At 37.5% G+C, this 230686-nt stretch carries 206 protein-coding genes and 3 pseudogenes (2 of these 209 only partly in view); 82 read left to right on the forward strand and 127 right to left on the reverse strand.

All coding sequences use genetic code 11. The features are described 5' to 3' along the window. A pseudogene (locus F935_RS06070) lies at positions 1-638 on the reverse strand (alpha/beta hydrolase family protein); it reaches 176 nt to the left of the window's first position. 162 nt (positions 639-800) lie between these two features. Beyond that, positions 801-1796, reverse strand: a complete 996-nt coding sequence (gene adeT1, locus F935_RS06075; protein ID WP_016138104.1) for a putative multidrug efflux protein AdeT1 — start codon at positions 1794-1796, stop codon at positions 801-803. Positions 1797-2291: 495 nt separating this feature from the next. Between adeT1 and F935_RS06080 the strand changes: the two genes are divergently transcribed. The 4 genes from F935_RS06080 (at position 2292) to F935_RS06095 (ending at position 6426) form a co-directional block, all read left to right on the forward strand. Beyond that, positions 2292-4064, forward strand: a complete 1773-nt coding sequence (locus tag F935_RS06080; protein ID WP_016138105.1) for an amidohydrolase — start codon at positions 2292-2294, stop codon at positions 4062-4064. Positions 4065-4265: 201 nt separating this feature from the next. Beyond that, the gene (locus tag F935_RS06085) at positions 4266-5597 is read left to right on the forward strand and encodes a type II toxin-antitoxin system HipA family toxin (protein WP_016138106.1); all 1332 of its coding nucleotides are present in this window, start codon (positions 4266-4268) and stop codon (positions 5595-5597) included. Beyond that, the gene (locus F935_RS06090) at positions 5594-5902 is read left to right on the forward strand and encodes a helix-turn-helix domain-containing protein (RefSeq protein WP_016138107.1); all 309 of its coding nucleotides are present in this window, start codon (positions 5594-5596) and stop codon (positions 5900-5902) included. Before F935_RS06085 ends, F935_RS06090 begins: the two co-directional genes overlap by 4 nt. Positions 5903-6018: 116 nt before the next feature. Beyond that, positions 6019-6426: a hypothetical protein gene (locus F935_RS06095; protein ID WP_005305407.1), complete on the forward strand. Its 408-nt coding sequence runs from the start codon at positions 6019-6021 to the stop codon at positions 6424-6426. A 17-nt stretch (positions 6427-6443) separates the two neighbouring features. On the opposite strand, the gene adeS is transcribed toward F935_RS06095, so the two are convergent. Next, a complete protein-coding gene (gene adeS, locus F935_RS06100; protein ID WP_016138108.1) occupies positions 6444-7514 on the reverse strand; it encodes a two-component sensor histidine kinase AdeS in 1071 nt (356 codons plus the stop codon). A 32-nt stretch (positions 7515-7546) separates the two neighbouring features. Continuing rightward, positions 7547-8290: an efflux system response regulator transcription factor AdeR gene (gene adeR / locus F935_RS06105; protein WP_016138109.1), complete on the reverse strand. Its 744-nt coding sequence runs from the start codon at positions 8288-8290 to the stop codon at positions 7547-7549. Positions 8291-8434: 144 nt separating this feature from the next. Between adeR and F935_RS06110 the strand changes: the two genes are divergently transcribed. The 5 genes and pseudogenes from F935_RS06110 (at position 8435) to F935_RS06130 (ending at position 16954) form a co-directional block, all read left to right on the forward strand. Further along, the gene (locus F935_RS06110; protein ID WP_016138110.1) at positions 8435-9625 is read left to right on the forward strand and encodes an efflux RND transporter periplasmic adaptor subunit; all 1191 of its coding nucleotides are present in this window, start codon (positions 8435-8437) and stop codon (positions 9623-9625) included. Continuing rightward, entirely contained in the window at positions 9622-12729 is a 3108-nt protein-coding gene (adeB, locus tag F935_RS06115; RefSeq protein ID WP_016138111.1) for a multidrug efflux RND transporter permease subunit AdeB, read from the forward strand. The genes F935_RS06110 and adeB overlap by 4 nt, the downstream gene beginning before the upstream one ends. A gap of 78 nt (positions 12730-12807) precedes the next feature. Beyond that, positions 12808-14208, forward strand: a complete 1401-nt coding sequence (gene adeC, locus F935_RS06120) for a multidrug efflux RND transporter AdeABC outer membrane channel subunit AdeC (RefSeq protein ID WP_016138112.1) — start codon at positions 12808-12810, stop codon at positions 14206-14208. 697 nt (positions 14209-14905) lie between these two features. Beyond that, positions 14906-15460, forward strand: a pseudogene (locus tag F935_RS06125) (TetR/AcrR family transcriptional regulator). A 189-nt stretch (positions 15461-15649) separates the two neighbouring features. Further along, on the forward strand, positions 15650-16954 hold the full coding sequence (locus tag F935_RS06130) for an MFS transporter (RefSeq protein ID WP_016138114.1): 1305 nt from the start codon (positions 15650-15652) through the stop codon (positions 16952-16954). Between the two features lie 378 nt (positions 16955-17332). Here F935_RS06130 and F935_RS06135 read toward each other — a convergent pair whose 3' ends face one another. Continuing rightward, a complete protein-coding gene (locus tag F935_RS06135) occupies positions 17333-17569 on the reverse strand; it encodes a VF530 family protein (protein ID WP_016138115.1) in 237 nt (78 codons plus the stop codon). Positions 17570-18150: 581 nt separating this feature from the next. Further along, entirely contained in the window at positions 18151-18402 is a 252-nt protein-coding gene (locus tag F935_RS06140; protein WP_016138116.1) for a hypothetical protein, read from the reverse strand. Positions 18403-19108: 706 nt separating this feature from the next. Between F935_RS06140 and F935_RS06145 the strand changes: the two genes are divergently transcribed. From F935_RS06145 to F935_RS06170, 6 genes are all read left to right on the forward strand, one after another. Then, entirely contained in the window at positions 19109-19399 is a 291-nt protein-coding gene (locus tag F935_RS06145) for a hypothetical protein (RefSeq protein WP_016138117.1), read from the forward strand. A 494-nt stretch (positions 19400-19893) separates the two neighbouring features. Next, entirely contained in the window at positions 19894-20427 is a 534-nt protein-coding gene (locus F935_RS06150; RefSeq protein ID WP_016138118.1) for a fimbrial protein, read from the forward strand. Positions 20428-20513: 86 nt separating this feature from the next. Next, positions 20514-21248: a fimbrial biogenesis chaperone gene (locus tag F935_RS06155; RefSeq protein WP_035366475.1), complete on the forward strand. Its 735-nt coding sequence runs from the start codon at positions 20514-20516 to the stop codon at positions 21246-21248. A 58-nt stretch (positions 21249-21306) separates the two neighbouring features. Further along, positions 21307-23865: a fimbria/pilus outer membrane usher protein gene (locus F935_RS06160; RefSeq protein ID WP_016138120.1), complete on the forward strand. Its 2559-nt coding sequence runs from the start codon at positions 21307-21309 to the stop codon at positions 23863-23865. Next, positions 23862-24872, forward strand: coding sequence for a fimbrial protein (locus F935_RS06165; protein ID WP_016138121.1), 1011 nt, complete (start codon positions 23862-23864; stop codon positions 24870-24872). Before F935_RS06160 ends, F935_RS06165 begins: the two co-directional genes overlap by 4 nt. Positions 24873-24984: 112 nt before the next feature. Next, a complete protein-coding gene (locus tag F935_RS06170; protein ID WP_016138122.1) occupies positions 24985-25953 on the forward strand; it encodes a DUF4882 family protein in 969 nt (322 codons plus the stop codon). A 53-nt stretch (positions 25954-26006) separates the two neighbouring features. Here the strand turns inward: F935_RS06170 and F935_RS06175 are convergent, their stop codons facing one another. Together F935_RS06175 and F935_RS06180 are read right to left on the reverse strand one after the other, a co-directional pair. Next, positions 26007-27116: an S-(hydroxymethyl)glutathione dehydrogenase/class III alcohol dehydrogenase gene (locus F935_RS06175; RefSeq protein ID WP_016138123.1), complete on the reverse strand. Its 1110-nt coding sequence runs from the start codon at positions 27114-27116 to the stop codon at positions 26007-26009. A gap of 229 nt (positions 27117-27345) precedes the next feature. Continuing rightward, positions 27346-29217 carry a non-contractile tail sheath protein gene (locus tag F935_RS06180; protein ID WP_016138124.1) on the reverse strand — a complete coding sequence of 624 codons (1872 nt, stop codon included), beginning with the start codon at positions 29215-29217 and terminating at the stop codon, positions 27346-27348. Positions 29218-29400: 183 nt separating this feature from the next. On the opposite strand from F935_RS06180, the gene F935_RS06185 reads away from it, so the two are divergent. Then, positions 29401-30558 carry a catalase family protein gene (locus F935_RS06185; protein ID WP_016138125.1) on the forward strand — a complete coding sequence of 386 codons (1158 nt, stop codon included), beginning with the start codon at positions 29401-29403 and terminating at the stop codon, positions 30556-30558. A 41-nt stretch (positions 30559-30599) separates the two neighbouring features. Here F935_RS06185 and F935_RS06190 read toward each other — a convergent pair whose 3' ends face one another. The 3 genes from F935_RS06190 to F935_RS06200 all read right to left on the reverse strand — a co-directional run bounded on the left by F935_RS06190 (position 30600) and on the right by F935_RS06200 (position 32356). After that, entirely contained in the window at positions 30600-30908 is a 309-nt protein-coding gene (locus tag F935_RS06190; RefSeq protein WP_016138126.1) for a hypothetical protein, read from the reverse strand. A 365-nt stretch (positions 30909-31273) separates the two neighbouring features. After that, positions 31274-31729 carry a hypothetical protein gene (locus tag F935_RS06195; protein WP_016138127.1) on the reverse strand — a complete coding sequence of 152 codons (456 nt, stop codon included), beginning with the start codon at positions 31727-31729 and terminating at the stop codon, positions 31274-31276. A 192-nt stretch (positions 31730-31921) separates the two neighbouring features. Continuing rightward, on the reverse strand, positions 31922-32356 hold the full coding sequence (locus F935_RS06200; protein ID WP_080645547.1) for a GFA family protein: 435 nt from the start codon (positions 32354-32356) through the stop codon (positions 31922-31924). A 223-nt stretch (positions 32357-32579) separates the two neighbouring features. Here F935_RS06200 and F935_RS06205 point away from each other — a divergent pair, with 223 nt between their 5' ends. Continuing rightward, positions 32580-34145, forward strand: a complete 1566-nt coding sequence (locus F935_RS06205; protein WP_016138129.1) for a phospholipase D family protein — start codon at positions 32580-32582, stop codon at positions 34143-34145. Between the two features lie 16 nt (positions 34146-34161). Here F935_RS06205 and F935_RS06210 read toward each other — a convergent pair whose 3' ends face one another. From F935_RS06210 to pqqA, 9 genes are all read right to left on the reverse strand, one after another. Continuing rightward, complete coding sequence (locus F935_RS06210; protein ID WP_016138130.1) at positions 34162-34749, reverse strand: uracil-DNA glycosylase family protein; 588 nt, start codon at positions 34747-34749, stop codon at positions 34162-34164. A gap of 200 nt (positions 34750-34949) precedes the next feature. Then, positions 34950-35186, reverse strand: coding sequence for a hypothetical protein (locus tag F935_RS06215; RefSeq protein ID WP_004792401.1), 237 nt, complete (start codon positions 35184-35186; stop codon positions 34950-34952). A gap of 235 nt (positions 35187-35421) precedes the next feature. After that, positions 35422-35598 (reverse strand): hypothetical protein, encoded by a 177-nt coding sequence (locus F935_RS18280; RefSeq protein ID WP_016138131.1) that lies wholly within the window; start codon positions 35596-35598, stop codon positions 35422-35424. 577 nt (positions 35599-36175) lie between these two features. Beyond that, positions 36176-37228: a dipeptidase gene (locus tag F935_RS06220; protein WP_016138132.1), complete on the reverse strand. Its 1053-nt coding sequence runs from the start codon at positions 37226-37228 to the stop codon at positions 36176-36178. Between the two features lie 18 nt (positions 37229-37246). Continuing rightward, positions 37247-38401 (reverse strand): pyrroloquinoline quinone biosynthesis protein PqqE, encoded by a 1155-nt coding sequence (pqqE, locus tag F935_RS06225; RefSeq protein WP_016138133.1) that lies wholly within the window; start codon positions 38399-38401, stop codon positions 37247-37249. Further along, positions 38398-38682: a pyrroloquinoline quinone biosynthesis peptide chaperone PqqD gene (pqqD, locus tag F935_RS06230; protein ID WP_016138134.1), complete on the reverse strand. Its 285-nt coding sequence runs from the start codon at positions 38680-38682 to the stop codon at positions 38398-38400. Before pqqD ends, pqqE begins: the two co-directional genes overlap by 4 nt. Beyond that, positions 38679-39437 carry a pyrroloquinoline-quinone synthase PqqC gene (gene pqqC, locus F935_RS06235; RefSeq protein WP_016138135.1) on the reverse strand — a complete coding sequence of 253 codons (759 nt, stop codon included), beginning with the start codon at positions 39435-39437 and terminating at the stop codon, positions 38679-38681. Before pqqC ends, pqqD begins: the two co-directional genes overlap by 4 nt. A gap of 8 nt (positions 39438-39445) precedes the next feature. Continuing rightward, on the reverse strand, positions 39446-40357 hold the full coding sequence (gene pqqB / locus F935_RS06240; protein ID WP_016138136.1) for a pyrroloquinoline quinone biosynthesis protein PqqB: 912 nt from the start codon (positions 40355-40357) through the stop codon (positions 39446-39448). A gap of 76 nt (positions 40358-40433) precedes the next feature. After that, positions 40434-40508: a pyrroloquinoline quinone precursor peptide PqqA gene (gene pqqA, locus F935_RS18285; RefSeq protein WP_001982218.1), complete on the reverse strand. Its 75-nt coding sequence runs from the start codon at positions 40506-40508 to the stop codon at positions 40434-40436. Between the two features lie 248 nt (positions 40509-40756). On the opposite strand from pqqA, the gene F935_RS06245 reads away from it, so the two are divergent. Further along, positions 40757-42535 (forward strand): bifunctional metallophosphatase/5'-nucleotidase, encoded by a 1779-nt coding sequence (locus F935_RS06245; RefSeq protein ID WP_016138137.1) that lies wholly within the window; start codon positions 40757-40759, stop codon positions 42533-42535. A gap of 53 nt (positions 42536-42588) precedes the next feature. Here the strand turns inward: F935_RS06245 and F935_RS06250 are convergent, their stop codons facing one another. After that, positions 42589-42990 (reverse strand): transcriptional repressor, encoded by a 402-nt coding sequence (locus F935_RS06250; protein ID WP_016138138.1) that lies wholly within the window; start codon positions 42988-42990, stop codon positions 42589-42591. Between the two features lie 137 nt (positions 42991-43127). After that, positions 43128-45089: a TonB-dependent receptor plug domain-containing protein gene (locus F935_RS06255; RefSeq protein WP_016138139.1), complete on the reverse strand. Its 1962-nt coding sequence runs from the start codon at positions 45087-45089 to the stop codon at positions 43128-43130. A gap of 217 nt (positions 45090-45306) precedes the next feature. On the opposite strand from F935_RS06255, the gene F935_RS06260 reads away from it, so the two are divergent. Further along, positions 45307-48468: a multidrug efflux RND transporter permease subunit gene (locus F935_RS06260; protein ID WP_016138140.1), complete on the forward strand. Its 3162-nt coding sequence runs from the start codon at positions 45307-45309 to the stop codon at positions 48466-48468. A 54-nt stretch (positions 48469-48522) separates the two neighbouring features. Here F935_RS06260 and F935_RS19000 read toward each other — a convergent pair whose 3' ends face one another. The 5 genes and pseudogenes from F935_RS19000 to F935_RS06280 all read right to left on the reverse strand — a co-directional run bounded on the left by F935_RS19000 (position 48523) and on the right by F935_RS06280 (position 53128). Next, a complete protein-coding gene (locus tag F935_RS19000; RefSeq protein WP_235823111.1) occupies positions 48523-48711 on the reverse strand; it encodes a phosphopantetheine-binding protein in 189 nt (62 codons plus the stop codon). Between the two features lie 30 nt (positions 48712-48741). Next, positions 48742-49392 (reverse strand): annotated as a pseudogene (locus tag F935_RS06265) (isochorismatase family protein); the annotation flags it as partial. A gap of 21 nt (positions 49393-49413) precedes the next feature. After that, positions 49414-51078 carry a (2,3-dihydroxybenzoyl)adenylate synthase gene (locus F935_RS06270; protein ID WP_016138142.1) on the reverse strand — a complete coding sequence of 555 codons (1665 nt, stop codon included), beginning with the start codon at positions 51076-51078 and terminating at the stop codon, positions 49414-49416. A gap of 11 nt (positions 51079-51089) precedes the next feature. Beyond that, positions 51090-52313 carry an isochorismate synthase gene (locus tag F935_RS06275; protein WP_016138143.1) on the reverse strand — a complete coding sequence of 408 codons (1224 nt, stop codon included), beginning with the start codon at positions 52311-52313 and terminating at the stop codon, positions 51090-51092. Between the two features lie 44 nt (positions 52314-52357). Beyond that, positions 52358-53128: an SDR family oxidoreductase gene (locus F935_RS06280; RefSeq protein WP_013197939.1), complete on the reverse strand. Its 771-nt coding sequence runs from the start codon at positions 53126-53128 to the stop codon at positions 52358-52360. A gap of 266 nt (positions 53129-53394) precedes the next feature. Here F935_RS06280 and fes point away from each other — a divergent pair, with 266 nt between their 5' ends. From fes to entS, 4 genes are read left to right on the forward strand one after another with little or no spacing between them, the layout of a single operon-like run. Next, a complete protein-coding gene (fes, locus tag F935_RS06285) occupies positions 53395-54594 on the forward strand; it encodes an enterochelin esterase (RefSeq protein ID WP_016138144.1) in 1200 nt (399 codons plus the stop codon). A 29-nt stretch (positions 54595-54623) separates the two neighbouring features. Beyond that, the gene (locus F935_RS06290) at positions 54624-54839 is read left to right on the forward strand and encodes an MbtH family protein (RefSeq protein WP_016138145.1); all 216 of its coding nucleotides are present in this window, start codon (positions 54624-54626) and stop codon (positions 54837-54839) included. Positions 54840-54851: 12 nt separating this feature from the next. Continuing rightward, positions 54852-62003, forward strand: coding sequence for a non-ribosomal peptide synthetase (locus tag F935_RS06295; RefSeq protein ID WP_016138146.1), 7152 nt, complete (start codon positions 54852-54854; stop codon positions 62001-62003). Then, complete coding sequence (gene entS / locus F935_RS06300; RefSeq protein WP_016138147.1) at positions 62000-63250, forward strand: enterobactin transporter EntS; 1251 nt, start codon at positions 62000-62002, stop codon at positions 63248-63250. Before F935_RS06295 ends, entS begins: the two co-directional genes overlap by 4 nt. A 43-nt stretch (positions 63251-63293) precedes the next feature. On the opposite strand, the gene F935_RS06305 is transcribed toward entS, so the two are convergent. Further along, positions 63294-64025 carry a 4'-phosphopantetheinyl transferase family protein gene (locus F935_RS06305; RefSeq protein ID WP_016138148.1) on the reverse strand — a complete coding sequence of 244 codons (732 nt, stop codon included), beginning with the start codon at positions 64023-64025 and terminating at the stop codon, positions 63294-63296. Between the two features lie 413 nt (positions 64026-64438). On the opposite strand from F935_RS06305, the gene F935_RS06315 reads away from it, so the two are divergent. Together F935_RS06315 and F935_RS06320 are read left to right on the forward strand one after the other, a co-directional pair. After that, complete coding sequence (locus F935_RS06315; RefSeq protein ID WP_013197946.1) at positions 64439-64729, forward strand: hypothetical protein; 291 nt, start codon at positions 64439-64441, stop codon at positions 64727-64729. 2 nt (positions 64730-64731) lie between these two features. Continuing rightward, the gene (locus tag F935_RS06320) at positions 64732-66336 is read left to right on the forward strand and encodes a PepSY-associated TM helix domain-containing protein (RefSeq protein ID WP_016138149.1); all 1605 of its coding nucleotides are present in this window, start codon (positions 64732-64734) and stop codon (positions 66334-66336) included. A gap of 46 nt (positions 66337-66382) precedes the next feature. On the opposite strand, the gene F935_RS06325 is transcribed toward F935_RS06320, so the two are convergent. The 4 genes from F935_RS06325 to F935_RS06340 all read right to left on the reverse strand — a co-directional run bounded on the left by F935_RS06325 (position 66383) and on the right by F935_RS06340 (position 69014). Then, positions 66383-67003, reverse strand: coding sequence for an ATP-binding cassette domain-containing protein (locus F935_RS06325; protein ID WP_016138150.1), 621 nt, complete (start codon positions 67001-67003; stop codon positions 66383-66385). 4 nt (positions 67004-67007) lie between these two features. After that, positions 67008-67700: a molybdate ABC transporter permease subunit gene (modB, locus tag F935_RS06330; RefSeq protein WP_016138151.1), complete on the reverse strand. Its 693-nt coding sequence runs from the start codon at positions 67698-67700 to the stop codon at positions 67008-67010. Next, positions 67697-68482: a molybdate ABC transporter substrate-binding protein gene (gene modA, locus F935_RS06335; protein WP_016138152.1), complete on the reverse strand. Its 786-nt coding sequence runs from the start codon at positions 68480-68482 to the stop codon at positions 67697-67699. Before modA ends, modB begins: the two co-directional genes overlap by 4 nt. A gap of 181 nt (positions 68483-68663) precedes the next feature. Next, positions 68664-69014: a winged helix-turn-helix domain-containing protein gene (locus tag F935_RS06340; protein ID WP_016138153.1), complete on the reverse strand. Its 351-nt coding sequence runs from the start codon at positions 69012-69014 to the stop codon at positions 68664-68666. A gap of 220 nt (positions 69015-69234) precedes the next feature. Between F935_RS06340 and antA the strand changes: the two genes are divergently transcribed. The 4 genes from antA (at position 69235) to F935_RS06360 (ending at position 73695) form a co-directional block, all read left to right on the forward strand. After that, entirely contained in the window at positions 69235-70650 is a 1416-nt protein-coding gene (antA, locus tag F935_RS06345; protein ID WP_004701687.1) for an anthranilate 1,2-dioxygenase large subunit, read from the forward strand. A 2-nt stretch (positions 70651-70652) separates the two neighbouring features. After that, the gene (antB, locus tag F935_RS06350) at positions 70653-71144 is read left to right on the forward strand and encodes an anthranilate 1,2-dioxygenase small subunit (RefSeq protein WP_000076809.1); all 492 of its coding nucleotides are present in this window, start codon (positions 70653-70655) and stop codon (positions 71142-71144) included. 5 nt (positions 71145-71149) lie between these two features. Then, a complete protein-coding gene (gene antC, locus F935_RS06355; protein WP_080645548.1) occupies positions 71150-72184 on the forward strand; it encodes an anthranilate 1,2-dioxygenase electron transfer component AntC in 1035 nt (344 codons plus the stop codon). A gap of 452 nt (positions 72185-72636) precedes the next feature. Further along, entirely contained in the window at positions 72637-73695 is a 1059-nt protein-coding gene (locus tag F935_RS06360) for an AraC family transcriptional regulator (RefSeq protein WP_016138155.1), read from the forward strand. A 55-nt stretch (positions 73696-73750) separates the two neighbouring features. On the opposite strand, the gene F935_RS06365 is transcribed toward F935_RS06360, so the two are convergent. Genes F935_RS06365 through F935_RS06385 form a run of 5 tightly spaced genes read right to left on the reverse strand, consistent with a single transcriptional unit; the run spans position 73751 to position 78640 of the window. Further along, complete coding sequence (locus F935_RS06365; RefSeq protein ID WP_016138156.1) at positions 73751-74698, reverse strand: SphA family protein; 948 nt, start codon at positions 74696-74698, stop codon at positions 73751-73753. 52 nt (positions 74699-74750) lie between these two features. Next, positions 74751-75281 carry a flavin reductase family protein gene (locus F935_RS06370; RefSeq protein WP_016138157.1) on the reverse strand — a complete coding sequence of 177 codons (531 nt, stop codon included), beginning with the start codon at positions 75279-75281 and terminating at the stop codon, positions 74751-74753. 28 nt (positions 75282-75309) lie between these two features. Continuing rightward, the gene (locus F935_RS06375; protein WP_016138158.1) at positions 75310-76548 is read right to left on the reverse strand and encodes a styrene monooxygenase/indole monooxygenase family protein; all 1239 of its coding nucleotides are present in this window, start codon (positions 76546-76548) and stop codon (positions 75310-75312) included. A 43-nt stretch (positions 76549-76591) separates the two neighbouring features. After that, a complete protein-coding gene (locus tag F935_RS06380; RefSeq protein WP_016138159.1) occupies positions 76592-77377 on the reverse strand; it encodes an SDR family oxidoreductase in 786 nt (261 codons plus the stop codon). A 12-nt stretch (positions 77378-77389) separates the two neighbouring features. Beyond that, complete coding sequence (locus F935_RS06385; RefSeq protein WP_016138160.1) at positions 77390-78640, reverse strand: dienelactone hydrolase family protein; 1251 nt, start codon at positions 78638-78640, stop codon at positions 77390-77392. 367 nt (positions 78641-79007) lie between these two features. Here F935_RS06385 and F935_RS06390 point away from each other — a divergent pair, with 367 nt between their 5' ends. Together F935_RS06390 and F935_RS06395 are read left to right on the forward strand one after the other, a co-directional pair. Then, positions 79008-80219 (forward strand): OprD family outer membrane porin, encoded by a 1212-nt coding sequence (locus F935_RS06390; protein WP_416201910.1) that lies wholly within the window; start codon positions 79008-79010, stop codon positions 80217-80219. Positions 80220-80235: 16 nt separating this feature from the next. Beyond that, positions 80236-81579 (forward strand): MFS transporter, encoded by a 1344-nt coding sequence (locus F935_RS06395; protein ID WP_016138162.1) that lies wholly within the window; start codon positions 80236-80238, stop codon positions 81577-81579. A gap of 70 nt (positions 81580-81649) precedes the next feature. Here the strand turns inward: F935_RS06395 and F935_RS06400 are convergent, their stop codons facing one another. The 6 genes from F935_RS06400 to F935_RS06430 form a co-directional block, all read right to left on the reverse strand. Continuing rightward, on the reverse strand, positions 81650-82636 hold the full coding sequence (locus tag F935_RS06400; protein ID WP_016138163.1) for an AraC family transcriptional regulator: 987 nt from the start codon (positions 82634-82636) through the stop codon (positions 81650-81652). Positions 82637-82963: 327 nt separating this feature from the next. After that, the gene (locus F935_RS06405) at positions 82964-83749 is read right to left on the reverse strand and encodes a 3-hydroxybutyrate dehydrogenase (RefSeq protein WP_016138164.1); all 786 of its coding nucleotides are present in this window, start codon (positions 83747-83749) and stop codon (positions 82964-82966) included. A gap of 33 nt (positions 83750-83782) precedes the next feature. Beyond that, positions 83783-85204 carry a GntP family permease gene (locus tag F935_RS06410; protein ID WP_016138165.1) on the reverse strand — a complete coding sequence of 474 codons (1422 nt, stop codon included), beginning with the start codon at positions 85202-85204 and terminating at the stop codon, positions 83783-83785. A 600-nt stretch (positions 85205-85804) separates the two neighbouring features. Next, entirely contained in the window at positions 85805-86326 is a 522-nt protein-coding gene (locus F935_RS06420; protein ID WP_016138166.1) for an SH3 domain-containing protein, read from the reverse strand. Between the two features lie 252 nt (positions 86327-86578). Further along, positions 86579-87739 carry a type I restriction endonuclease gene (locus tag F935_RS06425; protein WP_016138167.1) on the reverse strand — a complete coding sequence of 387 codons (1161 nt, stop codon included), beginning with the start codon at positions 87737-87739 and terminating at the stop codon, positions 86579-86581. A 185-nt stretch (positions 87740-87924) separates the two neighbouring features. Then, positions 87925-88368 (reverse strand): BLUF domain-containing protein, encoded by a 444-nt coding sequence (locus tag F935_RS06430; protein WP_212749581.1) that lies wholly within the window; start codon positions 88366-88368, stop codon positions 87925-87927. Between the two features lie 230 nt (positions 88369-88598). Between F935_RS06430 and F935_RS06435 the strand changes: the two genes are divergently transcribed. Then, positions 88599-88862, forward strand: coding sequence for a hypothetical protein (locus tag F935_RS06435; RefSeq protein ID WP_016138169.1), 264 nt, complete (start codon positions 88599-88601; stop codon positions 88860-88862). 177 nt (positions 88863-89039) lie between these two features. Here F935_RS06435 and F935_RS06440 read toward each other — a convergent pair whose 3' ends face one another. Continuing rightward, complete coding sequence (locus F935_RS06440; protein ID WP_016138170.1) at positions 89040-89378, reverse strand: hypothetical protein; 339 nt, start codon at positions 89376-89378, stop codon at positions 89040-89042. A 451-nt stretch (positions 89379-89829) separates the two neighbouring features. Next, positions 89830-90237, reverse strand: a complete 408-nt coding sequence (locus F935_RS19215) for a J517_1871 family lipoprotein (RefSeq protein ID WP_016138172.1) — start codon at positions 90235-90237, stop codon at positions 89830-89832. 186 nt (positions 90238-90423) lie between these two features. Here F935_RS19215 and F935_RS18875 point away from each other — a divergent pair, with 186 nt between their 5' ends. From F935_RS18875 to F935_RS06475, 6 genes are all read left to right on the forward strand, one after another. Further along, entirely contained in the window at positions 90424-90813 is a 390-nt protein-coding gene (locus tag F935_RS18875; RefSeq protein ID WP_016138173.1) for a hypothetical protein, read from the forward strand. 116 nt (positions 90814-90929) lie between these two features. Then, complete coding sequence (locus F935_RS06455; protein WP_016138174.1) at positions 90930-91811, forward strand: LysR family transcriptional regulator; 882 nt, start codon at positions 90930-90932, stop codon at positions 91809-91811. 245 nt (positions 91812-92056) lie between these two features. After that, on the forward strand, positions 92057-92761 hold the full coding sequence (locus tag F935_RS06460; protein WP_016138175.1) for a CoA transferase subunit A: 705 nt from the start codon (positions 92057-92059) through the stop codon (positions 92759-92761). A gap of 1 nt (position 92762) precedes the next feature. Further along, entirely contained in the window at positions 92763-93404 is a 642-nt protein-coding gene (locus tag F935_RS06465; RefSeq protein WP_016138176.1) for a 3-oxoacid CoA-transferase subunit B, read from the forward strand. Positions 93405-93519: 115 nt separating this feature from the next. Next, positions 93520-94929 carry a short-chain fatty acid transporter gene (locus F935_RS06470; protein ID WP_016138177.1) on the forward strand — a complete coding sequence of 470 codons (1410 nt, stop codon included), beginning with the start codon at positions 93520-93522 and terminating at the stop codon, positions 94927-94929. 65 nt (positions 94930-94994) lie between these two features. After that, positions 94995-96167, forward strand: coding sequence for a thiolase family protein (locus tag F935_RS06475; protein ID WP_016138178.1), 1173 nt, complete (start codon positions 94995-94997; stop codon positions 96165-96167). A 49-nt stretch (positions 96168-96216) separates the two neighbouring features. Here F935_RS06475 and F935_RS06480 read toward each other — a convergent pair whose 3' ends face one another. The 4 genes from F935_RS06480 to F935_RS06495 all read right to left on the reverse strand — a co-directional run bounded on the left by F935_RS06480 (position 96217) and on the right by F935_RS06495 (position 99308). Continuing rightward, positions 96217-97110, reverse strand: coding sequence for a LysR family transcriptional regulator (locus tag F935_RS06480; RefSeq protein WP_035366480.1), 894 nt, complete (start codon positions 97108-97110; stop codon positions 96217-96219). 242 nt (positions 97111-97352) lie between these two features. Further along, entirely contained in the window at positions 97353-98246 is an 894-nt protein-coding gene (locus F935_RS06485; protein ID WP_016138180.1) for a LysR substrate-binding domain-containing protein, read from the reverse strand. A gap of 546 nt (positions 98247-98792) precedes the next feature. Next, the gene (locus F935_RS06490) at positions 98793-99014 is read right to left on the reverse strand and encodes a hypothetical protein (RefSeq protein ID WP_080645707.1); all 222 of its coding nucleotides are present in this window, start codon (positions 99012-99014) and stop codon (positions 98793-98795) included. A 111-nt stretch (positions 99015-99125) separates the two neighbouring features. Then, a complete protein-coding gene (locus F935_RS06495) occupies positions 99126-99308 on the reverse strand; it encodes a hypothetical protein (protein ID WP_016138181.1) in 183 nt (60 codons plus the stop codon). A 413-nt stretch (positions 99309-99721) separates the two neighbouring features. On the opposite strand from F935_RS06495, the gene F935_RS06500 reads away from it, so the two are divergent. After that, complete coding sequence (locus F935_RS06500) at positions 99722-101140, forward strand: aspartate ammonia-lyase (RefSeq protein ID WP_080645550.1); 1419 nt, start codon at positions 99722-99724, stop codon at positions 101138-101140. Between the two features lie 55 nt (positions 101141-101195). Here F935_RS06500 and F935_RS06505 read toward each other — a convergent pair whose 3' ends face one another. Continuing rightward, positions 101196-103403, reverse strand: coding sequence for a TonB-dependent siderophore receptor (locus F935_RS06505; RefSeq protein ID WP_035366102.1), 2208 nt, complete (start codon positions 103401-103403; stop codon positions 101196-101198). A 524-nt stretch (positions 103404-103927) separates the two neighbouring features. On the opposite strand from F935_RS06505, the gene F935_RS06510 reads away from it, so the two are divergent. Continuing rightward, the gene (locus F935_RS06510; protein ID WP_016138184.1) at positions 103928-105214 is read left to right on the forward strand and encodes an MFS transporter; all 1287 of its coding nucleotides are present in this window, start codon (positions 103928-103930) and stop codon (positions 105212-105214) included. A 39-nt stretch (positions 105215-105253) separates the two neighbouring features. Here the strand turns inward: F935_RS06510 and F935_RS06515 are convergent, their stop codons facing one another. From F935_RS06515 to F935_RS06550, 8 genes are read right to left on the reverse strand one after another with little or no spacing between them, the layout of a single operon-like run. Continuing rightward, positions 105254-105535, reverse strand: coding sequence for a DUF971 domain-containing protein (locus tag F935_RS06515; RefSeq protein WP_016138185.1), 282 nt, complete (start codon positions 105533-105535; stop codon positions 105254-105256). Continuing rightward, entirely contained in the window at positions 105519-106517 is a 999-nt protein-coding gene (locus F935_RS06520; RefSeq protein ID WP_016138186.1) for a HEAT repeat domain-containing protein, read from the reverse strand. The genes F935_RS06515 and F935_RS06520 overlap by 17 nt, the downstream gene beginning before the upstream one ends. Next, positions 106514-107353: an ABC transporter ATP-binding protein gene (locus tag F935_RS06525; protein ID WP_016138187.1), complete on the reverse strand. Its 840-nt coding sequence runs from the start codon at positions 107351-107353 to the stop codon at positions 106514-106516. Before F935_RS06525 ends, F935_RS06520 begins: the two co-directional genes overlap by 4 nt. A gap of 1 nt (position 107354) precedes the next feature. Then, positions 107355-108209 carry an ABC transporter permease gene (locus tag F935_RS06530; RefSeq protein ID WP_016138188.1) on the reverse strand — a complete coding sequence of 285 codons (855 nt, stop codon included), beginning with the start codon at positions 108207-108209 and terminating at the stop codon, positions 107355-107357. A gap of 34 nt (positions 108210-108243) precedes the next feature. Next, the gene (locus F935_RS06535) at positions 108244-109674 is read right to left on the reverse strand and encodes an ABC transporter substrate-binding protein (RefSeq protein WP_016138189.1); all 1431 of its coding nucleotides are present in this window, start codon (positions 109672-109674) and stop codon (positions 108244-108246) included. Between the two features lie 19 nt (positions 109675-109693). Further along, positions 109694-109939, reverse strand: a complete 246-nt coding sequence (locus tag F935_RS06540) for a 4Fe-4S dicluster domain-containing protein (protein WP_000864073.1) — start codon at positions 109937-109939, stop codon at positions 109694-109696. A gap of 20 nt (positions 109940-109959) precedes the next feature. Further along, a complete protein-coding gene (locus tag F935_RS06545; RefSeq protein WP_016138190.1) occupies positions 109960-111693 on the reverse strand; it encodes a fumarate reductase/succinate dehydrogenase flavoprotein subunit in 1734 nt (577 codons plus the stop codon). 28 nt (positions 111694-111721) lie between these two features. Then, positions 111722-112465: a GntR family transcriptional regulator gene (locus F935_RS06550; protein WP_000080816.1), complete on the reverse strand. Its 744-nt coding sequence runs from the start codon at positions 112463-112465 to the stop codon at positions 111722-111724. Positions 112466-112707: 242 nt separating this feature from the next. Here F935_RS06550 and chrA point away from each other — a divergent pair, with 242 nt between their 5' ends. Beyond that, positions 112708-114057, forward strand: a complete 1350-nt coding sequence (chrA, locus tag F935_RS06555) for a chromate efflux transporter (RefSeq protein ID WP_016138191.1) — start codon at positions 112708-112710, stop codon at positions 114055-114057. Positions 114058-114075: 18 nt separating this feature from the next. Here chrA and F935_RS06560 read toward each other — a convergent pair whose 3' ends face one another. Next, positions 114076-114930: a helix-turn-helix domain-containing protein gene (locus F935_RS06560; RefSeq protein ID WP_016138192.1), complete on the reverse strand. Its 855-nt coding sequence runs from the start codon at positions 114928-114930 to the stop codon at positions 114076-114078. Between the two features lie 166 nt (positions 114931-115096). Here F935_RS06560 and F935_RS06565 point away from each other — a divergent pair, with 166 nt between their 5' ends. Further along, positions 115097-116014: a DMT family transporter gene (locus F935_RS06565; RefSeq protein ID WP_016138193.1), complete on the forward strand. Its 918-nt coding sequence runs from the start codon at positions 115097-115099 to the stop codon at positions 116012-116014. Positions 116015-116046: 32 nt separating this feature from the next. On the opposite strand, the gene F935_RS06570 is transcribed toward F935_RS06565, so the two are convergent. The 4 genes from F935_RS06570 to F935_RS06585 form a co-directional block, all read right to left on the reverse strand. Further along, complete coding sequence (locus tag F935_RS06570) at positions 116047-117051, reverse strand: homoserine dehydrogenase (RefSeq protein ID WP_016138194.1); 1005 nt, start codon at positions 117049-117051, stop codon at positions 116047-116049. Positions 117052-117161: 110 nt separating this feature from the next. Then, a complete protein-coding gene (locus F935_RS06575; RefSeq protein ID WP_016138195.1) occupies positions 117162-117953 on the reverse strand; it encodes a sulfite exporter TauE/SafE family protein in 792 nt (263 codons plus the stop codon). 170 nt (positions 117954-118123) lie between these two features. Next, positions 118124-119779 carry a bifunctional protein tyrosine phosphatase family protein/NAD(P)/FAD-dependent oxidoreductase gene (locus F935_RS06580; protein WP_016138196.1) on the reverse strand — a complete coding sequence of 552 codons (1656 nt, stop codon included), beginning with the start codon at positions 119777-119779 and terminating at the stop codon, positions 118124-118126. A gap of 9 nt (positions 119780-119788) precedes the next feature. Next, the gene (locus tag F935_RS06585) at positions 119789-120484 is read right to left on the reverse strand and encodes an MBL fold metallo-hydrolase (RefSeq protein WP_016138197.1); all 696 of its coding nucleotides are present in this window, start codon (positions 120482-120484) and stop codon (positions 119789-119791) included. Between the two features lie 191 nt (positions 120485-120675). Here F935_RS06585 and F935_RS06590 point away from each other — a divergent pair, with 191 nt between their 5' ends. Beyond that, positions 120676-121947: a sigma-54 interaction domain-containing protein gene (locus F935_RS06590; RefSeq protein ID WP_016138198.1), complete on the forward strand. Its 1272-nt coding sequence runs from the start codon at positions 120676-120678 to the stop codon at positions 121945-121947. Positions 121948-122016: 69 nt separating this feature from the next. Continuing rightward, a complete protein-coding gene (locus F935_RS06595) occupies positions 122017-122928 on the forward strand; it encodes a bestrophin family protein (protein ID WP_005305012.1) in 912 nt (303 codons plus the stop codon). 48 nt (positions 122929-122976) lie between these two features. Here F935_RS06595 and F935_RS06600 read toward each other — a convergent pair whose 3' ends face one another. Genes F935_RS06600 through F935_RS06625 form a run of 6 tightly spaced genes read right to left on the reverse strand, consistent with a single transcriptional unit; the run spans position 122977 to position 129814 of the window. Continuing rightward, the gene (locus F935_RS06600) at positions 122977-124035 is read right to left on the reverse strand and encodes a 2,3-butanediol dehydrogenase (protein WP_016138199.1); all 1059 of its coding nucleotides are present in this window, start codon (positions 124033-124035) and stop codon (positions 122977-122979) included. Between the two features lie 29 nt (positions 124036-124064). Next, on the reverse strand, positions 124065-124850 hold the full coding sequence (locus F935_RS06605; protein WP_016138200.1) for an acetoin reductase: 786 nt from the start codon (positions 124848-124850) through the stop codon (positions 124065-124067). A 26-nt stretch (positions 124851-124876) separates the two neighbouring features. Continuing rightward, positions 124877-126280, reverse strand: a complete 1404-nt coding sequence (gene lpdA, locus F935_RS06610; protein ID WP_016138201.1) for a dihydrolipoyl dehydrogenase — start codon at positions 126278-126280, stop codon at positions 124877-124879. Between the two features lie 10 nt (positions 126281-126290). Further along, positions 126291-127817 carry a 2-oxo acid dehydrogenase subunit E2 gene (locus F935_RS06615; RefSeq protein WP_016138202.1) on the reverse strand — a complete coding sequence of 509 codons (1527 nt, stop codon included), beginning with the start codon at positions 127815-127817 and terminating at the stop codon, positions 126291-126293. 1 nt (position 127818) lies between these two features. Then, the gene (locus F935_RS06620) at positions 127819-128838 is read right to left on the reverse strand and encodes an alpha-ketoacid dehydrogenase subunit beta (RefSeq protein WP_016138203.1); all 1020 of its coding nucleotides are present in this window, start codon (positions 128836-128838) and stop codon (positions 127819-127821) included. 13 nt (positions 128839-128851) lie between these two features. Continuing rightward, on the reverse strand, positions 128852-129814 hold the full coding sequence (locus F935_RS06625) for a thiamine pyrophosphate-dependent dehydrogenase E1 component subunit alpha (RefSeq protein ID WP_004642729.1): 963 nt from the start codon (positions 129812-129814) through the stop codon (positions 128852-128854). A gap of 359 nt (positions 129815-130173) precedes the next feature. On the opposite strand from F935_RS06625, the gene lipA reads away from it, so the two are divergent. Next, positions 130174-131160, forward strand: a complete 987-nt coding sequence (gene lipA / locus F935_RS06630; protein WP_016138204.1) for a lipoyl synthase — start codon at positions 130174-130176, stop codon at positions 131158-131160. Between the two features lie 156 nt (positions 131161-131316). After that, positions 131317-132456: a hypothetical protein gene (locus F935_RS06635; protein ID WP_016138205.1), complete on the forward strand. Its 1140-nt coding sequence runs from the start codon at positions 131317-131319 to the stop codon at positions 132454-132456. A gap of 49 nt (positions 132457-132505) precedes the next feature. On the opposite strand, the gene F935_RS06640 is transcribed toward F935_RS06635, so the two are convergent. Continuing rightward, positions 132506-133258: an iron-containing redox enzyme family protein gene (locus tag F935_RS06640; RefSeq protein ID WP_016138206.1), complete on the reverse strand. Its 753-nt coding sequence runs from the start codon at positions 133256-133258 to the stop codon at positions 132506-132508. Between the two features lie 320 nt (positions 133259-133578). On the opposite strand from F935_RS06640, the gene F935_RS06645 reads away from it, so the two are divergent. After that, a complete protein-coding gene (locus F935_RS06645; protein ID WP_016138207.1) occupies positions 133579-134808 on the forward strand; it encodes a GGDEF domain-containing protein in 1230 nt (409 codons plus the stop codon). A gap of 300 nt (positions 134809-135108) precedes the next feature. Here the strand turns inward: F935_RS06645 and F935_RS06650 are convergent, their stop codons facing one another. From F935_RS06650 to F935_RS06685, 8 genes are all read right to left on the reverse strand, one after another. Next, on the reverse strand, positions 135109-135834 hold the full coding sequence (locus tag F935_RS06650) for a hypothetical protein (RefSeq protein WP_016138208.1): 726 nt from the start codon (positions 135832-135834) through the stop codon (positions 135109-135111). 331 nt (positions 135835-136165) lie between these two features. Then, positions 136166-137257, reverse strand: a complete 1092-nt coding sequence (aroC, locus tag F935_RS06655; RefSeq protein WP_016138209.1) for a chorismate synthase — start codon at positions 137255-137257, stop codon at positions 136166-136168. 12 nt (positions 137258-137269) lie between these two features. Then, positions 137270-138274 carry a 50S ribosomal protein L3 N(5)-glutamine methyltransferase gene (prmB, locus tag F935_RS06660; protein WP_016138210.1) on the reverse strand — a complete coding sequence of 335 codons (1005 nt, stop codon included), beginning with the start codon at positions 138272-138274 and terminating at the stop codon, positions 137270-137272. Positions 138275-138500: 226 nt separating this feature from the next. Further along, positions 138501-139706, reverse strand: coding sequence for a tryptophan synthase subunit beta (gene trpB, locus F935_RS06665; protein ID WP_016138211.1), 1206 nt, complete (start codon positions 139704-139706; stop codon positions 138501-138503). A gap of 36 nt (positions 139707-139742) precedes the next feature. Next, entirely contained in the window at positions 139743-140930 is a 1188-nt protein-coding gene (locus F935_RS06670) for a vWA domain-containing protein (RefSeq protein WP_016138212.1), read from the reverse strand. A 15-nt stretch (positions 140931-140945) separates the two neighbouring features. Continuing rightward, positions 140946-141797, reverse strand: a complete 852-nt coding sequence (locus tag F935_RS06675; protein ID WP_016138213.1) for an AAA family ATPase — start codon at positions 141795-141797, stop codon at positions 140946-140948. 29 nt (positions 141798-141826) lie between these two features. Further along, positions 141827-142213, reverse strand: coding sequence for a hypothetical protein (locus tag F935_RS06680; protein WP_035366108.1), 387 nt, complete (start codon positions 142211-142213; stop codon positions 141827-141829). Then, positions 142206-142511 (reverse strand): YcgL domain-containing protein, encoded by a 306-nt coding sequence (locus F935_RS06685; protein ID WP_016138215.1) that lies wholly within the window; start codon positions 142509-142511, stop codon positions 142206-142208. Before F935_RS06685 ends, F935_RS06680 begins: the two co-directional genes overlap by 8 nt. A gap of 472 nt (positions 142512-142983) precedes the next feature. Here F935_RS06685 and F935_RS06690 point away from each other — a divergent pair, with 472 nt between their 5' ends. Continuing rightward, on the forward strand, positions 142984-143148 hold the full coding sequence (locus F935_RS06690; RefSeq protein ID WP_016138216.1) for a hypothetical protein: 165 nt from the start codon (positions 142984-142986) through the stop codon (positions 143146-143148). A gap of 68 nt (positions 143149-143216) precedes the next feature. Here the strand turns inward: F935_RS06690 and F935_RS06695 are convergent, their stop codons facing one another. The 3 genes from F935_RS06695 to F935_RS06705 form a co-directional block, all read right to left on the reverse strand. Continuing rightward, positions 143217-143552, reverse strand: a complete 336-nt coding sequence (locus F935_RS06695; RefSeq protein WP_080645708.1) for a hypothetical protein — start codon at positions 143550-143552, stop codon at positions 143217-143219. Between the two features lie 178 nt (positions 143553-143730). Next, positions 143731-143997, reverse strand: coding sequence for a hypothetical protein (locus F935_RS06700; protein ID WP_016138218.1), 267 nt, complete (start codon positions 143995-143997; stop codon positions 143731-143733). 97 nt (positions 143998-144094) lie between these two features. Continuing rightward, entirely contained in the window at positions 144095-144946 is an 852-nt protein-coding gene (locus F935_RS06705) for a LysR family transcriptional regulator (RefSeq protein ID WP_016138219.1), read from the reverse strand. A 120-nt stretch (positions 144947-145066) separates the two neighbouring features. Between F935_RS06705 and F935_RS06710 the strand changes: the two genes are divergently transcribed. Then, the gene (locus tag F935_RS06710) at positions 145067-145750 is read left to right on the forward strand and encodes an FMN-dependent NADH-azoreductase (protein ID WP_080645551.1); all 684 of its coding nucleotides are present in this window, start codon (positions 145067-145069) and stop codon (positions 145748-145750) included. A gap of 455 nt (positions 145751-146205) precedes the next feature. Here the strand turns inward: F935_RS06710 and F935_RS06715 are convergent, their stop codons facing one another. The 5 genes from F935_RS06715 to F935_RS06735 all read right to left on the reverse strand — a co-directional run bounded on the left by F935_RS06715 (position 146206) and on the right by F935_RS06735 (position 150490). Beyond that, positions 146206-147330 carry a ribonuclease D gene (locus F935_RS06715; protein ID WP_016138221.1) on the reverse strand — a complete coding sequence of 375 codons (1125 nt, stop codon included), beginning with the start codon at positions 147328-147330 and terminating at the stop codon, positions 146206-146208. Between the two features lie 328 nt (positions 147331-147658). Next, positions 147659-148255: a recombination mediator RecR gene (recR, locus tag F935_RS06720; RefSeq protein ID WP_016138222.1), complete on the reverse strand. Its 597-nt coding sequence runs from the start codon at positions 148253-148255 to the stop codon at positions 147659-147661. 9 nt (positions 148256-148264) lie between these two features. After that, on the reverse strand, positions 148265-148594 hold the full coding sequence (locus F935_RS06725; RefSeq protein ID WP_004642711.1) for a YbaB/EbfC family nucleoid-associated protein: 330 nt from the start codon (positions 148592-148594) through the stop codon (positions 148265-148267). 280 nt (positions 148595-148874) lie between these two features. After that, a complete protein-coding gene (locus F935_RS06730; protein WP_016138223.1) occupies positions 148875-149108 on the reverse strand; it encodes a hypothetical protein in 234 nt (77 codons plus the stop codon). Between the two features lie 194 nt (positions 149109-149302). Next, positions 149303-150490, reverse strand: coding sequence for an O-succinylhomoserine sulfhydrylase (locus F935_RS06735; protein ID WP_016138224.1), 1188 nt, complete (start codon positions 150488-150490; stop codon positions 149303-149305). Positions 150491-150624: 134 nt separating this feature from the next. Here F935_RS06735 and F935_RS06740 point away from each other — a divergent pair, with 134 nt between their 5' ends. Further along, a complete protein-coding gene (locus F935_RS06740) occupies positions 150625-151710 on the forward strand; it encodes an alpha/beta fold hydrolase (protein ID WP_016138225.1) in 1086 nt (361 codons plus the stop codon). Between the two features lie 10 nt (positions 151711-151720). After that, positions 151721-152593 carry an NAD(P)-dependent oxidoreductase gene (locus F935_RS06745; RefSeq protein ID WP_016138226.1) on the forward strand — a complete coding sequence of 291 codons (873 nt, stop codon included), beginning with the start codon at positions 151721-151723 and terminating at the stop codon, positions 152591-152593. A gap of 154 nt (positions 152594-152747) precedes the next feature. Here the strand turns inward: F935_RS06745 and F935_RS06750 are convergent, their stop codons facing one another. Further along, complete coding sequence (locus F935_RS06750) at positions 152748-153212, reverse strand: hypothetical protein (protein WP_016138227.1); 465 nt, start codon at positions 153210-153212, stop codon at positions 152748-152750. Positions 153213-154074: 862 nt separating this feature from the next. On the opposite strand from F935_RS06750, the gene F935_RS06755 reads away from it, so the two are divergent. The 3 genes from F935_RS06755 to F935_RS06765 all read left to right on the forward strand — a co-directional run bounded on the left by F935_RS06755 (position 154075) and on the right by F935_RS06765 (position 156137). Then, positions 154075-154344, forward strand: coding sequence for a YARHG domain-containing protein (locus F935_RS06755; RefSeq protein ID WP_004792570.1), 270 nt, complete (start codon positions 154075-154077; stop codon positions 154342-154344). A gap of 17 nt (positions 154345-154361) precedes the next feature. Then, complete coding sequence (locus tag F935_RS06760) at positions 154362-154775, forward strand: HIT family protein (protein ID WP_016138228.1); 414 nt, start codon at positions 154362-154364, stop codon at positions 154773-154775. A 255-nt stretch (positions 154776-155030) separates the two neighbouring features. Next, positions 155031-156137: a porin gene (locus tag F935_RS06765; RefSeq protein WP_016138229.1), complete on the forward strand. Its 1107-nt coding sequence runs from the start codon at positions 155031-155033 to the stop codon at positions 156135-156137. Positions 156138-156244: 107 nt separating this feature from the next. Here F935_RS06765 and F935_RS06770 read toward each other — a convergent pair whose 3' ends face one another. Both F935_RS06770 and F935_RS06775 read right to left on the reverse strand, forming a co-directional pair. Next, the gene (locus F935_RS06770; RefSeq protein ID WP_016138230.1) at positions 156245-156838 is read right to left on the reverse strand and encodes a YidB family protein; all 594 of its coding nucleotides are present in this window, start codon (positions 156836-156838) and stop codon (positions 156245-156247) included. Between the two features lie 99 nt (positions 156839-156937). Then, positions 156938-157399, reverse strand: a complete 462-nt coding sequence (locus tag F935_RS06775; RefSeq protein ID WP_016138231.1) for a DUF6231 family protein — start codon at positions 157397-157399, stop codon at positions 156938-156940. Positions 157400-157438: 39 nt separating this feature from the next. Between F935_RS06775 and F935_RS06780 the strand changes: the two genes are divergently transcribed. Further along, positions 157439-158308 (forward strand): DUF2797 domain-containing protein, encoded by an 870-nt coding sequence (locus F935_RS06780; RefSeq protein ID WP_016138232.1) that lies wholly within the window; start codon positions 157439-157441, stop codon positions 158306-158308. 35 nt (positions 158309-158343) lie between these two features. On the opposite strand, the gene F935_RS06785 is transcribed toward F935_RS06780, so the two are convergent. Genes F935_RS06785 through F935_RS06800 form a run of 4 tightly spaced genes read right to left on the reverse strand, consistent with a single transcriptional unit; the run spans position 158344 to position 163377 of the window. Then, positions 158344-159462, reverse strand: coding sequence for an ABC transporter permease (locus F935_RS06785; RefSeq protein WP_016138233.1), 1119 nt, complete (start codon positions 159460-159462; stop codon positions 158344-158346). Between the two features lie 4 nt (positions 159463-159466). Beyond that, on the reverse strand, positions 159467-160591 hold the full coding sequence (locus F935_RS06790) for an ABC transporter permease (protein ID WP_016138234.1): 1125 nt from the start codon (positions 160589-160591) through the stop codon (positions 159467-159469). A gap of 10 nt (positions 160592-160601) precedes the next feature. Beyond that, positions 160602-162365, reverse strand: coding sequence for an ATP-binding cassette domain-containing protein (locus tag F935_RS06795; RefSeq protein WP_016138235.1), 1764 nt, complete (start codon positions 162363-162365; stop codon positions 160602-160604). After that, a complete protein-coding gene (locus tag F935_RS06800; protein ID WP_016138236.1) occupies positions 162358-163377 on the reverse strand; it encodes an HlyD family secretion protein in 1020 nt (339 codons plus the stop codon). Before F935_RS06800 ends, F935_RS06795 begins: the two co-directional genes overlap by 8 nt. Before the next feature lie 118 nt (positions 163378-163495). On the opposite strand from F935_RS06800, the gene F935_RS06805 reads away from it, so the two are divergent. Continuing rightward, positions 163496-164137: an error-prone polymerase regulator EppR gene (locus tag F935_RS06805; protein WP_016138237.1), complete on the forward strand. Its 642-nt coding sequence runs from the start codon at positions 163496-163498 to the stop codon at positions 164135-164137. Positions 164138-164140: 3 nt separating this feature from the next. Here F935_RS06805 and lpxB read toward each other — a convergent pair whose 3' ends face one another. After that, on the reverse strand, positions 164141-165316 hold the full coding sequence (lpxB, locus tag F935_RS06810; RefSeq protein ID WP_035366112.1) for a lipid-A-disaccharide synthase: 1176 nt from the start codon (positions 165314-165316) through the stop codon (positions 164141-164143). A gap of 220 nt (positions 165317-165536) precedes the next feature. On the opposite strand from lpxB, the gene F935_RS06815 reads away from it, so the two are divergent. The 6 genes from F935_RS06815 to F935_RS06840 all read left to right on the forward strand — a co-directional run bounded on the left by F935_RS06815 (position 165537) and on the right by F935_RS06840 (position 172112). Then, a complete protein-coding gene (locus F935_RS06815) occupies positions 165537-167672 on the forward strand; it encodes a TonB-dependent siderophore receptor (protein ID WP_016138239.1) in 2136 nt (711 codons plus the stop codon). Positions 167673-167738: 66 nt separating this feature from the next. Further along, positions 167739-168038, forward strand: a complete 300-nt coding sequence (locus F935_RS19015) for a hypothetical protein (protein ID WP_035366115.1) — start codon at positions 167739-167741, stop codon at positions 168036-168038. Continuing rightward, a complete protein-coding gene (locus F935_RS06825; RefSeq protein WP_016138240.1) occupies positions 168031-169587 on the forward strand; it encodes a PepSY-associated TM helix domain-containing protein in 1557 nt (518 codons plus the stop codon). The genes F935_RS19015 and F935_RS06825 overlap by 8 nt, the downstream gene beginning before the upstream one ends. Next, positions 169584-169865 carry a hypothetical protein gene (locus tag F935_RS06830; RefSeq protein ID WP_016138241.1) on the forward strand — a complete coding sequence of 94 codons (282 nt, stop codon included), beginning with the start codon at positions 169584-169586 and terminating at the stop codon, positions 169863-169865. Before F935_RS06825 ends, F935_RS06830 begins: the two co-directional genes overlap by 4 nt. Positions 169866-170018: 153 nt before the next feature. Continuing rightward, positions 170019-170906, forward strand: coding sequence for a sulfite exporter TauE/SafE family protein (locus F935_RS06835; RefSeq protein WP_016138242.1), 888 nt, complete (start codon positions 170019-170021; stop codon positions 170904-170906). Positions 170907-171002: 96 nt separating this feature from the next. Continuing rightward, complete coding sequence (locus tag F935_RS06840; protein ID WP_016138243.1) at positions 171003-172112, forward strand: 3-deoxy-7-phosphoheptulonate synthase; 1110 nt, start codon at positions 171003-171005, stop codon at positions 172110-172112. A 70-nt stretch (positions 172113-172182) separates the two neighbouring features. Here the strand turns inward: F935_RS06840 and F935_RS06845 are convergent, their stop codons facing one another. The 8 genes from F935_RS06845 to ybaK form a co-directional block, all read right to left on the reverse strand. Next, entirely contained in the window at positions 172183-172926 is a 744-nt protein-coding gene (locus F935_RS06845) for an adenosylcobinamide-GDP ribazoletransferase (protein ID WP_016138244.1), read from the reverse strand. A gap of 106 nt (positions 172927-173032) precedes the next feature. Beyond that, positions 173033-174601 (reverse strand): histidine-type phosphatase, encoded by a 1569-nt coding sequence (locus tag F935_RS06850; protein WP_016138245.1) that lies wholly within the window; start codon positions 174599-174601, stop codon positions 173033-173035. Between the two features lie 125 nt (positions 174602-174726). Beyond that, positions 174727-175326, reverse strand: coding sequence for a histidine phosphatase family protein (locus tag F935_RS06855; protein ID WP_016138246.1), 600 nt, complete (start codon positions 175324-175326; stop codon positions 174727-174729). Then, positions 175319-176374, reverse strand: coding sequence for a nicotinate-nucleotide--dimethylbenzimidazole phosphoribosyltransferase (gene cobT / locus F935_RS06860; RefSeq protein WP_016138247.1), 1056 nt, complete (start codon positions 176372-176374; stop codon positions 175319-175321). Before cobT ends, F935_RS06855 begins: the two co-directional genes overlap by 8 nt. 1 nt (position 176375) lies before the next feature. Then, a complete protein-coding gene (cobU, locus tag F935_RS06865) occupies positions 176376-176894 on the reverse strand; it encodes a bifunctional adenosylcobinamide kinase/adenosylcobinamide-phosphate guanylyltransferase (protein ID WP_016138248.1) in 519 nt (172 codons plus the stop codon). Then, the gene (locus tag F935_RS06870) at positions 176882-177508 is read right to left on the reverse strand and encodes a 2'-5' RNA ligase family protein (RefSeq protein ID WP_016138249.1); all 627 of its coding nucleotides are present in this window, start codon (positions 177506-177508) and stop codon (positions 176882-176884) included. The genes cobU and F935_RS06870 overlap by 13 nt, the downstream gene beginning before the upstream one ends. Positions 177509-177613: 105 nt before the next feature. Further along, positions 177614-179761, reverse strand: coding sequence for a bifunctional mannitol-1-phosphate dehydrogenase/phosphatase (mtlD, locus tag F935_RS06875; protein ID WP_016138250.1), 2148 nt, complete (start codon positions 179759-179761; stop codon positions 177614-177616). Positions 179762-180390: 629 nt separating this feature from the next. Then, positions 180391-180858, reverse strand: coding sequence for a Cys-tRNA(Pro) deacylase (ybaK, locus tag F935_RS06880; protein ID WP_016138251.1), 468 nt, complete (start codon positions 180856-180858; stop codon positions 180391-180393). Between the two features lie 190 nt (positions 180859-181048). Here ybaK and F935_RS06885 point away from each other — a divergent pair, with 190 nt between their 5' ends. From F935_RS06885 to F935_RS06900, 4 genes are all read left to right on the forward strand, one after another. Beyond that, positions 181049-181351: a hypothetical protein gene (locus tag F935_RS06885; RefSeq protein ID WP_016138252.1), complete on the forward strand. Its 303-nt coding sequence runs from the start codon at positions 181049-181051 to the stop codon at positions 181349-181351. Positions 181352-181583: 232 nt separating this feature from the next. Next, complete coding sequence (locus F935_RS06890; protein WP_016138253.1) at positions 181584-182957, forward strand: ABC1 kinase family protein; 1374 nt, start codon at positions 181584-181586, stop codon at positions 182955-182957. A gap of 229 nt (positions 182958-183186) precedes the next feature. Beyond that, positions 183187-184470, forward strand: coding sequence for an acyl-CoA dehydrogenase family protein (locus F935_RS06895; protein ID WP_171068129.1), 1284 nt, complete (start codon positions 183187-183189; stop codon positions 184468-184470). Between the two features lie 23 nt (positions 184471-184493). Next, the gene (locus F935_RS06900) at positions 184494-185699 is read left to right on the forward strand and encodes an acyl-CoA dehydrogenase family protein (RefSeq protein WP_016138255.1); all 1206 of its coding nucleotides are present in this window, start codon (positions 184494-184496) and stop codon (positions 185697-185699) included. Between the two features lie 107 nt (positions 185700-185806). Here F935_RS06900 and F935_RS06905 read toward each other — a convergent pair whose 3' ends face one another. Continuing rightward, the gene (locus F935_RS06905) at positions 185807-187027 is read right to left on the reverse strand and encodes an alkane 1-monooxygenase (RefSeq protein WP_016138256.1); all 1221 of its coding nucleotides are present in this window, start codon (positions 187025-187027) and stop codon (positions 185807-185809) included. A 189-nt stretch (positions 187028-187216) separates the two neighbouring features. On the opposite strand from F935_RS06905, the gene F935_RS06910 reads away from it, so the two are divergent. Further along, positions 187217-188161 carry an AraC family transcriptional regulator gene (locus F935_RS06910; RefSeq protein WP_416201904.1) on the forward strand — a complete coding sequence of 315 codons (945 nt, stop codon included), beginning with the start codon at positions 187217-187219 and terminating at the stop codon, positions 188159-188161. 48 nt (positions 188162-188209) lie between these two features. On the opposite strand, the gene F935_RS06915 is transcribed toward F935_RS06910, so the two are convergent. The 3 genes from F935_RS06915 to F935_RS06925 form a co-directional block, all read right to left on the reverse strand. After that, complete coding sequence (locus tag F935_RS06915; RefSeq protein ID WP_016138258.1) at positions 188210-190075, reverse strand: SurA N-terminal domain-containing protein; 1866 nt, start codon at positions 190073-190075, stop codon at positions 188210-188212. Between the two features lie 131 nt (positions 190076-190206). Beyond that, entirely contained in the window at positions 190207-190479 is a 273-nt protein-coding gene (locus tag F935_RS06920; protein ID WP_001043034.1) for an HU family DNA-binding protein, read from the reverse strand. A gap of 168 nt (positions 190480-190647) precedes the next feature. Beyond that, complete coding sequence (locus F935_RS06925) at positions 190648-191103, reverse strand: phasin family protein (RefSeq protein WP_016138259.1); 456 nt, start codon at positions 191101-191103, stop codon at positions 190648-190650. A 208-nt stretch (positions 191104-191311) separates the two neighbouring features. Between F935_RS06925 and F935_RS06930 the strand changes: the two genes are divergently transcribed. From F935_RS06930 to fdx, 8 genes are all read left to right on the forward strand, one after another. After that, positions 191312-191959, forward strand: a complete 648-nt coding sequence (locus F935_RS06930; protein ID WP_016138260.1) for a hypothetical protein — start codon at positions 191312-191314, stop codon at positions 191957-191959. Between the two features lie 110 nt (positions 191960-192069). Next, positions 192070-192543: an Rrf2 family transcriptional regulator gene (locus F935_RS06935; protein ID WP_016138261.1), complete on the forward strand. Its 474-nt coding sequence runs from the start codon at positions 192070-192072 to the stop codon at positions 192541-192543. Position 192544: 1 nt separating this feature from the next. Continuing rightward, complete coding sequence (locus F935_RS06940) at positions 192545-193762, forward strand: IscS subfamily cysteine desulfurase (protein ID WP_016138262.1); 1218 nt, start codon at positions 192545-192547, stop codon at positions 193760-193762. 67 nt (positions 193763-193829) lie between these two features. Next, positions 193830-194216, forward strand: coding sequence for a Fe-S cluster assembly scaffold IscU (gene iscU / locus F935_RS06945; RefSeq protein WP_004792646.1), 387 nt, complete (start codon positions 193830-193832; stop codon positions 194214-194216). A 30-nt stretch (positions 194217-194246) separates the two neighbouring features. Further along, the gene (gene iscA / locus F935_RS06950) at positions 194247-194567 is read left to right on the forward strand and encodes an iron-sulfur cluster assembly protein IscA (RefSeq protein WP_004792648.1); all 321 of its coding nucleotides are present in this window, start codon (positions 194247-194249) and stop codon (positions 194565-194567) included. A gap of 84 nt (positions 194568-194651) precedes the next feature. Then, entirely contained in the window at positions 194652-195170 is a 519-nt protein-coding gene (gene hscB, locus F935_RS06955) for a Fe-S protein assembly co-chaperone HscB (RefSeq protein ID WP_016138263.1), read from the forward strand. A 38-nt stretch (positions 195171-195208) separates the two neighbouring features. Beyond that, positions 195209-197068, forward strand: coding sequence for a Fe-S protein assembly chaperone HscA (gene hscA, locus F935_RS06960; protein ID WP_016138264.1), 1860 nt, complete (start codon positions 195209-195211; stop codon positions 197066-197068). A gap of 17 nt (positions 197069-197085) precedes the next feature. Then, positions 197086-197424, forward strand: a complete 339-nt coding sequence (fdx, locus tag F935_RS06965; protein ID WP_004792653.1) for an ISC system 2Fe-2S type ferredoxin — start codon at positions 197086-197088, stop codon at positions 197422-197424. 53 nt (positions 197425-197477) lie between these two features. Here fdx and F935_RS06970 read toward each other — a convergent pair whose 3' ends face one another. From F935_RS06970 to F935_RS07005, 8 genes are all read right to left on the reverse strand, one after another. Next, entirely contained in the window at positions 197478-198944 is a 1467-nt protein-coding gene (locus F935_RS06970) for an adenylate/guanylate cyclase domain-containing protein (RefSeq protein WP_016138265.1), read from the reverse strand. 55 nt (positions 198945-198999) lie between these two features. Beyond that, positions 199000-199434, reverse strand: coding sequence for an HIT domain-containing protein (locus F935_RS06975; protein WP_004792657.1), 435 nt, complete (start codon positions 199432-199434; stop codon positions 199000-199002). Positions 199435-199635: 201 nt separating this feature from the next. Continuing rightward, positions 199636-203097 (reverse strand): transcription-repair coupling factor, encoded by a 3462-nt coding sequence (gene mfd, locus F935_RS06980; protein ID WP_016138266.1) that lies wholly within the window; start codon positions 203095-203097, stop codon positions 199636-199638. A gap of 134 nt (positions 203098-203231) precedes the next feature. Beyond that, positions 203232-203588: a hypothetical protein gene (locus tag F935_RS06985; RefSeq protein ID WP_016138267.1), complete on the reverse strand. Its 357-nt coding sequence runs from the start codon at positions 203586-203588 to the stop codon at positions 203232-203234. 82 nt (positions 203589-203670) lie between these two features. Continuing rightward, the gene (locus tag F935_RS06990) at positions 203671-204603 is read right to left on the reverse strand and encodes a Dyp-type peroxidase (protein WP_080645713.1); all 933 of its coding nucleotides are present in this window, start codon (positions 204601-204603) and stop codon (positions 203671-203673) included. A gap of 142 nt (positions 204604-204745) precedes the next feature. Next, a complete protein-coding gene (locus F935_RS06995; RefSeq protein WP_016138269.1) occupies positions 204746-205525 on the reverse strand; it encodes a glutathione S-transferase N-terminal domain-containing protein in 780 nt (259 codons plus the stop codon). A 24-nt stretch (positions 205526-205549) separates the two neighbouring features. Continuing rightward, complete coding sequence (gene rraA, locus F935_RS07000; RefSeq protein ID WP_016138270.1) at positions 205550-206056, reverse strand: ribonuclease E activity regulator RraA; 507 nt, start codon at positions 206054-206056, stop codon at positions 205550-205552. Positions 206057-206068: 12 nt separating this feature from the next. Further along, positions 206069-206734, reverse strand: a complete 666-nt coding sequence (locus F935_RS07005) for a Rossmann-fold NAD(P)-binding domain-containing protein (protein ID WP_016138271.1) — start codon at positions 206732-206734, stop codon at positions 206069-206071. 212 nt (positions 206735-206946) lie between these two features. On the opposite strand from F935_RS07005, the gene rpsT reads away from it, so the two are divergent. After that, positions 206947-207213: a 30S ribosomal protein S20 gene (gene rpsT, locus F935_RS07010; protein WP_016138272.1), complete on the forward strand. Its 267-nt coding sequence runs from the start codon at positions 206947-206949 to the stop codon at positions 207211-207213. Positions 207214-207270: 57 nt separating this feature from the next. Here the strand turns inward: rpsT and F935_RS07015 are convergent, their stop codons facing one another. Beyond that, positions 207271-208005, reverse strand: a complete 735-nt coding sequence (locus tag F935_RS07015; RefSeq protein WP_016138273.1) for a histidine phosphatase family protein — start codon at positions 208003-208005, stop codon at positions 207271-207273. Between the two features lie 57 nt (positions 208006-208062). Continuing rightward, the gene (locus F935_RS07020) at positions 208063-208920 is read right to left on the reverse strand and encodes a 3'(2'),5'-bisphosphate nucleotidase CysQ family protein (RefSeq protein WP_016138274.1); all 858 of its coding nucleotides are present in this window, start codon (positions 208918-208920) and stop codon (positions 208063-208065) included. 296 nt (positions 208921-209216) lie between these two features. Between F935_RS07020 and F935_RS07025 the strand changes: the two genes are divergently transcribed. Continuing rightward, positions 209217-209585, forward strand: coding sequence for a hypothetical protein (locus F935_RS07025; RefSeq protein WP_016138275.1), 369 nt, complete (start codon positions 209217-209219; stop codon positions 209583-209585). Positions 209586-209636: 51 nt separating this feature from the next. Here the strand turns inward: F935_RS07025 and F935_RS07030 are convergent, their stop codons facing one another. From F935_RS07030 to F935_RS07060, 7 genes are all read right to left on the reverse strand, one after another. Continuing rightward, positions 209637-210296 carry an SOS response-associated peptidase family protein gene (locus F935_RS07030; RefSeq protein ID WP_016138276.1) on the reverse strand — a complete coding sequence of 220 codons (660 nt, stop codon included), beginning with the start codon at positions 210294-210296 and terminating at the stop codon, positions 209637-209639. Between the two features lie 106 nt (positions 210297-210402). After that, positions 210403-212136, reverse strand: coding sequence for an ABC transporter ATP-binding protein (locus tag F935_RS07035; RefSeq protein ID WP_016138277.1), 1734 nt, complete (start codon positions 212134-212136; stop codon positions 210403-210405). Positions 212137-212149: 13 nt separating this feature from the next. Beyond that, positions 212150-213292: an ABC transporter permease gene (locus F935_RS07040; RefSeq protein ID WP_016138278.1), complete on the reverse strand. Its 1143-nt coding sequence runs from the start codon at positions 213290-213292 to the stop codon at positions 212150-212152. Between the two features lie 7 nt (positions 213293-213299). Next, positions 213300-214238, reverse strand: a complete 939-nt coding sequence (locus tag F935_RS07045) for an ABC transporter permease (protein ID WP_016138279.1) — start codon at positions 214236-214238, stop codon at positions 213300-213302. Positions 214239-214250: 12 nt separating this feature from the next. Then, a complete protein-coding gene (locus tag F935_RS07050) occupies positions 214251-216263 on the reverse strand; it encodes a M3 family metallopeptidase (RefSeq protein WP_016138280.1) in 2013 nt (670 codons plus the stop codon). Positions 216264-216285: 22 nt separating this feature from the next. Next, the gene (locus F935_RS07055; RefSeq protein WP_016138281.1) at positions 216286-218106 is read right to left on the reverse strand and encodes an ABC transporter substrate-binding protein; all 1821 of its coding nucleotides are present in this window, start codon (positions 218104-218106) and stop codon (positions 216286-216288) included. A gap of 18 nt (positions 218107-218124) precedes the next feature. After that, positions 218125-219903, reverse strand: a complete 1779-nt coding sequence (locus F935_RS07060; protein ID WP_016138282.1) for an ABC transporter substrate-binding protein — start codon at positions 219901-219903, stop codon at positions 218125-218127. A 780-nt stretch (positions 219904-220683) separates the two neighbouring features. Between F935_RS07060 and F935_RS07065 the strand changes: the two genes are divergently transcribed. The 5 genes from F935_RS07065 to F935_RS07085 all read left to right on the forward strand — a co-directional run bounded on the left by F935_RS07065 (position 220684) and on the right by F935_RS07085 (position 225969). After that, on the forward strand, positions 220684-223356 hold the full coding sequence (locus F935_RS07065; protein WP_016138283.1) for a TonB-dependent receptor: 2673 nt from the start codon (positions 220684-220686) through the stop codon (positions 223354-223356). 108 nt (positions 223357-223464) lie between these two features. Further along, the gene (locus F935_RS07070) at positions 223465-224175 is read left to right on the forward strand and encodes an energy transducer TonB (RefSeq protein ID WP_016138284.1); all 711 of its coding nucleotides are present in this window, start codon (positions 223465-223467) and stop codon (positions 224173-224175) included. A 41-nt stretch (positions 224176-224216) separates the two neighbouring features. After that, positions 224217-225098: a MotA/TolQ/ExbB proton channel family protein gene (locus F935_RS07075; protein ID WP_016138285.1), complete on the forward strand. Its 882-nt coding sequence runs from the start codon at positions 224217-224219 to the stop codon at positions 225096-225098. Between the two features lie 15 nt (positions 225099-225113). Further along, positions 225114-225536, forward strand: a complete 423-nt coding sequence (locus F935_RS07080) for an ExbD/TolR family protein (RefSeq protein WP_004792697.1) — start codon at positions 225114-225116, stop codon at positions 225534-225536. 19 nt (positions 225537-225555) lie between these two features. Beyond that, positions 225556-225969 carry an ExbD/TolR family protein gene (locus F935_RS07085; RefSeq protein WP_016138286.1) on the forward strand — a complete coding sequence of 138 codons (414 nt, stop codon included), beginning with the start codon at positions 225556-225558 and terminating at the stop codon, positions 225967-225969. 47 nt (positions 225970-226016) lie between these two features. On the opposite strand, the gene F935_RS07090 is transcribed toward F935_RS07085, so the two are convergent. From F935_RS07090 to F935_RS07105, 4 genes are all read right to left on the reverse strand, one after another. Beyond that, positions 226017-226481 carry a GNAT family N-acetyltransferase gene (locus F935_RS07090; protein WP_016138287.1) on the reverse strand — a complete coding sequence of 155 codons (465 nt, stop codon included), beginning with the start codon at positions 226479-226481 and terminating at the stop codon, positions 226017-226019. A gap of 99 nt (positions 226482-226580) precedes the next feature. After that, on the reverse strand, positions 226581-228746 hold the full coding sequence (locus tag F935_RS07095; RefSeq protein WP_016138288.1) for a malate synthase G: 2166 nt from the start codon (positions 228744-228746) through the stop codon (positions 226581-226583). Between the two features lie 366 nt (positions 228747-229112). Continuing rightward, entirely contained in the window at positions 229113-230255 is a 1143-nt protein-coding gene (gene zapE, locus F935_RS07100) for a cell division protein ZapE (protein WP_016138289.1), read from the reverse strand. 77 nt (positions 230256-230332) lie between these two features. Continuing rightward, on the reverse strand, positions 230333-230686 hold the end of the coding sequence (locus F935_RS07105; RefSeq protein ID WP_035366120.1) for an AraC family transcriptional regulator. Its footprint extends 669 nt past the window's final position; only the last 354 of its 1023 coding nucleotides appear in the window; its start codon lies off the right edge, out of view — the gene reads right to left on this strand; it ends in the stop codon at positions 230333-230335.

The following is a 230686-nucleotide window of genomic DNA, read 5'->3' on the forward strand; positions in this document are numbered from 1 at the left end:
GTTTCTGTGTTTTTTTCAGCACTAATAGATTCATTTATTTCATTCATTACGTTTGACGGTAGCGTTCTAGTGTTAGAACTCCACTGAGCATACATACCTTTAAAATCATAAAACCCAGATACAAGAATCAAAGCGTTTATCTTGCCTGAGTTAGCTACAACATTTGCTATGGAAGCACCACAACTAATTCCAACCACTGCAACTTTGTTTGGGTCAACATGTGGTTGTGATCGAGCAAAATTAATGGCTTGTATAAGATTATTTTGTGATGCTTTACCACAAAAATCTGATTTTCCAGAGGACTCACCATATCCACTCATAGATACAGCAACACTGAAAAAGTTCTTTTTACTATATTCATTTAACAAGCCTGAGCGTACAAAGGCTTTTGAACCTTGTTTGTCTTTCTGAATGCCGTGTAAAAAGATAATTGCTGGATACTTTTTATCGGCTAAGAGGTCTGGTTCTTTCCAATAAATCTCAGTTGTTTGATTATTTGCGGTTAAAAGTTGATGCTGTGCTTGTTTGGTATAAATATATGGAAGAATAGATACACGAAAAAAGGCATAGAAGCCAATAACGAAAACTAAAGGAAGAATGTAGGAAAGGGCTATATTCTTTTTCTTGTTAGGAAGCATATAGAACTCTATTGTAGTTATTTATGATTGCGAGTGATTTTCTATCTGTTGAAATTTAAAATCAATATATAAATTTCTTAATTAAATAAACACGGATATCTCAACAACATCCGTGTCGGAAAATTGATTTAGATTAAAGATAAAAGAAGAAGTTTGCTTTATTTATTCATCGTTCAACGAACATTCAAAGTTACTTGGGTTTTCTTTACATCTTACTTTTTTCAAAAAATTCATCATTTTAGGGTCATAGATACCAGCCTTGGTTAGCTGTATGCGTGCCTCGCGCATCATTTTCATATAGTTTAATTGTTCATTTTTAGGAATATCCATCCAATATTTTGAAGGAATATCACTTTCATATTTGGCAATAATGCCAAACGTTCTATTTAATTGGCTGGCTACCCAAGTCCGCGACTTTTGCCCAAAACCTGCTGGAAACTGGTCTTTACGAATAATGAAGTTTGCTGAAATTTGAGTTAAAGGAAAACGAATGATTGCTCCTTTCTCACCTAAACCTTTGTGTAGTTCAAAAGGTTTAAATGCAACAATAGGAGCGGGAACAATATCAATTTCATGGTTGTTAAATTTTGCACCAGCATTGGTGACATCTACAGATACAGCCTGACCTCCAACATGTTGCACAAGCTTGGGTTGCGCTTCATCATATTTAAATACCCCAATTTTTTTACCCGCAGCCTTTGCGAGTGTATTTATGCTTCTATCATTTACAAATAAATAAGCAGGGCCAATTGTGCCTAAACCTGCAATTTCGTAAGGACCTACCACCATGTTTTTTGCGGCCATAGGTGAAGACAACAGCTTATAGGCACTAATCGCTGTTTTCATATTTGTTAGTGCGCCAACCGCATCCAAAGATCCTGTATATTTATTAAATTGACGGCCACGTAAACCGCTAATAATAGCGCCATCACATTTGCCGACTTTTAAATCTTCAGCCGCAACTCGTTCATCAACATATGCTTTTAAAGATATATCAGCTCCCCAATTTTTGGCTTCAAGTGCATAGTCTTTGGCTAAAGCGAAAGCGTCTCCTGATTTACCAATTGGGTCAAAAACACAGACGTCTTGTTGCTTGGCGTAAATAGTTGTTGTTAAACATGTGCTTGCAATAAATAAAATAGTTTTAAAACGATCCATATTTAATTATCCATTATTTAAATTATAAAAATTATTTTATAAATCTTGGTTAGATTAGATATGGCATTTCAATAAAAATTTTAAGTGAAAAAGTCAAAAGACAGCCTGGGTTCATGAAGTCATTTAATGATTTATTAGAATGTTTATTGTCCGATTTGCGGACAAAAATCTCATAAATCGGTATTTTCTCTATTCTTTTTATATCCTTAAATAAACTTAAAAATTAGTTTATCCATTCCACAATGGAGATTAATTTATGGAAATCTTAAAAACAAAAATTGCAATTATAAGCTCAGGGCTAACGAGCTTACCCAACACTGAAATAAAGATTTTTGCGAGTAGCGCAAGGTATCGTATAGACCTGTCTAAGTGTATCAAGAGTAACAAAACTGTAGGCAATGGATAGACCGCGGTACTCAAAGACTTGATGCAAACAGATCAACAAGAAGATTAGAAAACGATTATTAGAATTTAAATGTTTTTTTGGAGTTAACAATGAGATTTAAAAAAGGATTTTTAGCACTTAGCCTAGGTTTACTCTTTATAAACTTAGGATGTGCAAACAATGATAGTGATGACAATAATGCTGCTGCAAGTATTTATATTAATGGAAAAATTTATACGGCTAAAGATAAAGATTCCCTTCAACAAGCCATCGCAATTGCTCAGGATGGAACTATTATAAAAGTAGGTAGTAACGAAGAAATCAAAAAAATTGCAGATAGTAATACACAAGTTATCGATCTTGATAATAAAGTCTTAATGCCAGGTTTAATCGATAGCCATATTCATGCCTTGGCTTCTGGTGTAGAGGCGATATTAGCCACTATGGATAGCGGTGATACCACCATAGATATTTCTAAAGTTGAAGCAAAACTTAAACAATCTAGTTTGGATGGTACGGGAGTTGCTGGAGATGTCCTATTTTTAAATGGTTTGTCATCAGAATATTGGGAATTGGCTGACCAACTCTCAAATGTATTTAATAATAATGAATGGAAAGATCGTCCTATTGCTTTAGTGGGTAGTGACCATCATACGGCATGGGCAAACCAAGCACTCTTAAAAAAAGCAGGTATAGATGCAAACTTCATTCAGCAATTAAGCCCAGATGACCAGCAAAATGTTGCACACAATGAAAACTTTGAACCCACTGGATTTGTGATTGATTCTGGCTGGGATATGGTGAGTGATAAAATTCCATCTGTATCACATGATCTGCTTTATAAAGGCTCTAAAGAAGCAGTCAAATACTATAACAGTTTGGGTCTCACCGCGTGGATGGACATCGCTGCAAACGCCAGTCCAAATAAGGGAATTACCAATATTAAAAATACAGAGGAAACCCTAGGGATGATTCCAATGTATAAAGAATTATCTCAAAAAGGAGAGTTAACAGCACGAGTTTCTGGGTTACATGTCATTAACTCAAAAAGTACGCCGCAAGTTTTTAACATCATTGAGTCAATCAATAGTAAATATAAAAACATAGATAACTTTAATTTAGTGGGTGTGAAAGTATTCGCTGATGGCGTATTAGAGATTCCAGCCCAATCGGCTGCATTACTTGGTCGGTACTCTAATAGTAACAAACAAGGCACTTTGTTATTTGACCCAAATACTTTTAAGTTAGTTGTTGATGAAGCAGATAAGCGAAATATGATTGTTCATATTCACGCTGTTGGAGATAGAGCTGTACAGGAATCTTTAAACGCCTTTGAGTATGCTCGCTCAAAACGTCAGAGCAAGGTCCCTCATAGTATTACCCATCTACAGCTCGTAGACCCTAAAGACTACAAGCGCTTTAAACAAAACAATGTGATTGCATCGATGCAATTGGCATGGGCCTATGAAGACAGTTTTAACAAAGAACTGGTAAAACCTTATATCGATGCAACTTCTTATAAGGGCATGTACCCAGCCCACTCGCTGTTAGTAAACGGTGCAACCATTGCTGGCGCAAGTGATGCTCCTGTTTCAACAGCCAATCCTTTTGTTGCCATGGCGACTGCAATCACCAGAAAAGGAAGTGAAGGCGAGGTTTTAAACCCAGCAGAAGCCATTGATCGAGATACAGTCTTTAAGGCCTATACGATTAATTCGGCTAAAGCACTTTATTTAGATAAAAGCATCGGCACGCTCGAACCGGGCAAAAAAGCCGATATGATTTTAGTGGATAGAGACATTTTTAATGTTTCGCCTGAACAGTTGGCTGAAACCAAAGTGGTGTGGACCATTTTTAATGGGAAGAAAGTTTATCAGCAATAATCTAGTTTAGGCTTCGGGTGGGCTGAAGAAAAATCAGCTCACTTTATACAGCAGGATTGCTAAAATTCGATTTATTTTATAAAGATCACAATGAGCAAAATTTTGCTCAATAGTAATATGGATTAAAGTATATTGAGCAAATATATTCACAAAAATTCTTTTTTGTAGTATTTTTGAGAAAATAATTGCTCATTTATCTCAATGAAAAAATTAACGATACAAGCACTACTTGATGCGAGCTGGTTAGATATAGCAGAACTAAAACTGTTAGAGTCTAAACAGGGTTCGGCTAGTGCAAGTGAATTAGAATATGAATTGGAATATGCAATTCAACATTTAGACAAGCGTGATGAGCACGCCTGTAGTTTATCACTTCCTGTACAAATACTTATAAAACATGAATCGAGCACATGGTTTGGTTTTTTAGATGATATCGTTCCTTCTGGTGCTGCACGACGTTATTGGGTGAGTTATCTAGACTTACAACGTTTAACTCATGCAGAGCAAGATAGTATCTTATTAGAAAAAGGGGGTATTGCTCCTGTTGGTAATTTACGGATTAAAGAAGCACTTCCACCTATAAATCCTGACTCAACCTTACACTTACGTTATTTCAGTAAGGAAGATGTGGCTGATCGTAATGTTGATTTCCTTGAGTACGCTCAGCAAATGGGTGCGATTAGCGGTGGTGCAACTGGTGCCGGTGGAGAAGCGCCCAAATTACTTATTCGTGTTTCGCCCGATCAAAAAGTCTGGATTGATACATACCAAGAAAATTTCGATCAACCAGATCAACATTATTTAGTTAAATTCCCAAGAAATAAACGCAGTGAAATTGATTGCGACATTGTCAGAGCTGAATATTATTACTATCAAATACTCAACGAATTAGGTTTTGATACGATTGAGACAACTCAAATGAAGCTCATTGAAGGTACAAAGTATCCTTCTTTGTGGCTTCCAAGATTTGACACAGAATGGCGTAATCAACAGTGGCACCGTCATGGTTTGGAATCTGTTTATTCGGTACTAAATAAGTCTTCAGGTAGCCATCTTAATCATTTTGAAGTTATAGAGAATCTATGTAATTTACTGACTCACATCAATTCAGATTTTGATGCTTCACAATTCATCTGTGAGTGGTTACAAAGAGATTTGCTTAATATTATTTTCGGTAATTCAGACAATCATGGTCGTAACACATCTTTTCTAAAAAAATCAGGAAAAATTTCTCTTTCTCCTATTTATGATTTTGCACCCATGAAAGCCGATCCAGAAGTAGTGATTAGATCGACTACGTGGGGAAGTCCTTATGAAGAAGGTGGTGAGTATCGTTGGGCTCAAATTACCCAAAAACTTGCACCTTGGTGTGATCCTGATTTGTCTATAGGTGCATTAAAATCATTGGCCACTAATCTGGTTGGACTAAAACAACGCTTAATCGATAAAGGTGTACCTAAACAGATTATTGAAATGCCAGCACTTTCATTTGACTATATAGAAGCTAAATTGAAAAGATGGGAGCTGTTATGAATATGAAAAATCAGACTCAAGATCGTCAGCAAGTTCTCATCGATTTATATAAACAATATTTATTTAATGAAATTACGCTTGGGCAATTGTTGACGTATTTGCGAAAGAACGTATTGAATTTATCCCAAGAACAATATGCTGCTTTGGTTGGAATAAGTCGTCGGACTTTAACTGATATTGAGCAGGATAAAGGTAAACTTACTCAATCTGTGTTAGATAAAGTATTTAAGCCGCTTGGTTTAAAAGCAGGGCTTGTACCGACACATGAACATATTGTTGGTAAAATTATAAAACCATCTGAGTAGTTAACTATATCTTTCTATAAATTATTTTAAATATAGAGAACTCTTAAAAACTTTTACTCAGTAAAGAAAAAAATGAGTAACATGAAACCTTAGAAGATTTATCACACATAACATCTATGAAGAAAAACTCAAAGCTTGACCAAGATAAACTCTTTATTAAATTGTTATTTAAGTCTAACTCTGAAGTGACGGAGGATGAAATTGAGTACTATCGAAAATATCCTGATCAGATCGATCAAGTCACAGCTCCCCTAAACATTCATAAAATATTCTTGTGGGCTGGTGCTTTATTGGGCGTTATCGTGGTGGCCATAGCTAAATTTCTTAAATTTTCTGGCACCTTAGATTTCCTATCTGAAGGCGTATTAGAGTTTGTTATAGATATTATTTATGAAACGGGCATTGCTTTAATTGGAGCCGCAGCTACAGCCTTTATGCTGGGTGTTTTATTGAATAAGCAACAAGAAAATGCTACAAAATGGCGTGAAGAAATTCGTAGAAGAGTAAAAGAGAGTGAAGAATAAATTTATAACTCAGCGTTTTACTTATCCATTAAAATTTTTATAGTGAAAGTGCTTTTTGAGCCATGATTGCTATAGTGAATAGAACCTTTAAGCGCAATCACAATCGCATGTACAACAGCTAATCCCAAACCTGTGCCACCAAACTCTTTATTTCTTGACTCTTCTAATCTAAAAAAGGGTTTAAACAGATCATCTTGGAACTCAGTTGCAATACCGGGGCCTTCATCTTCAATTTTTAATATCCAGTTGTCTGCAACCACTTCTGAAGAGATTTTAAGTTTTCCTGCATTTGAATAACGAATTGAGTTATCAATTAAGGCAATTAAGACTTGCTCAATACGGCGACGATCACAAAATACAGGAGTTGTGGTTAAATCAAGTTCTGGCTTTAAGTTTGCTTGCTCTAAGCGGTCTTCAAAGGCCTTGAGAACTTTTTCAATCACAGACTTAAAGTCTAATAATTCATAATTTAATCTTAACTGTTGATTCTCAACTAAACTTATTGTTCGTAAGTCTTCTACTAAGTGAGATAAACCTTCAACTTGATTTAAGAGGCTTTTAAATAGAATTTCATCAGGCTTAAAAACGCCGTCGATTATACCTTGTAGGCGGCCTTGTAAAATTGTGATTGGAGTTCTTAATTCATGAGCGATGGCAGCATTCCAAACCTGTGCGTTTTCCACAGAGACTTCTAGTTTTTGAGCCATGTCATTAAAATTGTGTAAAAGCTCGGACATTTCAGCTGAGTGAATTCTGTTGTCATAAGCTCTAGCAGAGAGATCGCCCTGACTAATTTTTTTGGCTGCTTCGGCTAAGAAATTAATGGGTAGAATAAAGCGTTTTGCGAGATGCATGCCAATCACAAGTGAAATCAGACAGCCACAGAAAATGACGGCAGACATCCAAATCCAATCTATGAAATGAAATTCTGTCCAATCCTCTTGTAGGGTATCTAAAGTCAGCCAACCTTTTTCGATGGCAAAGTTATAAATGAAATAACCTAATAAAACTGAAAACAGGGTAACGCTTAAATTAACAATACTGAAAGCAATAAAAAGCTGCTTACTGATTCCTAACTTACTTTTCATAAAATATTTCCTAGCCATATTTTTAATATTATTTAGACGTCATCTTTTACAGCTAGTGGATTATCGAGTCGATATCCTACGCCACGCACATTAACTAACATGTGGAGTATTCCTTGTTCTTCTAGTTTTTTTCTAAGCTTACTCACATGGCTATCTACAGTTCGTTCTAGAGCATCACTATCGTTCATGCAATGATTCATAAGTTCACCACGGGTAAAGACTTTGTGGGGCTGATCGATCATGAAGGAAATAATTTTATATTCAGTCAGAGTGAGATTAAGCAATATTTTCTTATTTTGAGAATGCAGATAAACACTATGCGTATCTGTATCAATTTCAATATCTTTGTAGACCTTATTTTTATGAGATGTCTTATTTGTTAATTGAGTGCGTCTTAAGACTGCCTGAACTCTAGCGATCACTTCATTAGGGTTAAATGGTTTTACAACAAAGTCATCTGCACCAATTCGTAATGCCATGACCTTATCAATATCTTGATCTAGTGCTGTTAGCATAATCACGGGCGTTTGAGCTTTTTGGCGTATTTTATTTAACACTTCCCAGCCGTTAAGCTCAGGTAATTTAATATCCAGTAAAATTAAATCAATGGGTTGGCTAGAGTGCAATTCAATCGCTTGCTTCCCATTCATAGCACGAATAACCGTCATTCCTTCACGTTTCAAGTAATTTTCAATAATGTCACCAATATCGTAATCGTCCTCGACAACGAGGATAACTTTATCGTGACAATCAAAAGAAAAAGAACGATCAAACATAGAAATTTGGCTAGATAAAATATTTCAAATCATCATACGCTAAATTATCAGTATTTCTCCACAGTTACTCCACACTTTAGTGACGATCGCTACACACTCATCAAAAATAATGTCAGCATCGAAAACTCACTTGGTTTGGACAGTATGCAAAAGCATCTTTTACTTCCTTTATTTTTATCTATTGGGCTGATATTACAGGGGTGTGGTTCAAAAGAAGCGGCTCAAGCTGAGCCAGCACCAGCGAAAGTAAGTGTATTAAGCATTCAATCGCAATCAGTTAATTTTAGTGAAAATCTTCCTGCACGTGTGCATGCATTCCGTACTGCTGAAATACGGCCACAAGTCGGAGGAATTATTGAAAGAGTTTTATTTAAACAAGGTAGTGAAGTTAGAGCAGGGCAAGCTTTATATAAAATTAATTCAGAAACTTTTGAAGCAGATGTAAATAGCAATAGAGCTTCACTCAATAAAGCTGAGGCAGAGGTTACGAGACTAAAAGTTCAGTTAGATCGTTACGAACAACTCTTACCAAGTAATGCAATTAGTAAGCAAGAAGTGAGTAATGCTCAAGCTCAATATCGTCAGGCGCTTGCTGATGTCGCGCAAATGAAAGCTTTGCTCACCAGACAAAATTTGAATCTGCAATATGCAACTGTTCGAGCGCCGATCTCGGGTCGTATCGGGCAATCTTTTGTCACTGAAGGCGCATTGGTTGGTCAAGGCGATACGAACACCATGGCCACAATCCAACAGATTGATAAAGTCTACGTCGATGTAAAGCAATCAATTAGTGAATATGAGCGTCTACAAGCAGCTTTAAAAACTGGTGAGTTGTCTGCAAACAGTGAAAAAACTGTGCGTATTTCTAATAGCCAAGGACAACAATATAACGTCACAGCAAAAATGCTGTTTGAAGATATTAATGTTGACCCTGAAACGGGTGATGTGACTTTCCGTATTGAAGTAAATAATACCGAGAGAGAATTACTTCCTGGTATGTATGTGCGAGTCAATATTGACCGAGCTTCTATTCCACAAGCCTTATTAGTTCCAGCTCAAGCGATTCAACGCAATATCAATGGTGAACCTCAGGTATATGTGATTAATCCAAAAGGATTGGCTGAAGTTCGTCCTATTGAAATTGGACAGCAATATGAACAGTACTATATCGCCAACAAAGGCTTAAAAGTCGGTGACAAAATCGTTGTTGAAGGCGTTGAACGTATCAAGCCAAATCAAAAACTAGCAATGACGATCTGGAAAAAGCCTGCATCAGAAAATAATGCTTCAAATGTAGAAACAAAACCGTCTACAAATCAAGGAGCTCAACCATGATGTCTCAATTTTTTATTCGACGTCCTGTTTTTGCATGGGTCATCGCAATTTTCATTATATTGTTTGGATTACTTAGTATTCCAAAACTGCCAATTGCTCGTTTCCCTAGTGTAGCTCCGCCTCAAGTCAACATTAGTGCGACTTATCCGGGAGCAACTGCCAAAACGATTAACGATAGTGTTGTTACCTTAATTGAGCGAGAGCTATCGGGTGTAAAAAATCTACTTTATTATAGTGCGACAACGGATACTTCGGGCACAGCAGAAATTTCTGCAACCTTCAAACCGGGTACAGATATCGAAATGGCTCAGGTTGATGTCCAGAATAAAATCAAGAGTATTGAATCACGGTTACCACAGGTTGTACGTCAGCAAGGTTTACAGGTTGAAGCCTCATCTTCAGGTTTCTTGATGCTGGTCGGTATTAACTCGCCTAATGGACAATATTCAGAAGTAGATTTAAGTGATTATCTGGTTCGAAATGTCGTAGAAGAACTAAAGCGTGTTGAAGGCGTTGGTAAAGTCCAATCTTTCGGGGCAGAGAAAGCTTTACGCATTTGGGTCGATCCAAATAAATTGGTTTCCTATGGTTTATCAATTAGCGATGTAAACAATGCAATTCGTGAAAATAATGTTGAAATTGCACCGGGGCGCCTAGGCGATTTACCTGCAAATAAAGGTCAACTGATTACGATTCCATTGTCAGCGCAAGGTCAGCTATCAAGTGTTGAGCAATTTAGAAATATCAGCTTAAAAAGCAAAACCAACGGAAGTATAATTCGTCTATCCGATGTCGCAAATGTTGAAATTGGATCACAAGCCTACAACTTTGCTATTTTAGAAAATGGTAAACCCGCTACCGCTGCTGCAATCCAGTTAAGCCCGGGTGCTAACGCCGTAAAAACAGCGGAAGGTATTAAAGCAAAAATTGAAGAATTAAAGTTGAACTTACCAGAGGGTATGCAGTTTAGTATTCCTTACGACACCGCGCCGTTTGTTAAAATTTCAATTGAAAAGGTAATTCATACATTACTTGAAGCGATGGTTCTGGTTTTTATTGTGATGTATTTATTCTTACACAATGTACGCTATACGCTTATTCCTGCGATTGTTGCACCTATTGCATTACTCGGTACTTTTACCGTGATGTTGCTTGCTGGCTTTTCGATTAACGTGCTCACCATGTTCGGTATGGTGCTTGCCATCGGGATTATTGTCGACGATGCGATTGTCGTCGTTGAAAACGTCGAAAGGATTATGGCGACCGAGGGATTAAATCCTAAAGAAGCGACCTTTAAGGCAATGAAAGAGATTACCAGTCCTATTATTGGTATTACCTTGGTATTGTCTGCTGTATTTTTACCAATGGCTTTTACGAGTGGTTCAGTCGGAATCATTTATAAACAATTTACACTGACCATGTCCGTGTCTATTTTATTCTCGGCTTTGTTGGCACTCATTTTAACACCTGCACTTTGTGCAACCATTTTAAAACCTATTGATGGCCATCATCAGAAGAAAGGCTTCTTTGCATGGTTTGATCGTAGCTTTGATAAAGTGACGAAAAAGTATGAACTGATGCTACTTAAAATCATCAAGCATACTGTTCCAGTGATGATGATCTTTGTGGTGATTACAGGCATTACTTTTGCTGGAATGAAGTATTGGCCAACAGCATTTATGCCAGAGGAAGATCAAGGCTGGTTTATGACATCTTTCCAGTTACCATCAGATGCAACGGCAGCGCGTACACGAAATGTAGTGAGTGAATTTGAAAACTCCCTTAAAAATAATCCAGATGTCAAAAGTAATACGACGATTATGGGATGGGGTTTTAGTGGTGCAGGACAAAACGTAGGTGTTGCTTTCACGACCTTAAAAGATTTCAACGAGCGAACTTCTTCGGCAACTGAAATGACAAATGCAGTCAATGCATCAATGGCGAACAGTTCGGAAGGTGAAACAATGGCGGTTCTTCCACCTGCTATTGATGAACTGGGTACATTCTCAGGCTTTAGTTTACGTTTACAAGATCGTGCGAACTTAGGTATGCCTGCATTATTGGCTGCTCAAGACCAACTTATGCAGATGGCTGCCAAGAACAAAAAGTTCTATATGGTGTGGAATGAAGGTTTACCACAAGGCGACAATATTTCTTTAAAAATTGACCGTGAAAAGCTTAATACCCTTGGTGTTAAATTCTCAGACGTTTCAGACATCATTTCAACCTCAATGGGTTCAATGTATATCAATGACTTCCCAAATCAGGGTCGTATGCAACAAGTGATTGTACAGGTTGAAGCTAAATCACGTATGCAACTCAAAGATATCTTGAACTTGAAAGTGATGGGTTCAAGCGGCCAATTGGTTTCTTTGTCTGAAGTAGTAACACCTCAATGGAACAAAGCGCCGCAACAATATAACCGTTACAACGGACGACCATCTTTAAGTATTGCCGGTATTCCTAGCTTCGATACATCTTCAGGCGTGGCAATGCGTGAAATGGAACAGTTGATTGCTAAGTTGCCTAAAGGTATTGGCTATGAATGGACTGGTATTTCTCTACAAGAAAAGCAGTCTGAATCTCAAATGGCCTTTTTACTTGGTTTATCAATGTTAGTGGTGTTTCTTGTGTTGGCTGCACTCTATGAAAGCTGGGCGATTCCACTATCTGTGATGTTGGTTGTTCCACTTGGTATTTTTGGTGCAATCATTGCCATTATGTCGAGAGGTCTAATGAATGATGTGTTCTTCAAAATTGGACTCATTACGATTATTGGTCTATCCGCAAAGAACGCCATCTTGATTGTTGAGTTTGCAAAAATGCTTAAAGAGGAAGGCATGAGTTTGATTGAAGCCACAGTTGCAGCAGCTAAACTTCGTTTACGACCAATCTTGATGACTTCTCTTGCTTTTACATGCGGTGTAATTCCTCTTGTGATTGCAACAGGTGCGAGTTCTGAGACTCAACATGCATTAGGTACTGGTGTATTTGGGGGCATGATCTCGGCAACGATTCTGGCTATTTTCTTTGTTCCCGTGTTCTTTATCTTCATTTTGGGCGCCGTGGAAAAGCTAACTTCTAAGAAAAAAATCTCATCTTAAGTTAAATGCGTCAGGGGAAATACTTAATTTCCTCTGATGCATCCTATGCTCAACTCATTTTATTATTTGGAGAATACTATGTCGAAAGCGGCAATCGTATCTCGTGGAATCGTTGTTTCGGCACTTTCTGTTGCACTCGTCGCATGTGTAAATATGCAAGCACCACAGCCGACAGCGATTTCTCATATTCCTCAAAATTTTGCTCAGAATTCTTTAGGAACCACCATTGCGGAGAAAAGTTATAAAGAGTTTATTTCTGACCCTAAATTATTACAGGTCATTGAAATCGGCCTAAACAATAATCGGGATTTACGGACTGCTACGCTTAATATTGAGCGCGTACAGCAACAATACCAAATCACAAAAAATAGTCAGCTCCCGACCATTGGCGTAACGGGAAATGCAGTACGACAGGTTAGCCCATCTATTAACCCCAACAACCCAGTTTCTACATTTCAAGTGGGCTTAGGAATGACGGCCTATGAACTAGACTTTTGGGGCCGTGTTCAAAATTTAAAAGATGCTGCATTAAATAACTATCTTGCAACTCAAAGCGCCAAAGAAGCTGTGCAAATTGGTTTAATCAGTAACATCACGCAGGTCTGGTTAAATTATGCTTTTGCACAAGCAAATTTAAACCTTGCCGAGCAGACTTTAAAAGCACAAGTCGATGCTTATGAGCTTAACAAGAAGCGCTTTGATGTCGGAATTGATAGTGAAGTACCATTAAAACAAGCACAAATTTCGGTAGAGACTGCTAGAAACGATGTTGCAACTTATAAGACCCAAATTCTACAGGCAAAAAATCTACTAGATTTGTTAGCAGGTTCTCCTGTTCCTCAAAACTTACTTCCAAATGATTCAATTAAAAATATTACCCTTGAGAAAAATTTTGCAGCGGGTTTACCAAGTGATTTGTTAAATCATCGTCCTGATCTTAAAGCGGCTGAATATAGCTTACGAGCGGCAGGAGCAAATATTGGTGCTGCGAAGGCGCGAATGTTCCCAACCATAAGCCTTACTGGTTCTACAGGTTATGCATCGACTGAACTTAAAGATTTATTTAAGTCGGGGAATTTTGCATGGTCAATTGGCCCAAGCGTTGATCTACCAATTTTTGATTGGGGAGCAAGAAAGGCGGGTATCAAAATTGCTGAAATAGACCAAAAAGTTGCTTTATCAGAATATGAAAAGTCTATTCAAACAGCCTTTAAAGAAGTGAATGATGCTCTTGCTACACATGCACATATTGAAGAACGTCTAGATGCACAGCGCCGTTTAGTCTCTGCCACCTCCGCAACATATAAACTTTCAATGGCGCGTTATAAAGCTGGAGTTGATAGTTATTTTACGGTTTTGGATGCACAACGTTCTGCGTATGCAGCACAGCAAGGCTTACTGGCACTTGAACAGGTAAAATTAAATAACCAGATTGAAATTTATAAAGTTTTAGGAGGGGGATTATCTAAAGAATCATAATAATTGTAATTCATATTTCTAGTTGAAGCTTGTTCCAATCTCTTAAATCAGCGCAAATGAAAAAAGAGTGTCTTCAACTAGAAAACTTAAAAAAACAAAATGATTATTCAATTTTACTTAAGACTTTCCTTAATTATGTAATTAAATGAAAAACAATAATTAATTAAATAATTTCTAGCCAATTTCACATTGACACCTTAATTTTTGAAGATTACCATTTGCCTGCTGGCCACATTGCCAGTCGGTCGTCGCAGACCGCATAATAACTCCCGCATCAGAGCCATTCCTTCTGAGGAACAGCCTTGTGTGGTGAACTACTCGTTCCCTCCCGTAGCGGTAGGACGGGAGAGGGACACCTTCGGGTGTGCTAGTTTGAGTTATTACTAGTCTGCGAACCCTCTTCCGTTCTGCCACCATATTTAAAATGTCTGGCAGAACTCCCTATAGAAGGAGTTGGCTTTGCACATTCATTATTTCTTGGCAGTCCTTGCCAAAAGCTATAACGACACAACTTAAAAATTTAAATTAGCTTGATCACCCAAAGGTTTTCAGGCTTTAAGTCATTACGGCTCAAAAAACTTGCATCAACAATAAAACTTGAGATGTGCCAAGCACAGTCTTACGGCTTTGCTATGCCTTTTTTTCTCCCAGAAAAGTATCTCTTTTAGAAACAACAAGAATTTATAATGGTAAAACTATGTCAAATTTAGAAATCTCTTCCAAAAAATTACAGGTTATTCGTACGGCGATACGCTTATTTACCAGCCATGGTTTTCACACAGCGGGAATAGACCTGATTGTGAAAGACTCTGAAATAACCAAAACCACTTTTTATAACTACTTTCAATCAAAAGAGCGCCTGATTGAAATGTGTATCGCCTTTCAAAAGAGAGTCCTTAAAGAAGAAGTACTGTCAATTATTTACTCAAACCGTTACTACACTTCAAGCGACAAACTCAAAGAAATTGTGCGCTTACATGTCTGTACTAATAGCCTGTATCACTTATTACTCAAAGCCATATTTGAAATTAAACTCATTTATTCGCAAGGTTATCGCATGGCGATTGAATATTGAAAATGGTTACTTCATGAGATTTTTGATCTGGTTTTTAGTCTAGAAATTTGTGCAATAAAACCCGATGCCAACATGGTGTTAAACCTAATGGATGGCTTAATGATGCAGTTTCTAAGTTCCAATAGTTTGCAAGAAAGAGATGTCATGCTAGAGCTGTTTTTTAAAACAAACATTTGAATATAAAAGAATATTTTAAAAATATGGTGTGATGAGTAGACCATACGTGCTATGCGATAAATCAAAAAATAATCTTTTGACTTTGTGGGGATAATATTGTTATTTTGTTTTACGTTATTCGTAAATTAATTATGAGTGGCGTAATTAAAATGAGAATAATTGAAAGCGCAACATGGAGAAAGGATGACCATGAAAGAAGTTGCATTAAGTGATTTGATCAATCAGCAGAAAGTTGGGCGTTATCAGAAATTTATTTTGTTCACCTGTTTATTGCTGATGATTATGGATGGATATGACATTCAATCTATGGCTTACGCAGCCCCAATGATTATTGAAGAATGGGGCGTTCATAAAACCATGTTAGGCGTGGTGTTTAGCGCCAGCTTATTTGGTTTGTTTGTTGGATCATTTTTATTAAGTTCACTTTCCGATCGTTTTGGCCGCCGCCCAATCCTACTGATCTCAACCTTTATGTTCTCCATATTGATGCTGGTCACACCACATGTCGGCAATATTGAGCAATTGACGGCAATCCGCTTTGTTACAGGAATTTTTTTAGGAGGTATCATGCCAAATGTCATGGCTTATAGCTCCGAAATTGTTCCATATAAATCTCGTATTTTCACCATGATGGTCATTTCTTGTGGTTATACGGTCGGGGCAATGTTGGGAGGAGGCATATCCGCCTTATTAGTTCCTTGGGGAGGATGGCAGGCGATTTTCTATTTTGGTGGTATTGTTCCTTTAATTATTTTCTTTATCACGTTCTTTAAGCTGCCAGAGTCTTTATACTTTTTAAGTGAAAATAGCAAAAATACGCCCAAAATTTTATTTTGGTTAAAGAAATTTTATCCTGCATTAACCTTCAATTCAGAGATAAAAATCATCAATACTAATGAACTTCAGGTAAAGAAGTCACCGCTTGAGTTATTTAAAAATAAGCGTGCGTTTTTTACCTATTCCATCTGGATAATCAGTATTTTAAATATGATCAGTCTCTATTTTCTGGCGAACTGGCTACCGACTTTGTCTAAAGAGTCTGGGCTGTCATTAAATCAGGCATTGATGATCGGCTCTACTCTACAATTAGGCGGTACGATTGGTAGTATCGTGATGGGCCTTAAAATCGATAAGACTGGATTTTATAAAGTATTAATTCCTGTTTTTTTAGTTGCAGTGATTAGTGTTGCTTTAATTGGCTATGCTGTTAGCCATATCGTTTTATTATTTGTCATCATTTTTATTGCTGGCTTTGCAATTGTTGGTGGGCAACCTGCCATTAATGCGCTGTCTGCGAGTTATTACCCAGTTTCACTTCGTACCACTGGGGTGGGCTGGAGTATTGGGATTGCCCGTTTGGGTTCGGTCATTGGTCCGTTATTTGGTGGTTATCTTTCTCAATTTTTGGTCATTACCCATTTATTTGTGATTGCTGCAATCCCTTCGTTGTTCGTTATTATCATGCTGATGATTCAGGCTAAGTATCGGTCATAACGCTATTTATAAGTGAATGAGCGGGAGAATTTGCTTGAGCATTTCTTACTGCTATTGGTGGTGTGAGAGTCTAGAGGACTCTCAAATCTAAAAACTTGATGTGCCAAGCTAGTCGATCAGATTGTTACATCTCTAGATATTTTTTCAAATAGTGGCGTGATCAATAATCTAATCTGCTTGGCTAATGATGTCTAGATTATGTTCAATAACGATTTACTTAGAGTACTAAAATAATAACTTATAAAATATTTGGTTTATGAACTTAGCTATGAATACATATTTTTCTACTAAAAAGGTCTTAAGAATAGACTAAATTTGTCTAGAAAAGTGGTGGCAGCCCACCACTAATTAAAATGCTGAGGCTAGATTTTTTGATAGCTACGATTTCTGTTTGGCTTTTTGCCGTAAGACATACAAATATAAGCTTTCTACTTTTTCACGTGCCCATGGTGTGGTACGTAAGAATCGCAATGATGATTTAACACTTGGATCTATGGAAAAGCATCTAATTTCAATTTTACGATTTAAGCCTTCAAATCCACCGTAGTAATCCAATAATTCATCCAAAATGTCAGCAAGTTTTTTGCCGTGTAAAGGGTCATTGGAGGCATTCATAATAGATCAACAATATTTTGGGAGTCCATTATTATAACCTGAGCTAGTTGGAATCCAAAGAATAGCTGTACACACGTACTATATCAGTTTTTCTAAGCCTGTAAAGGGTGTTTTGAAAATTTAATTATAAATTTCAATAAGATATAAAATATTCTGCGTATTGCAATTTAGCCTAAGCAAATTAATAACTTTAGTAGCCAGAAGGTGATTTAGCAAAAGAAATCTTTATGGCAGCCAGTAAAATTGGTAAATAGCTTAAGCATTCTAGCTAGGGAAAACATAAAGGTGTAATGACATTTTTAAAAGCTGCCTAGAGAATTATTCTGGCTAAGATTAGAAATAGGGTTAGCCAATTTAAGTCGTTAAGCGCGCTAAGGGCTAGTAAGTTGCTTGAGCAACAGATACCACGCTGCGAATTTACTGTATTAAAGAATCAACGGCGTAGCAGCAACGTAGAAAAGAATCAACGGCGTAGCAGCAACGTAGAGTAGCCAGAGCTTTATACATGGTAGGTTTTTACATATCTTATTTAACATAATATACATTATACGAAGTGTTATATTAGTAAGACTTTGATACTATTAAGCTTTTAGCTCTGGTGCTTTCTTTTCTTCTAGCTGTAACGCCTTACCATCACCACTAGTACGATAAAAAATATTGCTGTCGATTGATGACAACGTCACTGGAATAAAGATTTCTTTATGCAGATAACATTTATAAAACTCAACTAAATGATGATGTTGCTCATCAAGTTTTACTGCCTGTGAACAGGAAATAATTTCCTCAAGTCCAAGGTCAAATTTCTGTGCCTCTAGAATTAGACGAATATCCATTGTGCCTTTGTTCCCACCACGTGCATCTACCTTGAGTAATTTGCCTTTAATGAAAGACGTTATCTTTGAATACTACTTACTAGCCTTTTCTCTAGCTTATATTTCAACTCAATATAGTAGTTTGATTTTGAAAAATCGTCTGTATTTATATTCCAAGAAGAATTTCAAAAAAAGTCTCAAAAATTAAAATCGCAAACCATGTCTCAATATTTTAAAATACTGTGATTGGTTTTAATTTATTTATTGTGCATTAATTATATTTGATAAATAAATGTGATTCATTTTTATTGTGAAAATAAAATGTAAAATTAATCACATTTTAAATAAAATTGGTATCTTTATTCTCTGTAATTATTTTGAAATATTGGTACTAAAATCATAGAAAATAAATTACATATTTATTAAATATTTAACTGTATATTATTTGATCTTTTAAATTTTATTATATTTTGCATTACAGATTAACCTTTAAATTTAAATAAATATCAATAACTTAATTTAATTTTAATGGTTTTATAGGCATTGTGATTATTATATTAAATTATAATATTTTAAGAGTTTTAACTATTAGGTTATTTAAATTGATTAATGTGATTTACATCACGCGGAAATTAATAATTTTTATTGGTTTAAACTTAATGATTGTTTTTGAATTAAAAATAATGTATCAAATATATATAAACTATTTTATAAATAGGTATATAAAATGAAAAATAATATTTTTAAACTTCTTGTTTTGATGGTCATTTCCACTTCCCCACTATTTTGTTATGCAAATAACACAATAGTGCTAAGAGGAAATATTGTTGAAGATACATGTTCAACAGAACATAGCGAGATTGAATGTGTTGAGGTAAATAATTTAAATATTAAACTTGATAGTGAATATTTAAACAAAAATAGTCTTTCTAACTTAGCTCAACATACTGAGAAAATGGACACTAGTATTGAAAATATAGGTTCTAACCGTAAAGTTGTGGTTATTAACTATCATTAACTTAATTTAGGCACAGCATATGAGGCTGTTCCTACAATAAGCATGATTAAAGAGTGATTTGTCGAACTCATCGCACTTTTTGATGAGTTAAAGGATGAGTCACTCTTTTTTTATAAAAAATGACTATTTGTAGGTTTTCTCTATATACATGTACATAATTTATTCTATATAATTGTATTCAAAGAATTTAAGCTTATTTCTCACATAAATTGTTTAATTCTTTTCTATTTACATCGTGTTCTTATGTAACTTGCTTATTTCTGCGGTTCCGCATTTTGAAAAATAAAAAAACTTTTATAAACAGCTATATAGCCTGTAAAAGGCAGTCTTGAAGCATTTATTTCAAGTGTGATTTAATTTTTATTATGAAAAAATAATGTGATCTAGTTTGCATTTTGTTTAAGAAGTGTTAAGATCGCCGCATTACTTTTCAAGACGTCAAACACTGGAAAAGTAAGAAAATAAACTTTTATCCAGACTTTTGAGAAAACACTATGAAAAAACTTGCTTTGATTGCTGCTCTTTCGGTTGTAGGAATTGCGAATGCTCAAGCTGCTGATGGTACAATTACAATTAATGGTTTAGTTACTGACAAAACTTGTGACATCGTTACTCCAGCTGGTAAAGACTTCACAGTTACTCTTCCAACTGTTTCTAAGCAAACTTTAGCTGTTGCTGGGGATGTTGCTGGTCGTACTCCTTTCCAAATTAAATTAGCTAACTGTTCTGAAGGTAAAGTAGCTACTTACTTCGAACCAGGTGCTAATGTTGACTTTAATACTGGTCGTTTACTTAACAAAGACGCTACTGGTGCTAAAAACGTTAACGTTCAACTTTTAGGTAGCAACAACAACTTCATCCCAGTTCTTGCTGCTGGTGCAAATGGTGCTCAATCTAACTCTCAATGGGTTGACGTAGCTGCAGCTGGTAGCGCAGACCTTAACTACTATGCTGAATACTATGCAACTGGCGCTTCTACTGCTGGTAAAGTAAACACTTCTGTTCAATACACAATTATTTATCAATAATTGATGGATGAGAGGGTTTCTATGTAAACATAGGAGCCCTCTTTTTGTGGCGCTTTCCCGAATCTTTCTTGGTTGAGAATTCTGAAATGAAATTGAACAGTTATAATTTTTTGTTAGGTTTGGCATTTGCTTCAGCAGTTGTTGCACCTGCTACTCAAGCAGAAATTGTAATTCATGGCACTCGTGTGATTTATCCCTCGGATGCTCGCGAAGTTACACTACAGGTTAGTAATAACGGTTCAAAACCAGCACTCGTCCAAGCATGGCTTGATGAAGGCGACACAAAAAGTACTCCGGATCAGTCTAAAGTACCTTTTATGATTGCTCCTCCTATTTCTCGTGTTGAAGCTACAAAAAGTCAGACCCTTCGTATTACTGCTTTACCAACTGCTTCTCAGCTAAATCAAAAGCAAGAAACAGTTTTGTGGTTAAATGTTTTGGATATTCCTCCACGACCAACTTCAAAAACTGAAAATACGACGCCTGATAACTTTCTGCAATTAGCAATTCGCTCACGTATTAAATTCTTCTATCGTCCAGCTTCGATTAAAGAGGACGTGAATTTAGCAGCTGATAAGCTTCAATGGGTTAAATCTGGTCAAAATTTAACGGTAAAAAATCCAACTCCTTTTCATATCACGATGACCTCTGTTTACCAAAAGGCAGGTGATAAAAAAGTTGATTTATTACCTCAAGGGTTAATGATTAAACCTTTTTCTGAAGAGTCTGTTCAGCTTAAGAACGGCAATCTTCAAGATATGAGTTTTATGAATGTCAATGACTATGGTGGTCGAGTCGAACACCAAATAAAACTTCAGTAATCAGATTTATCTTTTTAATAAATTTAAGCACCTATTATGTGAGTAGGCGGACTTAGCTATGCCAAAAAAAAGGCAAGAATCTTATAAATTATTAAAACGCCATATTTGTTACTACTTGGCTTCTGGTGTTGTCACAATGACAATGCCTGTATTCGTGCACGCTGAAGAAGCCGCCGCGAGTGCTCCTGTAGAAGCTGAATTTGATTCTGCTTTTTTAATTGGTGATGCTCAAAAAGTTGATATTTCTCGTTTTAAATACGGTAACCCTGTTTTACCAGGTGAATATAATGTTGACGTTTATGTAAACGGCCAATGGTTTGGCAAACGTCGTATGTTTTTTAAAGCATTAGAATCAAATAAAAATGCTGTAACCTGCTTTACGGGAAATACACTTGCTGAATATGGTGTAAAACAAGAGATTTTAGCGCAGCATGCTCCTCTTCAAAAAGAAAATAGTAGTTGTTATAAAATTGAAGAGTGGGTTGAAAATGCATTTTATGAGTTCGATAACTCTCGTTTACGTGTAGATATCTCGATTCCACAAGTTGCTTTGCAAAAAAATGCGCAAGGCTATGTTGACCCAAGTCTATGGGATCGCGGGATTAATGCTGCTTTTCTATCGTATAACGGTAGTGCATACAAAACATTTACTCAGTCAAATGATCAAAGCGAAACAACAAACGCATTTATGGGCGTGACTGCTGGACTAAATTTAGGTGGTTGGCAATTACGTCATAATGGTCAATGGCAATGGCAAGATACTCCTGCTGAAAATCAATCTAAATCAAGTTACGAAGAAACAAGTACTTACTTGCAACGTGCATTCCCGAAATATCGTGGTGTTTTAACACTTGGGGATAGCTTTACAAACGGCGAAGTATTTGACTCTTATGGCTATCGTGGTATTGACTTCTCAAGCGATGATCGAATGCTGCCGAATAGTATGCTTGGTTATGCTCCGCGTATTCGTGGTAATGCTAAAACCAATGCGAAAATTGAAGTTCGTCAACAAGGCCAACTTATCTATCAAACCACTGTAGCGCCAGGTAACTTTGAAATTAATGACCTTTACCCTACTGGTTTTGGTGGTGAAATTGAAGTTACTGTTATTGAAGCGAATGGTGAAATACAGAAATTTGCTGTGCCTTATGCATCTGTTGTGCAGATGTTACGCCCTGGTATGAATCGTTATTCTTTAACTGTAGGTCAGTTCCGTGATCCAGACATTGATCTTGATCCTTGGATTGTTCAAGGTAAATACCAACAAGGTATTAACAACTACCTAACAGGCTATACAGGCATACAAGCAACGGAAAATTATGCCGCTGTATTGTTGGGTGCTGCTTTTGCTACACCAATTGGTGCGATTGCATTTGACGTTACACATTCTGAAGCTGAATTTGAAAAACAGTCATCACAGTCAGGTCAGAGTTTCCGTTTAAGTTATAGTAAGTTAATTACTCCAACCAACACAAACTTAACACTAGCAGCTTATCGTTACTCAACAGAGAATTTCTACAAATTACGTGATGCTCTACTGATCCGTGACTTTGAAGAAAAAGGCATTAATACCTACTCTGCTGGTCGCCAACGTAGTGAATTCCAAATTACCTTAAACCAAGGGTTACCTGAAGGTTGGGGTAACTTCTACGTAGTGGGTTCGTGGGTTGACTATTGGAACCGTAGCGAAAGTACTAAACAATATCAGCTTGGCTATAGTAATAATTTCCATGGCTTAACTTATGGTGTATCGGCCATTAACCGTAAAGTTGAGTATGGCTCAACGAATCAAACACACGATACTGAATATTTAATGACATTATCGTTCCCGATTGATTTCAAAAAGAATTCAGTTAACGTCAACGTTACTGCTTCTGAAGACAGCCGTACTGTTGGTGCAAGTGGAATGGTTGGAGATCGCTTTAGTTACGGCGCTTCAATGTCGCATCAGGATTATGCGAATCCATCATTTAACGTAAATGGTCGTTATCGTACTAACTATACAACTGTTGGTGGTTCTTATAGTGTGGCTGATTCTTACCAACAAGCAATGGTTAGCTTAACTGGTAGTGTGGTTGCACACTCAGAAGGTATTTTATTTGGACCTGAACAAGGCCAAACGATGGTACTTGTGCATGCGCCAGAAGCTGCCGGTGCAAAAGTTAATAATGCCGTTGGTTTAAGCGTGAATAAAGCGGGTTATGCCGTAGTACCTTATGTTACTCCGTACCGTCTTAATGACATTACTCTTGACCCACAAGAAATGTCGAGCGAAGTAGAACTTGAAGAAACAAGTCAACGAATTGCACCTTTTGCTGGCGCAATTGCTAAAGTAGATTTTGCAACTAAAACTGGTTATGCGGTTTATATTAATAGTAAAACTGTAGATGGCAACAGCTTACCGTTTGCAGCTCAAGTCTTTAATCAGAAAGATGAAGCTGTTGGTATTGTTGCACAAGGTAGTATGATTTACTTACGTACTCCACTTGCTCAAGATCGTCTCTATGTGAAATGGGGTGATGAAAGCAATGAACGTTGTTCTGTTGAGTACAACATTAGTAATCAGTTGCAAAATAAGCAACAAAGCATGGTAATGACTGAGGCTGTCTGCAAATGAAAAGAATATTATTAACAGGTTTCTTATTTACGGCTGGCCTTGGTGTATATGGTGAAGCTAATGCTGCATGTCGTATCTATGATTATCAAGCGAATGATGTCCTTATGTCTGTAGGGCGTGTTGTTGTGCGCCCTAGTGATCAAGTCGGTGCAGTTTTAAGAAAAGCGACTTTTCCTATTAACCGTACTAACACTGAAGCACGCCTTTGCGATAATTACGATACAGTAATTGCTGAATTAACCCAAGCTTACCCTTTAAGTTCTTTAGGCAATAGCATCTATACCACGAACATTCCCGGCATTGGTATTCGCCTCTATCGTGAAGCAGACAATAATACGAATTTCTCGGGTTATTATCCTTATGTACGTGGTGGAATATCTGGTACTCGTTATTTAGGATCTGGTTATTTTGTGGTGGAAATTATTAAAATTGCCCCACAAACTGGCTCTGGAACGTTAGTACCAGGTAGATATAGTAGCTATTATGTCCGCGGTTTTCCAAATCAACCTTTCTTAACAAGTACTGTCAATGCTAATGCGATTACGATTGCATCATCTTCATGTGAAATCCAAGGTAATATTAATAAAGTTGTACAACTTCCAACTGTTACAAAGGCTGGCTTCAAAGGTGTTGGTTCTACTCAAGGTGAACAAACCTTTGATATGAATATCCTATGTAATGGTGGTGTCAACCCTACTGGCTACGAAGAGAAAAACCTTATTAGTTTAACTTACGACTTTACACAAGACGGCACAAACAATCAGGTTTTAACAAATACAGCTGCTGCTTCTGAAAAAGCTAATGGTGTGGGCGTACAATTACTCTGGAATTACCAAAATAAAAATCAAGTCATTAAAAAAGGTGACAAATTAGCCTTAGGTACATTGTCTTCTAACCAGACACTTCAATATAACGTACCGATGACTGCTCGCTACTATCAAACAGCAGCAAAAGTGACTGCTGGTAAAGTACGTGCAATGGCTACTGTAACTATTGAATATGATTAATCATATTCAATAGTTTATAAAACTAATAATTTCAAATAGTTAAAAATTAATAATAAGTTTTACTTTATCGCTACTTTCTAAAAATTTAATACTTAACCCGATAGGAATATTTATGAAAAAAATAGGTTTAGTGGCTGTTAGTGCAATTACATTATGTTGGGCAATGTATGAAGTATCTTCTGATAATACGAGTATCAGACCGCGTGATGAATCTAGCCAAAAAGTAGCATCTAAAAACTTTTCATCAACTTCAAAGAATGAGAAATTAGCACCTCAAATGCTCTTGGCCCACACTAACTCCCTTAATTCTTCTGCCCCAGTCTGCAAATATAATTTTGACTCGACTCAAGAAGATTATGAACTTTGGAATAAAGAATACCCTGATTTTCCTAAAAAAATATTCCCATCGATAAATGGTCAAAAATTTAGTTTTACAGTGGAACCTAGGCTAGAAAGTGAGTATGGCTACGTAGATTATGTAGCTAAAAGTAAAGCTAGTGTTAATTCGACTAATGAAATTGGTGATTTAACGATACCTCACACAGGTATTATCGCATTAGAAATGGAGCTTAAAGTGCCAACATCAGCTCTTGGCAACTCATCATTTGGTAACTCTTCTTATATTTCTAATATTGGTTTTATAGGTGTAACAAATAATGGTTACACAGTTAGATCCAACTATTGGTTTGATATGGGGACTTATGATCCAGATTTTGGTGAGAATCCCCCTAGATTAAGCTATTCTGTAGATTACCGACTTAGTGATAATAGCGGACCTGATAATCCCTACTTCAAAAGTCAGAATATGACAAATAATATAAAGGAATATCAACGTTTAGGTATCTATATTAACCAGAATACTGGGCAGGTCGGTTTCATTTTTAATGGGGTTGATCAAGGTTATAAAACTACATTACCTGCTCCACTTGAAAATATAAGTTTTTCTGTTTTAAGTGGTATATCAATTTATTCTCAACAATTATTTGGGAAAGATTTTTCTAATGAACTCATTACTGACCGTAATGCGCTACAATTTAGCTATCCTCAGGGTACAACTGACATGTGCGGCAATGCCATTTAAGATATAAAACTATAAGTCGTAAAAAGGGCTGAATCACAGCCCTTTTTCTTTTTTTAGAAATGAATGACGGTACGAATTGATTTACCTTCATGCATTAAATCAAAAGCAGTGTTAATGTCTTGTAGTGGCATGGTATGCGTTACAAATGGTTCAAGTTGAATCTCACCTTTCATAGCATCTTCGACCATTTTTGGAAGTTGTGAGCGGCCTTTTACCCCACCAAAAGCGGTACCTAACCATTTACGGCCTGTAACTAGCTGGAATGGACGAGTCGAAATTTCTTGACCTGCACCAGCAACACCAATAATAACGGATTGTCCCCAACCACGATGTGCACATTCTAGAGCCGAGCGCATAACATTGACGTTACCAATACATTCAAATGAGTGATCTACGCCCCAGCCTGTCATTTCTACAATGACTTGTTGAATTGGTTTATCGTAATCTTTAGGGTTTAAGAAATCTGTAGCACCAAATTGCTTAGCAAGTTCAAATTTATCTGGGTTTGTGTCTACCACAATAATTTGTCCAGCCTTTGCTTGACGTGCACCTTGTACAACAGCCAAACCAATACCACCTAAGCCAAATACAGCAACAGAATCACCTTCTTGTACTTTAGCCGTGTTATGCACGGCGCCAATACCCGTAGTCACACCACATCCAAGTAAACATACTTGTTCATGATTCGCTTCAGGATTGATTTTTGCTAAAGATACTTCTGCAACTACCGTATATTCACTAAAAGTTGAACAACCCATGTAATGGTAAATTGGTTCACCATTATAAGAAAAACGTGTGGTTCCATCCGGCATTACACCTTTACCTTGAGTAGCGCGTACTGCAACACACAAGTTGGTTTTCCCAGATTTACAGAATAAGCATTCTTTACATTCAGCTGTATAAAGTGGAATCACATGATCCCCTGGCCGAACGCTTGTTACGCCCTCACCCACTTCAACTACCACACCTGCTCCTTCATGACCTAAAATTGCAGGGAAAACACCTTCTGGATCATCACCAGATAATGTAAAAGCATCGGTATGACATACCCCTGTATGGGTAATTTTTATTAAAACTTCACCTGCTTGAGGTGGTGCAACATCAACTTCAACAATTTCTAAAGGTTTTCCTGGAGCAAAGGCGACAGCTGCACGAGATTTCATCTTTGGGTTTCCTTTAAATCATTCGGTATTTATAGTCGAGCAAAATAGATTATGTAACAGTAATACAAGGGCTTAATTTTGCTTAAATTAAAATTGGCTTTCATGACAATCCATCACAGCATAGCCAGTCAGGTACGTCTAAGCAAGCTTCAGTTTCAAAAAGAAGAAAACCTCTTACTTGAAGAGGTTTCTTATCAAATCACTTATCTTATAAAGGGTTTATATTTACTTATAGGTAAATATCTGGTGGATATGGTGTGTTATCGCTAATTGGCGAATAAAGCGTATTTTCAACAAAGAAGCCATTTGGAGCTTGAGTCGTATCGATCGTAATTGAATCAAACATAACTTGTGGATAGGCCCAAATAAATTGCTTCATTAAACCCAAAGAAACATTGTTTTTCATGTCACCAAAAATTCGTTGCCAAATGGGTGTTCGATAAGGTTTGGTCTTATCAAATCCATAAATGTAAGCAATAGATGCATCAGGGACGAAACCTGATAGGTAAACGACTTTATTTGCAGGATAGCCTAGCCCTTGTATTGGTATTTGGGAAACTGCCTGATGTGCCAAGTCTAAACGAGCTTCCAATAGCCAGTCATAAGCTTCTGTCATCATGTAATCAAAATTAGGATATGAGTAATGTTGGCTTGGATAGTTAATATAAGTGGCTAAAGTCTGAATTGGAGATTGAATAGAAGGAAAGAAAATAAGTGGGCTAACTTTGGCAGTGGAGTATTTTGCTTTGATAACAGTGCGAATATCTTGGCAGGTTTGACCTAATTTATTTCGGAGCCATGTTTTAAACTCATCATACGGCGTTCCTGTTTTATTCATTGCTTCATAAATTGTACCCAAATCTGGTGCATATAGACCTGTATCTGCATTAAAGGCTAGTTTTGTTGGATAGTCATATACACAAGGTAGATTCGTATCGGTGTTATACCACCACCAAGGTTCACCAATCTGCATGTTTACATCACATCCTCCAACAACCATTGCATCTGCAAACTCAATAAAGACTTTATGTAGATATGCCAAAGCATTTTGATGACTTAAACTAAAAAAATAACTCGGTGGTTGGTAGCCTGTTTTACCCAAATTACTGTTCCAGTCACGCTGTGCCCAAAACTCGTTGGCTCCTAAGGAATACATTTCAAAACTTACCCCAAAGATGGGTTGCAGACTGGCGCTATGTAAAGCCTGAGCATATTTCTCATGCCATTTACGCGTACATGAGTTAACGACCGATTCACCTGTTACTAACGTATCTGGTATTTGCCATTTATTAATATCACTTTTCCATGTCATTTCAGGATAATGCGACATGCCACAATAGTGATTAACCAAACCTTGATATCCCAAAGCGACCATATTATTGACTAAGCGCTGGGGGTTTAAATCATAGTGGTCATCATAGCTTGTACAGATGCCATAGCTATGCTGAGGTACAACCACACGGCTCAAATTTAACTTTGCATTTGCGCCAGTTACAACTGAATTGGTCAGACGAATGTAGCCATCTTCGGGCTGGCTTAAAGGTAGGGCTGATTGGCTATTATAATGGCTCGTGAAACCGGAAAATGAAATCCGTTGAATGTTAGTCACCGGAAAGCTATCTGTAGCAGAAAAGCCAGCTTTTACTGTATCCCAGTTAATATGAATATGTGCTGTACGAGATGAAGGATTATTTGCGTATCTAAATAAGACAACATATGCAACTTTATCTACACCATTTTCATTATAGTACACCGTTAAAGTGGGCGTTAAAGTTGGATTGTTAAGCACTGGCATCGTGGCAGATAACTCAATATCGAAGTCCCAAACCACTCCTGCATAGCTATATTTGGTTTGATACGCTAAAAATTTATGGTCTTTAGTATCATTAGAATCCCAACTAATTCCTACCAGATCATTTGCCATCCGTGCTCTAAAAGATGCTTCAAAACCATTTCCATAATTCGTAATAGCAAAAGACATCGTTTGTGGGCCGTCTATTCTCCAATAGATAGGACTAAACCGATCAATAAGTGTATTTTGAGTGATTGGATGTGGTGATGTATTAGAATTATTTTGTACATTTTGTGAGTTAGTTATCATGTCGTCATTCTCTTAATGTATTAAGAGGTTTTATATTAAATAATAATTTTTATTTTATTGTTCAGATAAGTAACAATGAGGTTTAAATTATTTACAGTTAATATTTTTTATAAAGCTCAAAATAAAGTTAAACAAGTAAACTTAATATTATCCTAAAATATTTGTGCACTCAGGAGATAATAAATGTCAAATTTTATACAGCCTATACATTTTAGGGTGTTGTTTGTATTTACTCCTCTTGTGTTTGCAATCACAGGTTGTAGTGAAACTTTACATTCCCAAAGAACCATACCAATAAAGACATCTTCAGAAAGTATCGCCTATCCAGAAGCTGATACAGTTTTAGGGGAAAATTTACAGCCTAATGAGGAAGCGTTAGCGCAGAACATAGCTCAAGTCATTGAAAAGTCAATTCGTGAAAACTATACGGCGGGAAATGCTTTACGTGATGCACATCCTAAAGCACATGGGTGTGTGCGAGCCGAGTTTCATGTCTCAAAAAATATACCTGCTCAATTTGCTAAAGGCGTTTTTGTCCCTGACCAAACTTATCAAGCATGGATTCGTTTTTCAAATGCCTCAAATGATGCCACTAGTGCCGACATTGACAAAGATGCACGAGGAATCGCCATAAAATTTTTAGGTGTATCTGGAGATAAAATTTTAGAAAGTGAAAAACAAGCAACTACTCAAGATTTTATTATGATTAATCACCCTGTCTTTTTTGCCAATGATGCAAAAAGATATCTTTCTTTTATGAATGATGTGAATAGCCACAATATGATCAGAAAACTTCATATTCCTTTTGCCTTAGGTTTTAAGGGAACCATGAATGCACTGGGAGCACGTAACTCACAAATTGCAAACCCACTCTATGCACGTTACTGGTCTATGGTTCCGTATCAATTAGGACTGGGCAAAGATCGGCAAGCAGTTAAATATTCAGTACGTGCTTGTTCGGTAACATCAAATAATCTACCTAAAAACCCGAGTCATGATTTTTTAAGAGAAGCTTTAAAAAATACTTTGCAAAATAATGACGCCTGTATGGAGTTCCTTATTCAGCCGAGAACTTCAAGTAAAATGCTAGTAGAAGATGCGATGACAGAATGGGATGAAAAAGCAGCTCCCTTTTATCAAGTAGCAACTATTCACATTCCAAAGCAAAACTTTGATAGACCTGAACAAAACCAGTTCTGTGAAAACCTTTCTTTTACGCCGTGGCATGCTTTACTTGAACATAAGCCATTAGGTGCAGTAAACAGAATGCGTAAGGTCATTTATGAAAATATAAGCAGAGTTCGACATGATATGAATTCAGCCCCTAGACAAGAACCTTAAATACGTTATTAAGTGATCGTGTCTTACTAGGAGCAACTTTCTTATTTGACGACTTGTTTGCTAGTATCTATGGTGATTCGATCAATGAAATCTGCTAACCACAAAATAAAGTCATCTTCATTTTTGTGTTTGGGAATCAAACTCATATCTACTTTAATGGGTAATTCACTTTGCACGCTAACAACGGCACCATTGAAGTTCACAAAGTTATATAAAAATTTCAATTCTGTGCCAGAAATGGCTTTTTCAATTTCTATAATTAGACTATTTAAGTCTTTAAAGTAATTATTTGAATGTTTGTTTTTAATGTTTTTATTAATTTTTTCGGCTAATAATAAGTATTTTGGCATTTTTATCTCCTTATTAGTTATTTATTAAATAGAAGTATAAAGCTGAAGTTATAAAAATAAAATTATAATTTTTATTAAATTGTTGCTATTTCTTAGATTTTAATTGACAAGTTGTTTTCCAACAATCAACCATTTTTTTAGAATGTGATTTGGTTTGATTTATATTCTGATTAAATTGCTAGGTATTTTAATGACAGCTAAAAGTTATATTTAAGAATTTTTATATTTCTAAAATATTAAATACTTTAAAAATCACCATTAAATCACCATTAAATCACCATTAAAAAACCGCCCCAGAAGGCGGTTGCTGAATTTACAGCGACATATAGAAGTGTAGTGGACGATCACTTCTATATTTTTTGAACTTATTTTTCTTCTTTTATAATTTTAGTAAAGGCATCTGATTTGAAATAATTAATAATCATCTCCCCATCATCACTTGTCGATGATGACACTTTAGTAGGTTCGTCATAGTTAAACTTAAAGTCAGGGGGAATAAATTTTGAGATCGGTGGAAGCTTGGCCTCTCCTCCTGTTGTAATTCTTTCAATAAAGCCCGCGAGCCAAAGTATATATTCATCTTTATTTTTATGGTTGGGCATGAGGCTCATATCCAACTTAATTGCACACTCTTCTAATGGCTTGGTTAAGCACTCTTCAAAATCTATAAAATTATATTTAAGTTTAAACTTGGTTCCTTTAATTTCTTTGCGGATTACGCCAACCAACTGATTTAAGTTCTCTGCTGAGCTTTCTGAAAATAAATTTTTGTCCTCAATCTTTTTATACACATTCTCAGCAATGATTAAATATTGTGGCATTTTATTTTCTCCCTTTTATTGTCAGGTTACTCACTCAGTCCTTTAAGGAAGTATGATAGATATCATGTTTTCTAATGTAATTATTGTGCTGCCAATTGTAATTAGTGTTTTTTTGTGAAACCTGTAAGCATAACCATCCGAAAAAATTAAAATTAATGCAAACTGAGTCTCGTTTTTAGATAAAAATTTATTCTAATCAAAAAATATTTTTAGCTCATCTAAAGTTGGAAGCTGATTATAAGATTGATCTGCAATTATGGTATTTGCCCAGTTTGTCTTTGAAACTATACAAAAATTAAGCTTCTTTAGAACCTGAATGTCTTTGTCTAATAGACCTAATGGTATCCACATAAAATGAGTAGTTCCTACCAAATTAGGTACAGGCGATCCACATTTACTACAAAATGAAGATGTGAAACCTGTTTCTTTTTTATAAGTACGAACAAATTCTAAACCTGATAACCATTCAAATTTATCCTGACTCACTAAAGTTGCTGCATTGGCTCCTGTTCCGGTTTGTTTACGGCATAGACTACAGTGGCAATGGTAGATGGTATTTATTTCGCTAATGACAGAAAATTTAACTTCACTGCATAAGCAAGAACCTACATGGCTCATCTCGAGCATCCTTAGAAAATAATATTGAATATAGCACTAGCCTTAAAAAGGTTAAATTTAACTTTATATGCTTAAATGAATATGCTCTCTTAGAAGTGCCTATGAATATAAGAAATTGCTAAAGTTGAGGCTTGGCAGAATGCATTTATACCGTTTAATATGAATTTTGACATATAAATTGAATATAAAAATGCTGTGATGTGCTTATCTTGGATGCGACTTAAAAGCTTACATGATTAATCAACTCTATCAGCAGTACAGTAGTATGGCATTAAATGCCTGGGGCTTTACAAATACACCTTCGTATAACGATACATACGACCCTGATGAGAATGATACAGTGACAAATAGCTTTAATTGGTTAAATGATGAACAAGCTACAGAAAAAACTAAACAAGGATTAACTGCTTTTGTAGCATTAGATGATGCTTTTATCAGTATCGCTTCTCGTATGTATTTGATTAGAAATGCAAAAGAAAAAATCGATTTACAATATTATATTTGGACAAATGATTTTGTTGGAAACTTAATGCTGCACGAGTTATTAACGGCGGCAGATCGTGGGGTAAAAGTTCGGTTGCTCATTGACGATCAAAATGGAGTAAAACTTGATGGTGTTCTAAGAAGCCTTCTACACCATCCTAACTTTGAAATTCGTTTATTTAATCCATACAAATTTAGATATGTAAGAATTTTGGACTATATTTTCCGGTTCAAGAAAGTAAACCATCGTATGCATAATAAATTAATTATTGCAGATGGCGTGATTGCTGTAACTGGCGGTCGTAACATCAGTAGTGAATATTTTGATGCAAGCAGTAAGTTTCAGTTTACAGATCTAGATATCCTATTTTATGGGCATACAGTCCAGCATGCTCAAGAAGTTTTTAATGATTTCTGGCAAAGTGAGTTAAGCCAAGATGCGACCAATCTGGTCGGGACTTGCGCTGTCCACCACTTGCAATCTTTACGACAGCATTATCATGATTTGCTTCATGAAAGTGAAAATCATACTCAAACCGAAGATAAACTTTACGATGCTCAAACTTATTTAAAAGAACTTCTAGAGCATTATCCAATTCAATGGTCAAAAGCATATTTTGTTGCAGACTCACCGAAAAAGATATTAGGAATAGCCTCTAAAGAAGAGATGCTGTATGGGCAAGTTATGGCCATTATGGGTGAACCAAAGCAGCACATCGAATTGGCTTCAGCTTATTTTGTTCCTACCCAACAAGGCGCTTATTATTTAAAACAGTTAAAAGTGCAAGGCGTTAAAGTTAGGGTTTTAACGAACTCTTTTGCTGCAAATGATGTGGCTATTGTGCATGCTTTTTATAGTCAATATCGGGTTGAAATGCTGAAAAGTGGTGTAGAACTATTTGAGTTTAAGCCATTTTTAGAACGCAGACGTAGAACATGGTATGAAGTGGTAACTGGGAGTGTGATTCCAGCAAAAGGTAAAAATAAATCGAGCTTACATGCCAAATTTTTTGATGTAGACGGTAAAGTGTTTATTGGTTCTTTTAACTTTGATCCACGTTCAACTTACTTAAATACTGAGGTTGGTCTTGTTATTGAATCGAGTCAATTACAAGCACAAATTTCGGTCATGCTCGATCAGCATTTACCTCAAGTCGCTTACCAGCTTAAGTTAAACAGTGAAGGTAAAATTATTTGGTTAGATTATCAGTCAAATGGACAAGTTGTTGAATATGAAAAAGACCCAGATACGAGTCTTTTCCAACGTACAATGATTAAAGCCGTTTCATATTTGCCAGTTGAATGGATGATGTAAGAGACTTCAACTCTGATTATAAAATCCCAATCTCTTTAAAGAATTTTTGATAAGCCTCAGCTTTTTTCTCTAGCGCCAATGGATAAGCTCTAGAAGAAGATGGTAAGCGATATAAATGAATATCCCTTCCTGCAAAGTAAGTCGATGTAGATGTCCCTATAAGTGGTTTTTCAGTGTTCTCGGGTAAAACTGAAATTAAGGTGTCAGTTGCTTTATCACCAGTGGTCATGATGGTCTGACATAGAGGAATCTGCTGAAGCAAAACAGTGAGATCTGTTGGCGTTACGATTTCCAGAAATTTATCTGCGGCATTCCCCTTTAGCCGTTTAATTTGGTAAGCCGTGTCAAAGATTGCAATACCTGTTTCAATTAAGAAATTTCGGATACGTTCTTCATTAAAATTTTTTTGGTTCTCACTTAAAAAGTAAGTTTTATCTTGGAAAAAAATTAAACCAAAAATTCGCCACATGTCATTTTGAAAATTTGGATAGTAAAAATCCATCTTCCATTTATTACGCGGTGGTGGAAAGCTACCTAACATGAGTAAACGCGCATTTTCAGGTAAAAAGGGTTCTAGTGGATGTGTTTCTATCTCAATTATCATAAAAAATCAGTGTTTACTTAAAAACTTTATACATAAATTAACCTATTTTTTAGTTAATCACGAGTCATGAAATGCAATTCTCTTAATTAAAGCGTTAATGGAAGAAAACCAGCTCTGGGTAAAAGACATTGAGGCAATACCTCTGTAGGAATCACCTCAATCATTTATAACCTGTAAGTGAGCTAATGAACTCAAACTTATTAAGAGTTCAAAACTTTGAAGACCTTACCTGTTCTTGGGTGAGCAAAACTGTTATCTGGATCTAAATTAATGACTTTATCCGAAATCACAATTTTAGAAAGTGGTAACCAGCTTTGCTCTTGTTCAGCTTGGACAAAGTTTTTTTCATAAATATTTTCATAAATTTGTTCAACTACAATTTCCATACCACACATACTTTTGGCATTTACTTCTTTTAAAATATGGCGCTTTGACATTCTAGTCTCCTTTTTTATTATCCGCATCGCTAATAATAAAGATTCCACTGATACAATATGTAAATTTTAATAATGAAAGTGTTTTTTTTGTTTTAATCATACTTTTGTAATAATTAAATGAATAGTTGAGTAATTATTTAATTTAAATATTATCTTTAAGTTAATCTATTCAAAATAATAATGAGTTTTAATAAAAATTAAAGGGTTCATTATCTGAACCCTTTTTTATTTAATTTTAAACTTGTACAGCGTTATCAAGTGAGCCATCATCTTGATTTTGGGCTCTGTCTTTACTAGTCACTGAGTCACTATCGCTATCTGTGTTAAAACTCTTACTGTTCTTTTGCTTCTTCTTGTACACACACATTCCAATCGCAATACCTGTTCCTATCACTAAAATTGACTTTAACATTTTGCACCTCTTCGATTGACGGAGTTAACTTTTTAGAAATCAGCTTAAATTAATAGCACATAATTTGTTATTTAACGGCTTTCATTTGCTCCGCTTTTGTAAGGTATTTAATTTTTATGTTAATTGAATAGTGTAATAGTTAAAAAATAAATTTTGATACAAAGCAAAAAGCCTATTCCATATTTTGAATAGGCTTTTTACTGTATTTCAGGATTAAGCAGTATTATGAATTGCTTTTAAGCAATCTTATTATCTTTAATACACTACAAATGTATTTAATGCTGAAGTTTTAGTCAAGATGGAGTTGAGTGGTTATACCAATAATTAGTGATTCTTGTGACGGATATCACATTTATTTGTTTGAGATAAGAAAAAACCCATTTCTACTTCTCATGAAGAAATGGGTAATGTGAAAACCACAAAAGACCTGAAATACCAAATGTTATTACATTCAGTAAGGTTGAGTGTAGTGAATATACCGAATGGTTGACAATTAAACTATTTGTGTTTTTTTTAGTCATTTCGGCCAATAAAAAAACAGTTATGATTCTGTAGATTAACTCTGTTTAGTCATTCATTATTGACCAAAAATTCTATTAAGCACCCTCACCCAATTATTCATACATATATTTTCAATCAAGGTATGAGAGTAACCACGCTGTTGCATACGCTCAATTAAGCGATGTAGGCCCGTTACATCTTCAAGCTCAGTGCCAATGAGGGCGCCGTCAAAGTCGGAACCAAAACCGACATGTTCCTCGCCCAAATGATCCATTAAATATTCTAAATGTTCTAAAATTACATCGATGGGCGTATCTGCATTGCGTTGTCCATCAGATCGTATAAACGCGACATCGAAATTTACTCCCACCATACCTTTACTTTCCCGTATTGCTTTGAGCTGCGAGTCAGTTAAGTTGCGTGCTTGAGCACATAAAGCGTGCGCATTTGAGTGCGTTGCTACAATAGGCTGCTGCAATATATCTACTGTATTCCAAAAAGCTTGTTCATTCATGTGTGAAACATCAATTACCATCTTTTTATCGGCACAGCGTTTTATAAAGTTTTTGCCATCACTGGTAAGACCTGCTCCGGTGTCGGGTGAATGAGGAAACTTGGCATTTAAACCATGTCCAAAACGACTCGGTCTATTCCAGAGTGGGCCAATACTACGCAGGCCTCTTTCATAAAATACATCGAGTAAATCTGAGTTGTGTTGTAAAGCTTCAGCACCTTCCATATGCAACACAATTGCTAACTTTTGCTCTGCTCGGCAATCCTGAATATTTTGAACCGATGTGCAAATTTTAATATTTTTAGAATGCTGAGCGAGTTGATGTGCTAAATCGAGTTGTTCCAAGCAAATTTGTTCAATTTGCTGTTGGGTAAAATCAGAAGCATTTTGATCAAATAGCTTATTAGGATGATGCTGTTGCACATAGCTGTATGGAGGTAAAAAAATCGCAAACATTCCTCCCATAAAACCAGCTTCTTGACAGCGTTTTAGATCAAGATGACCAGCTAAGCGTTCATGAATAAAACCATGTACAGGATCTGGATGGTCACTTAGCCATAAGCGTGTTAAAGCATCATTATGCCCATCAAAGACTTGAATATGGCTAGGCTTCATGAGCATTCCTATTACTTGCTATATGTCTGTAAGCGTGTGGACTGGAATATTTTGTGTGGCGCTTAAAGATTTAGAGTTTCTACTATTACGGAATACTAAATTTTGCAGTGGTGCAGCCAACTGACTTTCTGTACGTGCTTGTTCAATCATTTGATGATACGACGATTTCCCACATACAGGATCGGCGTTAGCCGCGTCTCCAGTCAACATATAGGCCTGACACCGACATCCACCAAAGTCACGATCTTTATCTGGGCAACTACGACACCCTTCTGGCATCCATGCATCACCACGGAAATGATTAAAACCAGTTGATTTGTACCAAATATCTGACAATTTATGTTCGCGGACATTTGGAAATGAAATTGGCAATTGTCGTGCTGCATGGCAAGGCAGTGCCATACCATCTGGAGCAACTGTAAAGAAGATTTTACCCCAGCCATTCATACAGGCTTTCGGTCGCTCTTCATAATAATCAGGCACTACAAAAATGAGTTTGCAAGGATGATTTTGCGCTTTTAATTTTTCTCGATATTCATTGGTAATTCGTTCTGCACGTATCAGTTGCTCTTGTGTGGGTAATAAACCTTGGCGATTTAAAAAAGCCCAACCGTAAAACTGACAAATTGCTAGCTCGACTGTATCGGCATTCAGTTCAAGGCAAAGTTCAATAATTTGTTCAATCTGGTCAATGTTATGTCGATGAATAACAAAGTTAAGCACCATTGGGTAATCATATTTCTTAACCAGCCGGCACATTTCATACTTTTGTTCAAAAGCATGCTTTGAACCTGCCAAAGCATCATTTACTACAGGGTCACTCGCTTGGAAGCTCACTTGAATGTGGTCTAAACCCGCTTGTTTTAAATCAGCAATACGTTGTTCAGTAAGCCCCATGCCGGAGGTAATCAAGTTGGTATAAAACCCTTGTTGATGAGCATGTGCAACGAGTTGTTCTAAATCCTGACGTACCAATGGTTCACCGCCAGAGAAACCGAGTTGAACAGCACCCATCTGACGGGCCTGATCAAAAACATCAAACCACTCTTGGGTGGTCAGCTCATTTTTATGCTGAGCATAGTCCAATGGGTTTGAGCAATATGGGCATTGTAGCGGACATCGATAAGTCAGTTCCGCTAATAACCATAAAGGTAGGCCAACACCTTCTGTCATATTAAATCAATCCAGTGTTGTTGCTTTGCGACGAGCATGTAATCCACTACATCTTGATCAATCTCAGCAATATCACCAAATTTTTGCTTTAACTGGGCAATAATTGCTGAAACATTTTGCTGCCCATCAATATATTGCCCGATTGCACCTGCACTTTCATTTAACTTGATCATGCCTTCAGGATACAAAATCACAAAACTATTTTGAGCTGGCTCGAACTGAAAACGGTAACCTTGTCGCCATGTTGGCACAAGGTTTAAATCAAACTGCTCTTTATTCATTTAAATAGTCCTTTGTGCCAAGCTCGTTTGCTTGTCACAGTGTGATATGGTGCTTCATTGTGAACATGTGCAAGTGTTAAAGCATCTAAAATGCTCCATAAAATATCCAGTTTAAACTGTAATATTTCAAGCATTCGTTCTTGTTGTTCATGAGTCGTAAATGAATCAAGCGTAATCGTTAAACCATGTTCAACATCACGGCGTGCCTGACTTAAACGAGAACGGAAATACTCATAGCCTTTATCATCAATCCATGGGTAATGCTGCGGCCATGAATCAAGTCGTGATTGATGAATTTGTGGAGCAAAAAGTTCAGTTAAAGAACTGCTTGCTGCTTCACGCCACGAAGCACGGCGTGCAAAGTTCACATAGGCATCTACTGCAAAGCGAACACCTGGTAATACTAGTTCTTCAGAAATAACTTGTTCACGACTTAAGCCTACAGCTTCGGCTAAGCGCAACCATGCTTCTCGGCCACCGCCATCTGGATATTCACCATCTTGATCGATCATGCGTTGAATCCATTCTTGACGGACTCGCTGGTCGGGGCAATTTGCCATAATGGCCGCATCTTTAAGCGGAATATTAATTTGATAGTAATATCGGTTTGCAACCCAAGCCTGAATTTGTTGCTGGGTGGCTTTACCTTCATACATCATCACGTGAAATGGATGATAGATATGATAATACTGGCCTTTATCGATAATGGCTTGTTTGAATTGTTCAGTCGTTAAAGCTTCAGGTGTTTGAGTCATGTTTCACCTTAGAGTTCAATCTGCATGCCGTCATAGGCAACCTCTACACCATTTGCTTTAAGCTCAGCAAACTGGCTAGAGTTTTCATTTAAAATTGGATTGGTATTGTTAATATGAATCAGCACTTTTTTAGGTGTACTCAGCTGATTTAAATAAGACAGTGAACCACCTTCACCACTAATATATAAATGCCCCATTTCACGGCCAGTTTTAGTTCCAACCCCTGTTTGTTGCATTTCATCGTCTGTCCAAAGCGTACCATCAATCATGACGCAGTCTGAACTCTGCATAATCTGCATGATTTGATCGTCAATTTTTCCAAGACCCGGTGCATAGAATAACTGCTTTTGTGTCTTATGATCTTTGATAATTAAAGCAATATTGTCGCCGTCATGTGGGTCATGTCGATGTGGTGAATATGGTGGTGCAGCACTTTTAATAATTAAAGGCAAAAATTCTAAATTTTCGAAACCATCAATTTTAAAGGCTTGTTTAGGATTAATTTCATTGTATTGAAGACCACCATTCCAGTGTTTAAGCATATTAAATACTGGAAAGCCGCTCGTTAAATCTTGGTGGACCATTTCTGTACACCATACATTCATTGGACAACCTTCACGTAAGGTTAAAAGCCCAGTCGTATGGTCTAACTGACTGTCCATTAAAATAACGCTTGTTATTCCGGTATCACGCAATTTACGCGCGGGTTGTGCTGCTTTAAATTCGAAAAGTTGCTGGCGGATATCAGGTGATGCGTTTAATAAAACCCAGTCTGTTCCATTTTCAGAAACAGCAATTGATGATTGAGTACGAGCTTTGGCTTGGATTGAACCTGTGCGTACACCATGACAATTCGGGCAATTACAATTCCACTGCGGGAATCCGCCTCCGGCAGCTGAACCTAAAACATAAATATACATAAAATTAATATCTTATTAGAAAGAGATAAGCCCTAGAACAAGACTAGGGCTTATGACATATTTGGATGAAACTGAATTAACGTGCTTCGAAGTACATAGTAACTTCAAAACCAATGCGTAAATCAGTAAAAGCTGGTTTAGTCCATTGCATAAATTATCTCCGGTTCATATTAATCTCGTGAAATGAATCACTTGATTAAATCTTATAAGGTCATTAAAAATTTATTCTAAATAAAAAATTTGGGTTTGTAGACCACCCCTAGCCAAGATATTGTTCGATAATTGTGTTTTTTGTCCAAATTTTAATATTTCGAACATATTTGCTCATTGAAGTTTTCATCAAACATTCATACTAAAAGCGTATTTTTTATCCGTCTTAATTGATCAAATGATAAAAAAATGAAAAATTTAACAACACTTTTTAAAGTAACAACACTTTCTCTGGCAGTAACGTTATTGGCTGGATGTAATGACGATGATAATGACACCGCACCACCTGCTCAAAGAAGCAATCAAACCGTAAATATTTTAGCTTTTAATGACTTTCACGGAAATCTTGAGCCACCTAAGCGTTACGTCGAAGCACCAAATCCAAATGATGCTGCTCAATCTGTTCGTATTCCTGTGGGTGGAGTGAGTTACTTTGCCGATGCGATTAAAAAACTTAAAGCAGAAAATCCAAATAATGCTGTGGTTTCGGCGGGTGATTTAATTAGCGCCTCTCCGCTCACTTCTTCTTTATTTTTAGATGAACCGACCATTGAAGTCATGAATGATATTCAAATTGACTTTAATGCTGTGGGTAACCATGAATTTGACCGTGGTACAGATGAATTACGCCGTTTAAAGAACGGTGGATGTCAGCAATACACAAGTACGGCGCCTTGCCAAATTAATAAAAACTTTAGTGGTGCAAAATTTGATTTCCTTGCTGCTAACGTAGCAATGAAGAATGATGCGAGCAAAACGATCTTTCCTGCATATAAAGTCAAAACTTATGGTGGAATTCCAGTTGCATTTATTGGTTTAACCCTTAAAGCAACGCCAAGTATTGTTTCTGCTGCCGGCATTAAAGACGTTGAGTTTCGTGATGAAGCCGATACGGTAAATGCATTGATTCCTGAGTTACAAAAACAAGGAATTGAAGCAATTGTAGTGGTGGTACATGAAGGCGCAGCGCCAAGTACGAAGTTTAATGAAAAAACATGTGATGGCTTAAGCGGCCCGATTTTAGGAATTTTGGATAAGCTTAATCCAGCAGTTGATATTGTTGTTTCAGGCCACACACACCAATCTTATATTTGTGACTATGCAACCAAAAATCCGGCAAAACCGTTCTTACTTACCTCAGCTGGACAATATGGCACGCTCATTACCGACATCAAGGTTGAGCTAGATGGTAAAACTGGTGATGTGATTAAGAAGGACGCTAAACAAGTTCCTATACAAAGTGAGGCCTATACGTCTGGTACAACCACTGTAAGCCTTACCGATCTCTATCAAAAATTTAGTAAAACCCCAAGCATTGAAGCCATTTTAGATAAATATCGCCAAGCTGTGACCACCATTTCAAGCCGTGTGGTCGGAACTGCAACAGCAGTAGTAAATCGTACTCAAGTCGAAAGTGGTGAAAGTCCGCTCGGTATTATGATTGCAGATGCTCAGCAAGCAGCTGCGTTAAAAGCAAGTAATCAAGGCTCTGACTTTACCTTAATGAACCCAGGTGGTGTCCGTGCCGATCTACTCATTAACAGTAGTAATCAGATTACCTTTGGTGATGTTTTTGCGGTGCAACCTTTTGGTAACTCTATTGTGACTTTGAGCTTAACTGGCAAACAAATTAGAGATGTAATTGAACAGCAATGGTCTGGTGCAAATGCAAACTCACCTAGAATTTTACAGCCGTCTAAAGAATTAACTTATCAATATGCGGCAAATGCATCTGTTTCACCACGAGCAAGTAACATCATGGTCTCTGGTTCACCATTGGTTGACAGTAAAATATACCGCGTGACGGTAAATAGCTTCTTGGCAGATGGTGGTGACAACTTTACGGTATTAAAAGAAGGTCAAAACCGTGTAGGTGGTGGTCAGGATATTGATGCCCTTGAAAGCTATGTAGCTAAGAATTCACCTTTAATTATTCCAGCGACTACTCGAATTAAAGTTATCAAATAGCAAATTTAATAAAAAAGGACAGTTTAGGCTGTCCTTTTTTCTATTTAAACTTTTTATTCTGTATAGAGATTAAGTTCAATACTGCTAATGTCTGATCCAGTATTGGCAAAAATAATGTCCATGACTTCATGAAGTAATTCCTTAACTTTCTCATGTTCAAAGCTAGAGGCTTCCGAAGTTTTAAGACAAATTAGATTACAGCTCATTTTATCTTTTCTGATCTTATAAATACTTTTACTTTTTCCTAAGAAAACCCTTTTGATGAGCTTACGATTTTCAAATTCAGATAAGATTCGATAAATTGTTCCAAGCGTAATTTTATGTTCATTTTTAATTTGCGCATAAATACTCACAGCGCTTAAGCCTTGTGGATTTTGATTTAAAATTTCGAAAACCTGTATTCTTGATTTTTTTATGGGTAGTCCATTTAATAATGATTTTGAAGTTGCCGTCATGATTAATTAGCCTTAATGTTGAAAGTATAGAAATTCTTAAAATTATTTTGTCTATACTGGTTTGAAAATTATGGATATTTGTTTAATAAAACACAAAGCCTATTCCCCTACGAATAGGCTTTGTGCTTAGTTTTAACTTAGAAACTATAAGTCGCTTTTACAAAGTAATTGCGACCATAGAGTTTAGTATTAAAGGTTTTGTTTTTATCTTCCAGATCAACATCGGTTAGGTTTTTTACACCATAGTCCAATGTTAAACGTGGCGAAAGTGGTGAAGTAAATGTCACATCATAAGTGGTATAGGCTGGTAACTCTTTAGTTGCAGAGTACATTTGTTTACCAACGTAGCTTACGCCTGCATTTACACGGAAGTCTTCAACTGGTGCCCAAGAAACTGAACCATTAGCCAGCCATTCTGGTCGTTCAGTTAAGTCTTTACCTGTGGTTTTATTTTTTGCATCGAGGTAAGTGGCATTTGCCTTAACACCTAGATTATCCGTGAAGTCGTAACCACCTGTAAGCTCAACTCCTTTAAGTTCTGCACGGCTTACATTAGTCCAGATTTTTCTAAAATCACCCACTAAACGCGGGTCTCCATCACTTAAGGTAATGGCTTCAATGAGATTTTTCACATCGTTTTGGAAAACTGTAACTCCAGCATTCCAGTTTGGACGGGTTACAATTAAAGATGCTTCGTAGTTGGTACTTTCTTCTGGTTCTAGGTCTGGATTACCTCGAATGTGACAACTACCGCCACATGAAATCATTGAGTAATTGATATCTAACTGTGCTGGAGACGGAACTTTATAAGCTTGACCAACACCACCTTTTAAGACAACACCTTCAGCAAGTTCATAAGATAAATAGGCTTTACCGGTCGATTTACCATCAAAGTCATCAAAGTCGTCGTAACGGCCACCTAGAGTTAAGGTCAGTGCATCATTAATATGGGTATCATTTTGAACAAATACACCGTAACTTTTTTGCTGGTTTTTCCCTGTACCGATATAACTCACAACGTCTGTAATTTTTTGATCTTTATAATCAAAACCAGCTGTGGTGTTATTCATTACCCAGTCAAAGTTCGCGAAAGCACGACCAATTAAGTTTTCTTGCTTATAATTACGACTTTGTGGTGCATCATATTCGCTGTCGTAGTCATAAATTTTGGCTGTTTCTTTTCCAATATAAGCCTCTGTTTTCCCCCAACCCCATTTTCCGCGGTGAGCAATTCCTACATTGGTACGCTTCATTTCCGACTCTTGAATTGAGGTCGCAGCATCTTGAGTAAGTGGGCGTTTATCGTTGTTATAGCCCAAATCTAGGTCTAAAGTTTGTTGGTCATTAATATTCCAACTTAAAGTACCATTTACATTTTTGGTGTCTTTTTCTACAAAGTAAGCGCTATCTGGATCTGGTTTGCCATTTCGATACCATGCATCGCGATTATAAGCATCTCCGGCCAAAGTAAAACTTACATTGTCGGTTAGACCGCCATATAAGTTAAATCCGTAACGGAATTGATCTTTACCATTCCCACGGTCAGCTCGGTTATATTGTCCAAAGACCGAACCATGAAGCTGCCCGTCTTCGGCTTTCTTGGTAATAATATTGATTACGCCACCCATAGCATCTGCTCCATAGAGAGATGACATTGGTCCTCGAATAACCTCAACACGTTCAATACTATTTAAAGGAATTGCACTCCAGTCAAAGTCATTACCACGCCACATGGCACCATTAGATGACATGCGTTTGCCATTAAGTAGAATGAGTGTGTAATTGCCTGATGTATTTAGCATTCCCCGTATAACGATTTTATCTTGACCGCTATTATAGTTATAAACCCCAGCCTGTTTTTGTAAAACATCAGCAAGGCTCAGTGCTGCACTGCGTTCAATCTCCTCACTCGTGATCACACTAATGGATGCAGGTGCTTTATCTACGTCTTGTTCTTTTAATGCAGCAGAAACCACAATAGTTTTAAGTTTTTGAACTGGTTCACTATTACCCTGCTGTTCAATATCTGTATTTGCTTGAACGGCGAAAGGAAGCAGTGTTGAGATGGCGACCACCAGCGCCTTTTTCGTTAACGTCATTTCTCAGCCCTTATTCTGGATAATGATTACCACATGATAATTATTATCATTTATGATGTGCCGAGCATCATATACGCATGACTTTTCTTGATCAAGATAAAAATAATTATTAGTTATATAATGATAATCATTATTGTTTGTGCTGTAAAAAAGCGTTACCATTACACTTTCGTGTGCCTAAAAACCTATTTAAAACAATCTTAAAGTAGACATAACAATGCTCTCTCGATTTTTTATCTATCACCCTATTTTTGTTTCTGTCATTGCAATCACTATTCTTATCTTTGGTTTTCTTGCCACTTTAGCAATGCCTGTCGAACGTTACCCTAACCTTGCTCCACCGGGTGTTACGGTTGTTGCGAACTATCGTGGTGCAGCTGCTGACACAGTCGAAGAAAGTGTGACCCAAATTTTAGAACAACAAATAAAAGGTCTGGATAATTTGCTTTACTTTACGTCCTATAGTGAATCATCAGGAACGAGTAGCATTGATATTCATTTTAAAATTGGTACAGATATTGATAAAGCACAGCTCCAAGTACAAAACCGAATTAATGGCGCATTAAACCGTTTACCTGAGGAAGTTCAAAGACAAGGCGTAAACATATGGAAAACCACCGGCGATATGCTACTTATTGTGGGGCTATATGATGAAACAGGTAAAACCAGCAATATTGATTTGTCTGATTATATGGTGAATCACTTTGAACAACCTTTAAGTCAGTTGCAAGGCATTGGTGAAGTTAATGTTTTTGGTTCAAGCTATGCCATGCGCATTTGGTTAAATCCAAATCAGCTTAGAAATTATCAACTTGTACCGAGTGATATTGAAAAGGCTCTCGAAGATTATAACACCCAGATTGCTGCGGGTTCGATTGGTGCAATGCCCTCTGCTTCTGACCAAAATATTTATGCAAAAGTAAAAGCAGGTTCACGTTTAAAAACAATAGATGACTTTAAATCGGTAGTCGTTAAAGCAAATGTTGACGGTAGCCTTGTTTATTTAAAAGATGTCGCGAGAGTCGAATTAGGGGCAGAAAATTACGAAAGTATTAATACGCTTAATGGCTATCCATCGGCAGGTTTAGGGATTTCTCTAAGCCCAGATGCCAATGCAATCGAGACTTCTGCTCTTATTAAAGAAAAAATGGCTCAGCTTAGCCAGCATTTACCAGCTGGATATAAAGTCGTTTATCCGCGAGACAATACACCATTTATTGAAGAATCAATTAAGCAGGTCATGATCACTTTGCTTGAAGCAATCGTTCTTGTTGTTATTGTGATGTATCTCTTTTTACAAAATTGGCGTGCAACTCTTATTCCAACCATTACAGTTCCCATCGTCATTAGTGGCACATTTGTGGTGTTGTATTTATTTGGGATGAGCATTAATACGCTTACGCTATTTGCCCTAGTTTTAGCGATTGGATTATTAGTTGATGACACGATTGTAGTCGTGGAAAATGTGGAACGGCTTATGCACGAACAACAGCTGAGTGTACGTGAAGCTTGCTTAATGTCGATGCAAGAGATTAGCGGTGCATTGGTGGGTATTACGCTGGTCTTAACCGCGGTATTTATACCAATGGCATTTTTTAGTGGTTCGACGGGTATGATTTACCGACAGTTTTCTATTACATTAGCAGCAGCCATGTTGTTATCGCTATTTGTAGCCATGACCATCACACCAGCGATGTGTGCAGTTCTATTAAAAAAACATAATAAAAAACCCAAATGGGGACAAGCACTTGAAGTTGCTCTTCAAAAAGTCAGATCAGCTTTTAGTTTTTTATCTGTTCGTTTAATCCAGTTTAAAGTATTTTCCAGTCTGTTGGTTGTGGTCATCGCGGTTATTTTATTTATGATTTACCGCAGTTTGCCTACAAGCTTTATTCCTAACGAAGATCAAGGATTACTTGTTGTTCCCTATAGTTTGCATAACAGTGCTTCAATGAGCCAGACCGAAGAAATTGGAAGAATCGTCAATAATTATTTCTTTGAACATGAAGGCAAAAATATTAATACCGTACTGGTCGTGAATGGACAAAACTTTTCAGGGAGCGGTCCAAATTTAGGTATGGCCTTTGTTTCTCTTAAACATTGGAATGAGCGTAAAGGTGAAGCCAATACGGCGAGTGCTATTCGTGAACGTGCCCAAGCATATTTACAAAAAAACTTGCCAGCTAAAGTCATGGTAGGAATGCCACCAAGTGTATCTGGTTTAGGTCAATCTGATGCTTTAGAACTCTGGCTTAGAGATGTAAATGGTCGAGGGCGCGATGAATTAATTAAACAATATAAAGCCTTAGAAAAAGAATCTCGAAATTATTCGGCCTTTGAAAATCTAAGTCCTCTTGTAAGTGAAGATAAAGCTGAAGTATTTATTCAACTCGATCAAAATAAAGCCAAAATGTTAGGAATTGACCAACAAGCAATTCGTTCAACGCTATCGACTGCTTGGGGTGGAAACTATGTTGGCGATTTTGTTGAACGAGGTCGAATTAAGAGAATCATTATGCAAGGTGATTCAGAGTTTCGTTCTAAACCTGAAGATTTAGCGTATTGGCATGTACGAAATAATACAGGTGGAATGCTTTCCCTCGCCCATTTTGCGCAAAGTCAGTGGACAGGTGGCCCAGAAGCTCTTACCCGATTTATGGGACTGGCTGCCATTCAACTTGAAGCGAATGTAAGTTCTGGCTTTAGCTCAGGTCAAGCAATGCAACAGTTAAGTGATATGGTCAGTAAACAGTCTGGCATAGATGTCGCATGGAGTGGTCTTTCTTTACAAGAGCAACAATCTAGCCGCCAAGCAATTTATTTATATCTCATTTCTATTTTGTTTATTTTCTTATGTCTGGCTGCCTTGTATGAAAGTTGGAAAGTCCCTTTTATTATTTTATTAGGGCTTCCTCTAGGCATTACAGGCACTATTATTTTTGCTTGGATTTTTAAGTTACCTAACGATGTTTACTTTCAAATTGCCCTATTAACAGGTATTGGCTTATCTTGTAAAAATGCAATTCTCATTGTTGAGTTTGCGACTCAAGCACTCAAACAAGGGAAAAGTAAAATCGATGCGGCAAGTGAAGCGTTAAAGCTACGTTTACGTCCGATTTTGATGACATCTCTTGCCTTTGGTGCTGGTGTGGTTCCTTTAATTTTTGCAACTGGTGCAGGCGCTGCGAGCAGATATGAAATTGGAATGAGCGTATTTGGTAGTGTCGTGTTTGGTACCTTACTGGTACCGCTATTTACTGTGTTCTTCTTTGTTGTAGTTCATAGTTTACCGAGTTTCCAGTGGTCAATGAGCAAACTATGGCTGAGTCGAACTTTAAGATTTAACAGCCGTATCAAAAAGGACAATACATCCTTTTAAAAGTTAGAATAAAAAATGGCAGATATTAAATCTGCCATTTTTTATTCTTTCAATTTAAGCGACTAGCTTATCAATCCAAACTTCTAGGGTTGGTTGTTCAGCTAAATCTTCAAAGCTTACCTGTGCGCCGTAAGCTTGCCATTTACCCACTAATGTCATGAGGCGTACCGAATCAAGTCCAAGCATGAGTAAATCATCATTTAACTGAATGTCTGATGCTGGAATCTGAAGTTGTTCACTCACTGCCAAAACAATACCTTCTTCAGTGAGTGGTGAGACTGCTTGTTCAAGCGCCCAAGCTCGTGTGACTTGCTGAGTTGTCATGACTTGCCCACAACGTGTACTTGTATATTTTAAAGCCATATCGTGTTCTTCACGGCTAAAATCAGCGAGTGCATCTCCGCATAAAAACGGCTGAATATTTAGCATGAAAGCTTCTGCGGCACTCATAAGGCAACCAATATGGGCATAGACACCACAAATGATCAGTTGATCGCGATTTGACTCACGCATAAGTTGTTCGAGTGGCGAAAATTTAAAAGCGCTATAACGCCATTTTGTTAAGACAGTATCATTTTTATCAGGCGTAATTTCCGGCAAAATTTGGGTAATATATGGGTCATCTTTTAGGCCTGTGCCCCAAAAGTCAGTTAATAACTGGCGATGTTCAGGTGTCTGGTTACCAGGCTGTGCAGTATAGACCACAGGGATATTAAACTTACGCGCAGTTTCAATCAGTTCTTTGGTATTTTTAATGAGCTCTGGAATAGGCGCTTGAGTTTGATCATAAAAATCTAAAAAATATTGCTGCATATCATGTACTAATAAAACAGCGCGGTTGGTATGGAGCTGCCAATGTGTTTTATTCGCTGTAAATTCGTGCGCTTGTGGCATGCTGTAACTAGCAATTTTAGGAATACTCATCAAATTTTTCCTTTTTTATCTTTAAGCAAGAACATTGGTGTTGGTTTCAAATTGTTGACGTAATCTTTTTTTGTCGATTTTTCCAAAGGCTGTATATGGAAATTGCTCGATAAATTCGACTCGATCGGGAATTTTGTAGGTTGCAAGTCCATAATCTTTTAGATGTTGACGAACTGACATTGCAAGGCGAATTGGGCTTGGATCATCAGCGTGTACTTGCCATGCAATAAAGGCACAACTTTTTTCACCCATGATTTCATCAGGCATAGCGACCAGTGCTGCTAGACGAATTTGTGGATGAGTTAATAAAGCTTGTTCAACCTCTTCGGTCGCAATTTTTTCACCAGCGCGATTGATTTGTTCTTTTGAACGACCTTCCACAACAATGCAGCCATCTTCGCGAATACGTACTAAATCGCCTGTTCGATAAAAACCATCCGGTGTGAAAGAACGTGCATTGTGCTCTGGTGCTTGATAATAGCCACGAATAGTATAGGGACCGCGAGTCAGCAAATGCCCCACGTCTCCCGCTTCTACTGGCTGATCATTATCATCCAGCACCAAAATTTCATCATCTAGTGAGATTTTTAAACCTTGGGTATGAATAATTTGCTCTTTTGTCATGTCAAAATGGGTGTAATTCACCAGCCCTTCAGCCATGCCAAAAACTTGTTGTAGATTGACTTGAAACTCATCAATCAAGCGTGTGGCAACTGCATCGGGTAAACGCGCTCCTCCGACTTGTAAGCAACGTAGAGTCGACAATATTGGATCTTGATCTTTCGCTGCTTTATCCATCCAAGGTCGAACCAAAGCAGGAACCAAGCAAGCATCAGTCACACCGTGTTTTTTGATCAATGAAAAAGCAGTTTCAGGGCTTGGGTCAGTTCCTAAAACTACAGCCCCGCCTGAATGAAAAATGCCTAAAGAACCGGCCGAGCTCATTGAAAAATTATGTGCCGCGGGTAAAACCATGAGTAAACGTGATGCCTGATTAAGACGGCAGATTTTCGCGCTCTCACGCACACTGTAGAGATAATCATCATGAGTACGTGGAATCAATTTAGGAACACCGGTACTTCCACCTGAAAGTTGTAAAAAAGCAACCTGATCTGCCGTAGTCGGTGCAATCGCCTCATCTAGAATATTGGTTTCTTTTAATAGATTTTGAATTGCTACAAATTTGTCGGCATTTCCAAGGACAAATACATGTTCTAAGCAAAGAGCAGTTTGCTGAAGCTTTTCAGCTAGCTCTCGGTAGTCAAATTTTTGTGCACCAAAATCAGCACAGAAATAAGCTTTTGCTTCGGTTTGTTTGAAAAAACTACTGAGTTCGGCATATCGATGGGCAGGCAAAGACATGATAGGTAAAGCACCAAGCCGGATTAGTGCAAAAAATAAAACATAGAACTGATAGTGATTCGGCATTTGTACAACCGCTTTGTCACCAGCTCTTAGTCCATGTTGATATAAATGGCTTGTACAGTAATCAACTAAATGATCAAACTCAGCGTAACTAATGGCTTTATCCCCATCATATACTGCAATATTTTGCGGGTATTTTTGAGCACTTTCACGCAAGAAATCACTCAGGTTTTGTCTAAGCCAATAACCCTTTTTACGATAAATCTCAGCAAATTCTGCTGGATATGGCACAGCGCCCTTTAAATAATTCTTTGTTGTCATCTATTTATTCCTTATCGTAGTAATTGATTTGGTGAAATCTGGAATCCGTCCAGCACAGTTCGAAATTTAGCCGCAGTTTCAGCATGTTCAGCTTGTGGACGAGAAGCTTCCACAATCCCTGCACCAGCAAATAAACGAGTAATGTTTTGATAAATTCGGGCACAGCGAACAGTCACCGACCATTCACCATTACCTTGTTCATCTGCCCAGCCCATAGTTCCTGCAAATAATTCACGGTTAAATGGTTCAAGTTGCTGAATTAATTCTTTAGCAATCGGACTAGGTTCCCCACAAATTGCAGGTGTTGGGTGCAAGCGTTCAATTAAGTCAAAAACATGTGTATCGGCTTGCTTAAGTTCGCCAGTAATATGTGATGCCAAGTGCCAGAGGCGTTTGGTACGAATCAGGGATGGTTGTTTAGGTACTTTTAACTCCTTACAAAAAGGTGTGAGCTCATCGGCAATCATTTCGATGACGAGTGCATGCTCATGTTGATCTTTTTGTGAAGCAAGTAATGCTCTGGCGTTATTTTGGTCTAGGGTTGGATCGTCATCACGAGCCAATGTGCCAGCAACCGGTTTACTCCAGATTTTTGTATTTTGCTTTGCAATTAAGAGTTCGGGGCTTGCACCGACAAACCACCCTTCACTTTGAGGATGCCTCGCGACTGCATAGTTATAGCCTTCGGGATTATGCTTAGCTAAATTATAAAATAAGTCCGAGACGGGAATATTTTGTTCAAATTCAAGTTGTAAAATACGAGCAAGTACGGCTTTATCAAGTTTTTTTGCTTGCATTTGCTGAACTAAATATTCAACTTGCTGTTGGTAATGTTCACCTAAAGGGAAATAATCAGCCTTTTCTAAAGATAAAGAACCAAAATCAATATCGGATTGTGCATAGAGTACTTTCTGATAGATTTTTGCATTTTGCATCAGCATTAAATTGACATCGGCTGCCGAGCAAAATGGTAATCCGCCCATAATTTTGACGTCTTTATAACCGTCATTAATTGCAAGTTGTAATTGAGCTCGTGCTTCATCTAACCAATCTTTTAAAAGGCTATTTTTAGCGACTTGAATATCTCGTAATTTTTGATGACTATTGATGGTGTATTCTGGCGTTGTGAAAATAAAACCTGCGTCATTTCCACAATTCAAAATTTCTTGTGCTAGTGCAACGCGGCTTTCAGTAAAATTTTCTCGTTGGATAAAATACGGATGCTGTGCCGACATCTCGCAACTCCTTATACAGTTATTTTGTTGTAATGAATGAATGTTTAAACGCCTAAAGTGGCTCCTCCATCAACCACAATTTCTTGCATGGTAATTTGTGCAGCTTGATCAGAAAGTAAAAAGCTGACCGTATTCGCAATATCTTCAGGCTGGGCTAATTTTCTTAAAGGAATGCCTGTACGGTATTGGCTTAAATCTCCATCGATTACCGCAGGCGGAGGTGAATTATCTGTCCAAAGCTGCTGCTGCATTTGGGTTAGCGTAGAGCCTGGTGAAACAATATTAAGCCTTACTTGGTGGGGTGCGATTTCAAGCGCAAGATTACGGCAGTAATGGCTGAGTGCAGCTTTACTCGTTGCATACATGCCAAGTTGTATACGTGGCATACGTGAACTATTCGAGCTAATCGTGACAATACTTCCCTGCTTTTTTTCACAAAAGTGCTTGGCAAGTTGTTGACTAATTGCGATGGGTGCCATGACATTTACAGCGAAAAGTGTTTGCCAGTCTTCTGTTTTTGCTTCAAGCATAGAACGCATAATCAAAACGCCCGCTGCATTCACTAAACCCGTTACGCTATGTTTGTTTAAAATATCTGTAATGAGCTTCGCTGTTGTTTCTTGATCAGTAATATCTTGCTGAAAGCCTTGCCAACGCGATATTTCACTGCTTTCTATCTTTTGTGTGATTTCCCATTGTTCAGGATTTTCCTGTCGGTCGATGCCGATCACTTGATACCCTTGCTGCAATAATTTTTTTGCAATAGCAGCTCCAATACCTCTTGCAGCACCTGTGACTACGATGGTAGAGCTCATGTTTTACTCCAGTTTGACTCGAATAGTAAATTCCGCCACATAATTGCAAATAATTATCATTATTATCAAGTGCGATAAATATCAAACATAAGATTACAATCTAAATCAAGTTATTTATTAACCAAGAATCCTCCTTATTTAATTGATTTTTAATAATTTTAAGAAAACCCATCTTTTTTTATTGATTATAATGATAATTGTTTTCATTTACTAATGAGAATCATTTTGTTAATTTGACCGCGCTTTCTTGTCGAGATGGACTCAAAATGAAGCCATTTTCTCATCCCTTACATCCCCTATTTCAACAACTCAATGTTGGGAGTGAGGTCTGGTGGAATACCGTTAAAAAAATAGGTAGTCCGCTAGTTAACCTACAAAAAAATAAAGCGCTCTGTACCTTTGTTTGGCGTAGTCCTGAGCCTAAAGAAAGTATCTTTGTTTATATTGATATCTATTCACAGAGCCCTTCTATCTATCAAAAGTGGAATCGTTTTAGCCATATAGCTGGGACAGATGTGTACTTCTTTGAAATAGAGCTGCCCCTAGCTTGGACTGGTAGTTATGTTGTAGTGACCGCTAGTGAAGAAGCGCCAGAAACAGATTGTTCGGCAACACGCCGCTTATGGTGGCAAACACAGCTTAAACAAAATTCTCAAATTGACTCATTTAACCAATATGAGTTTTATACAGGACATCTGGCCCGATACATCAATCAAATTCAACTCGAAAACACAAAATATTTAATAAGCAATTGCCCAATTACAAAGACATTCCAATGGTCAAGTCGCTTATGCCAACAAGACTATTTGGTCGACATTTTTATTAGTCATCAATCGGCTCAAGAAGACTTGCCACTCGTTATATTGCTTGATGGTCAAATCTGGAGCCGAGAGCTTTCAATTCTGCCCGAAATTCAACATTTGACTGATTCAAATAAGATTCGTCCAGCAGCTTATGTTTTTGTTCATAGTTTAAATAGTCAACAACGCCAACAAGATTATGGTTGTCATGATGCGTTTAGTCAGGCGCTGGTTGATGAACTTATTGAAATACTCTTAAAAGAATATTCTTTTATTTCTAAAACAGACATTACGTTATGTGGTCAAAGTTTAGGTGGTTTATGTGCTTTACATAGCGCTTTGCTGCTTCCGACCATTTTTACTTCACTGATTTTGCAATCTGGATCTTATTGGTGGTCAGATTTTTCAAACAGTATTTTAGGGCAAAAACACAAAGGTAATATTTTAGAACTGCTTCAAAACGTATCTCATCAATTATCAAAAACAACTCAAATTTATATCAGTGCCGGCACGTATGAAACCGATATGCGGGACGATGCCCTTCAGCTTTATCAACAATTGCAATCATTCAATCAAGTGAGTTTTCACACTTTTCAGGGCGGACATGATGCCGTGAACTGGCGTACTGACTTGCTTAAGGCATTGCAAAAAACTCTTTCACTATAACCATTTGTTTCATCAAGGATAACAATATCATGAGCAACTTACAGGAAAACTATATTAATCCTTTCGATAATGAAAGTTTGTCTTTTCAGGTTTTAAAAAATCAACAAGGTGAGTTCAGTTTATGGCCTGCTCAACATCAGGTGCCATCGGGGTGGGATATTCAGCATGGACCGGATACGCGTGCTTCATGTATTGCATATGTAGAAAAGCATTGGGTTGCTATTAACCCCTTTCAACAAGCGTAAAGGAGTATTGTCATGAATCAAGCATTAAACAATGAATTTACTCCGGACCTTTCTCAACCCGCTCGTTTTGAATTGGCATCTACTCAGCTTGGTATTTTCCTTGCCGATCATTTAAGTTCAATTGAAGATTTATATACCATTGCGCATTGTTTGGAACTACCAAAAACTGTCGATATCCCAACGTTTAAAAAAGCGATTCAGATTGGCTTAAATGAAGCCGACACAGTCATTGCCTCATATTCATCTGACCCGTCTCAACCGTTTATTGAGCTTAATAACCAAGTTCAGTTTCAAATTGAAGAATTTGATTTTTGTCATTTAACGCCTAAAAAAGCTCAGCAACGTTTATGGGACTGGATGCCATCAGATCGTCAATGTGCTAAATCACTTAAAGCGGGTGAATCTCAACTGTTTCGTCAGGTGTTATTTACGACCCATGACAAAGTGTATTGGTACCAACGTTATCACCACATCATGCTTGATGGCTTTAGCATGATTAACCTGACCAAACGTATTGTTGAACTCTATCAACAATTACAAGAAGAAAAAGACCTTTCAGCTTCTCCATTCATTGGCGTCAATGATGTTATTTCTGAGCGTCAGGCTTATGAAAATAGCCATCAATTTAAAGTAGACCAAGCTTTCTGGAAGGCATATTGTGAAGATTTACCTAGTCCGGTTAGTTTAAGTACTCATCATTTAGCAGCAAAAACCACAGCGACATTTATTAAGCATCAGCTGCGTTTTTCGACAGGGATTTTAGAGCAGATTCAAGCTTTAGCTGCGCAATCTAAATTAGCTTTGAATGACATGATGATGTCATTGTCATTACATTATATTTACAAAATGACCGAGAAAGCTGATTTGGTTAACGGTATTCCATTTATGCGCCGTTTAGGTTCAAAAGCTATTCGCTCAACCTTACCGACGGTAAATGTGTTGCCTGTGAAGTTTAAAGTTGCTGAAAAAGACAGTTGGGTAAGCTTGGCTCAACATGTACAAGAGCAATTACGACAAATTCGTCCACATCAGAAATATGATGCCGAACAAATTTTAAGAGATTTAAATAGTATCGATATTCATGAACGAATGTACGGCCCTATTTTAAACTATAAAGCTTTTGATCAAGACTTGATGTTAGATGGTGAAAAAGTCAAAACACACCATATTTCTACAGGACCAATTGATGATTTTGAGTTTTCTTTTATTGTTCAAGATCATGAACTCATTATCGAACTACGTGCAGATTCGCAGCGTTATACACAAGATGAGCTATTTAACCACGGTCAACGCCTAACGTTATTGCTTGAACAGGCTCTAATTCGTCCAGAACAGCCATGTAGCAATTTTAATATTACGACACCACAAGAGCTTGCTGCCCTAACTCAAAGTGGTATTGGTCCGCGTGTTAGTCACCCTGAACAATATAATAATGTTTTAGATATTTTTTATGAACAAGTTAAAAAATATCCCGAACGTACCGCCATTGTGAGTGGTGAACATCCAAACCTTCAGCATCTTAGTTTTGCTGAGCTTGCAGTACAAGTAAATCAACTCACTCGTTTTTTACAAGAAAACGGGTCCAAAAAGAAAACTGTCATTGCTGGAGCTATTCCTCGTTCGATTGACTCAGTTGTGGTGATGTTATCTGTACTCAATTCTGGTGCGAGTTTCTTACCTCTCGATTTAGATTATCCAATCGATCGTATGCAAATGATGTGTGAAGATGCAAATCCATTATTTGTATTAACGACACAAGCTCTTGCACAGCAACTACCACAAAATATTCAGCAGTTATATCTTGATCATGAAGATGTTCAAACACAAATTCGAAAGCAAGATGCGAGTGATATTCCTGCCGAAAATCGTAAATTTGATTTCCAAGACATTGCTTATGTCATTTTTACCTCAGGTAGTACTGGTCGTCCTAAAGGGGTAATGAACACACATGGTTCTTTACTCAACCTCATTTTGTCACATAAACCAACCATTTACTGGCCTGTATTAGAAGCTGTAAATGAGCGCTTCCCTGCGCGTCCGTTACGTGCAGCGCATACTCACTCTTTCTCATTTGACTCATCTTGGTTGCAAGTTTTCTGGATGCTCTGGGGTCAAGAGCTACATATTTTTGATGAAAACATGCGTCGTGATGCATTTGGTTTAGTGCAAGAAATTCAGCAACGACAAATCGATACACTTGATTTACCGCCATCTTTTTGTGCGCAAATGATGACGAATGGTTTATTTGCTGAAAATCAACATCATCCAAGTCTAATTTTGATTGGTGGTGAAGCTGCACCTCTAGCTTTATGGCAACAGCTCAATGTTCAGCCAGCGCTTTTTGCTCATAATTTGTATGGCCCAACCGAATATACGGTTGATACTTTCCGAGCAGAATTAAAACAGACAGCTCGCCCTGTCATTGGTAACCCTATTGGTAATACACAGGCCTATGTACTCGATCGCCACTTGCAACGATGCCCGACTGGGGTTATTGGTGAGCTTTATATTTCTGGCTTTGGTATTGCCAATGGTTATTTAGGTCGAGCTGACTTAAGTGCTGCCCGCTTTGTAGCGAATCCATTTGAACATGGACAGCGCATGTACCGTACGGGTGATTTAGTCCGCTGGAATAGCGCGGGTAAACTTGAATTTATGGGGCGCTGTGATGACCAAATCAAAATTCGTGGTTATCGAGTTGAGATTGGTGAAGTTGAAAATGCACTTTCGATTTTAGCCAATGTTGAAAGCGCTGTCGTGATTGCAGAACCGATTAATAACAGTCATCGTTTACTCGGTTATTGTGTGGTTAAAGACATTGAACTCGATGAAAAAACCTGTGAGCAATTAAGTCAGCAATATTTAAGTCAGTTACGTCAAAACTTACCTGAATATATGGTGCCTTCTGCCCTGACTGTTATGTCCGAATTTCCACGAAATGTAAGTGGCAAAGTCGATAAAAAAGCACTGCCAAAGCCTCAAATTCGTACCCATAGCCGAATGGCCGAAACGTCTGAACAACAACTTTTATGTCAAATTACTGCATCTGTTCTTAAGCTTGACGCAATTGGAATTGATGATGACTTCTTTATGACAGGTGGCGATAGTATTTCGGCCATTATGCTTTGTACTCAACTACGCCAACGTGGTTACGGCTTAAGACCAAGTGATGTATTCCAATTTAAAACAGTCGCCGCTATGGCACCGCAACTCACCCGTTTAGATGAACAACAAGCGGCCGTTTCAAAACCGTTATTTTCAGCAGACCTAGAGCAAAAAGTTCAAGAAAAATATGGAAAAAACAGTACGATTTTACCTTTGCTTCCTTTGCAAAAAGGCATGCTGTTCTTGTCTCAAGTAGAAAATCAATCGAACTATAATGCCTTTACTCGTCTTAGTTTAAATGGAGACATTGATCCGGTACGTTTACAGCAAGCGTTGATTACCGTATTAAAACGTCACCCTCAATTAGGCGGACATTTTGATGGCGAATTAGCTGAAGAACCTGTTTTTATCTATTCATTACATCCTACTCAAGCTTGGCCAGTTCAGTTTTGCTCAGTCACTCCCGATCTGCTTGAGCAAACCATTCAAGAAGCATTGCAGCAACCGATTCACCTCGACCAACCCTATGGCTTAATTCGGGCAACTTTAATTCAACATGCTCCAGAACAGTCAGAATTATTGATTATCGTGCATCATCTGTTAACAGATGGTTGGTCAACTCCGCTGTTTTTACAAGACTTTATTAAAGCCTATCAGCAAACGAATCAACAATTGCCTGTGCTTGAATATAGTTATGAAACAGTGATTAAAGCTTTATCTGGACGTGACCATGAAACATCAAAAGTAATTTGGCAACGTGATTTAGCAGATTTACAGCCACTTATTTTATTTAATCAAGCACAGCAAGCTGTACAGGAAACTTCATATCGTTTAAGTGCTGAGTTGAGTGCGAAACTTCAACACAAATTACGCCAGCAAGGCATCACGCTCAATGTCTTCATGCAAATGATTTGGGCAATGACTTTAAATATTTATGCTCATCGTGAAGATATTGTGTTTGGTACACCTGTTTCTGGGCGTTCAGCACCGATCAATGGTTTAGAGCAGCAGATCGGATTGTTTTTAAATACGATTCCGGTACGTATAAAGCTCAACATGCAGCAAACACTTTGGGAACAATTAACTCAGTTACAGCAATCGCATGTTGAACATTTAGAGCACGATGGTTTAGGACTAGGCGCAATTCAGCAACTAGTGGAGCAAGGCAATCTTTTCGATAGTTTGTTAGTTGTAGAAAACTACCCTGATAACCAGTATTTACAGCAAAAACTGGGCGATGCTGCGATTTCAAAACTCACAAATCGTGGTTATAGCCATTACCCGCTTGCTTTGTTAGTTATTCCCGATCATCAAATTGAGCTATTACTCGAACAGCGTGGTGTAATTAATCAGCCTGAACACTTCCTCGAGCGAATGGTTCAATTGATTGAAATTGCATTAAATGAACCAGAGACTTCTCTAGCTCAATATCGCTTACAACTGGCCGAAGAGCGAGATTTAATCCAGAAAACAAATCAAACCCAATACTATGTTCGTCAGAGCACATTACAACAATTACTCAGAGAACAAGCTCGAATTACGCCTGAACAAACGGCGTTATCAGATGAAAATCATCAGCTCAGTTTCAGTGAGGTGCGTTTGCAAGTTTGTGCTTTAGCACAGCAATTGCAAAGAGCGGGCGTACAGGCTGGAGATATTGTTACGGTTGCTCTACCAAGATCAGTCAAACTGAGTATCGCTATTTTAGCGGTGATTGAAGCAGGTGCAGCTTATTTACCTATTGATTTACAACATCCGTCTGAACGCATCAAATTTATGTTGCAGGATGCCAAATCTAAACTTGTGATTGGTGAACAAAAAGATCTAGCTGCTATTGTCCCTCAATCAATAGCCACCTTTGCTTTTAATGAATTGTTTGATGAAACACAGGTTGATTTAAGCAGCTATAAAACGACAGTTATTACCCCACAGCATCCGGCATATTTAATCTATACATCAGGTACAACAGGTCAGCCAAAAGGCGTCATGGTTTCTCACCAAGCCATTGTGAACCGTATTTTATGGATGCAATCAGAATATCCACTTTCAGCCAACGATACAATTTTGCAAAAAACACCATGTACTTTTGATGTTTCGGTATGGGAGTTTTTCTGGTCATATTTAGTGGGGGCACGATTGGTTATGGCGCCTGTGGATGCACACCGTGACCCATTGGCATTATTAAGCCTCATTCAAAAATATCAGGTAACAATATTACATTTTGTACCGTCAATGTTGGCTGTTTTTGAAAATGCTGCTACCGAAATTTTGTCATCTGCTCAGCGTCAAAGTTTGCCAATCCGCCGAGTGTTTTGTAGTGGTGAGGCATTACCAACGGCTTTAGCAAAATCATTTACTGAGCACTTTAACTGTGAATTGCATAACTTATATGGCCCAACAGAAGCTGCGGTAGATGTGAGTTATATGGATGTAACTCAAGAATTAGACTCTAAAGAAAACAGTATTGCTATTGGTTATCCAGTCTGGAATACCCAGCTTTATATTTTAGACCAATACTTACGCCCTGTTCCTGTTGGAGTGGACGGTGAGCTTTATTTAGCAGGTCATCAACTGGCCATGGGTTATTTACATCGAGCAGACTTAACGGCAACACGTTTTGTGGCGAACCCATTTGCAGCAGGTCAACGTATGTACCGCACTGGTGATATTGCTCGCTGGCATGCCGACGGTCGTATTCAATATGTGGGCCGTGCTGATGACCAGTTAAAGATACGTGGGCAACGTATTGAACTCGGTGAAATTGAACAACAATTACGCTTAATTAGCGGTCTTGATGTGGTTGTACATCCTATCTCTTCTGAGCAAAATAAAGCAGATGTTCAATTGGTCGCTTACTTGCAAATAACTGCACCTGTGGACATCGACCAGTTAAAGAAACAATTGGCGAAACAGCTTCCTGCATATATGGTGCCGACACACTATATGTTGGTCGAGCAATTTCCATTAAGTCATAATGGTAAGCTGGACCGTAAAGCACTACCGCAACCACAACTTAACCCTTCAAATACAGAAAAACAGTATGCCACCACTGCTTTTGAACATGAACTGACACGTATTTTCCAGCAAATTTTAAATACAGATCAGAATATTGGTGTTAACGAAGATTTCTTTGCCATTGGTGGGCATTCCATTTTGGTGATGAAGCTTGCAATTGAAATCCGAAAAGTATTTAAGCGGACCATTCCAATTGGCCAGTTAATGAGTCATGTCACGATTCAACGTTTAGCAGCTTTACTGCTTACACAAGAACGTTTAGCAGAAGTTGAACAAACTGGCATGCAACCTATTTTACCAATCCGTTCTGGCTCAGGGCATCCATTGTTCTGTTTCTTCCCTGGTTCTGGTTCAGCATGGCAATATACGGTTCTGAATCGTTATTTACATTCTGATTTGCCTATTATCGGTTTGCAGTCTCCTCGACCAGATGGCCTATTGGCAAATAGCTCTAATATGAATGAACTGGTTGAAAAACAACTTGAGATTATTCGTAAGCAACAACCAACAGGACCTTATACCTTATTAGGTTATTCACTTGGTGGCACTGTGGCTTATGCAGTTGCAGCGAAGCTCACTGAACAAGGTGAAAAAGTTGATTATCTCGGCTTATTAGACACTTACCCTGCTGAAATTCATCAATGGTTAGATTTATCTGTAGAGGAAATGAATGCTGAAGCTGAACAAGAACAGCTTCAATTCTTCAATGATATTTTAGCCGATGCAGATACGGCATTAAGTGAAGAAACCCGCCGTTTACAAGAGGATATTTTTGCAAACTATCGCGATGCCGTCCGTTTATTAAAACCTTATAAAATGCCGCAGTTTAATGGTGAACTACACTTAGTTGTCGCTGAAAAAGACTTGCTGCCGTATATCCAACCAGAACAACAATGGTCACCTTTAGTTAAAAAACTCAATATTGTTCGGCTAAGCGAAGCGGACCATACCGATATATTGTCTCCGCAGCAGCTTGAAACACTTGGCCCGATTTTAAACCGCATGATTTGTCAGGCACGCGGTTTAGAGGAGCATACGCCATGAGCTTCAAATCTATATTGACCGATTTTAGTCTTTTAAAACGTAATGCTCATTTCCGACATGTATTTATTGCCCGCACATTGTCATTGTTAACCATTGGCATGTTGGTCGTGGCTATTCCAAAACAGGTCTATGACATTACGGGTAACTCGCTTAACGTTGCCGTCGCGATGGCTTTTGAAGGCATAGCCATGTTTATTGGCTTGTTACTTGGTGGTTTGCTGTCAGATCGCAAAGATCGAAAATGGCTAATTTTATTGGCACGTGGTGTGTGTGGTTTAGGCTTTGCTGGCCTCGCCATCAACGCCATGTTTGAGCACCCTTCGCTCTATGCCATTTATTTTTTATCAGCATGGGATGGTTTCTTTGGTGCACTCGGTGTAACGGCAATGATGGCGATCATGCCTGTGATTATAGGGCGCGAAAATATCGTACAAGCCCGTGCGATCAGTATGGTATCCGTACGTCTTGCAACCGTTATTTCACCAGCAATCGGCGGTATTTTAATTGCTGCTAGCGGTGTTGCGACCGTGTATTGGGTTTCAACCGTGGGCACTTTACTCACTGTGTTTTTATTAATGGGTCTGCCTGCACTTAAACCGCAACATTCATCAAATGGCGAAAGCCCTCTTCGCCAATTAGCTCAAGGGTTTAAGTTTGTTTTTAAAAATAAAGTGGTCGGTAGCACCATTTTAATTGGAACATTACTCAGTTTTAGCAGTGCTATTCGTATTATTTTTCCGCAAATGGCAGATGAAATTTTTCACGGCGGTGCATTTGAACTCGGACTTATGTATTCAGCCGTGCCTTTAGGCTCGACTTTAGGTGCCTTACTAAGTGGATGGACAACAAAGTTACTTCGACCCGGCTTAGTCATGCTCTATACGTGCTTAGGTGTTTTTAGTTGCATGATTATGATAGGACTTTCACCTTGGCTCATCGTGACTTTACCAATTTTATGTGTGTTTGGATATTTGATGTCGATTGCTAACTTGCTTCAATACAGCATTGTGCAAGGACATACACCTGATGAATATCTAGGGCGTATTAATGCAATCTGGCTCGCACAAGATGCGTTAGGCGATTCGATTGCCACTACAACTTTGGGTCTTTTAACTCGGTTTTTACCAATATCAGGAAGTATCCTCTTCTTTGGCATATTAAGCTTTACAGTAGGATTTATGTTCTTATTCAACTCTCAAGATATGCGTGAAACAGGATTCCAAGATCCCAAATTACAAGAAAATTAAACTCTAAATAAAAAAAGAAGGCAATCCGTTGCCTTCTTTTGCTTTAAGCAAAAATTCGTGCTTGAAAAACCCAAGTCATAATATGGTTTTGCTCTACAGTCCAACCACCTTGATATTGTTCTAAGAGTTGATAGCGTTGTTGAATTTCTGGCAAAAAAATTAGCGTTAATGTTTGATTTTCAAAATTAATATCAAAGATAGATGCTTCTAAGAAATCGATATATTGTTTTGCAGTGGGATAAATCGCTTTATATAGACTTTCTTTTATAGAAAAAATTAAACTCACATAGTGAGCAAAATCAAAAAACTCGCAGGCTTTACTTTTCCATAAATCAAACTCAGATGGCGTTAAAACAAGATGTGCACTCTCTTGAGCAAATTCTGAGGTTACCCAGTGCTCAATATCAATTCCCAAATAAACCGCATTATTAGATAGCGCAACAATTAACTTATTTTTTGAATGACTAATACTCCCCAAAACATGAGTTGGCCAGATGGGCAAAGGTTCATGCATAGAGGTTATTAGCTGATCTAAACCGAAATGATGATTTAAAACAGCCTGAGCTAAGACCCTGCCACATAAGTACTCATTTTTACGTTCGACACGCGCTTGAGCAATTTTTAGGGGATGCTCTAATTGTTGGTCTATATGCAAATGCGTTGTTTGCGATAAATCTAGCCCATAACAAAATAGCTCTGATGTAAGAAAAATAGGACTCGAAATTTCATAAATTGATGTACTGAGTTGTTCAGGAATGTATAGATAATGACCCACTGTATTCGACTTCAAAATAAATATTTTTAATGAGTAATCTCCTATCTTAACTTACTCACTGCAAATGTATAAATAGTTATATTTATCATTTGATAATAATTATTATTTACTTATACTGTTGGGTAAATTTTGACTTTAATTTACTTATAAACATCGATTATGAAACTTATAGGACTTTTTTTGACCCTGTTGGGAGCGGTCAGTATCTATTGTAGTCATAGCAACCAAAATCTGTTGTCTCAACATCTTCCTACTTTCTTTAAGTATTTGGGTCTAGTGCTATTAGGCATTGGATTTATTGCGCTCTTTGCAAGCTTACCAAAAGTGGTTGCCGCTTTTTGTTGGTTCATGCTCATCATTTTTGCGTGGTCTTTCCTCCCTTTTATGACGCTTTTTAAACGGAAACTGATTTCATGAAAGCTAAAATTCAGTCTCCGATCCAGCCAGACTGGTGGAGTAAAACTTTTGCTGGTGGTGTTTTTGGTCTAAGTCTTTCTATCGCTATTGGTAATTTGATTGTTTTATTAGGCCAGCCTTATGTTGCCATGGATTTATTAGTGCAAGTGGGTATGTGGAGTGTTCCTTGGGTTTGGATGCCGATTATGTTTGGCAGTTATTTTTTTACGACTGGACGAAAAGCGCTTATCTATTTATTTATTGCGAATGCCCTAGCGTATAGCTGTATTTTTGTCTTACGGGGTTAAACATGAAAGTACGTTCAGACATCATGAAATTAGCAAAAAGCATGCATACTTGGGTGGGTGTATGTGCTGGGATTTTGCTTTTTATCTGTTTCTTTGCTGGTGGGCTCAGCATGTTTCAGCACCATATTAGTAAGTGGGCTACGCCAACACAGCAAGTTTTACCGAAAGTCTCACCCGATCAATATAATGAGTTTATTCAAAAAGTACAGACTGCCTATCCTGCTGCACAAAAAAACTTCACACTAAATTTATCGTCCAATGAATTTCACTATGCACCCATTACTTGGAGCGAACACGAACGTGGAGATGGCTTTAATGCTGCTCAGTCTACGTGGATGGCAAGCTTAGATAACAACGGCGAGTTAATCGTTGCCCAAGAAAACTTATCTAAAGCGGGCTGGTTAATCGAACAGTTGCATGAAACAGCAGGCATACCAGGCATGGCAGGCCATCACGGATTAGGCCTCTATGTGATGGGCGTGGTTTCGATTTTATATTTTCTTGCCCTGCTTTCAGGCGTCATTATTCTTTTACCAACCTTGGTAAAGGATTACTTTGTCATTCGGCCTGGCAAAAATAAAAAGCGATTTTGGCTAGATGCGCATAATGTGATTGGAATTACCAGCTTACCTTTCCACATCATTATTAGTATTAGCGTTATTGTCTTTGCTTTTCATGATCTTTTTTATGATGCGATTGGACAACTTGCACTCAAAGGACAGCCTGTTTTTCAGCGTTCTCCCCCAGCGCTGATTCAGCCTAAACAAACACAGATTGATGTGCAGCAAATATTAGCTCAAGCTAAAAAAGTAGCACCTGAATATTCAGTTGACTATATCCAGTTCAGTGGCCTAGATAAACCTGAAAAAGCCAATGCACGTATTGCTCTCTATAGCTCAGATCAGATGTTGCGTGGTGCAAATCATGACTTTATGCGCATGAACCCATATGCAGTTGAGCACTTTAACCATAAAGGCATTAACACACAGACTGATGCTGGGAATAAGTTAATCAACGCCATGTTTAGTCTACATTTTGGAAGTTTTGGCGGTACGGGCGTACGTTGGATTTATTTTGTTTTAGGTGTCGGTGGTGCTTTCTTATTTTATACAGGTAACATCCTTTGGGTTGAAACCCGTGCACGTAAACAAAAGCGTGCTGAAGATCCTGTTCCTGTTCAACGTAAAGATGTGGTGTTCCTTGCGAACTTAACGATAGGCGCGTGCCTAGGGTGTGTTTTAGCTGTCTTAGGTACAATGTTGGCCAGTCGTTGGCTTTTCGCAGCGCTTAACATTGAAAGTATAAACTACCTCTTTATGTATGGTTATTATGCGATTTTCCTACTGACTATGATTTACACCTTTGTGATTGGCTATGCAAAAGCTTTACCACAACTGCTGTTAACCTTGGTTTTGGTGTTATTTGCGATTCCACTTACATCTCTTTTAGCTTACTTCATTCCTCAAAGTGGCTTATGGGTACATGGCGGAGAAATCTTAGTAGTTGATTTCTTAGCTGTCATTTTTGCTTTCGCTTTCTGGCGTTTTTATCAACAAGCCCAAGACCGCCTAAAATCTGCTCCAACGGGCAGTTTATGGGCTAGCTAACAACCATAAATCGACAAGACTGAAATAATGTGTGAAATATGAAAAATTATAAAACCCACATTGTTTCAGTCAGTTGTTTAATTTCTTGAATATCATGACTCACATAAATCATCGGAATTTTTATTTCCTGTTTTACCTTCTGAAAAAAAGGAATAATTTCAGCTTTATGGTTTGCATCTAGTGCTGATAACGGCTCATCAAGGAGTAACAGCTTAGGTGAATATAACAATGCTCGACCCAGTGCCACGCGCTGTTTTTCCCCTCCTGATAGTTTGATAGGCATGCGTTGTAATAAGTGCCCTAACTTTAATAATTCAATAATGTAATCTGCTTCAAAGTGACGTTCTTGTTGGGACAGGTGCTTAAGACCAAATAATAAATTTTGCTTTACCGTTTTATGCGGAAAAAGCTGAGCATCTTGAAAAACTAATCCAACATGCCGCTTTTGGGTACTCAAGTTAATGTTTTGATCTGAATCAAACCACGTCTGATCCTGTATTTTAATGAGCCCACTATGCGGTGTGTTCAACCCTGCAATGGCATGTAAAATCGATGTTTTACCTGACCCAGAGGGACCAAATAATCCAATAACAGCAGCATCTGACTGGAAACTAGGTTCAATATGAAACTGACCCATATGTAGCTTGAAATGGCAATCAATTAACATATTTCTACCGCCCCAAACGCTTTCTTTGATAACGATGAAACCACTGTGCAAACCATAGCGCTAAAAATGCCACACTTAACGATAAAACAATAAGCCGTTGAATAGCTGCTTCTGTATCGGGTTGTTGCATTAAGCTATACATAGCCAAAGGCAAAGTCCGTGTTTCATTTGAAATATTACCCACAAAGGTAATGGTCGCGCCAAACTCACCTAAACTGCGGCAAAAACATAAAATAGCACCAATTAGAATGCCACTGCTGGCAAGAGGCATCGTGACATGAAAAAATGCCCCTAAAGATGAAGCACCTAATGTCTTTGCTGCCATTTCTAAACGCTGATCGACCAGTTCAATCGCTAGCCGAATAGATTGTACCAATAGCGGGAAACCCATCACTGCTGATGCAAGAACGGCGCCTTTCCAGTTAAATGCAAAATCAATTCCAAGCGGTGCCAAATATTGTCCAATAATGCCGCGGCTCCCAAAAACTTGTAAAAGCAAATAACCAGGCACCACTGGCGGTAACACCAAAGGTAAAAACACCAATGTTTCAATGAATGACTTACCCCAGAACTCTTTACGTGCCAAAAACCATCCCACACAAATTGCAGGAATAATGCTGACCACAAGACAACTTGCTGCGACCTTACAAGAAAGTTGTAGTACGCTGAGCTCTTCTGGGGTTAAAGAGAACATCATGGTTTTGCTGGAGCCAACACGCTAAAGCCATATTTTTTAAAAACAGCTTTGGCTTGATTGCTCTGTAAAAATTGATAGAACTTTATTGAGTTCTGATTCTTTTTAATCAAACCTACAGGATAAATAATTGGCAAATGCGTATTTTCCGGAAATATACCCGCTACCTTCACGTCTTTGCTAATCGCAGCATCGGTTGCATAGACAATCCCAACCTGACATTCACCACGCGCAACAAAGTTTAATGCCGCTCGAACATCTTCTGTTTCAACTAACTTTGGCTCAATACGGCTCCACCAACCTAGGTTAGTAAAAGCTTGTTTAGCATATTTGCCTACAGGCACACTTTTGGTATCCCCTGTACAAATCTTGCCTGTAAACACTTTATTTGGATCAGTTGTTTTATCTAGTTTTATATTTAGTGACTGCCCTTTAGGGGTAATTAGAACCAGATGGTTGCCTAATAAATTTATACGGTCATTTGTTGCAACTAATTTTTTGTTTTGCAAATAGTCCATCCACTGTGTATCTGCTGAAATAAAAATATCTGCCGGTGCCCCAGCTTCAATTTGTTTCGCTAATGTCGATGAGCCTGCATATGAAGTTTTAACTTCTACTTTATTTTGTTTTTCATAAATTTTTTCTAAATCGTTAATCGCATTGGTTAAGCTCGCTGCTGCATAAACGGTAACCGATTCAGCCTTAGCGGGAACATTAAAGACCAATCCTAAGCTGAGCACCAAACAGACTAAAGCTAACTTTTTTATCTTCGTATCACTTACCATTATGCTTTACCTTTTTGTCGTTTTTTGCAGCGATATATACTCAAGAATATAGCGATAAGCATAGACGATGAAAAGTAGAAATTATTTATAAAGATGGATATTTTTTCTGAGCAATTAAAAATTATAGGTAAGCAAAACTGATACGCTCTTAAATTCTTTGATTATGAAAGTATTCCTCATCTTATTTCTTTAAATAGCTACTCATAATTTGATAATCATGTTCTAAGGCTTGTCTAGCATTGATTTCCATTTGTCGGTAATGCTGTAAGACTTTCTGGCCCAAAGCTGTAATGGCTGCCCCACCACCATGTGTTCCGCCTGTTTGAGTTTCAACTAAAGCTGTTTCGAAGCATTGATTCATGGTGTCTACTAACTGCCATGCACGGCGGTAACTCATATTCATCGATTTTGCAGCTTGTGAGATTGAACCTGTTCTCTCAATTGCTTCAAGTAAGTCTGCCTTACCCGGACCAAACGCAATGTTCTGCTCTAAAAGAATTCTAATCTGTAATTTTAAATTTTGTTCTTTCACTGACTTAGTTCACAAAAGTTTATTTTATGCTCGTTAACATTATAGGGAAGTTTAACAAGCTAAGACATATACAAATTTAAATCTCTACTCTTTCCTAAAAAGAGTTCAATTAAAAAAATCAAAACTGCACAAAGTGGATAAAGATCTGGAAAAAACGGATAGAGGCCAAAGCCTAATCGCGGTTCAATCAGTTAAAAGCTGAATGAATAGGATTGAGCAAATGACCTCATCTAATTTAAAACAATGGAATGATTTTGTAGATGGATGTATCGACTTCCGTCCTAACGATGGCGTGTTTCGTATTGCACGTAATATGTTTACTGAGCCTGAACTATTTGACTTGGAAATGGAACTTATTTTTGAAAAGGTTTGGATTTATGCATGTCACGAAAGTGAGATTCCAAACAATCATGATTTCCTAACAGTTCAAATTGGTCGTCAACCAATTATTGTGAGCCGTGATGGTAAAGGCGAATTACACGCGATGGTCAATGCTTGTGAACACCGCGGCGCGACTTTAACACGCGTTGCCAAAGGCAACCAGTCAACCTTTACATGTCCATTCCACGCATGGTGCTATAAGTCAGATGGCCGTTTAGTAAAAGTCAAAGCACCTGGTGAATATTGTGAAGATTTTGATAAATCAAGCCGTGGCTTAAAACAAGGCCGTATTGCCAGCTACCGTGGTTTCGTATTTGTAAGCCTTGATACTCAAGCAACAGATTCTCTAGAAGACTTTTTGGGCGATGCAAAACTTTTCCTTGATTTAATGGTTAACCAGTCGCCAACAGGTGAACTCGAAGTATTACAAGGTAAGTCATCTTATACCTTTGCAGGTAACTGGAAACTACAAAATGAAAATGGCTTAGATGGCTACCATGTAAGTACCGTTCACTATAACTATGTCTCTACAGTCCAACACCGCCAACAAGTCAATGCATCAAAAGGTGAAGAACTCGATACGCTTGACTACAGCAAATTAGGTGCCGGTGACTCAGAAACTGACGATGGCTGGTTCAGCTTCAAAAATGGCCATAGCGTATTGTTTAGTGACATGCCGAACCCAACTGTTCGTCCGGGTTACAGCACGGTTATGCCATATATGGTTGAAAAGTACGGTGACAAATATGCTGAATGGGCAATGCACCGTTTAAGAAACTTGAACTTGTACCCTAGCCTATTTTTTATGGACCAGATTAGCTCACAGCTTCGTATTGTTCGTCCTGTGGCATGGAATAAAACCGAAGTCATCAGCCAATGTATTGGCGTTAAAGGTGAATCTGCTGAAGCACGCCGTAACCGTATTCGCCAGTTTGAAGATTTCTTTAACGTATCAGGCCTTGGTACACCAGACGATTTAGTTGAATTCCGTGAACAGCAAAAAGGTTTTCAGGCACGACTTGAACGTTGGAGCGATATTTCTCGCGGTTGTCAGTCTTGGGAATATGGCGCGACCAAAAACTCACAAGATTTAGGCATTCAACCCGTTATTACTGGCCGTGAGTTTACCCACGAAGGACTCTATGTAAATCAACATGGACACTGGCAACGTCTAATGCTCGACGGCTTAAACAAGAAAGCATTGAAAATGCAGGATATTACTTTTGAAAACAATGCCCTAATGGATGAGGTGTAACCATGTCACAAGAACTACATTTTGCTGTATCTCAGTTTTTGTACAAAAAAGCAGAACTTTGTGATGCTTATGACTGGGATGCCTATCTAGAGCTTTACGATGAAGATAGTGAATATCATATTCCTCAGTGGATTGATGACCATAACTATGTTCAAGATCCAAATCAGGGTTTGTCTTATATCTATTATGCAGACCGTACTGGACTCGAAGACCGTGTATTCCGTATTCGTACCGGAAAAGCAGCATCTGCAACTCCGTTACCACGTACTTTGCACAGCATAAACAACATTCGAGTTAAAACACTGGATGACGGACTAATTGAAGCAAAAGTTGCATGGCAAACGCTCTATAACCGTCAGGGTTTAGAAGGTTGTTTTTACGGACACGCTACTTATCTTTTACGCCAAACAGCAGATGGTTTCCGTATTCGTCGTCAGCACAGCATTTTGCTGAATGACAAAATTGATTCCGTTTTAGACTTCTATCATGTTTAAGGGGGATGAAAATGGGACATTCAGTTGCACTCAACTTTGCCGATGGTAAAACCTTTTTCATTTCGGTAAATAACGATGAATTGTTGCTTGATGCAGCAGTTCGCCAAGGAATCAACCTGCCGTTAGATTGCCGCGAAGGTGTTTGTGGTACCTGTCAGGGTCAATGTGAAACTGGTATTTATGAACAAGAATATGTTGATGAAGATGCATTAAGTGAGCGTGATTTGGCTGAGCGTAAAATGTTAGCTTGCCAGACGCGTGTGAAATCCGATGCAGCTTTTTATTTCGATCATGATTCTGCGATCTGTAACGCTGGTGATACTTTAAAAATTGAAACCAAAGTAACAGCGGTTGAGCTGGTTTCTGAAACGACAGCAATTTTGCATCTTGATGCAAGCAGTCATGCTGAACAACTTCAGTTCTTGCCGGGTCAATATGCTCGTTTGCAAATTCCAGATACTGAAGATTGGCGTTCTTATTCTTTTGCTAACAGACCAAACGCAACCAATCAATTACAGTTTTTAATTCGTCTCTTGCCAGACGGTGTTATGAGTAATTATTTGCGTGATCGTTGTCAGGTCGGACAAACCCTACTTATTGAAGCACCGCTTGGTAGTTTTTATTTACGAGAAGTACAGCGACCACTCATTTTTGTAGCTGGTGGAACAGGTTTATCGGCTTTCTTAGGAATGCTAGATAACTTGGTTGATCAGCCTAACTCACCTGCTGTTCAGTTATATTACGGTGTAAATAATGAAACCGACTTGTGTGAACAACAGCGTTTACATGCCTACGCGGAGCAGCTACCAAACTTTAGTTATCACCCGATTGTGACTAAAGCAACCGAAGCTTGGCAAGGTAAAGCGGGCTATATTCATGAGCATTTAAATAAAGATCAGCTGGCTGAACAAGCTTTTGATATGTATTTATGTGGCCCACCGCCAATGATTGAAGCTGTTAAAAATTGGTTAGATGAACAATCTTTGCAAAATTATCGTATTTACAGCGAAAAGTTTTTACAAAGCAATACATCACGCTAAAAGTCTTAAGGTTGTTCGCTAAACCACTATAAGCCAACTCATTCAATATACTCTGTAAAGGGTATATTGTTTTTTTGCATTTAAATTAAAAGTCTTTATATATCAACAATATAAAATAAATAATTCCGACAAAATAAATTGACCAGCTCGCTCGGATTTGCTATAAATTTTGATAGATCTTAAGGAATAAGATCATGATGAGATTAACTTATAGCACCTTTTATATCCCCCTATTCTATTTCTCGAATGTATTAAATTGATGGACAAAATCCGAATTAAAAATTTGAGAAAATCACATTAATTAGCGGATAAATTGGTCTGTATTTTGCTTATATCTCATTGTAATTTGCGAGTAACTTAATTTTTTAAGTGCCGTATTTACTTGCTGTGCAGCGAAGTTTTAAAGCTTTTACAACACAAGTAAATACAGGAGTGAGCCAAAAGGGATAAATATGAACCAAGCCAACTCCCACGAACTCAGTGGACGTCATTTTCAAAATGAGTCTATCTTTACCAATCATAATCTGGTGTTTGATCATCACGATTTAAGTGAAACCTGCCGAAATGTAGGTCAAATTTTTAAACCGCATGATCTTAAAATCTCTCAGCAGAAGCAAGATTTCAGTGCAACAATGCACCATGTTAAAACAGGTGCTTTGTCTATTAGTCGCTTGGAATATGGCGCAGATGTCATTATTGAACCAGATCAGCTTGATAACTTTTACTTAATTCAAATTCCAACTCAAGGCTACGCAGAAATCGAGTTTGGTTCACAAAAGTTTATATCTTATTCTCAAGTTGCTTCTCTTATTTCTCCACAGCAATCTTTACGCATGCGCTGGCATGCGAACTCACCACAGCTTATTCTAAAAGTTTCAAAGGATGATTTTACTTACCATTGCCGTCAACACATTGCTGATTCAGAAAATAACTTACTCGTTTTCGACCCAAAATTAGACTTTGCTACACAAAGTGGAGGCTACTTTTTACAGCTCGTTAGAACACTAATGGATGCTTTAGCATGTGATCAACACCCACTTCATCATCCTTTAGCCTTTAAACAATTTGAATCAAATCTGTTTAATGCACTGATTTATGGTCAACCCAATAATGCATTACATAGAATTGATCATTATAAAGAAAAAACCGTCTCTCCTTATTTCGTGAAACGTACAGAAGCCTATATTAAAGAACATTTACATGAGCCGCTTAATGTCGAAATTTTAGCTGAACATGCGGGCGTTAGTGTGAGAACATTATTTACTGGTTTCAAAAATTATTTGGGGACTACCCCAATGTCTTATCTAAAAGAATTACGCTTTGAACAAGCTCATTTAGAGCTCATGCACAATGAAAATCTATCAGTCACAGACGTTGCATTTAAATGGGGATTTACCCATTTAGGCCGTTTTTCTCAAGAGTACAAACGCCGTTATGGTGAGTTACCTTCTTCTACTCGCCGTTCAGGGCAAATCGATGGCTCGAGCTTAATTACTTCAATTTTTTCTTAAAACAAATAGATAAAAGCCTTTTATATTGATTGATATAAAAGGCTTTTTTTATGACTTAGAAATGATGAACATAGCGAACTTGTAGTCGTGTACCTTCTGGGCGGTTTTCAGCATCTTGCTCAAAATAAGCATTTGCGACCAAATGATCATTTTTAGAAAAACTATACATCGCACCCGGACCAATTGCCCAGACTTGTTCACGTCGGCCTTTGACTTTTTCACCATCCACTTCAGTATCTGTCACTTGTTTTAGCCAATATCCATTTAGTCCTAAGCGGAACTGTTCAGTAATGGCATAGTCTGTTGCGAAGTTTGCATGAATTGCTTGCCCAGCTTGCATATCATTTGCTCCAGCAAACGCATAGCTTGGGTCATCATTTTTAAAGTTATAGAGATAATGGATGCGTGTTGAAGCTGTCCACTTTGGATTGAACCAATATGTTGCTGCCCAATAGGGATCAAACGAAACAGCGTTATTACTTGGGTTAATATCTTTTTGTTGATCGTATTCACCTGTAGGTAAATTCACCTGAAACTCAAAACGATGTACAAACTTCGGCCCTTGTGCTCCCATGACTGGATCGAACTGAATAAACGGTCCAATCATAATGTCCCCAAAGCCACTTTGGGCCTTAATAGCAGCATTATTCAAGCCATCATCCATGTCCATTTTACTGACAAAAGGAATTAAAAAATTCATACCTAGGCTGGCTTTATCTTTTACTCGGACATGCGATAAATAACTAATCTGCTCAACCAGTACTTGATAATTTAAATCTGTTTTAGGCAAACCTAATTTTTGTCCATTGGCATCGACCAGTTTATTGCTATCGTAATTTTGAAAATAGGTTTGAGCATACCAGCCGGGCCCTGCGGGTAAACCACCATCGAGAAAGCTGGTCATACCTAAGTTTACGGTCGGTAAATCATAGGCATGTGTAACCAACGGCAAACCCAACAATGTCCCTGCTAAAAAGCCATGTTTAATTAAAGTGCTTTTCATCTTCTTATTTCCTATAAAAAATCACGACCTGATTGATCGTGATTATGGTGAATTAATGCGCTAATTCTGGATGCTCTGCGGCGATCCGATACTTTCCTGCGTGGAATACCAATGGTTCACCTTGGCGTTGTTGGTATTGTTCAATTTGACCGATAAAAATCAGATGATCTCCACCTTCATATTGATTTACATTGCGGCAAACCAGGGTTGCGAGTGCATCGGACAAAATTGGAACGCCTGCATTACATTGTTGATGTGCAACGCCTGCAAATTTGTCTTCAGCACCTCGAGCGAAATGCCCAGAAAGCTGATGATGCTCCTGTGCCAACATGTGGATGGCAAAATATTCAGCTTCTACAAAATCAGACAAACTTGGCGCTGTTTTTGAAAGGCTCCATAAAATTAATGGTGGATCTAAAGACAATGAGGAAAAAGAGTTTGCTGTCATTCCTATTTTTCGACCATCTTTACCACGGGTTGTAATCACGGTAACGCCTGTTGCAAATTGCCCAAGTAAATTACGAATTTCTCTTGGGTTTTCAGCATTAATGCTTTGTAAACCTTGAGTTTCAATTGTGTCCATTTTTAATTCTCCCTTTGCTGTTTTGCCCTTAAGCCACTTTTGCTGCGGTTTTTGAAGCCATGAATGCTTGAGCTTGATCTGCATCAAACCACCACGGGGCAAAAGAGCGTGGGTCATCAAAGTTATTGGCCATAATGGAAGCAATGCTTTGGTTTTGGCTTGCGGCTGCTAATAGCTGAACAACATGAGGCTGCGGTGGTAATAACAAACTATTGGTCCAAGCCACGACTTTTTCTGCATAAGCCCAATAACGTTCAAAGGTTTGAACCATCCATTGTTCGCTAAAGCTTTGATTATCGTTAGCCAAGATGGCATCGAAATAGATTTTGCTACACTTAGCAGCGTTGTTTGAGCCTTGACCAGTAATCGGGTCATTCACCACCAAGGCATCTGCCATCCCAAAAATTGGCTTGCCAGAGGGTAATGTCAAAATTGGTTTTCGTACGGTCGGCGGGAAACGTCCTGCCAAATATCCACCTGCATCGGTTAACTCAACATTTGCGCAGCGTTCATATTCCCAAGGCACAAATTTCTTCAGTAAATCCAAACTGCATTGCAGATGCTGTTCAGGTGTTTTGACATCTTGCCAGCAGTCCATTGGCCCATTTGGAATGCCTTCAAAAACCATGATGTCGCAAGGTCCATTCACGGTAAGTGCTGGAAATGAAAAGTACTCACCTACTTCGGGAATAATATTAAAAGTCACACGTGAATAAGGTGAAATTGGCTTCATGTTTTTGACATAGGTCAATGCCAAAGCGCGCTGTGGTTTATCAAACACACTGCGTGCATCATCACGCTCAAATTGTTTAACAACTTCACCTTTACCAGCCGCGAGTAATACAAGCTCGTAGTCGTTTGCGAGTTGTTCTAACTCTTCTATTCCCACATCCTGAATTACTAATCGACCGCCACGGCGTTCAAATTCTTCCATCCAATATGGCATTTTGACGCGTTGATCGACCGATTGAGCGTAGCGCTCAAGACGAGCACTCCATTCAAATGCTTTACCACCATTTTCAGGATTGACTAAAGCTAGCCCAATGCCTTCTACAGCTGGACATTCTTCTTCCCAAAAATTCAGTCCCAAGTCACGTTCAGTTTGTAAAGCGGTATGAAACATACACTGACTTGACATGACTTTACCTTGACGAATTTCATCGGCAGTTCGGTTGGTGATCATGGTTACGTCATAGCCTGTATCTAATAAGCCTAAACCAAGCTGTAAACCAGACTGTCCTGCTCCAACAATTGCAATACGGCGCATAATATTCTCCATAATTTTCTAAATGTGCTTTTAAAACGCTGTGCTATTCGGCTAAACGTGGAATAGCGGGCTGTGATCCTTCAGGGCCCATCACTGAATATCCGCCATCGACAGCATAATCTGCTCCGGTAACAAAGCTCGCAGCAGGTGACAATAAAAACAAAACCACGTTGGCGACTTCTTCGGGATGGCCCAATCGGCCCAGCAAGTGATAATCGGCTGCCACGCTATCGGCCTTTTCACGGTTGTTGCCGCTGACTTCTGCAATGACACGAGACCATGTCCAACCCGGCGAAACTGAGTTGACGCGAATACCATCGGCAGCAAAATCCATTGCCATGCTTTGTGTGAGTTGACGTATCGCGGCTTTAGAAACTGGATATAACCAGCGCCCTGTTTGTGCCACTTTGGCCGAGATTGAAGTAAAATTAACGATTGAACCTTGCTGCTTTTTTAGGTCATTGTAAAAAGCACGGCTCAGCTCAACTGTAGAGACCAAATTAATATCGAGTGCTTGTAACCAGTCCTGACGTGAAGATTTAAAACCGTCATCTAAATATGTACATGCCAAATTCACCAAGTAACTCACCTGACCTAAATGTTGGTGAATATCTGCCACAGCTTGTTGAATAGCTGCATCGCTGGTTAAATCTGTTTGAATAAACATCACATCATGGTTAAAACTTTCAGCAATCGCCTTGCCTTTGGCATCAATATCTAAAATAGCGACATGAGCACCCGTACTCACCAAAGCTTGTACAACAGCTTTACCAATCAGTGTTGCGCCGCCGCTCACTACAGCGACTTTTCCTTTCAAATCTATATTCATTACAGATACTCCTTAATTGACTGGCTTGCCTTCACTACTTGACCAAGATGGCATCAAGGTATTTGAAGGAAGGTCTTCATCAAGAAGTTTTCGTGCTGTCTCGACACCTGCAACTGGTAAGCCTGTTGGGTCTAATAAACCAATTTGAACGAGTACCGACGCTTGGTCCCAGTAAATATGCTCATGGCACAACTTTGAACCTCTGAACTGAATTACACCTAACATTGGAATTTCGACATATTTACCAGTCGGTTTTACACCCGGTAATAGCCAGTCAATTTCAGCGTCATGGGTAAAGCTCATAATGAACTCGTCTACCACTTGCGTTGAGCCAACCGTACGAGAGATTGAAGTAATCTTCATATCTTTCGGGTTTTGGTGAACAAAGTGATATTGATAAAAACGGGCAAGCTGGCTTTGGCCTACACCACCAGTTAAGGTTGGAATATGGTTGACATAAGGTTCTGCGACCATTGTTGCCATGGTTGCTGGGACGTCACGCGTATCAAACTCATGACGAATATGCTCTTCCCATAGCGCGACTAGGTCATATTTCGGTCCAATCGTGTCATGTAGAGCTGTTACTGTACGCTCGTGGGCAAAACGTGCTGAAGGTTTGTGATAATGATTGCTTTTTGGGCGTGCAAAAGCATGATCAACACCTTCATAAACATAAGCTTGTACATTTGAATATTGGTTGGCTGCATCGACAATCGCTTGTCTCGCATCTGGCGGTGTAAATTGGTCCAGTTCTGCAATATGTAAAACCAAGCGCCCTTTTACGTTGGCTAACTCATCTAACGCTTTTTCAATGCCTACACCGTAATAACCTACGGCACATGCCACTTCCGAAAGTCGACAACCTGCCAGATACGCAAGCTTTCCACCCAAACAGTACCCCACCACACCGAGGCCTATAGAGGTGTCACATTCTGGTCGAGTCTTTAAAAAAGATAGGCTGTCCTGAATATCTTCAACCCCAAGATTTTCATCATATTGCTGATAAAGCTCGAAAGCCTTTTGAAAATCTTCTGGTGTGTAACCCAGTTCGATATTAGGTGCTACGCGCCAAAATAAATCAGGAACTAAAACGGTATATCCCTCTTCTGCAAGAAAGTCTGCTTTTTCTCGCATGGCTGAATTCACCCCAAAGATTTCCTGACAAAGCACCACTCCAGATCCTTTTTCTGTTTCTGGTGTTGCTAGATATGCACTGAACTGCTTTCCAGATGCTGTTTTAATTTGAACGGTTTGACCAGCCATAGTGTCAACTCCTGACATTGTTATGGCTTTATCTTCTATCCGAATATTTTTTTAGGCTGTCCAAAAGCTGCAAGCACTATCCAATCTCTGCGCAATTATCAAAATCAATAAAAATGGATAAAACACTAAAAATAAGAAAACTAATAAATTTCATAACTTTAAATTAAAAATAAAATTAATACTTTTTATCTAATTTGGAAAAAATGGATGAAGATTAGGACTTATTGGATAGTGACGATTGGTTAAAAATAGTTCAATCAAGTCATGTAATTCGTTTGATTACATAAAAAAGCCCAGTCATTTTCTAAATTAAGGCGTTTTATTTATGCATCGACCATGGCCACTTTATGGACAACAAAAAACGTTAATGCTCATCAATATTTTATGTTGTAGTGCATTTTCTACTCAGGCTTATTCAGCGGATGAAGAATGGAAATTTACATTAAAAAATGCATATATAGACAGAAACTATGACAATCCAGATGTAAAAGACACAGGTAGCTGGTCACAATCAGTTTCTCTATTTTACAACTCAAATATGCATGATACGCCGTTAGAAATTGGAGGAACCCCGATTCAAATTGGCGCAAATGCTTCAGCACAATATGCGGTTCGTTTAAGCCAAGATAAACATGTTGCAGATACAGTATTACCTTTTGATAAAGCGACGCAGTCCCAAGCACCTGATTATCTAAAATATGGCGCGACTTTAAAGTTAGGCTATAACAAGACACTACTAAGCATTGGTGAATTATGGCTTGATTTACCCGTAACCACTGTAGATGCAAGCCGACAACTCCTGACGTCTTATTGGGGAACTAATCTTAAGAGCCAGCTAAACGATAAGCTTTTTGCTGAAATTGGCCGTATTGAAAAAGTATCTCCACGAAATGAAGAAGATTTTCATCGATTTTCTTTTACTTCAAAAGGTGTGACTGCCTATTCAGATGGACTTAACTATCTAGATCTTCGCTATCAATTTACGCCTACGTTGAAGGGTGAATATTACTTTGGAAATATGGAGGATTTATATAACAAACATTATGTCGGCGTTGACCATATATGGAAAAATTCTAATTTTTCAGTTAATTCAAAATTCAAATATTTCAATGCTAAAGATAATGGAAATCTTTTTGACATCGACGCACAAAATGTAGGGTTATTAGAAACACTTAAAGTAAAAAATCACAGTTTTGGTGTGGGTTATCAGCAAATTATTGGTGAGTCTGCTTACCCGTTACCAGATGGTTTCTTGCCTGAAACTTATTTCATTAACTGGAACACCACAGGCTTCTTCAAACAAGATGAAAAGTCTTATCACTTCATCTATGGCTACGACTTTAAAGATCATGTGCCTGGTCTAAATACCACTTTCAAATATGTATATGGCGATCACTTTAAAACAGCAGATGGCTTAAAAAATAAAGAAAGTGAAGCAAACGTTATTGTCAATTATGCCCTTCAACAGCCACTCCTCAAAGGTTTAGCTCTTCAGTACATCTTTATCAATTACGACGTTAAGCACGGGAACGATTTCTCTGAAAACCGTTTCTTTGTCAATTACAGCAAAAAATTTTAATGAATAAGGAATACGTATGAAAACGATAGATGCAAACACGATTATCAACCGCGAAAAACTGTCTCCATTACAGTGGACTGTTTTTATTCTAGGATTTTTTGTCTTCTTCTGTGATGGTCTAGACACAGGGATTATTGGTTTTATTGCTCCTGCATTACTGGATGACTGGGGAATTACCAAGCCGCAACTTGCTCCGGTTTTAAGTGCTGCCTTAGTCGGTATGTCGATCGGTGCAATCATTTCTGGGCCTTTGTCCGATAAGTTTGGACGTAAAGGTGTCATTGTTTTTACAAGCCTTTTATTCTCAATATTTACGATTTTGTGTGGCTTTGCCGACTCGACCAAAGATTTAATGATTTATCGCTTCATTACAGGTGTTGGTTTAGGCGCAGCCATGCCAAACATTAGTACCATTGTCTCTGAATATATGCCTGTAAAACGTAAAGCATTCCTGACAGGTCTAGCTGGTTGTGGTTTCATGCTAGGAATTTCTTGCGGCGGTGTGCTGTCAGCTTATCTATTAGAAAGTTATGGCTGGGCAAAAGTGATTATTATTGGCGGAAGCATTCCCCTAATTTTAGTGGTTGCTTTATTGCTTAAATTACCTGAATCAACTCAATACTTAATTACACGTCATCAACAAGACAAAGCTCAGCGTATTTTAGAAAACATTCAAGGACATTCCTTCCAAGAGCCGGTAAAACTTGTTTTAACTCAAGCAGAAAATGCTTCAGGTGAAAATCCGGTTAAAATCGTTTTAGGTAAATACCTGTGGGGTTCAAGCATGCTTTGGCTCTGCTGCTTTACCAGTCTATTGGTGTTTTATCTTTTAACAAGCTGGATGCCAACAATTCTAAAAACAGCAGGTTTTAGTACTCAACAGTTTAGTTTAATTGCCGCGATTTTCCCTTTTGGTGGTGTGATTGGTGCAACCATTATGGGATGGTACATGGATAAACTGAATCCAACTACAGTCATTAAATATTCATATCTGATTGCTTTTGGCCTATTCATTGTTGCTGGTCTAGTGAGCTCAAATATTTTCTTGTTAGGTTTTACTATCTTCTTAATTGGTGCATTACTCGCAGGTGCACAGTCTTCATTACTGCCACTTGCAGCTATGTTCTATCCAGCAGTGTGCCGTGCGGTTGGTGTTTCATGGATGCATGGTATTGGTCGTATCGGTGCAATTTTAGGCGCTTTCTTTGGCTCGCTCATTTTCACTTTCAACCTAAGCTTAAGCGGTATTTTCTTTATTCTTGCACTACCAACATTCATCTCATTTATTGCGCTTAGCCTGAAAGTGATTTATGAGAAATCTAAAAACAAACAAGTTTTAAAGCTCGAAGAAAGTCTATAACTATTAATCAATAAATAAAAAAACTGATTTAAGTAATTAAATCAGTTTTTTTATTGCGAAAAATTAAATATCAGAAAATTTTTCCTTTAGTCTCACTTGGATTTTCTCCGAACTCTTCACGATATTCTTGAGAGAAACGACTTAAATGGTTAAAGCCCCAGTCATAGGCAAGCTTTGAAATAGAAATCTTTCTATCTGCTCCTGTGGTGCTCAAGATTTTATAAATTTGTTGGAGACGATATTTTTTTAAATACGACATAGGACTTGTGCCGTAGTATTGTTGAAATTCGTCATACAATTTTGATTTTGAAACCCCAGCCAGACGTTGCAAGTCTTCTGCACAGATTTCTTCGTGCGCATGTTCAATAATAAAATTACGAACCTTACGGATATAAGCTGGCTCATCCTGATGCGAGAGTGACTTTAAGGCTTCAGAGTAGTTATTTTCTTGAGACAACAATAACGCTTTAATTACAAAATTTTCATAGTCTTCAGACAACATCTGCAAACCATAAAAATTACTATATTGCGATTTTAACTGTACAAAATTTTGAATGTTCTTCCACCATGCACCAATAAGTTGCTCCGAGTCCAGATGCATTTCAGGGTTAAAAATAATGGGAGCTTCTATAGGTTTATTCAGTAGATCTGCAAGGACAATCTGCATACTCCGCTCAGGAATAACCACCTGAAATTTTCTGCAATCTTTATCAATAATCAAATCTTGTTGATCGTTATTTGAAACAATAAGGCCTCTGTTTTCATCAGACTGATAATGAGCGCCACGAATATTGAGAGCTTGTCGCCCTTGTATAGGTAAGCTAATGCTATACGCTTTTAAATTTGAGATGTTAATGGCAACGTTTGCACCATAACTGATTGTACCGATTGCCATTTTTTTATTAGGCAAACGCATTCCGTCATAGTGAAAATCGAGAGTGTCTTTGTAAATTGTGTCTAGACGGTGTTCACCACAAATCGTGGACATCAAATTCTGCGCAAATTCAGCTTTGCGTGAATAATGATTGAGTTCCGTCTGTTGGCTGAGTGATATCATATCCTTTTCACCTAGCTAAATAACTTATTGCTTAAAAAGCAACTTGTATGCCAATTAATATCCTTTAATTGACGAGTTTTCCTGAAAAAATATCTAATCAAGAAAGAGAGTAAAAATTACTTTCTCATACTCTATTAAATTTTAAAAATGGAAATAAGTTAAATACCTTTAAAGTATAATTTCATACCTTAACAAACTTATTTTATTAGATTTTTTATAAATAAATACAGTAGAGATAAATCATTATTTAAAACAGTAGACTATCGTAAATTTTAACGAATAAAAAACCGCCTATTTTAAATAAGCGGCTTTTATAAAACACTTAAATTATTGTGCTGTGTAGCCACCATCCATAACGACAGCTTGGCCTGTTACCCCACCAGCTTTGTTACTCGCAAGGAAAATCGCATAGTCAGCAATTTCTTCAACAGAGAGTAAACGCTTTTGAGGAACCATTGCCAAAATTACATCTTCAAGTGCACTATCTAAACTCACATTACGCGTTTTAGCCAAATCTGCAATTTGCCCACGAACCAATGGCGTATCTACATAACCTGGACATAAAGCATTTACCGTAATACCGTCTCGTGCACATTCTAATGCCGCAACTTTTGTTAGGCCAATCACGCCATGTTTAGCACTGTTATAACCTGCCTTTCCAGCGAAACCAATTAGGCCATTAATTGAAGCCATATTAATAATACGGCCATATTTTTGAGCTTTCATGATTGGAAAAACGTGTTTAATACCAATAAATGCCCCTGTTAACATGACCTGAACTAGCTTTTGAAAAACAGCCGTTGAAAACTCTTCAATAGGTGCAACATGTTGGAAACCAGCATTATTAATTAAGATATCAACGGTACCAAAGGCTTTTTGAGTGAGTTCAATGGCTTGTTTATAAGCATCTTCATCAGTTACATCACATGGTGCAGATAGCGCATCAAAACCTTGCTCTTTAAGTGAGTTCGCCGTTTCTTGGCACTTTTCAGCATTCATGTCAGAAATGACAACTTTGGCACCTTCTTGAGCAAATTTCTTAGCAATCTCTAGACCGATACCACTTGCAGAACCTGTAATAAAAGCGACCTTACCGTCTAAAAGTTTTGTCATTTATTTACTCCTTAATACTTATAACGTGCTGATTTAAACAATACCCGTTACGGTAAAGACCGTAATCACCACAAATACCGCTAATGTTTTAATTACTGTGACCGCAAAAATATCTTTATACGACTGTTTGTGGGTTAAGCCTGTAACAGCGAGTAAAGTGATAACAGCACCATTATGCGGAAGCGTATCCATCCCCCCCGATGCCATCGCAACCACGCGGTGCATAACTTCTGGAGGAATACTCGCTACTAAAATCGCGGCGTTATAGTGTTCAGCCATCGCACTTAAAGCGATACTCATACCACCAGAAGCTGAACCGGTAATACCTGCTAAAACGGTTGTGGTCACCGCCCCATTCACTAAAGGATTTGTGAAGGTACTGCTCATTGCATGACTAATCATGGCAAAGCCCGGTAATGATGCAATAATTGCACCGAAACCATACTCAGAGGCCGTATTCATCACGGCTAAAAGTGAGCCACCAATACTGGCATTAATGCCTTCTTTAAAATTCGTCACGACACGTTGGTAATCAAACAAAATTGCAGAAATAATCCCGACAATAAGTGCAAGTCCAACCGCCCAGATCGCACCAGTTTTTGCTACATCTACGGTGTAGTCAGCTAAACCGACAGTGGCAAAATCAAAGCCATTTGGGTACCACTCTTTGATTGCTTTAGACAAATATTTGTTCATTACTGCAACAAGAATAAGAGGTACAAACGCTAAAAACTGACGTGCAGTACTCCCATTATTTTGCCCAGTCATATCGGCTTCAATTTCTTGAGACGGTGTATTGTCTACACCAAACCCTGAGAATCCTTCCCCCGCTTTTGCAGCAGCGCGGCGACGCCATTCTAAGTAGCTCAAACCCATGCATAAAACAAAAATAGCGCCAATAATACCTAATAATGGTGCGGCATAAATATTGGTACCAAAGAATGTGGTTGGAATTACGTTTTGGATTTGTGGCGTACCTGGCAATGCATCCATGGTAAATGTAAATGCACCCAGCGCGATGGTTCCCGGGATTAAACGTTTTGGAATATTAGCTTGTCTAAATAGCTGGTTGGCAAAAGGATAAATTGCAAATACAGCAACAAATAAACTTACACCACTGTAGGTTAAAATTGCACCTAAGAGTACAACGGTTAAAATTGCCTTTTTTGCTCCAATCCATCTCACAATGGTCCGAGCTATAGACTCAGCAATTCCTGACATTTCAACGACTTTACCGAAAATTGCCCCGAGCAAAAATACAAGAAAGTAATCTTTAATGAAGTTCACCATTTTGGGCATGAAGACACCCGAATAAAACGGTAAAACATTGGCTGGGTTAATGAGTAAAACAGCAAGTAAGGCACAAATTGGTGCCATGAGAATGACGGAAAAGCCCTTGTAAGCTGTATACATCAACAGCCCAAGCGAAAGTAGAATTACAAATAATTCCCACATATATTCTTTCTCCCTAAAGAATAGATATTAGGTTCAATAAAATTACCAAAAGATATTTAGGTTATCCCAAACCTAAAATGATAAAAATCACAGTATCTACGAGTGGTAATAGGTAAATGAGCTTAAAAATAAAATATCACTAAAATATTTAAAAACAATGCAATTTATTTAAATTTTAAAATATTAATAAAATACAAATACTTATGTTATTTAATTGGTAAAATCCAACTACTTAAAAATTATTATTGTTTTATAAAACTTATTAATTATTGAGTAAATTAAATTAATATCTTTATATTATTTAATAAAGACAATTAAATAATATATTTTTTAAAATAATTTAAGAAATATTATTTGATTTAATTTTCTCAGAAATATCAAATTAACATGTAAATAATTTATAAATATTGAAGTAGTAAAGCCATGAATTCGCATATTATTGGATAGATATTGCAATTCCTCATCGATATCGACTAACTGCAAATTTAGGTTGAATATGTCACCATGCTTAAAAAAATTGCTCATAACTGATTCCTGTAAAAATAAAAAAATCTCCAAAAGAGTGGTTTAAATAATTTAAAAAATCTAAATTTGTTAATACTAATACCTTGGCTTATATCTCTTATTGCCCCCACTGGTAATACAATAGTGTCCACCTCTTGGTCCCACGCAATAGTCAACTACGGCACAAGAACAATCAGTATCATAATATTTTTTAGATTTTTTACTTTCTAAATGATTAGATTGCGACTTTAAAGCCTGATAATTATGAGATTTAGATGTTCTCGTCTTTTGTTTAAAGCAATCTTCAGTTTCACACAAAAGTTTTTCGGAGATCCATTGAGGTGATGTCGAATTTAAAGAAATACGGACCCAGTTTCCTTTTTTTTCATAAATATCAACTTTCTCGCCACGTCCAAGTTTTGCAACAACATTACCGTTAGGTTTATCTCTAATATTAAGTGTATTGGTATTGATATATTTTGATTCTATAACCTCTTCAACTGAACTTTGTGCTTCCTCATTGTTTGAGTTATTTCTTGAAGTATTGTCGTCACCTGAACCAAAAATTCCTAATACTATAATTCCTGCCGTACCCCAGCCTAAAGTTGATTTTTTCATGTTTTACCTTTTATTTTATATTTTACTTACAGTAACAGAGTGTAAGAAAAAATGAAAATGTGCCATATAATCAATAGTATAATGGCAATAAATATTAAACCGCCATAAGGCGGTTTAAATTAAATATAGTTTGAGTTTAAATTTTCTCTAGTAAAGAATAGAAAAAACAGTGGTATAATTTTTAGATATTTCATACCCATATTAGTTAACCGTATATCCAATCATGGCAATATACTATTTTCATCAATAACTTTAAGCAGATGATCTTTTAAAATTATCATCATTCATACAATAGTCTAAACAATCTTTGAGAATACCTACTGCTCTATAAATATATTCAGGCTTTTCTAAAAATACTTGTCCGTTTGCTTGAACCTCTAAGCCCGCTCTCACCAACTCATTTCGACGAGTATCATCTACAGGCACAATAAACTGAATAGTTGGTCTTTTACGGTTCACATCATATCTAAATAACCAACGGTTATTCTTTCCTTGATACAATACTGAATAGTAACTTTCAGTATCTTTGCTTTCCAACTCTACCTCTGGAAATAACTCACCAATAATACGGAAAAGATCTTGCTCTTCCTTGGTGGTAATAATTTTTTCATTGTCTGGATTAACAATGAAATCTTGTTCAACAATTTTTGTTGGTTCTTCATCTACAGTTTTTGGTTCTACTGGCTGAGCAGTAATAATAGTTGGTGATGATAAACCTTTGACTACAGTATCACTAATAGCCTGCTCTACGGCTTGTTTGACAAAAGGTTGTATTGACTCCAAAAACTTAGTATTTAATTGACGAGGAATATTTGCTTGTTGAGCAACATAACGAACAAAATCAATATCGACTTCATTAATACTCTTCTTAATAACTGTTTTAAACTGCTGAATATACTGATTTTCTTCTGCAAAAAAACGTAGCTTTTCAGCATGAAAATTATCGTGTTTAAATTCTGCAAGCTGTACTAACTCTTCAGCCTTATTCTTCGTAAAATCTACAACTAAAAATGGTTTTTCATCCATTACATTTGTATTAATTAGATCTGTAAAGAATCGCCATTCACGTCCATTTGTAATGGCACCAATAGTTACACCTAAACTACTATTAAAATAGCGAGATAATTGTGGAGCATGATTAGTTAAATTTGCAGAATATGATTTTGCTTCAATAAACATGACAGGTTGTCCATTACAATATAAAGCATAGTCAACTCTCTCAGTCGCTTTTACACCAGGAAAATCAGCAGCAAACTCCGCCAGAACTTTTGTAGGATCGTATGGGCTAAAACCCAAAATATCTAATAGTGGTAAGATTAACGCCTGTTTAGTTGTTTCTTCCGTTGTACAATGTGTCCCTACACGTTTTACATGATCGATATGATTTTTAAGACTTGCTATAAAGTTATCCATTATTTTCCCTAATCGTTGTTATGTAAGTTATTCATCCATATTAACCAATATGTTTCATTTTTCAACAATTAAACAACACTATTTATAAATTAACTATTTACCAAATTTAATGAAGAAATAAAATTATTGATCTAAAAAAGCCCTCTCAGAGGGCTTATATTTTTAATTAGAAAAAATTACTCTGATTAAATTTGATATTGATCAGCTTTAAGATTTGGTTGATCCACAAGCAATTCAATAAAAGATGGAATTGAGGTAGTGTTAAGCAAATACGGGTTAAACTCATCGACATGATGATGAAAAAAGAAATCTTTTATTTTTGTATTTATAGGAGCAAATTTCATACTCCAATGCTTAAATAACCGCTGCTCGGACAGTTCCGAAAAGATGATTTCGCAGTTCTGATGTCTTGAATCTCTCAAAATTGAATTATAAAACAGTGATTCAACCTGTTCTTTCTCACCTTCTAAGTACTGCAAGAAATACCCATTACCATAGTAAAGTACTCCCGTAATATCATTATAAGAGTTGAATTTGACTGCTTCTGTGAGGATATCAATTAGATCTTGTTTTACTTGACTATGTTCACTATTGGTTTTACTTGCATACATAAAGCCTATTAAACTCATAGCGATAACTCGAAGATAGATGTCAATTCGGCATTCTGACATCTACCATCCACGCTTACAACCTGACCTAATTAAAACCTTGTATTTCAAAAGTAAAGATTATTATCATTTTGAAAATGACAAACTTTAACAACTAGAAATCTTTTGTAAATTAATACCAACTTAACAAGCTAACGAGAAAATATTAATTTCAGTAGAATTAAGAATTGTTTTTAATTTGTGGATGTCTAATGGAGAACCATGAAATTACTCTTCAGGACGAACATCATAAACAACTTAAGATTGTCAAAGTTCAGGATGTCCGTTTTGATGTAAATATACTTAACAATAGTTACCAATGGTTATGGGTATTTGATCATAGTTCAGAGTTTTTCCCATTTGAGCTATGGGATCAGCTCGACAATGCAACCGTTCATCAAAAGATAAAGCTCGATAATCAAGTTTTTAAAATTATCAAGATTTTGACAAAGAAAACTAAAGTCAGGCCTTCATAACATATAGCTGTACGAATAAGATAAAAGCTTAGGAAATGGTTATTCCTTAAAGTTTTTAAATCACTACTGGATTAGCAAGCCAACCATATAGAAATTGTTCTTGGTAATGAATTTGTTGATTTTCGTAAGTTATAAAAAAACCACTCAATGAGTGGATTTTTCAATTAATTTTTGAGACTAAAGAGCCTCTATGACAATATATTTTCCTTCATAGAAGACACCATCAGTACTTGTTTCTTTTAATTTGCAATAAATTGCAATCGGATGTGTTAGTTTTCTATTTTCTTCACTAGGAATATGAGTAATCCCAGATAAAAAATTTGAATTATCATTTTCTAAACTCCACGGAGTACCTTTGTCTTTATGCCATTTGCTATTTGGGTATTTAGAATCTAACCATGCAATACACTGCTTCATAGTTGAGAATTTTTTTGTTTCCTCTTTTTCAATTTTTGATGCTGCACTTACCGAAGCTCCAAACGTTAAGAATAAAGCTCCAATTAAAGTTTTCCTCATGAAATTACCCTTTATTATTAATAATTAAAATTTAAGAGCTTAAGATATAAAAAAACCACTGTTAGATGGATTAATTTTTAGGAAGAGTTTTGTTAATTTCACTGCTGGCAGTTTCTTGAGGTTTTAATAAGTTGAAACTTTCATAGTTAGCTAAAATACAAAAAAGAAGAGCGGCTAGCAAAATTAGGGTTATCTTATTCATTTCATTTTACCTTTGAGATTTTATTTTTTTAATCCAGCAATGGTACATGAAAATACTATCTGTACCTTAATTGTTAAGAATCTACCACAATTTATTACAAAAGATGTTTGTAAGACTTAATTACCTTTTCTAGATCTTTTAATAGCAATACACCTTAAGGATCAACAACAATGGCCGGACAGGATTTTTATGCCAACTTTATTTTCCTCAAGGCAATAAAAACCATTGTGGGATTATGAAGGTCATTATCTATATTTCTTTGGCGCACTTTAATGAAGCGGCCTTTAAGTCATTATCAGCTTTGTAGACCATATTTGAATTAGAGGCACTTAAAGTTATTCTAGCTTCGAGTAGATCTTTGTTCAGAAGCTTCACTTCTAGAGTCATACCATTTTCAATGTAGATCATATTATTTGCATACTTAACTTTGTTGAATACAACATGTCCACTCGTATCATCACAAAGTATTCCATTGCCATCTGAATCAAGTTTTATGGTTGATATGCTTGGCCCGATCGAAATCGTCCATATACCGGACACGGAAGGTGTTGAAGGCTGCACTTCACTAAATTTATTATTAGCCATTTGAGTAGTTGGGCTTACACACCCACTCAATATAAGTGGTACTACCACTAAGCCAAGCATAGTTTTATTCATTAATTTTACCCTTACACAATTTCATTTATCTTTTAAATTAAGTTTTAAAGAATTTAAAATTCACAAATATTTTAATTGAATTACTAATAGCTTTATATTGAGATATAGTTTTTTGATACACATCATTTATTTAATCATGGTTATTCAATAGAATATCAATGTGAAATCTTGATAAGAAAACAAAATATGATGTGGATTAAATTTATATTGTACCCTCTGGGCATGTTTGTACTGTGGCAAATCATTTTCATTATCGAACAGCTTTCTTTAGAATTTTTAAATGCACCACAAATACTTGTAGCTATAATTGCACTGATCATAAATTGCGGTATGCAAATTCTGATTGGTTATAAAGTTCCTCAATTAGCACCAAAATATAAGTTTGTAGCGAGTATTACATACATCATTTTATTCACTTTTTTAGTAGCAATTTATTCAACAACTATTTTATTACAAGGCTTAAAAGTTGCCCCTCAAGCAATTTGGCTAGGTTATTTATTTTTCCATGTGGTTGGAATGGCTCTATATTTTGCAAACAACACGGATGAATTCTGCTGGGAAAATTTACTAAAGTAGTTCAGCACACTGTTCTCTACTTTCTTTTTCATAATTTTTTGTCAAAAAACATCATATTAGACAAATTTTCGTATAAATTACCCTTCTAGGTGAGCTGAGCAATCTAAAGGAATGAAATGACGCTTAAACAATTAAAAGCTTTTTTAGCTCTTGCGCGTACACTCAACTATGCCAATGCATCTTTAGAGCTACATCTAAGCCAATCTGCTTTAAGCCTCACCATCAAAAGCCTAGAAGAAGAATTAGGCGGTAAATTGTTTAACCGTAATACACGTCGTGTTGAGCTTACCCAAGAAGGTAAATCCCTCATTCCCTATGCTAAAAAATTACTCGCCAATTGGGATGAAATGGAAAACGATGTCAAACAACGTTTTAAGCTCAATCGTGGAACCTTAAGTATCGCCTCAATGCCCTTTGTGACTCATGCAATTCTACCAGAGGTGATTCATCAATTTTTAGCACTTCACCCCAATCTGAACTTTTCCATTCAAGATATTCCAAATGAGACCATTATAGAAAAAGTACAAGACGGTATTTTTGAACTTGGTATCTGCTTTGAACCTGATCTCACTGAAGGCTTAGAGTTCAAGCCACTGTTCGAAGAAGATTTCTTAGCTCTATTACCTAAGACTCACCCACTCGCTCAATCGTCCTCTATTACATGGCATGAGCTTTGTTCAAATCCATTCGTAACCTTACAAAAACCTTCAATTGTTCGTTATTTAGTTGAGCAAAATTGTTTGCGAAATAATATAACGCTCGATTTAAAAGTTGAATGTCATCAAATTTCATCGCTTTCAAGTTTTGTGGCTTATGGAATTGGAGTAAGTGCTATTCCTAGACACTTTGCTAAACACATTGATAAAGAACATAATGTGTTGATTGAATTAAAAGACGAAACTATTCATAAGACAGTGGGAATTGTTTATAAAAAGAACTTTGAAATTTCAAATATTTCTACTCAATTTATTGAGGCTCTGGTTCAATATAAATTTTAAAAAATTAAAGACTGCATTTTAGGGTGAGCTACGCGCACGTTTAAGCTAAATTTATTAATTTATATAATTTTCAATATCTTAAAGAAAATTATTAAAGGTTTTAGCGTTCAATACCTCTGTTTTTTTGTTGTTAATTTGATAGCATTCATTGACTATACTCATTAATCCTTTAAAAAAATTAACTTCTATAACACAAATTGAAATGCTAAAACTAAGCTTACTAAGGGATATAGGATAACAATAGAATGAATAAAGTTTATGCCAATGCAGAGGCAGCACTGAAAGACGTTATTGCAGATAATCAAACACTTGCCGTTGGCGGTTTTGGTTTATGCGGAATTCCGGAAAAATTGATTGTTGCAGTTAAGCAAAGTGGCGTGACTGGTCTTACTTGTATTTCAAATAACGCTGGTGTTGATGATTTTGGTTTAGGTATTTTGCTTCAAACCAAACAGATTAAAAAAATGATTTCTTCATATGTCGGTGAAAATAAAGAGTTTGAGCGCCAATATTTAAATGGTGAGCTTGATGTAGAACTTACACCACAAGGTACCTTGGCTGAAAAGTTGCGTGCTGGTGGTGCTGGAATTCCCGCGTTTTATACTCAAACTGGTGTAGGTACACTCATTGCTGAAGGTAAAGAAGAACGCACCTTTAAGGGCAAAAACTACATTTTAGAAGAATCATTAACTGCGGATATCGCGCTTGTTAAAGCATATAAGGCAGACAAAGCAGGTAATTTGGTATTCCGTAAAACTGCTCAGAACTTTAACCCTGAATGTGCGATGGCTGGAAAAATTACAATCGCAGAAGTTGAACAGGTTGTTGAAATTGGTGAATTGGATCCGGATGAAATCCATTTAGCGGGTATTTATGTAAACCGTATTGTACTGAATGCATCACCTGAAAAACGCATTGAGCATAAAACTTTAAGCACGGAGGCAGTATAAAATGGCTTGGTCACGCAATGAAATGGCACAACGTGCTGCAAAAGAACTTGAAGATGGTTTTTATGTCAATTTAGGTATTGGCTTACCCACTCTAGTTGCTAACTATATTCCTGAAAATATTAATGTTTGGCTTCAATCTGAAAATGGCCTATTAGGTATTGGTGAGTTTCCGACTGAAGAAACTGTTGATGCTGATTTAATTAATGCTGGTAAACAAACAGTCACTGCTCGCCCTGGCGCTGCTTTTTTCTCAAGCTCAGAATCTTTTGCCATGATCCGTGGTGGCCACGTCAACATTGCAATTTTAGGAGCAATGGAAGTTTCTGAACATGGTGACTTGGCTAACTGGATGATTCCAGGTAAGAAAGTTAAAGGTATGGGCGGTGCAATGGACTTGGTTGTTGGTGTCCAAAAAGTTGTAGTGCTTATGGAACACTGTGCAAAAGATGGTACGCCAAAAATTGTGAAAAACTGTAGTTTACCTTTAACAGGTAAAGGTGTGGTTCATCGCGTAATTACTGACCTAGGTGTAATGGACATTACTCCACAAGGCGTAGAGCTGATTGAACTTGCTAAAGATGTCACGCTTGAACAGATTCAAGCTGTTACAGGGGTTGAGTTTTACAAAACCTTAGTCGCATAAAATTAAATTTTTAGTAAGAAATATAAGACTTAAGTTAGAAAGTGAGCTTAAGTCTTAACCCTTTTAAGCACCGGATGTGCTGTCTATAAATAAGAACGAGAAGGATTTTTCAGCTATGGAAAAACAGCAAGGAATTTTTGAAAGATTTGCTCTTCGGATTAGTGACTGGTCTGAAAAATGGTTTCCTGATTCATATATTTTTGCATTACTTGGCGTCATTATTGTGTCGATTGCCGCTTTAGGTATTGGTGCTCCAATTCACGATGTAGCAACTTCTTTTGGTAATGGTTTCTGGAGTCTTATTCCCTTTACCCTGCAAATGACTATGCTCATTATTGTGGGTTATGTCGTTTCGGTATCTAAACCTGTAAAATTTCTGATTCAAAAAATGGCCCGTATTCCAAATTCTGGACGCGGTGCTATTGTTTTGGTTGCAACCGTCAGCTTATTAATTTCGCTGGTCAATTGGGCAGTAAGTACAATTCTTACAGCGCTTTTAGTGATTGCATTAGCGAAACGTAAAGAGCTGAACATGGATTACCGCGCTGCCGCAGCAGCTGCAATTATTGGTATGGGTGCGACTTGGGCACTTGGAATCAGTTCTTCGGCAGCACAGCTTCAAGCAAATAAAAGTAGTTTGCCAGAGTCAATTTATAATCTGACAGGCATTATTCCATTTACCGAAACGATCTTTCTTTGGCAATCAATTGCGATGACGATTATTTTGGTGATTGTTTCAATTACGATCGCATATTTGTCAGCACCAAAAGGCAATAATGTTAAAACGATTGATAGTTTTGACATTCAGTTTGAAGAAGAAAAACAACATGAAGAGAAATCTACCCGTCCGGGTGACTGGTTAGAAAACTCGCCAATTTTAACAATTATTGTGGTGGCTTTAGGTGTAATCTGGATGTTTTTTGAATTTTCAAAAAGTAATCCAATCATTGCCATTTCAAGTTTAAACACATATAACTTTGTCTTTTTAATGCTTGGTTTAGCATTACATGGAACACCACGAAACTTCTTAAATGCAGTTTCAAAGGCAGTTCCAGCCGTATCAGGAATCTTAATTCAGTTTCCACTTTACGGAAGCATCGCTTTTATTATGACGCAAGCTTTAAACAGTCAGGATTTATCGCTGTCGCACTATGTTGCCGAATTTTTCGTTTCAATTGCTTCAAAAGAAACCTTCGCAATTGTGATGGGAATTTACTCTGCCATCCTTGGATTCTTTGTGCCTTCGGGCGGTGGAAAATGGATTATCGAAGCACCATATGTTATGCAAGCAGCAAATGATTTAAAAGTTCATTTAGGCTGGTCTGTACAAATTTATAATGCAGCTGAAGCTTTACCAAATTTAATCAATCCATTCTTTATGCTGCCAATGCTAGGCATTTTAAAATTAAAAGCAAAAGATGTGATTGGTTTTACAGTCACTCAGCTCGTTGTGCATTTTCCCTTAGTTTTATTTTTATTGTGGTTCTTTGGAAGAACGCTGAGCTATACCCCACCTACTTTTTAATTTACTGGCGCCTTTAGTTTCAGCTAGAGGCAAATTTAGCAAATACACCAATAAGAGATATTAAGATGAGTTCAATTGTTATAGTTTCAGGTAGCCGTACTGCAATGGGCGGTTTTCAAGGCAGTCTATCAACATTAACTGCACCAGAACTTGGCGCGGCTGTAATTCGTGAATCTATTCAACGTGCAGGTGTTGCACCTGACCAAGTAGATGAAGTTATTTTTGGTTGCGTGTTAAGTGCAGGCATAGGTCAAGGTCCTGCTCGTCAGGCGATGCGTAAAGCTGGTGTGCCTGATCATGTGGGTGCAGTCACCATTAATAAACTGTGTGGCTCTGCCATGAAAGCCGTATTAATGGCATCAGACACTTTAAAAGCTGGCAGTGCTAATATTATTATTGCTGGTGGCATGGAATCTATGACCAATGCGCCTTATATTTTGCCGAAAGCTCGCGGTGGTTACCGTATGGGTCACGGTGAAATTAAAGACCATATGTTTTTAGATGGTCTTGAAGATGCTGAAACAGGCCGCTTAATGGGTTCTTTTGCTCAAGACATGGCAAATACTAAAGGTTTTACACGTGAGCAAATGGATAATTTTGCGATTTCTTCTTTGAAAAAAGCACAAACTGCCATTACCCAAGGTTACTTCAAAGAAGAGATTGTTCCGGTTGAAGTCAAAACCCGTAAAGGCGTTGAAGTTATTGATCAAGATGAGCAACCATTAAAAGCGAATCTTGAGAAGATTCCAACATTGCGCCCAGCTTTTAGTAAAGATGGTACGATTACAGCTGCAAACTCAAGTTCAATTTCTGATGGTGCTGCTGCCTTAGTTCTCACTACTGAAGAATATGCTCAAAGCCATGGTTTAAATACTTTAGCAAAAATTGTTGGAACATCCACTCACTCACAGCATCCAAGCGAATTTACCATTGCTCCGATTAGTGCGATTCAAAAAGTGCTTGAGCGTGCTGGTTGGTCTGTGGACGAGGTAGATGCTTGGGAAATTAATGAAGCTTTTGCAATGGTAGCAATGGCACCAATTCACGATTTAGGTATCGATGAAGCAAAAGTCAACGTACATGGTGGTGCTTGTGCTTTAGGCCATCCTATTGGTGCAACTGGCTCAAGAATTATTCTTTCTCTTATCTATGCTTTAAAACGCCTAGGTAAAAAGAAAGGTGTTGCTGCGTTATGTATTGGTGGTGGTGAAGCTACAGCTGTGGCAATTGAAATCTAAAAATCAAACCACACAGAAGGTGTAAGCGTTTTTCTTACATCTTCTTTTTTTAAACTTTAAAAAGTTCATAGCAGGTTTGTCGGAACCATTTATGGCTACTTTTATGATGGCAAGACATATGCCAATGTTGTTTAACATCATAAGTTGGAAAGTCTAGAGGTGCTGGTAAAATCTGTAAATTTTCTCTAACCAATAAAACTTGGCTTAAATAATACGGCACTGTTGCAATCGCATCTGTTTCCTGAACGACTAATCCTACCCCTAAATAACTTGGCAAGCGAATTAGAATATTTCTATCTAATCCTTTGTTCTGTAATTCATTTTTAATATGGTAGTGGCCAATACCTGCATCAATATCGATATGATATTCACGCATATAATCATCTAAAGTAAAATTATTTGGGTTTAAACGAGGATGGCTCTTAGAGCTAATCACAACGTAATGTTGTTTGAAAAACTTCTGCTGATAAAAGCCTTCTTCTAATTGAGGTAAAAAGCCAATTGCAAGGTCAATTTCACCATTTGCCATTTGATAGCTAGTTTCTGGTGTAATCGGCCGAATATTCAAACGAATTAAAGGCGCCTTCTCTTTTAAATAGTTGGTTAGTTGCGGTAATAAGACCAAATGAGACACATCTGTCATGGCAATTGTAAAAAGTTGATCTGAGGTAAGCGGGTCAAAGTTCACACTAAAGTTATTAATACTTTCAACTTTATCAATTACTTCGCTAATGAGCGGAAATATTTCTTTAGCCAATTCGGTTGGAATCATTTCATTCCCAACACGAATAAAAAGTGGATCATTAAAATGCTGACGGATTTTGTTCAGTCCATTACTAACACTTGGTTGTGTAAGCCCAATAGCATCGGCAGCCATTGAAACGCTTTTAAACCGATAAATATGATAAAAAATATTTAGTAATCTACTATCTAGATCAAACAAAATTGTCTCCGTCTGGATCAAATAATCCATTCAAAAAGGACTGAAAACAGGTATAGCTTAGATAAGAATGCTAAACCTGTTTTTAAATTATTGATGTATCGCCTAAATTAACAAAGAACCTAGACCATGGGCAATGCTTTATAAAGCCTTTCATCATAAAGACAAAAGCATAGCCTCTTTATTGGGTTACTTTGTATATAAATCTAGTGAATACAGCTCATATCGTTATAAATTTTTAAAATTTAATCATGCTGAATTTGAAAACCTTTCCAGATCTGCTGAACTGCTTTGTTATCACTTAAATTATTTTTAAAAATATAAATATCTTGGGGAAGACAATATTCATGATGATCTAACATGACCAGTTTTCCGTTAGCAATATCTTCCTCAACATTGATTTTTGGAATCCATGCTACACCAAGACCTTGTAATACGAGCTCTTTCAAATTGGTTGCATTGTCAGTCTCATATAAGGTTTTATAAATCAGCTTACCTTCGATCAGTTGATCTACCAATTTTCGCAAATAAGCATGTTTACTATAAGCAAGCAATGAAAAATTATTCTGAATTGTATGCTTAGGCGTATGGTCTGCTTCGGTAGCTGACACAGGAACAATCTCTGTTTCAGCAATCTTGATCCCACTTAAAATATCATCACCAACACGATTAATATTAGATCGATCTGCATAACAAATCATAAAATCGCAGGCACCTTCTTTTAAAAGGGATAAGCCCTCACCACTATTGGTCGCGACAATTTCGATTTTTAAATCACGCATAAACGTTGGGAATTTTTTCAAAAAAGTCGTTAAAAAACCAGAAGCTAATGAGTGAACCACACAAAAACGAATCGTAGATTCGGTTTCATTTTTAATATTTTTAATCAGCTTGGCGGTCTCTTCCACCTGCTTCTCAATATTTTTAGACATCACCAGCATAATTCGCCCGATGTCTGTAAATTCAATATTATTTTTATTATTTCTAATAATAACCTCAGCTCCAATCATCTCTTCTATTTGCTGAATTCTACGCGTAAAAGCAGATTGGCTAATAAATCGTTTTTCTGCTGCTTTTGAAATAGAACGCTCTCGCTCTAATGTCAAAAGGTCTTCGACCCAACGTACTTCTAAGTTCATTTTATGCATTCCCTTTTTATAGTTATGTTCTTAATTTGTCTGCTTGGGAAGCTGAATAAATAGCTGAATAGATGAATGAAAAATATAAAACATGGGAGTACCTGCAAAAATGCGATGGAAGAATGGCAAAGCCAAACGATAAAAGTAAGTATTTAATAATTCTGACATAGAAAAGTGTGTAAGAGAATAAAAGACTTTGATTTAACTCCACAACTCATACAAATATAAAATTCTTATTCTAAAAAATATTTTAAATCAAAAAGTAAGATCAATATAACTCAAGTAAATGACCACTTAAGCCTTAATAAAAAATAAAAATAATCTTATTATTTCATCACGTTTTAATTTTTATAAAAAAAAGTCCGCACCTTGGGGAAGAATACGGACTGTAAAACTAAAATGTTGCTAATTTGACCATTTCAGGATTTAAGCTTTCTGACCTAATGAACTCATTCAAACCAGAAGATATATTTGCAGTATAGTTCAACTAAATAAACCTGACTATTCTACTAAAGTATCTATTCAAGATTGAACCGAACTAAATTTCTAATATTCACCAATCAGATAATATAGCTTTCTTGAAATTTCAACCATCATATTCGCTGTATATTGAGTAATTTCAAAAACTTGCTTTTTCTGTGGATTAAATACCATATTATCTTTTTCATCGCTAAAAAAGATATAAGTGGTGTATTTATCCATGTGATGGATATGCTCTTTTAAGCTTACTTTTTCCCCAGAATTGGGATCATAGGCGATAAACTTCATTCTCATGAATTTTGTCTCTATACATACAGTCTTTTACCTAAAATTCAATAAAACTTAGATAAAACAATATTTTGATGGATAATATAAAACAGTTAAGCTAAGTAATCGTGGCTATTTATAAGATATGGCTACGATACTATTTGCCTTGTTTACAGAGGTTTCAGCAGAAGCAATCGATTGCTCTGCTTCTTTCAGCAGACGAGAGGTTTTAGACTCGCTCTTCTCTTCACCATGAAAAAGTACATAGTATGTAAAACTACCCAAAATAATTAATGCAGCTGTGACTTTTAACATAAACTTAAAAACTAAGATTTTTTCGTATTATAGTGCCTTTTATGTGAAATGCATCACATTTTTATATAAATTTGTTAGATAAGCTACACTTCCGGTTTAATTAACCTCATTAATTTAGTTGATATTTCACTTAAATTAATAAGTCTAAAATTTTGCATGCGGTTATTTTTTAAATTAGATGATCATTTAATTCATTTTACAATTTTATATATTAAATTTAACTAAACAGTAAACCATTAATTTACAAAATAAAATTTTGATTCAATTAGAGAAGAAAAAAGTTTTTTTATTTTTAAGTCTAGAAAAGAAAAAATTTGATATGCAAAAAATGCATAATTAACTTGATAAATGCATTAGAAGTGAAGCATTTCGAAATCTAATATGAATTATCTACTCTACTAATTCGAAGTTTAATGATGAACGCTGAAATTACCACCCGTATTGAGAAGGATCTTATTGGTTATAGAGAAATCAATAATAATGATTATTACGGAGTTCAAACATTACGTGCTCTAGAAAACTTTAACTTAACACAAAGCAAAGTTGGAAATTTCCCTCATTTAATTAAAGCATTAGCAATGGTAAAACTTGCTTGTGCTGAAGCTAACTATAATCTTAAAAGCTTAGATCAAACTAAATTTGAAGCGATTGAATACAGCTGTAATCAACTTATTCGCGGTAATTTTCACGACCAGTTCCCAATTGATATGATGCAAGGCGGTGCTGGTACTTCAACCAATATGAATGCAAATGAAGTATTGGCGAATGTGGCTTTAGAATATATGGGACATGCAAAAGGCCAATATCAATATCTACATCCAAATAACGACATTAACATGTCACAGTCAACAAATGACGTGTACCCTACTGCGATTCGCTTAGGTTTGTTATTAAACTTAGATGAATTAAATCTTCCTTTTAATAACTTGATCTTAAGTTTCCGCAACAAATCTCAAGAATTTGCTCACATCTTAAAAATGGGTCGTACTCAGTTACAAGATGCTGTGCCAATGACTTTAGGTCAAGAGTTTGGTGCTTTTGCAGTAACTTTACAAAAAGACCTTGAGCAAATTAATACGCTTATTCCAAATGTTTTAGCTTATATGAACCTTGGTGGTACAGCGATTGGTACGGGAATTACCACTGAATATAGTTACCGTGAACTTGCGATTCAAGCGCTTGGAAAAATTTCTGGTAAGAAAATTAAGTCTGCTCCTGATCTAATCGAAGCAACTTCAGATATGGGTGACTTTGTTCTTTTATCTGGTTTATTAAAGCGTACCGCAACTAAACTTTCAAAAATTGCCAATGACTTGCGTTTACTTTCAAGTGGTCCACGTACTGGTATCAATGAAATTAACTTAGAAGCACGTCAACCAGGTAGTTCGATCATGCCAGGTAAAGTAAACCCAGTTATTCCTGAAGCAATGAACCTTGCTTGCTTCCAGATTATTGCAAACGATTTGGCTATAACTTTAGCTGCTGAAGCTGGTCAATTACAGTTAAATGCAATGGAACCACTTATTGCATTCAAACTATTTGAATCTATGGATTTGCTTGGTAACGCGATGGCAATGTTCCAAAGTAAATGTATTGATACGATTACGGCGAACCCTGAACACTGTAAAGCTTTAGTTGAAAACTCAATTGGTATTGTGACTGCACTTAACCCATATTTGGGTTATGAAACTACAACTCGTATTGCTAAAACTGCAAACGAAACTGGACAAAGTGTATTAGCACTCGTTCAGAACGAAGGCTTATTATCAGCACAAGTGCTTGATGATATCTTGTCGATTAATAATATGGTTAAACCAAAAATGTCGGCTTAATTCCTGAAAATAAAAAAGGAGCTTTTATAAGCTCCTTTTTTATTTGTTCTATATTTTAAAAACTGAAAGTTGTAGAGAACTGGGCTGTACGTGGATTACCTAAGAATAAATAGTCATCCCCCATAAATGCTCCTACATCGCGCCAATATTTCTTATTAAATAAGTTATCAATATTGAATCTAAAAGTTGTGTCATGCCCAGCAAAATTTGTTTTATAGGCAGCACCAATATTAAAGACGCTATAGCCACCTACTTTTGCAGTTCCCTCTTTGTTTGCATATTTACTGCTACTGTATTGCATACCACTGAGTAATCTTAACCCTTCAACTGAAGGTACTTTATAAGATAACTGCGCAGTAGCTCGTACTTTCGGAACATTTTGAGTTTGATGACCTTTGTAGCTGTCACTCTCAATATCAACAAGACGAGATTTCGTATAAGTAATACCTGAGCTTACATCGAGTGTTTCGGTTAAGGCACCTGTTAAACCTAACTCAATCCCTTGATTGTGTTGTTCACCTTGTTCAACAAATTCTAATTTTCCTTCAGAATTTGTAGTCGTATATTGATTATCTTGCTTTAAATCAAAAATAGCTGCTGTTACCAAGAAGTTGCGAATTTGTTGCTTAACACCAAGTTCATATTGTTCAGAATTTCTAGGTGATAGGACTTGATAAGCATTTGCGTCTGCAAACCATGGAGCTTCACCACCATCCGATAATCCTTTGGCATATGAAGCATAAAGATTAGTCCTAGCAGTTGGGCTATACATGAGAGCTAATTGCGGTAAGAACTTATTTAAATCTGTATCTCGGCTTTGCTGACCATCTGCCTTATAGGCTTGCTCATCAAGGTGAATAAGTTTTCCGCCCAATAAAGTTGACCATTGATCGTTAAATTGAACTCGGTCAGATATGGTGAAAGCAGTCTGATCACTTTCTAGGGCTTTGTAACGGTCGCCTGGACTGTCTGATGATGGGCTGTAGTCAATCGTATCTTGATAGATATTGCCTGTTCCTACCGCTACATTCAGTGGTGTATGGTGCTTTAAGGTTTTATAAGTACGTTGTAATTCGAAAGCAACTTGATGCTGAATGTTGCCAGTATTGAACTGTCCATTTAAACCAGCAGAAAACTGGTTGGTAATGCGTGTGTCATCTGGGCTACGGAAATCGTAAATGTCATAATTACCGTGTTTATCAAAAGTATTGCCTAAACCAGTAACTTCACAAATATCGTTATAGCATCCCCATGGAAAAGCACTATTATCATCAATCAAAACACGGCTTTGCGATGCACTTAAGTTACCATTCCATTGATCGTTAAATGCATACTGATATTTTAAACTCGCATTTATACTGTTATTTACAACAGGTTTACTCCAAGACTGATAACCCAATAAACGGTCTTGATCTACATTTGTTGGTACTTCTTGCCCATCAAGAAGTTGATAACCCGGTACTGAGCGTTGACTTTGATGCTGCGCTTCAACATCAAACAGTAATTTAGAGCGATCATTAATTTTCCAGTCTAAAGCAACTGAACCAAACTCTCGTTTACCATTTGCATGATCGACATTTGGGTGAATACTTTCATGCGCTAAATTTATTCGATAGCCAAAATTATCATTAAAAAAACCGCCTACATCCGTTGCCAGTGTATAACCGCCTTCTGAATTTGCATCTACAGTAATATCTTTAACATTGGCAGGTCTTTTAGTCACATAATTTACAACACCGCCTGGCGTCGACATGCCACTTTGAATCGCAGAAATACCCTTTAAGATTTCAACTTGCTCTTTATTTTCTAAAGCTACATTTTGCTCGCCGCGTATAGTATGACCATTAATGAGATAACTAGAGCCTAAATCGAGGGCAAAACCACGTGCTACAAAGTTTGGATAGTAGCCAATAGCAGCGTAACCATCTCCCAACGATGGATCATTTTTAATAACATCAGTTAGCGTTTTTGCATGTTGATCTGCTATGCGCTCAGAGGTAATGGTGGTAATAGATGCAGGAACTTTCTTTACATCGCCTGTTTGAAAACCAGATAAATCAACTTTTTTTGAGGAATACAAATCGTTAGAGTTTTGGGTAGCATTCACGGTAATCGTTGGGAGCTGCGAAACCTCCGCTTCATTTGCATAAACGACAGATGTTATGAGTGCAATAGATGAAGCCAATACTGTTTTAGAGCATGTCATGAAGTGAAGATTTAACGAACGTCTTTCCATTGAATAACTACCTGCCATACCGTGCATAATTTGAAGCGCTAGAAGTAACTGCTGAGCCTATTTTTAGCCACGCAAGAATACAGTGACAAATATCGAGAAACAACAAATTATATAATTTTTAGATCAAGTAAATTTTGTGTAATAAAGCGTCATCATTATATGATTTTCGTTTATTTTCTTTGAAATTAGGACTATAACTTTTTAAGTATTACCAAATAGTCAAAATAAAACTAAGCTCAGAAATAGGTCTAGACCAAGGAGGAATACAATAACGAATATGGTTAATAAATTAGATGTTTGATTTTAAATAAAGTTTATGGTGCATTGATCAACTCACTAAATTAAGTAAATGTTCGATTATCAGTAAAAATTTCTTTAAATCGAACAAAAGATCATAGAATCACTAGAATGGAAATTTAAAATTATAAAAAATGAATGGAGAGGAATTCTAAGAAAGTACTCAGGATTGAGTGATATCTAAAGATTCATTCTATTTCCTGTTCAGTACATCTGAAAATTTCTATTTTTTTCTGCTAACTGACGGAATATCTATGACATATACTAAGGAAGAAAAGAGCGGCAGAATACGAGGCATTGTAGGCGCAGCTTCAGGTAATTTGGTTGAATGGTTCGACTTTTATATCTATGCGGTATTTGCTACTTACTTTACTCAAGCTCTGACTGCACCAGACATGGATAGCACGACCAAATCGATCTACGTTTGGGGTGTATTTGCAGCAAGCTTTTTTATGCGTCCTATTGGTAGCTGGATATTTGGGCGCATTGCAGACCGACACGGTCGAAAAAAATCAATGATTGTCTCTATTTGCCTAATGGCTTTGAGCTCTTTTCTATTTGCAGCTTTACCGACTTATGATCAAGTTGGCTTATTTGCCCCTTTCCTTTTACTGGTAGTACGCTTACTTCAAGGTCTATCGGTGGGTGGTGAATATGGTGCAGTAGCAACCTACATGAGTGAATTAGGCTTAAAGGGTCAACGTGGTTTTTACTCTTCTTTTCAATACGTCACACTCTCTGGTGGCCAGTTACTTGCCAGCCTACTTGGTGTAATCTTATTAACATTTTTGAGTGAGGACCAATTGCTCAATGGCGGTTGGCGTATCCCATTTGTTATTGGTGGTATTGCTGCCATTGTATCTTTACTCGCACGGAGTCGTTTAGAAGAAACGCTTTCTCATCAAGATAGTGAACGTGAAGAGTCTGGTAGCTTAAGAGAACTCTTTAAAAAACATTGGAAAACCTTTTTATTGGTGGTTGGTTATACCTCTGCGGGTTCATTAACGTTTTATGTTGAAACTGTTTATTCAAAAACCTATTTAACTAATTTAGGGATGGATGGAAAAACCGTTGGTTATATTATGACCTTCGCGCTATTTGTCTATATGTGTGCTCAACCTGTATTTGGTTTAATTTCCGACCGTATTGGGCGACGTTCTTCAATGCTGGCATTTAGCTTATTATCTGCGATTTTTATCTATCCAGTGATGGCAATTGGAATGCCTAATTATATAGATTCACCAATCATCATTACCTTGCTACTCATTTTTATGATGATGATTTTGAGTTTCTATACATCTATTAGTGGCTTAGTAAAAGCTGAGATGTTTCCACCTCACGTACGCGCACTCGGGGTAGGATTTTCATATGCGGTAGGTAATGCTATTTTTGGTGGTTCTGCGCCTTCAGTTGCCTTGCAATTCAAAGCTGCTGGAATTGAAAATACCTTCTTTATTTATGTGATTATCATGCTGATTATCTGTTTCTTGTGTAGCCTTGCGCTTCCGAAAAAACCAGATTATTTAGAACATGATCATTAATTAAATGAGATGCCTTCTGTCCCAAGCAGAAGGCATCTATTAGCACTTAGCAAATTCTTTTAAAAAAGCCCACGGAAAAATCCCTTTATCATGCCCATCACTAAAACAAATTTGGGCCCCATATCCTTGATCGAATATAGCTGTCACTTCAACATTTTGGTGTTCTATTTTAATTTGCTTGATTCGCTTCGCTCGGCAAAAGCCACATGGGCAAATTTCCCTTAAATTTTGATAACCCAGAGATACGCTTAAACCATCGGTCCATATAAAGTGAACCTGTTTGGTTATCGTATCCACACGAATATCAGGTCTGGTTTGCATATTTCACCTCACCAATTTGATTTAATCCAATACGAATCGCTTTTCGTACTTCTGGATCTGAGTCATTTTGATGTTGTTCTAATAGATTCTGAGCTTCTGATGTACCAATTTCACCTAGTGCTAAAGCGACCTCTTTACGTAAATTGCTAATTTCATGATTAAAGTTATCAAACAGATGACTAACTGCCAGACACGACTTGAGTAGACCTAAGCTTCGAACTGCGGCAATACGTACTTGCCAATATAAGTCAGATAAAGCATGAATTAAGGGAGTTTCAAGCTGAACGATATGCAATTTTCCAATCGTAAGTGCAGCTTCGACTCTTAATTGCCAACTTTCCGAGGTTAAAGAGTGTTGAAGTGCTTGGATCACCTCAGCTGATATGCTCTGACTATAAGCCAAGCCACCTGTTGCAATGCGGCGAACCTCATCATCCAAATCATTTTCAGCAGTTTTTGCCAATATCGTAATCGCTTGGTCTTGTTGTAACCAACTTAATGCACTGACTGCCTCACGGCGCACAACAGCATCTTCATGATGTACCAAAGCAGATATCTCTGTGAATAATTGCTGTGGTCGTAAAGGTTTTAAAGCACGTAAAATTGCACTAAGAGCAAAAGTATCCGTATGCTTTAAATAAGGTGCAAGGATCTGGGCTGATGCCGCATTTTTTACTTCACTTAAGCTTTGACTGGCAGCTTGTCTAACATTCACATCAGTATCAAATAAGGCTTGAGCCAATACTTGCAAACTGGTTGGATCTTCCCAACTTTCTAACTTTTTTGCCGCCTCTTCACGAACTAAAGCTGAAGAATCGTGTTGCAATGCTGCATGCAACCAAGGGAGTAAATCCGGATTTTCTTCATCGCCAATATTCATTAAAGCAACAAAGCGAATCTTTTCATCTGAGTGATTGAGCTGTGCGAGAAATTCCTGATTATATTCATCTTGGTCATCTAAAGCTTGATAATAAAAACTCATTCGTATTCCTTAATTTGTGATTTCTTTCCAAGCCCTAATGGATTTAAACGGCTTAACTCTTCTTGCTGAGTGGCTTCTTTTAAAGTCTGGATGCAATGTTTTTTAATGGCGGTAAATTCACTACTCGTTACAAGCTCAACGTCTCTTGGACGTTCAAACTTAAGCGGAATTTCTTCAATAATTCGCCCTGGTCGATGGCTCATAATCAAGACTCGGTCAGCTAAAAAAAGTGCCTCATCAATATCGTGGGTAATAAATAAAACCGACGTTTGGATTTCTTGCCAAATTTCAAGTAATAGCATTTGCATTTTTAAACGAGTTTGAGCATCTAACGCACCAAAAGGCTCATCCATTAATAAAATACGCGGTTGATTAATCAGTACTCTCGCAATTTCAACCCGTTGCTGCATGCCACCAGAGAGTTCTGCTGGAAATTTATGTTCAAAACCTTTAAGCCCGACCAGATCAATCATTTTCTTTGCTTGTTCAATACGCTTTTGTTTAGCGAGGCCTTTCATTTTTAAACCAAAAGCAATATTTTCAAGCACGCTTTTCCATGGAAATAAGGTATGTTGCTGGAACACCAAACCTCTGTCTGGATGCGGTTCAAGGATAGATTCATTATCGACCGTTAAAGACCCAGAACTAATCGGTAAATGCCCTGCCAAAGCACCTAATAATGTTGATTTACCGCAGCCCGATGGGCCAAGTAGACATATAAACTCACCCGGTTGTATTTCGAAATTAACCCGATCTAATGCCTGAAAACGATTTTTAGCTTGCCCTAAATGTAGCGATAGATTTTGAATACGCACATGGCCTTGTGTAATTGACATTTTATGATTTCCTCAGTTGATACCATGGGGTAAATCGGTTTCCAATCACGCGCACTAAAGTACTGCTAAACATACCTAATGCTCCGATCAGCACCATGCCGACCACGATATTGCTATAGTTTTGCAAGGTGAAAGATTCCCATGTGAAATATCCAATTCCGTGTTGGCCCGAAATCATTTCGGCAGTCACTAAACAGAACCAACAAGTACCCATTCCAATGGATAAACCGGTAATAATGTTCGGTAAGGCCCCCGGAATAATGACTTCATAAATGATAGCTAGATCAGAAGCACCTAGACTTTTCGCAGATGCAATGAGTCTTGGGTCAACTGCACCAACGCCATGTACAGTGTTTAATAAAATTGGAAATAAGGCCCCGATAAAAGTGATAAAAATCATAGAAGCTTCTGAGGATGGAAAAATCAGAATCGCTAAAGGAATCCATGCTACCGCTGGAATTGGACGTAATACTTCTAATGGCGGCATTAGAAATGCAGCAAGTTTTTGATAACGTCCTGCCAACAAACCAATACCTACACCAATTAAAGCAGCCAATACAAAACCAACCACTACGCGAAAGACACTAGATTCAACATGTTCAAACGCAGTACTGAGTTGAAAGAAAGCCCAAAGCGCATGAATGACATCTAAAGGTGTCGGAACATTGCTAAAGTTCACAATGCCTAAATTTATTTTAAACTGAGCTAGTCCTTGCCAAATTGCTATCCAGAAAGCTATAGATGTGAAAGCAATGACATAGCTTTTTAAATGCGTTGGATATAACCTCAATTGTTGGAAAAATTTAATCAAAAATGTACTTTGGTTTTTAGGTTTTATTTGGACTAAACTACTCATTCGTCACCTCCTGCTCATTAGGTAAAACAACACATCAGCTCTGTGTTACAAGCTGAATAGTTTTAAAGTCATATACTTTTCCACCCTGTTGTTTAGCCCATTTTTCAGCATCATCTTTTAATAAAAAGGCCTGAATTTGCCCTGCTTTATCTGTGCCATACCATGCCAGATTGGCAAGCAATTTAATATCGGACTGATGATCTTGGCTATAAACCACACGCACCGTTTTTCCATCGGCTTGAATTTTCTTTAAATCAGAAAAAGCATGCTCAGGCGTTTCATAGCTACGAACTTTTTCTTCACCCTTTACCCAAATTTGAGTCACCCGATCAAATGTTTTGATGGGTTGGCCCGTTAAAGCGTCCTTGGCAACCAAAGGTGATTTTGCATAGTCAGCCAGTTGCTGGCTGTAATTAACCCCAGAAGCCTGAAATGCATCTTTAATATATTGATCATCAATAAATTTATTTACATCAAGCGTACCGTCGTTTTTGCCTAGAACTTTTAAGGTATCTATCGCAATTTGAGTCGCTTTTCGATATTCAGGTTTCCAAGTTAAGTCACGAGTTTGCAGACCTAATGGACCATGAAACAGATAGACAACTTCGGCAGGAATACCAGTTTTTTCAGCAATAAATTCACTATATTTTTCAGGTTGTTCCCGAATCAGGCGATTCGCTTCAATAGTTGCCTGTAAATAAGCTTTTATGACTTCTGGATGCTGCTGTGCATAATCCTTGCTGGCAAGTGAACCATGAAATGTAGGTGATTTTGCTTGTGAACCATCATAGATTTTTTTGGAAAAACCTTGGTAAGCAAATAACTCTCCAAATGGTACGAAATCAGCATGCGCAGCAATCTTATGACTTTTTAATGCAGGCCCCGCCACTTCTGGCGCCTGAGCAATCACTTTAATATCTTTATCAAGTTGCCAACCTTCAGCTTGAATTGCTCGCAATAATAGTCCGTGAGCAGTTGAGGCAAAAGGTACAGAAATAGTTTGCCCCTTTAGCTCTTTAAATGAAGTGACTTTTGAATCAATCGGAACAACAATCGCATTGCCGCTACCATTAATACTGCCTGACAATGGCGCTAAAAATATGCTTTCTTTTCCAGCTTTTTTAAAGGCCGCTAAATTATTAACAGCAGGAAAGTCAGCCATTGCTCCCAAATCTAGACGCCCAGCCACCATCTCACTGGTAAGTGGTGCACCAGAGGTAAAGTTTTTCCATTGAATGTCATATTTAACATTTTTGTATTCACCATCTTTGGGTAAATATTTTGGTAATAAATTCAATTCACGAATGAGCAACCCACCTGTTGCACAGTTAATGGTCGTGTCTTGCGTGCCAATGGCGACACGAACAGTTTCTGTTTTACTGCCGCAACCCAAAGTACCAAGTACAATGGCACCAATTAAGCTACTAAGTAATCGTTTTTTATTGATCAATTTATTTTGTCTCATGTTAAGTATTCCAAATTAATTATTTGAGTAGGTATGGGATATTTACTTTGACTGCATCCGTTGGACAGTCCTTTTCACAAGGCATGCAGTACCAACATTCATCAAACTGCATGAAAGCTTTTTGAGTTGTTGGATCGATTGCCAATAAGTCCATTGGACAAACATCTACACAGACGGTGCATCCTTTATCAGCAATACATTTATCTTCATCGATAATGACTGGTGCGACAGTACGGTGCTGTACTTCTTTAAAAATAAAAGCCATGATTTGAATTCCTGATTTATTTAGTCTGCAAGTGCAACGTCTTTTTGAATGCGTAAACGGTCATACGACACAGCTTCATCTTGATTAATCGAAACGACATAAGGCTCGATTGTTTTTTTGAAACTGACCATGTTGCCCTGTTCATCTTTTTTCAAATGCGCGTGACAGAACCAATCCGAGTTATTTTTTTGAGGGAAATCTGCTCTATAGTGGTACAGACCCCAGCGGCTTTCCTCTCTAAAGAGTGAGGCTCTGGCTGCCATTTCCGCACAGTCTCGAATAAAAGAAACTTCAGCGGCACGCATCAGCTCATGTGGATTTCTTGCAGAGATTCGCTTAATATCCTGTTTAATTTCTTCAAAACGTTTGAGCCCAATTTCCATTTTTTGGCGAGTTTTAGGCGGTTGCAAATAGTCATTTACAAAACGGCGAAGTTTATATTCCACTTGTTCTGGAGGTAAACCTTCTGAGCAATCCAGTGGCGCAAATATTCGAGCTTTTTCTACTTCTATTTCGCTTTGGTTTAATTCGCTATCTTCAATTGCATTCACATATTGCGCGGCATTTACACCCGCAAACCAACCATAGGTAAATGCACCAAGCATATAGTTATGAGGTACAGCCGCCATATCGCCAGCACTGTATAAGCCTTTAACCGAAGTCTCGGCTTTTTCGTTTACCCATACGCCAGAAGCACTATGTCCGCTACAGAAACCAATTTCTGAAATATGCATTTCCACCATATCTTGACGGTAATTGGTTCCTCGGCCCTCATGGAAACGACCACGGCTTGGGCGCTCATTGGTATGTAGAATCTCTTCAATGGTTTGAATTGTTTCTTCAGCCAGATGATCTACTTTTAAATAAACAGGGCCATTACCACTTTCCAGTTCTTGGTAAAACTCCCACATCATTTGACCACTCCAGTAGTCACATTCAATGAAACGTTCACCTTTACTATTGGCGGTATAACCTCCTAAAGGACCGGTCACATAGGCACAAGCTGGGCCGTTATAGTCTTTAATCAACGGATTAATCTGAAAGCATTCTAAGTTGGCAAGTTCAGCACCTGCATGGTATGCCATTGCATAGCCGTCACCTGCATTGGTTGGGTTTTCATAAGTTCCCATTAAGTAGCCTGAAGCTGGCAAACCTAAACGCCCTGCGGCACCACAACATAAAATGGCAGCTTTCGTTTTAATGACATAAAAGTCACCACTACGACAGTCAAAACCGAGTACACCATTGATTGCACCTTGCTCATTTTTTAAAAGCTTTGTGGTGACAATCCGATTATTAATTTTGACTTGAGCACGCTTTAACTGACGATATAAAACTTTTTTAACGTCATGACCTTCGGGCATTGGTAAAACATATGCCCCCATGTGATGTACTTTTTTTACTGCAAATTCACCAGTCTCATCTTTTTCAAATTTAATGCCCCATTGATCTAGCTGTTGAATGGTTGTGAAACTATGCTTTGCATATGCATATACAGTGGTTTGGTTAACCACTCCATCATTGGCAATGGTAATTTCTTTGGTGTATTGCTCAGGTGTTGCGTAGCCCGGAATGACAGCATTATTCAGCCCATCCATTCCCATTGAAATCGCCCCACTACGTTTTACATTCGCTTTTTCAATGAGCAAGACTTTTAAATTGGGGTTTTCTTGTTTTGCTTTAATCGCAGCCATTGGTCCAGCAGTTCCACCACCAATAACCACAATATCGAACTCAAGATATTTAGTTTCCATTGTAAAATCCTTATTTTTATTTGAGTTATTAACGATGAATACGTAAACGGTACTGGAAGGTATCGCCTGAGAAATAGAGATATTCATAGTCAATCGGTTGGCCATTTGCGTCATGAGTCAAACGCTCAACCCGTAATACCGGAGTTCCGATTTCGACTTGCAATAAAGCCGCTAATTCTTCATCCGCCACCGTGGCATCAATGCTTAAATCCGCATGTCCCAAAGGGATGTCGCACTCTTGTTCTAATGCCTTAAAAATATCAGTTGTACGTAAATCAATCGCTTTTTCTTTAAGTTTCAAACCAATATGTTCTGGCAAATAAGTCAACTCATAAGACACTGGCTGACGGTTGAGCAAACGAACACGTTGAATTTCATACACATTAGCTTTAACAGGTAACTTTAATTTGGGTACAACATGCATCGGGATCTGCTTAAGCTCGGCCGAGATGACCCGGTTTAAAATTTCGTGACCAGCAGATGACATTGCTTCTGCAAAACCTTGCAAACTTGAAATGTTCTGGAATGTTTTTGGCTTGCTTACAAAGGTCCCTTTACCTGGCACCTTAAAAATATAGCCTTCCAACTGTAATTGGTTGAGTGCTTGACGAACTGTAATTCGACTTACACCGAACTGTTCAGCAAACTCATTTTCAGATGGAATTTGACTTAACACGGCATATTCACCATTTACAATTTTGTTCAGGATGAGTTCCCTTAACTGATCGTAAAGAGGCTTGTGATTTTTGGGATCTTGGGGTAGCTGGCTCACGGCTTACAACCTGTTATAACAACTTGAGCAAATAATGTTTAAAATGTTTCAACTTTGGAAATAATTTAAAGCGATAACTTTAGTTAAAAAAATAATTTCAATGAATATCAATTAATTAATGAATAGTTATCTATAAAAGTTGAATTATTATCATAAAAAATACATTTGTGTTTGGTATGCTATAAAACATACTCCGTTATGCCATAAACGTAAAAATTACTATTATTTTTTTAGGGGATAATATGCAACAAAAACAACAAAATACCCCTGATGATTCAGTGGGAAAGGTCACCTTCTGGCAAGCCTTTTTATTTTGGCTGAAGCTCGGCTTTATTAGCTTTGGGGGGCCAGCTGGACAAATCGCAGTAATGCATCAGGAACTCGTTGAACAAAAGCGCTGGATATCTGAAAAAAGATTTTTGCATGCCCTGAACTACTGCATGTTGTTACCCGGCCCTGAAGCACAGCAATTAGCAACCTACATTGGTTGGCTTATGCACAGAACTGCTGGAGGATTAGTTGCAGGTATTCTATTTGTATTACCCTCCTTATTTATTTTAATTGGACTGTCTTGGGTTTACATAAAATTTGGAGATGTTCCCGTTATTGCAGGTATTTTCTACGGGATCAAGCCTGCCGTTACCGCAATTGTCTTTCATGCAACGTACCGTATAGGTAGCCGTTCGCTTAAAAATAAATTTTTATGGTTCGTCGCAATTGCTGCGTTTCTTGCCATTTTTATCTTAAAGCTTCCTTTCCCGCTTATTGTGCTATCAGCTGGTATTGCTGGCTATTTAGCCAGTAAAAAGTACCCAGACCTATTTTCCTCAGTCGCTGGGCATAAAGCTAGTCAAAAAGATTATGGCCCGGCATTTATTGATGATGATACCCCGACACCAGAGCATGCTAAATTCCATTGGTTGCGGTTAGCTAAACTTATTTTTGTGGCAATCGTTTTATGGTTATTGCCAATTTTAGCTTTAGGCGCATATTTTGGGTGGCATCATTCTTATACTCAAATGGCATGGTTTTTTACTAAAGCTGCATTACTCACTTTTGGTGGGGCTTACGCAGTTTTACCTTATGTCTATCAAGGGGCTGTAAATCATTTTGGATGGCTTTCACCTACGCAAATGATTGATGGTTTGGCTTTAGGTGAAACTACACCTGGACCACTGATTATGGTGGTTGCCTTTGTTGGTTTTTTAGGAGGTGTTAATCATTCATTACTTGGGCCCGAGCATCTATTTTTTGCTGGAGCACTTGGTGCAGTCATTGTGACTTGGTTTACTTTCCTTTTCTCATTTGTATTTATTTTTGCTGGTGCACCCATTATTGAATCTACACATAATGAAATTAAGTTTACGGCGCCACTCACTGCAATTACCGCGGCTGTGGTTGGTGTCATTTTAAATTTAGCATTATTTTTTAGTTATCACGTGTTATGGCCACACGGTTTTTCTAGTCACTTTGATGTTATCGCAGCCTTAATTACTATTGCTGCATTTATTGCCTTATTCCGCTTTAACATTAACGTGCTATATGTCATTTTTGCATCAGCATTGATTGGTTTAGGTGTTTATCTTTTATAAAAATGAATCATGAGTCTTTTAACGTAACTGTGAAGGACTCATTCCATAAAACTGTTTAAAGCGATGACTTAAATGGCTCGCTGAACTAAAACCACATACTAGAGCAACATCTTGTAAAGAAAGTTGAGATGACTGAATTAATCCTTTTGCCTTAGTTAAGCGTCTTTGCATGACATATTGATGAGGCGCCATATTCATTGACTGTTTAAACATATGAGCAAAATGGTATTCGCTTAAATTCACAACATTTGCTAAATCAGACAAAGTGAGTGCTCGGTCTAAATGCCCTTCAATCCAGTCTTGAATATATTTGAGTTTATGAGGTGCCAGTCCACCTTTAATGACAGGCTGCTGCCACTTAACATTGCTATATCTTCGAATTAAATGATTCAACAATAAACTGGCAGTGGTACTCATTTGTAAATGGTTTGAAGAATCATTCCAATCACAATCTAACAAGAAAAACTGATATAGCGCACGAATCTTTTCGTCATCGTTAAAAACAACTTCGTTTAGTTCAATTTGATTGGGCTCTTTGTCCCATATTTTTTCGGCGACATCACGCAAATGTTGGTCGGTATAATACAAGTGGACGAACTTAAGCCCGCCACGTATATCCCAAGTCGACTCCTGATGTTCAGGCAATAAGCAAAAACGACCCGGTCCGCCACCATTTTTCCAGCCCGCAGGTGTTTTTTGATAGCTTTCATAGCCATCTTGAATATAAAGACTTAAAGTATGGTGATCGCTACAGACACTTACACGATCTTGCTCATTAGACCAAAATGCAAGTTGCATATTTTCATCAAGCACCACAGTTTCGTGAAGCTTGGCTTTAGATTGCTGTAGCTGTTCTAAAGTTTGATAGGCCATGCAAAATTAAAACGAATATCATTGAGCTTAAGTTAACCATATTCAGCAAAATTCAGCTAGTTCAGTTATATAAAAAGCGCAAGATCTTGCATGTATAACACAAGAATATATACGTGAAAAATTAAGCATTCCTAGATACTTAAGTTTGGTAATCGAGGATGAACTTATGAATATTTTGCTCTATGTTGCGGTGGTGTTGATTTGGGGAACAACATGGATTGGAATTGCCATTCAGAGCCATTATGCAACACCCATCGTCGCAATTTTATGGCGTTTTGCTATTTCAGCCTTATTACTTTGGGTTGTTTTACTATTTTCAGGAAAATTACAGCGAATTGCTTTAAAAGACCATTTGTTTTGTATGCTGCAAGGTCTTTGTGTTTTCGGCCTAAACTTTATTTGTTTTTATACCGCTGTTAAATATGTAAATAGCGGTTTAGAGTCCGTTATTTTTTCGATGGCTGTTTTCTTTAATGCCATTAATGCTTTTATCTTTTTTAAGCAAAAACCTTCACCAAACTTTGCTCTAGCTGCACTTTTAGGACTTGGTGGTATTGTTCTACTGTTTTGGCATGACCTGATTAATAGCCAGTTTAATACGCAGTTATTAATGGGTATTGGACTATGTGCGGTTGGCACTTACGGTTTTTCTTTAGGGAATATGATTAGTGTTAGACACCAAAAACGTGGCCTAAATATCTTTTCAACGAACTGTTATGCCATGACTTATGGATCTTTGGTGATGTTAAGTCTAGCCTTATTTACTGGCCAAGATTTAATGCCTCCGATGAATTTCCCATTTTTAAGTTCGCTACTTTACTTGGCTGTATTTGGTACAGTTATTGGGTTCTCTGCTTATTTTTCGCTGGTTGGGCGAATTGGTGCTTCAAAAGCAGCGTATAGCACTTTACTCTTCCCTTTAGTTGCTCTAACCGTTTCTACCTTCTTTGAAGGATATGAGTGGACCTTAAATGCATTATTTGGAATTCTTTTAATTTTACTTGGTAACTACTTAATGTTTAGTAAATTCGAAATTGGAAAAAAGTTATTTAATAGTCAAAAAAGTTGTGAAAAGCAGGCCTAAAAGCCTGCTTTTTTATAAATCATAATTCATCTCTAGCAGCTCGTTTTAAGCATCAGCTCAAAATCTTTTAAAGCTGCGGCTGCTGTAGCTAAAGGTGCGGATGCTCCTCCACTAACCACAAATTCACCCATTTCTTTCGTTAACACCCGAATGCATTTATTGGAACCTTGCAGATGAGCAAAAGAGTGATTTGCTGGAACTAATCTTAATTCAACACCTGTTTGAATTTGCTGATTCTTAATATGAATAAAACCGACCAGACGAGGAATTAAATCTTCTTTTTTCCAATCACGTATATGTTCAGCCGTAACGTGACTAATTCCTTGTTTTGGAATATCCTGAATTTTAACATCAGCTCCTAAAACAGTATTTGCCAATATCGTAATTTTAGCAGCGGTATCCCATCCATCTACATCGAAAGAACTGTCAGGTTCCGCAATACCTTTTGCTTGAGCTTTTTCAAGAGATTCTGCAAACGCACATTCATGTTGCAACATATCATTCAAAATAAAATTTGTGGTGCCAGTAAAAACACCCTCTATTTCTAAAATTTGACAGCCTGCTAAGTTATATTCAAACAAATCAACAGTCGGTAAGGCCGCAGCCGTTGCACCGCTAAAAAATAGTTTTTTATTATGTTGATGTGCCAAGTTAATTAATTTTTTACCTTCGACGACTAACGCACCTTTAGATACCGCAATCGCATTCATGCTATGTGTTAAAGCATAATTTAAATAAAATAAACCCTTTCCACCTGTCACATAGTCACTTGGCCCTGTCTCAATAATGACATCCGCTTGAACCTGTTCTAAAAACTTTTGCTCAGTTAGACCTGCTTGATACTGTGTTTTATCTAGCCACTTTGCAGCTTGTAAACCTTCTTGATCAATTAAACCTGATGATGAGTTGCATACTCCTACTAAACGGACATCAATTTGATATTTTTGTTGATAGTATGTTGATCGATTTAAAAGAAGCTCTGCAATTTGTTGCCCAATCCGTCCAAAACCACAAATTGCCACGTTAACTCGCTTCATTTCGCTTTCTCAAAAATTTAAATGGTTTAAATCAATTTTTCCCAAGATAATTTTAACTTCTCATCTTTGGAAAATTGCTAACTATAGAGATAGTTAAAATACTATATTACTTAGATATTTGTTAGATTAACTATCTTAATTACCATATAAATTGCGACAGCAAAAACCATTAAAGCAAAGACTTTTTGCACAATTGCAGACGGAATAAAACGAATAGCTCGGCGTCCTAATAACATACCGAATGCACATGCGAGTGCAAATGCACTAGTAATGCCTACTGGATAGTGAAAACCCTCTGCAATATGCATCACAATACTCATTCCACTGATGAGAAAAATAATCATAAGTGAGGTTGCAACAATACTATGCATATCCAAATTTGTGACTTTTCTAAGCGCTGGCACAATTACAAAGCCGCCACCAACTCCTAGCATGCCAGTTAAAAGCCCCGCGATAATCCCGATGCTGGCAAGAACGCTTCCCGTTTTAAAATTCCAAATAAAGCGTCCCGTACTTGGGTTGACCTGACACGGCGGGTTATGAAAGTCTGATACTCGGTTACTAATAAGTCGATAGCCTACTGTAAACATGACTAAGCTAAACATTAACATGAGCCAAACAGGTGAAATCGCGTTGGCTATTAAAATACCGATGTGTGCCATAGGGGTACCAATTAGGGCGATCCAAATAGCAGCGCGATAACGAACTATCTTTTTAAATAAGCCTTCAATGGTTCCAATGAGAGTAGAAAGTGCAACCGCCAATAACCCAATCGGTGCAGCTTGAGCCACACTCCAGCCTTGACTGGTCATGAGCGCAGGTACAGCAAGAATGCCTCCACCTGCGCCCGTAAGACCAAGTAAAAAGCCAATCACGATGCCTTCAACGACAAGTAATAACATATCAAAAGCCTAAAATTGCATATACATTATTTGCAGTAGACTGCTGGTTAATGAGTGAATAAATCTGCGAAGCTTTAGTCGCTTCTCAGGGTAAAGATTATTAATCTTTACTTATCCTCTTCCGCTCAAGCACAGCTTTCGCCTTGCGCTCGGACAAAGCGTTGCTTTGTTTATCCTCGCTCAGGTTTGACCATCCACTCGCGGCCCTTGAGCATGCCTTGCCAGTAAATCGGAGGTAAAATCTGCTCTTTAAGCAGCCATGCCAAACGAGATGGTTTTTGCCCATCAATTACCCATTTTGGAAAACTTGGGAGTAATTTGCCGCCGTAACCAAACTCAGCCAGAACGATTTTTCCACGCTCTACGGTAAGTGGACATGAACCATAGCCGTTGTACTCGCAGAAATTCTGCTCACCGTTCAGTTGAGCTAGAACATTTACCGCAACGATCGGAGCTTGTGCGCGTGCAGCAGCAGCCGTTTTTGCATTAGGCGCATTCATTACATCACCTAAAGCGAAAATATTGGCATGCTGTGTGTGTTGTAAAGTTTGAGGATTCACACTCACCCAGCCTGCTTCATCAACAAGAGTACTTGCACGAATAAAGTCTGGGGCCTGTTGCGGTGGAACAACATGCAACATATCGAAATCAGTTTCGACCAATGCTGCATTTTCATCGTTCACGACCTTAAACCATGCTTTTTTTGCAGGACCATCTACTTTGACAATTTGATGGTTAAAGTGCAGTTCTGAACCATATTTTTCGACATATTGCATTAGTGCAGGTACATATTCCTTCACACCAAATAAAACACCACCTGAGTTATAAAAATGGATAGAGATATCTTTGAGTTTGCCTTGCTTTAACCAATAGTCGGCTGAAAGATACATTGCTTTTTGAGGAGCACCTGCACATTTAATCGGCATAGGCGGCTGAGTAAAGATTGCCTTTCGACCGTTTAGCTGTTGCACCAGTTCCCATGTATAGGGCGCTAAGTCGTATCGATAGTTAGACGTCACCCCATTTTTACCTAAGGTTTCAACCAAGCCTTCAATGCCATGCCAATTGAGTTTTAAACCAGGACAGACAACCAACGCTTTATATTGAATCGGTTGGCATCCTTCCAAAATAACCTGACTGTGCTCAGGGTCAAATCCAGCAACGGCGGCTTTCATCCATTTTACTTTTGCAGGAATCACACTTGCCATGGAACGTGCGGTTACTTGAGGTTTAAAAATACCACCACCGACCATGGTCCAGCCCGGTTGATAATAATGCGTGTCTGCTGGATCAATAATGACAATATCTAAATGAGGTTCACGAGATAGTAAGCTTGATGCAACAGAAATTCCAGCTGCTCCAGCACCAACAATCACAACGCTATAGCAAGGAATTGTGGCTGATTCATGATCTCGTTTTAAAATACGTGGAACTAGGCCTTTTAAGTTAAAACCAAGTTTATTCCCCGATTCAACTAACAGTGCTGCATCTTTTGGAGCAACTTCGGCCAAAGCCCATAAACTGATTGCACGCATACCAGAACGGCAATACGCTAAAACAGGTTTCTGGGCATTCTGATAAAGCTGCTTAAACTCGGCAACTTGTTGGTCAGTAATTTTGCCGCTGGTCACAGGCTGATAAATCACTTTTAGGCCATATTGCTGAGCTGCTTCTTCAATTTCAATTACATTGGGTTGATCTGCACCTTCCCCATCTGGACGGTTACATATCAGTGTTTTTACTCCCTGATCTGCAATTTTCGCGACGTCATTAGCAGCAATCTGGTCAGCAACATAAAATTCTTGATTAACTCGTTTAAGTTCCATATCGCCACCTTATGATTGTGAAATTGAACCACAGGCCTGATTGGCAGGTAGTGCTTTATCGATTTGTTTTGGGTATGGCAGATTTAAATTATTCATCAATTTAATAAAATCTTCTCGTGAGCGATTCTGACCTAAACGTGAATTTTTTAAACGTTCATAACCAATCGTTGAAGATAAACGCCCCTTATAATCGTGCCCCGGATACACAACAGTTTCATCTGGTAGGCTGAAAAGTTGCTTATGAATACTGTCATAAAGTGTGCCTGCATTACCTTGCTGGAAGTCAGTTCGACCGCAGCCATCAATTAATAATGCATCACCAGTGAAAACCATGTTTCCTACCAAATAACTCGTACAAGCATTGGTATGGCCTGGGGTATAACGTGCTTCAATACTGTGGTTGCCCAGTTTAAGCGTGCAACCATCTGTAATTAAAATATCTCCGCAATTTACATCAGAGTTTCGGTGTAAAACTGATTTGCAATGAAAACGTTCCCGAAGTAAATTTGCAGCAGTAATATGGTCTGCATGAACATGTGTATCTAAGGTATAGATGAGCGTAAATTGATGCTGCTCTAATTCTTTTGTATAAATCTCCATATCTGATGCGACTGGGTCAATTAAAACAGCCTCTCGTGTTTCTTCACACCCAAGCATATATGTATAAGTCGAACTTTCCTGCTCAAAAAACTGCTTAAAGAACATGATTTATACCCCAATAATTTATTTCTTTCCTATATTTTGCAAATAAGATGCCAATTATTTAAAATTAAATAATAAATATAAAAATCAAATACTTAAAATTGTAAATAAAATTAGAGTTAGAAAACAAACTCAGCTTGATGTTCCTTTGAAACTCAAGTATGTTTCAATGAAACAAATATGAAACACATGAAATGGCAAAGTTAAATTTTGAGTCAGAACAAGATTTTTTTATTTTATTTAAGCAATTAAAAGCTTTATTCCCAAATGCGAGTCTGTTTTTGGCAGACACAACGACTCAAGCAATTCATTATAAATTTAATACAGACGATATTTCTGTTGAGAGCATGGCAGCACTTACTCAAGACCATCACAATCAATATCTCGAAGTTAATACTCCTAAAATGAGAAAGCGATTTATCTATCAGGAAAATGATATTTATATTGCCGAGCATCGCATTATCGGGAAATTGCATATTCTACAGCCCGTTAGTATAGCAAATGATATTGCTGATCAAGTAGAGCTAACAGAACAACTCCAAGATTTAGCCAAGGTTTTTAATAGTTGCTCACCAGAAATGGCTCGTATGTTTTCAATCATTCAAAGAGTTGCTATTACTGAGTTTCCAGTGCTTGTCCGTGGCGAATCTGGTAGCGGTAAAGAACTTGTAGCACAAGCCATTCATGATTATAGCCAACGTAAAAATAAGATTTTTGTAGCTATTAACTGTGCTGCCCTCAATGCCAATATTCTAGAAAGTGAACTCTTTGGACATGTTAAAGGTGCTTTTACAGGAGCAATTCGTGACCATAAAGGCGTGTTTGAACGTGCCGCAGGTGGCACACTGTTTCTGGATGAAATTGCAGAGATTCCTTTAGAGCTTCAAGCTAAATTATTACGGGTGTTAGAAACAGGTGAATTTACCCCTGTAGGTGGTGAAAAAGCGATTCAGGCCAATGTCCGAATTATTACAGCAACACATAAAGCTTTACGCGAAGAAGCTAAGGCCGGGCGTTTCCGTCACGATCTACTCTATCGTTTACGCGTAATTCCAATTTTTATACCACCACTCAGAGAGCGGAAAGTCGATATTCCTCTCATTGTCGATCAAATTTTAAAAGAAAGCTCAACCCAACTCGACACGATGCCTCGACACGTCAATCAAAAAGCTATGCAGATTTTGCTTAACTATGACTGGCCGGGAAATGTTCGTGAACTTAAAAATACATTGCTTTATGCTTTAACCATGGCCAATGGTAAAAAAGAAATCGAAGTTGAAGACTTACCAAATGAACTTTTAAATGCTGACGATTACGTTAAATTACCCGAAGCAAATACAGAGCTTACCCCCGAAAATGTGCAAGCCGCTTTAGAAAAATATGACCATAACCTGAATATGGTTGCGAATATTTTTGGAATTAGCCGCACGACGCTTTGGCGCTATAGACAAAAACATAAGCTTTAGCTAGGTATTTAGCTCGTCTAAGGCGTATCATATTGCACTTGGTTAGATTCGTTTGTTCAAAGGCTTTATATGATTGTCCGCGATAAAAGCAATGTATTTAAATTATTATTTGCTTGGAAAGGAACAATTTTGCCGAAGGTTTTGCCTGCACTGAGTTTTGTTGTCCTTATTTCAGCATGTGTAGTCTGGCTCTCTTATTATCATTGGATTCAAATACCTACAGTACCCGCGATTGGTTTTACTATTTTTGGTGTGATTCTTTCGATTTGTACGGGTTTTAGAAATAACGCGTGTTATGACCGCTGGTGGGAAGGCCGCAAACTTTGGGGTGCTTTAATTGCCAATGCCAGACATATCGTCAGAGATAGCCATGTTTTATCTAATGAACAACGTGAACATTTAATCCATCAGGTCTTAATTTTTAGTAATTTATTGCGTGATCGTTTACGTCAACAAACAGTCGAACCTACAAAATTTCTCGAACATGCCTATTTAAATAACTCTTCGCTTAATTATTTAAATGAGCATATTAATGCACCGCAATTTGTACTCGAAAATATTCAAAAAGATTTAGTTAAAATACTAAAAGATGGTGAAATTAGTGACATTATCTATAGCACCTTAAATCGACATATTATTGAGCTAGGCAATATCCAAGCAGGTTGTGACCGAATTGCTGGTACGCCTTTGCCCTACTCTTATTCAGTACTTTTACATCGTGCCGTTTACTGTTTCTGTTTCATCTTACCGTTTAGCCTTGAAGCTGCTTTAGGCATTTGGACACCGCTTATTGTCGGCTTAATCGCTTATATGTTTTTAGGGCTAGATGCCTTAAGTGCTCAAATTGAAGAACCTTTTGGTTTGCAAGAAAATGATTTACCGCTTGATTCAATTGTGCGTTTGATTGAACGAGAGTCTCTAAGCTCTTTAGGGCAGCCATTACCGCCTATTATTGAAGCCCAAAACAACAATTTACTTTAATAAAAAAGAGCGAATTATCGCTCTTTTTTTATAGGTTTAAGTGTCTATTTAGGGCTGTACAATAATCTTAACTGCTGACTCATTGTTATGAATTAAGGTTTCAAAACCTTGTGAAATCAAATCATCAAGTTGAATGCGCTGCGTAATAAAAGGTTCCAGATTTATTTTACCTTCTTCGACCAGTTTAATGGTTTCTTGATGGTCATTTACGTAGGCAATTGTGCCTCGTACATCAAGCTCTTTCATTACCACACTGTGCACATTAATTGATGCTGGATGACTCCAAATCGAAACAATAACAATAACACCTGTTGGTTTTACTGCTGCAACCAAGGTATCTAACACCTTGTTAACGCTACTACATTCAAACGCGACATCAACGCCATTACCATTGGTAATTTTCATGACCTCAGAAACAACATCAACTTCTGACGGGTCTAAAATATAATCAGCGACTCCCGACTCTTTGGCTTTTTCTTTACGTTTGGCACTCAGTTCGGTAATGATGACCTTAAGCCCTTTCGCTTTTAAAATTGCCGAAAGCAATAAACCAATTGGGCCCGCACCGCCCACTAAAGCAATATCTCCAGCTTTTGCACCACTACGTACGAAAGCATGGTGACCCACCGATAACGGTTCAATTAAGGCTGCTTGATCTAGGGGAATTTTATTGGAAATTGGATGCACCCAACGGCGTTTAACCGCAATTTTTTCCGATAAACCACCGCCACGACCGCCTAAACCAATAAAGTTCATATTTTTGGAAAGATGATAATTATCACCCGGTCCAGTCGGTACATCCTCAGCCACAATATAAGGCTCTACGACCACATGTTGACCAATTTCAATATCATCAACACCTTCACCAACTGCATAGACAACACCTGAAAACTCATGTCCCATGGTAATTGGTGCAGATTCGCCTGAAATAGGATGCGGATGCCCACACGGTGGAATAAAAATCGGTCCTTCCATAAACTCATGCAAATCTGTACCACAGATTCCACACCAAGCTACCTTAATGCCTATGGTGCCGGGAGTGACTTCTGGTTCAGGGATATCTTCAATACGAATATCGCCTCTGTCATAAAAACGCGCTGCTTTCATTATTATGTCCCTCAAATCAGGATGTTGTTTTAGCGATAGACAATGCCGCCGTCCGTTAAAATGGATTGACCTGTAATATAGTCCGAATCTTCACTTGCCAGAAAAGCAACTAATGCGGCTACATCGTCTGGTGTTTGTGCTCTACCTAAAGCAATGCCTTCCACATACTTTTTATAAGTTTCACCTATTTCGGCACCTGAAATTTCAGCAAAACGCTTATCAATTTCAACCCACATGTCCGTTCCGACAATTCCGGGACAATATCCATTTACCGTAATACCATGACTGGCATATTCTTTTGCCGCAGCTTGGGTAAGTGCCCGTACCGCAAATTTGGTTGCCGAGTAAATACCGAGTAAAGCAAACCCATCATGGCCTGCAATTGAGCATGCATTAATGATTTTACCTTTATGTTGGCGTTGCTTGAATTTTGCAGCAGCAGCCTGAATGCCCCACAGCACGCCACCAATATTGATATCAACAATTTTGTGAAATTCATCAGGTGTAATATCAGCAATCGCTTGAACCTGTGCAATTCCAGCATTATTAATCATGACATCGAATCCACCAAGGGTCTGCTCAGCATGATTTATAGCGGCGTATACTTGCTCACGGTCACTCACGTCGGCAATAAATGTACTCGCATTTACACCTAAAGCCTGAATTTCCTGCTGCACATCGTTCAATCGATCTTGTTTCATATCGACTAGTGCAATGTGTGCTCCTTCTCGCGCCAAGCGCAGGGCAATCCCGCGGCCAATGCCTTGAGCTGCCCCTGTTACTAAAACGACTTTATCTTTTAATCCCTTAACCATATTCAACTCCTGTAAATGCAGAATTTCTACATATGAATCGCTCGTTGCATTGAAGCCAAAATGGATTCATGCATGGCTTCTGATAAAGTTGGATGCGGGAAAATCACTTGAGCTAAACTTTCATCCGTTGCTTCTAGATATTTGGCAATCGCAAAACCTTGGATATGTTCAGTCACTTCATGGCCGACCATATGTGCTCCAAGTAGCTCGCCCGTTTCTGCATGTATCACCGTTTTAACGAAACCTGTTGCATCGCCAATTGCCAAAGCTTTGCCATTTGCAGTTAAAGAAAACTTACCGATTCGTATAGGTAGATTCTTAGCTTTTGCTGCATTTTCCGTTAAACCAATACTCGCCACTTGTGGATGCGTAAAAATACAACCCGGAATCTGGCTACGATCGAGTGAATGTACGTTTGCTACACCAGCAATTTTCTCGACACATATCATGGCTTCATGACTTGCTTTATGGGCAAGACACGGTGCCCCAGCCACATCACCAATCGCATAAAGCCCTGCTACGTTGGTTTTACAATAGTCATCAATTGCCACAAAACCTTGTGGATTCAGTTCTACACCTAAACGCTCCAGTCCTAGCCCCGTGGTATTAGGCTGTACACCAATTGCTGAAAGCACACGGTCAAAAACGATCGTTTGAACATCATTTGCCGTTTCAATTACACAGTGAACTTGCCCATTTTCAATTTGAATACTTTGAACGACGGCATCGGTTAAGACCTTCATTCCTTTTTGTTCAAATTGTTTTCTGACAAATTGAGCAACTTCAGCATCTTCAGTCGGTAAAATCTGCTTGGCTAAATCAATAAGCGTGACCTGACATCCTAAGTCTTGATAAAGGCTAGCGAACTCACTACCAATCGCACCTGAGCCCACAACCAGTAAACTTTTTGGTAATTTCTCTGGTACAAGCGCTTCTTTATAGCTCCAGACGTACGTTCCATCGACAGGAAGCTGAGGAACATGTCGAGCTTTAGCTCCAGTTGCCAAAATAATATGGGGTGCACTCAAAGCTTGACTTTTACCTTGAGCATCGGTCACTTCAATTTTTTCTTTCGCTGTAAATTGAGCACGACCATTAAAAACCGTCACCTGATTCTTTTTAAGTAAGTAATCGATGCCTTGTACTAACTGAGCTGAAACTTGTCGGCTATGTTGCACAAGCTTTTGAATATCAAAATCGAGTTGAGATACCTGAAAACCAAACTGTCCTGCATGTTTAAACTGAGTTGCAAGCTCTGCCCCTGCAAGCAAAGCTTTAGTTGGAATACAGCCCCAATTTAGGCAAATTCCGCCTAAATGTTGCTCTTCTACAATTGCGGTTTTTAATCCGAGCTGGGCTGCACGAATTGCAGCCACATACCCACCCGGTCCCGCGCCAATCACAATTAAATCAAATTGAGCTTCTGACATGCGGGTTCTCCTACACCAAAATTAAAGCAGGGTTTTCAACAAACTGCTTAAAGCTGGCTAAGAATTTCGCCCCAACTGCACCATCAATGACTCGGTGGTCGCAGGACAACGTCGCTGTAACAATCTCACGAACCACTACATTGCCATTTTCAACAACAGCGCGAGATTCAGAAGCACCTAATGCCATAATTGCACCTTGCGGTGGATTAATAATGGCATCGAACTGTTTAATGCCTAACATTCCTAAATTTGAAATGCTAAAGCTGCCGCCCTGAAACTCGTCAGGTTGTAACTTGCCCGTCTTAGCACGGGTTGCTAAATCACGCATGTCATCGGAAATTTGTGCCAACGATTTTTGATTTGCTGCTTTTACAATTGGTGTAATTAAACCATTTGGAATCGCTACAGCCACCGAAATATCCGCTTGAGAGAACTGTAAAATTGATTGAGTCGCCTCATCAAATTGAACATTCACCTCAGGCACTTTAATCAGTGCCGCGGCGGCGGCTTTAATTAGCATGTCATTAATAGAAAGTTTGACTTGTGGAACAGTCTCATTAATTTGCTTTCGTAAATTTTGCAAAGCTTCCACGTTTAGATCGACCACTAAGCGGAAATGCGGTGCATTACGTTTAGCAGCCTGTAACCGTGAAGCAATCGCTTTACGCATACCATTCATCGCCACCGTCGTAATGGTCGATTGTGGTTGAGCAGCACATTGAGCAGATTGTTCATTTACCGACGTTGGGTTATTGCGATAGTAAACTGCTTCAACATCTTCTTTACAGACACGGCCACGAGTACCTGAAACACGGCAGTCATTTAGGTTAATGCCCCATTGTTTTGCTAAACGGCGTGCTACAGGTGTCGCTGAAACTTGACTATCGTCGGCAGTAGATTTAACAACTTTAGCTTGAGTTTGCTGTTTAACATCAGGCCATTGACCTCCAGCAGCCTGCACAGCTTTCTGGATGTCTTGAACACTAATACGTCCTTCACGACCAGAACCTGTGACTTTCGCCAAGTTCACATTATGCTTTTCAGCAAGTTTTAACGCATGCGGTGTTGTAAATAACTCATCAGATGTTTGATAGCCTTGTAATGACTCCGGTACAGTATAGTCACCTTTAGCTACCTTTGCAGGAGCTGGAGCACTTGCAGCTACAGACTGTGGTTGTTCGGTTTTTTCAGCAACAGGTGCAGATGTTTCCGCTTTACTTTGTTCCGAAGGGGCTTTAGCAGCTGAACCGCCTAGTGATGCAATAAACGTTTCAATTTCTGCATCAGAAACTTCACTATCAGCACATACCGCAATAAGACCACCAACGGGTAGCGTATCACCGTCTTTTGCCAAAATTTTACGAAGCGTTCCAGCAAAAGGCGCTTCTAACACATTGACGATTTTTGTGGTTTCAATTTCACAAATTTCATCGCCCTTATTAAAACTATCGCCTTCTTTAATCAACCATTGGGCAATCGTGCCTTCTTCCATGGATAATCCCCATTTCGGGATCTCCAGCGTTTTAATTTCGCTCATCCTAAGCCTCCAATGTTTTTCGCACAGCTTGCTCAATACGCTCTACACTTGGAATCCATTCTTTTTCTAAAACTGGAGAGAATGGAACAGGCGTATGTGGTGGCGTTACGAGTTCAATAGGTGCTTTTAAATAGTGGAAACCTTTTTGTGCGACCAGTGCAGCAACATCATGCCCAAAGCCACAGCGTGCCGCTGATTCGTCCACAATAACCACACGCCCAGTCGATGCAACAGACTCTAAAATTCCTTCTTCATCAAGAGGTGAAATTGTTCGAGGGTCTACCACTTCAACCGAAATGCCATCTTTTGCTAGTTTGTCTGCTACTTCATTGGCCCGGTGTACCATCAATCCTAAAGCAATAATGGTCACGTCTGTCCCTTCACGGGTGTAATTTGCTACACCAAAAGGAATGGTATAGGCATCATCTGGAACTTCGCCTTTAATGTCATAGAGCATTTTATGCTCACAGAAAACTACAGGGTCGTCATCACGAATAGCCTGAATTAAAAGCCCTTTTACGTCGTATGGACTAGATGGCACCACAACTTTTAAGCCTGGAACCGCAGCAAATACGTTATATGGTGACTGCGAATGCTGAGCTGCCGCAGAAAAACCAGCACCAATCATGCCACGTACAACCATTGGCGCTTTTGCTTTTCCACCAAACATATAACGGAATTTAGCGGCTTGGTTATAGAGCATGTCATGACACACGCCGTAGAAATCCATAAACATTAAGTCGGCAACAGGACGTAAACCTGTTGCCGCAGCACCAGCGGCCATACCAATAATTGCTGATTCGGTAATTGGCGTATCAATAACACGCTCTGAACCAAATTCAGTCCATAAGCCTTTGGTTACACCAAGTACACCACCGAAGCCTTCAAGCTCATTATCTTCAGTATTTTTACCACCATGTCCACCGCGCACATCTTCGCCCACAACAAAAACAGTTGGGTCACGGCGCATTTCTGATTCAATCGCTTCTTTAATCGCATTACGAAAACTTTTATTTGGCATCTTTACTATTCCTTTAGTAAGAGACATAGACGTCGGTAAGGAGTTGTTCTGGTTTTGGATATGCCGCAGCGCGAGCTTTAGCAACTGCATCATCAACATTTGCCTTAGACACAGCATCAATCTCGTCTAATTTGGCTTCATCAATTTTGCCTTTAACTTTTTCTCGGAAAATTTTCAAAGGATCTTTATTTTCTTTAACGAAATCGACTTCCTCTTTTGAGCGAATGAGGCCCGGGTCACCTTCAAAATGTCCATAAAAACGGTTAGTAATCGTCTCAATGACACTTGGACCTTCGCCACGGCGTGCACGTTCAATAGCAGTTTGAGCAGCTTCATAAACTGCAAAGAAATCTGTACCGTCGACTTTAACCGCTGGTAAACCAAAACCTGCTGCACGACCAGCAATATCTTTGCTTCCGACTGCATAATCATGGCCCGTACCTTCGCCAAAACCGTTATTTTCAAAGACAAAAATCACAGGAAGTTTAAGTACAACTGCCATGTTCATTGCTTCGAAAGTAAGGCCTTGGTTTGAACCACCATCACCTGTAAAAGACAGCCCGACACCGCCAGTTTTTAAGGTTTTCGCTGTTAGTGCAGCACCAATTGCTAAAGGAGGCCCACCACCCACAATCCCGTTAGCACCAAGCATGCCTTTATCTAAATCGGCAATATGCATAGAGCCGCCTTTTCCACGGCACAGCCCATCATCTTTACCGAAAATTTCCAGCATCATGCCGTGAATGTCACAACCTTTTGCAATACAGTGACCATGTCCACGATGGGTTGAAGTGATATAGTCTTTATCAGTTAGGTTTTCACAAATTCCGACTGCTACAGCCTCTTCTCCACTATATAAGTGAATAAAACCTGGAATATCACCATTGGTATTTTCTTCGTGAAGTCGATCTTCAAATTCACGAATATCACGCATGCTTTTATATGCTGCGAGTAATTGCTCTTCCGTTAATTGCATATCCTTTTCCTTTATTATCTTGATTTTAAAAATCTAACCAAGTTTCAAGCGAAAATCTAATTCGCTATAAATACTTAAACGCAAAATTAATAATTGATCTATTAGACTAAAAAGTTTTTATTTAAAATATTGTTAATTATTTTTTAAATTTCAAAAACTTAATTAGCAAAAATAATTTTAAAAATTTTTTATAATTTTCATAAAGTTATAAAACAAACCTTTAACCAACCTTTATTGTTTTAGAATATTAGCCACATCCTGTGCTTTAATTAATTTTGATTTATTAAAAAGGTTTAAATAAATCTATAATTAAAAAAACAGGAGTTTAAGTAAGTTTTAAATAAAATGGAATTATTAATATGGATTTTAAAAGACAAGTTGAAACTGGTATTAAATTACGGGGAGCTGATAAAGTCGCCCGTATTCCAATTAAGGTTTTACCAACAGAAGAGTTACCTACTAAACCAGAATGGATTAGAGCAAAAATAACCGATTTTGAAGAAATCAAGCGCATAAAAAATTTACTGCGCCAACAGAAGTTGCATAGTGTTTGCGAAGAAGCTGCTTGCCCAAACTTACCTGAATGTTTTGGTGGAGGTACGGCAACATTTATGATTATGGGAGATATCTGCACTAGACGTTGCCCTTTTTGTGATGTTGCTCATGGTCGCCCAAAACCTTTAGATGAAGATGAACCCAAACATTTGGCGGAAACTGTCGAAAACCTAAACTTGAAATATGTTGTGATTACCTCTGTAGACCGTGATGATCTACACGATGGTGGCGCTGCACATTTTGTAAAATGCATTGAAGAAATCCGAAAACGCTGCCCAGAAACGCTGATTGAGATTTTAGTACCAGATTTTCGCGGTCGTTTAGAGACTGCTCTTTCGACTTTAAGCTTATCTCCTCCAGATGTGTTTAATCATAATATTGAGACGGTTCCGCGCTTATATAAAGCGATGCGCCCAGGCTCCGACTATCAACATTCACTAGAGTTACTAAAACGCTTTAAATCATATTGTCCCGATATCAAAACCAAATCTGGTTTAATGGTTGGATTAGGGGAAATTGAAGCGGAAGTGCTTGCCCTACTGAATGACCTAAAAGATTATCAAGTAGACCTTATTACCATTGGACAATACTTACAGCCTTCAAAGTCACATGCCCCTATTCATCGATTTGTAAACTTACAAGAATTTGAAAGATACACGCGACATGGTAAGCGATTAGGTTTTAAAAATATTTGGAGTGCACCTATGGTTCGTTCTAGCTATTTTGCTGATCGACAATATTTTGGAGAATCTGTACCAAAGCCTTTTAGTCGACAAGATGTCTTATCTTAACGATCATGTAATTAACAAAACTTATCCAATAGGCTAATGGTCAAGACTCATAAAAGTATTTAAGGTAAGGAGATAACGAGGAAATAGTCACAATAAAAAAGTTATAACTGTTGAGCGGCTACGGATACGCCATTTCAATGATAAAGGAATTTCGATATGGATATGTCAAAACAATTATCATCACCTTTTTTAGATACCATGCCGTCATTATTTCGGCCAGAAAAGTCATCTCATTCTAAACAATTAGCAAAAAAGCCATCAGTTGACCTTGAAGCGGCTCCGTTATTTGACCTAACCGAAGAATGGGAACATTCGTTATTTGGTCGTTCTATTCATGAGTGTCATCGAAACTTAATGCACATTGCTGAAGATGCCGATATGGCAATTGGTGTGACCGATCCACATGGCACGCTACTCTGGACATGGAGTAGTACACCTATGCGTTCATCGGCAGAACAAGTCCACTTTGTGGAAGGTGGCCAGTGGTCTACTCAGGCAGTGGGACAAAATGCAATTGGTTTAGCATTAAATACTCATTCAGCTAACTGCGTTTATTCACACGAAAACCAAATGAATAGTGTAAGAGATTGGGTCTGTTATGCAGCACCGATTACCGATGCACACACCGGTCAATTTTATGGGATTATGAATTTATCAACAAAATATCAAAAACATAATTCTCTTGGTCTTTTAGCTGTTGAAAGATGTGCTGATATTGTGAAGCAAGCAATTCAGCTTCATCAGAAAAATATTTTATATATTAAGGCGTTTGGTACTCCTAAAGTTCAATATAACCAAAACAGCCTAACATTAACTCAACGACAGATTGAAATCCTATGCATTCTGACACTTTGTCCCGAAGGGATTAACCTTGAAGAACTTCACTATGCTTTATATGGTGATCGACCAGTAAGTACCACCACCTTAAAAGCAGAACTCTCTCAACTTAGAAACCTAATACCTGACGTCATCGAGTCTCGCCCTTATAGACTTAACTGTGAAATTCAATGTGATTTCTTAATGGCAGAGCAAGCATTAAACCTAGGCTTCACATCGACTACCCTTACTCTCTATAGAGGAAGTTTTTTAGCTAAATCAGAAAGCCCATTTTTGTGTGCATGGAGAGACTGTTTTGATGCTCGCTTAAGTCACGTGATTTATCAGATTGAAGATGTTGATCAATTATTACGAGTGGTCAGTCGTGTGCCAGACCGTGTAGATGCTGTTGAACGCTTACTTGAATTATTACCCGAAGAAACACCTTACCGAACAAAGCTGTTAAAACTACTCGAATAAAATAAAAGGGAGAATATCTATAAAATATTCTCCCTTTTTTAAGGTGAGATCAAGCAGAGGCTTGAAGCTGTACCTTATAGCAATCGTCTAAAGCTAATTCATAATACCGAAGACCTTCTTCAGCAGCATGAAATGCTTTTTGCTGCCAGTCAGGACGATCATTACATAAACGCTTAATCAGCTCCATGGCTTCATAAGGATGAAGATCATCATAGTGAGCATGCGCACGCAACCAAGCCAAGGAACGCTTATCAATCGTTACTTCAGGATGATCCGTATAAGTATGAATCCCCTTATAGACCTGAATGGACCAGTCCCCCGTTGCCCATTCAATTGCCAGATTTGTTGCAGCAAGGCATTCTGCCAAATTACCACGATGACTCATATTCCATAAGAAATGGTTTACCGCATTCATCGCAGCTGGTGGCCGCACGCTATCGAGCTGATCTACAGTTAAACCAAAACCTCCAGCCCAGTCGCGATACCATTTTAAGTGTCGCTCTTCTACCTTAATATTTTGGATTAACCAATCTCGTGCTTCTGTAACGCCAGGTTCAGAAAAACCCGTTGCTTTGCCTAATGCCCCAGCCATATATGACGGGAAATGAGCGACTAATGGATAGAAATTAAGTAAAGCATAACGGAAACTATTTAGGCTCAATCCCCCATTGGCCATTTCCGAAAAAAACGGATGTTTACTTACCCGTTCTTTCGCTGGTAGCAGGTCATCCCAGAACTGCTGTGACCATCCATTATGCGGTGTAATTTCTAAATGCATTCCATATTGATTTAGAGCAGTCATTGCTAATTTTCCTATTTATATGACAGCAATCATCTGTATTTCACGCTACAAGTCTATCCGAAAATGATAAAGATACAATCGTTAATCGACCATTTGTAACTTTTTTCGATGGATTGCGATGCTTTAGATAATTGTTACGCTAATCATTGAAATGTCGTGATTTTTATCACATTTAACTCAGATAAAAATCATTACTTTTTTAAAAAATCTGTATTATTATTTTGAATAAATGACACATTATATAATCAATATTTTTAGATGGAACTTTACCAAAAATAAGTCTCATTTTATGACAACTTCCAATATAGAGAGCATTAATTATGAAGTTGCAGGGTTCCAATATATTGGGACAGGAACAAATAGATTTATTAACCACACGAGGATTAAACTTCGTATGGTTTCCAAAGCAGCTTGAAACGATTTATCGTTTTCAATACCAAAACGGTGCTGCCTATGAGTTCCGCTATAGAGCTCCTATTATTTTAATATTATATATATTTTTAAGCTTTGGTATATATCAAGTATTGCCAACTGAGCAAGTTTTACCCTGGTTTAGTTATTATTCTTGGGTTGGTGTAATTATTTTTCTTGCCTGGATTTTATCATTCATTAAAAAATTAAATCAGTATTTCGATTATTATGTAGGAATTGGCTCAGCTTTAGCGGTAGCAATTACTTTTATTTTAATTAACGTTATTGAAAATGGCCAAGAGAATGTTCTTTTTCATGCGGCGATGATGTATGCGATTGTAATTATCTATGGTGCAGTAGGTATGCGTTTTTATACCGCCATATTTGCTGGATGGGTTGGAGGAATTGTTGGAATTTTGGCAAGTAACTACTTAAATGGGGTAATCGACTGGACTTTCTTAAACCGAACTTACACCTTCAGTAGTTTCTTGGGAATGACCCTTGCCTATGCAACTGACCGCCAACATCGAGAAAACTACTTACAAAACTGCATGATCGAGCTGAATCGCATTGAACTCATGCAACAAGCACAGCAATTATCTTTACTTTCACAGCAAGATGCACTCACTGGTTTAGCAAATCGACGCTATCTAGACGAAACACTGGATAATGAATGGCGACGTGCTTTGCGACACGAAACGCCCCTTACCATCATGATGGTCGATATTGATTACTTTAAATCTTACAATGACACGTTAGGGCATCTAAAAGGTGATGAATGTTTAAAAGAAATCGCAATTGCTATTTCTTCTATTGCTGCCCGTAGTGGTGATCTAGTAGCACGTTATGGCGGCGAAGAGTTTTTACTGTTATTCCCAATGACAAATGCTCAGCAAGCTTTGATCCAGGTTGAACGTTTAATGAGTGCGATTGATAAAATTGCAATTGAGCACCCTTGTAGTGATGTTTCACCACATGTCACCATTAGTGTAGGAGTCGCAACCACAATTCCTCGTCTAAACGATTCAATTTCTGCTTTTGTAGCGCGTGCTGACCATGCTTTGTATAAAGCAAAAACGAATGGGCGTAATCAATATAAGATTGCTGTAAACGAAGAACAAATTGTAGATTTAACCTAAAAATTCAAACTTCTATTCAAAATGAATTTTGATCAACGATTATCTCTCTTAAATTTCTTATAACTCCTTTTTCAATTAAAACGAATAGAGATATACAATTAGCTTTTCCATCCGTGGTAAAGCTAAAATATAATTTAGAAGCAATATTATAAAAAACCTCTTTTATTTAAATTTAAACCATTCGTTAAAAATAAATTATATAAACTCAATAAATTCAGCGACCTTCCATACATTAATATCCTATTTTAGAAATTAAAATTATGAGCTTTAGTCAATATAATATAGAAAAATTCCACTTTATTAGAAGCCACCTTTCAGCCTCTTCCAAAATTTAATGAAAAAATAGAATAATGAATTTTGTTCTATTCTTTGCGGTACAGTGGAAATAGTTTCAGCCGAAAATGGTAACATCGAAACAATATTCTCATGTATTGTTTCATAATTTGGATAAGCTTCTTTTTTTATTATTTCTATAATTTTTTGTATTTCATCAATAGATAAATTTAAAAATCTCTTAATTTCTTGAGCTGTTTTTGACTCAATAGACAATAAAGCACAAACTCTAGTGACATTAACAATCTGCTCTGTATGAATATTTTTAAAGTCTGGATAACACACAAGCTTATAAATAATTTTTGTCTCTAAATGTTCTTTAGACACTATATTCTCGTTACTTATTATACGTTCTTGATGACTTATTTTAAAATATTCATTCTTCTCAATATCTTGCAAAATATTTAGAAGCTCCTGATATCTTATTGGTCTCTTCAAACCATACTGATAGCCCTTTAAAAGTTCAGGATTATTACTTAGTACGATCTTAATTTTTTTAGGAATAAGTATGTTGGTATAACCACTATCTAAATCAATAATATGTATATCTGGATTGTTTTCACTATATGTCCAGTTCCCCAAAAGATGAGATGACAAAGATAAGTCATGAATAACTTTTATCATCGCCTCTAAATTTTTAGGCAATAGCCTATCCTTTGACATACAGCCAATTCTATATGTGCACTGATTCATTGATATTTCCCCAATTTCAATGATGACTTTAAAAATTCTTTGTTTAAAGTAATAATAACTTAAATATGTAATAAACTTATGTAAAGGCAATTTGAGTCAAATTACCTTTAAGAGATAAATATAAATATTTGGTGCAGTAAAAATTAACAATATTTAATTGCTAAGTTCTACAGATGAATGTATTCAAAAATAAATCGCAGAATATTATATTTATATAAATATTATAAGACAAGAAAATAATTTAAAATTTAATCAAACTCAATGTAATAAAAATTAAAACCCCATATTTAAATTAAACATGGGGTTTTATTCATATAGTCAAAAGTTATGACTACGGTTCAATTGGAGCAAATGGCGGAATAACATCTGCATTTTGAGCACGATGACGTAGGAAGTGATCCATCAAAACAATAGCTAGCATGGCTTCTGCAATCGGTGCCGCACGTACACCTACACATGGGTCATGACGACCTTTAGTCAATACATCAGTATCTTCACGATTTAAATTAATCGTTTTACCTGGTGTCGTAATGCTTGCTGTTGGTTTTAGTGCAATAGCAACTCGAATGGACTGACCACTTGAGATACCGCCCAAAATACCACCCGCATGATTTGCTAAAAAGCCATTACTGGTCAATTCATCACGTGTTTCATGACCAAACTGTCCAGCAACTGCAAAACCATCACCAATTTCAACACCTTTAACCGCATTTATACTCATCATCGCATGAGCAATGTCAGCATCTAAACGGTCAAAAACAGGTTCGCCCCAGCCCACAGGAACTTTTTCCGCCAAAATTTCTAGCTTCGCGCCGCAACTTGTTCCTTGTTCACGTAAAGAAGTCACTAAGGCTTCAAAACGTGAAACAGCGTCTATATCACCACAGAAAAATGGATTATTTGGAACTTCATTCCAATCCAGTTTTTCAGCAACTTCATTGCCAATTTGTGTAACATGGCCACGAATCAAGACACCAAATTTCTCTGCTAAATATTTTTTAGCAATTGCGCCCGCTGCAACACGCATAGCAGTTTCACGAGCACTTGAACGGCCACCGCCACGATAGTCACGGAAACCGTATTTTTGCGTATATGTATAGTCGGCATGGCCAGGTCTAAAAGTTTGAGCAATATTGCCGTAATCTTTTGATTTCTGATCAGTATTCTCAATCAATAAACCAATTGGTGTACCTGTCGTTTTACCTTCAAAAACACCTGAAATGATTTTAACTTGATCAGGCTCTTTACGTTGAGTCGCAAACTTAGAAGTGCCCGGTTTACGACGATCAAGATCTGTTTGCAAGTCTTCTTCAGACAGCTCAAGACCCGGCGGCACACCATCAACAATTGCCATTAAGCCAACGCCATGAGACTCACCACAAGTGGTTACACGAAAGAGTTGTCCAATAGTATTCCCTGCCATATACCCAACTCCTTATATTTGCTCTTCAAATAGTTTTCTATAACGGCGACATTGTTCAGCAGTCAAAGCAAAAATACCTGAGCCACCTTTTTGGAAAGTAAGCCAGTTGAAATCAATCGTATTAAAGTTCTGACGCATTGACCATTCAGAATTACCTACTTCAATAACAATAAGGCCATCTTCAGTTAAGTAATCTGCCGCTTGTGCAAGCATTTTACGAACTAAGTCTAAACCATCTTGGCCTGCTGCCAATGCAAGTTCAGGTTCATGTAAAAACTCTTCTGGTAAGTCAGCCATATCTTCAGCATCAACGTATGGAGGATTACTTACAATCAAATCATACTGATTTTCAGCTGGAATCTTGGCAAACAAGTCAGATTCAAGTAATGCAACTTGATATTGCTTATTGTGGTGTTCTGTATTAATTGAAGCAACTTCTAAAGCTTCTTTAGAAATGTCAGTTGCATCTATTTCAGCGTCTGGATATGTATAAGCCAAAGCAACCGCAATACAACCAGAACCTGTACACATATCTAAAATACGGTGTGGAGTTTTAGGTTTTGCATTTTCTGGCAAATTATTGAGAGCTTCACGCATTTGACCATTTTCATCTAAACAATATGGCGCAAAACGTTGCTCAATTAATTCTGCAATTGGTGAACGTGGAATGAGTACACGCTCATCTACATAGAATGGCTTATTAAAGAAATAAGCAAGGTTTAATAAATAAGAGGTTGGAATACGGTCATTGATACGGCGTTCCAATAAGCTTAAAAATTCTGCTTTCTCACTTGGTAATAACTTCGCATCTAGAATTTCTGCGTCTGCTGACCATTCAAGAGATAAGGTTTGTAAAACTAATGCAGAGCTTTCTGCAAAATAATCTTCAGTACCTTGTCCTAAATGTGCATCATGTTGACGTAATGCTGATACCCCAAAACGAATGAAATCTCGAATTGTTGATAAATTTTCAGCCGCTTCCTGTAAATTTTCAGGGCTAATCGTCGGTCGCTCCACTTAGGCGTCTCCAAAGGCAAATTTTGCAAAATGACTATTCTACTGAGTGAGGTACAGCAAAGCAACGCTTTGCCCTATGAACCGGAGTTTTACAGACCTATCTCTAACAATCACACGTTAAAATGAGAATACTTTGTTTTAATTAAGAAATAATGAAATTTAATTTAGATGTTCAAAACAAAAAACAGCCCTTAAATGATGGGCTGCTTTTAAAGTTTAATTCATTTTAAAGCTTAAGCTTTTCGGCAACATAATCAGAGTCTTTATCCCCACGGCCCGACAGATTTACCACAAGCATGGTTTCTTTCGGCAGTTTTGGAGCTTCACGAATTGCCCATGCGACAGCATGTGAGCTTTCAAGCGCAGGAACAATGCCTTCAACACGAGAAAGTATCATAAAAGCATCTAAACATTCTTGGTCAGTTGCGGTGTTATATTCAACACGTCCTAAATCTTTTAAAAAGCTGTGTTGTGGTCCAACACCTGGATAATCTAGTCCTGAAGCAATAGAGTGCACAGGTAAAGGTTCACCTGCCTCATTTTCAAGGACATAACACGCCATACCATGAATTTGACTTGGCTTACCTAAAGTTAGCGTTGCTGAATGCATATTGGTTTCTAAACCATGTCCAGCCGGCTCAACCCCAACAAGTTTTACGTCTGAGTCATTTAAAAAGGCTGTAAATGCACCAATTGCATTTGAACCGCCGCCGACGCATGCCACAACATAATCCGGATTTTTTCCAAATCGCTGATGCGTTTGATCTTTAATTTCATTGCCAATAATCGATTGAAAATCACGTACCATTTTAGGGAATGGATGTGGACCTACAACAGAACCAATGGCATATATAAAGTTTTTTGGATCTTTTAAATATTCTTCAAATGCACTATCTACAGCATCTTTTAATGTTGCTGTACCACGTGTAACTGCCACCAAATGAGCACCCAAAATTTTCATTTTGACTACATTTGGATGTTCTTTTTCAATATCGACTTGACCCATGTGAATTTCACAGGGAATGCCTACTAATGCACAAGCTGTTGCCAAAGCAACGCCATGCTGACCAGCACCTGTTTCAGCAATAACTTTCGTTTTGCCCATATATTTAGCAAGTAAAGCTTCACCTAAGCAGTGATTGATTTTGTGAGCACCCGTGTGGTTCAAATCTTCACGTTTTAAGTAAATTTGTGCGCCACCTAACTGTTCAGATAAACGCTTCGCATGAAATAAGGGACTTGGACGGCCTACATAATTCGTAAAGAGGTCTGATAATTCATTTTGAAATTCAGCTGTATGGCGAATTTCTTCATAAGCAACATTAATTTCATCCATTGCTTCTTTTAAATGTGGAGGAATAAATTGTCCGCCATATTCACCAAAAAATCCTTGTTCATTCGGCAAAGCAATACCGTTAATTTGATGTTGCATATCATCCCTCTTTTTAAATTATTAAAGTTATTAAGCTTATCGAGAAAGGTAACGCGTCAAATCCTCAACGCCTTTTAGTGTCATTGGATACATATGATTTTCAAAAATCTCTTTAATCCAACCAATGGTCTGAGTGTAATGCCAATATCCTTCAGTTTCAGGGTTTAACCACGCTGTTTTATCAAAATGTTGACGTAGGCGACGTAACCAAACCTCACCTGTTTCATCATTCATGTATTCAACCGAACCACCCACCGATTTCAACTCATACGGTGCCATACTGGCATCACCGACTACAATTACACGATAGTCGCGTCCATAGGTGTGAAATAGATCCCATGTATTCATACGTGTGGCTGTGCGGCGATGATTATCTTTCCAAACATAGTCATAAAGACAATTATGGAAATAGAAGTACTCAAGTGTTTTAAACTCACTTTTAGCGGCACTAAACAGTTTTTCGCACTGTGCAATATGAGCATCCATGGAACCGCCCACATCAAACAACATCAGCACTTTTATTCGGTTTCGACGCTCAGGCACCATTTGAACATCTAAAATACCTTGCTTGGCTGTTTCACGGATTGTACCGTCAACATCCAACTCTTCAGCTGCACCTTGGCGCGCAAATTTACGCAAACGGCGCAAAGCAATTTGCATCTGGCGAGTACCAAGAACTTGGTCATCATCTAGATTTTGATATTTACGTTGTTCCCAGACTTTAACCGCTGAACGTTTACGCCCTGGTCCACCAATTCTGACGCCTTCTGGATGATCTCCAAAGGCCCCAAAAGGTGAAGTACCACCAGTACCCACCATGCGGTTACCACCCTGATGTTTTTTATGCTGTTCGCGTAACCGCTCTTCCAGCATTTTCATCAGTTCTTCTAAGGAACCTGCTTTTTGGAGTTCTGCCCGTTGCTCAGGAGTTAAATGCTTTTCTAGAAGTTCTAAATCAAACCAGTCTTTTGGTAACTTATGAACTTGCTTGAGTAACTCATCCAGATCAAAGGTTTCAATGCCGTCAAAGTAATCTTTCATGGCGCGATCGAACTTGTCAAAAAAGCGCTCATCTTTAACTAAAATTGTTTTAGCAAGTTGATAGAACTCTTCTTGATCGGCAAAAACTAAACCTTCACTTACTGCACGGTTTAAGTCAATAAGTTCACGAGTTGTAACTGGAACACCGTATTTACGTAAGGTGTAAAATAACCGCACAAACATGGGTTATTCCCTCCTTTAACGTCGAGACATGAAAGCCAAACGTTCGAGGAGTTGCACATCCTGCTCGTTTTTGATTAGCGCACCATATAAAGGTGGAATCGCTTTAGATGTATCTCGATTGCGTAATACATCTTCTGGCATATCATCTGCCATGAGCAAGCTTAACCAATCAATTAACTCAGAGGTTGATGGTGGTTTCTTCAAATTAGGAATTTCACGTAGTTTAAAGAAAACCTGTAAAGCTTCGTTTACTAGTGTTGTAGAGATATTTGGGAAATGAACCGCAATGATTTCTCGCATTGTAGCTTCATCTGGAAACTCAATGTAATGAAAGAAACAACGACGTAAGAAAGCATCTGGCAATTCTTTTTCATTATTCGAAGTAATAATGACGATTGGGCGCTGTGTTGCCGTAATGGTTTCACTAGTTTCATAAACATAGAAAGACATTTTATCAAGTTCATGCAATAAGTCATTTGGAAACTCAATATCGGCTTTGTCAATTTCATCAATTAACAATACACAACGTTCTTCACTCGTGAAAGCTTCCCACAATTTACCGGGTTTAATATAGTTCTTAATATCGTAAACACGATCATCACCCAACTGGCTGTCTCGTAAACGAGAAACAGCATCATATTCATACAACCCTTGCTGTGCTTTGGTTGTCGATTTAATATGCCAAGTAATGAGTTTTAAGCCCAAGCTTTGTGCTACTTGCTCAGCAAGTAAAGTTTTACCCGTACCAGGTTCACCTTTAATCAGTAAAGGCTTTTGTAAAGCACGAGCTGCTTTTACAGCGAGCTTAAGACTATCAGTCGCGATATATTGATCTGTACCGGTAAAATGTTGGGTATCAGCAGACATGTAAAGACCTTATTTTTCTATTTCAATGGTTAGATGGAACGCATGCTTTTGTTCATTGAATATTTTGACCAACAATATCCAATCACCAAACCTAGACCAACTACAAACAGAATTAAAGATAAATTTGACCAGATTAGAGGGCTATCTTTGGTTAAAACACCAAATAGTAGTCCAAAAATAGCTGGTGCTACCGATGCATTCGGCCCTTCAGACACTGTTGGTGTAACTAAAATAGCAAAGACAATAAGCCAGCTAATTGCACCAAAAGTTGTAGGAAGGCGACGCATTAATCGCCACCAACACCATAAAGCAATAATAGCGCCTATTCCATAAGCTGTTAAAGCAATAACACCTTCAGGAACAACATCCAAAAAAGAGAATAATTGATTCATTATTCCAGTTTGATCTTCACGCACCACGTAAGCCCTCTGGTTCAACCGCATTTGGGTTAATTAACCCTTCTGGCGGCATCTGAATAAAGAAACCTTTTGTTTGTAATGAGTCTAAAACATGTAAAACATTAGCACGCGCCAATTTACGTGTTGGAGCTAATTCTAAATGCATGACAAACGTTGCACGACCAAACGCTTGTACAACAGCTTCAGGAATATTTTCAAACGGATCAGCTTGTTCCGCATCGTCAGGATAGTTTGGACGAGCAATATACATGTACATTTCATCTTTTTTGCTCGATCTATAAATATCACAGTGCATTTCAAATCAACTCTTGAACTAAGGACAGCATACATGAAAAAAAACGACTCACACACGCAGGTTTGTTTACGCATCAGTCGTTTTTTTAATTCTTAGGAAATATTAACCTACAACATTGATTAAGGTCGATAATAACTTTGTTCCAGATAAAAGCTGGCTTCCACAGTAAATTAACAAGTATTTGATTTAAAACAATAAATATAATTATCATTTTTAATAAAATAAAAACAATTTTAGAAAAAAATAAGAAATCGTTCGTTATTGAGTACTTTTTGTAATCTACTTCTAATACTTTCACCCTTTAATGCTATGAAATTTATCACATTAAACTTAAATATTATCTTTTTTAAATTCACATTTAAGTCAAACTTCTAACCACTTACTACACATTAGCAGACATTACTTAACTGGTTTAAATTCTCAATATGTTTCAATAATAAAGTTCTAAATCATAGATGTGGAGGATGAACTTATGCCTCGCGGTGATAAAACAGCTTATACCACAAAGCAAAAACGTCAGGCTAAACATATTGTTGAGAGTGAAGTAGATAGAGGTCATTCTCAAGAAGAAGCTGAACGTATTGCATGGTCTACTGTCAATAAACAAGATGGTGGCGGTAAGAAAAAGTCTCACTAAAACAAACTTTGAATACTTCTTTAGCTAGGGCTAAAGAAGTATTTTTATCAAAAACGAATGAATGGTGTTTAGAAAACTCGAGAGCTCTTTATATAGTCATCGCTTACTTGATTTAAGGCATTCAAAATAGCGCTATCATCTTGGCTTAACAGAGCTTTATTAAGGCATTCCATATAGCCTATAAGCATAGTCTTAGAGGTATGGGCAAATTCAGAGGTTACTGCTTCATCTTCATATAAAATCACGTAGCTACGTGCAAAACCATAGATTAAATAGACGGCTGCTTTTTCTTTTGTATTTTGAGATTCTTTAAGAGACTGTTCACAAGCATTTTTTAAGTCTTTAAATGCATCTGTACCAGTAGATTGATTTTTGAAAGATAAAAGTATTGTTTGGAAGTTCATATCCATATTCCACTCAAAAAGTAAAGCTACAGAAGATGATAGAACCTGTCAAATAATATCCTGATTAACATAAGTTTAAATGTAAATAAATTTATATTGATTTCCCTGAATTACGAAAAATCATGCAATAAAAAACCACCCTTGTTTTAAGGGTGGTTTGGTTAAAACGTATCAACAATTAGAAGCTTATTTCTAGCGTTATAGTAGTACCCGAGTGCTCAATATCAGTTGAGACATTAAACCCTCTGTTTTTAAGCTCCTCTTCAACCAGTGTAAGATGATCAGGGCTTATGGCATCAACAGGAAACCAGAAAGTTGCTTTTCGCTTCCCTTCCTTAGATTCAGACTCAGTACCAGTTAAAATTTTTTCCAATATGACATCTTGATTTATTTTAAAGTTTTTAGCATTTTGACGAGCTTGTTCAGCATTAAAGTTGTTAAGCATATTTATCTCTCTAATTATTAATTTATCTAAGTTTATAGCATAAAAAGGCTATATAAGTTTTAGTGTTGTGTAGTTAAAACCAATCAAAAATAGAAGCTTATTGATTAAATAACTTTTCTACCCATTCAATAAATTTTCTAGCATTTCTATTTTTAAAATCTTCCTTATTTGGAATGTAGTAACACAGCTCTGATTGAATAGGTTTCGTTTTAAACTCCTGTAAAAGATTCGCCTTAACCAACCTATGGGTAAGTGTAGCAGAACAAAATACTAATCCATTGGCAGATAAAGCCTCATGTATGCCAAAAATTTCCTGATCAAATTTCTTAATTATCACCCTCTTTTGGTCCCATCCATTCACCTCAAGCCATGTCTCTAATGGTGGACTTGGTAATGCTTTATTTTTCCATTCTGTGGTGAATAACGTTATTGGCTCACTCGTATCTTGGGTCAGAGTAAGTTTAGATGCACCAAATACATTAAAAGACTCATATTTAAGGACATCTTTAGAAGGTACTGAAGATACATCACCATATCGAATAGGCAATGTATATAAGTGACTTTCTAAAGCTTCACCTGTAGAGAATTCAACTGATATATCGGGGTGCAATTGATAAAATTCATTTATAGAAGGAATTAACAGCATTGCAGCGAGTGAAGACGTACTAGCCACTCTCACTACATTTCCATTTACTGTTATTTCATCTAATGCATCTTCAATTTTACGAAACCCTTCAGAAATTGCCCCTGCAAGTCTCTCTCCGGTGGTTGTAAGTGTTATTTTTCTTACTTGTCGATGAAACAAATCAACATTTAGCCTACTTTCAAGATTGGCAATATGATGTGAAATTGAAGTGGGTGTTAGCGAAAGTTCTTCAGCAGCTAATTTAAAACTCCCCAATCGAGCAGCTGATTCAAATGCCTTAAGTGCTTGCAAAGAGACTTGCATGCTTTCTCCAAAGTTAGATTTATAGGTGAACTAAACTCATCTATAAATGTAATTTTCTCGTTTGTCTACTTATCTTTTAAAACTCAAAATAAATTAAACCTTAACCTCTTTTTGGAATTTATGATGAGTAAAATATTACATATAGATGCTAGCGTTAGAGCTACGATTAACCCTAATCCAAACCATAATTCGATTTCTAAAAATATTGCCAGCAAATTGGTCAACTCATGGAAAAAACAACTGGCTATAGATGAGTATATCTATCGTGATGTAGGAATGAATCCGCCACCATTTATTACTCAAGACTGGATTGATGCTGTATTCACACCTGAAAATAAAAGAACTCAAGCTCAATGTGATGTTTTATCTATATCAGATCAGTTAATAGCGGAAGTTTCGAGTTCAGATATCATTTTAATTTCTTCCCCTATGTACAATTATGGTATGCCTGCTCAACTTAAAGCGTGGTTCGACCAAATTATTCGGATTAATAAAACATTTGATTTTGATCTTGCTCGAGGAGACTTTCCTTTAGAACCGCTTCTATCTGGAAAAATTTTAATCATTATCACCTCTAGTGGAGAGTTTGGTTTTGAGAAAGAAGGCATCCGCCATCACATGAATCATCTTGTACCTCACCTTCGCACGCTCAGCAAATATTTAGGCGTAGAGAAAATTTATGAAATTGCTTCAGAATATCAAGAGTTTGGAGATGAACGACATACAGAGTCATTCGAAAATGCTTTTCAAAAAGCTGAAAAACTCGTAGCTGAACTTTCTGTCTCGTACACAGAAAATTCGTAGGATATGATTCCTTAATTTTTAAAATTTAATAAGCTACTGATAATCTTAACTGAGCTGTCTTATTAAAAATAAAAAGCCAACCCAATTGGGTTGGCTTTTTTATTTCTGCACCGAAACTAACTTATAGTTATATATTATTTATATTGAAATTGTTTTTCTTGCATCCAAGAATATACAGACCTGTATGTTTAATCAATTGAATTTTTCTCATTGAATCAGTTAATTTAATTCATTATCACTTTTACAAATTAAAACCTCTTCAATTCATCACTTTACTAGCTTTTAAAATAAGTTCATTATTTAGTGTAACTAATATAAGGATTTACTTTGTTAACTATTAATATTGAATATCTTTTATTTATAAATGAAAACTACTCAATTTAAATTATTTACTACTCTTAATTAAAAAAGCCCATCACAAAGATGAGCTTTTAAATTTTAACGATCACATCATTTTAACTAGATAGACTTTCTTTTTCTTCTTGAAATAACTGAATTAATGGTTGAGTTAATAGCTCATAACGCCAACCCAATAGATAATCAGGTAAATCTTGTTCATCCCCTTGAGAAAGAACATGCTGATGAATTGCATTTAGCCATTTCTTTCTAAGTAATACCTCTTTAGGAATAGAAGTTTCACTTATTGCATGGGCAAGTACCATATCCATTCTGTGTAGAGTTTCTTTAGATGTTACTTTAAAAGGTTTAGCAATTCTTGTTGGCCATTCGCTTTCATTCGGTAAATCTTTAAGTAATTCTAAAATAGTTTTTCCATATTCACGGACTACATTTGGGCGAATATCCTTAACTTGCGAAAGTTGAAAACTATTACGTGGATTCTTTTCAACCATATCAATCATGGTTGAGTTTCTAAGAATAAAACTGCGTGGCTGATTCGTCGCTTTAACAATGTATTCACGCCATTGACTTAAATTTTGTAGTTGCATCAATTGACGGCGCGAATGACGATAATTACCAACATCGCTATAGAGTAACTCTGTTGGTGTTTCACTAATAATTTCTTTAGTTAAACTTCTACAATCTTCAAGAACATAGTCATAAAGCCCTTTCTGCTTAAGCTGTTCTTGAATATGATGCGCTAACTTCATTATATATAGAACATCATTTGCGGCATAACAGAGTTGCTGAGGTGATAAAGGCCGAGCCAACCAATCAGATCTTGTTTGATCTTTTTCAATATCAATGTCGAGGCAAAGCTTTAAAGCACCTTGGTAACTTACTTGCAGACCATGGCCTAAGAAAGAAAGCCCTACTTGAGTATCAAACACATTAAGCAGATCTTCTTGATCAGCGTAATGATAGATTAAATCGATGTCTTCCCCACATGCATGAAAAATGTTCTGCTGTGCGAGAAATATTTTGTCCCAAAACTGACTTAGATCTAATGAAACGCCATCCAACAGATAAACATTGCCATTTACATTGACTTGGCATACTCCAAGTTTAGGCCAGAGTGTGTCAACCTTAATAAATTCTGTATCAAGTCCATATATCGAACATTGATCCATTTTTTGAAGAACATCAACCAAATCGGTTTGCTGTTGGATAAACTGAAACATGCTTTCTCAAGTAAATGCAAAGAGTGCTTAGAACTCTGGTATATATAACATAGAAGTAGGAAATTACCACTTAAACCTTTTTGAATACTCTATTTTTGAACAATTTTTCGAAAATAGATAATTTTTTGATCTTTTATTTATACTTTTAAAGTTAACTCCAAATATGTGTTGTTTAAAATCTATCAGATCTTTTTCATTCTTATGTGTTTTCATATTTTATTTAAAAGATCTTTTTAAATTAAAGACAAAATTGTATTTGCCTTTTATAGCTAAATTAATAAATTTAATTCAATTTTATATAGCATTAATGAAACAAGCATCGAAATGCTTATTTCATTCTCATGCGGTTATGAACTGCCTGACTTAAGGTATGGCTATCTACATACTCAAGTTCACCACCTTGCGGTACGCCTTGAGCAATACGTGTCATTTGTATAGGTAAATGCTTAGTCGCCTCTACCAAATAATGAGCAGTCGCCTGTCCTTCTACAGTCGCATTTGTTGCCAAAATCACTTCTTCAATAGAACCTTGGCTTAAACGCTGAATCAGATAAGGAATACCAATTTCTTCTGGGCCAATACCGTCTAAGGGAGAAAGATGCCCGCCTAAAACATGATATTTACCACGGAAACTTCCACTTTGCTCAATCGCCATGACATCTGCTGGTGATTCAACCACACACAATAGTTGATCTTCTCGGTCAGTTGAGGCACAAATATCACAAATTTCATGTTCAGTTAGAGAATGACAAACGTTGCACTCATGAATATAACTTGAAGCTTCATGTAGAGCATGGGCTAATGCAAACGCGCCTTCTCGATTTTTCATCAAAAGATGTAATGCCATACGTTGAGCCGACTTCGGACCAACGCTAGGCAGTATACGTAAAGCTTGAACGAGTTGTTCAAATCTATCGCTAAACACAGAATTTCCTTAGAACATGCCCGCTAAGCCAGGTGGCAAGCCCATACCAGAATTTGCTTTTTGCATTTTTTCTTCTGAAATAACTTCAGCTTGACGTACAGCATCGTTTACCGCTGCAGCAATCAAGTCTTCAATCATATCTGGTTCATCTTGAAGTAATTCAGGGTTAATTTCGATACGTTTTACAAGATAGCGACCATTCATGGTTACTTTAACCAAACCACCACCAGCTTCTGCTTGGACTTCAGTTTGGGCAAGCTCTTCTTTCGCCTTTTTTATATTTGTTTCCATATCTTTTTGCATGCGCTGCGCTTGCTGCATGAGCATATTGATATTCATAACTTTACTCCGTATCTCTATCAAATCTTTAAAGTATTATTCGTTATCTGGTAATACTTTATAAAAACTTAATCTCATTGAACCAACCCATGTGATTAAAATCCATACAGATTAGTGCATTGAACTCAAATTAATCCGTAATTCTGACACAATAGACTAATGTTTTCTATCAGTATCTCTAGCTCTATTTTACGTAGCTACATGAATAGCGTGGTTAAACCTAGACACACTTCATAAATGCCTACATGTTTACATTCAAGTCTTATGAAAATTTAGGTCACTATCGAGATGCCTGTAAACCTTTATCAATTGTTTTATATTCACTTAAAGGAACTTTCTTAAAGGAGGTATTTGCTTCTTGAATAGATTTATCTGCTTCTTGCACAGACTTCTCTGCATTGTTAATCAATAAGGTTGTTTCATTCGCTGGGTTCTGATTCGGTTTAGTCAGCAATTTGTATCCAACTACCCCGATTACCCCCACTACAACAACGATAGCAATAGGCTTAAGCATTTTAAAACTCACATTTCTTCTAATTAAATTTAAAGTCTTTATACCCTGTGCTCTAAGCTCTCATTTAAACAAAAATGTAGGTTTTTTATTGCAATTCTGAAAATTTGGTAACATTTAAATATAAAAAACCATCTCGATTAAAGAGATGGTTTCATGAATAAAATAACTAAAGATAATTATTTCGATCTAGATAATTAGATCAGATCAAGACCACGTGAGATATCACGAATAATATCGTTAATATCTTCTAAGCCAACAGATACACGGATTAAACCCTCTTTGATGCCTGCTGCGGCTTTTGCTTCAGCAGAAAGTTTGCCATGTGTAGTCGTTGCAGGGTGTGTAATTGTTGACTTCACATCCCCTAGGTTACCGGTAATAGAAATAAACTTGGTATTATCGATGACCTTCCAAGCACCTTCACGTTCGCCTTTAACAACGAAAGAAACAATCCCACCAAAACCATTTTGCTGTTTAGCGGCAAGTTCATGACCTTCTTGAGTTGGTAAACCAGCGTAGTAAACTTTTTCTACTTTTTCATGAGTAGATAACCATTCTGCAAGAATTTGAGCACTTTCACAGTGTGCTTTCATACGCAAACGTAAAGTCTCTAAACCTTTTAAGAAAACCCATGCATTAAATGGACTCATTGATGGTCCAAGCGTACGGACAACACCAAACACTTCTTCTAACAACTGATGATTACCAACAACAGCACCACCTAATGCACGTCCTTGCCCATCTAAATATTTAGTTGCCGAGTAAATGACAAGGTCTGCGCCAAACTTTAATGGTTGCTGTAAAACAGGCGTACAAAAACTGTTATCAACCGCCAGTAATGCGCCATGCGCATGGGCAATATCTGCAAGCGCTTGAATATCTGCGATCTCGGCTAGAGGGTTAGATGGTGACTCAACAAATAAAAGTTTAGTTTCTGGACGTACTGCATTTTTCCATGCATCCAAATCACATAAATCAACAAATGTAATATCTACACCAAACTTGGCAATATATTTTTCAAACAAGGCAACAACTGAACCAAAAACTGCTCTTGAGCAAATAACATGATCACCCGCTTTTAGATATGCCATAGTAACTGACAAAATCGCGCCCATTCCAGAGCTTGTCGCAACAGCGCGTTCAGCACCATCTAGAGCTGCCAAGCGTTTTTCGAACATCGATACAGTCGGATTGGTAAAACGTGAATAGATATTCCCTTGAACCTGACCAGAAAATTTTGCTGCAGCTTCTTCTGCATTTTCATATACGAATGATGAAGTCAAAAAAATCGGTTCGCCATGTTCACCTTCAAAACTACGAGTATGTCCGGTACGAATGGCTAAGGTATCAAGTTGGTATTCTAAATCATCAGACTGGTTCATTAAATGTTCGCCTTTACTGGTCATGTACTAAAAACTATCTTCATTTTGAGTGTCTAAGGTATTTAAGGTCAAGGTAAACCTTAAAATTATCGCTTAGACTTTATTCAACTTTAGTAAATAGTTGGTAAAGCAAGATGAAACGCTTAAAGTCCCTTGTCTCTGAACAAAGTCAAATCAAGCACCTTTCTGCCCGACTATTTCATCCAAAAACATTGGTTCTGTCACAAAGTACGCCCTATGAAGTCATTGGCGAATTCAATCAAACCCATATTCGCTATTACGCAGCAACACAAAAAAAATTTAAAGAGCCTTTGGTATTCGTTGCCCCACTCGCAATTAATATGGCGATTTATGATTTATACCCTTATCGTTCTCTTATTAAATATTTCCAAAATGCTGGTTTCGATGTCTATTTGGTCGATTGGGGCAGTTTAAAATTTAAAGATAGACACCTTAACTTTTTATCATTTATTGAAGATTTCATTCCTAAAGCGATTGAAATCATCCGAACACATTCAAAAAGTGAGCAAATCTCGCTCCATGGCTGGAGTATGGCTGGCATATTCGTTACTTTATATGCCGCTCTGAACCAACCCAACCATATTAAAAATTTAATTGTTCTGGGTAGTCCAATAGATAGTTATGCATCTGGCCATATTGGTAAGCTCTATCGGACAATGAACCATTTGATTGGTCGCAATAAGAAAATTCAGGAACGTATTTATTCTGGATTGCCAAAACGTCTGATCCACAGTCCCGGAATTTTAAATTCATTAGGTTTCAAAATTCTTGATCCTAAAGGTTGGTTTGATGGACATCTGCAATTGCTAAAAAACCTTGATGACCTGCAATTTGTACAAGAACATGCAACCTTAAGTAGTTTTTTAAATAACATGATTGATTATCCAGGTGGGATTAATCAGGACATGTTGTTTAATGTCTGGCTACAAAATCCGTTAAAACGTGGCTTTATTCAGTTAAAAGATAAGAAAATCGAATTAAAAAATATAGATTGTCCGCTCTTAGTTGGCGCGGGTCGTAGTGATCAGTTGGTCACTGCTGACGCTGCTTCGCCATTAAGTCAATTGACAAGCAGTCAGGATGTCACGTTTACTCTCATCCCCGGTGGTCATTTGGGCCTAATGTCGAGTCAAGCAAGTGCTCTGGAGTTTTGGCCGAAACTGGCTGCATGGCTCGCCGAACGTTCAACACAAATTTAAGGATAAGGTCATGAGTCAATCTGTTGCATTTATTGGTTTGGGTGCAATGGGCTACCGTATGGCAGCGCATTTACCAAAACACTTCGATACTGTCTATGTATGGAATCGAAATTTTGAAAAAGCCAAACAACATGCAGCAGACTATGGCACTAAGGCTGTCTCATTAGAGCAAGCGGTACAAGCAGATATTATCTTTTCATGCTTACCGACAAGCACTGATGTAGAAGCGCTTATTAGTAGTGTAGAAATTAAATCTGGAGCAATCTGGATAGACTGTACCAGTGGTGTTCCTGACTCTGCCCGCACATTAGCAAGCTTATTAAAACAGTTAAATGTTGATTTTCTAGATGCTCCAGTAAGCGGTCAAACCGTGGGTGCTGAGAACGCAACTTTGACTGTAATGGTGGGTGGTGATGCAGTAGCTTTCGAACGCGCATTGCCAGCTCTACAAGCGGTAGGAAAATTAATTAAACATGTGGGTGAGTCTGGCGCTGGATTTGCCGTAAAAGCCGTTAATAATATGTTACTCGCAGTTAACCTTTGGTCTGTTGCAGAAGGTTTCAGTGCTTTAAAAGCGCATGGAGTAAGCTTGAACGAAGCTTTAGAGTGTATTAATGCTTCAAGTGGTAAAAGCCTGGTAACAGAGACTATCTTCCCTCAGCGTGTACTGAGTCGTGAATTCCCAGTAACCTTTGGCTTACCTCTTCTTGCCAAAGACACAGGAATTGCTTTGGACTTAGTCCATCAAGCTAAGCTTCCTGCTCCACTTTTGTCATTAACACAAAGTTTAATTCAAGCTGCTCATTTAACGGCTGAAGACAACAGTGATTTCTCTACGGCAGTGAAAATGTATGAAGCATGGACAAAGATCACCTTAGAATAAATTTGACTTTTAAAAGACTACTTATTAAAGATGCTTATTTTAATAAGATGAAAAATGAGGGCGTGAAAACTCGATTATTTAAAGTAAGTATATTTCTAAAGAACTTTTCTATAACCTGAAAAATTGAATATGGGAAATTTTAGAAAGCTTTATACTATGTCGATACTTGAATAATGTTTTTGTAATCAGGTGATTTGAAGTAATTAACAATCATCTGCGCACTTTTTTCAGACACAACCTTAGCCTGTTCCATTGTTTTTAAATAAGAGTTGGCAAGCATACAACTCGGTAGCAAAGTATTTGCAAGTGGAGGAAAATTTTCTCTTCCTCCTAATGTTATTTTTTCAATGAAACTTGCCAACCACATAATGTATTCGCCTTTATTCTTAAATGCTGGCATTAAGCTAATATCAAGCTTAACTGTACATTCTTCACTAGGCTTATTTAAGCACTCTTCAAAATCAATAAAATTATATTTTAGTCTGTATGAAGTTCCTTTTATCTCTTGTCTAATAATACTTATTAAGCTATTTAAATGCTCAATAATATCTTTCGAGAAAAACTTATCTTCTTCAGATTTTATATAAACGCTTTCAGCAACGAGTAAAAACTGTGACATTCTCTATTTCCTTTTAATCTTGTCTCCGATGAATAATCAGATTCTTTAAGGAAGTATGATGCATATAACATTGCTATATGTAAGTTGCTTAGATTAAAAAGTAACCACAATGGTAAACATGAAAGCTACCCACCAAATAAATCACACAAATTAAATATAAAGATAAATACATCACAATACATAAGTTTAAATTAATATATTTCGAAATAACTTTAATAAAAAAAAGCCCATCTCAATTTTAGAAATGGGCTACAAAAACAAAAAACTATCAAACGCAGCAATTAAGGACAATATAATATAAGCTAAAACATGTAAAATCAATACATCTTTCAGTTGAATTGTAAACTAAGATTAATTTTGACTTATTTATATTTTACAAATCAAAAGAAAAAAGCCCATTTCCGTCTAAATTAAAATGGGCCCAGTGAATTCCACTTAATCCTAGAGTACAAAATGTGATAATTATCACGCTTTATATTTTCATAATGTCATTGATATATTTCTTTTTCATTGACCTAATTTCAAACTTAAGCTGTCTATTTAGCAAATGAAATAGGCTATAAAATCTTATCTTTTCCTGCAATTTTTTATGTGTGCTCAACCCAACTAGAAACATATTTGTCTACCATCAGTGAAAGTTAAAGTCGATTAAACGAGAATCAAATTCTGGAAATATATATAAAATTTAGCTTAAGTTTATGTTTTTATTTGATTTTTACAAACTATTGATATCTAAAGTTTTTCTTTATTTTGTGAACAAATTATCAACCAAAATGACACTTGAGTAATTAATAGTCATTGAAATATTGGTAATAAACCTTATATTGAGTACAGGTTCATACCTTTAACTGAGGAAACGCTCATGAATAAATTTATGGTTGCAGTCTTTACTGGCATGGTGAGCATTGCTGGTTTAAGCGTTCAAGCTGCAACGCCTGAGCAAGAATGTCAGAAATTGCAAGACGATTATAATTTGATTTATGCATCAAAAGGCTTTTGTTTTAAAGATCCTGATGCTAAAGAAAAATATGGTAATGAAAACTGTCATACGACAAAACCAAAGTTTTCTGACAAAGAGCAACAACGTCTTGATGCTATTAAAGAGCGTCAGAAAGAATTGAAATGTAAATGATTTTAAAGGAATAATACATGGCATACGATGATCAAAATATCTTCGCCAAAATTTTACGCAATGAACTTCCAGCGATAAAAATCTATGAAGATGATCAAGTTCTAGCTTTTATGGATATTATGCCTCAAGCCGATGGTCATACATTAGTTATTCCAAAAACACCTGCTGTAACGCTCCTTGATTTACCTCCAGAAGCAGCCGCATATACCATACAAGTTGTTCAGAAAATTGCAAAAGCAATGGAAAAAGCCTTCAATTTAGAAGGTATTGTCTTAATGCAACTTTCTGGAGCAGCGGCAGGACAAACTGTTCCCCATGTTCATTTTCACCTTATTCCTACCAATGTGCATCAACTTGGACGCCATGCTGTAGAGTTAGGAGATCAAGAAAAAATTAAGGGATTAGCTGAAAAAATTAAAGCAGCTCTTTGATTTTTAATGTATTAAAGCGGAGTTTTTACTCCGCTTTTTTTCGTCCAAAAACTATAAAAAATTAAAATAATTAATTTATTTCTAAATTTTAATCGTCATAAAACTGTCATTTATTTTTCACGCCCCTGTCACAAAGTTTGCCGATACTGCTTAGCAAGTTGGTGAGCTTTTGTAACTTTTTGTACATAAGTCAACTACAAAATAAATAGTTAACTAGGCATACGCCATTTTTAAATACCTTTTGGAGAAATCTCAATGAAGAAATTGCTACTCGCTGCCGCAGTTGCAACTTTGAGCATAAACGCGGTGCAAGCAGCGCCAACTTTGTATGGCAAACTAAATGTTTCTATTAACCAAGTTGATAATAAAAATTTCGATGGTAAAAGTGATGTTACCGAAGTTAACTCAAACTCTTCTCGCATTGGGGTAAAAGGCGAAGAGAAATTAACTGACAAGTTATCTGCTGTTTATTTAGCTGAATGGGCAATTTCTACTGATGGTTCAGGTTCTGATAGTGACCTTAGCGCTCGTAACCGTTTCATCGGTTTAAAAACTGAAGGTGTTGGTACTTTAAAAGTAGGTAAATATGACTCTTACTTTAAAACCGCTGCTGGTGGTAACCAAGACATCTTTAATGACGATACACGTTTAGATATTACCAATATCATGTACGGCGAAAACCGCTTAGATAACGTAGTAGGTTTTGAATTAGACCCTAAATTATTAGCTGGTTTAACGTTCAACATCATGGCTCAAACTGGCGAAAGTACTTCTGACAGTAAAGATGGTGAAACTGGTAAAGACAGCAAAAATGATAGCTTTGACTCAGTATCAACTTCTCTTGGTTATGAAAACAAAGACCTTGGCTTAGCAGTGGCTGCCGCTGGTGACTTCGGTATTAAAGGTAAATATGCTGCTTACGGTCTGAAAGATGTTTATACAGATGCTTACCGTGTAACAGGTTCTTATGACATCGCAAAATCTGGCTTTGTTGTAGGTGCTTTATGGCAACATGCTGAACCTACTGATGATTTGACTGCATATGGTCAATCATATAAATCAGATGGTTCAATCGATAAAGCTGGTAAGGCTTACCGTGGTTTAGAGGAACAAGCATATGCAGTAACAGCTGCTTATAAAATTCCTAACACTAAACTTAAAGTGAAAGCAGAATATGCTTCAGCTGAAACCCAAGTAAGTGGTCAATCAGATCGTAAAATTGATTTGTACGGCTTAGGTCTTGATTACCAAATCAACAAACAAGCTCGGTTCTACGGTATCGTTGCTCAACAAAAACGCGACTGGTTAAATGATGACGACAAGCAAACTGTTGTAGGTACTGGTATCGAATATAACTTCTAATTAGTTATCTTTGATTCATATCTAAAATAAAAGGGCTAATGCCCTTTTATTTTTTTGTTCAGATTAAAAAAGCCGATATTTTTATACCGGCTTTTTTAGTTTGTAGCTTACTTTAAGAAACCACTTACAAGATTCATCACGTTTTGAATATCTTGGTTTGCTTCTTGATGATCGGTACTGTCACCCTGAGGTGTTAATGAGTCAATGACTTGAGGTAAGACTGAAGCAATTGCACCGTAAACTTGCTCTTTTGGAGCTTGAGCTTGCGCAGCAACTTGTTCAATGTCAGCTGGATTAAATAAACTCTGCAATTGTTGAGTAGGAACTTCGCTATTACTTTGATTTGGATCAACCCAGCTTTGAACTTGATTACCTAAACCCGCACCTTTTAACTTTTCTAAAGCAGCCTGCAAACCACCCTGTTGTTGAACCCAACCTAAAATTAAAGGTACAACTGCAATTAATAAACTTTGTACGCCACCACCGGCTTGAGGTGCATTATTATTATTTCCAGTCACTTGACCCAATACAGAACCTAGTACTCCTCCAAGACCGCCTTGTGCGCCAGAAGAAGTATTGCCCCCCATTTGCCCGAGTACTGAACCTAAAATTCCACCTAAACCACCTTGACCTGATGCTTGCTGGTTCCCACCTAAAGCCTGCTGGGCCAAAACTTCTACAATGTTGCTTAAATTTGTCATGTGTAACTCTTATGTATGGTTTATACACGAGCATACGCGGATTCTTGTTAAGACAGCAAAAGCCAAATTGTTAAATTTTGAAAGAGATTTGGTGCCATTTTACCAGCGGAATTTATTCCAGTTCTCTGGGTTTGCCCAGAACTTTGAATTAAACCAATCTGGAACATGCTTATAGGTCAAAATGTTAAATTGCCATAAAGCAAAATCACTATCATGTGAAGTTTTATCAATGAGTTGCGTGAAACCTAAAGAACGTAATAACTGTTCATCACTGCGTTTACTTACTACAACAATTCGTTTTGCTAATAAGTCACGTAGTTTTACTAATAATTGTGATTTTTGTACTTCAGTTATGTTCTGCATTTCATCTGTATCAAACAATACAAAACCCAAGTCATAACGCTGAGTAAAAGGCAGACTTAAAAGCTCAGTTACGGTAAAATAGTGCCATTGAATTGCGTTATTCTGGTCAATTTTCTGGCCAATACAAAGTGCAGTATGAATGGGCTGTTCGTTTGATAAATCGTCTAGCATAGAAGTGATGACATTTTGCTCAGCCATAACTGCAACCCTTAATTGAAAGATGTGAGTTTAAACTTTATGGAACTACAAGGCATTTGCCATAAAATGCATGCAGACCTAAAAGATGCTAGTGTAACTGATCAACAGACAACCAAGGCAAATGTTGAATACAAATTTGTATTAGACCGTTCAGAAATTGATCTTCCTTTTAATTTAGGACAAGAACTAGAAATCGAATGGACAGGTAATATTTATTGCACCTCTTGTGGCACTAAAACACCGAAGTCTTATTCTCAAGGCCACTGCTTTAAATGCTTTAAAACTAAAGCAGAATGTGACCTCTGCATTATGAAACCAGAAACGTGCCACTACCACTTAGGTACGTGCCGTGAAGATGATTTTGCCCACAATGTTTGTTTCCAACCTCATATTGTGTATTTGGCAAATTCGAGTGCTTTAAAGGTGGGGATTACTCGTGTCAATCACATGCCAGGTCGCTGGTTAGATCAAGGCGCAACCCAAGCCTTACCTATTTTAAAAGTTGGATCACGCCGTTTATCTGGTCAACTTGAAACTATGTTTGGTTCTTTGGTTGCTGACAAAACTGATTGGCGTAAACTTCTTAAGGGAGAAGCTGAACCTCTGAAACTGACAGAACAACGTGATCAGTTAATCGAAGAGTTTGCACCGAAAATCCAAACTATTCGTGAGGAATTTAGCCAAAATCTTGAATTTAACGAAACTGTTGAATTCTTAGAAGATGAGTTACCACGTGAATTTGTTTACCCAGTTGAACAATATCCTGAAAAAATTAAGTCTCTAAACCTAGATAAAACACCAAAAATTCGTGGTGTATTACAAGGTATTAAAGGGCAATATTTAATCTTTGATATTGGTGTTATTAACATCCGTAAATATACGGGTTACGAACTCATTATACGTGCCTAAGTAAGTTTTAAAGCCCCTAAAATGGGGCTTTTTAATTAAGATAATCTATTTCTAAATAGCCAAGCTGCCAAAGGCAAAGTCACTATTCCCAGAATGATCATTGGAATAAAGTTGAATTTGACTTGTGCAAAGCTTGCACCCTCTAAATAAACCCGTTGTACCAAGTTAATTCCAAACCTTAAGGGGTTTGCATACGTTGCTATTTGTAATGCTTCCGGCATGTTTTCTATGGGAGTAAGTAAACCTGAAAGTAACATCAAAGGCATAATCAATAAAAACGTAAAAAGCATGGCTTGTTGCATATTTAAAGATAACGCCGAAATTGATAAGCCCACCCCAACTACAGCCACATTAAAACTCAATAAACCAAAATAAAGCAGCCCAATAGAGCCATTCATGGGAATTTTGAACCAGAATAAAATAATCAATAAAATAATGGTTGACTGCATCAGCCCTACAAAAATTGGCGGCAACGCCTTACCAATCATAATTTGTAATGGTGTATATGGCGTAACTAACAACTGATCAAACGTACCCTGTTCACGTTCCCGCGCAACTGATAAAGCAGATAAAAGTAATGTTTGCATCATACTTAAGGCCGCAATTAATGAAGGCATTAGGCTCCATCTAGACTCTTGATTTGGGTTGTACCATGTTCTTGTTTCAAGGCTAATCGGCAAAGCTGAGTTAAATTTTTGCTGATTAAACTGACCAACAATTTTATTTAGATATGAACCAGCTACAACAGCAGTTGAAGAGTTCCTGCCATCAACAATGACTTGTATAGGAGAGCTTTGGTTATTATTTAATTTGTCTTCAAAGTCTGATGGAATCGTGATTACGACCAATGCCTGACGACTATCAATGACCTGCTTGATTTGTTCAGTATATTCAAGTGTTGCAACACACTTAAAAATACCAGAGCCATCTAGTTTTGAGATGAGTTCATGTGAAACCTGCCCATTGCTCTGGTCTAAAATTGCATAATCCACACGGTTAACATCATAAGTTGCAGCGTAACCAAATAAAAGTGCCTGCATGAGGGCTGGTACAAATAGAATGACTCTATTTGCAGGGTCACTAAAAATGGTTAAGAATTCTTTTTTAACTAAAAAACTTAAATGTTTCAGCCAAACGATTAGTTGCTGCCACATAACTTTATCTCAACCGTTTTTTCAGTGAAAAGTTCACAGCCCATATCAAAATAATGATATATCCCACCAGAAAACCGCATTCTTTAAACCATAACTTCCAATCATCACCTCCCATAAATAAGGTTTTAATTAAAATCATAAAATGTGTAGCCGGTAGTAACTGACTAATAATTTGCACAACCAAAGGCAAGTTGCGTGTATCAAAAACAAACCCAGAAAGCATCAGCGCGGGCATAAAACTTGCCAATAAGGCAATTTGACTCGCCTGAAACTGACTTTGAGCAAAGCCTGATATAGTTAAACCAAGTAATAAAGAAACAACTAAATAGAGAAATGAAGCAGACAAAATTGAGAATAATGAACCGCGCATAGGCACTTCAAAAATAAAATATGCAGCAACAATACAGATCATGATATCAATCATGCCGACCACCACATAGGGAATGAGTTTTGCTAATACAATTTCAAATGGCCGTACAGGCGTAACAAATAAAGCCTCTAGAGTTCCCCGTTCCCTTTCACGGGCAATAAGCAGCCCCGTTAAAAATGCGCCAATTAAAGTTAAAATAAGTACCATTAAGCCAGGGACTAAAAACCAAGTACTATTTCCAGATTCGTTAAACCATATTCGTTGTTCAATATTAACGGCCCTTGACGTTGCTAATATTGGGCTACGGTCAAACTGTATAGACGGTGCGGTAGATAAAGCACCTGCAACATAACCTTCTAAGGCTGTTGCTATGGTAGTGGATGTACCATTTAATAATAGTTGAACCTTGGCATTACCTTGCTGCGCCTGACTGGCAAAATCTGAAGGAAAATGCAAAATGGCATCAATTTCTCCATCTCGAATGGCCTGCTCTGCTTCAGGCAAATTATGAAACTCTTGACTAGCTAAATATCGTGAGCCATTTAAACCAGCTAAAACCTGACTGATTTGTGGTGAAGACTGATCAACGACAACTCCGACTCGAGCCTGATTTAAGTCAAAAGAAAGTCCATAACCAAACAGTAGAATTAAAATAACAGGCAAAACCAAACCAATCCCGAGGCTGCTTTTATCACGAATGAGCTGCTTAGTTTCTTTACGAACTAACGCGGTCAATCGATTCCAAAATCCAAAGCTCATTGTAGACCTCCTAACCAGCGTGCCTTAACGCGCGTGCTTGTTCCACAATTGCTATAAAAGCCTCATTCATGTCAGCAATATGTTTATCTTTACTTGCCAATTTACGGACTTGTTGGGGAGACCCTAAGGCCAATAACTTTCCAGCATCTTGTATGGCAATGCGGTCACAATACTCTGCTTCCTCCATAAAATGCGTCGTAATAATGATGGTAATGCCCTGATTTGCCAGTTCACCAATGCTGTACCAAAATGATCGCCGTGCAAGCGGGTCAATTCCACTCGTGGGTTCGTCTAAAAATAAAATTTCTGGTTCATGTAATAGTGCAGTAGCCATAGATAGTCGTTGTTTATACCCACCCGGTAAATCACCACTTTTACTATGAGGCTTTAAATCGTATTGCTGTAAGGCTTTATCAATTTGTTGATTTAGTTTTTTGCCAAATAACCCATAAGCTCCCCCAAAAAACTTCAAGTTTTCTAAGATAGTTAAATTGCTATACAGAGCAAATTTTTGAGAGACATATCCAACTTTGGCTCTTGCCTCAGCACGAGCTGTCCGTAAGTTTTTCCCAGCAACTTCCAAATACCCGCTACTTGTTGGTAGCAATCCACATAACATTCGAAATGTTGTCGTTTTACCAGCCCCATTAGGTCCAAGTAATCCAAAGATTTCACCACGCTGCACATCAAAAGATGTATTGGCAACGGCAGTAAAATCTCCAAAAGTTCGGACTAAATCTTTAACCACAATGATAGGTTGCTCTGACTTTAAATTATCGATTTGTTCTAATTGAACTGCTTGCTCAGAAATAGGTAGATGTTTTGGTTGCTTTTGAGTCTGCTGCAAAAGCATCATAAATGTATCTTCAAGTTCAGGTGGTCGCGCATTGGCTTTTAGCCCTTCAGGTAAAGTATTAGCTGATAGCTCTTTTTGACGACTAATAAAGTTCACTTGTTCACCCTTTGGAACAGCATCAATAATCTCTAAATGGTTATCAAGTAACTGGGCTTGTAAGGTCCGAGCCTTAATCTGCTCTGAAGGTTTTATATTCCATGTTTGTCCACGTGCTATTTCTTTTAATTGTTCAGGTGAACCTTGTTTTAAAATTTTGCCTTCGTGCATGATATATACGTAGGCACATTTTTCTGCCTCATCCATATAAGCAGTACTTATAATTACGCTTAAGTTTTCTTCCTGAACAAGCTGTTCAATAATGATCCATAAATCTCGTCTCGATAAAGGGTCCACCCCAACACTAGGCTCGTCAAGTAAGAGCAATTCTGGGGAACGAACTAAAGTACATGCCAGCCCTAGTTTTTGTTTCATCCCACCAGAAAGTTGACCTGCTAGACGTTGCGTAAACTGAGTAAGATCCGTTATTTCCAATAAACGTTTAAATCTTTGACTACGTACGTCCTTTGAAACGCCGTGTAAGTCGGCATATAAATCTAAATTTTCCTGTACGCTTAAATCTTCATAGAGTCCAAAACGTTGTGGCATATAGCTAATACGGTCTTGTACAGCTTGTGGGTTTTTACTCACGTCAATTCCAAGTACATTTAGTGAACCCGAAGTGGCTTTATATAGTCCTGCAATTAACCTTAATAAAGTTGTTTTCCCTGAACCATCTGGACCAACCAAAGCAGTAAGTTCTCCTTTGTTAATTTGCATATTCAAATCAACAATTGCACTAATATCTGCTGACTTTTTACTCTCAGCCTTAAAAGTCATGAATAAATTATGTGCTTGAACCACTGCTTTTTCATCAGTCATGAGCTTTTTCACCTGAAGCAAGTGGCACTTTTACAGTCACAGGTTGACCCATTTTTAATTGATCATTCGGATCATTTACATATACTCGAATTTCATAAACCAGTGTTGTTCTAATCTCTTCGGTCTGTACTGTTTTTGGTGTGAACTCAGCCACTGAAGATATATAGCCAATTTTTCCATTAATGGGCTGATTAGGATAAGAATCACGAATAACTTGAGCCGTGCCGCCCATTTTAATAGAGCTTAAATCTTGTTCGTTTACATACACACGAATCCATTTAGGATCAGTCAATGCCAATGTATAAACGGCCTTTTGAGCAGTTGTCATATCACCAACTTCCTGTAGGCGTGCTCGGACCACTGCATTTACAGGAGACTTTAATTCAGCTTGAGTAAGATTATAGTTAATTAGATCTAAATTAGCCTTAGTTACTTCATACTGTGCTTTGGTCGCTTCACGATCTTCTTGTCGAGCACCTTTAATGATCAACTCTAAATTAGCTTGTCTTTCACGGACCGCTGCCTCAGCACTATCTTTATTACTTTTGGCATAGTCTAGCTCTTGTTGGCTAATTGCCCGACCATCAGTACTACTTACCAAAATTTGTAAGCGTTGCAGGTTTTTATTGGTTTTATCAAGCTCTGCTTGGGCAGAAGCAAGTTGTTCTTTTGCTTGACTAATTTCTTCTGGGCGAGCTCCCACATCTTGTTTAACAATTGCCTCTTGTTGAGCTTTAAGTTGTGCTTGAGCTTGCTTTGCCTGAATCTGTAATGCATTGGTATTAAGAGTCGCTAGTAATTGGCCAGCTTGGACTTTATCTCCCTCTTGAACTAAAAGTTTCTCTATACGGCCAGACTGTTCAAATGCAAGTGAAACTTGGCGAATATCAACATTTCCATATAAAGTCAAAAAACTATCTGATTGTTTTTTATTATGATATTTCCACGCCCAAAAACCAATTAAAGCTACGGCGATAATAAGCAAGACGACGGCAATCACTTTTTTATTCATCTTATTGGCCTTCTTATTAAATTCAAATTTTCTTAGTTTAAATTCAATTTAAATTTAAATTACTCCAATCTTTGAATAAAAGATATACTTTTATGGTGAGTAAAAATTAGGGTTAAACATGTCCAGATCTAGACGAAGTGATGGTGACTTGACCAAGTCTAAAATTATTGAGGCAGCAGGAACTTTAATCGCTCAATATGGTTTTGCAAATACAGCGAACAAAACGATTGCCAACGCTGCAAATGTCGATTTAGCTGCGATTAATTATCACTTTGATGGTCGAGACGGGCTATATCAAGCTGTTTTATTGGAAGCTCACGCTCACTATCTAGATGAAAAATATTTACTAGAACTTGTTGAAAGTACTCACTCACCAGAAGAAAAATTAAGCTTATTACTTGAGACCTTGCTGCATAAATTAACTGAAAAAGATGTCTGGCATGGCAAGGTGTTTATTCGTGAACTATTTTCACCTTCTGAGCATTTATTAAATTTTATTGAAGTTGCAGGTATGAGGAAATTTTTTCTTATTCGTAAGCTCATTAGTCAAGTTGCTGGTTTGGATGAAAATGATCCAGCGGTGTTGCCTTGTATTTTAAGCGTGATGACACCTTGCATGATGCTCATTATTGCCGGACCCAATGCTCAAGCACCTGAGCCACTTAAAAAAATTGCCCAGATGCCATTACACGATTTAGTTGAACATTTTAAGAAATTTTCATTAGCTGGCTTAAAAGCAATTAGCCAATCACAATCTTAAAAGTTAACTCGCCAGACATTGCAAAATTGCCTGTACTGGATCTTCTGTATTTCCAGAAATAAGCTGTTTATGCATGGTTAAATGTTGCATTACTTGAATTTGAGCTGTCTCAACATTCATTAGCTTTTCTATTTCAGCAGCTAAATTTTCTGGAGTTGCATCAGCCTGAATAAGCTCTTCAATGACTTTCTTACCCGCAATAATATTAGGTAAAGAATAATAAGGAATTTTCACCAAAAGCTTAGCAATTATATAAGTTAACCAATGCAACTTATAGAAAGTGACCATCGGTCTATGCATGAGCATGGCTTCTAATGTTGCAGTCCCAGAAGCTAAAGCAATGATATCACTTGCATTCATGACCATACGGCCAACTTTAGACTCACTATCTGTATTTTCTAAAATATGAATTACAGCTTTTAAATGAGGTGCTAATTGTTCAACACCCTGCTCAATCTGCTGTTTACGTGCATCGTTAATTGCGGGAATTAAAAATTGAATGTCTGGATATTTCTTATGCAGAATATTGGCAGTTCCAAGCAACATAGGCAAAAGTCGTTCTACCTCACCTTTTCGACTACCTGGTAACAAAGCAATATGTTTTTGATTTTCATTAAGACCTAATTGCTGTTTGGCAATTTGAATTGGGTTCTCAAGTGGCAATTGTTTAGCTAATGGATGACCTACAAACGCTGCTGGAACTTCATATCGTTCATAAAAAACTTTTTCAAAAGGAAATAAGCAAAGTACTAAATCTATACTTTGTTTAATGCCATGAACACGTCCTTGGCGCCACGCCCAGACTGAAGGACTGACATATTGGACTGTTTTTATTGGAAGATTCTTTTCTTTAATACTTTTAGAAAGTCTGAGGTTAAAGTCTGGTGCATCAATACCAATAAAAATATCAACGGGATTTTGAGTCCATTGGTTAATTAGACCATCCCGCACGGCGAATAATTTTTTTAAGTCTTTTAATACCTCAACAATCCCCATCACAGACAGAGTTTCCATCGGGTAATAACTTTTAAAACCTTCAGCAATCATTTGAGGACCACCGATTCCCTCAAATTCGGCATCAATTCCTTGTTCTCGAAAACTACGCATAAGTTTCACGCCGAGCGTATCTCCAGAAACTTCCCCAACTACAATGCCTATTTTAAGTTTTCGGTTTGCCAAGGCGATTTACCCAAGAATTTGAAATAATGCATTCTAGCATAGAGGTTTATCAATCTTGAACTTGATCGATATGTACTTACCAAAAGCAGCCATCGTACAAGCTATCTAAAATTACATTCATTCACTATTTTTTAATCTAAATTAACAATGCAATTTGAATTGTAGCTAACATTTACAAATAATAGAATAAATGAGAATTATTTACATTATCCTTAACCTTATGAATATCCCACCTCGACCATTTAAGCTTACCGTAATCGCCTGTGCGATTTGTTATGCGAACCTCTCTTATGCTCAAGACTCAGAGGTACAAGCTTTACAGACGATTCAAGTTAAAGCCACAAGTGCTGAGCAGTCTTCTGAACAGACCAAAGCATATAATGTTAAAAATTCGAGTAGCGCAACCAAGCTTAATATTGAAGCTAAAGAAACGCCTCAAACCATTAATGTCGTTACTCGTCAACAAATTGAAGATTTCGGACTTAACAGTACTCGAGATGTTTTAAAAAATACTCCAGGTGTAACCGTATCTAATCAAGAAACTGAGCGAACCACTTATATGGCTCGCGGCTTTGAGATTTCAAATATATTAACTGACGGCGTGGGTTTTCCCCTCTCAGGTTATAACTACAACAATACGAATCCTGATACTTATTTCTATGATCGTGTAGAAGTCGTTAAAGGTGCTGATTCTTTAACTAATGCCTTCGGTGATCCAAGCGCAACAATCAATAATATTAGAAAACGCCCGACTCAAGAATTCCAAGCAAGTGGCGGTGTAAGTTATGGTTCTTGGGATACGCAGCGTTATGAAGCTGATGTGTCTGGCGCAATAATACCGAGTGGAAAAGTACGTGGCCGTATTATGGGCTATGAGCAAACTGGTGATTCTTACCTTGATCGATATTCGTCAGAGAGAAATGGTTTCGCAGGTATTATTGAAGCTGATTTGACAGATAGTACTTTACTGACCGCTGGTTATAGCCAAGAACAAAATAAACCCAATGCAAACAACTGGGGTGCTCTGCCTTTGCTAGATGCCAATGGTAAACAAATTTCATATGACCGCTCATATAATCCTAACCCTGACTGGGCACACTGGGATAATGAAACACAAAATGCTTTTGTTGAATTAAAGCAAAAAATTAATGATCAGTGGACCGCTAAGCTGACCTATAACTATCTTGATACCAAGCATAATAGTCGTCTTCTTTATTATTATGGTTATCCAAAAGCTGATGGATCAGGTGTTTCTCTAACCCCTTGGGGTGGTCAAGAGCACCAAGAAAAACATGCTGTCGATTTTAATCTCGAAGGAACATATAAACTTTTCAATCGAGAACATGAGGCATCTTTAGGCTACAGCTATGTACGTAGCCATCAGCAAGATAAACAATCTACAGGAACGATTAACGATAGTAATGTTATAAAATCAACCACTACGGATTGGTCAAGTTGGACACCGCAATCTATAACTTGGTCAGATTTCACAGAAGCCGCAAACTATAAGCAGAATATTAATTCCATCTATGCTGCGACACGCTTACATCTTAATGAAGATTTAAAACTTTTACTGGGTGCAAACTATGTCCAAGCTGAAAGTAAAGGTGAAAGTTATGGTTCACCAATGTCATATAGTGAAAGTAAAGTCTCACCATATATTGGACTAACTTATAACTTTACACCTGAATATACAGGTTATATGAGTTACACCTCAATTTTCCGACCACAAACAGGTATTGATAAAGATACCAATCAAGCTTTAAAACCTATTGATGGTAAAAGCTATGAAATGGGCGTGAAAAGTTCATGGTTAGATGACCGTTTAACAGGAACACTTTCAGTATTTAAAACTGAACAAAATAATTACCCTCTACGCAGCTCTGATGGAAATCCACTTAATCGAAAAGTACCAACGAGTGATTTAGAGTCACAAGGTGTAGAAGTCGGCTTATCAGGTCAAATCACAAATAATGTGAATCTTTCTTTCGGCTATGCTCAATTTAGTATTAAAGATATTAAGAATGGTGGCGAGGCAAGAACTTATAATCCAAACCAGACACTTAACGTGCTAACCACCTACACGCCACCAGTTTTACCGAAGCTAAAAGTTGGTGCAGGCTTACAATGGCAAGATGGGATAAAGTTATATGATTCAAATGTTAACAGTACAATTAAACAAGATGCATATGCTTTAGTTAATTTAATGGCGAGCTATGAAGTCAACGATCATATTACGCTTCAAGCAAATGGTAATAATATTTTTGACAAGAAATATTTAAATAGTTTTCCAGATGGCCAAGCTTTTTATGGTCCTTCTGCCAACTATACAGTTGCTGTAAAGTTTAAATATTAATATCGTAGCCAATCCCAATTTAGGGATTGGCTTTACTTATTATTCTTTGTGTATGTGTCAGTAAAGATGTCCAAAACTGTAAATCTCCCAATGTCATATCGTATAAAAGTTTTCTATCGATTCTTGCTAGTTTTCGGTATGGGCTTTGCCTGTATGGCATATTTAAGTCTTGGACTCATTGGAATTTTCCTTTTGACCCTCGACAAAGCTGAAGCTATTTGTCTCTCAGCATTTATAGCAATTCTATTTTACGTCATCTTTGTGATCGTTGGTTTCTGCGTTCAATCACTTTTGAAACTCACTGGGCTATCAATTTTTTTGTGCGCCCTTTTCTTTTTTGCAACGCGTATGGTGGGTTATGCATAAGGGTATACGTCAATCTATGGCATGGCTCCACTCATGGACTGGCTTAATATTTGGATGGCTCGTGTTTGCCATTTTCTTAATGGGTAGCCTATCTTATTACCGCCACGAAATTAATTTATGGATGCAGCCTGCCCTTGCGCAATATGAAGTAAAGCAAGATATTGCTATTAAAACAGCATATCAATATTTACAAGAAAACGCTCCAGATGCCAAATCTTGGTATTTAACTGTGGCTACACCAGAAAGTCCCGTCAATACTATGTATTGGGAAAAAGCTGACGGTGGTTATGGCAATGCCACACTTGATGCTAACACGGGAAAAGAACTTCAACTTTCAGCAACTCTAGGCGGCGATTTTTTTTACCGCTTCCATTACCAACTTTTTGGCATCCCTATATTACTTGGGCGATTAATCGTATGTCTTGCCGCATTTATTATGATGATTGCTTTGATTTCAGGCATTATCACCCATAAAAAAATATTTACCGACTTTTTTACTTTGCGTACATTTAAGTCTCAGCGTTCATGGCTAGACTTTCACAATATTTCTTCTGTCGTTGCACTACCTTTCTTTTTAACCATTACATTTACGGGCTTAGCTATTTTCTTTTATTTATATCTGCCTTGGGGAATGCAAAAGATTTACCCTGAAAACCCTTATCAATATTTTACCGAAATACGTACAAAGACTGTGCTTGAGAATCAATCGATTCAGCCTGCTCAAAACTTAGCTATTGATAAGCTATTGAACCAAGTTCAACAAAGTTGGGGTAATCAACCTTTATCAACGATTAGTGTAAAAAATCCAAACACTAATCAGACGCAAATTACATTTATTCAGCAAGAAGACCGCTCTATTACTCGTAATCAGGCTCAAATTACATTAAATGCTTCAACCGGAAAAGTCTTGGCAGATACACGGAATAATAGTCCTATTGCAACGTTAAATGCGGGTGTCTATGGGCTGCATATGGCGACATTTGCTCAGCCTTTACTTCGTTTAGGATTCTTTTTCTCAGGCATTCTAGGCTGTGTAATGATTGCCTCTGGTTTGTTACTCTGGAGCCTTAAACGCCAAATTCAAAATAAGAATAGTAAGTTTCACTTTGGACACTATTTAGTTGACCGTTTAAATGTCGCAACTTTTGTAGGACTGCCATGTGCAACTGTCGCCTATTTAAGCGCGAATCGACTCTTTACAGTGACGTCAACCACAATCAATTATGAAGTTTATAGCTTTTTCTTGGTTTGGCTCATCAGCTTAATGATTGCTTTAGTCACTAAAAAGCAGCATTTGTGGAGAACTCAACTTTGCATTTTTATTATGCTCTGTATGGCACTTCCCATCTTAAATCTCAGTTATTTACTTAGATATGACTATATTCAAAGCTTCAACAATTATTGGGCATTTGCACGTGTAGATATCTTTTTGTGGATCTTTGCAGCTTTAGCAATTTTTATATTCTGCAAAATTCAACCTATTCAGCATAAAGCTGTAGAAAAAATTCAAAAAAAGCTGAATAAATTAAAGGTTGAGGTGAGCTCATGATTTTTATAGCCTTCATCTTCATTTTATTAGGAATGTATTTGTTATTTATGGCGAGTGAAAAATATCGATCACCGAAATCAACAGGCTATTTCAAATCATTAGCTCAAAATTACTACCGATACTTTAAAATAGCTGCATTCATATTATTTGGTTTATGTTCATTTATTCTTATTCAACACTATAAATTTTCAATTGGTTTTGTCAGTTGGTGGATCTTTGCAACACCGTTAACTTTTGGTCTCATCCTTCTACTTAACCCATTAAAATCATCTAAATAATATTAACCCCTAATAATTTGATGAAAAATAGCTCAAGCTAAGCAATATTTTGATTGCTTAGCTTTTTTTTGCATAAGCAAATCATTATTCATGACAACTGTTTATCTCTAAAAGGAATAAGATATGGGCGTTTCGTGATAAGTGGCGATAAAGATGTCTGGTGCTTTTGAATTTATCTTAGCGGGTATGTTAGTGGGTTTCTGTGTAGGGATTACAGGAGTTGGTGGTGGATCATTAATGACACCAATTTTAATTGGCCTTTTTAGAATTGAACCTCATATCGCAATTGGTACCGATCTACTTTATGCCGCAATTTCAAAATTTTGTGGATCAATGGTTCACGCTAGAAAGCTCAATATTGTCTGGCCAATTGTTTTATGGTTAGCAGTAGGCAGTATTCCTGCATCTTTCGGAACCACATGGGTACTTGAACATTATTTAAGTCAGTCAACACACTATAAAGCTGTACTCACCATGGTGTTAGGTTTTATGCTGACTTTAACTGGTGTATCTATCATTTTCCGCTCGCGTATTGAGAAGTTCTTTAATCGTTTTAGAAGTAAAGAAGTCACTCAAACTGAGAATGAGCATTTAGCTATCCATAAAAAACGTAGCTTTATCGTGATTATGGGTATCATCTTAGGTGTATTCGTAACTCTTTCATCAGTCGGTGCTGGCGCATTTGGCATTATGGCACTCGTGATCATGTTCCCGAACTTGCCAATGATTCGAATTATTGGTTCAGATGTTGTACATGCCGTATTGCTCACTTTAGTGGCTGGCCTTGGACATATGAGTGCTGGTAACGTCGACTTTACGCTTCTGATGTGGTTATTGGTGGGTTCGATTCCAGCAATTATTGTTGGTACGCTCATTAGTTCTCGCATGCCTGAACGTTTAATCCGAAAAATTTTAGGGATTACCCTATTTGCCCTCGGTGTTAACTTTATAGTTCACCCAGTCAAAGCAAAACCGAAAGCACCTGTGGTACAACAACAAGCTGTGGTTGCTGAAAAAACAAGCAACTCAACTGAAAGATAGCAAAATCAATAAGATTTTTCCAAACTGAAATACCATGAGATGTAGGATTTTCATAATTATTTCATGGTATATTCAGTACACAAAACAACCTTTAGTATGATCGAACCAGTGACAGCAATGAATACAAATTCAAAATCCGTTTCCAAGCCCGATATCGACGACGTTAATATTAAAAGCATTCAAACTCTTGTAACACCAGCTGAGCTTAAATCAGAGTTACCTTTATCTGATGTTGCTTCACAAACCGTTCTAAAAGGCCGCGATACCATTCGTAATATTTTAGATGGCTCAGATAAGCGTTTGTTTGTCGTTATTGGCCCTTGCTCTATTCATGATCCAAAAGCTGCTCACGAATATGCCGATCGTTTAAAAGCATTAAGTGAAAAGGTTAAAGATTCATTGTATTTAGTTATGCGTGTTTATTTTGAAAAACCACGTACAACAATTGGTTGGAAAGGTCTAATTAATGACCCTGACATGAATGACTCTTTTAATATTGAAAAAGGTTTACGTATTGGTCGTAAGCTTTTGCTTGAATTAAATGAAAAAGGTTTACCATGTGCAACTGAAGCACTTGACCCGAACTCTCCGCAGTACTATCAAGACTTAATTTCGTGGTCTGCAATTGGTGCTCGTACAACCGAAAGCCAAACTCACCGCGAAATGTCTTCTGGTTTATCATCACCAGTAGGTTTTAAAAATGGTACAGATGGTGGTTTAACTGTTGCAACCAATGCGATGCAGTCTGTTAAATATGGTCATAGCTTCTTAGGTCTTAATGAAGACGGACAAGTTTCGATTATTAATACGAGCGGTAACCCATACGCACACGTAGTATTACGTGGTGGTAATGGTAAGCCAAACTACGATGCTGGCTCTGTTGAAGAAGCAGAAAATGCTTTAGCGAAAGCAAAAGTTAGCACTAAAATCATGATTGATGCGAGCCACGCAAACTCAAATAAAGACCCGTACTTACAGCCACTTGTTCTTAAAAATATCACTGAACAAATTTTAGATGGTAATAAGTCAATTGTTGGTCTTATGGTTGAAAGTCACTTAAAAGGCGGCCGCCAAGATATTCCTGAAAATCTTTGTGATCTTGAATATGGTAAATCAGTAACTGATGGCTGTATTGACTGGGAAACGACTGAAAAAACATTACTTGAAATGCATGAAGCTTTAAAAGACGTTTTACCAAATCGTTAATTCATCTTTTTAAGAAGATCAATTAAGCCCTCATTCTTGAGGGCTTTTTTTTCTTTGTCGAAACTCAACATCAAACTAAATAAAAATAACTCACCACAAAAGAAAAAAGCAGCACGGTTTCGCTAAGCTCAATCGCTGCCCCGACTGTATCACCTGTAATACCGCCAATTCTTTTAATAAACAGATGTCTTAAATAAACCAGACTGATCAAAAAGCCAACAATGGCGATGAGCCCTTGCCATTCCCAATATAAAGCAAATAGCAGAACCAACCCAGCTATTATCCATGAGGCTGTTTTGGGTAAATGTTCAGTCAATGAACGGCCTAAACCTTTTTCACGAACATATGGTGTAGTTAAAAACAAAATAGATGGCACAATACGCCCAAGTACGGGAACAAAGACTAAAAATAACGTTTGATGTTGTTCAATCAACACATAAATCAGTACAAACTTGAGCAAACAAATAATAACTAAACTTAGCACTCCAATTGGACCACAACTTGGATCCTTCATGATTTGTAAAGTACGTAGTTTGTCTCCAAAACCGCCTACCCATGCATCTGCCGTATCTGCTAGCCCGTCTAAATGTAATCCCCCTGTCGGCCAAATCCATAAAGTCATTATGATGGCAGCAAGTAAAAGAACGGGTAATTTAACTAAAAGACACGAGATAAGAAAAAGAATGCCACCAATAATCAGTCCAACCAGTGGATAGAACAAAATAGCTCGACCATTTTGTTTCGCAGTTGGCATTGTCTTTAGCTCAATAGGTAGAACAGTTAAAAATTGCAATGCAATCCAAAAAGGTGTCATATCCAAGTCTCTAACTGATCTATATTTGAAAACAAATTGGATTATGAAGAAATAAAAATGGGAATAGCAATCCCTATTCCCATTAAAGACTTCAAAAACTGAAAATCTATTGCATTTGATAGCACTGTTTCAATTTAATGTAGTCGTAGTAAAAACTAATTGGTGTATAACGTGCAAAGTTACATGCAGATTTGAACAAAGTTTCTTTTTCGTTATAAAGCATTTTTACCAAAGTATTGCCTTGGCTATTTTGGTAAATATCCCATTGGACATTTGCCGCCATAGGTGAAACTACTTCACCGCGCCATGCACTGGTTGAGTAATTATAAGTCTGACGTAGTGGTAAAGGCTGCATTATATTATGTAAATCTAGGCTGGTTGCCAAAGGAATAATAATTTCAGCATGGGCAAACCGTAAAACTGCTTTGTAAGGCTGAGCTTTATTCACCACGGCGTCAACTTGTTGGAACAAGTCCTGTTTAAGTCCTTGAGCAATTTCACTCGTGACTTGATTTGACTCTGTAAAACTTGGACCTTTTTCGTAAAAATCGTTTGCATCATTAAATTCAGCATAGAATTTCGCAGCATCTAACGGCATATATTTAGCAAAATCAATACCTTTTAACTCATCTTTCATACCACCAGAAATTGAATAGAGTTCATAAATATAAGCTGCTGCATCAACTGCACTCGCAATTGTATTTTTACCCTTACCTTTTTCTGTAATTTGCTCACCTTTTGGTGAAGTTACCGTAAAGGATCCGGTATTGCTAAAGCTATAACCTGTTGTGCCCAGCTTTTTAATAAAGTCTGCTTTAAAAATCGGATTAAGTACAGTTTGGGCAGTTTTTTCAGCTGCTGTATTTTTTGATAACTCATCTAACTTTTGGGATAAATCTTTATTATTTTCTTCAAAATCTTGATAGGCCTGACTAGCATCATAAATTTTTTGTTGACTAGCACTAAGTGGTTGAACCAAGTCTTCATCGGCATTCAAACTATGAAAATAGAGTTTAAACCGATCAACGCCACCATCTTCAACACTTGGAACGCTTGCACTCGATAAACTGGTATAAGGCGTTGGCACAATTTTATCTTTAAGTTTCGGTTGTTGTTGAATGAGTTCAGCTGTGAAGAATTTAGCACTATCAACTGCACGATCTACCCCAGAACTTTGTACCAATATAGATGCTTGCGAATTTAAAAGACTTGGTAAGCGTTGCAATAAACGATCTGCAATGCCACGGTGTTCTAAAATACCAGTCATAGTTTCATTTCCATAACCGTACTGGCGGATTCCTTCCACGCCATAGCCTAATAAGATATTGGCTTTCATCATTGCTTCTAAATCAGCACCCAATTGTTCACCTAATGGTGTTAAGGCACTTTCTGCTTTTGCCTGTTTCCATAAATTATAAAGTGCTAAATCATATTTCAGACTTGAGAGGCCTCTTGAACCGTGACGTGCCACTAACTCTGTAAAAACTGGCTGGAACCCATTGGGTGCTTGTTCATAGTTTTTTATTTCTTGTTGTGGTTGGTAAGGTGTTTTTGTTTGATAATATTTTGATGAGTTTGTTGGAGCAGTTGTTTGAACATCTTGATCATCATTATTGTTACAAGCTGCAAGTAATAATGATGCTGCGAGCACAGTCGTTTTAAATAAAATATTCATAAGTCAGATGAGTGATTAATAAGAAATGCCAATAGCTTAATTTTTAGCAATGACAGTTCTATTACAATCACTCAAATATCTTTTATAAAAATAATAACTTACAAGTGTAGAGAAATATAAAATTACTATCTCAACATGAAAGTTAATTGACCATCTGTTTCAGAAAATTCGAATGAATATAATTTCCCAAGCTCTGCCGATATTTTTAGTAAATCATCTAAAGGTTGTTGCGTAGCTAAACAAGCTAATAGCTTAATCACACCGCCGTGAGTAACAACCAATCCATGGTGCCAGTTGTGGTTTTGCATCTCTACAAGTAGTTCCTGAAAGCCTTTAAGAACCCTTGTTTGAAACTGCATTAATGTTTCTGCGCGAGGTGGGCAATACTGACTCGGTTTTTGCCAGAAATTTGCCAGTAATTCTGGTGAAGTTTCATAAATTTGTTGAGTTGAGATGCCTTCCCAATCACCAAAATACATTTCTTTTAAGTCATGGTTTAAAAGTAAAGGTAACTGAATTGTCTTTGCCAGTTGCTCAGCAAAACAAGCACAACGTTTTAATGATGAACTTACAATGACATCCCATGACTGATTTACAACTTGCTCAATGGTTGACTGCATTTGCTGCCAACCTTTTTCCGTTAACTCATCATCCAAATGGCCACGTAAAGTATGGCTATATTGACTCTCACCATGTCTGAGCAAATCAATTCTGAATTTACCCAATTTTATCCCCGCTTACGGCAGCTTGAGCAAAGGTAGCCATTTGGTTGTGTAATACACATGCCATTTTAACTAATGCTAAGGCAGTACCAGCACCACTACCTTCACCTAACCGTAAATTCATTTTTAGAATCGGCTCTGCATTGAGTTCTTGCAAAATACGGCGGTGTCCATACTCTGCCGATTGATGACCAAACAACATCCAGTCACGTACTTTAGAGTTCATTCGTACCGCACATAAAGCAGCTACTGAACTAATAAAACCATCCACAATGATAGGTAAACCTACCTGCGCACATCGAATATAAGCACCTACAATCGCCGCAATTTCCAATCCACCAACTGCACACAGTGTTTTGAACGCATCACCAGTAACATGTTTATGGTGAAGTTCGATTGCTTGTTCAATTACTTCAATTTTATGTCTTAACTGATCGGCACCGATTCCTGTCCCTACTCCAGTTAATTGCTCCGCAGTATCATTTAATAAAAGACATGCTAAGGCAGAAGCAGAACAGGTATTTCCAATTCCCATTTCACCCGCAATATAAATATCTGAACCGTTGGCTTTAGCCGTGTCTACACTATTTTTACCTAAATCTAGAGCAGCACGACATTCTTCAGTATTCATTGCAGCTTGTTTGGCAAAATTTGCTGTACCAGCACAAATACAATGACGTTCAACGCCTGCGTATTCGTACGCTTCACCTACGGTACCGCAATCAATTACTTGCAAATGAGCTTGATGATATTTGGCAATGACACTAATTGCTGCCCCACCCGTCGTGAAGTTTTGCAGCATTTGACGGGTTACAGCTTGAGGATATGCAGAAATATTTTCTTCAACCACGCCATGATCGCCCGCAAAAATCGTAATCCATGGATGGTTAACTTGTGGATGTACATTTGACTGTAAACTGGCAAGTTTAACTGCTATCAGTTCTAAATCACCTAAGGCACCAGTAGGTTTTGTGAGTTGGAGTTGGTGTTGCTCAGCTTGTTGTTTTGCATCCAAATTAGGTTGCTGTACAGATTCTAACCACCAGTTCATTTTACTTCTCACCTTTTAAAATCATTGGAAAACCAGCTACACAAAACACAACTTTATCTGCAATTTGTCCTAAAGCTTGATGTAGTCTGCCTGCTTCATCGACAAACCGACGACTGATCTCACCGAGTGGGACAACCCCAAGTCCTGTTTCATTACTTACTAAAATAATTTCTGACTCAAGCGTAGGTAAAACTTTTAACAGCTGCTCACATTCAAATTGTTGAATACTTTGATCATCTACAAGTAACAAATTGGTTAGCCAAAGCGTTAAACAATCCACCAGAATAATTTGATTAGGTCTATCAATTTTTTGCAGAGCATTTGCTAAAAATAATGGTTCTTCAACCAAAGACCAGTGAGCAGGACGCTGATTTTGATGGTGTTCAATTCGACTTTGCATTTCTGGGTCAAGCGCTTGCGCCGTAGCAACATAAGTGACAGCTAATTGCGTATTTATTGCCGTTTGTTCAGCGAGACGGCTTTTGCCAGAACGGGCACCACCCAAAATCAATTGCAACATGAATCACCTAAGAACAAATGCTGAGATGGATATAACTTACCCTGTAAAGTTTGAGCCTGATAATAACCAAACGTTAAATGCTTAACTTTAAGACTAAATTCAGCGTGTTTGTATTGTACAGGTAATTGAGAAATTTTTTTCAAAATCAAATCACTACTATAGTCTTTTTTATACAACCCCAAAGTAATATGCGGACAATATTCTAAAGCGGCAATTTCATTAGAAACTAAACCTAACTTTTGGCGTATTAGAGGTAAGATATTCTCGGCATCTTGGATTTCTATAAATAAAGCACTACTAAAGCTATCAACCGAACCAATTTCTAAATGAAACGGAGCAAAATCTTCTTTTATTAAGATTTCTCTTTGCTGCTCAAATTCACTCAAACTAAAGTCATCACTATACATTCTGGTTTCGTGGTTTAAAAATCCACATATAAACAGCGTGATATGATATTGACGGCTATTGGGTTCTAATAAGAATTCTGAAAAATGCGCGCGCAAGGCATCTAAATAATCAACTATTTTTTGATCATTAATTTCTAGATACCATAAAGCATAATTTTGGCGCCCAAGATGCCATTCTGGATAATCCCGTATAGATGTTGGCACCATGAACGTCGAAGGTTTTAGCAGCACAGCTTTAATTCAAAATCTTTCAATTTTCGTATTAAAGCATGTTTGCCTTTCAGTTGTAGAACATTAATTATTTAAATGAACTTAAGCATATTGAGTACGCGTACTTTTGGAGTTGGTAATGTTCATATTTAAAGGCAGTTTGCCTTGTTCAGAAAATAAATATTGAACTAATTGCGTTAACTCAACTTCAAGTTGTCTTTTTTGGGCAGTACTCATATCCAATTTCTGAATTTGCTGCTGTAAATGTTTAATCGCATCAGCCTCTTCAATTTCTAAATATTGAATCGCATAGGCATACCCTAGCGCAGCGCCTTTTAATAGGTTTTTATAAGGCAAATCATGACCTATATTCACCTCAATTGACGCAATTACTCTTTCATTATGAGTTAATTTGCGAAGTGGATCTCTTGCCACTCGTTGACAAGGGTCTTTAAAAGCATATTCACATGAGTCTAGAAAGCTTTGTGCCATGCGATCCAAATCTTTTGCATAATTAGGTAATACAATTGCAAGTCCTTGCTTTACTTCTCTAATTAAGTTTTCTGCAAAAGCTTTAACTGAATGATCGCCCATGGCAACACCAATAGATTCATAACCTAGTAAAGATGCGTACCAAGCAAGCATGGCATGCACGCCGTTCCATAGACGGTTTTTGATTAATTGAATGTCTGTAATCTGATTAACCAAGACAACTTGACGTAACTTTTCGAGTAAAGGGCTGCCTTTTTCTACATAAATTGGCATATCCGTTTCGCTATGAAACAGAATTAGGTCCATGCTTTGTAATATATGACCTGGCTGGAAATTACGGCGCATGTTATCAACATATAAAGATGCCTGATTTTGCTGATCTTGAGTCAGTTTATTGCAATCTTCAATTTCGACTTGTTCTTCATGCTCCACATCAGATAAATGCTGTTCAAGAAAGTGATGCTTGATACTAAGTTGGCGATATAAATTTTGATTAGATAGCTTTGAAACCATGCGGTTTACAACGGTGTCGCAAAAGTAATGTTCTTTTAAAATATGCTCAGTTACATCTTCATCATTGGTTAACTCTAGTAGAGCTTCTCTAAGGTGCTTCATAACCAAATATTTCGCGCCGACTTTATTTAAAATAATTAGAAAGGTTAACGGTTCAATACATGTTTCAAGTGGTGAGTTAAAACGCGCATATAATCCTTTTGCAATTATTTTTGCTTCAGCTTCGATCGCTTGTTCAGGTAAGCAAAGTGCAATCAAACTTGAATGTGTATACATCTCTAACATTTGTTGTTCATTGTCAGAATCAACAATGGTCATATTCTCAATACGTTCATCATAAGAAAACTGTCCATAGCGAATACTATAAGTTCCAAATGCATTCACAGCTTCTCGAAAAAGACTATTACGTGTTGATGCAATAATTCTCTTCGGTTTTGTATATCCATCCCAATATGACAAGATTTGCGCTATATAACCACCGCCAATAGCACCGAAACCATGTATTCCCACCGTCAGTTGATTTAGGCTTTGCGGAAAAGGTTCCTGCATCTCTGGCATATCCATAACAGGAATAAATTGGTCGAGATCAGTTAAGAAGTCATACATCTGATCATAATAAAAATGTGCTTTTTCCAGCATTTCATCATTTGGTTCTTTAATATCTTTTAATAAAATCGTCAAACCTTTTGAAGTGTGAGCCGAAGTTAAACCATTTTCAGAATCTTCAAACATAAGACACTGGTTAGCATCCAAGTGAAGTTGACTAGCAGCTTTTAAAAAGATCTCAGGATGCGGCTTTCCTTGTTCGACTTCATCACCACAGGTAATCACATCAAAAAACTTATAAACATTCGCATTAATTAAATATTCTTCGGCAATTGCTCTACGGCTTGAAGTCGCAACAGCCATTCTTAAACCAGATTTTCGTAAACGTTCTAAAACCTGAACTAAACCTTTTTTAATCGGTACGCCGTGTTTTCGAATATATTCGAGTTCCATCTCATCAGCTTTTTTTCGTATTTCTTTATAGGGAACATTTACGCCATATAACCGTTGAGCCAATTGCTCAGCCGTAGTTGCACTTAAACCTAAACATTGCATTAAATATTCGTGTGAAAATTCCTGTCCAATGAGTTCTTGAGATGCTTGTTGCAATGTTTGAAACCGCAACCTCTCAGTATCAAACATTGTCCCATCCATATCAAAAATTGCTCCATGAACAGGTTTTCCATGAAAAATAAGCACGCTTTTACCTCTTTTTTGATCATGTTTTATTCAGGGTATACAAAAAATTGATTAAAAAGGCAGGATATTAATAAATGAAACATTAGTGATTATTTTTTAATCAAAAATATAAGAGATCTGTTACTGAGCAGAGTTAAAACTCTAAAAAGGTTGAACAATATAAATAAGTATGAAGCTAACTGTAAATACAAGAGTGGCAAGCCATCCTCGCTTGCCACTCTTGGTTTATTCTTTTTGTTGCGCTGATAGTATTTATTTTTCTTAGTTCCATTTACCGCTACTTGAACCCGCATGTTTTTATAATGTCTCGCAGGTGTCACATACCAGAAATCAACTCACCTTTCGCTATTCTCATTGTTGGTGCTTCTGGTATAACTCTAAATTTCATTAAAATATGAGCATGAACTAATAGAATATAAGATTGATATTACAACCAACTTCTTTGCTCCTTATTAGAAAATAGCTACATCGCCATTAACAATAATGATAATCATTTTCATTTAATAGTTCAAGCTTTTTCTTCATTATTTGTGCTTCTCTCTTTTTTGAAAAAAAGATCTGCACAAAGTATTTTCTCAATATAGATAGAGAATCATGATTGGTTCTTAAAGTATGTTTTTAAGCCATTATTATTGGTCAAGTACATCAACAAATTGGGCATTTAAAAGCTGAGCTAAATCTTTTGGATTTAAACCAATATCTAGCCCTCTTTTTCCCCCACTTACATAAATTTTATTAAAGTTTTGAGCTGATGCATCAATGACAGTTTTTAATCGTTTCTTTTGGCCTAAAGGACTAATCCCACCTACTAAATATCCTGTTAAACGTTCGGCATCTTTAGGATTAGCCATCTGTAATTTTTTACATCCAAACGCCGTAGCTACTTTTTTTAAATTTAATTGGCGATTAACTGGCAAGACAGCAACGAAATAATTTTTATCGTCACTTACCATTAGAGTTTTAAATACTTCGTTTACATCTAAATCTAATTTTTCAGCTGCTTCTAATCCAAAACTTTTGGCATTTGAATCATGTTCATATTCATGAATAGAAAATTCGATTTTATTACTTTTTAACAATCTACATGCAGGAGTCATGATAAGTGGTGTTATAGATGAAATTGTTTCGATTATAGTTTTTTTAGAAAAATTTTTAAATTTGCTTAGGCTATTTACAAGAGTTACATAAAAATTCAAACAGCAACTGAAGAAAAAATAATCTCAACTTGATATTCGTTGCCCGACTCCATATATTTTATTTAGATTTGAAGTCTGAGCTGACAATTTTATGAGTTATAAACACAACAATCTGATGGCGATGCGTCACCGTTTTTGGGATGAATCTTCAGATTCTGTATTAAATGAAAAACAGTTTTTGCAGCAGACGCTAATTGAACAAAGGATTTTTAATAACGCAACTCTTGATGATGTTAAGTATTTCTTTTATACCCTGCCGAGCATCATTATTGTAAAAGCGCACGCACTTGGTTTTATGCATGATTCAGTCAAACAGATGTTATTGCAACATATTCAGACTAATCGCCTTCATTTGATGCAGAAATCTGAATTAAAGATTCAATTTAAAATGTAATCCGTTTTGTTATCAAAGATCCGTTTTATTTTAGTTTTACTTATCTGAAAGATGTTAATTTCTTAAATTTCCATATTGCTTAGGCTATTTGTGTATTAATGAAATAAAGATGGTAATTTCGACCTATCATTCAGTCTGAGAGAACTATTTTAATACGCTCAAAACATGTAATATTCGTTACAATTTTAGATCACAGCGTTTGGCTGCATGATGCGCATAGGATTCTATTTTCATGTCAAATCAGAAAGATAAGCTTAAGAGTTTAAAAACTTCTTCCATGGATCGACGCTTATCAATCGCGAAAGCTTCTTTACTTGCAGGAACACGTTGGGCAACTGCAAGTGCTTCTTCTATTTTTTCTAATGAAGAAGAAAAAGAAAAGAAACGCAAAAAAGCGATGAGCGAACAAGCTAACTATCTGGTTTCTGAAATAGGTAAACTTAAGGGTTCTATTGTTAAAATCGGCCAAATGATGGCTCTTTATGGTGAACACTTTTTACCAGAAGAGATTACACAAGCATTAAATACCCTAAATAACCAAACCGTTGCCTTAGATTGGCCTGCAATTAAGCCACATCTACAAGAGCAATTGGGCGCTAAATTAAATGATTTAACGATTGATCATGAGCCAATTGGCACCGCCTCTCTCGCACAAGTGCACCGTGCAACACGTAAATCAGATGGCTTGGAATTAGTTCTAAAAATTCAATATCCTGGCGTTGCAAATGCAATTGATTCAGATATGAGCTTGTTTAAAAACATGCTTAAACTGACACGTATGGTGCCACAAACTCGTGAATTCGATCAGTGGTTTGATGAAGTACGTGAAATGATGCATCGCGAAGTTGACTATGATGTTGAAGCTGCCACTACCCGTCGCTTCAGTGAACGCTTAAAAGATGACGAGCGTTATATTGTTCCGACAATTGTAGATGAGTATTGTACCAACCAAGTACTGTGCATGACTTTCGAACGCGGTGTTCCAATCAACAGCCCTGTGATGTTGTCTTTACCCCAAGAGCGTCGTAATCAGCTTGGTGAAGCTTCACTCGAAATCGCAGTTCGTGAAATTTTTGAATGGGGCGAAATGCAAACCGACCCTAACTTTGGTAATTACCTTGTTCGTTTAGGTAATGGCCAAGATATTCAAGATAAGATTGTATTATTAGATTTTGGTGCTATCCGTCAGTTTGATGAACACTTGTTATCAGTTGCACGTAATTTAATTCAGGCTGGTTATCAGCATGATAAAAATGCGATGGTACAAGCAATGACTGGATATGAGTTTTTTGAAGCAATGCCTGAAAGTATAAAACCAGGCATGGCCGATGTATTTTTAATCGCGACAGAAGCATTTAGTACCCCTGCAAATAATCCAGATATGCCAGCTGGCCTTATGGATGATCATGAACGCTATGACTGGAAGAAAAGTCAGTTACATAGCCGTGTTATGCAGCAAGCAAGTAAATCAATGGCGTCACGTTATTTCTCAGTACCTCCAAAAGAATTTATGTTTATTAGCCGTAAGTTTATTGGGGCCTATACATTTATGACAGTTATTGATGCAAAAACAAATGTGCGACGTATGATTCGTAACTTTGCTTAATTTAATAAAGGACTAGAATGATTCCATGTCATTCTAGTCAATACCGCTCAACGCCCCCAATAATTAAATATTTTTAAACAAATAAAATCAAAAGCTTATAATTTTATTATTTTCTATTTGCCATTTATCTACTCATTTTTCGAATGTCAGTAACGACATAGTTTTTTAATATGAGGCGTGTCAGCATAAAACAATAACAACGTGTTAGGACACCATAATCATGACAAGTATGATCAATAAAGCTCAGGGTTTGGGTTTATCGCTGATCACCAGATTGGCAGGAAGCGATGTACTTGATCAACTCAAGTTGCGTAAATTTGTTGAAAAATCTCTTTATCAAGGTTCAAAAGCTGGTTTTAAAGCATTAAGCCAGACTCAAAAAGCATTTAAACCAAAACAGATCTCCCAACAGCGATTACCTCGCCAACAAAAAAATCTATTTGATTTAAGCCTAACTGAAGAACAACAAATGACCTCTGATGCAATGTCTCAATTTGCTCAAGAGGTTTTATTAGGATTAGCACATGAAGCTGACCAGAATGCTCAGTTTCCAGAAAACCTTTGGCAATATGTGGAAGATCTAGGTCTTAATTACTATGCACTTCCAGAGGCATTAGGTGGTGTCGCGGCCGAACAAAATATTGTAAGTAATCTATTAATAGCTGAAAAACTAGCTGAAGGTGATTTTAGCCTTACAGCAGGATTACTCAGTACATTTAGCGTTATCAATGCAATCACACGTTGGGGTTCTGCTGAAGTTCAGTCAATGTACCTACCATGTTTTGCAGAAGACTCAGACATTACAGCAACCTTTGCAGTTCAAGAAGCAACTCCAGCATTTAATCCTTATGCTTTAAAAACAAAAGCATCACTTGAAAATGATCAGTTTTTTATTGATGGCGAAAAAACATTAGTAATTTTAGGTGATTTAGCTGATGTATTTTTAGTAAGTGCAGACTTTAACGGCAAGCCAGACGTATTTGTCGTGCAATGCGGTGACACAATTTCAATTAAAAACACTCCAGCTATGGGTCTTAAAGCCACAGAAACTGCAACTCTTCGCTTTAATCACACACCTGCTCTACGCTTAGGTGCAACAGATTTTGATTACACTGCTTTTTTAGATTTGGGTAACTTAATGTGGTGTGCAATGGCTGTAGGTACATGTGAAGCTGTTAAAGCTTATTGTATTAAATATGCCAATGAACGAACTGCTTTCGGTGAACCAATTTCTCATCGCCAAAGTGTCGCTTTCATGATTGCAGATATGGCAATTGAAATTGATGCAATGCGTATGCTGGTTTTAAACGCAGCAAGCCTTGCAGAATCAGGCAAACCATTTCACCGCGAAGCTTATCTGGCCCAACTACTTTGTGCTGAAAAATCCATGAAAATCGGTACAGATGGAGTGCAAATTCTTGGTGGGCATGGTTTCACAAAAGAACATCCAGTTGAACGCTGGTACCGCGATCTACGCGCTACTGCAATTTTACAATCTGGCTTACATGCTTAAATGATCAATCAGAGGATACTTTAATGAATTTACAAAATCCTAAAAAATTCAAAATGATGATTGATCAAGCACATGATGTTGCGATCAATGTTTTACGCCCTATTTCTCGTAAATATGATAAGGCTGAGCATGCGTATCCCAAAGAGCTGGATATGCTCGCTTCACTCATTGATGGTATGAATGAAGGTGGCGAAGGTATTAATGCTGGAGCTGCAGGTGCTGGAAAGCGCGGTGATACAGACAGTGAGGGTGTTCGTAACGGAACCAACATGTCGACCGCTCTTGGTATTATTGAGATGTGTTATGGCGATACTGGCTTATTGCTAAGTATGCCACGTCAGGGGCTTGGGAACTCAGCAATTGCTGCTGTGGCAAATGATGAGCAATTAGAGCGGTTCAACGGAACATGGGCAGCAATGGCCATTACTGAGCCAGGATGCGGCTCTGACTCTGCTGCGATCCGCACCACTGCAACCAAACATGGTAATGACTATATTTTAAATGGTGAAAAGATTTTTGTGACCTCTGGCGAACGTGCAGACTCAGTCGTCGTGTGGGCCACGCTTGATCGTAAACTTGGACGTGCAGCAATTAAATCATTTGTGGTACCAAAAAGTACGCCTGGAATGAAAGTTGAACGTCTCGAACATAAACTGGGAATTAAAGCTTCAGATACAGCAGTGATTAGTTTTATTGATTGCCGCGTACCAGCCGAAAATCTTTTAGGTAATGCCGAAGTAGACGTCGCTAAAGGTTTTGCTGGAGTAATGGAAACTTTTGACAACACTCGTCCTCTAGTCGCGGCAATGGCAATCGGTTGTGCTAAAGCTTCACTCGAACGTATTAAAGAAATATTTAAAGACCAACTCGACCCTGACTATTCTACCCCTTACCTGCATGCTTCTAATCTTGCAGCGCAAATTTACCGTATGGAAGCTGAGTGGGAAGCTGCTCGCCTACTCATGTTAAAAGCAACGTGGATGGCAGATAACAAAAAGCCAAACTCTAAAGAAGCTTCTATTGCGAAAGCGAAAGCTGGTCGTGTGGGTAACGAGATTACTTTAAAATGTGTCGAACTGGCTGCAAGCGTTGGCTATAACGAAGATGAGTTACTTGAAAAATGGGCACGTGATTCAAAAATTCTCGATATCTTTGAAGGTACTCAGCAAATCCAGCAATTAATCATTGCCCGCCGAGAACTGGGTAAATCCTCTAGCGAACTAAAATAATAATTAAGGGAAATTTTCCCTTCTTTTATTAGCTTTATGTCAAAAACTAAAAAGTCCTCTAGCGATTAAACTAGAGGGCTTCGTATTTCAGGAATTAATATTTTTATTTATTCGATTGTGCTGTTTAACGCTTTATCAACTACACCAAATTTCTTAAAGATTTTTGCACGTCGTTTTGGTGAAATATTTGCTTTGTTTAAATCACCTTTATAATGATCAAAAACTCGCTTATCCATTATTTTAGACCATAATGAAGGAATTAATGCTGGTAGTAGCATACTTGCGTAACCGCTTGGTAGCTCTGGTGCTTCATCAAAATGACGTAATGCTTGGAATGGACGAGTCGGATAAGCATGATGGTCTGAATGACGCTGCAACTGGTACAAGAACAAGTTTGTTACTACGTTATTATTGTTCCAGCTGTGTTCAGGCATTGTGCGCTCATATTGACCATTTTCTTTTTTCTGGCGTAATAAACCATAATGCTCAATATAGTTAATAATTTCAAAAAGACTAATGCCATAAAATGCTTGTGTTGCTAAATATGGAATTGTACTTTTACCAAAGATTCCAACCATAGAGCCATGAAAAGCAGCAGTCATTCCCCAGCCTTGTAATAATTCATTATCTGAAGACCAGAATTCTTTACCTTTACGTTTTAAACGATTTTTTTCAATTTCTATTGCCGATTTAAAAGAACCAATAACAGTACGTGGCCAGAACTCATAGAAGGTTTCACCCATACGTGAAGAAGCTGGATCTTCTGGTGTTGCTGCACGCTTATGATGACCGTAAGGATGCTCAATACGGAAATGATTATAGCCTGTAGGAACTAACGCAAGATGAGACAAAATATGGTCTATACGATCAGGCTTATGACTTAACTCATGGGCTGTATTAATCGCAATACCATTGATTGCCCCCATTGAGATACCAAGTAAAACCTTATCAATAAATGATGTCGTTTTACGACTTGTTAAATAACATGCATAAACATTTGCAGCATACTGTAGAGGAATAAAGCTCTTCACAAGACGCGAGTAATATGGATCTTTTTCTAAAAGCTTAATTTCTTCATCTGTCGGATTTCGAGCATCTTTCCCAATAATAGTATCAATTGCAGGAATCACGACATGTAATAAAAGTGGACCACCTAATGCGAAGACTTTCTTCAAAGGACGTGGACCAAACTGATAACCAGCTAAAATACCCAAACCGATAGCAGGTAAAGCAGGACTAATCATCCATAAAAAGCGTTTGCGATCTATTTCACGCATAGACGCAGGCACTGGCATAAGTTCTTGCTGAACATTTACTGGTGCATTCATAGCTATATTTCCTTTTTCTATATGTCTATATAGTTAAAGAAATAGTGTTTAGTTAACAGTAGTAACCGTCCAAAAAACCTATGTTAAAGTCTTTGGCATTTTCTTCCACTTTTCTGTCCTAAAAACACATGTTGATCTATTCTTGTAGCTCACTATAATTTTATTAAAATAATGATTGATCATTTAAATATGGATGCACTAAGTAAATTTTTTGATGATATTCACCTTAATAAGTCTGAATACATCTATTTAAAAGCGCAAGGAGAATGGGCTTTTAAAACACAAGATCAATCTGCTCTACTTGCTTATATTGTTTTAACTGGTTCAGTATATATTCAACTTAACGCTTCAGAAAAAATAACTGCGACTGCTGGCGATATTATTTTAATTCCTTCGGGGAAAGCACATAGTGCAACTGATTCAAAATCAACAGCGAGTAAGTTGGTAGATTCTTTGGATATCACTTCGCTTTTTAATGGTCATAGACAAGACGCAATCGAATTTGGTACTTCATCTCCCGATAATACATTATTGCTATGTTTACGCTGTCAAATCGATACTCATATGGCTGGGCCACTCATTAATGCCCTGCCATCCATCATGCATATTCAACATGAGAATCAAACCAATCCACCTGAATGGCTACAAATTGGACTTTATTTTCTAGCAATCGAAACTCAAAAAATCAGGCCGGGTCATGACAAAATTATTGATCATTTAGTCAGTATTTTGCTCATTGAATGTATTCGTGACCATATTCAACAGATGACAGATCAACAAAACTGGTTAAGCGCCTTAACTCATCCTGAACTAAGCAATGCATTATCTGCTATTCACAGCCAACCTGAAGTCACATGGACAGTTGAATCTTTAGCTGAACAATGCTGTATGTCACGTTCTAAATTTGCAAACTTATTTAGCAGTATTATTGGTGAACCACCTCTAACTTATTTACAGCATTATCGTTTCCGTTTAGCCAGTCAGTATTTACGCACAAGTAACTTATCAATTCAGCAAATATCAAATAAGGTTGGCTATTCATCCGAAACAGCATTTAGTCAGGCATTTAAACGAATTTTTGATTTATCTCCTAAACAATATAGACAGCAATATATTGGTCACAGCTTAGATTAACTGCCAATAAAAAAAGCGCCGAGGCGCTTTTTTTATTGAATCAAATTATTATTTAATTTTCGCATGCGATTTTAAATATTGACTGTAATCTTCCAATATCTGTTGACCACGTGATTGACGATAAAGTTGCTTTAACTGCTGTAACTGATCAGCAGGAATAGCATTTGCAGCAGATGAATTTACATTTGAAACCGCAACAACAACCAGCTCATTTGGTAAATTTGCTGTCGTAACAGACCACATACCTGGCTTAGGTGTAGCTGTACTAAATGCTGCACGCTCAATTTCACGCTTTAATCCTTGTGAACGACTAAATACGCCAGCCGATTCAAATGCCACTTTATTTTTAGCAACAACTTGATCTGCTGGTTGAGTTTTAAATTCAGCTAACATTGTAGCAATTTTTGCTTGAACAGCTTTGCGCGCTTTTTCATCGATAACTTTTGCTTTCGCTTCATTCATCGCTTGTGCTAAAGGTTTTACACCAGCAGCATGATAATCACGTACTTTAACCCATACCGTATCACCATTCGCTAGCTGAATATTAGACGATGCATTGCGGTCACCATTTTTCACGTCATCATTAAACAATTTAATTTTAACGTTTGGATCACTTAAATATGGATTTTGTGTAGCTAAAGTTACGCCATTTAATGATTCAACTTTTGTACCTTTTACTTCTTGCACAACAGCTTCTAAAGAATCATTACCAACAATCGTTTCATTTAAACTGTTTACGGTATCTGAATAAACAGTCGCAACTTTATTCTTTTCAACTTCTGCTACTAAACGAGCTTTTTCAGCTTCAAATGAAGGGATTTGATTAGCTTGAGTTTCTGCCTCAATAATATGATAACCATATTGAGTTTTTACTGGTTGAGAAACTTGTCCATTTTTTAGGCTAACTACAGTTTTATCAAACGCATCGGAAAAAACACCCGGTGCATATGCTTCAACTAAACCACCTTTTGCTTTCGAACTTGGATCTTCAGAGAACTGAGATGCAGCTTGTGCAAATGTAAGACCGCCTTGAATTTTTGCATATACTTCTTTAGCAAGTTTTTGAGCCGCTGCATCATCACGAGCATCAGTCGTAATTAAAATATGCTTCACAGTGCGTTTAGCATCTTTTTTCTGGGTTTCAACGAACTTGCTATATGCTTGCTGAAGTTCAGCTTCAGTTGCAGGAGCTGGTTTAGCCATCATTGATGGAGACAGAACAACATAATCCACATCAACAGAAGCCTGTTGTTTAAACTCATTTTGGTGTTTGTTGTAATAATCTGTAGCTTCTTGATTAGATGCAGTTAAACCTGTTTTATAACCATCTAATTTAATACTCGCCAAATGTAATGTACGTTGTTCAGTTTGCAAATTCGCAATTTGCATTAAATCAACTTTACTTACCAAAGAATAATCAGAAAAAGTTGAAGTTAGCATTTTTAAAGCATGATCTTGACGAAGGCTAGATATTAAGCCCTGACTTGTCAGACCAACAGAACGTAAATAATTTTCATAGAGCTTTTGCGAGAACTGTCCATTTTCTTGCAAACTAGGCTGCTGAGCTAACATTTGCTCAATTTGGCTATCACTTAGTGAAATACCTAATTTTTCAGCTTGTTGAATTAGTAAATTACGTGACACTAAAATGTCGAGTGCCTTAGCCTGAATAACAGGCAAATTAAGTAAACTCTCATCACCTTTTACAGCAGCTAAATATTGTTCTTTGTAAGACTGAGTTAAAGTTTCGAGGTCTTTCTTAGATATTTCTTGGCCATTTACTGTTTTTGCAACATCAGCCTTGTTTCCCCTATTAAAATATCCTTCAATACCTACAAGTGCTAAAGGGGTCAAAAACAAAATTAGAAGGACTTTGCCGAGCCAACCCTTAATGACTGTACGAAACGATTCCATAAGTATTCCAATATTTTATTTCGAGGAGAATTTTAACTGAAAAACCACAATCAATGAATGAGCAATATTGGTCAATTCAGATTTTTAATAAAAAACGCGCCTATATTGGCGCGTTTAATCATCTTAAAAGATTAAGCTACTGAATCTTTAAGACCTTTACCAGCTTTGAAGCTAGGTACTTTTGTTGCTTTAATTTGAAGCTCTTCACCAGTTTTAGGGTTACGACCAGTACGTGCAGCACGCTCTTTAACACTGAAAGTACCAAAACCGACTAAAGTTACTGTGTCACCTTTTTTAAGTGCTTCAGTAATTGACGCAATTGTCGCATCGAGTGCCTTGCCTGCATCAGTCTTAGATACTCCCCCTTTTTCAGCAATTGCATCGATTAATTCTGATTTATTCATGAATAAAACATCCTCTTAATATCGTTTGTTTAAGGTCCAAGGCTATAGTTTAAAAGGCCATGACGCCTTTATAGCAATGCTTTGGGGGAAAACGCAATACTAGAGCAGGGCTTTTAGCGAAAATAAATGCTAAAAAACTGTTATATATTTGCTAAATCCCAACATTTTTTACTTTTTATTCAATTTTTCTTTCAATTGCTGGTTTTCTTCTATTAAAGCATCAATCTTAATATGAAGCTGTACTAAGAGCTGTTCAATGTGCTGTAAATCCTTCGGAGTGACCAATCCAATCCGGTTTAAAGAATGGTTAACACTGGTATCAAGAATTTTCTCTACTTTATCTTTTGTTTCAGATACAGATTCTTTTGCTTTTTCTGTAACTTTACCCATAGTGTTATCTGCTAAATCGCCAGTTTTAGATTCTAGCTCTTCCCCTACCTTAACCAAAGAGTCGAATAGCTTGTTACCTTCTTCTTCTGCTCGTGAAAAAGCTCCTAGTCCAGCTAACCAAATTTGCTTGGTATACTTTCTAAAATCCAAGGCTGACTTTCTTGAACCTCTTGATTTTAATTTATTTTTTTCTTCCAACTCTTCTACCTGTGTATCTATATTTGCATTATCCATTGATCTAAGCTCCTAATCAGATGAGAGAGATGATGACTGATTTGACCACAAAATATTTCTATAATATCAAAGTAAAGACTTGATCCATTTACAAAACTGTTCTACAAAGCAATTAAGTCATGTAAATATATTTAACAGGACATTTATTAAAGTTTGGGATAGGATGTCCCATTCTTCGCTTAACTGCTATTTGTAAGGATAAACTTTTATGAGTGAAACGCAACAAAGACAAAAACATCCCCGTCTGTTGCTGAATATCGTTCTAATTATTTTAGAAACTTTCTTTTCATTTATTCTCACCCACGATGGTGTTCTTCGCTTGCAAGCGAAAAAGTTTATTTCAAACAAAACGACTATTCGTATCAATAGCTATCTACCTTTTTTTGACTTTTATGTTCAATTTACAGAAAAGGGTTTATTGTTCGACATCCACTCTTTTGATCGACGTATTGATCTTGAAATCAATAGTACACTTATCGATTTGATTAAGATTTTCGCTTTTTCAAACCAGCGCAGTCTTAAAAACATGCGTATTGATGGTGATGCAGAAACCAAGAAAGAGTTATTAGACTTAATTTCTCATCTTACTCTGCCTAAACTACTAGCTGACTGGAAGCAATGGTTTAACACCCCTGATGATGAAGCTGAAGCCCTTGCTTCACGCAAAAGAATTGCCCCATTGCTTGAAAAAATTGATCAACAACGTTCAGAAATCAACTCACTTCATGTCGAAATCAAACAATATCAAAATCGAATTACTCGCTTACAGCAGCGTCAACGTAATATTAACTTCGCCTTTGGTATAATTAGCCTAATATTTATTGTTTATTTCATATATAATTTGTGGGTTGCTTAAATTAATTTTTCCCTTTTGTTCCTGCACTTGAATTAAAAATAAAAAAACTTGACTATTTTAGTCGGGATTCATAAAATCCTATTATCTAGTCTTAACATGTGTATCGAATCATGCGCCTTACAACTCGCGGTCGCTACGCAGTGACTGCTCTACTTGATTTAGCTTTGCAGCCAACTGAACAAACGATCACGCTCGCCGAAATTGCCGCTCGCCAATCCATTTCAGTTGCTTATTTAGAACAGTTATTCGCAAAACTTAAGCGTCATGGCTTAGTTTCTAGCGTTCGTGGTGCAAATGGTGGTTATCATTTGGCTCGAAATGCTGATGAAATTACTGTGTTAGAAATTATTGAAGCTGTAAATGAAACTGTTGATGCAACACGTTGCGACCACAAAGCTAACTGCCAAAATGGTGCAATGTGTCTCACACACGATTTATGGCAAGAACTCTCTCATCATATTGCCGACTATTTAGCAAAAATCTCTCTTGCCGACCTCATTAGCCGAGACAACGTTCAAACTGTTGCATTACGCCAAAATGTGACTGGCATAGATTCAGCTCTTTTATCGGGTACAGGTATTTGATATGAAACGTCCAATTTATCTTGATTACGCAGCAACCACTCCAGTAGATCCGCAAGTTGCAGAACGTATGATGGAGTGTTTAACTTTCGACGGTACCTTTGGTAATGCTGCATCTCGCTCCCACGCTTATGGCTGGCTGGCAGAAGAGAAAGTTGAATATGCACGTGAGCAAGTTGCAAATTTAATCAAAGCTGATCCACGTGAAATCGTTTGGACTTCTGGTGCAACTGAATCAGATAACCTTGCCCTAAAAGGTGTAGCACAATTTTATGCATCTAAAGGCAAGCATATCATTACAAGTAAAATTGAACACAAAGCTGTTCTAGATCCTTGTCGTGAATTAGAAGATCAAGGTTTTGAAATTACTTATTTAGAACCAGAACCACAAACTGGTTTAATTACCCCTGAAATGGTAAAAGCCGCACTTCGTCCTGATACTGTTCTTGTTTCTCTTATGATGGTAAACAACGAAATCGGTACAGTTACAGATGTAGCAGCAATTGGTGAATTAACACGTGCCAATAAAACTTTCTTTCATGTAGATGCTGCTCAAGCTGCTGGTAAAGTTGAAATTGATCTATCTACCATGAAAATTGACCTAATGAGTTTCTCTGCTCATAAAATTTATGGTCCAAAAGGTATCGGTGCATTATATGTACGTCGTAGCCCACGTGTTCGTTTAAAAGCACAAATTCATGGCGGTGGTCATGAGCGTGGTATGCGTTCTGGTACTTTAGCGACTCATCAAATTGTAGGTATGGGTGAAGCTTTTGAAATTGCTGGCAAAAGAATGCAAGCAGAACAAGAGCGTATTCGCAAGCTTCGCGACAAGCTTTGGAATGGTTTACAAGATCTTGAACAAGTTTTCTTAAATGGCCATCCAACTCAAAACGTTGCTAACTATTTAAATGTCAGCTTTAACTTTGTTGAAGGTGAGTCTTTAATGATGTCGCTCAAAGATGCAGCTGTATCAAGTGGTTCTGCTTGTACTTCTGCAACATTAGAGCCTTCATACGTTCTTCGCGCATTAGGTTTATCTGATGAGCTAGCACACAGCTCAATCCGCTTCAGTTTTGGTAAATACACAACTGAAGAAGATATTGACCATGTGCTTACAATTACCAAAGCCGCTGTTGAGAAATTACGTGAACTTTCTCCGCTTTGGGATATGTACAAAGAAGGTATCGATCTTTCTACAGTTGAATGGGCTGAACACTAATTCATTGAAATTAGTGTTTTTACCCTCATATTAATATTAGGCTGACCCCGAGGTTTGGAGAAGCGAAATGGCTTATAGCGAAAAGGTAATTGATCATTACGAAAACCCTCGTAATGTTGGTGTTTTAGACAAAAACTCTGAAAATGTAGGTACAGGCATGGTGGGTGCACCAGCATGTGGCGACGTGATGCGTTTACAAATTCAAGTAAACGATAGCGGTGTGATTGAAGAAGCACGCTTTAAAACTTATGGCTGTGGTTCTGCAATTGCTTCAAGCTCACTTGTAACTGAGTGGTTAAAAGGCAAGACTCTTGATGAAGCTCAAGCAATCAAGAATATTGATATCGCAACTGAGCTTGCTCTTCCGCCAGTAAAAGTTCACTGCTCTGTATTAGCTGAAGATGCGATTAAAGCTGCGATTGAAGATTATCGCACTAAGAAATCAAAAGCTTAATTTGTTATTACTGTAAACGTTGGAGTTTTCATGATTCATTTAACTGAAAATGCTGCGACTCATATTAGCAATTACCTTAAAAACCGAGGTAAGGGTGAAGGCATTCGCGTGGGTGTGAAAACTTCTGGTTGTTCTGGGTTGGCTTACGTTCTTGAATTTGTTGACTCTGTTGACGAACATGACGAAGTTTTCGAACAATTTGGCGTTAAGGTATTTGTAGATCCAAAAAGCCATGTGTATTTAGAAGGCTTAGAAATGGACTACGTCAAAAATGGCCTTAATGAAGGGTTCGAATTTAACAATCCCAATAAAAAAGGTGAATGTGGTTGCGGTGAGTCTTTCACTGTATAACCCTTCTCCTTCCATCTCTCATTAAAACAGTGACTTTTTATAGCACTGTTTTAATGTATTTAATTAACGTGGACCTCCTTTCTAATGAATCATTTTGAGTTGTTCAATTTACCCGTAGAACTCGATATCGATTTGGCGAGCTTAAAATCTAGTTTCTTGAATTTGCAGCAGCAACATCATCCTGATAAAGCAGAAGATAAAAATCAGGCTTTGATCAAATCAAGTGAAATCAATCAAGCTTTTAAAACACTATCGCAAATAGACAGCCGTGCCGCTTATCTTTTAGCATTAAAAAAGCAAGACCATCACCTCGATCAATCTATTAGCGATTTTGAGTTCTTACAATCAGCCTTGGAGCTTCGTGAACAACTTGATGAAGCAACCTCACAAGAGCACCTAAGCACTCTTAAACAAGAAGTGTTTCAGTGGATAGAAAGTCTAGTTCGCGAATTTAAAATTGATTACTCAGATGAAGACTGGGGTGAAGCTCGAGATACTGTACGTAAATTACGTTTCTTCCAGCGCGTTCTTAACGATATTGAAAAAGCAGAAGATCAAATGTTGGATGACGAAGACAACTTTGATTTAGACGACGATTTTTAATTTTGCTTTTTCCAAATTATATTCAAGGGATTTAACTCATGGCACTTTTGCAAATTGCTGAACCGGGTCAATCCAGTGCCCCACATCAACACCGCATTGCGATTGGTATCGACCTAGGAACAACACATTCTTTAGTTGCGACAGTGTTATCAGGCAAACCTAAAGTACTCAATGACGAAAAAGAAAGAAGACTACTTCCTTCTATTGTGCACTATGGAAATGATGCTACTCACTATGGTGAAGAAGCAAAGCCTTTCCTTATTGCCGATCCTAAAAATACAATTGTTTCTGTAAAGCGCTTTATGGGGCGTTCAAAAGCAGATATCAAATTTCAGCATCCGTATGAATTAATGGGTTCTGAAAATGAGATGCCAGCTTTTGAAACACGTGCTGGTCGTAAAACCCCTGTTGAAATTTCTGCTGAAATTTTGAAACAATTAAAAGATCGTGCTGAAACTAGTTTGCAGAATCCAGTAAATGGTGCAGTTATTACTGTTCCTGCCTATTTCGATGAAGCTCAGCGACAAGCAACTCGTGATGCAGCACAACTTGCTGGCTTAAATGTATTACGTTTATTAAATGAGCCAACTGCTGCTGCTGTGGCTTATGGTTTAGACCAAGAAACTAATTTAGCTACAGATCATAACTATGTAATTTATGATTTAGGTGGTGGTACTTTTGACGTATCAATCTTACGTTTCTCACAAGGTGTCTTTGAAGTTTTAGCTACCGGCGGCCACACTGCATTAGGTGGTGATGACTTAGATCGCCTGATTGTTAAATGGACTAAAAAGCAGCTAGATATTGATACTTTGAGCGATGAAGCATATGCAGTGTTTATTGTTGCTGCTCGTCAAGCAAAAGAACAATTATCTACGCAAGAATCAGTTCAGTTAAAATTACTTGAAAATGTACTCACACTTGATCGCTCAACTTTTGAAAGCATTATTCAGGTTGCTTTAGATAAAACAATCAGTGTTTGTAAGCGTGTTTTACGTGATGCAAAACTTGAATTATCAGATATTCAAAATGTTGTTTTAGTGGGTGGTTCTACCCGTTCGTATGCTGTTCAGCAAGCAGTTCGGAATGTCTTTAATCAAGAACCACTTTGCACGATCAACCCTGATGAAGTAGTTGCAATTGGCGCATCGATTACTGCCAACCAATTAATTGGAAACAGTCAAGACGGCTCATTACTTTTAGACGTAACTCCTCTTTCACTTGGTTTAGAAACCATGGGTGGATTAGTAGAGCGTCTTATTTCACGTAATACCGCTATTCCTGTTGCTCGTCGTCAAGAATTCACAACTTATCAAGATGGTCAAACAGCCATGCTTATTCATGTGGTTCAAGGTGAACGAGATTTAGTAGAACATTGTCGTTCATTAGGAAGATTTGTCCTTCACGGCATTCCCCCTATGACTGCTGGTCAAGCACGCATTGAAGTTACCTTTCAGGTAGATGCAGATGGCCTACTCACTGTTTCGGCTCGTGAAACAACTTCAGGTGTACAAGCTCAAATTGATATTAAACCATCTTATGGTTTATCAGAATCTGATACTGAACGCTTATTAATTGAAGGCTTCCAACACGCGGAAGAAGATAAAAACCTGCGTCATTTAAAAGAAACTAAAGTTGAAGCACAACGTGAACTTGAAGCTTTAGAACAAGCTCTCAAAGTTGATGCCGATTTGCTTAATGATGAGCAGCTTGAAGCACTTAAAACTGCTGAAAATTTGCTGAAAGTACAGCTTGAAGGCAATGATATTCAAGCAATTGAAAAAGCTGTAGAACAACTTAAAGTACATAGTGATGCTTTTGCCGCACTACGTATGAATCGACATATTGACCACGCCTTAAAAGGTACAAAACTTGAAGATTGGTCAAATTCAAACTAAAGGTATAGGTGATCAATATGCCCCGTATTAAAGTACTTCCTCATGCTCAATTTTGCCCTGAAGGTGCAGAATTTGAAGTCGAACAAAATGCAAATCTTTGTCAAAGTTTGCTCGATCGAGGAATTAAAATTGAACATGCATGTGACATGTCGTGTGCTTGTACAACTTGTCACGTAGTTGTTCGCAAGGGTTTTGACAGCCTAGAAGAAATGGATGATGTTGAAGCAGATCTTCTAGATCGGGCTTGGGGTCTTGAACCTGATTCTCGTCTCTCTTGCCAAGTGAAGATTGTTGATGAAGATTTAGAAATTGAGATTCCTAAATACACAATCAATCACGCTTCCGAAAGTCATTAAAATAAAAAAGCTGCTTTTAAAAGCAGCTTTTTTTTTGCTTCTCATTTTAAGCTTTAAACTTGATCTTGTTGATCAATTTCCACAGGTTTAACTTCATCTTCTAGTCTTAACCGTGCAATGCCTTGAGTATTAATTAAAGTTTGTTGAACTTTAAGCCGTTGAATCATTTTTTCAAGCACTTCTACTAATTCAGGGTACTCATAGTTTTGTACTTCTTCTAAATTAAGTACTAAATGGAAGCCTTTATACTCATAGTCGAACCATTGCTGATGATCTGACTTATTCCCTGTGTATTTCTCCATCACTTGCCATGTCTTTACAGCACCTTGAATACCTTTTAAGTAAATTGGCGTTTTGGGAGCACAAAGAAAATCACTTTTAATTAATTGATAGGTATCATCTGAAATTAAGATTTCATCTATTTCAGCAGCATATTGTAAACGAGCTGCTAAATTCACATCTCGACCTACAATGGTATAAGCCATACGATGTGTTGCGCCATAATTTCCTACGTGGCAGTAACCAGTACTAATTCCCATACGGATGTGTAAGGCTGAATAGCCCATTTTTTTCCAACGTTCGCGCAACAATTTCATTTGTTGACGCATAGCGATTGCCATTTCTACGCAGGCTTTGGCATCTTGCTCTACGCCTTGAGAATTCGGATCGCCAAAAAATATGAGGATGGCATCTCCCATAAATTTATCGACAGTAGCTTCATACTGCTTGGCAATTTCAGTCATATGGCTTAAATAATCATTAAGTAAAAAAGCCAAATCATCAGGAATTAAAGTTTCAGATAGTTCTGTAAAACCCTGAATATCAGAAAAAAATACAGTCATTTTTTTTCGTTTATATTCAATTTTTGCTTCCGCTTCACCGCGCATGATAGATTGCCACAACTGTAGTGGCGCATAACGACTTAACTGATTAGCAAAAGCAATATACCGTGTCATTTGATCATAGTAATGTTGACGCTGCTGACTGATTTTTTTAACCCAACGATGCTGGTAGTAATTTCCAATAGTAATAAACATAACCAAACCCAAGAGTGTAATAACAGTTAACTCTTGGCTAGTAGGTTCAAAATATGTATAAAAACCAAATAGGAAAAATGTACTTAAATAAAAAATAATCGCGCCTAGTAGGCTCGTCAAACAAATGACTGCGAAAGAAATACGGCTATTAATTGCAGAATAAAATAATGCAAATACTGCAATAAATGTAGGCACCAAATTAAGATGCAGACCCGCCAAGGTAACTGCTACGACAATTGCATCAATTGCAAAAAATACACTTTTTTGAGTTTTCTTATCAAATTGGTATTGAAGCCAATGTTCTAACTTCGAACTAATAAAAAGTAAAAACAGAAAAAAAGGAGGAATGTAGATCTGATAATTTGTATTAGGTGAGGTAAAAGCATAGATCACTAAAATTAAGGACAGAATTGAATATCCCATCAAGCGATGAAAATATGCAAACTGCTTAGGCTCTCTATCGATAAACCTCTCTAATTGCACCCTATCCTCCACACCTCAATGTAGCCACATTCATATAAATGTGGCGTTGCATCGATTAATCCATGCGCCAATCAAAAGGCATATCACCTTGACCACGTAAAGCAAGCATAAGGGTTTGACGCATATGAGCCAGTACATCATTTGTGTATGGAACTGCAGGTGTGCCCCAAACTGGCTTAGGCCATGCAACATCATTTTGATAACGCACGACATGATGGAAATGCAACTGAGGTACCATGTTACCTAGAGCTGCAACGTTCATTTTATCAGCACGGAATACTCGAGCTAGCTGGCTAGACAACCAACTTGATTCACGTAAAAACTGTTCTTGATCAGCTTGACTCAATTCATATAATTCTGTGATTCCCGGCACACGAGGGATTAAAATCAGCCACGGGAATTGCATATCATTCATTAAACGACATGTTGAAAGCGGAAAATCGCCTACAAAAAAAGTATCTTGAGCAAGTTGTGGATGCAAACTAAACATATCTTTTATAAATGACAATAAACAATAATGGCTAATACTATCACATCAGTTTTGATGTGAGTATTACTAGTGGCTGGTTTGATTACAAATAACAATGATTTTATGCACTTATTCCTCCTGTGACTGGAGAAATCGTGCATAAAATTCTGAGATCAGCTTTCAAAAAATTTGTATGGGATGAAAATCACTTCGAAACACTATTTAAGCATGTAATTCATTTAATAATTTAGCTAACAAATCATTAATAAATTGAATGCGCTTCTCCTGTTCCTCGAGCTGAACCATCACTTTTAAACGCTGCCCACCTTCCATACGATAATAGGTCGGATGCTTTTGCATGAGCTGAATAATACTGATCGCTTGAACAGGTGTATCTGGTGAGAACTCAATATTGCCACCTTGAGTATTAATATCGATCTTGGTAATGCCTAGGTGTTCAGCTTTCAAGCGAATCTGATGGACACTAAACAAATGTTTAACCGATTGCGGAGGAACCCCAAAACGATCAATGAGTTCCATACGGATGTTATCGAGCTTTTCTTGGGTATCTGTATTACTAATGCGTTTATAGAACAATAAACGCTGGTGTACATCTCCTAAATACTCATCTGGGATAAGTGCTGGAATATGTAAATTAATTTCCGCAGTCAGCGATAATGGTGCATCAAAATTCGGTGTTTTCCCTTGCTGAATTGCCTTAGTGGCTTTTTCAAGCATTTCCATATACAAGCTATATCCAATTGCCTGCATTGAACCGCTTTGCTGCTCACCTAAAAGCTCACCCGCACCACGAATTTCTAAATCTTCTGTAGCTAACATAAAGCCAGCACCCAAAGTAGAAGCACGTTGGATTGCGTCCAAACGTTTTTCTGCATCACCTTTCAAGTGTTTTATAGAAGGAACTAATAGGTAAGCATAGGCTTGGTGATGTGATCGTCCCACACGCCCACGTAATTGGTGTAATTGAGCTAAACCAAGTTTGTCGGCCCTTTCTATCAAAATTGTATTAGCACTTGGAACATCAATACCAGTTTCAATAATGGTTGAGCATACTAATACATTAAATTCTTTGTGATAGAACTGCTGCATAACCTGCTCGAGCTCTCGTTCTCTCATTTGTCCATGAGCAACTGCCACACGAGCTTCAGGTACAAGAACACGAATGTTTTCAGCAGCCCTTTCAATCGTATCGACTTCGTTGTGTAAGAAGTATACTTGGCCGCCACGTAGTAGTTCACGCAAGATAGCTTCTTTAATAGAAGCTTCCGTATGTTCTTGTACAAAGGTTTTAACCGCTAAACGGCGGGCTGGTGGTGTAGCAATGATAGATAGATCACGCATTCCCGAAAAAGCCATATTTAAAGTTCGTGGGATTGGTGTTGCAGTAAGCGTCAACATATCTACATCTGCACGCAATGCTTTGATACGCTCTTTATCACGTACACCAAATCGATGCTCTTCATCGACGACCATTAGACCCAAGTCTTTAAATTGCACATTTTCTTGTAAAAGCTTATGTGTTCCCACAACAATATCGACTTTACCAGCAATCAAATCTTCAATATTTTTTGTATGGGTTTTATTTGAGCCAAAGCGTGACAACACTTCTATACGCACAGGCCAATCAGCAAAGCGATCTTTAAAAGATTCATAATGTTGTTGTGCAAGTAAAGTTGTGGGCACTAAAACAGCAACTTGCTTGCCATTTTGCACAGCAACAAACGCAGCTCGCATGGCAACTTCAGTTTTACCAAAACCTACATCTCCACAAACAAGTCGATCCATAGGTCTAGCTTGTTGCATATCGTGAAGGGTGGCTTCAATAGCATTTGCCTGATCGAGCGTTTCTTCATAAGCAAATCCACTGGCAAATTGCATATAAAGCGATTGATCGAGTTCAAAACCAAAACCGGGTTTTGACTGACGACGTGCTTGTATATGCAATAATTCGGCTGCAACATCATGAATTTGTTCTAGAGCTTTGCGTTTAGCTTTACTCCACGCATCACTTCCAATTTTATGAAGTGGAGCTAAATCTGGATCTCCACCACTATAGCGGCTAATAAGATGCAAATTAGTTACAGGGACATAAACTTTTGACCCTTCAGCATAATTTAGCTGCAAGAATTCATAATCTTGCCCCTCAATTGCTAAAGTCACTAATCCTGCATAACGCCCCACACCATGATCAATATGAACAACAGGAGCATCAATACTTAATTCAGTCAAACTTCGAATTAAGAACTCTTCTGAAACTTCTTGCTGACGTTTACGACGTCGCTGAACTACCCGATGTTCATATAATTGATTTTCTGAAATAACCGACAATTGGTCTGTTAAAAGTAAGCCACGGTCTAGCGGAGCATTTGTAATAGCAATTGCAAACTGACTCGTCTGAAATTGTTCAAAACTATCTACGCCAGGAATATCTCCTAAACTGGCACGCAAACCATCTCTTAAACTTTCACGTCGACCTGCACTTTCTGCAACCAATAAAACGGGATGATTTGCTTCATCAATATATTTTTTAACAACGGCAAACGGTTTTTCTTTTTTCGGATCAACCGCTAACTTTGGTGGCTGCTCTACTTTAAGGTTTAATGCACCAGCTTTTTCTTCAACCGTCTCGGCACTCACAAGCATACGTGGGAACTGGTTTAAAGCACTGAGCAAATGATTTGGAGCAATAAATAACTCTTCAGGTGGAAGGATTGGCTGATCTACGTTATGACGTCTATCTTCATAACGACGAAAAACTTCTTTCCAAAAGTTAGTTAAATCAGCATCCACATCATTAGTTGTAATTACAATGCAATTATTTGGAAAGTACGTTGTAAGTGTACTTTGCGATTGCATTTGGGCTTTATCAAAAAACAATGGTAAATAAAATTCAATTCCTGGTGAAGAAATTCCCTCTAAAACATCTTGATAAATCGGATTTTTCTTAGGGTTTGCTGTAGGAAAAAGCTCCGAATACCGATCTCTAAAAATTGAACGCGCTTCTTTTAACGGGAATTCTTTTGCAGGTAAAACTGTAAAACTTTTTAAAGCTGCCGTAGTTCTTTGCGTTTCTGGATCAAAGAATTTTAATGTATCAATTTCATCGTCAAACAAATCGATACGGATAGGCGCTTCTTGCCCTGACGCAAAAATATCCATAATACTGCCACGCACAGCAAACTCACCGTGGTCATAAACAGTATCTACTAAATGATACCCAGCTTGTACCAAACGTAATTTCTGTTGCTCTAAATCAAATTTTTGACCTACACGAATATCAAAATGCTCACCTAAAACCCATGAATATGGTGCAACTCTTTGAGCTAAAGTGCTTGCTGAAAGGAGCAATACGCCCTTCTGAGGCATATTAGATAAAATTGCGAGGCGCTCTGAAACAATATCTTGATGAGGTGACAAACGATCATACGGTAAGATTTCCCAATCAGGAAAAATTGTCGGTTTTATGCCATAAAACTCAAGTTCACTTTCTAATTGAGCAACATGCTGGTTATTTCTAGCGACAACAACAAGTAAAGACGAATGCTGAACAGCAATTTCTTTGAATAATAATGCAGCAGATGAACCTAATAACGACCCCACCCAACGCTTTTCACCGGCTTTGAGCTGTTGTAAATTCAATTGAGAGATTTCTTGTTGAAACATGTATATGGCTTTTATCAGCTAAGAAGATATAAGCCTAATAGTAGCATGATGTTTTTAGTGAATTGAGTTATTTTTTTGAAAATCAAACTACTAGTTAGGTCTACTTTTTATATTTTTTAATCAATCAACTATGATTAATTATCACGCAAAAACAAAACGTAATATTGATTTAACATTTGTATAATCGCTTTAAGCTCAAGTAGATTTTCTTGCGTATTTTCCAATCTTTCTACATAGCGCTGGGTTGCGATTTCCAGATCAATCTTTTCATTAATTTGTGGAGTAATGAGGAATAACTTCTGAAGATTATCAAAATTTTGTAATTTACGATTTGAGAAATATTCCAGATGTTCTGACCATTTCTCATTAATCACTACATCGTTAATGATAGGTCCGCGTTCAGAATCAAATTTTAATTGGTTCTCTTGCAAGTAAATTTGCTCCGGCGTTTCTTTTGAGCCTTGAAAAAGCTGAGTTATCTTCTTTAACATTTCATCACATCATATTAATTTTAAATTTAAGTCATGGAAGCAATCTCGTTACTTCCATCATTTAAGCCTTCAAGTTTAACGACTATTCATCGCCTAAATCATCAAGGAAATCGACAGTTGGTACAAAAAACAAGGTACCAGTCTGAGCAGTACTAAAGTCAAGTAACCGATCAAGATTACCCTGCTCATTTCCTAAAAACATGTTTTCAAGCATTTGTCGGGTTGTACTAAATTTACGAGAATAGCCAATAAAAAAAGTGCCATATTCATTTCTAGAAGGATTTGAAAAAGGCATATTAGCTCGCATAATTTTAAGTTCATTGCCTTCTGCATCATGCGCTTTACTTACAACATTATGAGCAGTTAAAGGCTTTTCATCATCACCGAGTTCAACATCATTAAACTTTTTACGGCCAATCACTTTTTCTTGCTCTTCATCGCTCAACCCACGCCATTTTTCCATGTCATGTGTATATTTTTGGATAAAAGCATAACTTCCCCCGATAAAATCAGGATCTTCATTACCCACTAATGCCCACTGCGCTGCAATAACAGGTTCTGGGTTCTCTGTTCCATCTACAAAGCCAATAATTGCACGTCCGTCAAAATAACGAAAACCATGAACTTCATCAATTGGATGCGTTACTTTACCAAGTTGTTGATTAATTATATTGCCCAGCTCGTAACATAAAGCCTGACGATCAGCACGAATGTGAAAAAATAAATCACCTGCGGTTGAAACAGCTGTGTATTTCGGCCCTCTAATTTCTTGAAATGTTTCTAATTCTTGAGGCTTCGCTTGCTCTGGAAATAAAATATCCCATGCATTTGAACTAAAACCCAACGTAGCATTAAATTTACTTTCTGGATAACGATTAGACAGGCTTCTGGTTAATGCTGAAAAATTAGCAGCAAAGTCTTTTACTTTTTCTATTACAGAATCACCTTGAGCTAGCCCCAATACAATAAATAATGCATTTTCACCAGGAGCGCTTGTTACAGGCTGAATTCTCATACATTCCATAAAATATGCCTTTTAGGTATTTAACCTTATTAATTTAGCATACTCACTTTATTTTCATACATTTTGTAATGAAATCTGGTGTTGTAACGAGTTTAAGTTAAGCGCCTTAAACTCTTACTAAAAAAGATCTTAATTAACGCCCATATTGCTTCTTTAAATATTTTACGATTTGAGCAGACTCAAACATCTTCACTCCAGTATTTGGGTCTACCAGATAAGGCACCTGCATTTTACCTTGCATAACAGGCAATATTTTTTCTCTTTTTCCGCCTTTTAAAGGTACATATTTACCTGGTTTTAAACGAAGAATAGCTGGGCCCTGATCTTGCCATCTTTCTTTTGCAACATTATGCAAAATATATGGAAGCTCAAGCTCACAGAGTAAACCTCTTACAATTCGCGAATAAGGACTTGCCTCAAAACTCCATAACTCAAGTTTTTGTTCAGGCGCAGCTCTATCAACAATTTTTTTGTTTATCCAAACGCCGCGAGCACCATTTAATACGGTTCCAGCAAATGCCACATACGGCATGTTCGGATAATTCGAAAATTTCTGAGGCGTCTTTCCAGTTTTACCGTAGTGTTTAAATAAATGATGAATAATTTCTTGTGATTCATATAACTTATCACCAGTATTTTCATCAATTAAAAAAGGAAACTGTAATTTCCCGCCAGCCTCTTTAACAATAGAACGATATTTCAACCCACCTTTAGGACATGGATAAATTTCGACATCCAGATTCAAAAGTGTAATCACTTCACGAACACGACGACAAAATGGCGAACCTTCAAACTCATATAGCTTCAAAGCTTTTACAGGTTGCTGAGGAAAAGCAGTGCCTGTTACGCCCCTACCACCTTCAGCAATTGCAGATACAACTGCCTGTAATACCTTAATTTGATGATTCACCATCCTGCAATCCTCTATAAATTGTGATTAAACTAATTTTTCTTTTGAAATCACAATTCCATTATTATCAGCATAGATAAAATCGCCCGATTGAATTGTGACACCACCAAAATACAAAGTGGTGCCTACTTCGCCAATGCCTTTTCGATTACTTTTTTGAGGAATTGCAGCCAATGCATGCACCCCCAAATCTAAAGTTGCAAGTGCATCAACATCTCGTACACAGCCGTAAATCACGACACCATTCCAGTTATTTTTAACGGCCGATTCAGCAATCATGTCACCTATTAGTGCGCAGCGCATAGATGCCCCGCCATCTACCACTAATACTTTATCTGTACCATCTGTTGCCAGTAACTCTTTTACACGCGAGTTATCTTCAAAGCACTTTACTGTTACGACCTGCCCCTCAAAAGTTTTACGCGCTCCATAACTTTGAAAGAACTTTCCATCCATTGAGGGAATTACAACCTGTAAGTCTTTTTCAGGGTTATCATCTAATAAATCACATGTTACAAATGGCACTGTCGACACTTTTATTCTCCCTTATCGAGTTTTCTGTATGCTCAGATTATCATATCGTTTAAAGGCTTCAATTTGCGTTAGCGCCGCTACGACCATCGTATGAGCCAATTGCTCCGCAGTTACAGGCTTATATTTGAATGGTTTTTGTAATTTATTCTCAATAAATTTAAATAGACTTTGCCCTAAGTCCTCAATAAACCGTACGTCACTGCGCTTACCAATAAGTAAAGATGGTCTAAAGATAGACAATTTTTCGAGTTCTAAACTCTCAATATAATCTTCTAGTTGTCCTTTGACTTTATTGTAGAAAATTGGTGAACTGGCATTTGCACCAAGTGCACTCACTAGCAATAGATGAATATGTTTATCTTGTACCAAATCTGCCAAATGAGCATTGATTTCATAATCTACGGCATAGAAACCTTGCTTAGAGCCCGCATTTTTTAAGGTTGTTCCCAGACAGCTAAATGCATGGGTATGACCATTCACATCTTCATCATTCAACATTAAGAAATCTTCTATGATGAGCTGATTAACTTTGTCATATGTATTAAATACTTGAGATTCTTTCCTAACGGCTACGGTAATGGCTTCAAATTCTGGAGCCTGCTGAAGCTTTTCTACGAGTGCTAATCCGACCAGCCCTGTTGCACCGAGCACAATCGCTTTTTTCTTACTTACTATCATTTTTTATCCATCCCTATCTAACTTTGTTTTAAATTTAACCTTTTCTTACCGTTTTAACAGCCCCTAAAACAGCTTAAAACGTTCTCAAGGCTTGACTTCACGGTGTCTATTCATCACAATATGGCACTTGTTTACGGGCTGGTGATGGTTGCACCAGTTTACTGGATTGACCACAGCCCGCCCAGACCAACTTATTTTCAAGGAGTGCAAGAGTGGCAAACTCTGCTCAAGCTAAAAAACGTGCGCGTCAAAACGTTACTGCACGTAAACACAACGCAAGCTTGCGTTCTATGGTTCGTACATACATCAAACGCACTTTAAGTGCAATTGCTGGTGGTGATCATGCTGTTGCTACAGAAGCTTTCCAAAAAGCTGTTCCTGTAATCGACCGTATGGCTGATAAAGGCATCATCCACAAAAATAAAGCTGCTCGTCATAAGAGCCGTTTAAATGCTCAAGTTAAAGCGTTAGCTAACTAATTAAAGCATGTAAAAAAAGCCCAATAGGGCTTTTTTTATTATCCATCTTTTTTGAGCTTATAGCGTATTTCGGAATTTGGCTACATTCAGCTCATAGGCCTTGCCTCTCCAAATCCATTTTAATTTGCAATTTGGAAATTCTTCACCTTCAAACCATACAAATAAGCCTTCCATCATTTCAGGCCAATCTTCTTTCTTAATATTATTTTCACCAGAAATTACAGCAACAATTGCAGCAATAATAGTGTCATGACTGACAGCCAAACTCAGTCCGCCTCGAGTTTTAGGATGCGTATGATAAATAAGCTCTAGCACGTCTAAAACACCAGTAATGGGGTGTTTCATGCCAGGTAATGCATTATTTACAAAACTATTAATAAAACCCAAAGCGCCTTGCTTTTTAAAATAAGGAGCAGCTTGTTGTATATCTAGTACAAAGCTACCCGGCTCAACCAGTAGTCCTTGCTCAATAATTTCAATCGTATGCGTATTAAATTCAGGACTTACATCATCAGCCCCTTCAATCATGAGCGCTGCCGTATCGACACAACGTTGTATTGGGCTTGAAATACAATGCTGAATAACACGATCTGTATTTTTAATTAAATAGTTACCCCATGCTTGCGCAAGCTCACGCCCCTGAGGAGTGAGTTGCAGATCATATCCAGCTAAACCTTGCCCATCCACAAGTTCTCTTAGAGAATGGCGCGTAAATAAGGTCACAGGAGTTGAAGCATCGGGCAATAAATCAATTGCTTCAAACATACTTTTAGGCAATAAATCGAGTGCCATTGTTATCTTGTCATCTTTTTTCAATACTTTGCCACTATAACATGTCTGGCATAACTCTCAATCTATAACACCCGATTGGGCTAATGCTTCAAATGCTATTTTTTTGCTTTCCTGATCACGAAATGCGATAAAGCCCTTATTTAAAACCGTGTGTCTTTGGTTATATTCAAAAGGTTTTCCATCAAGAGTAAGTAAACCACCACCTATACTTTCTAACAAACCTTGACCGGAACTTGTGTCCCATTCAGAAGTTGGATGGAATCGTGGGTAAATATCTATTTCACCTTCTAACATCATGCAAAATTTATAGGCACTACCTGCTTCTCGTCGAATAATGCTGTGTTTTTCTTCAATAGGTTGAATAAATTTCTGATATTTCGGATTCTTACTACCGTGACTAAGTCCTATTTGTATAGGCTCCTCTAGTGAAGGCGAAGTTATTTGATATTGATACCACTGTTTTTGAGTGAAACTATATTTAAAAGGTAAATCTTGCAGATATCCTAAGTAGACGACTTGTTCACATGGCACAGCAATAACTGAAAAGATTGTCTCTTTACCCTTAATCAAACTTAGGTTTATCGTGAACTCATCGCGCTCATGAATAAATTCTTTAGTCCCGTCAAGAGGATCTAACATCCAGCATGTAGACCAGTCATGGCGAGCACTATAGTCGCTTTCTTCAGACAAAACGGGCAAGTCTGGAGTAATCTCTGCCAAGTGCTTTAATAAGAAAAGGTTCACTTTTAAATCTGCTTGAGTTACAGGTGAATCATCTTGTTTTTCATGAATAGTGAACTCATAACCCGCAGAATAATTTTGATATTCTTGTAATAAAATCTGGCTCGCTTGTTCCAAAACTGGAAGAAGCTGATTAATCAAAGTATCTTGTGGGCGCGTAGTTGTTATAAACATAAATATGCTCTACATAGTTTCATTTCTATTATAGGTGAATTATGAACAATTCAGTATTCGCCAACAGTTTGATTTACTAAAATAGTAATTTATCTTAATGATTAGATAATCGCTGTTTTCCATACATGCTATGTAGTTAATATGAATAATGATGATGTTAAAAAAGCCTGCATTATGTACAAAAAACACTCTATAAGTTATGAAAAATAAACAACTTAAATCAGATTCATCCATTTCATTTTCATGTATTTCTTGTTATGTTCAATCACACAATAACAAGATGGAAGAAAGCGCACATGATGCTATATGGATATCATTTCTCGACAATAGAACGCAACTGGGAAGAACTTACTCCCTTAAATGAGTTTCTACAGACATTTGCAGATGATGATGGTGATGTTTCAACAAGAGATAAAGAGTCTCTCAAAGAAATCATTGCAAAATCAGATACAGCTTTAGCTTTAGCAAGAGAAATGGGCTGGGATGGTAGTTATACAGGATGTCCGTATTTATTCTGGTTACCAAGCAAAAGTAGCCAGTCTTTTGAGTATGGCTTTGTATTTAAACAGACATCAGACAATACAACTTTTGTTATTTCACCCATTGAATTGAGCTATCTGGATCAAGATTCTGAAGTGCAGAAATTAAGTAAAAATATTGAATAAACAATAGAGGTTATTGATTCAGATTTGATATCAATAGCCTCATTTTTAATTTCAATCAAACATACTTAACTGTGGCGTAGGTTTTATAATTTTTTCTTTTGGCACATGAGAGCATTCAAACTCTTCAACTGGAAAACCTTCGATAAAGCTTGAAATATCGGGCGATTTTAAACTTAACCATTCTTCTAATCGGTCATGTGGAATCACAATAACCGATCTTTTGACATCGCCTGGTTCGTGAAAGTCTTTCATCATGGGATGGTCAATTGCATCCATGGTCAACATGCTTGCCGAACGAATAACCGTCTCATTGATTTTGCAAATTTCATAGATCGCTGCAATAAAAAAAGCCTGCCCATCTTTACGACGTACACCCCACCGCTCGGGCTTATCATTTATATATTTACTTTCATAAAACTCTGTCACAGGTATTACACCGAATTTGCATTTGATAGCAGCTTCTTGAAAACTCGGTTTTTGGAAAATCGTTTCATGACGGGCATTGTAAGTATGTTTTGCTATGTTGGTATCTTCGGCCCATTTGGGAACCAAGCCAAACATGACCTCACGCCATTCAAGACCTTGTGGTGATTTGAATAATAATGGCATTGTTCCCGCGGGATAAACCTCTTCGGCATAGCTAAAGCCAACCACAGGCAACTGAAGTTGCTGCAACTGGGCAAGAGTTAAAGGTTTAAAGTTAGCGCACATAACAAGAATGGACTACCGTATTTTTACTCTCTTATTTTATAAGCATTTAGCCTATAAACCAAATAAAAAGGCACTCGAAAGTGCCTTTAACGACATAACTTTACGCTTATGAAACGTGTTGAATCCCTTGGGGAATGGCTTGTAATAGTCGTTTAGTGTAATCATGTTGAGGATGCGCATAGAGCTCATCCGAATTAGCAATTTCCACAACTTCACCATGATTCATGACCATCACCTGATCAGAGATATACTTCACAACAGATAAGTCATGTGAAATAAAGATATAACTCAGCCCAAACTCATCTTGTAAGTCTTGTAATAAGTTAAGTACCTGTGCTTGGACTGAAACATCGAGCGCCGAAACAGATTCATCACAAATCAAAATTTCAGGCTTTAGTGTTAAACAACGTGCAATCGCAATACGTTGACGCTGTCCACCCGAAAACTCATGCGGATATCTATAGTAAGCTTGCTCAGGTAAATTCACTCGCTCAAGCAAACTAAGCGCAATTTGTTTACGCTCAGCATCATCTTTACCAATACCATGAATTTGCATAGGCTCTAATAAAATCTGCCCAACCGTAAAGCGCGGATTCAGAGAAGCATACGGGTTTTGAAAGATAATCTGGATTTTCCGTTGATATTTAGCAAACTCTTTTTCAGTTAAGGAAAGAATATCTTTACCTTCGATGAAAGCCTGTCCGCCAGATGCCTGATGTAAGCGCATGAGTAATAGTCCAACAGTCGTTTTACCTGAACCTGACTCACCGACTAAACCCAAGGTTTTTCCTTTAGCAAGTTTAAAAGAAACTCCTTTAACTGCCTGAAACTCTTCTTTGCCAAATAGGCCTTTACGGCTATAAAAGCTTTTTTTCAAGTCTTTCACTTCTAAAATAATTTGCTCATTACCATTTAAGCCACGTTTGCGCTCGGGAATTTCTGAAGCATCAAAACTTTGTTCGACCAATATGTTGTCTTCTTGACGCATAAAATCGCTGGTCACTGGTAAACGATAAGGTCGTTGTGACATTTGCGGGCGGCAATAGAGCAAAGCTCTCGTATATACATCTTTAGGCTGCTCAAGAACCTGTTCAGCAGCGCCTTGCTCTCTAATCTCACCATGACGCATTACAATGACTTTATCTGCAATTTCACCGACCAACGCTAAATCATGAGTAATAAAAAGCATCGACATTTGACGGCGTTTACGCAATGACTCAAGTAAATCAATAATCTGTTTTTGAATCGTGACATCAAGCGCAGTGGTTGGCTCATCGGCAATCAGCAGTTTAGGTTCACATGCAATTGCCATAGCAATCATGACACGTTGCTGTTGACCGCCCGAAAGTTGGTTAGGATAAGCATCAATTTTAGTTTCAGGTGAAGGAATACCGACTTCTTTAAGCAACTCTAAAACACGTTGTCGGGCCTGTTTACGGCTCAACCCCATATGCAAACACAACACTTCTGCAATTTGGTTGCCAACCGTAAAAACAGGATTTAATGATGACATTGGTTCCTGAAAAATCATGGCGATATCTTTGCCACAGATTTTGCGCATCTCTGTACGAGATAAGCTCAGTAAATCTTTGCCTTCAAATATAATTTTACTTTGTTCATCAATTTTACTCTGACCTACAGGCAGTAATCCCATAGTTGCTAAAGAAGTAACCGATTTGCCACTACCCGACTCACCTACTAAAGCAACCGTTGTATTTTCAGGAATATCAAAGCTAATTCCTTTTACGGTTTCAATATATTGTTTATCTTCACCTTTAAAACTTACTCGTAAATTTTTAACGTGCAACAATGGCGCATTCTTATTTTCTTGTTCGATCATTTGGACCTTCCTCTTATTTTAGCTTTGGGTCTAACGCATCACGGAGTGCATCAGTAAACATTGAAAATGCCGTAACCAAAACAGCCATTGCGACAGAGGCTGCGACAAGCTGCCACCACTTACCTAAAAGAAGTTCACTTTGTGCTTCATTTAACATACTCCCCCAAGACACTACGCCTACGGGTACACCAAAACCTAAGAAACTCAAAATGACTTCAGATTTAATAAAAGACACCACCAGAATTGACATTTGGACTAAAGCAATATGACTGACGTTTGGAAAAATATGAATAAACATACGGCGGAAATGCCCCACACCAATTGCTTTAGCAGCCAGCACATACTCACGTGCGGTATGTTTCATATATTCGGCACGAATTAAACGATAAACACCCGTCCAGCCCGTTAAACCTAAGATCAGAACAATAGATAAAATGCCTTTTTGTTGAAGTACGGCAGCAATGGCAAGCACTAATAACAAATATGGAATCGAGGTAAAAATGTTATAGAACCAGTTGAGAATATCATCAACCCAACCACCAAAATATCCTGAGATTGCGCCTAAAAGCGTACCAATACCTACCGCAAGTAAAGCAGATATCACCCCAACAATAATTGAAGTTTCAGCACCTTTAATTGTTTTCTTTAAAACGTCTTGCCCCCACTTATCAGCTCCAAATACAAGAGTGCTTTTCAGTTGGATTTGCTGATCTAAAAGATGCCCGCCAAGTTGCTGATCAATCGCTTTCATATCATCAGCTAAAGGGTCAACTACACCATAATAATCAATTGCACTTCCAGCACTCTTTTCTTGTTTAATTTCAGCCTTAAGTTGGTGGATTACATCTTTTAGAGGGTCTACTGGGTTTTCGGGTAATTCCTCGTCAACTACCGCAGCATTTTGCCCTGCATCTATTGTCTTATCTGCCCCTACAAATGTAGGAGGCGCATAGCTCACTGCAACTTCTTTATTCCAGTCAGATGCAATCACACCCGTCATCGATAGAACTAAGATAATAAAATAAAGCAATACAATCACTAGCGATGACATTGCGATTTTGTCGGCCCGAAGACGTCGCATGGCAAGTTTCCACAGGCCAGATGAATGAGCTTCGGTTTTTGTTTGTTGTTTTCTTTTTGATAAAACGCTCAGCATAGCCCACCTACTTCAACTGTACACGTGGATCAACCACTTTATAGACCAAATCGGCAATCAGGTTAAAAATCATGGTTGCAGCTGCGATGTAAACTGTAATTGCTTTAATTACAGGAAAATCACTTCGCTCAACTGCAATAATCACCTCTCGACCAATCCCGGGAATACCAAAAAAACGTTCAATTAAAAATGCGCCTATGAGCAACGCAGGTAAAGTTGACATCACATCGGTAATAATCGGAATTGAAGCATTACGCAGTACATGTACACCTAAAATTCGACTTTCACCTACACCTTTGGCACGTGCTGTTCGAACATAATCCTGATTAATTTCATCAAGCACAAAGCTACGATATAAACGTAAAGTCGGTGCAATACTCACAACCAACATGATTAAAATTGGAAGTAAGGCAAATTTAAATAAATTCTCGGAAAAAGTGTCACTCCAGCCTTGCACAGGAAACCAGCTCAGCTGATAAGCCAGAACATATTGAAAAACAATGATGTAAACTAAAATACTGATCGACATCGCAATAGTACATAGCATCATGACCATACGGTCTGTTAGAGAGCCACGTACCGCTGCAACAGCCAATGCCAAAATAATTGAAATAACCGTCTGTAAAATAGTGAGCGGAATTAAAAGCGTGAGCGATGGCCCTAATCGAGTTAAAATAATTTGCGAAACAGGTTCACCCGTACTCCAACTTGCGCCATAGTCAAAAGTCAGTATTTGTTTAATGAAAATCCAAAGTTGAACGTAATACGGCTGATCGACACCCAGTTGCTTACGAATGTTTTCGATCTGCTCAGGATTGGACATCTTGCCTGCTAAGATATAGGCAGGATCGCCACCGACCCAGTTAAAAAGAATAAAAATAAGTAAGACTACCCCCAACATGGTTGGAATCATCTGCCATAAACGCCGAATAACATATGCCAGCATAGTGATAATTCCTTATTTAACCCGTTGTCCGGTAATTTCATTAAAGAATGCTTTATTGTCAGGTTCACGACCAAGAAAATCTTTCACTAGCTCAGCTGCTGGTTTTTGACTACCCTGCGATAAAATCGTTTGACGGTAACGCTGCCCAACTTGCGGATTATTAAGGTTGTCACCATAAGCAGAAAGCATGTCTAAAGCTAAAACTTCAGACCACATATAACCGTAATAGCCTGCTTGATAACCACCCATCAAATGTCCGAATTGCCCTGGAAACTCTGTTGTTGGTACATAACCTAAAGCTGTAGCAGCTTCCATTTTTTGCCAATTTTCTAAAGGGTTTACTTTTAAAGCATCCGCAGTATGAAGTGACATATCGTACTGTGCATAAAGAGTCTGACGCGCATAACGCAAGCCACGTCCATAGTTATGTACTGCTTTTAAACGGGCAATTAATTCATCATCAACACGTGGACATGCTGGATCACAATAATCAGCCACTTTAGATAAGGTTTCTTTACGGCGTGCCCACTCTTCATACATTTGAGACGGTGCTTCTACAAAATCACGCTCTACAGATGTTCCAGACTGACTGGCATAACGTGTATTTGATAAAATGCCATGTAAAGCATGACCAAACTCATGAACAAAAGTTTCTAGCTCATCACTGTTTAATCCTTTACGGTTAAAGTTGGTGACTAATGCTGAAACGGGTAAGCGGTTGGTTAAAGTACTGCCACCGTATACTCCCCAAACGGCCGCATGGCCATACTTCCCTTCACGAGGGAATTTATCCATATATAAGCCACCCAAAAGTTTGCCTGTCTTTTTATCAACTACATCGTAATATTCAACTTCGCTCTGCCATGCTTTAACTTTGACAGGTTTAAAATCAATACCATAAAGGTCAGATGAAATGGCAAACAACCATTTTTGAGCAGCTAAAGTTGGAAAGTAATCACGAAGCTTTTCTTGATCAATCTGATATTTATTCTTACGAAGTTTTTCGCTCCAGTAAGCTTCACTCCAACGTGTGATCTCGGTTTTTTCTAATGGGGTTTTTAAAGTTTGTGCTTTAAATTCACGCAGTTCTTCTACTTCTTTGCGTTCAAGTGGTGCTACTGTTTTTTGTACTTCTGCTAAAAATTGATTTACAGCCTCAGGCGTTTTAGCCATACGGTCTTTTAAAACCCAATCTGCATAACTTGCTTTTCCAAATAACTGCGCAAGCTCATAACGCAAATCAATTGCTTGTTTGAGTAGTTTTAAATTTTGCTCAGTACCGCGTCGAGTAAAGGCAATCTGATATCTTTTTCGGGCATCATCATTATCTGCCAATTCCATAAAAGGACGATATTCAGGATATTCAAATCCTAATAAATAATTGCCTTTAGAATTTTTCTTTAATGCTGAAATATAACTTTCGGGTAACCCCTTCATCTCTTCAGGAGTAAATTCAAGTTTCTCTGGATTATCGCGGATTTTGCGGGCATATTCTTGTTCAAGTTTAGTCAACTCATCCAGAATAGCCTTCATTCTTGCACGTTTTACAGGTTCAAGTTGAACGCCTGTGTCTTCAAATTGGCTTAAAATATCTTGACGGTATTTTTGGTCAATTGGGTCTGTTGCTTGTGCATTTTTAATTAGGTTATATAGCTTTGGGTTCTGAAATATATCAGTGTGAAACTGATTAATTTTGATTTCACAGTCTTCTGCTGCCTTACGTAACTTTGCATCTGGGTCTACATTACTATATAGACTTATCGGACCTGAGAAATCTTCAAAATGCGCAAAAATTTTATCCCATTTTGCCAATATAGGCGCCGCTGCTGCATTATCTTTAATAGGTGTTTTTTCAAAAACTGTAATCTGTTGCTGAATCTTTTTTAAATTAGCATCGCACCATGCTGGAAGTTGTTGGGCTTTAAGTAATGGCAAAGTAGGACGTGTTGTCTCTGCCGCTGCAAACTGACTTATGCCTATTGCCAACATACATAAAGTAGTCATTTTCAGTGCATTTTTTTTCATCATATCTCCAATTTTTTTTCATTTAATGATTAGATTTAGTATGTGTATCAATATCAATGTACATCCACTCAGCATGTAAAATTGGATGCTTCTTATATCCAATAATTTGTGGCTGGGCCAACATATTTCGGTAACGCGCATAAGACACTTGCACTGGCATATACACTTCTAACAAGCGTGTCATTTTTCGATAAAGTGCATCTCTTTCAGGACCAGCTTGCATTTGTTGTGTCTGACGATACAACTGGTCAAACTCTGGAATCGAACCACAAGACCAGTTCGTCATATGCGTATTGGGACCATAAAAATTCTGCATAAAATTATCGCCATCAGGATAATCGGCTATCCATGCCGAAGACCCGAACATACCTTCACACTGTTTTTGCGCACGAATGAGGTCTGCAAAAAGCATAGGTTTAAAGACCATGCGAATATTTAAACTATCAAAGTTCTTTTTCCAAAGTTCAGCACTTTGCTGCCCAATACTGTCACTGCGCGCCATATATTCAATGACCAAAGGCTTTCCGTCTGGTTGTGTACGCCAACCTGATGCATCTTTTTTATAGTGATATCGATCTAATAATAAGTTTGCTGCTTTCACAGAATATGGCGTACTGCTTCTATACTGTGGATCGTTGCCCACTACCCCTGGTGGAACTGGAAAATCTAAACGCTGAGCATCATCATTTCTTACTAATTTAATTTCTTGATCTAGTGAGCGGGACATTGCAATTGCACGACGTAATGCAATTTTTTCTTTACTCATTCCGCCTACGACTGGATTTTTAAGGTTCCAATAAATATAGCTAATTTCAGGATCGACAATACGAGATAAATGCACACCTTCTTTAGCAAGTTCAGGTCTTAATTTACCGTCTTTAATTGCTTTTGCGACCAGTTGACCTTCAAGCTGAAATATATCAATTTCACCACGCTGAAATGCCAACCATCGTGATTGATTTTCTTCCATAACCTGAATATCAATTGTGCCTATTTGAGGCATTTTTTTACCTTTAAGGCGCTTCACAATTGCCTCATCCTCAGAACTACTGGCAGCAAAGTTCCAAGTAAAACCGCGGAAATCAGGATTCGTTTTTAAAACAATACGTGAAGCAGGCACCCATTTATTGAGTATATAAGGTCCAGTTCCTACAGGATGGCCCATCACATACCCTGCTTTATCTTTATATTTTTCGATGACTTCACGTGCCACCGCACCTGTAGGGTCATGTGCAAGTAATAAAGGAAAGTTATAATCTGGCTGAACTAAACGAATCACTAAAGTATATCTATCTGGCGTTTGTAAACCACTTACGCTTTGGTCATAGTTAAATTTTCCAGTTTTATTGGCTGCTTTTACTAATGCATCCATACCTTCAATTTTACTCTCTAACAACCAGCTATTTGGTGAGCGTAAATTTGGGTCTAATAACCGCTTAAAAGAGTACGCATAATCGTTTGCTGTTAATTCTCTCGGTTTACCTTTAAAGACCGGATCTGGCGTAAAATAAATACCTTTTTTAATATGAATGGTATAAGTCAGGCCATCAGCACTGACTTCCGGCATGGCTGTGGCTATTTGCGGAACAAGTTTTGCGGGCCTTGCTAAATAGTCATAGGTATATAAAGTTTCAAATATCGAAGTGGTTACATGCGCCGAATATAAATCATGGATATAAGCTGGGTCGAAACCTGTTTCAGCCGTCGGGAACACATAACGTAAAACTTTATTTGGATCGGCTGGACTTTTTGCAAATATAGTCGTAGATCCAGTTAATGCCAAACTGGCAAATAACAAACCGACACTACAATGCTTGAGCTGTTTTATTAAATTTTCAGTCATATTTATCTTTATCTAAAATTATTTTTTAACAGGGGTAATATCAAGATATTGCCAGTTTGTATTCATCATTGGGTGAGGTTTAAAACCCTGAACTTGTGGTTGTATCAACCAGTTACGAATTCGAGTTACATGAATAATCCACGGATTGTCAGCTTCAATCTGGCGGTTAAGCTTTTCATAATATGGTAGACGTTGTTGCGGTGGTAAATGGGTGACTTGATTATAAAGAGCATCGTATGTTTTTGACTGGTAACACGCATGGTTTCCTTGACCTGCATTTGGACCATAAAGTAATTGTGCAAAATTATCTCCTTCAGGATAGTCAGCAATCCATGCTCCACTCCAAATCATATATTTGCATTGCGTCGCGGCTTTTAAGTTATCTGCAAAGTTACTCACATTGAAGTCCGCACGAATACCAATGGCATCCAGATTTTTTTTCCACAGTTCGGCATGAATAACCGATGCTGAGCTATTTTCATTATTAATTTTTAAAACTAAAGGTTTTCCGTTTGGCAAGTTTCTGTAGCCATCAGCCCCTTTTTTATAACCATAATAATCAAGTAGTTTATTCGCCAATAGCGGATTGTATCCTACGCTACTTTTGTACTTCGGGTTATAGCCATTTACACCTTCAGGTATGAACATTTCTGCTCTAACAGCTTGGCCTTTATAAGCCTGTCGTATACTTTCTTTTTGATCGTATGCTAACGTAATTGCTCTACGAAGAGCGATCTTTTCTGGGCTAAAACCACCAATGACCGGATCATGCATGTTCATCATCGTATAGGTAATTTCAGGTTCTTTATTAGGGAAATGCTTAATTCCTCTTTTTTGAAAAGACGCTTTAAGTTCGCCCCCCTCTAAAGCTTGAGGAACTGCATTCGCAGTAAGTCTATCAAAATCCAATTGACCAGACTGAAGAGCTAACCATCGAGACTGTTGTTCTTCAATAATACTGACTACAACTTTACCAACTTGCGGCATTTTCTTACCGCTCATTTCTTTAACAAGCTGGTTATCCCACGGCGTTCCTGTTGATTTAAAGTTCCAGTCAAAACCCCGATAATCAGGATTGGCAACCAGTTCGACCTTACTTCGAGGTACATATTTACTTAACATGTAAGGTCCAGTGCCGACCGGATGCATACCAATCCGATCACCGTAATAATCAACAACCTCTTTAGCAACGCCACCAAATGTAATATAGGCAAGAATATAAGGAAAATTAAAGTCTTGCCGAGTTAAGGTGAATTGTAGAGTATATCGATCAAGTGCTTTAATTCCTGCAATAGGTGCAGCGTAATCAAATTTTCCAGTTTTCTTTGCTTGAGCTACAACGGCATCGGCACCTAACAATTTACCCTCAATAAAAGAAACAGAAGGTGCTCTATTTTTAGGGTCTAAAATACGTTTAATTGCATAAACATAATCTTCTGCCACCAGTTCACGGCGCTTACCTTTAAAGGCAGGGTCATTGGTAAAATAAATACCTGGCTTAATTTTAAATGTATAAACTTTACCGTCTTGTTCAACCTTAGGTAGGCTTTCAGCCGTATAAGGAGCTAGCTGTACTGGACGTGCCAGATAATCATATTTGAGCAAAGGTTCAAAAATTGCTTCAGCAATACTGGCACTATAAAAATTGGTGGTTTTAACCATGTCAAAACCATCGTCAGGCGCCTCATAAGCAACATGTAATATTTTGTTTGGTTGTGCAGGCGTTTGGGCGAAAGCACAAGAAACTGATGTAATAGCCAGACTTAAAATGGCGAGCTTAAAAATTTTTAATTTCAAGTTCCTACCTACTTAATTAATATTTTAAAGATATTATCCTTTTGAGTAACATCTAAATCCGCATAAGAAAAGTTCTTTCTCAACGGACTACTTTCTTCTTTATAAATTATTAACCTTTCTATTCAATCTTTTATTTGATCAAATGGAAAACATCACAATAAAATTAGAAAGCTGTAACTATCTAATATAAAGCGAATTTCATGCCATATTTTATGATCAAGAGTAATCCCTATAAAAATATTTAAAATTTACATTTTAATTAGGCACTTAAAACTTCTGGGACTATATAAATAAAAGTAAGTTTTTGCCAAATATTATATTTATATAACTTATGCATCGTTAGCCTATATTGCACAATTAAAAGTCATAAATGTTTCATTCTAGTTCATAATTTTTTTATCGTTTAAACAACTAACACTATATCAAACCAATAATTTATATCAAAAAAATATAATTTAAAAGAAATGTTACATTATACAATTACATTTCAAAAAGTTCTAAAAAGATACAAAAGTAAAAAACCAATACATGAACAATCCAATAATGATTATTTTTTATACAAATAATTTTGGAACTTTTAGCCAACATAAAAAAAATTACCAAATGGAAAATTTTTTTAATAGATATAAAACCCTAAAACCCCATCACAAACATAATAAAATCAATATATATCAATATTTTGCATAAACTAAAAAAAGAAAAATATATAGTTGGCACTTGCTTTGCTTAAAGACTTTTCAGCAATATCGCTAACTACAACAAAAAGGGATCAAATCCACGATGAAAAAAAAATACAATGTTCGATCTCAGGTAACCCCCAAGATCGGCAAAACAATTCTTAAATTAAGTACCCTTAGTTTAAGCATGATGTGTCTTACCATGGCGCAAGCAGCAGAAACAGAACAATCAAGCAATGATGATAAACCCGTCAAAGTTGTAAAAGTTGCTGTGACAGGCTCTTCAATCAAGGGAGTTACAGCTCAAAGCGCTTCACCCATTACCATTGTAAAAGTCGATGAAATTTTAAAACAAGGGGTGACCACAACTGAAGAAGCTTTAGCAAAAATTAGTGCAAACCAATCGAACTTTGTTACCGCCAGCAACGTAGGTGCAAGTAAAACAGCTGGTTCGGCAGCAAACCTGAGAGCCTTAGGTGCCAATAAAACACTTGTTTTACTTAATGGTCGTCGATTAGCTGCAAATGCTTATGATAGCGGCGTCACAAACTTAAATATTATTCCACTCGCCATGTTAGACCGAATCGAGGTTTTAAGAGATGGTGCCTCTTCCATTTATGGAACAGATGCAATTGGCGGGGTAATTAACTTTATTACCAAAAAGCAGTTTACAGGACTTAACCTAACCGCTGGCTATCAAAAACCTGAAGAAAAAGGCGGTGAGCAACAAGACTATAGTATCTTTGGTGGCTTCGGTGACCTAGATGAAAATGGCTATAACGTTTTTGGTGTGGTGGACTATCGCAAAGGCGATGATGTCATGGCCAAAGACCGTAAAGTTAGTCGGCGTGGAGGGATATTACCCGAATTAGGTGTCAATAGAACCAGTAGTGGTTCATTCCCTGCCAATGTCCCTGGTTTAGGTAATCCCTATGCAGCTACGGGGTGTGGTAATGACCCTTTAGTAGCGAGCACCGATGGTGAAACTTGTAGATACAATAGCCAAGCAGTGATTGGAATTGTTCCAAAAACAGAAGACATCTCAGCTATGGGCCGAGCTACTTTTAAACTGAATGATAACTTTAATGCGATTGCAGAATATTTATATGCAAGAAGTGAAGTCACTACTTCAGTTGCGCCAGATGTATTTTTTGATCTGACGCTTGACTCTAGTAGTAAATATTATCCAGGAAACGGCATAACTCCAGCTTTAGCAGGCGCTAAGGGAACTATCCCTCTATATCTGCGTTCACAATCAGGTAATCGTATAAGTAACAGTATTAACCAATCTCATAGATTGTTTGCTGGTATTGAGGGTGAAACTCATGGTTGGGATATTAATTCAGGCGTTACCTATGCCCATAGTAGTGCATCGGATGCTATCGTAAGTGGCTATTTAAACTTTGATAAAACACAAGAAGCTTTAAACAATGGTATTTTAAACCCATTCGGGCCACAAAACCCTGAAGATGCTAATGCATGGAATGAGTTAGGAGTTGAAGGTAAATACTTAAAAGCCAACCTAGATACAACTACCGTTGATTTCACTGCAAGTCGACCTATATTTAAATTACCAGCTGGTGACGTTGGTTTTGCGGTTGGAGCAAGCTATCGTTATGAAGATTGGACTTCAAAAGTCGTTACTGATGTTGCCCGAGTCGCACCTAGTACAGGTGTCGATCCTGATGAACCAGTAAATACTGGTGATCGTAATATTAAATCGGTATTTACCGAATTTCATATCCCACTTCTTAAAACTTTAGAAGCTCAAATTGCCGCTCGTTACGATGACTACAACGATTTTGGTGATACTTTTAATCCAAAATTTGCACTTCGTTGGGAACCTATTAAACAGTTAATGTTCCGTACAACTTATAGTACGGGCTTCAGAGCTCCAACACTTTGGGAAGTGAATGGGCCAAATTCAGTAACAAACACAGGTGCGGCATATGACGATCCAGTGCTTTGCCCTGGTGGAGTTATTCAACCAGGAGGAAAAAAAGAACGCGATTGTAATATGCAATTTGACAGACAAAATGGAGGTAATAAAACTCTAGATCCGGAAGAGTCAAAGTCTTTTACTGCTGGCTTAGTATTTGAACCAATTAAAAATTTAGCCTTCACTCTTGATTACTTCAATATTGAAGTCGACAAGCAAATTGCTACACTTTCGGAAACTGCTATTTTTAATGATCCTGTGAAATATGCAGACAAATTTGTACGTAATCCTGATGGCTCATTAGATTATATTATTACAACACAACAAAATTTAGGTGGAATTAAAACTTCAGGTTTCGACGTTGGCTTAAGTTGGGTTTCTCCAATGACTGCTACAGGTCGTTTCGGTTTCAACATTGATGGTACATATATAACAGACTACAAATACCAAGCCGAGCCAAATGGAGAATGGATAGGTGTTGCTGGGTCATATAGCGGCTTAGACTATCAATCTATTATTCTGCGATGGAAACATACTGCAAACCTAAATTGGAATTATGAAAACTGGGCTTTAAACCTGCAACAAAACTTCTCTCGTGGGTACCAAGATCAAAATGCTAATGACCAAAACCATAGAGTTAGCGACTATACAACATACAACATTTCAGGCACTTATAAAGGCTTTAAAAATCTAGAAGTGACCGCTGGTATTAAAAATATTTTTGATGAAGACCCTCCTGCTTCTAATGTAATTGATAACTTTCAAATGGGATATGACCCACGTTACGCAGATCCTTTAGGGCGTACGTACTTTGTCCGAGGTACATATAAGTTCTAAATGGTTGTTCTGCAAACATGACTTTAAACATCGTGTTTGCAGACCGAATACTCACCCTTAGTCAAACATTAATTTAAGAATTGTTTGTCTCAAGTTTCAGGAGTAACTATGGGCATGACTTTTACAGACATAGAAAATAAATCTGCAAAGCGCCTTATTGGTATTGCCGCAGTACTTTTTCTGCATCTTATTGTTGCCTATATTCTGATGTCAGGTTTAGCAAACAATATTCAAAAACCAGCAGAAAAACCTGTGGAATTACAAATTATTCAAGATATTAAACCGCCTCCTCCACCAAAACCAGAGGAGCCAAAACCCAAGGAAAAACCGCCTGAACCACCAAAAATGGTAGAAAAAGTTGCCAAGGTTCCTGAGCCAGTGAAACAGGTCGAAAAAGTGACGCCTGTACAAAAAACAACTCCAGTAACTCAAGCAACTAAAGTGGCTACCCCAGCTCCTGCTGCACCTAGCACCCCATCACCAAGCCCTGTTGCCGCACCGGCTCCAGTGGCAGCTGCCCCTGCTCCTAAACCAGCTGGCGTAACTCGCGGTGTTTCGGAAGGCTCTGCTGGCTGTGAAAAACCGGAATATCCACGTGAAGCACTGATGAATGAAGAACAAGGTACCGTGCGTATACGTGTTTTGGTTGATACTTCAGGCAAAGTCATTGATGCAAAAGTAAAAAAATCAAGTGGCAGCAAAACCTTAGATAAAGCGGCAACTAAAGCTTACAGCTTATGTACGTTCAAACCAGCAATGAAAGACGGCATGCCTCAGCAAGACTGGTATGAAATTGAATATCCATTCGTAATTGAATAAACAACTGAATTAGTAAGAAATTAAAAAATATTGGAGATAATATGATGAAAAAATCAACTCAACCAATCGTACGTTTCGCTTCTGCAAGTTTAATCGCAGCATGTTCATTGCTTCCATTAAGTACAGTTTTTGCAGAAGAAACGAATAATGCTCCTGTTGCAACAGCAACCACTGAAGCAACTTCAAATGCAAATACTCCTACTCCACCACCGAAACCAGCAACAAGCGAAACTGTTAAAAACCCTTATGGTCTAGAAGCTCTTTGGCGTGAAGGAGACTTAGTCGCTAAATCTACCTTATTTATATTAGTACTGATGTCTATTGGTACGTGGTACATCATTGTCTCTAAATTCTTACAACAAGCTAAAGTAAAACGCCAAGGCAAAGAGGCAGAGAAAAGTTTTTGGGAAGCAACTTCCCTAGATAATGCAGCTGATAATTTAGAGCAAAGTAGCGCCTATCGCTTTATTGCAGAAAAAGGCATTAACTCAACCAAATCGCACGGCGGTTCTTTACTTGAACGAATCGATTTTAATACATGGGTGAGCATATCAATTCAACGTGCAATTGAAAAAATACAAAATCACTTAGGTGGTGGTTTAGCCTTTTTGGCAACAGTTGGATCTACGGCACCATTTGTTGGTCTTTTTGGTACGGTTTGGGGAATTTATCATGCATTAACAGCCATCGGAATTTCAGGTCAGGCATCTATTGATAAAGTTGCTGGTCCTGTCGGTGAAGCTTTAATTATGACAGCTATTGGTCTGGCAGTCGCAGTACCTGCTGTACTTGGTTACAACTGGCTGACTCGCCGTAATAAAGCCGTTATGGAAAATGTTCGTTCGTTTGGTTCAGATTTACACGCAGTTTTATTAAGCGGGGAAATTAATACCAATAATTCGGTTAACCGCAGCATTAAATAACGAGGAGCAAACGTTATGGGTATGAGTGTTGGTTCTGAAGATGACGATGAAATGATTGGCGCAATTAATACAACGCCTCTAGTTGATGTCATGTTGGTTTTACTTATTATTTTTCTAATTACGATTCCGGTAGTTACACATACGGTTCCAGTGAAACTGCCAGAAGAAAAAAATACTCCATATGCCACCACACCTGAAAATATTCAACTTTCTGTGAACAAGAAAGGAGATATTTTCTGGAATGAAAGCTATGTGCCTAATAAAGAAATATTGCTATCAAAGCTTCAAGCAGTTGCACAAAAAAGGCCTCAGCCAGAAGTTCATATTCGTGGAGATCAACTTACTCATTTTGAGGCAATAGATCAGGTCATTAGTACGACCAAACAAGCTGGTATTGGCAAAATTGCATTTGTTACTACCCCTCCAGCCTCCCAGTAATTATTTTAAGGAGAATTTTATGGGTATGAATGTCGGTTCAAATAATGATGACGATGTGATGTTGGAGGTCAACATGACACCTCTTATTGATGTCATGTTGGTACTTATTATTATGTTCATTATTACCATTCCTGCACCAAACAACGCGATTAATATTAATTTGCCAAACGGCACACCGCCACCAACCAATGAAAAGCCACCTGAAGTAATTGATGTGAAAATTGACGCAGCAGGTAAAGTGTTTTGGAATAACCAGCAGGTTTCTGACCGCACGGCACTAGAGACTTTATTTCAAGGTGTGGTTGCCAAAAAAGATCAAGACCAGATCAAACTTAAACCAGATCAAATGGCTGAATATAAAAATGTAGCTATGGTCATGGCTACAGCGCAGCGTTTAGGTGTCACCAAAATTGGAATTGTGAGCAGTAACTAATATTGCTTTTAAATCTATTCTATTACTTCATACGCTAACTGGAATTTTCAGTTAGCGTTTTTTTGAAGGGAAATATTCAACTCTAAAATAATATCTCCACATTCATCATATTCTCCAGTTTCGATAAAACCCAATTTTTTATAAAGTTTTTCAGCACAATGATTAGAGGATTTATACATAGTTCGAATGCGTTTAGCTCCTTTTGAAAATATTTCATCAATTGCCATTTGCAACGCTGCGGTACCATAACCTTTAGCTTGATTATTTTTATCAATCATAAAACGAAACAACCAAAATAATGTCTTATCAGGTGGATCAGTTTCGACACAATACATTAAGAACCCAATGACGTCATTATTGAAACAGATCACTCTTGGACAGTAATGTTCTTCCACTTTAGACTCAGCAATAGAATATACATTTGGTGCAACATAGTCTTTTTGAGATTCATCCAATGATAATCTTGCACATTGAATCCAATTCTTACGATCTAAACTTTTCAAATTAATCAAATTCAAAAATCCTTTAGAGATACATTTTCTTAGTTTAAGCAAAAAATATACCGAGAACAAAAAAGCCTCCGAAGAGGCTTTTTTTATGACAGGTTAAAATTAGTCACCTGTATAACCTTTTAACTTTAAACGAGCAGCATGAAGTAACGGCTCAGTATAACCTGAAGGCTGTTCACAACCTTTGAAGATAAGGTCAGAAGCTGCTTGGAAAGCAATGTTGGTTTCAAAATTAGCAGCCATTGGTTTATACAACGGGTCATTCGCGTTTTGCTCATCAACAATTTTTGCCATGCGTTTAAGCACTTCTTCAACTTGTTCACGAGTCACAATACCGTGACGTAACCAGTTTGCAACGTGTTGAGAAGAAATACGTAATGTTGCACGGTCTTCCATTAAACCTACGTTATTAATGTCAGGAACTTTCGAACAACCTACACCTAAGTCAACCCAACGAACAACGTAACCTAAAATACCTTGGCAGTTATTTTCAAGCTCATTGTTGATTTCTTCTGCTGACCAGTTTGTTTCTGGTGCAAACGGAGGAGTCAACAAGTCATCTAATGACAACATTTCTTCAGTTTTCAACTGATCTTGACGTGCTTTAACATTCACTTGATGGTAATGCATCGCATGAAGCACTGCACCTGCTGGAGATGGAACCCAAGCACATGAAGCACCTGCATTTGGATGTGCAGCTTTAGTTGCCAACATATCTTTCATGCTATCTGGTTTTGGCCACATGCCTTTACCAATTTGTGCTTTACCTTGTAACCCAGACTTCAAACCAATTGCAACGTTACGGTTTTCGTAAGCAGCAATCCATTTTTGTGTTTTTACAGCTTCTTTACGCACAACTGGTGCAGCTTCCATTGACGTATGAATTTCATCACCAGTACGGTCCATGAAACCAGTATTAATAAAGATCGTGCGATCTTTTGCAGCAGCAATACAGTTCTTCAAGTTTACAGATGTACGGCGCTCTTCATCCATAATACCGATTTTTAACGATTTAGGTGGTAATCCAATCGCCTGTTCAGCACGTTCAAATAGCTCTACAGCAAATGCAACTTCTTCTGGACCATGCATTTTTGGCTTAACAATATACATAGAACCTTTACGAGAGTTCTTGTTTTCGTTTTCACTACGAATGTCCGCAACTGATAACAATGGTGTTACCAATGCATCCATAATACCTTCGAAAATCTCTTCACCATCTACCAAAATAGCTGGGTTAGTCATCAAGTGACCTACGTTACGAAGTAACATAAGTGAACGACCATGAAGTTTTGTAGTGCCACCAATTAAGTTCTTAATTTCGCGATCTTTATTTAAATCACGAACAATTGTTTTACCATTTTTCTCGATAGACTCTTGAAGCGTACCCTTCATTAAACCTAACCAGTTACGGTAGCCTTCAACTTTTTCTTCAGCATCTACTGCTGCAACAGAATCTTCTAAATCCTGAATAGTAGTTACAGCCGCTTCAAATGTTAAATCTTTAACACCCGCTAAATCAGTTTGACCAATTGGGCTAGATGCATCAATTTCGATAATGACATGAAGACCATTACTTAAAAGAACAATTTCCGTAGGATTCGCTTCTTCACCGTTGAAACCAACGAACTGAGCTTCATGAGCTAAACCTGTTTTTGAACCATCTTTCAAAGTCACAACAAGTTTATTTTGCTCAATTGCATATTTTGTCGCATCTGCATGTGAGCCTTCTGCGAGTGGGAAAACTTCATTTAAGAAATTTTTAGCAAACTCAATTACTTTTGCACCACGTACAGGATTATATCCTTTCCCTTTTTCAGCTCCGCCTTCTTCAGAAATTACATCGAAGCCGTAAAGTGCATCATATAAAGAGCCCCAACGAGCATTCGCTGCATTTAAGCAATAACGAGCATTACGTACAGGTACAACTAACTGCGGCCCTGCCAATAATGCGATTTCTTCATCAACATTTTCAGTTGTAATTTGAAAGTCTTCAACTTCTGGCAATAAATAACCAATTTCAGTTAAGAACGCCTTATAAGCACCTAATTCAAATTTATTGTTACGGTGCCATTCATCAATTTTTGCTTGTAATTCATCACGCTTAGCCAATAATGCTTTATTTTTTGGGCTAAGATCGACAACAACTTGCTCAAAGTTCTTCCAGTAAGTTTCACTATCTAAACCAGAACCTGGTAAAGCTTCATTTTCGATAAAATCGTAAAGTTCTTTAGCAATCGCTAACTTGCCTTTTTGAATACGTGCAGTCATTGTCTTTCCTGAAGTTGCTACTTTTTATACCAAGAGAATCCTAGTATACCGATTTAAATTAAGCTGAATACTAATATCACATTCCTAAATAGTGAGCATTTTCCCTTGTAAAAATATTGACAAAGATAAATTTTCCTATATAGGAAATATTAAAATTCTAACTAGGATTCCCAACAATTTATTCAATATTTAAAGATACTGAAACTAGACTTTTTGTTAACAGACAAAAAATTTCACTATCTTATTTTTCTAAAGCGTATTTAGTTATATCAAACTTTGCAGCCTGAAAAAGCATTATTTAACTAAATTTATCTATTTTTGTTGTAAAAAAAGCGCTCAATCTAGAGCGCTTTTCATATCTATTTCTTATGCGTTTTTAGCTTCATCAATATGACGATGTTCTGAATGCAAATATTCATCCGATTGCATTTCTAACAAACGCGAACGAGTACGCTCAATTTCAAATGCTAACTTTTCACCTTGATAAATATCAATAATACTATCTTGAGAAGTTAAAAGTAATTTTACTCCACGGTCATAAAATTCATCGACTAAATAAATAAAACGACGTGTACCTTCAGACAGGAAATCTGTTAAATGCGGAACATTACTTACCAGAACCGTATTATAGATATTTGCAATTTCAATAAAATCTGCTGGGCTACGCGGTTTAAAGCAAAGTTCAGAAAACTCACACCACAACACATCTTCGGTATGTCCTAGAGTCTCGACAACACGATTATTAATTACAATTGGTTCTTGAGAATGAGCTTGTGTATGCGTTAAAGCGCTAAAACGTTCCGACATCCAACTTTGGACTTCATTACTTAATGGCGACTTAAATAATTGAGCTTGTTTTAAGACACGTAAACGATAATCCACACCTGCATCTACATTTAAAACAGTGCAATTCTTTTTAACCATTTCAATTGTTGGTAAAAAGCGATCACGATGAATACCGTTTTTATATAAACCGTCTGGTGCAATGTTTGATGTAGCAATTAATGTCACACCACGAACAAATAATTTTTGAAATAAATCACTTAGAATCATTGCATCAGTTACATTTGATACAAAGAACTCATCAAAACAAATAACGACTGCATCTTTATAAATTTGGTCAGCCACAATTTCAAGTGGATTACGTTGACCAGAAAGCTTGTTTAGCTCTTTATGAACATGTTGCATGAAATGATGAAAATGCATACGTGTTTTACGGCGAAACGGCACTGACTCATAAAATTGATCCATAAGCCAAGTTTTTCCACGACCTACTCCACCCCACATATAAACACCGTTAGGTGAAGTTTGGCGGCGAAAACGACGGAAAGCTTTTTTAGAGGCTTTATAACGGTTTAAAAGTTCTTTCCATACGCGATCTAATTCTTGCACTGCCTGTGCTTGCGCTTCATCTGCCATAAACTGGCCTGAAGCTAAAGCCTCAGCATAGCGTTCTGCTGGGGAAGAAGGTGAGAATGCAGTACTATGAGAAGATTTTAAATTTAACATATCGTTTTATTTCAATTTTAACTGATAGGAGTATAGCGAACATTTTGTTCAACCACATTAGCTTTTAGCATCAAGAATTACGACGATGATTCTTTGCCATATTGTCGAGGACTCTGTCCAAACCATCGTTTAAATGCATGATTAAATGCCGCTGGTTCAGAATAACCGAGCAATTCGGCAATAACCTCTATTGAGTATTCTCTATATTCCATAAGCTTTAATGCCTTATTCTTGATAATTTGTTCACGAATTTGCTTATAACTCGTATTTAACTGTTGCAATTGATGCCTTAATGTCCTTTCAGGCATTTTCAATGCAAAAGCTGTCTCCGCCATGCTCGGGATAATTCCTTGTTGCAACTCAAGATAATCTTGCACACATTGTATGATATGTGGAGTTTGGTGATCTTGTTGATTTAATCTTGTTATTTC

This window comes from Acinetobacter calcoaceticus ANC 3811 (genome assembly GCF_000399665.1).
Lineage (GTDB): Bacteria > Pseudomonadota > Gammaproteobacteria > Pseudomonadales > Moraxellaceae > Acinetobacter > Acinetobacter calcoaceticus_B.

What these genes read in the sequence shown, in the direction of transcription:
- F935_RS06515 (WP_016138185.1), bottom strand. Translation starts at nt 105,535, where the DNA reads ATGCAAACCAGACCTGATATTCGTGTGGATACGATAACCAAACAGGTT.
- F935_RS06595 (WP_005305012.1), top strand. Translation starts at nt 122,017, where the DNA reads ATGATTGTCCGCGATAAAAGCAATGTATTTAAATTATTATTTGCTTGG.
- F935_RS06600 (WP_016138199.1), bottom strand. Translation starts at nt 124,035, where the DNA reads ATGAAAGCAGCGCGTTTTTATGACAGAGGCGATATTCGTATTGAAGAT.
- F935_RS06790 (WP_016138234.1), bottom strand. Translation starts at nt 160,591, where the DNA reads ATGAGCTTTGGATTTTGGAATCGATTGACCGCGTTAGTTCGTAAAGAA.
- F935_RS06745 (WP_016138226.1), top strand. Translation starts at nt 151,721, where the DNA reads ATGAGTCAATCTGTTGCATTTATTGGTTTGGGTGCAATGGGCTACCGT.
- F935_RS06465 (WP_016138176.1), top strand. Translation starts at nt 92,763, where the DNA reads ATGGCTTGGTCACGCAATGAAATGGCACAACGTGCTGCAAAAGAACTT.
- F935_RS06845 (WP_016138244.1), bottom strand. Translation starts at nt 172,926, where the DNA reads ATGACACCTTTTTGGATTGCATTGCAATTTTTAACTGTTCTACCTATT.
- F935_RS06615 (WP_016138202.1), bottom strand. Translation starts at nt 127,817, where the DNA reads ATGAGCGAAATTAAAACGCTGGAGATCCCGAAATGGGGATTATCCATG.
- F935_RS06825 (WP_016138240.1), top strand. Translation starts at nt 168,031, where the DNA reads ATGCATAAGGGTATACGTCAATCTATGGCATGGCTCCACTCATGGACT.
- F935_RS06705 (WP_016138219.1), bottom strand. Translation starts at nt 144,946, where the DNA reads ATGCAAGTCTCTTTGCAAGCACTTAAGGCATTTGAATCAGCTGCTCGA.
- F935_RS06315 (WP_013197946.1), top strand. Translation starts at nt 64,439, where the DNA reads ATGAAAGCTAAAATTCAGTCTCCGATCCAGCCAGACTGGTGGAGTAAA.
- F935_RS07005 (WP_016138271.1), bottom strand. Translation starts at nt 206,734, where the DNA reads ATGATAGTAAGTAAGAAAAAAGCGATTGTGCTCGGTGCAACAGGGCTG.
- F935_RS06565 (WP_016138193.1), top strand. Translation starts at nt 115,097, where the DNA reads ATGAATATTTTGCTCTATGTTGCGGTGGTGTTGATTTGGGGAACAACA.
- pqqE (WP_016138133.1), bottom strand. Translation starts at nt 38,401, where the DNA reads ATGACAGAAGGTGTTGGCCTACCTTTATGGTTATTAGCGGAACTGACT.
- F935_RS06695 (WP_080645708.1), bottom strand. Translation starts at nt 143,552, where the DNA reads ATGAACTTCCAAACAATACTTTTATCTTTCAAAAATCAATCTACTGGT.
- F935_RS06175 (WP_016138123.1), bottom strand. Translation starts at nt 27,116, where the DNA reads ATGAAATCTCGTGCAGCTGTCGCCTTTGCTCCAGGAAAACCTTTAGAA.
- adeB (WP_016138111.1), top strand. Translation starts at nt 9,622, where the DNA reads ATGATGTCTCAATTTTTTATTCGACGTCCTGTTTTTGCATGGGTCATC.
- F935_RS06535 (WP_016138189.1), bottom strand. Translation starts at nt 109,674, where the DNA reads ATGAGACAAAATAAATTGATCAATAAAAAACGATTACTTAGTAGCTTA.
- F935_RS06440 (WP_016138170.1), bottom strand. Translation starts at nt 89,378, where the DNA reads ATGAGGAAAACTTTAATTGGAGCTTTATTCTTAACGTTTGGAGCTTCG.
- F935_RS06495 (WP_016138181.1), bottom strand. Translation starts at nt 99,308, where the DNA reads ATGTTAAAAGTCACAGCTGCATTAATTATTTTGGGTAGTTTTACATAC.
- F935_RS06150 (WP_016138118.1), top strand. Translation starts at nt 19,894, where the DNA reads ATGAAAAAACTTGCTTTGATTGCTGCTCTTTCGGTTGTAGGAATTGCG.
- F935_RS06585 (WP_016138197.1), bottom strand. Translation starts at nt 120,484, where the DNA reads ATGTTCTTTAAGCAGTTTTTTGAGCAGGAAAGTTCGACTTATACATAT.
- F935_RS06095 (WP_005305407.1), top strand. Translation starts at nt 6,019, where the DNA reads ATGAAGAAAAACTCAAAGCTTGACCAAGATAAACTCTTTATTAAATTG.
- fes (WP_016138144.1), top strand. Translation starts at nt 53,395, where the DNA reads ATGAAGCCATTTTCTCATCCCTTACATCCCCTATTTCAACAACTCAAT.
- F935_RS06640 (WP_016138206.1), bottom strand. Translation starts at nt 133,258, where the DNA reads ATGACTGCTCTAAATCAATATGGAATGCATTTAGAAATTACACCGCAT.
- lipA (WP_016138204.1), top strand. Translation starts at nt 130,174, where the DNA reads ATGGATTTTAAAAGACAAGTTGAAACTGGTATTAAATTACGGGGAGCT.
- F935_RS06830 (WP_016138241.1), top strand. Translation starts at nt 169,584, where the DNA reads ATGATTTTTATAGCCTTCATCTTCATTTTATTAGGAATGTATTTGTTA.
- F935_RS06575 (WP_016138195.1), bottom strand. Translation starts at nt 117,953, where the DNA reads ATGTTATTACTTGTCGTTGAAGGCATCGTGATTGGCTTTTTACTTGGT.
- F935_RS06215 (WP_004792401.1), bottom strand. Translation starts at nt 35,186, where the DNA reads ATGTCAAAGCGCCATATTTTAAAAGAAGTAAATGCCAAAAGTATGTGT.
- F935_RS06755 (WP_004792570.1), top strand. Translation starts at nt 154,075, where the DNA reads ATGAATAAATTTATGGTTGCAGTCTTTACTGGCATGGTGAGCATTGCT.
- F935_RS06260 (WP_016138140.1), top strand. Translation starts at nt 45,307, where the DNA reads ATGCTCTCTCGATTTTTTATCTATCACCCTATTTTTGTTTCTGTCATT.
- entS (WP_016138147.1), top strand. Translation starts at nt 62,000, where the DNA reads ATGAGCTTCAAATCTATATTGACCGATTTTAGTCTTTTAAAACGTAAT.
- F935_RS19215 (WP_016138172.1), bottom strand. Translation starts at nt 90,237, where the DNA reads ATGAATAAAACTATGCTTGGCTTAGTGGTAGTACCACTTATATTGAGT.
- F935_RS06785 (WP_016138233.1), bottom strand. Translation starts at nt 159,462, where the DNA reads ATGTGGCAGCAACTAATCGTTTGGCTGAAACATTTAAGTTTTTTAGTT.
- F935_RS07080 (WP_004792697.1), top strand. Translation starts at nt 225,114, where the DNA reads ATGGGTATGAGTGTTGGTTCTGAAGATGACGATGAAATGATTGGCGCA.
- antC (WP_080645548.1), top strand. Translation starts at nt 71,150, where the DNA reads ATGAAAATGGGACATTCAGTTGCACTCAACTTTGCCGATGGTAAAACC.
- F935_RS07055 (WP_016138281.1), bottom strand. Translation starts at nt 218,106, where the DNA reads ATGACTGAAAATTTAATAAAACAGCTCAAGCATTGTAGTGTCGGTTTG.
- pqqB (WP_016138136.1), bottom strand. Translation starts at nt 40,357, where the DNA reads ATGTATATTTATGTTTTAGGTTCAGCTGCCGGAGGCGGATTCCCGCAG.
- F935_RS06675 (WP_016138213.1), bottom strand. Translation starts at nt 141,797, where the DNA reads ATGTCTGCTGATACCCAACATTTTACCGGTACAGATCAATATATCGCG.
- F935_RS06685 (WP_016138215.1), bottom strand. Translation starts at nt 142,511, where the DNA reads ATGCACTGTGATATTTATAGATCGAGCAAAAAAGATGAAATGTACATG.
- F935_RS06940 (WP_016138262.1), top strand. Translation starts at nt 192,545, where the DNA reads ATGAAACGTCCAATTTATCTTGATTACGCAGCAACCACTCCAGTAGAT.
- F935_RS06190 (WP_016138126.1), bottom strand. Translation starts at nt 30,908, where the DNA reads ATGCCAAAATACTTATTATTAGCCGAAAAAATTAATAAAAACATTAAA.
- F935_RS06650 (WP_016138208.1), bottom strand. Translation starts at nt 135,834, where the DNA reads ATGAATCAGTGCACATATAGAATTGGCTGTATGTCAAAGGATAGGCTA.
- F935_RS06410 (WP_016138165.1), bottom strand. Translation starts at nt 85,204, where the DNA reads ATGTGGGAATTATTTGTAATTCTACTTTCGCTTGGGCTGTTGATGTAT.
- F935_RS07045 (WP_016138279.1), bottom strand. Translation starts at nt 214,238, where the DNA reads ATGCTGGCATATGTTATTCGGCGTTTATGGCAGATGATTCCAACCATG.
- F935_RS06370 (WP_016138157.1), bottom strand. Translation starts at nt 75,281, where the DNA reads ATGGACACAATTGAAACTCAAGGTTTACAAAGCATTAATGCTGAAAAC.
- F935_RS06895 (WP_171068129.1), top strand. Translation starts at nt 183,187, where the DNA reads ATGATCAATAAAGCTCAGGGTTTGGGTTTATCGCTGATCACCAGATTG.
- F935_RS07020 (WP_016138274.1), bottom strand. Translation starts at nt 208,920, where the DNA reads ATGTTTATAACAACTACGCGCCCACAAGATACTTTGATTAATCAGCTT.
- F935_RS06455 (WP_016138174.1), top strand. Translation starts at nt 90,930, where the DNA reads ATGACGCTTAAACAATTAAAAGCTTTTTTAGCTCTTGCGCGTACACTC.
- F935_RS06205 (WP_016138129.1), top strand. Translation starts at nt 32,580, where the DNA reads ATGATTAATCAACTCTATCAGCAGTACAGTAGTATGGCATTAAATGCC.
- F935_RS06750 (WP_016138227.1), bottom strand. Translation starts at nt 153,212, where the DNA reads ATGTCACAGTTTTTACTCGTTGCTGAAAGCGTTTATATAAAATCTGAA.
- F935_RS06590 (WP_016138198.1), top strand. Translation starts at nt 120,676, where the DNA reads ATGGCAAAGTTAAATTTTGAGTCAGAACAAGATTTTTTTATTTTATTT.
- F935_RS06605 (WP_016138200.1), bottom strand. Translation starts at nt 124,850, where the DNA reads ATGGTTAAGGGATTAAAAGATAAAGTCGTTTTAGTAACAGGGGCAGCT.
- F935_RS06840 (WP_016138243.1), top strand. Translation starts at nt 171,003, where the DNA reads ATGATCGAACCAGTGACAGCAATGAATACAAATTCAAAATCCGTTTCC.
- F935_RS06770 (WP_016138230.1), bottom strand. Translation starts at nt 156,838, where the DNA reads ATGACAAATTTAAGCAACATTGTAGAAGTTTTGGCCCAGCAGGCTTTA.
- F935_RS06580 (WP_016138196.1), bottom strand. Translation starts at nt 119,779, where the DNA reads ATGGAACTTAAACGAGTTAATCAAGAATTTTATGTTGCTGACCAGATT.
- F935_RS06385 (WP_016138160.1), bottom strand. Translation starts at nt 78,640, where the DNA reads ATGGCTGGTCAAACCGTTCAAATTAAAACAGCATCTGGAAAGCAGTTC.
- modA (WP_016138152.1), bottom strand. Translation starts at nt 68,482, where the DNA reads ATGGTAAGTGATACGAAGATAAAAAAGTTAGCTTTAGTCTGTTTGGTG.
- F935_RS06195 (WP_016138127.1), bottom strand. Translation starts at nt 31,729, where the DNA reads ATGCCACAATATTTAATCATTGCTGAGAATGTGTATAAAAAGATTGAG.
- F935_RS06135 (WP_016138115.1), bottom strand. Translation starts at nt 17,569, where the DNA reads ATGAATGCCTCCAATGACCCTTTACACGGCAAAAAACTTGCTGACATT.
- F935_RS06635 (WP_016138205.1), top strand. Translation starts at nt 131,317, where the DNA reads ATGGATATGTCAAAACAATTATCATCACCTTTTTTAGATACCATGCCG.
- aroC (WP_016138209.1), bottom strand. Translation starts at nt 137,257, where the DNA reads ATGGCAGGGAATACTATTGGACAACTCTTTCGTGTAACCACTTGTGGT.
- F935_RS06090 (WP_016138107.1), top strand. Translation starts at nt 5,594, where the DNA reads ATGAATATGAAAAATCAGACTCAAGATCGTCAGCAAGTTCTCATCGAT.
- F935_RS07040 (WP_016138278.1), bottom strand. Translation starts at nt 213,292, where the DNA reads ATGCTGAGCGTTTTATCAAAAAGAAAACAACAAACAAAAACCGAAGCT.
- cobU (WP_016138248.1), bottom strand. Translation starts at nt 176,894, where the DNA reads ATGTTGCAATTGATTTTGGGTGGTGCCCGTTCTGGCAAAAGCCGTCTC.
- F935_RS06620 (WP_016138203.1), bottom strand. Translation starts at nt 128,838, where the DNA reads ATGCCAAATAAAAGTTTTCGTAATGCGATTAAAGAAGCGATTGAATCA.
- F935_RS06710 (WP_080645551.1), top strand. Translation starts at nt 145,067, where the DNA reads ATGATGAGTAAAATATTACATATAGATGCTAGCGTTAGAGCTACGATT.
- F935_RS06390 (WP_416201910.1), top strand. Translation starts at nt 79,008, where the DNA reads ATGCTCATCAATATTTTATGTTGTAGTGCATTTTCTACTCAGGCTTAT.
- F935_RS06525 (WP_016138187.1), bottom strand. Translation starts at nt 107,353, where the DNA reads ATGTCAATTACACAAGGCCATGTGCGTATTCAAAATCTATCGCTACAT.
- F935_RS06485 (WP_016138180.1), bottom strand. Translation starts at nt 98,246, where the DNA reads ATGAACTTAGAAGTACGTTGGGTCGAAGACCTTTTGACATTAGAGCGA.
- iscA (WP_004792648.1), top strand. Translation starts at nt 194,247, where the DNA reads ATGATTCATTTAACTGAAAATGCTGCGACTCATATTAGCAATTACCTT.
- F935_RS06835 (WP_016138242.1), top strand. Translation starts at nt 170,019, where the DNA reads ATGTCTGGTGCTTTTGAATTTATCTTAGCGGGTATGTTAGTGGGTTTC.
- F935_RS06775 (WP_016138231.1), bottom strand. Translation starts at nt 157,399, where the DNA reads ATGGCTGAGCAAAATGTCATCACTTCTATGCTAGACGATTTATCAAAC.
- F935_RS06395 (WP_016138162.1), top strand. Translation starts at nt 80,236, where the DNA reads ATGAAAACGATAGATGCAAACACGATTATCAACCGCGAAAAACTGTCT.
- F935_RS06170 (WP_016138122.1), top strand. Translation starts at nt 24,985, where the DNA reads ATGAAAAAAATAGGTTTAGTGGCTGTTAGTGCAATTACATTATGTTGG.
- F935_RS06760 (WP_016138228.1), top strand. Translation starts at nt 154,362, where the DNA reads ATGGCATACGATGATCAAAATATCTTCGCCAAAATTTTACGCAATGAA.
- F935_RS06280 (WP_013197939.1), bottom strand. Translation starts at nt 53,128, where the DNA reads ATGAGCTCTACCATCGTAGTCACAGGTGCTGCAAGAGGTATTGGAGCT.
- hscB (WP_016138263.1), top strand. Translation starts at nt 194,652, where the DNA reads ATGAATCATTTTGAGTTGTTCAATTTACCCGTAGAACTCGATATCGAT.
- F935_RS06740 (WP_016138225.1), top strand. Translation starts at nt 150,625, where the DNA reads ATGAAACGCTTAAAGTCCCTTGTCTCTGAACAAAGTCAAATCAAGCAC.
- F935_RS18280 (WP_016138131.1), bottom strand. Translation starts at nt 35,598, where the DNA reads ATGTTAAAGTCAATTTTAGTGATAGGAACAGGTATTGCGATTGGAATG.
- adeS (WP_016138108.1), bottom strand. Translation starts at nt 7,514, where the DNA reads ATGAAAAGTAAGTTAGGAATCAGTAAGCAGCTTTTTATTGCTTTCAGT.
- F935_RS06505 (WP_035366102.1), bottom strand. Translation starts at nt 103,403, where the DNA reads ATGCACGGTATGGCAGGTAGTTATTCAATGGAAAGACGTTCGTTAAAT.
- F935_RS06570 (WP_016138194.1), bottom strand. Translation starts at nt 117,051, where the DNA reads ATGAAGCGAGTTAACGTGGCAATTTGTGGTTTTGGACGGATTGGGCAA.
- F935_RS06795 (WP_016138235.1), bottom strand. Translation starts at nt 162,365, where the DNA reads ATGACTGATGAAAAAGCAGTGGTTCAAGCACATAATTTATTCATGACT.
- F935_RS06670 (WP_016138212.1), bottom strand. Translation starts at nt 140,930, where the DNA reads ATGTTTGTGCGGTTATTTTACACCTTACGTAAATACGGTGTTCCAGTT.
- F935_RS06145 (WP_016138117.1), top strand. Translation starts at nt 19,109, where the DNA reads ATGAAAAATAATATTTTTAAACTTCTTGTTTTGATGGTCATTTCCACT.
- F935_RS06275 (WP_016138143.1), bottom strand. Translation starts at nt 52,313, where the DNA reads ATGTCGGCACAGCATCCGTATTTTATCCAACGAGAAAATTTTACTGAA.
- F935_RS06900 (WP_016138255.1), top strand. Translation starts at nt 184,494, where the DNA reads ATGAATTTACAAAATCCTAAAAAATTCAAAATGATGATTGATCAAGCA.
- F935_RS06765 (WP_016138229.1), top strand. Translation starts at nt 155,031, where the DNA reads ATGAAGAAATTGCTACTCGCTGCCGCAGTTGCAACTTTGAGCATAAAC.
- F935_RS06210 (WP_016138130.1), bottom strand. Translation starts at nt 34,749, where the DNA reads ATGATAATTGAGATAGAAACACATCCACTAGAACCCTTTTTACCTGAA.
- F935_RS06250 (WP_016138138.1), bottom strand. Translation starts at nt 42,990, where the DNA reads ATGACGGCAACTTCAAAATCATTATTAAATGGACTACCCATAAAAAAA.
- F935_RS06270 (WP_016138142.1), bottom strand. Translation starts at nt 51,078, where the DNA reads ATGACAACAAAGAATTATTTAAAGGGCGCTGTGCCATATCCAGCAGAA.
- F935_RS06130 (WP_016138114.1), top strand. Translation starts at nt 15,650, where the DNA reads ATGAAAGAAGTTGCATTAAGTGATTTGATCAATCAGCAGAAAGTTGGG.
- F935_RS06805 (WP_016138237.1), top strand. Translation starts at nt 163,496, where the DNA reads ATGTCCAGATCTAGACGAAGTGATGGTGACTTGACCAAGTCTAAAATT.
- F935_RS06885 (WP_016138252.1), top strand. Translation starts at nt 181,049, where the DNA reads ATGAGTTATAAACACAACAATCTGATGGCGATGCGTCACCGTTTTTGG.
- antB (WP_000076809.1), top strand. Translation starts at nt 70,653, where the DNA reads ATGTCACAAGAACTACATTTTGCTGTATCTCAGTTTTTGTACAAAAAA.
- F935_RS06715 (WP_016138221.1), bottom strand. Translation starts at nt 147,330, where the DNA reads ATGTTTCAGTTTATCCAACAGCAAACCGATTTGGTTGATGTTCTTCAA.
- mfd (WP_016138266.1), bottom strand. Translation starts at nt 203,097, where the DNA reads ATGTTTCAACAAGAAATCTCTCAATTGAATTTACAACAGCTCAAAGCC.
- adeC (WP_016138112.1), top strand. Translation starts at nt 12,808, where the DNA reads ATGTCGAAAGCGGCAATCGTATCTCGTGGAATCGTTGTTTCGGCACTT.
- F935_RS06560 (WP_016138192.1), bottom strand. Translation starts at nt 114,930, where the DNA reads ATGGCCTATCAAACTTTAGAACAGCTACAGCAATCTAAAGCCAAGCTT.
- fdx (WP_004792653.1), top strand. Translation starts at nt 197,086, where the DNA reads ATGCCCCGTATTAAAGTACTTCCTCATGCTCAATTTTGCCCTGAAGGT.
- antA (WP_004701687.1), top strand. Translation starts at nt 69,235, where the DNA reads ATGACCTCATCTAATTTAAAACAATGGAATGATTTTGTAGATGGATGT.
- F935_RS06295 (WP_016138146.1), top strand. Translation starts at nt 54,852, where the DNA reads ATGAATCAAGCATTAAACAATGAATTTACTCCGGACCTTTCTCAACCC.
- F935_RS07050 (WP_016138280.1), bottom strand. Translation starts at nt 216,263, where the DNA reads ATGAAAAAAAATGCACTGAAAATGACTACTTTATGTATGTTGGCAATA.
- F935_RS06490 (WP_080645707.1), bottom strand. Translation starts at nt 99,014, where the DNA reads ATGAAGTTTATCGCCTATGATCCCAATTCTGGGGAAAAAGTAAGCTTA.
- F935_RS06430 (WP_212749581.1), bottom strand. Translation starts at nt 88,368, where the DNA reads ATGAGTTTAATAGGCTTTATGTATGCAAGTAAAACCAATAGTGAACAT.
- hscA (WP_016138264.1), top strand. Translation starts at nt 195,209, where the DNA reads ATGGCACTTTTGCAAATTGCTGAACCGGGTCAATCCAGTGCCCCACAT.
- F935_RS06255 (WP_016138139.1), bottom strand. Translation starts at nt 45,089, where the DNA reads ATGACGTTAACGAAAAAGGCGCTGGTGGTCGCCATCTCAACACTGCTT.
- cobT (WP_016138247.1), bottom strand. Translation starts at nt 176,374, where the DNA reads ATGAACTGGTGGTTAGAATCTGTACAGCAACCTAATTTGGATGCAAAA.
- F935_RS06530 (WP_016138188.1), bottom strand. Translation starts at nt 108,209, where the DNA reads ATGAGTAGTTTAGTCCAAATAAAACCTAAAAACCAAAGTACATTTTTG.
- pqqC (WP_016138135.1), bottom strand. Translation starts at nt 39,437, where the DNA reads ATGACTCAAACACCTGAAGCTTTAACGACTGAACAATTCAAACAAGCC.
- F935_RS07035 (WP_016138277.1), bottom strand. Translation starts at nt 212,136, where the DNA reads ATGATCGAACAAGAAAATAAGAATGCGCCATTGTTGCACGTTAAAAAT.
- F935_RS06420 (WP_016138166.1), bottom strand. Translation starts at nt 86,326, where the DNA reads ATGAAAAAATCAACTTTAGGCTGGGGTACGGCAGGAATTATAGTATTA.
- F935_RS07030 (WP_016138276.1), bottom strand. Translation starts at nt 210,296, where the DNA reads ATGTGCGCTAACTTTAAACCTTTAACTCTTGCCCAGTTGCAGCAACTT.
- lpdA (WP_016138201.1), bottom strand. Translation starts at nt 126,280, where the DNA reads ATGTCAGAAGCTCAATTTGATTTAATTGTGATTGGCGCGGGACCGGGT.
- F935_RS06990 (WP_080645713.1), bottom strand. Translation starts at nt 204,603, where the DNA reads ATGAGAATTCAGCCTGTAACAAGCGCTCCTGGTGAAAATGCATTATTT.
- F935_RS06735 (WP_016138224.1), bottom strand. Translation starts at nt 150,490, where the DNA reads ATGAACCAGTCTGATGATTTAGAATACCAACTTGATACCTTAGCCATT.
- F935_RS06920 (WP_001043034.1), bottom strand. Translation starts at nt 190,479, where the DNA reads ATGAATAAATCAGAATTAATCGATGCAATTGCTGAAAAAGGGGGAGTA.
- adeT1 (WP_016138104.1), bottom strand. Translation starts at nt 1,796, where the DNA reads ATGGATCGTTTTAAAACTATTTTATTTATTGCAAGCACATGTTTAACA.
- ybaK (WP_016138251.1), bottom strand. Translation starts at nt 180,858, where the DNA reads ATGACTCCTGCATGTAGATTGTTAAAAAGTAATAAAATCGAATTTTCT.
- pqqD (WP_016138134.1), bottom strand. Translation starts at nt 38,682, where the DNA reads ATGAATAAAGAGCAGTTTGATTTAAACCTTGTGCCAACATGGCGACAA.
- F935_RS06080 (WP_016138105.1), top strand. Translation starts at nt 2,292, where the DNA reads ATGAGATTTAAAAAAGGATTTTTAGCACTTAGCCTAGGTTTACTCTTT.
- F935_RS06545 (WP_016138190.1), bottom strand. Translation starts at nt 111,693, where the DNA reads ATGGAAACTAAATATCTTGAGTTCGATATTGTGGTTATTGGTGGTGGA.
- F935_RS07065 (WP_016138283.1), top strand. Translation starts at nt 220,684, where the DNA reads ATGAAAAAAAAATACAATGTTCGATCTCAGGTAACCCCCAAGATCGGC.
- F935_RS06290 (WP_016138145.1), top strand. Translation starts at nt 54,624, where the DNA reads ATGAGCAACTTACAGGAAAACTATATTAATCCTTTCGATAATGAAAGT.
- F935_RS07070 (WP_016138284.1), top strand. Translation starts at nt 223,465, where the DNA reads ATGGGCATGACTTTTACAGACATAGAAAATAAATCTGCAAAGCGCCTT.
- F935_RS06155 (WP_035366475.1), top strand. Translation starts at nt 20,514, where the DNA reads ATGAAATTGAACAGTTATAATTTTTTGTTAGGTTTGGCATTTGCTTCA.
- F935_RS06220 (WP_016138132.1), bottom strand. Translation starts at nt 37,228, where the DNA reads ATGAAGCCTAGCCATATTCAAGTCTTTGATGGGCATAATGATGCTTTA.
- F935_RS06470 (WP_016138177.1), top strand. Translation starts at nt 93,520, where the DNA reads ATGGAAAAACAGCAAGGAATTTTTGAAAGATTTGCTCTTCGGATTAGT.
- F935_RS06925 (WP_016138259.1), bottom strand. Translation starts at nt 191,103, where the DNA reads ATGGATAATGCAAATATAGATACACAGGTAGAAGAGTTGGAAGAAAAA.
- trpB (WP_016138211.1), bottom strand. Translation starts at nt 139,706, where the DNA reads ATGCAACATCAAATTAACGGTATTGCTTTGCCGAATGAACAAGGATTT.
- F935_RS06905 (WP_016138256.1), bottom strand. Translation starts at nt 187,027, where the DNA reads ATGAATGCACCAGTAAATGTTCAGCAAGAACTTATGCCAGTGCCTGCG.
- F935_RS06725 (WP_004642711.1), bottom strand. Translation starts at nt 148,594, where the DNA reads ATGAATATCAATATGCTCATGCAGCAAGCGCAGCGCATGCAAAAAGAT.
- adeR (WP_016138109.1), bottom strand. Translation starts at nt 8,290, where the DNA reads ATGTTTGATCGTTCTTTTTCTTTTGATTGTCACGATAAAGTTATCCTC.
- F935_RS06110 (WP_016138110.1), top strand. Translation starts at nt 8,435, where the DNA reads ATGCAAAAGCATCTTTTACTTCCTTTATTTTTATCTATTGGGCTGATA.
- modB (WP_016138151.1), bottom strand. Translation starts at nt 67,700, where the DNA reads ATGATGTTCTCTTTAACCCCAGAAGAGCTCAGCGTACTACAACTTTCT.
- F935_RS06730 (WP_016138223.1), bottom strand. Translation starts at nt 149,108, where the DNA reads ATGCTTAAGCCTATTGCTATCGTTGTTGTAGTGGGGGTAATCGGGGTA.
- F935_RS06405 (WP_016138164.1), bottom strand. Translation starts at nt 83,749, where the DNA reads ATGACAAAACTTTTAGACGGTAAGGTCGCTTTTATTACAGGTTCTGCA.
- F935_RS06700 (WP_016138218.1), bottom strand. Translation starts at nt 143,997, where the DNA reads ATGCTTAACAACTTTAATGCTGAACAAGCTCGTCAAAATGCTAAAAAC.
- F935_RS06890 (WP_016138253.1), top strand. Translation starts at nt 181,584, where the DNA reads ATGTCAAATCAGAAAGATAAGCTTAAGAGTTTAAAAACTTCTTCCATG.
- F935_RS06475 (WP_016138178.1), top strand. Translation starts at nt 94,995, where the DNA reads ATGAGTTCAATTGTTATAGTTTCAGGTAGCCGTACTGCAATGGGCGGT.
- F935_RS06360 (WP_016138155.1), top strand. Translation starts at nt 72,637, where the DNA reads ATGAACCAAGCCAACTCCCACGAACTCAGTGGACGTCATTTTCAAAAT.
- F935_RS06625 (WP_004642729.1), bottom strand. Translation starts at nt 129,814, where the DNA reads ATGCAATTAACGGAAGAGCAATTACTCGCAGCATATAAAAGCATGCGT.
- F935_RS06510 (WP_016138184.1), top strand. Translation starts at nt 103,928, where the DNA reads ATGACATATACTAAGGAAGAAAAGAGCGGCAGAATACGAGGCATTGTA.
- F935_RS06180 (WP_016138124.1), bottom strand. Translation starts at nt 29,217, where the DNA reads ATGATAACTAACTCACAAAATGTACAAAATAATTCTAATACATCACCA.
- F935_RS19015 (WP_035366115.1), top strand. Translation starts at nt 167,739, where the DNA reads ATGTCCAAAACTGTAAATCTCCCAATGTCATATCGTATAAAAGTTTTC.
- F935_RS06365 (WP_016138156.1), bottom strand. Translation starts at nt 74,698, where the DNA reads ATGAAAAGCACTTTAATTAAACATGGCTTTTTAGCAGGGACATTGTTG.
- F935_RS06400 (WP_016138163.1), bottom strand. Translation starts at nt 82,636, where the DNA reads ATGATATCACTCAGCCAACAGACGGAACTCAATCATTATTCACGCAAA.
- F935_RS06930 (WP_016138260.1), top strand. Translation starts at nt 191,312, where the DNA reads ATGAGTGAAACGCAACAAAGACAAAAACATCCCCGTCTGTTGCTGAAT.
- F935_RS06200 (WP_080645547.1), bottom strand. Translation starts at nt 32,356, where the DNA reads ATGCTCGAGATGAGCCATGTAGGTTCTTGCTTATGCAGTGAAGTTAAA.
- F935_RS06915 (WP_016138258.1), bottom strand. Translation starts at nt 190,075, where the DNA reads ATGGAATCGTTTCGTACAGTCATTAAGGGTTGGCTCGGCAAAGTCCTT.
- F935_RS06140 (WP_016138116.1), bottom strand. Translation starts at nt 18,402, where the DNA reads ATGGATATTCGTCTAATTCTAGAGGCACAGAAATTTGACCTTGGACTT.
- F935_RS06540 (WP_000864073.1), bottom strand. Translation starts at nt 109,939, where the DNA reads ATGGCTTTTATTTTTAAAGAAGTACAGCACCGTACTGTCGCACCAGTC.
- F935_RS06870 (WP_016138249.1), bottom strand. Translation starts at nt 177,508, where the DNA reads ATGGTGCCAACATCTATACGGGATTATCCAGAATGGCATCTTGGGCGC.
- F935_RS06995 (WP_016138269.1), bottom strand. Translation starts at nt 205,525, where the DNA reads ATGGTGAATCATCAAATTAAGGTATTACAGGCAGTTGTATCTGCAATT.
- F935_RS06085 (WP_016138106.1), top strand. Translation starts at nt 4,266, where the DNA reads ATGAAAAAATTAACGATACAAGCACTACTTGATGCGAGCTGGTTAGAT.
- F935_RS06380 (WP_016138159.1), bottom strand. Translation starts at nt 77,377, where the DNA reads ATGAATATAGATTTGAAAGGAAAAGTCGCTGTAGTGAGCGGCGGCGCA.
- F935_RS07025 (WP_016138275.1), top strand. Translation starts at nt 209,217, where the DNA reads ATGATGCTATATGGATATCATTTCTCGACAATAGAACGCAACTGGGAA.
- F935_RS06245 (WP_016138137.1), top strand. Translation starts at nt 40,757, where the DNA reads ATGAAAAATTTAACAACACTTTTTAAAGTAACAACACTTTCTCTGGCA.
- F935_RS18875 (WP_016138173.1), top strand. Translation starts at nt 90,424, where the DNA reads ATGATGTGGATTAAATTTATATTGTACCCTCTGGGCATGTTTGTACTG.
- F935_RS06910 (WP_416201904.1), top strand. Translation starts at nt 187,217, where the DNA reads ATGGATGCACTAAGTAAATTTTTTGATGATATTCACCTTAATAAGTCT.
- F935_RS06985 (WP_016138267.1), bottom strand. Translation starts at nt 203,588, where the DNA reads ATGTTAAAGAAGATAACTCAGCTTTTTCAAGGCTCAAAAGAAACGCCG.
- F935_RS06185 (WP_016138125.1), top strand. Translation starts at nt 29,401, where the DNA reads ATGTCAAATTTTATACAGCCTATACATTTTAGGGTGTTGTTTGTATTT.
- F935_RS06800 (WP_016138236.1), bottom strand. Translation starts at nt 163,377, where the DNA reads ATGAATAAAAAAGTGATTGCCGTCGTCTTGCTTATTATCGCCGTAGCT.
- F935_RS06500 (WP_080645550.1), top strand. Translation starts at nt 99,722, where the DNA reads ATGATGAACGCTGAAATTACCACCCGTATTGAGAAGGATCTTATTGGT.
- iscU (WP_004792646.1), top strand. Translation starts at nt 193,830, where the DNA reads ATGGCTTATAGCGAAAAGGTAATTGATCATTACGAAAACCCTCGTAAT.
- F935_RS06435 (WP_016138169.1), top strand. Translation starts at nt 88,599, where the DNA reads ATGGAGAACCATGAAATTACTCTTCAGGACGAACATCATAAACAACTT.
- F935_RS07085 (WP_016138286.1), top strand. Translation starts at nt 225,556, where the DNA reads ATGGGTATGAATGTCGGTTCAAATAATGATGACGATGTGATGTTGGAG.
- F935_RS06815 (WP_016138239.1), top strand. Translation starts at nt 165,537, where the DNA reads ATGAATATCCCACCTCGACCATTTAAGCTTACCGTAATCGCCTGTGCG.
- F935_RS06520 (WP_016138186.1), bottom strand. Translation starts at nt 106,517, where the DNA reads ATGAGTTTTTATTATCAAGCTTTAGATGACCAAGATGAATATAATCAG.
- F935_RS07075 (WP_016138285.1), top strand. Translation starts at nt 224,217, where the DNA reads ATGATGAAAAAATCAACTCAACCAATCGTACGTTTCGCTTCTGCAAGT.
- F935_RS06690 (WP_016138216.1), top strand. Translation starts at nt 142,984, where the DNA reads ATGCCTCGCGGTGATAAAACAGCTTATACCACAAAGCAAAAACGTCAG.
- F935_RS06165 (WP_016138121.1), top strand. Translation starts at nt 23,862, where the DNA reads ATGAAAAGAATATTATTAACAGGTTTCTTATTTACGGCTGGCCTTGGT.
- F935_RS06460 (WP_016138175.1), top strand. Translation starts at nt 92,057, where the DNA reads ATGAATAAAGTTTATGCCAATGCAGAGGCAGCACTGAAAGACGTTATT.
- chrA (WP_016138191.1), top strand. Translation starts at nt 112,708, where the DNA reads ATGCAACAAAAACAACAAAATACCCCTGATGATTCAGTGGGAAAGGTC.
- F935_RS06645 (WP_016138207.1), top strand. Translation starts at nt 133,579, where the DNA reads ATGAAGTTGCAGGGTTCCAATATATTGGGACAGGAACAAATAGATTTA.
- F935_RS06375 (WP_016138158.1), bottom strand. Translation starts at nt 76,548, where the DNA reads ATGCGCCGTATTGCAATTGTTGGAGCAGGACAGTCTGGTTTACAGCTT.
- F935_RS06160 (WP_016138120.1), top strand. Translation starts at nt 21,307, where the DNA reads ATGCCAAAAAAAAGGCAAGAATCTTATAAATTATTAAAACGCCATATT.
- F935_RS06850 (WP_016138245.1), bottom strand. Translation starts at nt 174,601, where the DNA reads ATGAATATTTTATTTAAAACGACTGTGCTCGCAGCATCATTATTACTT.
- F935_RS06780 (WP_016138232.1), top strand. Translation starts at nt 157,439, where the DNA reads ATGGAACTACAAGGCATTTGCCATAAAATGCATGCAGACCTAAAAGAT.
- F935_RS06425 (WP_016138167.1), bottom strand. Translation starts at nt 87,739, where the DNA reads ATGGATAACTTTATAGCAAGTCTTAAAAATCATATCGATCATGTAAAA.
- zapE (WP_016138289.1), bottom strand. Translation starts at nt 230,255, where the DNA reads ATGTTAAATTTAAAATCTTCTCATAGTACTGCATTCTCACCTTCTTCC.
- F935_RS06935 (WP_016138261.1), top strand. Translation starts at nt 192,070, where the DNA reads ATGCGCCTTACAACTCGCGGTCGCTACGCAGTGACTGCTCTACTTGAT.
- F935_RS07095 (WP_016138288.1), bottom strand. Translation starts at nt 228,746, where the DNA reads ATGACTGCACGTATTCAAAAAGGCAAGTTAGCGATTGCTAAAGAACTT.
- F935_RS07015 (WP_016138273.1), bottom strand. Translation starts at nt 208,005, where the DNA reads ATGGCACTCGATTTATTGCCTAAAAGTATGTTTGAAGCAATTGATTTA.
- F935_RS06320 (WP_016138149.1), top strand. Translation starts at nt 64,732, where the DNA reads ATGAAAGTACGTTCAGACATCATGAAATTAGCAAAAAGCATGCATACT.
- F935_RS06975 (WP_004792657.1), bottom strand. Translation starts at nt 199,434, where the DNA reads ATGTTTAGTTTGCATCCACAACTTGCTCAAGATACTTTTTTTGTAGGC.
- F935_RS06325 (WP_016138150.1), bottom strand. Translation starts at nt 67,003, where the DNA reads ATGTTAATTGATTGCCATTTCAAGCTACATATGGGTCAGTTTCATATT.